The organism is Wandonia haliotis (assembly GCF_039523435.1).
Classification (GTDB): Bacteria; Bacteroidota; Bacteroidia; order Flavobacteriales_D; family Crocinitomicaceae; genus Wandonia; species Wandonia haliotis.
On the sequence record NZ_BAAAFH010000011.1, the window covers coordinates 109,508 to 340,193 of the forward strand.

Genomic DNA, 230,686 nt, shown 5'->3' on the forward strand with positions numbered 1-230,686 from the left:
CTGTGCCCCGGTGGCTCCTGCAGGTCCTTGTGGTCCCTGTGCTCCTGCCGGACCTGTTAGATCGGAAGTTATTACAGTAGCGCCACTTCCATAAGTAATGGTAAGTGTTCCGTCACCATTATCAGTAATATTAGTAATTCCATCTCCAGCGGTTCCCTGAGGTCCTTGTGGTCCTGCTGGACCCTGCGCTCCTGCCGGTCCTTGTGCTCCAGGATCTCCCTGTGGTCCTTGTGCCCCGGTTGGTCCTGTCGGTCCTTGTGGTCCCTGTGCTCCTGCCGGACCTGTTAGATCGGAAGTTATTACAGTAGCGCCACTACCATAGGTAATAGTCAGCGTTCCGTCACCATTGTCAGTTATATTTGTAATTCCATCTCCAGCGGTTCCTTGAGGTCCCTGCGCTCCGGTTGCCCCGGCTGGTCCTTGAGGTCCCTGAGGTCCCGTAAGATCTGAGGTTATTACGGTAGAACCACCTGCATACGTAATGGTCAGTGTTCCATCTCCATTATCAGTAATGTTTGTAATTCCTTCTCCTTGAGTTCCCTGTGGTCCTGCAGGCCCCTGTGGACCTTGTGGCCCGGGATCTCCTTGCGGTCCCTGTGGTCCGGCATTATTATTCGTTGTATAAGTAATACCGTTTTCAAAGATAAATGTGCTGGTGCCGTCTCCGTTATCAGTAATACTTTCTATACCGTTTTTGGCTTCTTCTGCGTATAGGGCATAAGGAACACTCCATAATTGTTGAGTTCCCATGTCTTTATAATCCGTTCCTCCGGCAATGTCCAATTCTACCTGTAGGAAGTGATATCCTGTTCCCCAGTCAATAGAAGAAAACAGACCGGAGTTATTATCAGGGGTTCCCTGACCGATGATCAAATTAAACAAACCATTCTCGTCGGTACTTGTCACATGTGTCTCACGATAGGTAAGATCTCCGTCAAAAGTGTTTTTTATAATGCTGAAACGTACGCGAATCTCTTTTCCTGCTACGGGCATTCCGTTTATATCAACACCTACTATCTCTTTTCCGTTAAGGTCGACAGCAACGGCTTGATAATTGATTCCTTGTGGTGGTGCTTCTCCGACTTGAGCAAATGTCCAACCGAAAGCCAGTATCGCTGCAATTGTTAGAATTTTCTTCTTCATAGTATACTAAGTTTTTTGGGTTTTAATTAATTAAATCGGGAGGATTTCTTTTGATTTAGCAATATACCGAAACCTAACAGTGCTGAGTGATATAAGTTTCGGGACATTTGTGCATTGACATCATTTTCAATTTGCGTAATTCCCATTCCGAAGCGATATTCAAGACTGATTGTAAAAGCATCATTCAGATACGCTTTAAAGTTAGCCAGTCCATGAAATCCGAAATCGAAGCGCTTTAAAGCCTGAGTTTCGGAAACAGAATAACGAACCTCACCAATATGTTGTTCCCCATTCAACATGTACCCTGCGCCTATACCAACCCCCGGAGAAATAGCAAATTTGCGGGTGTTTAGTACACTATATAGATAGGCAACATTTAAATCGAGATAATTCATTTTCCATGAAAGTGATGTCCCTTCAAAATCAGATTTGGCTCCGGCCTGTCTGAATAATAGTTCGGGACGAATGGTATGATTTCTTTTCGTGAAGCTAAGATTGGCACCGAAGGAATTATACATTACATAATCCAGTGTTTTGTCTTTTGATCCACCAGAATCTTTAAAAATGAAGGAGGAAAAATTCTTTCCACCAACTAGGGTAATTTCTTTCAGCTGCATATTGTCCTGAGCATGATTCACTCCGTGAAAAAGCAGACATGAAGCAACCGTAAAAAGGATTTTTTTCATGAGTTATGTAAATTAGTGTGTGACAATAATTTTAGTACTTCCGGCTAGTTTTTCAGTAGTTAAGATATGAATATGGTAAGTTCCCGACTCGGCACCATTTGGTAGTTCTACTAATTTTCGGGTACCTGATACGGCAGAACCTTCTGTTACCTGTTTTCCATTCATGTCGAATAGAACAAAAGAATAGTCTGTGTCTTCAGGTAAACTGGTGTTTAGATAAAAAGAACCCGTATTAGGGTTGGGGTATATTTCCAGATCAATGAGTTTTGAAACGCTTCCGTTTGTTAATTGAAGGGGCTGTTGAAATCCCTGATGAATTTTCGAATCGGATGAAGTTTGCGTTCCTGTGATCGAACTTTGTCCCGTACTTGAAGATAAATAAACATTTCCTGTTGTTATTGTGCTTCCTGTAGACGATAGTGTACTTCTTTTTATGCTTTGTGCAGATAATTGACAACTAAAAAAGAGGAAGAACGCAGAAACCGTAGTGTATGTTACCAGTGAGTGTTTCATAGTTTATTAAATTAACTTAATGAGTAGTAAGAAAAAATTAACGCTATGTTGATAATTGTGACGAATCTAAATAAAATTATTTACAAAGTTGAATGGAAAAAGTTAAAAAACAGGGGTTTTTAGACTAACTAATTATTAGTCAGTAGGATTTGTATGCTGATTCTACTCGAAAACATAAATATAGGCTTGTTTTAGGCATAGTTTGGCCTATAAATCAGAAGAAATTTGCTTAATTTTATAGTATGTCAAACATTGATTTAATTATTGAGGAAAGAGCCTCGGATATAGGAAACTTTTTGGTAGGTAGGCTATTGCCATTCAGAAAGAAAAGGATGGTAGGACCATTTATATTTATTGATCATATGGGGCCAGCTCATCTGCCTCCCGGAGAAAAATTAAACGTGGGTCCGCATCCGCATATCGGATTGTCTACACTTACTTATCTTTTGGAGGGAGTGATCCGGCACAGAGATAGCCTTGGTACGGATATTGAAATACGTCCGGGAGCGGTGAATCTTATGAAAGCCGGAAAAGGAATTGTGCATTCTGAAAGAACTCCACCTTCACATATTGCCGAAGATAAAATAGTACACGGACTTCAAATATGGCTGGCACTTCCGAAGGAAATTGAAAACTCTACTCCGGAATTTACACATGTAGAAGCAAAAGATATCCCCGTTTTGAAAGAAGAGCATTTGTCAATACGTTGTGTGTTAGGAGAATTTGGAGGAATGAAATCTCCGGTTCCTATGCATAGTCCATCCTATATGCTTGAGTTGAAAGCTGACGAGGATGTGGAAGTAAATATCGGAGATGAACTTTTTGGTGAAAGTGGTCTATACGTAATTGAAGGCTCTGTTGAAACAGACGGACATGTCTTTGGTGAAAAACAGCTTTTGATAGCAAAAGAGAGTACTTTGTGTTCTTTTACATTAAAGAAGAATAGCATGGCATTTATTTTTGGCGGAGATAAATTTCCGGAAGAACGTTTTATTTATTGGAATTTTGTCAGCTCGGATAAAGAAACGTTGGAATCTGCAAAAACGAAATGGAAAAATCATCAATTTCCTGATATCGAAGGTGAGACTGACCGGGTGCCTTTGCCTGCAGAAAAAAGATAGTTATTAAGGATAAGTATCTTATGATGTGTGTGTTATGGTGGTTTTTGGTAATGAAATTACTACTAATCACTTCATTTTTTAACTATTTTTTGCAAAAATTATATATTTATGCAAAATAAATATAGTCATGCAAATCAGGTTGTGTCCGAAATGTGGAAATGAACGTATCATAAAGAGTGGGGTAGTGGCTGGAAAGCAGCGTTATCACTGTAAGGAATGTAATTATTTCTTTACAGTAGCCAAGATGGGGAAACGTATCGATAATTATTATGTAGTTAAAGCATTGCAACTCTATCTGGAGGGGATGAGTCTGAGAGAAATAGAGCGAATACTGGGCGTTTCACATGTGACAATAAGCAATTGGGTGAAAGAGTATAATCTGAAAAGAGTCCCGAATCAACAATATCATCCTGCCTATAAAATCGTAAATCATTCGGAACTCATTCACTATCTTTCAGATAAGGAACGCCTGGAGGGAGCAGGTATGATTATTACTGAATTGGGAGACAAATTTATGGTGATCCGCTGGGAGCGATTCAAGAAATAGCTATACTATTTACAAAACTATAGTTTAAATTTTTTTCATTGGCGATTAAAGTAGAATTTGAAACACGAAAACCAAAAGAAAGGTTTGTTGTGAAAAATTCAGCCTATGAAAAAGTGGTTATTGTGTTTTTTTCTGATTCTACTACTACCTGATGTGTTTCTGGCACAGGGATCTCCGGATTACGGTTCTGGTATTCGCTTGAATATTAGCAATGATGGATCAAAGTATATCCGTATTCTGGCCTGGGGACAGGTCTGGCTTCAATATGCAGATAATAAGGCTAGTGATGAACGACCTGTCGAATTGTCACTGAGAAGAGCAAGAGTACTGACCTATGCCCAAATAACACCTAAGTTTTTAATTCTGACTCATTTTGGTTTGAATAGTATGAATTCATCGAATATGTCTTCTGTTGGAAAGGGAGCCAGTTCACAACTATTCTTTCACGATGTTTGGGTTCAGTATCAGTTACATAAAAATCATGAAATAGGTGCTGGTTTACACTACTGGAACGGTGTTTCCCGAATCAATAGTGCAGGGACTATCAATTCAATGACTTTAGATAATAACAGACAGTCCTGGTCGACATTAGGATTGTCCGATCAGTTTGCAAGACATTTGGGAGTCTATTTTAAGGGGAACATCGGGAGTTTTTTCTACAGGATGTCGGTAAATGAGGCTATAGCTAATAGCCTGGATGAACGAAATCCTGCGGATTATCCCGATGTAGCAATTTATGGAGGAAGACGCTATCGTGGTTCACGGAGTGCAGGCTTGGTTTTTTCTGGTTATTACGAGTTTGCCTTGTTGGATCACGAAAGTAACTTCCTCCCTTTTCGCGCTGGAAGCTATCTGGGAACAAAGAAAATTCTGAATGTTGGGTTAGGGGGATTGTATCATCCTAATGGAGTTGTTCGACAGGTAACAGGTGAATTGGAATCCGAGGATGTAACAATGTTAGCTACGGATGTCTTCTGTGATCTGCCCGTGGGGAAGAGAAATGCAGCTGTGACCGTGTATGGAGTTTATCAATACAATCACTATGGACGAGATTATTTGTTTGGTCCTTATGGAACAGGAGGTTTTGTTTATACAACTGCTGGATTTGTTCTCCCATCGGATAAAGCAGTAAGGATTCAGCCATATCTTCATAGCGGGTACTTTCACTATACGTCAACCATTGAAGACCGATGGGCAGTTGGTGTAGGTACTAACTTGTATCTGAACGGACATAATTCTAAACTTACGCTGGAATACAAATACGAATCATTTGGTTTGCAACCTGTGAATTCGGTCACTCTCCAGGCAATGATTTACTTATAATCCCAAAATTTCTAATTATGAATACAAAAAGCCGTGCTAAAGCATATTGGAAAGAAAACCTGAGGTACCTGCGTGTACTATTGATTATTTGGTTTCTGGTTTCCTTTGGTGCAGGAATTATTTTCAAAGATTTCCTGAATCAATTTTATCTGGGAGGTTTCCCGCTTGGATTCTGGTTTTCACAACAAGGATCAATATATGTATTTGTCATCCTGATTTTTATTTATGTCAGGTTGATGAATAAGTTGGATAAGAAGTATGGATTTGATGATTAAAAAACAGAAACTATGACTACTCAAATGTGGATATACCTCGTAGTGGGGATAACTTTTGCTCTGTATATTGCTATTGCTATCTGGTCCAGAGCAGGATCAACCAAAGAGTTCTATGTGGCAGGAGGAGGGGTCTCTCCACTCGCCAACGGAATGGCTACTGCTGCTGACTGGATGAGTGCTGCCTCTTTTATTTCAATGGCCGGGATAATTTCTTTTATCGGGTATGATGGAGGAGTCTATCTTATGGGGTGGACCGGAGGTTATGTACTATTAGCCTTGTTATTAGCGCCTTATCTCAGGAAGTTCGGGAAGTTTACAGTACCGGACTTTATTGGAGACAGATATTACTCAAATACAGCCCGAACGGTAGCCGTAATTTGTGCTCTTATTGTTTCGTTTACTTACGTGGCAGGACAAATGCGTGGAGTTGGTGTTGTATTTTCTCGATTTTTGGAAGTGGATATAAATACGGGAGTGTACATAGGAATGGTTATTGTACTATTTTATGCAGTACTCGGAGGTATGAAAGGGATTACGTATACACAGGTAGCCCAGTATTGTGTGTTGATCTTTGCTTTTATGGTTCCGGCGATTTTTATTTCAATTCAAATGACAGGAAACCCGATTCCTCAAATTGGTATGGGAAGCACAGTTGCAGATGGCTCGGGGACTTATCTTCTCGATAAATTAAATGGTCTTTCAACGGAATTAGGATTTGCCGAGTATACCAGTGGAACAAAGTCTCTGATCGATGTATTTGCCATAACTGCTGCTTTGATGGTAGGTACTGCAGGTTTACCCCACGTTATCGTACGCTTTTTTACTGTAAATAATGTGCGTGATGCGCGAAAATCAGCCGGATTAGCTTTATTGTTTATTGCAATTCTGTACACTACGGCACCAGCGATAGCTGTTTTTGCCCGTACTAATCTGATTGAGACCGTATCGGAAAAACCATACGAGGAAATGCCTGAATGGTTTCATAACTGGGAAGAGACAGGAATGATTCAATACTCGGATAAAAATGAAGACGGAATCATTCAGTATGTGGCAGATAAAGAGACAAATGAACTGGTAGTAGATAATGATATAATGGTACTGGCAAATCCTGAGATAGCTCAGTTGCCGGATTGGGTAATAGCTTTGGTTGCCGCAGGGGGACTTGCCGCTGCGTTGTCTACAGCTGCGGGATTACTGCTTGTTATCTCTTCTTCTGTTTCACATGACTTATTAAAGAAAATGGTCTGGCCGAATATTACAGAAAAAGGTGAGTTGTGGGCTGCCCGAATATCCGCGACTTTTGCAGTAGTTGTAGCAGGGTACTTCGGAATTAATCCTCCGGGATTTGTAGCGGCAGTAGTTGCTCTGGCATTTGGTTTTGCTGCAGCGTCATTTTTTCCTGCCATTATCCTGGGAATTTTCTACAAACGGATGAATAAAGAAGGAGCGGTAGCGGGGATGATAGCAGGAATGTTGTTGATGCTTTTCTACGTACTTAAATTCAAGTTTGGAGTCTTTGATGGAGGAAAAGAAGCCGTTGAAGCTTTAAAGCAGGATTGGTGGTTTGGTATTTCCCCGGAGGGATTCGGAACTGTAGCCATGGTGTTTAACTTCATTGTCTCATTGACGATTAATCAGTTTTTCCCTGCGCCACCCGAAGAGGTTCAGGAAGTCGTGGAACAAATAAGAATTCCGTCCGGTGCGGGCAAGTCTGTTAGTCACTAAAAACTGAATAAAATTGTTTACCTTTCGGGAACTTAAGACCGGAGTATGAAAACACGTAAGGAGCAATTACTGTTTGTGTTAGGGGGAGTTCTTTGGCTTTGTTTTAATGCTCCCCTGGTATTTCTTTATAATTCTCATACGTCCGTTTTTGGGTTCCCGAAATTTTATGTCGTATTATTTATACTTTGGCTGTCGACGAGCCTGATTATTTATCTTTTGTTAAAGAATCGTCGTGGGTAGTATTGCAATCATAGTATTACTGGTCCTTTACCTGGGCTTGTTATTTATCGTAGCCAGGTGGGCTGAAAAATTCCGCAATGGAAAATTGCTTACAGGACCGTATGTGTATGCGTTATCGATCGCTGTTTATTGTTCCGCCTGGACCTATTATGGAAGTATTGGTGTCGCAGCTACATCAGGGTTAGATTACCTGACAGTCTATGTTGGGCCTTTGATTGCTTTTCCTTTCTGGTATCTTATTATCCGAAAGATAATCCGGATATCAAGAATTAATAAAATATCCAGTATTGCTGATTTATTAGCATTGCGCTACGGAAATAGCAGGTCAGTGGGTGCCTGGGTGAGTTTGTTGATTATTCTGGCTGTAATTCCATACCTGGCTCTTCAATTAAAAGCCATTTCCGAAACATTTCATGTTGTTACAAATACAAATGAAACGAGCTCGTTTCTGGTAGATTCGGCTAGTTATGTTATTCTGATTATAGCTGTTTTTTCTGCATTTTATGGGAGTCGGTTTTTTGATGCTTCTGAAAAACGCCCGGGAATGATTGCTGCTGTTGCATTGGAATCAATTCTGAAACTACTGTTCTTGCTTCTGGCGGGAATATTCGTAGTATACTTTGTATTTGACGGAAGTACGGATTTATATAACAAAGCTTCGGAGTTGGAAGGATTTGCAGAAAAAAACAGGATTGATGGAGCGGAAGGTGCTGTGAATTGGTTTTCCCTGTCGCTTCTTTCTTTTCTTTCTTTTTTTCTACTTCCCCGGCAGTTTCATGTAAGTGTAGTAGAGAACCGCAAAGAAAAACATCTGAAGACTGCTGCCTGGCTTGTTCCGCTTTATTTGTTCTTAATCAATCTGTTTGTTTTTCCGATTGCCTGGGGAGGAAATGTGCTATTTGAAGGAGAACAGGTAAACGCTGATGTGTACGCGCTTCTGATTCCTCAATATATGGATAACCAGGTAATCACTCTACTCGTATTTCTGGGTGGGCTTTCAGCAACCGTTTCTATGACAATAGTAGCCTCGGTTAGTTTGAGCGTTATGCTGACGAACAACCTTATCTTACCTTTTGGTTTGTCAAAACGGATTCATCGTCCGGACTTCCATCCTACAGCATTAATTGTGCGATTTCGTCAGATAGGAATCTTTCTTCTATTGATGCTGGCCTTTGTGTTTTACCGCAGTTTTGCTATGGATTATTCCATGGTTTCGGTAGGGATGATTGCATTTGTTCTGATTGCTCAGTTAGCTCCTGCTTTTTTCGGTGGGTTGTACTGGAAAACGGCAAACAGAAAGGGAGTGCTATGGGGAATGCTGACGGGGGTATTGATTGTATTGGTTTTATTGGTGCTTCCTGCTGTTTTGAAAGCGTTTAAAGGGTATGGACTATTAGAAATAGATATGGATGAATTTGGAGCGGCAGGAATATTGGATACCATTGGTATGGGCATCCTTGATCCGATTCCGGCTGCTTTGTGGTGGAGTTTACTGTTCAATACATTCGTTTTTGTTGTAGTTTCAATTCTGGCAAAAACAGATTACAGACAGCGCAATTATGCAGAAATGTTTGTAGATATTGATCACTATGTCGACTCCCACATCAATGCTTTTGTATGGAGAGGAACAGCCTATATCTCAGATGTTGAAAAAATTCTCGTACGCTTTTTGGGAGAAGAGCGAACACAAAGAGCGTTACGGATTTTCAGACAGAGAAATCAGATCGCACCTGAAGAAGATCTTGCTGATGCAAGGTTCATTAAGTTTGCCGAAAATTTACTGGCAGGAAGAATCGGTACTTCTTCAGCTCGAATTCTTATTCAGGGTGTAACAAAAGAAGAAAAGATCAGTCTGAATGAAGTGCTTCGGATTCTGGAAGAATCAAAAAGACAAATCGAACAGAATAAAGAATTGGTAAAGGCGGGAGAAGAACTTCGCAAGTTGTCGGAGCATTTACAATCAGCTAACGAGGCTTTGTTGACAAAAGACAAGGAAAAGGATGAGTTTCTGAACATTGTGACGCATGAACTCCGTACGCCGATAACTGCTATCCGGTCGGCAAGTGAAATTTTGCGGGATGACGATGAACTTCCAGAAGAGTTTAAAAATCGTTTTTTGGAAAATATCATTGTTGAATCAGATCGGTTGAACGGATTGATTTCAGAAATACTCGATCTTGAGCGATTTGATTCGGGAAAGAATGCTTTGAGTTTCGAACAACAAAATCTGAATGAAATACTCAACTCTGTTTTGGCTACATTGAACCACTTGTTTGTGTCAAAAAATATTCGCTTGATCAGGAATGGGTTGGAAGTGAATACTCTGGTCTGGCTTGATCCGACGAGAATTCATCAGGTATTTACAAACCTCGTAGGAAATGCACTTAAATATGCGGAAGGAGAACCTGCAATTATTGAAATATCTGTAACTTTAAAGGATGGGGTGCAAGAGGTAGAAGTTAGTAACAACGGACCGAATATACCTGAGGAAGAGTTGGATTTAATTTTTGATAAATTTTACCAAAGTGCTGATTCTCGGTTGAAAAAAACGCAGGGAAGTGGATTAGGTCTTGCGATATGCAGGAGAATCATTTTAGCACATCATGGTAAGATATGGGCAGAAAACAAAAAAGAAGGAGTAGCGGTTTGTTTTTCCATTCCGCTGGATAGTAGAGAAAAACCGGAGGATAGTTTGTAGGATATGAAAAAAATTGTGATCGTAGATGATGAGCCTTCTATTTTGATGTCACTGGAATACACATTCAGGAAGAATAAGTTTGATGTATTTATTGCAAGAGACGGACAAGAGGCTTTGGAGTTGTTGGAGTATGTTGAACCGGATCTGATTCTTTTGGATATAATGATGCCAAAAGTAGATGGGTATCAGATTCTGAAATTTATCAGAAATCATCCTGTTTTAAAAGACGTGAGAGTTGTATTTGTTTCAGCTAAAAATAAGGAACAGGATGTTTCAAAAGGTCTGGAAGCAGGAGCTGATGCGTATGTGGCAAAGCCCTTTTCACTTAAAAAGCTGGTTGAACAGGTGAATGAATTACTTATTAGCTAATCGAAAAATAAATGAAAAATCAACTTAACGAAACACTAAAAAGAAGTATAGAAGAACCGGACGAATTCTGGAAAGAACAGGCCAGTAAGCTGGAATGGAATGCTGTTCCCAAAGACATTCTGACTGAAGAGAATGGACATAGTGTATGGTTCAGGGACGGAAAAATAAATCTGTCGGAACAGGCTTTAGATATTCATGTCCGGAATGGTTCAGGAGACAGAGTGGCTATGATTTATGATTCACCTGTTACCGGTACCGTTACAAAATACACCTATCGTGAATTATTGGATAAGGTAGCTCGTTTTGCCGGTGTCCTGAAAGCACAGGGAGTGGAAAAGGGAGATCGGGTTATTATTTATATGCCTATGATTCCGGAAGCAGCAATTGCTATGCTGGGATGTGTGCGGATCGGAGCTGTTCATTCGGTTGTTTTCGGTGGATTCGCAGCGCACGAATTGGCCGTGCGTATAGACGACTGTCAGCCCAAAGTACTGATTACAGCAAGTGGCGGAATTGAAGTAGATAAAAAGATACATTACATTCCGATAGTGGAAGAAGCAATAAAACAAAGTGTTTATCCACCACACTCTGTTATTGTAAAGCAACGATTACAATTTGACACGGTTCTTCCCGGGGGATGGTTGGATTTTGAGTCTGCTGTTACGGATGCTGATCCTGTGGATGCGATTCCGGTGGAATCTGTTCATCCGTCCTATATTTTATATACATCCGGAACTACAGGAAAACCAAAAGGAATCGTAAGGGATACCGGAGGATATGCCACAGCGCTTCGGTTTTCTATGGAATATATTTACGGAGTTAGTCCCGGAGAAGTATTTTGGGCAGCCTCTGACGTTGGATGGGTGGTTGGGCACAGTTACATCGTTTATGCTCCTTTAATTACGGGATGTACAACAATCATTTACGAAGGAAAACCGGTACGGACTCCTGATGCAGGTGCTTTCTGGCGGGTTGTAGAAGAACATGGTGTTCATGTAATGTTCACAGCTCCTACGGCGATTCGCGCAATGAGAAGGGAAGATCCGGAGGGGAGTCTGATTCGGGAGCGTCAGTTGAAGTCATTGAGGACACAGTTTCTTGCCGGAGAACGTTGTGATACACCTACATTGTTATGGTTACGGGATCAGTTGGGAGTTCCGGTTATTGATCATTGGTGGCAGACAGAAACAGGTTGGCCTATTGTTGCTACCTGTATGGGAGAAGATCATCCCAAAGAAAGAGCAGGAGCTGCAGGGAAAGCGGTTCCGGGATATGCAATAGAAATTGTTGATGAATCAGGAAAGGAAGTACAGGTCGGTACGGAGGGATATGTTGTGATTCGCCAACCATTACCTCCTGGAAATTTACTGACGATCTGGAATAATCCTGAACGTTTTAAAGCCGGATATCTGGAGCGTTTTCCCGGATATTACTTTTCAGGTGATGGAGGAGTAATTGATGATGACGGGTATATCACGATAACGGGTAGGGTAGATGATGTAATAAATGTTGCAGGGCACAGGTTGTCTACCGCTGAAATGGAAGAGGTTGTCGCAACTCATTCAGGAATCGTTGAATGTGCTGTGGTAGGAATAACTGATCAGTTAAAGGGGCAGGTTCCGATAGCGTTGATTGTAACCACCTCCGGAGTAGGAGAGGAAATTGAAAAAGAAGTCAATCAATTGGTGCGGAATACAATAGGCGCCATTGCTACGTTAAAAAAAGTGTATCGGGTAAAAAGATTACCAAAAACAAGATCCGGAAAGATTCTTAGGAATGTATTGAGAGATGTCCTGAACGGAAGAGAACCACGTATCCCATCCACGATTGAGGATATTACAGTAGTAGATGAATTGAAAGAAGAGCTATAGTATTTTAGCAAAATATATCTTTTCTTTTTGTTTTGCATTCTCTATCTTTAGCCGGAAGATATAACGAAAAACTATGCTATTATGAAGTCGTATCGTATACAAAATCTGGAATCCTATTTTAAACAATATAAGAAGTCAGTTAAGAATCCGCAGAAATTCTGGAGCAAAATTGCAAAAGAAGAATTCAGTTGGTATCGCAAATGGAATAAAGTTCTTGATTTCTCTATGCACGAGGCTAAGTTTTCGTGGTTTGAAGGAGGGAAACTCAATATTACAGAAAACTGTATAGACCGCCACCTAAAAGAACACGGAGATGAAATCGCTTTTATTTTTGAAGCCAATGATCCTAATGAGCCTGCAAAGCACATCTCCTACCATGAGTTAAGTCGTGAGGTGAATAAGATGGCAAATGTTTTGCGAAGCCAGGGAATTGGTAAAGGAGACCGGGTATGTATTTATTTACCCATGATTCCGGAACTGGCTTATGCGTTGTTAGCCTGCGCACGAATAGGAGCGATTCACTCTGTTGTTTTTGCAGGGTTTTCTGCATCTGCTCTGGCTTCCCGAATTAACGATTCTTCCTGTAAGCTTTTAATTACGAGTGATGGCGGTTACAGAGGGAATAAAACAATTCATTTGAAATCTATTGTGGATGAGGCTCTTCAAAATTGTACATCCGTAGAAAATGTATTAGTCGTAAAAAGAACCGGTGAAGACCTGAATATGGAGGAGGGGAGAGATCTTTGGCTGGAGGAACTGGTGGAGAATGCTTCTGATCAGGCGGAACCTGAGGTTATGGATGCGGAAGATCCTCTGTTTATTTTATATACTTCCGGTTCTACGGGAAAACCAAAAGGAATGGTACATACGACCGGAGGCTATATGGTGTATTCCGGTTATACATTTAAAAATGTATTTCAGTATGAGCCGGGAGATATTTATTGGTGTACAGCCGACATAGGATGGATTACAGGACACTCTTACATCGTTTACGGTCCGCTTTTAAACAGAGCAACATCTATTCTTTTCGAAGGAATTCCTTCTTACCCGGATCATGGAAGATTTTGGGAAGTAGTGGATAAACATAAAGTGAATCAGTTTTATACAGCTCCGACAGCAATTCGTGCTTTGGCAAAAGAAAATCTGGAATGGGTCGAAAAATACAACCTTTCCTCTCTGAAAGTACTGGGGACAGTTGGTGAGCCAATTAATGAAGAAGCCTGGCACTGGTACAATGATCACGTTGGAAAAAAACGTTGCCCGATAACGGATACCTGGTGGCAGACAGAAACAGGGGGAATTATGATTGCTCCGATTCCTTTTACTACTCCTACAAAACCTACTTATGCGACACTTCCTCTTCCCGGTATTCAACCGGCTTTGATGGACGAAAATAAGCAGGAAACAGTAGGTAATCAGGTATCCGGAAGTTTGTGTGTCAAGTATCCGTGGCCTTCTATGGCAAGAACGATCTGGGGGAATCATCAACGTTATATTGAGACGTATTTCAGTGCTTATCCGGGAATGTATTTTACGGGAGATGGCGCATTGCGTGATGAGGTAGGTTATTATCGTATTACTGGGCGTGTGGATGATGTTGTGATCGTTTCGGGACATAATCTGGGAACAGCTCCTATTGAAGATGCGATTAACGAACACCCGGCTGTTGCTGAGTCAGCTATTGTAGGTTTCCCTCATGAAGTGAAAGGAAATGCTTTGTATGGGTATATAATTTTGAAAGAATCGGGAGAAGGAAGAGATCGTGATAATCTGAAAAGGGAAATCAACCAGTTTATAGCAGATCACATTGGACCAATTGCCAAACTGGATAAAATTCAGTTTGTTGAAGGTCTGCCGAAAACCCGATCCGGAAAGATCATGCGAAGAATTTTGCGAAAAATAGCAGAAGGTCAGCTTGATCAGTTTGGCGATACGTCAACACTACTCAATCCGGAGATTGTTGAAGGAATTGTTGAGAACCGACAGTAAAACTTTAAAGTCTTACTATATATTAGTTTCGAGTAATGATTCAATTTCCTGCATAAGAAGCTGTCCTTTGTCCGAATTGTACCACTGTTGTAATTCGTTCATTACTGTTGGAAGATCAGCGTTTTCAGCTTTCAAACGAGCCAGAAGTTCCTGAGCCTGCACGGGACGAGGTCCCCATGTGAATAAATCATGGTCATTGGTGTCACGAACAATTAGTTTGGGAATAGAGCGACCGCCGTTTGTGAGATAGTTATCCATAAACTCGGTATTCTTATCCCGCAATACAAATTCAATGGAAATTAAAGGATTTAATTGTGCCAATTTGTAGATGAAAGGCACGTTGTGGGCAGCATCTCCGCACCAGGGTTCCGTAATCAGAATCCATTTTTGTGCAGAAGAAATCGCCTGTACTTTTTTTTCCAGACTGTCCGTGATAGTCAGTGATTTTATCCAGCGATTCATCCTGGATTTATTGAGTTTTACATAATTCAGGTACTCTTCATTTTTGTACATTTCATTGTCGCTTTTTCCTTCTAGGATAAAGTCAAATAAAGCGTTGTACTCTTCCCAGGTTAGTTTGGAATACGTTAAAACCATTTTTTTCGTCTAAAATAAATTAATAAAAGGATCGCCAGAACGATCATAATTATCCAAACTGCAAAGTAACCGAATTCCCAGTGTAATTCGGGCATTATTGTGAAATTCATTCCATAAATTCCGGCAATAAATGTCAGGGGAATAAAAATGGTTCCGACCATCGTCAAAACCTTCATGATTTCATTCATTTTATGGCTGAGTGTTGCGTAGTACATTTGCGCCATACTTTCGATAATTTGTTTGTTGGTATCTGTTTCGTCAAGTAAGCTTTGTGTAGAGTCTTTCAAATCTCTGAAGTAAGGTTGATTGTCCTCCGCAATAAATCGGGGAAAGCCATTGTCCAGGCGGGAAACGATCTCTTTAATCGGGAAAATCAGTTTTCGCAGGAAGATTAAAGTTCTTTTTATGCGTTCGATTTTATTCAGACTTTCCGGTTCGGGCGAATTGGTTACTTCGACATCCAGTAATTCACTTTCTTCGGTGATTTTTTCCAGAGAGGTAAAATAACTATCCAGAATAACATCCAGTAACCGGTATACCAGATAGTCCGCTTTTTTTGTTCTTAGTATTCCGGTGTTATTCTCAATCCGGTCTCTTACTGTCTGAAAATGATCAGCTTTTCTTTCCTGAATAGATAATACAAAGTTTTTTCCCAATATAAAACTGATCTGTTCTGTTCGCAAGGCGTCTGCTTTATGAGAGGGAATAAAGCATGTAAGTGAAAAAAAGAGATAATCTTCAAATTCTTCCACTTTCGGACGTTGTGAAAGATCTAGTATATCTTCTCTTGTTGTTCGGTGGAGTTTGAAAATCTTTCCCAATTCGAGGAGTTCGCTTTCTGTGGGAACCCGATGCATATTTAACCACATAACACCCTCTGTATTCAGACTTTCTTCGATATCCTTCAGGTGAATGTTTTGGGTGATTTTTGAAAAGTTTTCAGGTGTATACGAATAGATCTGACAGTTGTTAATCTTCATACAATATATTAGTTGATGTGTCTATGTGAAGATATAAAAAAAGGAGGTTGTTTACAACCTCCTTTTCAGATCATTCTATAATCATGAATTAGAATCTCCATCCAAGGCGTAAACCTCCGATGAAGTTGTGTCCTAATGAAAGCATAGACGCTGCAGATCCGGTAACCGGAGTTACAGTTTCTGTTGTTGTTCCTGCTACTGTTACAGAAGTAGTAACATCTTTGTAGGAAACAGAAGAAACTCCCCATCCAAATTCAGCTCCAAGGTAAACGTTCTGTGCAAAATACCAATCTACACCAGCAACGATATTACCTCCGAACATGATTCCCGGAGTTTTTGTTTCGTACTGAAATTCATCAATCCATGTATTGTTATCAGAGTTTTCTCCGAATTGACGATCAATTGCACCACCGATAACGAAATCAATCCCTACATAAGGAGAAAGTTTCTCCAGTTGAGAGAAGTGATACGCAGCTCCGATAGAGAAGTTGTACGCCATTGATTTTGTCGTAACTGTTCCTACAGAATCTTCATAGTTCATTGGTGCCGCAACAGATCCGTAAAAGTTCTGTTTTGAAGACATACTGTTGAAAGTAGCTCCCAGACGAAGAGAAAGATTGTCCATTACAAAGTAACGGAAACGAATTGTTGGCGCAGCAAATGTATTACCAGACGCTGAATTCAAACTAACCTGCCCTTCCAAAGAGAAAGGATTTGCTCCATCAACAGGGCGCTGAGCAAATAAAGATCCAGTGGTTGCAATTACTGCAAGGGATAAAATTAATTTTTTCATAATAAAGTTTTTTATCTAATACGGATCAGAGGCACAAAAGTTACAGCAGGAAAATTTTACAGAATAGGGATTATCGCTGACCAAATATAGAACTACCAACGCGTACCATGGTACTTCCTTCTTCTATAGCTAGTTGGTAGTCTCCGCTCATTCCCATTGATATTACGGAAAATTGATCTGTGTCTGAAAAATATTTTTCCCGGAAGTACTCAAATTCATTTTTAAGGTGGTGGAACTCTTCGCGTACCCGGGATTCATTGTCTGTAAGTGTTGCCATTCCCATAACTCCGCATAACTTAACATTTTCCATTTCCTGATAAGCGTCCGAATTTATCAGTTCTTCTACTTCAGCTCTCGTCATCCCGAATTTTGTATCTTCTGTTGCAATATGAAATTGCAACAAACACGAAATGATCCGGTTATTCTTTTTGGCCTGCTTGTTTATTTCTTTAAGCAATTTCAGAGAGTCTACAGCGTGAATCAGATGAACAAACGGAGCAATATACTTTACCTTATTAGTTTGCAAATGACCAATTAAATGCCAGTAAATGTCTTTCGGAAGTTGTTCCTGCTTTTCGGTGAGTTCCTGAACTTTATTTTCTCCAAAATGACGTTGTCCGGCAGCATAAGCATCCAGAATCATTTCTGCCGGTTTTGTTTTTGATACGGCGACCAATGTAACACCGGAAGGAATGGTTTCCTGTATTTTTTTTAAGTTGTCTTGTATCATATTGGAATATATAAAAAATTAATGAATGGGATAAATGGTCAATCCGCTTCTTAATTTAGGTTCTACCCAGGTTGATTTAGGAGGCATAATCATGTGTGCATCCGCAACCATTTTCACTTTTTCCATTGTTACAGGGTATAAGACAAAACCTACACCCTGAGGATATTTACGCACCTGTCGGATCATACTCTCTACACCTTCTTCACCGCTTACGAATTCAATGCGTTCATCCGTTTTGAGATCTTTGATACCTAATAACGGATCAAGGATATAATCGGTTAATATTTGGGCATCCAGTTCCTTTACAGGATTTTCAGAATTAATGATCTCTGATTTACAGGTAAGTTTATACCACTTTTCTTCGAGAAACATCATTATTTCGTGTTCAGCCGAAGGTATTTGTGAAAGTGAAGGTTCTATATGAAAATTTATTTCTAATGCTTCTCTGAAGGTGTCACAATCCAACCCGTTCAAGTCTCTGGCCACGCGATGGAAGGGAAGAATGTCTAACCGATTTTCATCAATGAAAAAGGCTAGAAAATACTGTGAATTAACATTTTTGACTTGCCCGTTCTCCCGGTATCTTTGCGCCAGAATTGCAGACGAAGCTGAACGATGGTGTCCATCTGCGATATACGTCTCATTAATTCCTTCAAAACAGTGCTTGATTTTTGCTTCATTTTCTCCGGTAACAATCCACAACTCATGCTTGACACAGTCCGTTGTCGAAAATTCGTATTCGGGACGCTCGGAGCAAATTTCTTCAAGAAGTGCATTCAACGCCTCGTTAGGCTTGTGTGAAAGAAGAACAGGCTCCGCATTAAATCCTGTGATATCAAGGTAATTCACAAATACCTCTTCCCGGGATGTAAGGGTTGCTTCATGTTTTTTTATTTGATCTTTCTCATATTCTTCGACAGAAGCTCCGGCTATAACACCTGTATAAACCCGTCCTTTTTTAGTTTGCCGGTAGATATAGATAGCTTCTTCTTCGTCTTTTTCGAGAAGCCCCTGTTCAAGAAATTCCTGATATTTTTCGCGAACCCGGGAAAATCGTTCTTCTGAATTGGGAAGTGTTTTATCACTCAAACCATATTCAGGGTTGATGATATGCATAAACGTATATGGATTCTCTTCCAGTTTGGCATCCATAATATGTTTTTTGTACGTGTAATAAGGACGCGTAGCAACCAGGTGCGCCTTATCACGCGGAGGACGCACAGCATGAAACGATTTTATCTTAACCATAGTTTTATAATTCGGCCGAAAATACTAAAAACTTTTTGCCTTCTGAAGACAACTCTACACTTTGTCATGAAAAAAGCAGTCCGTTGAGACTGCTTTTTCCTGAAACAAAAATACGATATATTTTATTCTTTTTCTTCTTCCTTTTCTTTTTCAACAGGGAAAAGTTTCGGAGCATCCGGTACATCCTGCAAACGATCCAGTAATTCCTCCAATTGACCTATTGAAAGACTTTTTGCTATTATTTTTTTGTCTTTGTCAAGCAGGAATACTTTGGGAGTAGCATAAATGTCGTAGTGTTCCGAATAATTTAAGGACTGAACATTCGTGTATTTGGGAATAAACTGACGCCAGTCTTTGGAAGCTGCGTCATACAGTGACTGCGTAAGACCGACATTTATAAATGAAAGGTTATTGTCGTGAATGAACTTTTTCCATTTTTCAAAATCTTCTCCCGTTGCTTTACCAACGGCAAAAATCTCGACGTTTCTTTCTTTGAATTTCTCATTATACAACTTTGCCAGTTTAGGCGTGTCTTTTTTACAATGCCCACATTCCGGATCCCAGAAATAGAGAATAGTATAATCTGCATCAAGATCATAGAAATTGAGCCAGTTCACATCTGTTGTGTCACGTAGAGAAATGTTTGGAGGGCGAACACCAATAACAAGATGTTGCAGAATTTCAGCGCGCTCGCACATCGTTTCCAATTTATCTTGTTTCATCCAGGTGGCGATTGAATTTCCTTCTTTATATCCGGGGCAATAGTATTTCAATGCCATTTCGACAAATACTTTATCGTGTCCCATTATTTTTGAAGTTTCATATTTATACGTGATGAAGTGTACAACGTATTTAAACATTTCACTTCCCGGTTGCAGACGATCAACAAGATCGAAAGCATACTTTACAACCGTATCCGGGATTTGGATCAACATTTTGTCACTGAAATAATATTCCAGTTTATTGTGAAATACTGGAGTATTCACAAGTCGATCATCTTTGAGATCAATATTATCAAAGTAGTGAGCTCTGAAATAATGATAGGAGAAACTTGAATCTTTCAGACTCCCATCTTCGTTTTTAGGAGGTTCAGGTATATCAACATCTCGTGACATGTTGATGATTTTAGAAACAAAGGTTTCCGGATTTTCCTGCACAAGTTTATCCTGATATGCCTTTACTTCTTCTCCCATCTTTTTCACTTCCTCTTTTCCATTTTCTTTTTTGGAAGCTGCTTCTGATTTTTGACGCATTTCTCCCATGTACCGGATATAATCAATGAAGAGCTTATTTTCCTTTGATTTCTGAACTTTCATGGAAGGAATGAAGTTCGGATACGTAAAACTGATATCAATCTCTTCTTTGTTATAAATAAATTCAGCATATTTTTGATCGGGGAAGTAGACGGCCATAATTCCCGGGTCATGTTTACTCCCGTCAAATACAACTACTCCGTTTTTCATTTCAGCTGTATCGGCCATATATAATTTATTACCGACATAGCGAATCAAATTTATCGTTGTGTCCTGATGTCCGGAAATACGAAACTTGATCGTCTGGGCAGAAGCCCCGAATGTTATGACTAACAGGGTAAGCAGAAGTAATCTTTTCATGTTGATTCTCATTTTATATCTATCTGTTTTTCTGTAATTAAAGAATACCAATTTACTTAATAGCTGAAATTATGCCAATTTAATACACAAATTAACATTTTTTTAACCGTGTTTAGTCAGACTGATTTTTCGGATGAATTGACGCTTCACAGTTATATAATTTAACAGAACAATACCACTTACGATTACGAATAATAGTAAAATCGCTTGCCAGGCAATGAATTGCTCAACGGGAAGACCTGCTTCGGAAAGATACCCGTCAATAATGTATTTAATCCCTAAAAAGCTGGTGATAGAAATGAAAAACAACCATCCGAACAATCTCAAATAATACCTCAGAAAGGTGTTGGTTAGCTCGTTGGGGTGATACCCGAGACGAAGAAGCGTTGTGATTTCGTAGTCAGATTTTGAAATAATAATCTGTGAATACTGAATAACTAATAATGCACTGAGAATAATGGTGACAGCACTAATGATAAACAATACAACGAGTACCGCACTCAGTATGCTTTTAACTTTGGTCAGAATCAGGTCATTTTTCTTAATATCCAGGTTCATGGATTCAATGACAGCTTCCAGTTTACCATAGGCTCCATTTTCCACTTCTACCATAATTTGTGAGATCGTTTGTTTTTCTACATCTCCACATTTTTCATTGGCATACTTGATAAACTCCAAAGGTACGAGCACAGCACTGACTTGATTGGAAAATCCTGTAACACGGGCTTTATAGTTCTCTTTTATTCCGTTTCCGGAGATATCAATTCTAAAATTAAAAGTCATGGCAAGATCTTCCGAAACTTGTGGGATTCCGTAAGAAGCAGCGAATTGATTCAGCATTACCATAAAATCCCTGGGCATGACAAGAGGAATAAAATCATCTCCCTGTTTCCAGTTCCAGTTATCGGTTTGTATATCCATCAGCTCAGGGTGAACCGCCTGCACAAAAATGTCAGTTCTGAAATAGGGCAGCCCTTCTTCTTTCATCCCTAAGGAAATTCCGAAGCTGTTATTGATTACCGGTTCAGCTTTTTTTATGAAACTTTTTTCCCGGATGGTAAGAATTTCCTGATCGCTGAATGTATTAGATCCTAAACTCAAGGCATCGAACTTGGATACCTTTTTTTGGAGAATAAGAACATTAGCACCTAATGCTTCTTTTCCCCCTCCAAGTTGACGGGATGAAATATAATAATGTGCACTGCTCAGCAGGAACAGAAAACCAAGTAAAGCTCCTGCCGCTGCAATTATAAATTGTCTGTTGTTGCTATGTCTGAATAATACGTCTCTGAGCATACCTTATAGTTTTAGTTCACGATCAAATTGAAAACCGAATTTTTCACCCAAAGAGGTGAGTACATATCCACCCTTGTTGATGTCCGTTATTCGGTTGATAAGCTGCAAAGCTATTTGTGTGTTTTCTTCGTCAAGATGGGAGAAAGGTTCGTCCATGATCAGCCATTCGAAAGGTTGGAGAAGTGCACGGACAATTGCAACACGTTGTTGTTGTCCCAACGAGAGGGTTCCGCATTTCTGATCCCATTTTTCGCCAATCCCTAATTCAGTAAGAAAACCTTTTATCTCATTTACTCCGAAAGGAGAGCCCAGTTTACTTTTGAGTAATAGATTTTCTTTTACCGAATAGTCAGGAAATAATTGTAAATCCTGAAAAATGACAGAAATACCTGACTGGCGTATTTTAACCCATTCATCAAGTGAAAGCGTACGGATGTCTTTTCCATCAAAAAGAATAGTGCCGTCATAATCATCTCGTAATCCAAGTGTGATATTGGTGAAAGTCGATTTTCCTTTACCGCTGGATGCGTTTAATAGTATTTTTTCTCCGGGAACCAGGGTAAAAGAAGCCCCCCAGATTGATTCCGGTAGGTGTTGTATATCCCGTAAGGGATGTGGAAGAATTGTTTTGAATTCTATGTTCATGGCACTGGTTTTAGACGAATATACCAACTATTGTACCAAATATAGTGAGATACTGTGAACGGATACTGATGTACGGTATCCTCCAAAAGTGATTCGTTTTGCTGCAGAGTTGGTTTTAAATGGGATCAAAGATATCCTAACACCTCCATTTTCAGGAATGATCTTCCCAAAACGCTATTTATCATGATTTCTAATTGTGTAAACGTCGTATTCTTTCCGGATTATAAAAACAAAAATTATATTTGTTTACCATGAAATCACAAACGGGAATCTACTGGTTAGCTCAGTTCATAGGTTGGTTTTCTTACTCTATGATCATTTTTCTTGTACTGTATATTGATAATAAACTGACAAGAAACGGAATTATTCTTCTATTTTTATTTTCGGTTCTGGGGATTCTTTTCTCCCATGGAATGCGCTGGGTTTTCAGAAGGTTTGATTTTTTTAGGTTTAAGCTAAACCCTTTGATCCCCAGATTACTATTAGTTGCTTTGGTTAGTAGTATTTTGTTTCAGGGGACTTATGCATTACTTTCCTTGGTTATCAGCCGATCCAAAGCTCCCGATTCTATTCTGGAGATTATCGTAGAGATTTTACTGATTATGTTTCTTTTCCTGATCTGGATCCTTTTTTACTTCTCTTATCACTATGTACGCAAATCAAGGCTGGAGGAAATTAAGAATTTGCAATTGGCCGATTCACAGAAGGAAATAGAACTACAAAATCTTCGAACACAGTTAAATCCTCATTTTTTATTCAATGCACTTAATAGTATTCGGGCATTGATAGATTTGGAGCCTAAACTGGCAAAAGATTCGGTAACCAAATTGTCTAATATCCTTCGTACTTCGTTGTTGTTTGGAAGAAAGGAGTTAATAACACTGGAGGAAGAGTGTAATTTTGTTCGGGATTATCTTGATCTGGAAAAAGTGCGTTTTGAAGAACGATTACAGGTCGAGTGGATGATAAATACTCAATTATTGGGAGAAACCATTCCTCCTTTAATCTTACAAACGCTTGTAGAAAATGCGATTAAACACGGCATTTCTAATCTGAAAGCGGGTGGGGTCATAAAAATCAGTGCTGAAAATACAGGACGAGAATTGGTTTTAACCGTAAGGAATTCAGGTACAATCCAAAATAAAGTGGATGTTGGAGTAGGGATACAAAATACAAAACGAAGATTAGCGTTAACCTATGGTGATAAGGCTGACTTTACACTACGGGAAGCAGACAATATGGTGGTAGCGGAGATCCGCTTAAAAAAGGAAACATGAAAGTAGTTATTGTAGATGATGAACGTTTAGCTCGTGCGGAATTAACGCAGTTACTGGGAGAGTATGACGATGTACAGATAATTGGAGAGGCTAAAAATGTGGACGAGGCAACAGATTTGTTGAAAGAAAAGGATGCAGATGTTGTTTTTCTGGATATTCAGATGCCTGAAAAGAATGGCTTTGAATTGTTGGAACAGTTACCTGCCTGTCCGGATGTAGTTTTTGTGACAGCGTATGATGAATATGCTATTAAGGCATTTGAGGTAAACGCATTGGATTATTTACTAAAACCGGTTGATCCGAAGCGTCTTTCTGAAACACTGGATAAATTGCGACCACGTATTTCGTCTGAAAAAGAAGAAAATTCAGACGAAAAACCGGGTAAACTGAGTATTTCGGATCGTATTTTTATAAAAGATGGTGAAAAGTGTTGGTTTGTGGAATTGGACAAAGTGCGTATGTTTGAGTCCGAGGGGAATTATGTAAAGGTACATTTTGACAATTTCCGTCCGTTAATTCTACGTTCGTTAAATAATCTGGAAGACCGACTGGACAGTAAGCACTTCTTCAGAGCAAATCGAAAGTATATTATCAACCTTAAGTGGGTTTCCCGTATTGAAAGTTGGTTTAACGGAGGACTTCAGGTGGAATTACGGGAAGGGGAAAAAGTCGAAATATCCCGTAGACAAGCGATTAAATTCAAGGACTTAATGAGTTTGTAGCGATACAAAATATTCAAACTTTGTGAATATAGTTCTGATGGTCAAAAGTAATATGTTTTTCAACTGTAAATTACTCCCAGAACAATTCGGAAGCTTGTAATCCGTTTATAAAATCTTTGGCGGGAACTCTCTTTTTACCTTCCATCTGAAGTTCAAGAATTTCAAGAGCTCCTGTAGCACAGGCGATAAAAAGCCGTCCTTCTATAACCTGAACTTTTCCTGGTGTTTCTGATGTACCTGTTTCGGCAAGAACCGTTTTGAAGATTTTCAGTGTTTTATTTCCGTTTTCCGGCCAGGAAGTCCAGGCAGTAGGGTAGGGAGATAGCCCACGAATGAAATTGTGTACTGCTTCAGCCGTCTGATTCCAGTTGATTTTACAATCTTGTTTGAAAATTTTAGGAGCATCTTTTAGCTCATCCTCTACATAGGCAGATTGTGGTGTACCTTTTGCTGTATTTTCGAAAATTGCCTGTACGGTCTCAAGTGTTACTTCAGCACCTAAATGCATCATGCGATCATGTACTTCTCCGGCAGTTTCATTTGGACCGATAGGCATACTTTTGCGTTGAATGATCTCTCCCGTATCAATTTCCTTTTCAATAAAGAAAGTTGTAACCCCTGTTTCCTGTTCGCCGTTTATTACGGCACGATTAATAGGTGCTGCTCCTCTGTATTGCGGAAGAAGAGATCCGTGCAGATTGATCGTTCCCAAAGGAGGCATACCATACACAGCTTCTGGGAGCATTCTGAATGCAATAACGACGAATAGATCCGCATTGTATTGAGCTAACTGCTCCAGAAATTCAGGGTCTTTCAGTTTTACAGGTTGTAATACAGGGAGATTGTATTGCAGTGCACATTTTTTTACGGCAGATTCAGCTAGTTTCTGACCTCTTCCTGCCGGTTTGTCGGGTACAGTTACCACTGCGGCAATCGAGATTTGATTTTTGACTAAATGTTCCAGAATTGTAGCTGCAAATTCTGGGGTTCCCATAAAAATTATGCGTTTTTCTTTCATGCTATGCGTCCGGTTTTTGTCCAGTTAAAAAAGCGAAGATACACCAAAGATACAATACCCAGGGTGGCAAAGTAGATATATTCAACATACCAGATGCCGACAATATCCCATTGCAGAATGTAAATAAACAGGTATGCGGAGGAGAGGTAAACTCCTGTTGAAATAGCTTCAATAGCGAGTGAAGCCATAGTATTTCCGGAACCTGCTACCGTATTAAAATAGACAGAAGTCAATCCAAAAACGAAAATTGCAGGTGCAACCTGTTGTATGATGTACACACTATCTCCCAAAACAACTTCGTTAGGATTGATCATGGAAATCAGAAAATCAGGATATAGAATCGCTCCGTGGAAGAAAATGAGTAGGGTCACTGTAACTAACAATTGTATCCTTCTTTGTACAAGTGGAATTTCGCCTATCCTGTCAGCTCCTATAAACTGACTGATATACGTCTTGGTAGTGGCAGCAAAACCAAAAATAGGGACAAAAGCGAGGAAATAAATGGATCGTATATTCTGACTGATTTCAAGGTTATGACCTCCCATTTGTTCGATCCAGGAAAAGAAAACGGTCCATGTACCCAACGTAATACAGCCCTGTAACATAAGTGGCCACCCGATCGAGAAGAGTGTCTTAAGGGCGTGCAGGTCAAAATGAAAGTTTTTAAATAAATTATATTCCCGAATCCATTTTCTGAGTAGAAAATAAAACAACAGGAAAATAAAAACAGTAACTTCTGCCAGTACAGAAGCCAATGCAGCTCCTTCCAATCCCATTTTCGGAAGTCCTAATTCCCCAAAAATAAGCCCGTAATCCAGAATAATATTAACAGTACTCATCAAAATGGAACTGACAAATACAATTTGTGTTTTTCCCGTAGCCATAAGGAAAGACATCAAAGCAAGGGAGCTGAGACTGAAGAATAAAGCAAAACTCCGGATTCCAAGAAATTCTCCCTGAGCTTCTGCAATAGCAGAACTGTAGGAATAATCCAGTAATAGTCCCGGCATTACCTGACTTAGAATGAGGTAAAAAACGAGTGCAAGAAGTAACAGAGATAGTACCCCTGTTTGGAAAAAGCGAGGGATTACTGAAACCTCATTTCTTCCGATGAAACGTGCTTTTGTAATCTGCATAGAGTCTCCGAAACCTGCTGCAATCATATAGAATGTTACATACAAAAGTCCTGCATTTCCAGCGGCATCAAAAGACACCGAATCCAGACGAGCCAGAAAAGCCATGTCCGTAATTAATACAATAGACTGGACAAAATTACCTACCATAAGCGGGAAGGCAACTTTTAATATCGATAGATACCCTGTTTTAAGCATACAGCTGTTTCTTATAAAACTTCAACTACAAGACCTTTCAGGTATTCTCCTTCCGGGTGAAATGCGCTGATAGGATGGTCTGCCGGTTGGTGCAATTGTTCCAGTATTCTGACATTTCTTCCGGATTCAATAGCTGCGGCAATAATTGTATTGGTAAATAATTGTTTATCTACAACCTGAGAGCAGGAGAAGGTAAACAAAATCCCCCCTGATTTGATTTGGCGCATGGCGTGCGCATTCAATCGTTTATATCCCTGAACTGCTTTGTGTCTTGCATCGCGATGTTTTGCGAATGCAGGAGGATCCAGTACCATGATATCATAATCCTCTTCCAGTTCTTTCATATAATTCATAGCGTCTGCTACAATGGATTTGTGCCGCTCTTCCAGTTTATTAAGACTGACGTTGTCTTCAGTAAGAGCAATGGCTTTCTTCGAGCTGTCAAGTGAATGAACCAATTCTGCTCCGGTAGCCAACGCGGTAATAGAGAAACCACCTGAGTAACAAAAGGTATTCAATACTTTTTTTCCACGGGCATATTTGGCTAATAAGGCTCTGTTTTCGCGCTGATCTACAAAAAAACCGGTTTTCTGACCGTTGATCCAGTCTATGTGAAACGCATGCCCATATTCATAAGCTGTATGTGGTGTTTGAGCTGTTCCGAACAAGTACTCATTTGTTGCATTCACTCTGGCAGGCAGAGTATCAGCACTCTTGGTATATACCGCTTGTAGCCGGTCTCCGAAAACAGTCTGAAGAGCAGAAGAAATCTGGTCTTGTACTTTGTACATGCCGATACTGTGACATTGAATAACAGCAACGCCATTAAACCAGTCAATGATCAGACCGGGAAGATTATCTCCTTCTCCGTGTACCAAACGACAAATGGAGTTCTTGTTGTCAAATAGTCCGGCTTTTTCCCTCAATTTTACAGCAAGTTCAACACGTCTTTTCCAGAAATCAGAATCAATCTCTTCTTCTTCAAGGAAACTAAGTACACGAACTGTAATTGTACCGTTTTGATAATGACCTTTTGCCAGAAAACGACCTTTCTCGTTCAAAACTTCCACGATATCACCATCTTCGTAAGCCGATGTGATCGTTTTTACTGCTCCTGAGAAAATCCAGGGGTGACGACGAAGGATACTGGCTTCCTTTTGTTTTCGAATAATTAGACTCATACGAGTGCAAAATTACGAATAAGGAATGATTTGGAGACCGAAAAAACAACGGACTATTCAACAGCTCTGTAGTCGAGCAGTGTAACGTGTCCTCTTCGTGTGACTTCGTTGCCGTTTCCATCTTTAAGGCGAAGAACATACATATAAACACCTTCCTTGGCTATGCTTCGGTCACGCGTAAGACCTTCCCACCCCTGTGCAGGGTCATTGGTTCGGAAAATGGTTTGTCCCCAACGGTCAAAAACAGTGAACTCATAATTGGTGAAATCAAATAAATTGACTACCGGACGGAAGATCGGATTTTTACCCCCAACGGTAAAGGCATTGGGAATATAAATCAATGGTTCCAAGACTTCACAGGAAGAATTAGAAGTACTTGTTTCACTTATGTTTAGTGCATTGGTTCCTTCTACCGCTACTACGAAATAACAAAAACGACCATTCGAAGTAGAAAGATAATCTTCTACATTGTCCTCATAACTGCGGGAGTTGGGAGGTAGAGTCGCGATCGGAATTGGGTCTATAACATTGGTTAGTCCCATTACCCCACGATGTATCTGGTAACCGAGAATAGGTCCTTTCCAGTCCTTATACAAACTCCATTGCAGATATACTTTCATATTGTTATCATCCGCGAACGTTTCCAGAAAAATCGTTTTACCGATGTTGGAAGCAAGGCTGGGACGACCACAGCTGTCAATTGCGACCACCCGATAGGTATAACTCTGTTTGGAAGGATTAACTTCTTCGTCAATGAACAGTTCTTCGTTTGCAGTAACAGTTCGCGTTTCAATATCCTCAAATACTTCGTCTTTTTCATTCCAACGTTGTAGAATAAGAGCTCCATCATTAATCGGAAGACTGGTTCTGTGTTTAATCAAAACACCATTTTCCTGAACCGTAGCGGTTGATAGATAGTGAACATCGGGATCATCCGGGCTGACGATATCAAGACAGATACTATTGGAAAAAGCTGTTTTTCCTTCATTCGATAAGGCTTCGATAACAAAACAATAGCGTGTGTCTGTTTCTACATCTATGGAAATGCTACTTTCTGGTGTTGTTTCCAATTGTGCCCACGGATTTCCGGAAGAATAACCAAATATCCGATAGATTTCAACTCCTTCATCCCAACTAGCATATTCAGTCCAGCTAAGGTCAACCTGTTGATCACAAATATCTAACTCACCGCTGAGAAAATTAGTGCGGTGTACATTTGCTTTTGCTGAAGTCTGAAAAGTAGGGGGGATTTGTGGAGTATAACAACTGTCAAAAGCAGCTACAGAGAAAGAAAGGGGACCTTCTCCCGTAGGAAAGTCTCCGGTAGAATACGTCGTCGATCCGATTCCCCATAATGTGTCCAGCTCAGTGTAAAAACCATTTTCATCCTGTGCATACACAATGTATCCGTAAGTATCAGGTGCTTCGTTTTCATTCCAGGTAATTTGAACTTGACCGGAAAGTGTATCAATAGAAACCGAATAAATTTCAGGGATGTTTGGTCCGATCTGATCCTCAAAATTGTCTCCGTCTGTATTGGAAACAAAAGAACAGGTTTCAGTTGGTAAACTAACTCTGTAATTCAGGAATGCCGAACAGATATCTATTGTGTCTGTATGACTGGTTAAACCAAACCTGACAGAGTCTACGACTGTCCACGTTCCGGTGGGATATTCCCGTTCAATGTAATAATAATCGTTCCAGTTGGGTGACTGAGGTGTAGAAGGCGTATTCCATTGGATAACAGCTGTTCCGTTTCCGGGGTTGTTCAATACCATAAAAAGAGAGGAAATTGTATCGGATGAAACTGCTGTGGCTCCGTTACATCCACTTTTTGTAATGATATAATAGTCTTTTGAGGCGGTATTTCCCCCGGCTCCTACATGAACAAATGTATTGGAAGTGATTGTGTTCTGCGTAGCCAGTAAACCATCCTGAATACTATAAATTTCGTAGCTGTCAAATGCTCCCCCCGGATCTGTTGCTTCTTCCCACGTAATACGTGTATCTCCATTGGGTTGTACCTGAATACATTCAATTTCGGAAGGGGGCAGTACACTACTGTTTTTTACATTTATCGTTACAGTAGCATAACGAACAGCTGGAATTTGACAAAGGTCATCTTTGACTTTAAAAACAAATGAATAGGGGACACTACTTTGTGCATTTCCTGTTGCTCCGATCAGATGATTACAGTCTGTCTGCCATGAAAAGTCAACTTGCGCGGAAGGAGTTCCACTTACCGGAATGGGAGTATTAAGTGTGGCACAAGGAGGATTAGGACAACCAATAGTTGCATTCGTATACCCAGCTCCAAATTGAGCACCTGAGGCAGTTATTTCAACCGATTGAGGGGTTCCGTCCTGAAGCAGATCGAAATCTTCTGCATAGATGGAAAAGTTAACAGGGTCTCCTGCAAAAACATCAATTTCATAAGAATTTCCTGGAAACGGAGCTGTTACCTGAGGAGGAGCATTTGGTGTGGCACAACTTTCTACAATAACCTGAATTTCACGCTGTATTTCGGAAATAAGAGTTCCGTTTCTGTAGGATTGTACAAGTACTTTTAAAGCGTAATTTCCAATTGTAAATGAAGTGAAACTCAATTCTCCGGTCTGGGAATCAAGCGCTGCAGGAATGTTTCCCGGGTTGATGGTAGCATCCGGAGTTGGGTTATTATATGCAAATCCGGGTTCAAAAGCAACCGGAGCAGGATCAGAAGGTGGAGTATAAGCTGTGGTGATCAAATCCAAAGGAACGCCCCATGAAAAGACCATCGAATCCAAATCCGGGTCATACGAGTTTTGATTGTAAACAAAAGGAGTACCTGCGCAGGCAACTACAAACGGGTTTTCAAAGAACCGGGGAGATGAATCATTACAGGTTCCGTTCGCTCCGGTAGAAAACATTTTGGCAACAACTGTAATCCCAACATTTGTAGGGTTCTGAATATTTGTGAGATTCTGGCTTCGTGAAAAACTCTCATACGTAAAAATCCAACCCGCCGCTCCGGGATTGCCTGGGAGCATAATATTGGAACTTCTGTAGGTTATTTTCTCAAGCGCACCGCTTCCATTTCCGGCATTAGGTCCCGAGCCACATGAAAAGGGTAGAGGACCACCTCCAACTTGTGTACAGGAGGGAGAAAGATCCTCCCGCTGGACAAAACTCACACCAATACTATTAACAGAAGGATGGTTCCAGACATCAATCGTTTCTACACCTGTTGATACGTCAAAGCCATTACAATCCCTGTAAACGACAAGTTCAAAAATATAGGAGCCATTTCCCTGACAGGTCCATGTGATCTCTCCTCCCATAATGTGAGTTGACCGGGAAAGAAAAGGAATAAGCCCGGTGATCAAAATCAATACTATGTAGCTGTATAGTTTTGTCATCTGATGTAAAAACGTGAAATTGATAGTTTTCGTATGGATAACGTGTATTTTCAGTGTAAGTTGCTTACCCGACAGTTATGATTGAAAATGTTTCCCATTTCAGATACTTCTGAGCCAATTCCCGGATTTGTTCAGGAGAAATGGTCTGTATTGTTTTCATATACGTATCAAAATAGGTCGTATCCAACTCATACCAGTTCAGAAAAAGAAACTGATTCATCATGGCAAACGGTCCGTCTGTACTTTTTAACATTTGCCCGATCATATAGTTTCTGACCAGTTCCAACTCTTCTTCGGGAACCAGCTCTGTTTGCAAGCGTTCAATTTCATGCCTGATCTGGAAAAGAGCATCTTCTTTTACTTCAACGCCTACTTCTGTAGCAATGTAAAAATATCCCAGGGATTTCATCGAAACAACTCCGGAACCGATTCCATACGTATATCCTTTGTCCTCGCGGATATTTGACATTAATCTACTACCGAAATAACCTCCCAATAATGTGTTTACTACATCAAAGGCAATATAGTCGGGATGTTCGGGAGTGAAAAGCGGTTTTCCGATACGAATGGCAGTTTGCAGTGCGTTTTCTTTTTTCTCTTCGAAAAATCCTGTTTCAGGGTGGAGTTCAAATGCGGGTGGTGTCGGAATATTGATTTTCAAAGGTGACAGGTCGTTTATCAGCTTTTCTTTGAATGTGTCGTCAAGATTTCCAACAACATTGACATCCATCAGGCATTGTTTGAAGTAGCTTTCGTAAAAATCAATACAATCCTGACGACTGATCTCATCAAAGTCCGGTATGTCTGCATTGCTGTCAAACGGAGTGCCCTGAAAAAGATGATTTATGAAGAGTTTTCGGGCTTTTACCGCATTTTTCTCCATATTGACGATAAACTTCTGTTTTTCTATTGTCCGGTGCCTTTCAAATTCATCTTCAGGGAATGTAGCGTTGAAAAACGCATCTTTAACAATTTCGAATATAGAAGCAATGTTCTTTTTTAATCCGTAGATAGTTAGTGAACTGCGTTCCATTGCCATTTCACTTTGTACATAACCGCCAAAAAAGTCAATAGACACCTGTATTTCCTGTTGTGTTTTTGTTGCAGTTCCGGACAGTAATAAATCGGCCGTAAATCCAGCTTGTAGAGATCTGTTCTGGTACATCTTTCCGGCAGCAAATTCAAGTGTGATTTTTACGGCATCTTCGGGAATATTCTCGATGAAATAAAAAGGTATTCCCGAATCACTAGTTCTGGTTGACGGAGTAGCTAACTGAATGTGTTCAGTAGAGTATATTTCAGGGGCTTTTGTTCTATCAGTCATATTTCAGGATTTCTTGGCAATAACTTTTAAACAGGAACAGTTTGTTTTGGTAAACAGAGCAGGCAGTAAAGACTGAATCTGTGTGGTGGTTACTTTCTCGTATTCCTGATGCTCTGTATTTACCAAATTTGCATCTCCGAGTAATTCCATAAAAGAAAGATTCATAGCACGGGGTAAGAGTCCCATATCAGAGAAAGTTTTTCCGGTTTCCCATTTATTTCTGACTTTAGCCAGTGTGTTTTCAGATACACCATTTATTTTTAGTTGTTCAAGGGTTTCCCACAAAACTGTATCTACTTCCTCAAACGTGCTTGTATCTTTTAATTTACCGGAAATGATCAGTAAACCGTTATCAATTGAACCCGTAATATAGCACGAGATTTCTGTCGTTAGTTGTTTTTCCGACACAAGTGATTTGTACAGAACCGAAGACTTACCTCTTCCCAGTATGTCAGAAAGAAGATCAGTTGCATAATAAGCACTTTCACTTCTTGCGCCCATTTTAAAAGCATAGTAAAATGCATGAGCCGGAACACTTCGTTCAATGGATAATTCGCGATATTCCGTTTGCACAGGTTCCATCGGTAAGTTCCTGAAAGGTTTGGTAACAGAACTGATATCTCCGTACCATTTATTTACCTTATCCTGTACATAGGCTGATTCAAAGTTCCCTGCAATTGTCAGAATAGCATTGGAAGGGGAGTAGAATCGCGAAAAGAAAGACCGTACATCTTCCATTGTGGCGTTTTCAATATGACTGATCTCTTTACCAATAGTAGCCCACCTGTACGGGTGAACTTTATAGGCCAGCGGACGAAGTTGTAACCAGACATCTCCATAAGGTTGATTCAGGTAGCGTTGTTTGAACTCCTCAATAACTACGTTACGTTGTACTTCCAGACTTTTGTCCGTAAAAGCAAGACTCACCATTCTGTCAGATTCCAACCAAAGAGCCGTTTCGAGATTTTCTTTGGGTAGAACATCATAATAATTGGTGATGTCGTTAGAGGTAAAAGCATTGCTTTGTCCGCCTGCGCGTTGTAAGGGAGCATCAAAATCCGGAATATTCACTGATCCTCCGAACATGAGATGTTCAAAAAGATGTGCAAATCCGGTTTGCTCAGGATTCTCGTCCCGTGCTCCTACATCATATAGTGTATTAACAACAGCCATAGGGGAAGTTGCATCCTTGTGGAAAAGAACCGTCAGACCGTTGTCCAGTTTGAATTTTTCGAATTGAATCATAAATGTTACCAGTCGAGTTTATCGGAAAGTATTTCTGTACGTGCTTGTTTGTATTCGCTGAGAATTTCTTGCATAATCTTTTCAGCAGGTAAAATGGTATCGATTAAACCGGAAATTTGCCCGATTTCAAGTTCTCCTTCTTCCAGATCCCCTTCAAACATTCCTTTTTTAGCTCTTCCACGTCCTAAAAGAGTTTTCATTTCGTCCGTAGAAGCACAGTTTTTATAAGCCTCTTCTACTTTTGAGAAGAAAGGGTTTTTTATCAGGCGTACCGGAGTAATTTCTTTTAACGTCAACATCGTATCTCCTTCTTTTGCCTGAACAACACTTTCTTTGAATGCCTGGTGAGCACTGGATTCTTCCGAAGCTACAAAGCGGCTTCCGATCTGTACAGCATCTGCACCAAGAGTCATGGCGGCAAGCATTCCCCGTCCGGTTCCGATCCCTCCGGCAGCAATTAAAGGAATATCCAGCGCCTTTTTAACCATGGGGATGAGGCAAAGTGTTGTTGTTTCGTCACGCCCGTTATGTCCTCCTGCTTCAAAGCCTTCCGCTACCACAGCATCAACGCCTGCCTCTTGCGCTTTCAGGGCAAATTTTACGGATGATACAACGTGAACCACTTTAATTCCATGTTCTTTCAGTTTTCCGGTCCATGTTTTCGGGTTCCCTGCGGAAGTGAAAACAATAGGAACTTCATACTTAATAATCGTTTCAATATGTTTATCAATATCCGGGTATAACATGGGAAGGTTAACGGCAAAAGGTTTGTTTGTAGCCGCTTTACACTTTTTTACATGATCTTCCAGTATTTCGGGGTACATCGAACCGGATCCGATGATTCCCAGACCACCTGCATTAGAAACTGCTGAAGCAAGTTCCCAACCTGAACACCAGATCATCCCTGCCTGAATAATGGGATAATCGATCGAAAAAAGTTCTGTTATTCGGTTTGCCATTCTGAAGAATTTTCTGTTTGCGCAAAAGTAACAATTAAACCGGATTAGTAGAAAGAAGAGCTAAATGCTAAATTTCCTGTGTTTTAGGAATTTTGCCACACAAATGGTTATATTTGTAGGAGATAGAAATATGCTCAGTTTGAAGTCGCTGAAAAACATTTATGAATTGTACAAAACCATGGAACGCGAAAACATTATGTTGTCGTTCAAGGGGATAGTGACTTCGGAATTACTGACTTCTGTTTTGCAGATTATGGAGTCGAAAATGGAGCATATTGAACAATCTCCCAAGGTTCGTAAAAAAGTGTTTAATGTGTTGGTAGAGTGCTTACAAAACCTGTACCATCATATTGATCCTGATGATTTAAAAACAGGTGATTTTCACGAGTCGGATGCTGCACTTTTTATGATAGCTCGCAATGCGGACAGTTATGAAATAAAAACGGGGAATTATATTCCGGTCCATCAGGTGTCAGGATTACGGACTAAATTGGAACTGATTAATTCGATGTCCCGGGATCAACTGAAAGAGTATTATAAGGAGGTACTTACCGGGGGAGAGGTTTCTGAAAAAGGAACGGCAGGACTGGGGATGATTGATATTGCCCGGAAATCAGGAAACAAACTGGATTACGAATTTTTACCGATAGATTCAGATGACAGTTTCTTTTGTTTAAATGTAAAAATTGCTTAACGAAATAAATGATGAATAACATGGAAAACCTGGTAATTGATGGAACAGCAAAGACACCGACTGTAAATTTTGATAAAGGTAGTGGGGTGCTGGTTCTGCAAGGTAGATCAATTCCTGAAAATTCAATAGATTTCTTTAAACCATTAAATGAGTGGGTAGACACCTATAGTGTGGCTCCGCAACCGGTTACAACAGTCGATGTTCGGCTTGAGTATTTTAATACTTCTTCCTCAAAATGTATTCTCGATTTCTTTAAAAAACTGGAAGCATTGAACGGAAAAGGTACGGATGTAAAAGTAAACTGGTACTTTGAAGAAGATGATGAGGATATGGAAGAGGCGGGGGAAGATTACCAGGCCATTATATCTCTACCATTCCAGATGATTGAAGTAGAGGAGATTTAGTATGAACTCTCCTTTAAAAGTTGGTATAACCGGAGGGATAGGTGCCGGAAAAACATTTGTATGCAGGGTGCTCGAGAAAATGGGGTATCCTGTTTTTTATTCGGATAAGGAGGCTAAAGAATTAATGAATGCACACCCCGGTATTGTTGAGGAAATAATAGCACTTGTTGGAGAACAGGCGTACGAAGATGGCGAATTAAATCGTCCTTTTTTGGCGGAAAAAGCATTTGAGAATAAAGATTTACTTTCCCGTATTAATGCAATTGTACATCCTCGTGTACGAGAAGCTTTTGCCGATTTTGCGGAACAGAACGCCGGGTTCAAAGGAATTGTTTTTAATGAAGCAGCTATTCTTTTTGAAACAGGAGCTTATAAAACGTTTGATGCGACTGTCTTGATAACAGCTCCCGAGTCTGTTCGTCTTAATCGTGTTGTTGAACGTGACACAATTCCGGAAAGTCAGGTTCGTTCACGTATGAATAATCAATGGAAGGATGAGGAAAAAGCCAAATTAGCCGATTTTGTGATTCATAATGACGGTACAACTATGTTGTTACCGCAGATAGAAAATATGCTTATAAAACTTGCAGAAATAGGCAAACGAACTTAAAAGTCAATATCCAGATTGAACATGCGCTGTAACATGTTCAGATTAGGATTTTTTTCTGCTAATGCTTTAAATTTATCAATTCCGCTATAGAGACTATTGGCTGTTTTTTGTTCTTCAACGACTTTGAAGTCCAGTTTTATTGACCAGTTATTTAATTCCTTCCGAACAAACTGAATCAACTCACCCTTTTCATTTTCCAGAGTGCTGAGCTGTATGGTATTGTCCAGTTCAAATAAAATATGATTATCAGCGATGATTCTGGGGTCACGTTTTACAAGTGTAGAATGGAGACTTGGACGTCCTTCGTTTTGAATTTTATAGGCAAAGCGTTTCCAGGCCATTTTCAGTTCATCTATCCCGAAAGGTTCACTGGGACGATTGGAAAAATCCTGAATTTCCTCGTCTTGTTGGCTGTTTTCCTGTTGATTAAAGGACTGTTTGAGTGAAAAGTTGGTGGTATTTAGCTTTCCTGTTGGTGCTGCAAGTACTTTTTTCTCCTTCTTTTTGAACATCGTTTCAATGCTCACCGTATTTTCAACCGGCTTAACAGGAGTTTTTCGTACTTTTTCTCTGATTTTCTGACCCGTAAAGGGGATAATGTCTACCCGGTCAGTCAGGCCTTTTTTTTTTCCAGTTCCTCCTTTAGGGAGCAAAGCTGCATAAGAGCCAATTCTACCAGCAATCGTTGATTCTTTGAGGATTTATAATCAACATCCGTTTTATTCAAAACATGTAATGAACGGAGAATTGTGTGTGTATCCGTCTCTTTCGATTGCTCAATGTATTTTTGCTGAATCGTCTCTCCGACTTCCAGTAATTCTTTTGTCTGGGGATCTTTACAAACCAACAGGTTTCTATAGTGTTCAGCTAATCCTACGATAAACTGATGACCATCAAACCCTTTATCCATGATTTCATTGAAGAGAAGAAGTGCTCCCGGTATATTAGCTTCATTAGCAAATCCGGTTGCTTTGAAGTAATAATCATAGTCCAGAATATTCAGGTTGTCTAAAACAGCCTGATAGGTAAGATTATTACCGGAAAAAGAAACAATCTGATCAAAAATAGACAAAGAATCCCGTAATGCTCCGTCAGCTTTTTGAGCGATAAGGTGCAATGCATCGGGGTCTGCTGTTATATTTTCATTGACAGCTATTTTCGACAAATGATTGGCTATATCTTTAACTTTGATCCGGTTAAAATCAAAAATTTGACACCGCGAGAGAATCGTGGGAATAATCTTGTGCTTCTCCGTTGTTGCCAGAATAAAAATGGCGTGCTTCGGAGGCTCTTCAAGCGTTTTCAGAAATGCATTGAACGCAGCTGTAGAGAGCATGTGAACCTCGTCAATGATATAGACCTTATGCGAACCTAACTGGGGAGCGATACGCACCTGATCAATAAGGCTCCGAATATCGTCTACCGAGTTATTGGAAGCTGCATCCAGTTCGTAAACATTCAACGAACTTCCCTCGTTAAAGGATTTACACGACTCACACTGGTCACACGCCTCAATATTCTCTGTTCGGTTGAAACAGTTCAATGTTTTTGCAAGAATACGGGCAGTACTCGTTTTTCCGACCCCTCTTGAACCACAAAATAAAAAAGCCTGTGCAAGATGATTGTTTCGGATAGCGTTTTTCAGTGTAGAGGTAATAGCATGCTGACCAACGACAGTATCGAAGGTTTGCGGTCTATATTTCCTTGCTGAAACAACAAAATTATCCATGCTTCAAAGTTAGTTATTTTTATGGCTTGCTCATTCGAAATGAAACAAAGTTTTTAACAACCGAATTTTCTCTTTTTTCAGGGTTTATCTTCTTGCTCACAATCAAATATTTTGTCCAGCTGGATTCGTTCAATACGGTTTCCGTCACTAAACAAAGAAGAGATCATGGCTTTGGCTATATCATCACCGGTAGCTGGTTTATAGTTCTTAAATAACCTGATAGCGTTAAAGAAACGAAGTGTTTTGACAGAAATTTTCTCCATGATACGTTTATCTTTTCTGTCTCCTGTGATAGGACCGGGTTGTAGAATTCTGATCTTTGAAAAAGAAAGCTGTTCAACTGCATCTTCCAGTTCTCCTTTAATTCGCGAGTAGAAAATAGAAGAGGAGGAAGATGCACCGAAAGAAGAGATAAGGATGTAATTTTTTACTCCGTTTTCGGCAGCTGTACGAGCCGTTTCATATTGGAAGGTATAGTCAACTTTGTATTGGTTTTCGTTGCTTCCTGCTTGTTTTCTTGTTGTTCCCATGGCCGAAAAGAGAACATCTCCCTGAACCAATCTTTTCCACGTGTCAGGAGTCGTAAAATCGACCAGGTGTGCTGTTAGTTTCGGATGCGAAAAATCCGGTTTTCTTCTTGAGAAAGTGATTACTTCAGCAAAACGATCGTCGTCAAGTAATTGTTTTACTAAAGCTTGTCCGCTTACCCCTGTAGCACCAATTACCAATGCTGTTAACTTACTCATTTTGTTTTAGGAAGATTTCGTACGTAGATGAGCTTATTTCGTCCTTTTTGGCTATCCCGGGTTTCTATTTCAAAACGCCCGATTGAATCAATAAGTGGGGTTAATTTTTCGAATCCATAGTTTCTGGAGTCAAAATTAGGCTGCTTTTTCAATAAAAGTGTACCTACGTCCCCAAGAAAAGCCCATCCTTCTTCATCTGCTGCATCAGAGATGGTAGCTGTGATTAACTTGATTACTTTAGGGGTTATTTTATCGACAGGTTTCTGAACTGACTTCTGTGAAGTTCTTCTGTTTCCATTCTCCGGAGTGTCTGTTTCCTGAAGGATTTCAAGGTAAATGAATTTATCACAGGCAGCAATGAACGGGTTGGGTGTTTTCTTTTCTCCCATTCCATACACTTTCATTCCTGCTTCACGCAGCCGCGTAGCCAACCGGGTAAAATCAGAGTCGCTGGAAACCAGACAAAAACCTTGTGTTCTATTAGAGTAAAGGATGTCCATTGCGTCAATAATCATCGCAGAGTCGGTCGCATTTTTTCCGGTAGTGTAAGAATACTGCTGAATAGGGGTGATGGCTGCTTCAAGGAGTACATTTTTCCATTTACTCAGTTGGGGTTTTGTCCAGTCACCATATATACGTTTGATGGTTGGATTACCATATTTGGCAATTTCAAGCATCATGTTTTCAATATATTTAGAAGGTATATTGTCACCGTCAATCAGGACGGCTAAGTTGAGATCTTTTTCCATGTTTGCTAATTTACACTTTTTTAAGCAAAGAGTCTCTGCAAAATTTTACTCATAGAACAAAGAGCGATTGCCCCAAAATATAGTTGTTGTCGCAGAGTTTTTTGAAAAGGTATTCGGTAGTTGAATCGGGAAGAAAAGCAAGCAAAAGAATAGTATTAGAATGATTGAAAGGTAGATTTAACAACTCCTTTTCCGTTTCAATCCTTTTAACAGGAAGGTTGTCTGTAGTAAGAATCGATTGTGTAAGTTTTGCTTTCGAACCACGCCCTGCAATAAGGACATTACTAGTGGTGAAATGGGCTGCAAAATGCTGTAGTTTTAATTGAAAAAAGGATTTTTGTTCATAGATCAAAGAGTTGCGGGAAGTTCTTTCACTGTGTTCCCGCCACAGATGGGTTATTTTGTTTGTAGAGATTATGGGGATCCCTGCCCGAAACCATTTTAATACCAGATCATAATCTTCGGGATAGACTAATCCTTCAAATCCACCAATTTGGTCGATGCAGTCTCTGTGACAGAGCCAGTTTGGAGAAGCGATAACACATTCGCGAAAAACCCAATCCCAGTGTGTATGAGTACTACACAACTCATTCAACCAATCTTCATATTTCTGATAGCCTTCTGATAAAATTCCTTCTGAAAAATAACGTACTTTTCCTGTTGCAATATATCCCGATTTTTTATCTAACAATTGATAGAGCGTTTCGAGTTTATCTTCAGGCATAAGATCGTCTGCATCCATTCGCGTAATGAATTGTCCGGTAGTTTTTGAATAGGCGAGAGTAAGCGCGGGAATAATACCTTCACCAGTATTAGAGAGAACAGTTATCCGATTATCTTGTTGAGATAGTTGTAGTAAGATGTTCAGCGTTTCATCTGTGGAGTGGTCGTCTACGGCAATCAGTTCCCAGTTTTGAAATGTTTGCTTTTGTATCGAAGAGATACATGCCGAAATATATTCTTCTTCGTTTCGGGCAGTGAGTACTATGGATATTTTTTCAGGCATAAAAAAACCGTCCCTTTCGAGACGGTTTCAAAGTTACAAACTCTTTTATCTTATTTGATGATTTTCATCTCTTCAATTAAGTTGGTTGCACCGGCATATTTATCAACGATGAACAATACAAAACGAATATCACAAACAATAGTTCGCTGAATATTTGGCTCAAAGTAGATGTCTCCACTCATAGCTTCCCAGTTTCCGTCAAAAGCGGTACCAATAAGGTTTCCTTCTGCATCAATTACAGGGCTTCCTGAGTTACCACCTGTGATGTCATTATTCGTTAGGAAGTTTACGATCAATTTTCCGTCTTTGTCCGCATATTGTCCGTAATCTTTGTTTTTCCATAAAGTACGAAGACGTTCAGGAACGGTAAATTCATAATTTCCAGGAATTTCTTTTTCAAATATTCCGTCAATAGTTGTTACATAATCATACGAAACAGCGTCTTTAGGTTCGTAAGGAAGTACCTGTCCGTAGGTCAAACGCATCGTAGAATTAGCATTCGGATAGAATTTTTTGTCCGGTTGCATTTCACGAAGTCCTTTTACAAAAAGACGGTAGGCTTTGTCTTGTTTCTCGCGTGCTACCATTAGCTCTTCACGACTGTTTACTTCACGAATGGATGTAAGAACAGAGGAAACCAACTGATAAAGAGGTTCTTTATCTAATGCCTTTTTAGTAGGGTTTTCAAGAAACGCGTCAAATTTATCTTTGTTGAAGAACATAGAAGTTTTTCTGACCTTAGCGACAAATTTAGAGAAGTCTCCCTTTCCTTTTTTACCTACTGATAGAATATATGCTGCTTGCTGGTCTTCAGGTAGCTCTTTGTAATAACGGCTGTACATTTCAGCAATGATTTCAGCTTCAATATCAGCATTGAATTTTTCAAAGAAAGCTTCACCGCGCTCTTTCATGTTAGCCACATTGGCTTTGATCATATCAGCATCTCCTTCTTCAAGAGCGTTTCCAAGTCCAAGCATACGGTACGCAAACAGGTTGACATCAACAGAGAAAATTGCTTCATTGATAAATACAGAGAAAGCATTATAGTTGTCTAAAACTTTGTAAGATTCTTCCATATCAGAAAGAACAGTTGCATACTCAGCTTTTCCTTTTGCAAATGCCGCAAATTTTGCTTCTAATGCTTCTTTTTTCCCCTGAACATTATTGTTTTTCAACTGCTCAGTTTGTCCGATGAAATATTTCCAGTAATTTGCTACCTGAGCATATTTTGAAGCATATTTCAGGTGAACAGCCTCGCTTTGATCCATGTATTTTTTCATGATCTCAAGCTTCTTGGCGCGAAGTTCAACACGTTTTGGCTGATCCAGTGTAATGGCTTGCTTTACACCAAAAGAAGATAGGAAACGATCAGTAGACCCAGGGAACCCCATAACCATAGCGAAATCTCCTTCATTAACTCCTTTCAAAGAAACAGGAAGGAAGTGTTTCGGTGTCAGAGGATTGTTTTCTCCTGAAAACTCAGCAGGCTTGTTTGATCCATCTGCATAAACACGGAACATAGAGAAGTCACCTGTATGACGTGGCCATACCCAGTTGTCTGTATCATAACCGTATTTCCCGATGTCCGAAGGAGGAGCTCCTACCAAACGAACGTCCTTGTAGGTTTCTTTTACAAAAAGGTAGAATTCGTTTCCTTCGTAAAAATCACGCACGAAAGCTTCGTAATTGGTTCCCTCAATAGCCTCGTCAGTAAGAATTTTAGAGACTTCGCGGATTTTCATAGCGCGCTCCTGAACCGACATGTTTTCGTTCAGTTCTTTTGAGATAGCTTCAGTAACATCCTCCATACGGATGATAAATGTTGCTGTCAATCCTGGAATCGGAATCTCCTGATCCAATGATTTTGCCCAAAAACCATTTTTCAGGTAGTTATTTTCTTCCGAAGACGCTCCGGCGATAGCATCATATCCGCAGTGGTGATTGGTTAATAATAACCCTTTGTCAGAGATTACTTCTGCTGTACAGAATCCTCCAAAGGATACAATAGCATCTTTCAACGAAGCATTATTTATATCATAAATTTGCTCCGGGGTCAATTTAAGACCGTGTTTTTTCATGTCCTCATAATTCCTGTTTAACAGGAAAGGAAGCCACATACCTTCATCAGCTTTCAGGAAGGTTGTGAAAGTGATGGTAAGCAATAACAAGAAAGCTTTTAAATTCTTCATTTGGTTTTTATTAATTTACTACTACTAATCGGTTTAACAAATTCTTTTCAAATTGTTAAAACACGATTGGCAAAAATAAAGGGTTTTCCCGTATTTCGGGAGAAAAGACAAGGTAATTTATTCACGAATGACCGGAGTTGTCAACAGAGAACCGTTTGAGAGTTTGTGTAAAATTGTGTATTGTTGACTCATTTCTTCTTTGTTAAAAGCTTCCTGTTCAAATAAGATGATCGGTTGGTAACCTTCTGTAATCAGGTTGTATATTACCGGTTCGTCCGGAATAAAATCAAAGGAGGGAACTCCGGTGAAAAAGGTATAGGAAGGGTGGAGGTGTTTGGGGGTATTGAAGAAAATGGACGATTTTTCAGAAAATGCTAATTGTTCGATTTCCATAATCTGATCATACTGTTGTTTATTTTGGTTGAAATAGTACTGATGTTCTACGGATGTTTTCGGAAAATGTATATTTCTGAATTCCTGAAGTCTAAGGTTGTGAAAGGAGACGAAAAGAAGAACAAGCCCCAGAATTATCCGGGTAATGATAGGAGAGAAGCGTTGTTGGATCGATTTTCTGAGTTCTGATATGAAAAACGCCAGTAGGTAGTATAGTAGAAAGAAGACCATAAAAGTAAACAGTGGCATTTTCGTTTGGGCGATTGAAAAGAAAAGAAATACAGCCAGTATCGGTATAGAAACAAATATTCGTCGGGAATTATCTTTTTCTTTAATTAGAAAGAAAAGGAGTAAACCAAGCCATACTATAAATACAGCGGGAAATTGAATTTTCAGATATTGGTGCCGTAAGTTTTTAAGATAATACCAGGAGTCACCACCATGTCCTTCCACAACAGAGGAGAAGTGAAGTTGATTCAGTTGTATTTCGTGTACATACTCGGACGGAAACTGATAATAACAGTACAATTGCCAGGGTAATACGATAAGTAAGGTAATGATGAATGCTGTAATAATGTGCTTAACGCGTTGTGCGGTAATTCCTTTTTGTACAATAAGAAGAAACCAGGGGAGGAATACGATTAGTCCGGTTAACCACTTGGTCAGTACGGCCATTCCGGCAATTATTCCGATGCAATACATCGTCTTTTTTTTGTCGTTAAACCAGTATTCGGAAAGCAACCAAAAAGAAATAAGTACCAAACTGACAAATATGGCGTCATTATGATCTGTTGTTTCCTGTCCGGTAGACAGATTATTGGCGATAAACGAAGTAGATAGAAGTACAGCAAGTGTAAGACCTGTGAAATTACCTGATAAGTTCTTACCAAGTCTATACCCACCGAATATAGCAAACGAATTCAATAGAATAGAGGGAATTCGAACAGCAAAGGCAGTAGAACCGAATAGTTTGATGGAAAGTGCCATCAACCAAAGGAAAAAAGGCTGTTTATGTAGCCAAATATGGGAGTAATTCCAGTTAGTAGTATTTGTTATACCGTCAATGGAAGGGAATAACATCGGTGTGAAGGGCTGCTCAGACATGTTTTTTGCTACCAGAGCATGAAACTGTTCGTCCCATATGTGAAGAAAGCTCTCGTTGGATGCTATGAAAAACTTTAGCAGTAAACTAAGCAAACAAAGTAAGAAGACTAAATAACTACTTTTCATGTTTCTTTAATCACGTACTTACAATGTTGCAGGGATTGTAAATTAACGTATTATACGTATCAAATATATCATTTATATTCCTGTAAGACTTTTTTGCTTCCCAATTTTACGGTAATTTATTATCGCTAATGTGGCAGATGTTTTCTTCTTCTGTTCATTTTGCTATCTATTTTATTGAGCATAATGGTTTGTGTATGGTGCGTATCCCTTAGGATATGCACTATACAAAACCTAAGTTTACAATCATTAACTTGTATAGTATTAATTCAAAGAACGAAAGAGAGGAATAAGGCTCCCTTATATACGAGGATCAACTCCGTCAACATTGAAAGTCCCCTCTCTTTTCTACTTTAAATTCGAACGGTTCATTGGACACAAAGTCTGTTTTAAGGTTGTTGAATTCAAGTAGTCTCGTTCTTCAAATCTTATGTTATGAATAAATAGTAATTATTATGATGAAAATTACCGAAGTGTAAATCCTGTGCTTTTAAAAAATAATTGATTATTTTCTTGGATTTTACCACGGTTCATTGTCGTCTTTAGTTTTTATTTTCTAGTTCTCTATGAAATATTCTCGAAACATATATTTTCTATTTTGTTTATAACCAGTTAGTTCAGATAAGATGTTAAGTTCAATTAAATCTTTAATGAGCCTGTTGGCTGTTGAAGGAGAAATCTGTAAGAGCTCTGAGACTTGTTTGGAATCTGTAATGGGAACTTGAAATAGTTGTTTTAATAACAATTGTGCTTTTTCTACTTTGCTTCCTAGTGTTGGTAATCGTTTAGTCTCAATATCTGTTTTTAAAGCAATAATATCTTTAAATACTTGGATGGATTCTTTTGATGTTTCTATTACACCAACTAAGAAGAATTTGATCCATTGAGTCAGATTACTTGTTAAACGAACCGTCATTAAGTTGTCATAGTAGTAGCCTTTGTTTTTTTCAAAAAAGTCAGACAAGTAAAGAGATGGTTTCTTTAATACATTATTACTTACCAAATAGAGAGTAATAAGTAATCTTCCTAATCTACCATTTCCGTCAAGGAACGGGTGGATTGTTTCAAATTGATAATGTACAATAGCTATTTTGATTAGATGAGGGACGTGATATTCCTCCTCATTAATAAACTTTTCTAAATCACTCATTAATTCTATCACTTCAGAATGATGAGGGGGTATGAAAATTGCGTCTTTTAGTGTAGCTCCAATCCAGTTTTGACTTGTTCGAAATTCGCCAGGGATTTTATGCTTTCCTCTAACACCAGATAAAAGTGTTCTATGTGTGTTTTTAATTAACCTGTTTGAAATAGGAAGCTTTTCTAATTCTTCAATAGAGGTATTAATTGCTTTTATGTAATTCTGAACTTCAGCCCAGTCATCTCTCTTTTCAGGAGTAATGTCTTCTTCTTTCACAAGAGCTTCTTCCATGTTAGTTTTGGTTCCTTCAATTCTACTTGATGTTGTAGCCTCTTTAAGAATATGCATTGTAATGAAAAAGTCAACATCAGGAATTATTTGAGAGAATGCGTTTAACTCTCCTATCAACCGATTTGCTTCTGCGAGTAATTTATTTACTTCGGGGGTTGAAACGATCCATTCGTGATTAATTTTTTCAGGAGAGAATGATTTGTATTCTATCTGTTTGATTTACTTTCCTGAAATGAAATCTTGTAAATCCATAGTTTCGAAATTTGTTAATAATGCAAATATGTGGATTTATATTTTTATTAATCTAATGAAATGAAAATAAGATGGAGGCTTATTTTCATTTTATAGAAGTAGGGGAGAACAAGCAATTACTTATAGTAATTGTGCCTGTTGCACAACCCAGCGTGTTGATAAAGATATAAATAAACTGGATAAATGATAGCTTTGAATAATTACCTTAGTATATGCAAGGAAAAAAGCATTAGCAGGAGAAATTGTTTACTTCATTTTCGTTGAGTTCAAGGATTCCGAAGGGTAATTTCTATCGCCACCTTTCAGAGGTGTTGGATTTACGGTTTTTGTATCATCAAAAACATAAAATACAACCTTTATAGACTTCATCTAAGCAACCCTGATTTTTGGTAAACTTTTACCAAATGAAAAATGGAAGGCTCTTAAAAAGGCTTAAAATCAATCATTTTTTTGATTTTGGGAGGGTTGTGCAACGGTTACCATTGTTGTGTGCAGTATTTTTTTTAATTCCAAGGTCCATTTGTCGTTACATTTATTGTTTTTCCGTCTTTGTCAATTTTATATAATCCACCTGCACAGCCTAACCAAATATTTCCTTTTTTGTCTTTCAAAAAACTCATTGTAGAAGTTGGAACTTCATAATTTATGAACTCATTGTTTTTATAATTGTAAACTCCGTTGCTTGTTGAACTAATCCATAAATTGGTTGAGTTGTCTTTGTAAATTGTGAAAACATCACTTTTGTCCAATCCATTGATATTAGGGAATTGAACGATTATATTTCCATCATACTTGTTTAAACCGCCATTCCCTATACGCTTGGCGGTGTCTGCATTGTCTTTTTCTGCTACTCTTGTTCCAATCCAAATGTTTCCTTTTTTATCTTCTACTATGGTTTGAACATTATTCGAGTTCAACCCTTCTTTTGTAGTGAAATAAACAAACGAATTTCCGTCAAATTTACTTGCTCCGTAACCGTCTCTTCCGAACCAAATATTCCCTTTAGTATCTTCAGTGATTGAGGTTATCCAATCTTTGGTGTCCGGATTGATTTTGGTTTCAATTTTCGGATAAGGAATTGGGAAATTTTGAAATTGATTTCCGTCGAATGTACAAACTCCGCCCCAAGTTCCAATCCAAAAATTTCCTTTACTGTCAATATACAGATTGCTTATCGTATTACTACAAAGTCCGTCTTTTTCTGAATAATTAGTAAACGTTTTTCCGTCAAATTTTGATATTCCTGCCCCTGTTCCAAACCATAAATTACCAGATTCATCTTCAATGACGTTTGTAACTCGATTGCTTGGCAATCCGTCTTTTGTAGTTATGTAAGTCAAATTACTCCCATTATATTTAGCAACTCCTTTTTCTAAAGTTCCAAACCAAAGATTTCCTTTTGAGTCTTGAAATGTTTCTATTACATATTGTCCAATTTGTTCGTTTTTTTTCTCAATTTCGACAGTCCCGTTTTTCCTCTCTTGGGAATTACAAGAAACTGTTAAAATTGTCAATAATGATAAAAGTAAAATCTTCATTTTTGGTTTGGTTTTAATATGACGCACAACGGTAAATTGTATGAGTAGTGGCAGATTGCGTGGCACTTTCTAGTCAAACCGCTATGCAGTTTGAGCGGGCTACAAAACTCCGAATTGAGCATTTACCCGCTATTGCCTATGAGCCATTGTTATGGGCTGTGATTTATAATTTTAATCTTTTGTTTTTCTTGTTATATAATCTACAATGTATTCAACTAATTCGTTTACAATTTTTTCTCGATTTTCTTTGTATTTCCCATATTCATTAAATCTCTCAATTTTTTGGTTTTCATCCCAAATTGTTTCAATTGATTTTTTCAACCAAAATGTGTGAACAAGATTTTGTTTGTCATTTTTTTTGTTAAAATCTAATTCTCCAATGAATAATGAATTTTTTCTGTGGGTTTTCTTCTCAATATTAAAGGCTTCAATTCCAATCGTTCTATTTTTGACAGTAATAAAAATACTAAAAAAAGGGTCTTTTTGAATCCTAATATTTTGTAAATCTGGTATAGAACTTAATTTTGCTATAATGTTTTCTTGTAAATCGTTTATTATTGAAATTAGTGCGTTTTCGTAATTCTTAACTATCTCGGAAGCACCTTTTATTCCATTATCTAAAATTAATTCTTGGATTTCGTTTTTCATTTTGTAATTAACAGTTTGGAATGTTTCTCTTTTTATCAGGTTTATATATTGAGCCAAAGATTGTTCAATAATTGGAATGCTTAAACAAACTTCTTTACATTTTTCCAACCAAGTTAAAATGTCATTTTTATATGTTAAGCAAAAATAGTCAGAACCATTAGTTAGTTCTTTACTTTTATAATTGTCTCCGATTTTTGTGAGATAAATAAGTAAGGTTTTTCTATTTTTATCTTCTTTTAAATAATCTAAATAACGTTCCAATTGCTCTTTTCCCTGTTTTGCATTGAACTTATTTTCAATTATTATTTGCCATTCACGATTTAATAGTAAGATGTCTAATCTACATTCTTGCTTTCTATATTTTCCAATGTTTCGCTCTGTATATACTTGAAGTTTATTTAACTGATTAGGAATAATTGCATCTTTCCAAAATGCAGATTCTTTCTTTTTTTGAGCTAAAAGACTAATAAAAAGATTTATAAATTTATCGCCTTGACCGTGCGAACCTTGAGGATTTAATAATTCAGCAATTAATGCAGAGTGAGTTTTCTCTTCATGAGTTTCTCTATCAAGAATTGAAAAAAGATTAAAATTGTTTCCTTCTTTTTTTTCTTCACTTTCGTATGAATCAACAATTTCATTAGCTTTTCTTAGAAAATCTTGCATATTTTATAATGGTTTGTCTATTATTCTGGTGCGTTTATTTTCATTGCCCATAACGTTTTAGCTATGCGCAGTGTCCCGCAGGGCATTGCGTATAGGTTTTGTTGGCAGTAGTATTTTTATTTTTCTTCTTCTACTTCTTCAGGTTCTTCCTCATCAAAAATTTCGGAAACTTCATTGAGCATTTTCTTTAAACTTTCTTCTTCTTCCTCTGTCATATTTTTGAACTCTGTATCTTCAACAGAATTATTTTGAAGCAACTGCTTAATCATTTCTGAATAAGTGAAGTCTATAGCAACAGTACCTTATTGAATCTTTACAGTAATTTCATTGTTTTCTTCTTTGTTGAATATTAATTTCATGCTTCACTAAATTTTTTAAGGTTATATTTTTTCACCCTCTTTTTTATCGAAGATTTACCTCCATCAGTTATTGCAGCAATATGATCTACTACTGGAATTCCTTCTATGTGACCTTCTAAAGGACTAGACTTGATAATTAGTTTATTGCTTTGATTTCTGCAAAGTATAACGTTTTGAGCATCTGCGAGCATAGGAATCGTTGCATTATGTGAGACAAGGATAATCTGCTTCTTCATCTTTATTTTTTTTACTGCTTCAACTAATCCTTTGTTAATATAATTGGTAGCTAGATTATCCTCAGGTTGATCAATAATTATTGGAGCACTGTCTTTGTCATACCCTAGAATAATGTCTAGTATAACTGAAGTTTTCCATCCTGGGCTTAACTTATCAAACTCTCTTCCATCTTTGGTGATTATTTTATATTTCTTTTTATTCAATTCCTCAAAACTTGAGTATATTTTATTTTCAAAATCATCATAATCATAAACCTTTGGTTTTCTTTTCATGAAATTTGATTCAAAAAGTAGTTCAGGTGTGAGAGATTTGAAATCTGAAACTTTTGTTTTCAAATAACGATTAAGAGACTCTACAAACTTCTCTTTATTGAGAACAAAATCATTTTCGATATATAGCTTATGTCCCATTGATTCAATTTCCTCTGAATCAAAATTTAAAGAGTAAGTAGCAATAATATTTAAAGTTTTGTGAAATTTACGATAAGCTCTAACGTACTTTTTTAGGGACTCTTTAAGTTTGACAAAGTTTTGGCTTTTCGATTGTTCTTCTTGATTACTATGCTTTAATAGTCGATTGTAATCCTCTTGGTTTTGCTCCAATATAGATCTAACCAATTTTTCCTTTTTAGATATTTTTAGAGCACTTGTTAATTCAGATTTTAAAACTTGAATGCTATCTGAGTCATGTTGAATGAATGGAAATCCACTTAGAAATTTATCAATGTCATCAAGACTTTGAATAAATTCGTCATATTCACCTTTTGAAAACTGTATTTTTTCTAATTCTAATTCAGTAGGTTGAAGATTGTTATAAATATTCGTTTCTAAATTGTCACGAGTTATAAGTCTAGATATTATTGGAATAGTAAGCAATGTTTTGCTTTCCTCTTCAATAATTTTGACATTTTTAATTAATTCCTGAATGTTTGATTTGAAACCTCTTAAGCCATTATTGATGCTCTTTTTAATTTCATCATCACCAGGAAATACCCGTTTGATAATATCAATATTTTCGATTTTATCCTCACTGATATTATTAACAACACTCATTATGTAATTTTGAGATAGATAGTGGGGAGTCATTCCAGAAGGATTGACAATATTTATTTTATCAATTTCATATTGGTCATAAACTGATTCTTCTGTGTTGTTATTCAAAGATTTAACTATCGATTCTACTAATAATGTTTTACCACTAGATGAACCTCCAATTATGACATTAAGTCCTGATGAAAACTCGACATCAATCTCAATATTTTCTCTGCTATGGTTAACTGATTGTATATTCTCTGAAAAGTATTTAGGTTTGGTAGGCGAGTAAATTAATCTTGATCTCTCCGATAAAGAAAGTCGAAGACCATTAAAAGTCGGTTTTGCAAGCATCCAAGTTGGATTGAATGGTTGTTTGTCTTTTCCGTTTGGATAAATAGATGGATTATAGTTGTCACTGCATGTTACAAGATTTACAAAATCATTAATTCCAAGTTTTTTGAAATACTCTTGAGTTTTCTCTAATCCATTATCACCTCTTGCTGTAAAACCTTCAAAATGATTATAATAAACACTTTTCTCTAATGTACTATCTAATTTTGTTTCTTTCGATATGGATGTATTGAAGGTAGCATGAGATTGTCCACCATGTGGTAATAGCATGAATTCATATGAATCGAACTTGTTAATTACGTCTTGAATTGAAGGGATATTTGGGTCAAGTTTTTCTACAACTTTATTTGGATATAATTGATCCAATCTTTTGTTAATATCATCAATGATATCCCCATTGATTTCTTCTAGGTCAAAATAAATGTGACAATGATAGGCTGGTCTTTCAGGGTAATTTTTAATATGTAATTCAACTCCAAGAATCAAATTGATGCCCTTATCAACAGCGTTAAGGTAAACAGGTTTGTTTACTACATTGTGATCAGTAATTGAAATCAAAAACTCTGATTTTCCATTAAACTCATGGATTTTTTCAACTAATAAGTCCAAGTCATAACCTTCATTAAGGTTATTAGGGTCATCAGAAGTATGTATATGTGTATCTAAGTAAACGGGATTCATTAATTTCTAAATTCTTTGGGATTTCAGATTTTTGTCAACTGGAAACCATAGTCGGTTGTTTGCAAATACAGTGTCGGATTTCAGGTGTGCAATTAGATTTGAAATCAAAAATGAAAATGACAGGTCGTCAATATCATATAAGTACCCTCCATCTGAAGGATCATTTTGATTCCAAAATTTGTAGAATTTATCTTTATTGAAACTGATATGATTGACCTTAAAACTATCTTTATTTACATCATTATTTATGGAGTCTTCAGCATTTCTAATAGCATTTTGTACAGCATCACTATTATTGATTTTTAGTCTTTCATAGCCTTTGTATGAAAAGACTCCATTAAATAGCGGTTTTTCATTGTTAGTTCTCGCATTATATACAAATTGACCTATTTCATTAGCTTTTCTAACTACTTTTTCTGTACCCTGATTTTTAATATTTGCTTTTACTTCTATAATCGCTTGAACTGAATCAGCTGTAACAATTGCAAAATCACCTTCCTTGAAAAGTACAGGAAAGTTTGTATCGTATATAATAATGTCTATTTGTTTACTTGCTTTATGTTGGCCTCTCACATTCGTCTGTTGAATAACAAAGCCTGATGCAATTGCGTACCGCTCTGGAAGAAACCTTTTAATAACACCTTTAAGAACAGCCTCTTGATACCTTCCATCTTCGCCCCAGTGCGAAATAAGAAGTCTAACCCTATCTTTAATAGCAAGAAGTTCTTTTGTAGTTGTTTTATGAAAATCGATTGTATTCATGTTATTTTTATTACTGCCAACTAGCGTATATATACCGTGTGGTTGTTATATCTTATATAGCCACTGTCCAGCTAAGATAATGAATCAAATGTATATTGAATGTTTTGAATATCTGAAAATATGATCGTTATGTCTAGTTCTATTGCTGTATTACTGCTGTGTCCCAAAAGGGTTTGAATATACCGCAAGTCTGTTTCACTTTCCAAGAATGGTAGTACGGAGCAGTGGCGTAGTCGTGTGTGCAGTCAAGAAATCAGAGAAATCAGCGACTAAAAAGCAGCTACTTTTATTTAGGTGGTTGAGTTCTGCAAAACCATATTACGTGAAAGCGGGAGATCCTTCACAGACCTCCCGCTTTTCTAAAAAGTTTTATCGGACCTAGAGATTATTTATATTCTTGTAAGACTTTTTTGCTTCCCAATTTTACGGTTATAAAATCTACATCCAGTTTGGGAGACCGGGCAGGAGAGTATTCCCTTCCATAGTAGATGATCTGTAGATGTAATTTATTCCATAATTCTTTTGGAAACCATTTTTTAGCATCTTTTTCTGTTTGCTCCACATTTTTTCCGTTGGTCATTCCCCAACGTGTTAGCAGACGATGAATATGTGTATCAACAGGAAAAGCAGGAACACCAAATGCCTGTGACATGACAACTGAAGCCGTTTTGTGTCCCACTCCGGGGAGCTCTTCCAATAAATCCATGTTTTCAGGAACTTCACCATCGTATTTGTCTATCAAAATTTGTGATAGGGTATAGATTGCCTGCGATTTTCGGGGAGAAAGCCCGCAGGGACGGATAATCTCCTTTATTTCATCCACGGATAATTTGACCATATCAAACGGATTGTCGGCACGTTTAAACAGAATGGGAGTGATCTGGTTGACCCGGGCATCTGTACATTGCGCAGACAAAAGAACAGCGATTAACAACGTGTAAGGATCTTTGTGATCAAGAGGAATAGGAGTTTCCGGGTACAACTTCTCCAATTCTTCAATAATATATTCAGCTTTTTCCGCTTTCGTCATTTTCGTTAATTTTAAATCCGTTTCGTAGAAAGTTCATGAATTCGGAAAACCCTTTTTTACTGGTAAAAACGCCCAACATGGTTTTGAAAAGAGAAGGTGTATTCCGGTTGTGTTCATTGGTTTCCTGTTTTCTGGGTTGCAATTCAACTCCTTCCGGATGATTTACAGGTTCTCCGTCTTCCAGTTCACTGAGTCTCTGTTTGAAGGAAGGTTCGTTTCTTACAAGTGAATCCGCTTGTGCAAAATTTCGTTTGGCTGCTTCCATATACCCCAGTTTCTCCATGAGAAGTCCCAGGTTATTCAACGCAACAGCATCTTCGGGATCTAATTTAACAGCGATTTCATAATCTGTAATCGCTCCTTCCGTATCACCAAAAAAATCGCGAACATACGCCCGGCTGGAGTATCTGTAGGAATATTCCGGGTCGAGTTCGACAGCCTTATTCATATCAGCGAGAGACTCCTTTTTTTTATTCAGGTGAAGAAAAACAGTTCCTCTCTCACATAATAGAACCGGATTGTGAGGATCTTCCTCCAAACAGTAATTTAAAAGAATCAATGCTTCTTCCGGTTTTCCGTTTTTCAGTAAAACGATTGCTTCTTCGTGCTTTTTGTTGCTATACATTTGTTACCTTCGGTTTCTGAATTCTTACAAAAATATGGACTTTCCCCAATATCGACGTTATTCAAACGGTTCTTCTTATTTTAAAATCCTGGATGATCGCACTTTTATTGAGTATCAGGTAGTAGGAAACCGGGTGTTTGAACACCGTATTACAGCCCGACAATATCCGGAAATTCTGCGCATCAAAGAAATGCTGGGATTAGAGTTGCCCGGAATCGAGGTAGCAGACGGTGAACATGTCGAGAGTTTACAGGCTAGATAAGTGTTTTGGGGATACAAGATATTTGTAAGACTCTGTCCAATAGTTTTTTCGAAAAAAAACCTGTCAAATCAAGGGAAAACAAGAAAAGAACCGTACTTTTGTAGCCCAATTTTTGCAAACACATGATCGATACAGAATTATTCGTAGCCAAAAAGTTATACCCGTTTCAGGAGAAAGCCGTTAATACGATTGTTGATGACTTAAAGGAGAATGGTGCGAATTATAATCTGTTGTATCAGTTGCCTACAGGAGGGGGGAAAACGGTTATCTTTTCCGAAATTACCCGCCGTTATATTGAACACTGGGGCAAAAAAGTATTGATTCTTACCCACCGGATAGAGTTATCTGTTCAGACAAGTAAGCAGCTGTCCGCTATACGGGTGAATAATAAAATCATAAACAGTGAAGTAAAAGAACTACCGGATCAGGATGAGTACATGTGCTTTATTGCGATGGTTGAGACACTGAATAATCGTCTGAATGAAAACGATAACTTTATAGAAGATATCGGGTTGGTAATTGTGGATGAGGCGCATAATAACAGCTTTCGTAAAATTTTCCAGTTTTATGAAGGAGCCAATATTCTTGGTGTAACCGCAACTCCGTTAAGTTCGAATAAGGCGTTACCTCTGAATGATAACTATGATAAGTTATTGGTGGGAGAGAGCATACTTTCACTTATCCAGGGAGGATATCTTGCTGATGCTGATACCTATACGTACGATGTCAATCTACATGGTTTGAAAATAGGATCAAATGGTGATTTTACGGTAAGTAGTTCCGAACTGGTGTACGGAAACTATTTTATGCAGGAAAAGCTGTTGTTTGCTTACGAAGAAGTGGCAGTAGGGACTAAAACACTTATTTTCAACAGTGGTATTGAAACTTCTGTGCGTGTATACGAAACATTTAAGAAGCGTGGTTACCCGATCCGTCACCTGGATAGTACTTTTAGTGATAAAGACAGGAAAGATATTCTGGAGTGGTTCAAGTATACAAAAGACGCAATTTTATCTTCTGTTGGAATTCTTACGACTGGTTTTGATGAACCGACGGTTGAAACGATTATACTGAATCGTGCTACCCGTTCGTTGACATTGTATCACCAGATGATTGGTAGAGGTTCACGAAAGTTACCTAATAAAGATCGTTTCAAGCTAATTGATTTGGGGAACAATGTTCGTCGTTTTGGTTTGTGGCAAGACTACATCAATTGGCAGGACGCATTCAAATTCCCGGATCGCTTTCTGGAATCAAGATTGTCTGAAGAGGATGATATTCAGTTCGAAGTAGAGTACGAATTTCCTCCACACTTACGTAACAAGATTGATGAAGAGTTTTTGAATGCTTTTTCTATGAAGGATACGTATTATGAGTGCATCGACAACGGTCAAAAAGGAAAAGATGCAGTTGAGTTAAGCGTTCGAAACCATGCCGATGCGATTATTAAAGCCGTAACCAACTTTTATGACGGATTGGAATTACAGGAATTTCTACAGGAGCACGTTGAACACCGACTGAAACAATATACGAAGTGTATTTCCAAGAGTACAGCGAATTATTTTAAGTACCTGATGGAAACGTATAATCGTCAACTTCGTCAGATTCTACGGAACGAACTTGATGACGAAGAGGAAGACGATGAATAGGAAATTAACCCTTTAAAATTCCACCACATATTCCGCTACTCCAAAAGAGGGACATAATACAGAATCGAGATGTATTTCAGTGGCCAGGTTTACGATATAAAATCGCACATATTTATTCCCGGCAACTGCGCAGCTTAGTGTATCATTATAAACAGAACCCGTGTATTCGTATGAGGTAATCGGACAGCAATCTTCACAATCTGTTCTGCCGTTTAATTTCTGAATAGTAACCTGATCGGCTGTGTTCTGCGGATTAACGTTCCGGATAATCCATTTAATCTCGGAGCGAGCCTCTACCGAAAAATTGTGCACGTATGCTTCATTAGTAGATAGCTGCGAAAAATAGATGGTAAACTCTTCCGAAAAATAGTCACTTTTTTCAAATACAATGCGGTACTCTTCCGATTTATCCCGTTGAAAGGTAATGCTATACTTTCCGGTAGCATCACTTGTTACAGAAGTTACCAAATCTGGGAGCCCTCCACCTGCGGGGATTTTAAACAACTTAATGGTTCCGCTTTGAAGTCCTCCTCCCAATGAACTGTCCGATATAGTTCCTTCAATAGTGAATTCAATCACATCCTTTTTGCAGGAAGAAAAAAGAGAAAAGAGGATGAGAAAAGCAACAAATCTCATGATACAATTTTCAGTAAATATACGAATATCATCATTGCATTCTGAACATTTAAGGCAGAAACCCTATCTTCGCAATCGTGATGAAATTTTTGCAAAGCATAGTGATTAGTATGGTCGCTGCCTTTATGGTATCGGAGAATCATTCATTTTCTCAAACTTTTCTGTTCAAAGGACAGCAGAGTTTTCAGAACGAAGTAATCTGGTCTGTGTATTCAAATGAAATTTATCATGGAAACAGGTATTCAGGAGGAGCTTTATCTTACACGATTATAGATAATCAATTGTATGTTGGTTCCGGAAGATATACTGATGATTGCGCTTATACGATTCGGGACAACGAAATTTTTATTGGAAGAAGTAGTTTTTCCAATGATTTGGTTTATACGATCAGAGAAAATAAAATTTATGCCGGAAACAGCACTTATTCCGGGGATATATTGTTCACCTATAACAAAGGAAAAATATACCGGGGAGACTCAACATTTTTGAGCGACATACTATTTACTGTTGAGGAAGGTGAAGACTTTGACCTTCGTATTATAGCTTGTATAATCGGACCCTTTTAATTCAGATTAATTATGAAGATAAAAATTACTTTTTTCTTATCTGTATTTCTTGTGTTAGCAGGTTTTTCATCTGCTCAGACGGATCGTTTATTAACAGATGGAAAAGATTCTGTTATTGTTTTTTCAGAGAGAATTCCATCAGAAGTTTCAGATACACTGGCTTTTGTGAATTTTAATGGAGGAAATGTAAAATTGGTCGAAAGCAGAAAGGCAATTCTTCTCAATTTTAATGACCAGCACAGAAGGATTCTCTCTTCATCGGAAGTAATAGAGCTCCAACTCAATGATACTGTTTTTTCTCTGACAAATGTAGAAGATATCCTGATTAAAAACCCGGGTGTAGGAGAAGTCCTGAAGTTAAATCTGACCCCGATCATTAATGGTGAATCAGCTAAATTTGAAGATGTTAGTTCAGGAGGACTTAAGTTGACAATGCTTGAGAAAAAACCGGAGGAACCTGTTTTTAAAGATGACAGAGTGGTATTTGGTATTTTATTTTTGGTACTTGCTGCTATTTTTTATACTTCGTCAAAGTCGAACAGCCGTTTCTGGACGCGTTTTTACACAATCATTCCGGCATTATTCCTTTGTTATTTTATTCCTGCGATACTGACAACATTCGGATTGATTTCGTCTGAACATTCTCGTCTGTATCCGATGGCAAGAGATTATTTATTGCCGGCCAGTTTGATTTTAATGACCTTGAGTATCGATTTGAAGGGCTTAATTAATCTTGGACCGAAAAGTCTTATAATGTTTGTCGCAGGAACAGTTGGAATCATTTTGGGTGGAGTAGGAGCTGTCTGGTTGTTCTCTATTTTTAGTCCGGAGACTGTTGGTGGAGAAGGTAATGAAGCTACCTGGAGAGGGTTGGCGACGTTGGCAGGAAGTTGGATCGGTGGTGGTGCCAATCAAACAGCTATGTTCGAAATCTACAAATACAAAGAGTCTTTATATGGGGCTATGATTACTGTGGATATTGTTGTGGCAAATATTTGGATGGCTTTGGTTCTTTTCGGAATTGAGAAGCGTAAAAAACTGGATAAATGGTTGAAAGCAGATAATACAGCGATTGATGAGTTGGTACATAAGATGGATGCTTTCCAGAAATCCGTTTCCCGACAAGCGGGAGTAAAAGATTATATGATTATGGCCGGACTGGTATTCGGAATAGTCGCTATCGCACACTTTTCAGCAGGCTATTTATCAGATTTTTTTGCCAGTAGGACGGAAACACCGGAACAGGATACATTGGCCAATTATTTTTTCTGGTTGGTTGTTTTGGCAACTGTTTTCGGGTTTATTCTTTCGTTTACAAAAGCAAGAAATCTGGAAGGAGTAGGAGCGTCAAAAATAGGATCGATTTTTATTTACATTCTTGTGGTAACGATCGGAATGAAAATGGATATTACACGTATTTTTGAAAATAAACTGCTTATCCTGGTTGGATTAGTCTGGATGGCAATTCATGTCGGGATACTGGTATTGGTTGCCAAGTTAATCCGTGCTCCGTATTTCTTCCTGGCAGTAGGTAGTCAGGCAAATGTTGGAGGAGCTGCTTCAGCTCCGGTTGTAGCAGGAGCATTCCACTCGTCATTAACTACTGTAGGAGTTATCATGGCAGTGTTTGGATACTTTGTTGGAACAGTTGGTGCAATAGCCTGTGCTGAATGGATGAGGATTGTAGCTCCGTAAAGGGATAGAAAAGAGAGATTATCTATAACAAAAAACACTGTTTCCGAGGAAACAGCGTTTTTTTATACATCAACCGGAAAGGAAGAAGGTTTTACTCTTCCTCTTCTTTCTTTGTTTTTTTCGGTTTTTTATTCTTTTCAATATCGATTTTCAATTCCTCACCATTTTCACCAAGGTCAATTTTAATCGAATCACCTTCCTGTAGATTGGCTTTGATAATCTCTTCTGCCAAAGGATCTTCAATATATTTCTGAATGGCCCGCTTCAATGGTCTGGCTCCGAATTTTTCATCATACCCTTTATCTACAATGAAATCTTTAGCTTTCTCGGTCATGGTCATGTCATAACCAAGATTGTTAATACGACCGTATAGTTTGTTGATTTCAATATCAATAATTTTATGAATGTCTTCACGTGTAAGCGACTTGAACAGAATCATGTCATCAATACGGTTTAGGAATTCAGGAGAAAATGCTTTTCTGAGAGCATTCTGAATCACACCTTTTTGTGCTTCTTCTTCCTGATCCTGTTTTGCTTTTGTTCCGAATCCAACTCCTGTTCCAAAATCCTGAAGTTGACGGGCACCGATATTGGAAGTCATAATAAGAATCGTATTCTTAAAGTCAACTTTTCTTCCCAATCCATCTGTCATGTGTCCGTCATCCAAAACCTGTAACAACAAATTGAAGACATCCGGATGTGCTTTCTCTATTTCATCAAGAAGAATGATAGAGTAGGGCTTACGACGCACTTTTTCCGTTAATTGTCCTCCTTCTTCGTATCCGACGTATCCGGGAGGCGCTCCAACCAGTCTGGAAATCGAGAACTTCTCCATATACTCAGACATATCTATTCGAATAAGAGCTTCCTCGGTATCAAAAAGATACTTGGCAAGTTCTTTGGCTAACTGCGTTTTTCCCACTCCTGTTGGTCCAAGGAAGAAGAACGATCCGATGGGTTTATTCGGGTCCTTAAGTCCGGCACGGTTTCGCTGAATCGCACGAACCACCTTTTGCACGGCTTCGGACTGACCGATAACGCGTTTGTGTAATTCCTCTGCCATCGTAACCAGTTTTCCGCTTTCGGATTGAGCAACACGTTGTAGAGGAATTCCTGTCATCATGGATACGACTTCAGCAACATGCTCTTCAGTTACCTGAATACGGTGAGATTTGGATTCCTCTTCCCACTTGGTTTTGGCTTCTTCCAGTTTCTCCTGTAGTTTTCTTTCCGTATCACGTAATTCAGCCGCTTTTTCATACTGCTGACTTTTGATAACATTATTCTTTTCTTCCTTGATCTTCTCAATATCTGCTTCGATATCAATGATTTCTTTAGGAACATTAATGTTGGTGATATGGACGCGTGATCCCACTTCATCCAGTGCATCAATCGCCTTGTCAGGCAAGTGACGATCCGAAATGTAACGATCCGTCAATTTGACACACATCTCGATCGCTTCCGGAGAGTAAGTAACATTATGGTGCTCTTCGTAACGTTCCTTAATATTATTAAGAATCAGGATGGTTTCTTCAATCGTCGTGGGTTCAACCATTACTTTTTGGAAACGTCGTTCCAAAGCACCGTCTTTCTCAATATACTGGCGATACTCGTCCAATGTTGTGGCTCCGATTGCTTGCAGTTCACCCCTTGCCAAAGCAGGTTTAAACATATTGGAAGCATCCAGAGAACCACTTGCTCCACCAGCTCCGATGATCGTATGGATTTCATCAATGAAAAGAATAATATCCGGAGATTTTTCAATCTCACTCATTACGGCTTTCATTCTCTCCTCGAATTGTCCTCTGTATTTAGTTCCTGCCACAAGAGAGGCAAGATCTAACGAAACAACGCGTTTGTTAAAAAGTACACGGGATACTTTTCGCTGAACAATACGTAGTGCAAGACCTTCGGCAATAGCACTTTTACCAACACCTGGTTCTCCGATCAGGATAGGATTATTCTTTTTCCGTCGTGATAAAATCTGGCTAACACGTTCAATTTCTTTTTCACGTCCGACAATCGGATCAAGTTTCCCCATTTCGGCCATTTTAGTAAGGTCGCGACCGAAATTATCCAATACAGGAGTTTTGGATTTTGAGTCTGTTCCTTTACGTTGCCCGGGGGTACCGTATCCGCCGCCTTCCTGTGGGTCTTCATCCGAAGCTCCGGGAAATTCGGACTTAGGTAATTTTCCTTCTTCTAACATAAGTTCAAGTTCGTCTTTAACATTTTCATATAAAACGCCATACCTGTTCAATAAACGGCAGGCGAGGTTGTTCTCATCTTTCAATATTGACAATAGCAAGTGCTCTGTTCCGATAAGCGGGCTTTTAAACAATTTAGCCTCCAGATAAGTAATCTTCAGAACCCGTTCAGCTTGTTTAACCAATGGAATATTTGTCATTGAAGTATTGGTTGGCTTTGCTGTTTTTAACAACGTACTTTCCAATTCTTTGCGTAATGCCCCAAGGTCCACATTAAATTCCTTAATAAGACGTATTCCAAGACCTTCGCCCTCGCGAATCATCCCTAATAATATATGCTCAACCCCTATAAAATCGTTTCCGATGCGTAAAGCTTCCTCTCTACTGAAAGAAATCACATCTTTGACGCGGGGAGAAAATTTTGCTTCCATAATTTACCTGTCATTTTTGAGTTCCCGATAAAACACAGTACACTCAGTTTACCAAAAATATAATTTAGTTTCTCAAAAACCGAAAAAAACAGATGCAATTTTCAACAGAATTTTGTTTATAAAATGCCGTTGCGTTTGGTTTTTGTAGCTATCTTTTGTGTATTTTCGAAACTTTATGGAATAGCAAACAATTTCCATGCAAATCTAAAATGATGTCAAAATGGCAGATGGAGAAAGAATAATACAGATTAACATTGAGGATGAAATGAAATCGGCTTACATCGATTATTCGATGTCGGTAATTGTTTCACGGGCGCTTCCTGATGTTCGGGATGGTTTTAAGCCGGTTCACAGAAGGGTTTTGTATGGAATGCAGGACCTTGGAGTTTATTCGAACAGAGCGCATAAGAAATCAGCAAGAATTGTAGGGGAAGTGTTGGGTAAATACCACCCTCATGGTGACTCTTCAGTATATGATACAATGGTTCGTATGGCACAGCAATGGTCTTTGCGCTATCCATTGGTGGACGGACAGGGTAACTTTGGTTCTGTGGATGGTGACAGCCCGGCAGCAATGCGTTATACAGAAGCCCGGTTGCGAAAAGTCGCTGAAGAAATGTTATCGGATCTGGATAAAGATACGGTAGATTTTCGTCCAAATTTTGACGAATCCCTTCAGGAGCCTTCTGTTCTTCCTACTAAAGTTCCCAACCTTCTTGTAAACGGAGCTTCGGGTATTGCTGTAGGTATGGCGACAAATATGGCGCCTCACAACTTGTCTGAGGTAGTTGATGCTACTATTGCATATATTGATAATCGTGATATTGAAATCGCTGAATTGATGCAGTATGTGAAAGCTCCTGATTTCCCTACCGGAGGTATTATTTATGGATATGAAGGAGTAAAAGATGCATTTGAAACAGGTCGTGGACGTGTTGTGATGCGTGCGAAAGCTACTATTGAAGAAGAAGAAAACGGTAGATCATATATCATTGTCAATGAGATTCCTTATTTGGTGAATAAGGCTGAGATGATTAAGAAAACAGCCGATCTGATTAATGATAAGAAGATTGACGGTATTTCTGATATTCGTGATGAATCTGACCGTAACGGAATGCGTGTGGTTTATGAATTGAAACGCGATGCAATTCCAAACGTTGTACTTAACAAGTTATTTAAGTATACGCAACTACAGACTTCTTTCTCTATCAATAATATTTGTTTGGTAGACGGACGCCCTAGATTGTTGAATTTGAAAGAATTGATTCATTATTTTGTTGAGTTCCGTCATGAGGTGGTGATTCGCCGTACTCGTTTTGAACTGAAAAAAGCTGAAGACCGCGCACATATTCTGGAAGGACTTATTATTGCTTCGGATAATATCGACGAAGTTATTGCTATTATCCGGGCTTCCAAGTCTCCTGATGAGGCGAGAGAAAACCTGATGACAAGGTTTGAATTATCGGATCTTCAGGCGAGAGCAATTGTTGATATGCGTCTTCGTCAGTTGACAGGACTTGAACAGGATAAATTACGTGCTGAGTACAATGAATTGTTGGAAATCATCAAAGATCTCAAGGATATTCTTGATCGTGAAGAACGAAGAATGGAGATTATTAAAGATGAGTTAGCCTACATAAAAGAAAAGTATGGTGACGAAAGACGTTCGGTAATAGAGTACTCAGCGAGTGAAATGAGAATAGAGGACCTTATCCCTGATGAGGAAGTGGTCGTTACTATTTCACACGCCGGATATATTAAACGTACCAATCTTGCTGAATACAAAGTTCAGAACAGAGGTGGAGTGGGATCAAAAGGTTCTACGACAAGAGATAAAGACTTCCTGGAGCATCTTTTTGTAGCTACTAATCATAACTACTTGTTGGTCTTTACAGAAAAAGGACGTTGTTTCTGGATGCGGGTATTTGAAATTCCTGAAGGAAATAAGACTTCCAAAGGACGTGCAATTCAGAACCTCATAAATATTGAGCAGGATGATAAAGTAAAAGCGTACATCAATGTAAATGATCTGAAAGATCAGGAGTACGTGGAAAATAACTTTATTGTTATGTGTACAAAGAGAGGGGTTATTAAGAAAACTTCTTTGGAGGCATACTCTCGTCCTCGAACAAATGGTATTAATGCAATCAACATTCGCGAAGACGATGAGTTGTTAGAAGCAAAATTGACCAACGGTTCAAACGAAATTATTCTTGCTGTAAAATCAGGTCGAGCAATTCGCTTCAATGAATCAACTGTACGACCAATGGGTAGAACGGCTTCCGGAGTGAGAGGAGTTAACATTTCAGAAACTGATGAAGTAATCGGAATGATTTGTATCCAGGAAAACTCAGAAACGATTCTGGTAGTCTCCGAAAATGGCTACGGTAAACGATCATACCTGAACGATCCTGAAGATGGAGAGCCTGTATATCGTATTACGAACCGGGGTGGTAAAGGTGTGAAAACATTAAATGTTACAGATAAGACTGGTCCGTTAACAGCAATCAAAACCGTAACGGATGAGGATGATTTGATGATTATCACACAGTCCGGAATGGCGATTCGAATGCATGTGGCTGATATTCGTGTTATGGGACGTACAGCACAGGGAGTAAAACTGATCAACCTGAAAGGAAAAGAAAGTATAGCTGCTGTTGCAAAAGTTCCACGTTCGGATGAGGAAGAAGACATGTATGACGAAGAGAACGGCGGAGAAATGAATGATAATGGCACTATTGTTGATGATAACAACAGTGTAGAAGAATAAGGTTAAATTGTAAATTATGAAAATAGTTAAATATTCAGCCGTAATTTTGACGGCCATGATGATTACAACAGGTGCATTTGCTCAGAAAAAAAATGAGACCAATGCTGCTATGGATTATCAATCGTATGAAAAGGCTTTGATGTCGCAGGATTTGGATGGAGCAAAAAAATCGCTTCTTTCAGCTAAAAACTGGATTGATGAAGCTGTCGAACATCCGGATACGAAAGAAAGTGTAAAAACTCTTTTCTACCAGGGTAAAATTTATCTTGGGCTTTCTATGTTGGGATTGATGAGTGATGATGCAGAGCTAAAAGAGCTGGCAACAGAAGAAAATGCACAAAAAGGTATTGATGCATTGAAAAAATCCTACGAATTGGATTCAAAAGGGCGCTACCGTGACGATATCAAAACGATGGCTTTTATGGTGCGTGAGCAGTCGATTCGTGAAGGAGTGAAACAATTCCAGGAACAAAAATTTGAACAGGCAATGGAATTGTTCGAAACATCTGTTGTAATGATGGATGTAATCGGACAAACGGACTCGTTGGCTATTTATAATATGGCTTTGGCTGCAGATCGAAGTAAGAACTTCGAGAAAGCTTTCGAATATTATGATAAAGCGGCTCAGGTAGGATACAATGTACCAGGATCATATACATTAGCATCTAACGCTTTGCGCGAGCAGGGTAAAAACGACGAAGCTTTGGCTTATGTAAAAACAGCCCGTGAAAAATTCCCGAACGATCAGGATTTGATCATCCAGATGGTGAATATAGCACTTAGCTCAGGAGATAATGAAGTAGCTGAGAAAAGTTTGAACGATGCGATTGCAAAAGATCCGGAAAACAAGCAATTGTATTTTGCAATTGGTACCGTGTACGATCAGTTAGGGAAAAATGAAGAAGCAGTAAAATCATTCGAGAAAGCGATTCAGATTGATCCTAAGTATGAAGATGCAGTATACTCATTGGGAGCACACTACGTTAACCTGGCTGCAGCTCAATTTGAAGAAGCTTCTAAAATGAAGTTAGGTGATCCTGATTATGAAGCATTGAAAAAAGAATCGGAAGAGAATTATAAGAAAGCAATTCCTCATCTTGAAAGATCATTAGAGTTGAATCCTCAGAATGTGGATGTAATGAATACGCTTTTCCAATTATACAGAAAACTTGGAGATAGTGCAAAAGCACTTGAGTACAAGAAAAGAATGGATGCGTTGAAAAACTAATTAGTAGTATCGTTAAAAAAGCGGGTTCGGAAAAGAATCCGCTTTTTTTTGGATTGAAATTTGTTGTATATTGTTCAAAAAGAAAAGAATGAGACAAATATTATCATTGATTGTAGCTGTTCTGTTAATAGGGACAGGTTACGCACAGCAATTAAAAATTGATGCGACTCAGGCCAAAGTTGCTTTCTATTTTCATGGGGATAAAGTAGATGGAACGCTCAGTGGTTTTGAAGGAACCATAAAATTCGATCCGTCAACTCCTTCTTCTGCTGAAATATCAGGAAGTGTAAAAGCAGGTACAATTAATACCGGAAATAAAATGCGGGATAAGCATCTGGCTTCTTCTGATTTTTTTCATGCAGAAAAATTTCCTGAGATTCGGTTTCGAGCAGTTGAGGTGAAAAAGGAAGGGGAAAGCTATACGGTTAGAGGTAAATTAACGATTAAAGATACCCCACGGGAGGAATTATTTAAAATGTCCGTGAAAGAAGGGAAGTTGATTTTTACTTCGACCATTAATTCGGCAGATTACGGAATTATGGAGAAAAAGAAACGAGAAGATTCTCAAGTTGATATTACAATAGAGATTCCGTTATTGTAAGTGATACTTTTTGTAGTTTTGAGTCCGTCTTATTAGGCGGACTTTTTTTATGTGTAAAATTGGAATTATAGGTGGAGGTGCAGCAGGTTTTTTTGCTGCAATACAGTGTAAGTTACTGAATCCGGAAACAGATGTTACCATTTTGGAGAAAACCTCAAAAGTTTTAGCAAAAGTTAAAATTTCGGGAGGAGGAAGGTGTAATGTAACCAATGTGGAATCAGATCCGGTAAAACTGGCGACAAAATACCCTCGTGGAGAACGTCAACTGAAGAAAGCATTTCGGAATTTTTCTACGACAGATACTATTCGTTTTTTTGAAGAGAGAGGTGTTCCTTTGGTTGCTCAGGAAGATGGTTGTATTTTCCCGGTATCACAGGACTCTCAGTCGATCATAGATTGCTTTCTTAATGAGTGTAACCGGTTGAATATTGAAGTAAAGAAGAACTTCAGGCTGGATAAAATAGAACAGGTTTCCAACGGTGGTTTTACGCTTATAGCAGAAAATGCAAACTTGTTTTTCGATAAAGTGATCATCTGTACCGGAGGAGCTCCCAAAAAGAGCCATTTATTGTGGTTGGAAGAACTCAATCAACCGGTGATTGATCCGGTTCCTTCTCTCTTTACCTTTAATATGCCCGGAAATCCGATAACAGAGTTGCAGGGAAGTGTTGTGAAACATGCAATAACTAAAATTCCGGGAACTAAATTAACAGCAGAAGGCCCCTTATTAATTACTCACTGGGGTATGAGTGGTCCGGCTATTCTTGCACTATCAGCCTGGGGAGCAAGAGTGTTGGAGGAAGTTGGTTACGAATTCAAAGTAACCGTGAATTGGACCGGAATTAAAAATGAAGAAGAGATCCGAACCGAATTGAAATACTGCGCAGAGCAAAATGCGAATAAAAAACTGGATAAATTCGGTGTTTTTGGTTTGACACAGCGACTTTGGAGTTTTCTTCTGGATAAATTCCAAGTCAATAAAGAAAAAGCCTGGAAAGAACTGAATAAAAAAGAATTCAACCGATTGGTAAACGGATTGATGAATGATGAGTATCCTGTTTCCGGGAAAACTACCTTCAAAGAAGAGTTTGTGACTGCTGGTGGAGTTGACTTATCGCATGTGAACGTTAGTAATATGGAGAGTAAGATCATTCCAGGATTACATTTTGCAGGTGAAATTCTGGATATCGATGGTATAACTGGTGGGTTTAATTTTCAGGCAGCCTGGACAACGGCCTATCTGGCGGCAAAAGGAGCTGTTTCCTGATCTTCATTTACTCCATCCTTTTGTCTGCTGGTAAAAAAAGCAGGGATTCCCCTCTGTTGCTACAAGTGTTTTCTTTTGATTTTTGTTGAATAATGGTTGTTCTAATACCATTGACGATGAAATCAATTAAAAACAAATAGCTATGAAAAGCGTAAAAAAAAGCAGACTTTTACTAGTAGTATTATCAGGAGCGTTATTAATTTCTTGTAACAGAGAAGGGTGTATGGATTCTTCGGCTTTAAATTATGATGCCGAAGCAACAGTAGATGATGGAAGTTGTGTTTATACTGAAGATGTATCTCAACCGAGAGAAAATCATTACTATTCGCTTGTTTCTCATAATGGAGATACTTTAGAGCAAGGTTCTGTACCATACCTATATGGATTAGCACAATCACATATGGATTTTGATAACTATGTCTTGTCATTTTATATAAATGACTCACTAACAAATGGAGTATTAATAGGAGGTTCCTGTCTGATTAATGAAGATTTTACGCTTGTTGATAGTGAGGTAACAGGGGGAGTTGACTTATATTCAAATCGTGTTGGTATCCAATCATACTTAACTGGTGGTATGACATACACGAGTCACACCGGACATGTTAGTATTCAAGATGTAGAAATACACGATTTTCATCCAGGTGACCAAGATGATATAAACAAACGAATCACACTTACTCTACGTTTTGATGGTACATTTCATACAGATAGTTTAGAGACTGTACCTGCTACTTTAACTATGGTTTTTAGTAATTAGGAAATTCTCTGAAAAACTAGTTTAAGTTTAGTCAGCATTGAATTTTATTAAGTGCGTTTTGTGATTCTTTACAAAACAAAATTTCACCTCAGAAAGTTGTAATTGCATGGCTTTCTGAGGTAAATGCGTTAAAAATACATCGAAGTAACCTCTTTGGATTGAATAATAAGCACAGGAATTTTATACTTATTAGTGAGAAGTCCCTGATGGAAGCTATCCAAAGCGGGAATAAGACTTTCCGTGTGATAAGCAACAGCTATAAGATCTGCATTGATCTCATCGGCGTATTTCAGAATTTTAGAGGAGTAACTCCCTGAAGTATCGAACATGTGAATAGAAGCATTCACTCCAAGGTTTTCAAACTTATCCTCAACCAGTTTAATTCTGTTTTTCATTTGACGGGACAAAATTTCATCCCTTTGGTTTTCAGCTATAACATGTACTTTTGCATTAAATAGATAAGCAATGTCTGCGGCAAAAGAAATAATCTGAATACTTTCTTTCGTTGTATCAATAGGAACAATAATGTTTTCGATCTTTTCAGGAGGTGTAGAGTCCTGAACGATATAAAAGGGAAGATTGGTACTTCGAATAACCTTAATAGCATTGGAACCAAATACTTTTTGAAGCCCTTTGGCTCCATGTGTACCCATAATTACCTTACTGCAATTGTATTTTTCCGCAATCCGGTTAATATCTTCAAAAATAGAACCCGTAGTAACAAGGGGAGTGATTTTCGTATCGTATCCTGTTAAATCCAGAGAATCGACGTAATCCATCATTTTGTTTTGCGCGGCTTTTACTTTGGGTTTGTCATCCACTAAGTGCAGAATTAATAATTCTGCTTTGGCAACCTTGGCAAGTAGAAGGGCGTGCCTGACAGCTGCGTGGGCGACCGCTGAAAAGTCGTGAGGAACGAGATAAATTTTCGAGTTCATAGCTACAGTTTAATAACGGTTATTTATTGAATAACGATCTTTTCAATATAATTATTCAATGATGTTTTAATATGCACAAGATACAATCCTTTTGGGATATGATCCAAATTGATTTTAACAGCTTTGTTCACAGGGTCTTGTGAATAGATGGTTTTACCCTGAGTATCAATTATAGAAATAGTAAAACGAGCATCGGAAGCTTCTGAAGAGACCTCTACAGTAAATTCTCCTTTATTGGGATTGGGGTAGATGTAGAGTTTTTCAAGTACGTTTTCAGTAAGTAGGAGTGGAGTATGTCCTTTTTCGTAAACTGAGACATTGTCTATGTAGGTATTGTTTCCTGATCGGTTAATATTTTGGAAAACAACAGATAGGTTCTGTCCGTTTACTCCAGTGAGGGAATATTTTCCCGTTCTCCATTGATTTGCATCGGGGACGTTATCCCAGAAAATAGTAGCATCATAAGCAAGGTCAAGTCCGGTTAAGAAAGAGAGCGTATCGAAATGTGCGGAAGAACAACCTTCGGCAAGAAGAATATATAATGTGTCCTGTACGTGAGAGGTAGAAGATCGTCTCAGGTAACTGTAATCAAACTCCAGAAACAGAGAGTCACTTTGAGAAGGAAAGGAAATGAGGGGAGAAATGAGTTCGTCACGTTGGTTGGCATTTGGACCATATTGATAACCATTTATCCAGGCAGATTGTGTTCCCCATGTTTTGTTAGGAACATCAACTGTCGACCAGGTTCTACTTCCATCAGGATTTGCAACTATCCAGTCTCCCGCACCGAATCCGTGCTCAAAACCATCCAGAAAAGGAATGTCTTTTGTCGGGCGAATATTAAACCGGTAAAAACGGGTATTGTTGATGAAATCATATTCCTCCGTTCCATTACCCAATTCTGCGCGAATAACTAATTCATTTGCTCCTGTTTGGTTACTCGTGAGTATGGGGATATCTATTTGAACGGTTTCTCCGGGATTAAGTGTACCTGTCCAGTTTATAAATTGTTCTGTTGCTCCGTTTAAAGAATAAAAGACACTGAACTCTGAAAGAACTGTCATTCCGGAGTTTTCAACGACTGCATAGGGTTGTAGTGTTGATTGACAGAGTACATCCATATTTTCATAAGTGGAGACAGTTTTAAGGTTCAAATCAAGAAATGCTGCCAATGGATCTGTTGGGGTATAATTTTGTGCAAGATGGAGAAAAGCGGCATGTGCATCAATCAAACCCATTCCATATGTATTGTCTTCACCTGGTATGCCCAAATCAATAGCAGTTAGGTATAATGCCCACAAGATTTCCTCTCCGCTAACATCTGGAAAGGCTTCCTTTAAAAGTAAGATTACTCCGGAAACATGTGGGGTAGCCATGGAAGTTCCGGATAAATACGCATATTCATTTTGGTTGTACGCACTTCTAACATTTTGTCCTGGGGCAACTACTTCAGGATGAATGATCAGAGAGCCTGTTCCCGGACACTGTTTAGGCCCGCGACTTGAAAAATCAGAAATAGGAAATGGATAACTTAAATTCGCATTTACAGAACCTACCGAAAAAGTATTTACCTCCGATGTATTAATTCGTTGAGGGGCAGAAACGGTCGTGTTGGACGGCCCGAAATTTCCTCCGGCGAAAACATTGGCAATCCCCGCTGCTTCAATGGCATTCATAAGGTCAACAACAACTCCTTCACATTGCTCCTGATCTGCTCCGTCGTACCATCTCCAACTGTTATTGATTACATCCGGAACATCATGTGAGGTTGAGATGTCTCCGTCGGGGTTTAGTGCCCATTCAAAAGAGGACATCATATCTGCAAGCGTAGGAAGACTTTCGACGGTAGTTCCGATATGGTCATTTGCCATCCAATAGGCGTTGAAAGCAATTCCAATAGTGTCGTTTGTTGCTCGTTCCAATCCGGCAACAGTTCCCAGTACATGCGTTCCGTGACTGCTTCTTTGGCCATTAGGTACATCAGCGAATTGTCCGTGCCAGGTTGCCGATTCAGATCTGAAGTTTCCAAGATAGCGATCTGCGAAAGAAGGATGTCCCGGCCATACTCCTGTATCGTAAATGAATACCTGCCTTCCTCGTCCGGTATAGCCCATATCCCATAGAGGACGTACGTTGCAAGCTAGTACACCGGGTTCAACTCCGTTTTCCATCTTTTCGGTAGCCGGCTGAATAAGTGGTTTTTCATGCCATGTAAAATGATTGTTCTCCAGATGTATAGAGGCGATCTCATCAAATTGTTCCAACTCGGGAAGTAGCTCGGAACGTATCTCACAAATAATTGCATTGATAATCCAGAAAGTTTGAATATTACTCACTCCCTGTGGATGTTGCACGAAAAAATCCCGTACGTTTCGTTGTTCCTTTCGCGCAATACCCTGAAGTTCTGTGATTAGTTCCGGAACGCGATCGGTTATTCCCTTTTTTTCCTGTTTTTTCTGAGTATGAAAACTACGGGAATCAAATTTTTGGGTGAATTCAATCCGAACTCGAACAAATTGATTTTGGGAGTGTAGAAGATGGTTGGAAAGTGTCTCGTCTATTTTAGATTGAGTGAATGCTTGAGTTGAAAAAAACAAAACAAGAACCAAATGATAATATCTCATATTTGTGGATTTAAACCAAAAATAGAGTAAATTTGAACCTCTGCAAAATTCAGTATATCAATTTTATGAGGAGTTTAGGTTTTATTGTGTTTGTGATACTGTTTCTATTTGTTTTGGATGCCTATTTATGGTGGTCATTGAAGAAAACACTATACATGGGATGGTACCGTTGGCTGATTCCACTTTCCAGTCTGATATTACTGACATCTTTCTATTTTGTTTTCAAAAGAGCCGGTGAAGGAGGGCATAATGCCATTTATTCATTGAATTTTATTGTCGGTCTGACATTTGGTATTGTCATCGCTAAGATTTTAATGGTTACCGTGTTTTTTGTAGAAGATGTCGTACGTGTGGCATTGTACGTTGGGGAACAATTCTCCTCGAGAGGACATACAGAGTTGGTCGGGAGGCGTGCGTTTGTAAGGAATCTGTCTCTGGCTGTTGCTTCTGTTCCTCTGGCAGGAACATTATGGGGAATCACACGGGGGAAATACCATTACATGACAAATCGGATGGACCTTTATTTTGAAGATCTCCCGGAAGCTTTTGATGGTTTTAAAGTAATTCAATTTACAGATTTTCACGCCGGAACATTTGATCATCCTTCTGAAGTAGCCAGAGGGCTGGAATTATTGCAAAAGGAAGAAGGGGACGTGATCGTGTTTACAGGAGATGCTGTGAACAATCGTTCTGAAGAATTAGAGCCTTTTGTGTACATGTGGAAACGCTTACATGCGAAGTATGGTAAATTCAGTATTCTTGGCAACCATGATTACGGACATTATATCTCATGGGATAGTGAAACGGATCGTATAGAGAATTTACAAAAGCTATTTGATTACCAAAAGGAGGCTGGTTTTGATTTGTTACGAAATCAACATCGGGTTATCGAGAAAGAGGGAAGCAAACTGGCGTTGATAGGTGTTGAAAACTGGGGGAATCCTCCTTTTCCGCAATATGGAGATTTAGATAAAGCAATGGACGGTGTGCCTGCAGATTGTTTCAAAATTCTTTTATCGCATGATCCGGATCACTGGGAAAAAGTCCGACAACATCCGGAGAAAATTGGATTAACGTTAAGTGGTCATACCCACGGAGCGCAGTTTGGAGTAGATATACCAGGGTGGAAGTGGAGTCCTATAAAGTATCGTTACAAGAGATGGTTGGGACTGTATGACGAAGATGAAAGGTATCTTTACGTGAACAGAGGATTTGGTTTTCTTGGTTTTCCGGGAAGAGTAGGGATGCGACCTGAGATATCTGTATTTACCCTGCGTAAAGGAGCGCGTAAATCTATATAAAGTACTTATGTTATCATACAAAAAACGCTACTCAATCTGAGTAGCGTTTTTTATTTTTAGCTATATCTCTAATGCTCTTTGGAAGCCAGATAACGTTCTGCATCTAGTGCAGCCATACATCCGGTTCCTGCTGCTGTAATAGCCTGACGATAGTTTTTATCGGCAGCATCTCCTGCAACAAATACTCCGGCTACATTTGTTTTGCTTGTTCCGGGTTCTTCATATTTAATATATCCGGTTTCATCCAGATTAATGTAATCTTTGAAGATATCCGTATTTGGTTTGTGACCAATCGCAACAAAGAATCCGGTAGCCGGGATATCCTGCTCTTCTCCTGTAACGTTATTTTTTACACGAACACCAGTTACAACATCGTCTCCTAAAACTTCTACAGTCTCGGTATTGAAAAGAATTTCAATGTTTGGTGTATTCTTCACGCGGTCTGCCATAATTTTTGAAGCACGGAACTCGTCACGTCTGACTAGCATGGTAACTTTTGTACAAAGCTTTGACAAATAATGAGCTTCTTCACAGGCAGAGTCTCCAGCTCCTACAATAACAGTTTCCTGACCTCTGTAGAAGAATCCATCACATACAGCACAGGCTGATACACCACCTCCGCTTTGCAGAAATTTCTGCTCGGATGGAAGTCCCAGATATTTAGCAGACGCTCCGGTTGCAATTATGATCGTATCGGCGTGAATTTCTTTGTTATCGTCCGTCCATGCTTTGTGAACTGATCCTGAAAAGTCAACTTTGGTAATAAAACCTGGTCGAACAACTGTATCAAAACGTTCTGCCTGCTGTTTTAGCTGGATCATCATATCCGGACCCGTTACTCCCTCAGGATATCCCGGGAAGTTCTCAACCTCATTGGTCGTCGTTAATTGCCCTCCGGGTTGAAGCCCCTCGTACAATATTGGTTGCATACTGGCTCTTGCTGCGTAGATGGCTGCTGTATATCCCGCAGGACCCGAACCTATAATTAAACAAGATGTTTTTTCGATTTCGCTCATATTTGTAAGTATATTCTCGTTGAAACCTACAAATTTAGTAATATTCTCTCGTAAGATGTGTGATTTTTGCTACAAAAGGAGGAAGGCTAAAAATTTTTTATACCCATAAAATAATACCACTTGAATCCCGTTATAATAGTACCGATTAACAAAATGTAAAATTGTGAGCCTATGCAAAAAGTATTTACAAATTCAATTGCTCCAAAGGATCAGGAGTTGAAAGAAGGTCCGAAACGTGCTTCATTAGATTTGATTTTAGCTTTTTCTAAGTCGGTTGAAGTAAAAAAGTCATCCCATAACCAATCAGTCTGTGTTCACTTGAACTGATTAGGGGAAAGAGAGACAGGCCGGCGAAATTTTCGCCGGCTTTTTTGTGTTCGATATTTTCAGGACAGCCTTTGATTATTTTTCTATTTTTGCGTAATTCACAAGCTATTATCAATAGTTATAAAACAAAGTCCATGAGGTCATTTCTTGACTATTTTTTTCTTACACTGAAAGGAGCTGCTATGGGAGCAGCAGATGTTGTTCCAGGGGTTTCCGGAGGTACGATAGCGTTTATATCAGGGATTTATGAAGAGTTACTGACAGCGATTAGTAATGTTAATTTAGAGGCGTTACGTAAACTAAGAAAAGAAGGAATAAGTGCCGCGTGGAGGTATATTCATGGAGACTTTTTGCTGGCTTTGTTGACAGGGATATTTATTTCGGTTTTAACATTGGCAAAACTCATTAAATTTCTCTTGGAAAATCATGAAGTACTGATCTGGAGTTTCTTTTTTGGTTTGGTATTGGCCAGTACCTGGCTGGTGGGGAAGCAGATTCAATCCAGAAAACCTGAGGTTATTGTTGGTTTTCTTCTTGGAGCCGGAGCAGCGTATTGGATTACAACCATCGAGACAACAGCTGATGTACAGGCAAACTGGTACTTCTTTTTAAGTGGAGCAATAGCTATCTGTGCAATGATTTTACCGGGAATTTCAGGGTCGTTCATTTTGTTATTGATGGGATCCTATCACGCAGTTATAGAAGCTATTCATGATCGCGATATGAAATTGATTGCAATTTTCGGAGCCGGGTGTGTAGTAGGAATCCTTAGTTTTTCCCGTGTTCTTAAATTCCTTTTTAGTAGGTTTAAAACGGTTACACTTGCTGTTTTGACAGGTTTTTTATTGGGATCATTGAATAGGATTTGGCCATGGAAAGAAAATGTAGGGAGTGCTCCTCTTACGATTCACTCGGATGGTAGAGAAGAGTGGTTACAGCGCAATGTTAGTCCGGATAATTTTTCCGGAGATTCGCAATTGGTAGGAGCTGTTCTTTTAGGTTTGGCGGGAATGGCAATTATTATCCTTCTTGAGCGATTTGCTTCCCGAAAGCAGAAATTAAACTAAACTTTTCGTTGAAAGATGAACAAATACGGTTTGATCGGAAGAAAACTGGGACATTCTTTTTCTGTTAATTTTTTCTCTGAAAAATTTAAAAATGAGAATATTGAATCAGTTTACTTAAATTATGAGTTGAGTAATATTGATGAGATTAAGTCTGTATTATTGGAGGAGAATCTGAAAGGATTGAATGTAACTATTCCGTATAAAGAAGCTATTATTCCTTTTTTGGATGAATTGACTGAAGAAGCAACAGCAATAGGTGCTGTTAACACAGTTCTGTTTCGAGATGGAAAAACGATTGGAGCCAATACAGATGCGTTTGGTTTTCATCAGATGATAAAGCCTTTTTTGCTGAATACACATCACAAAGCGCTTTTGTTTGGTAATGGTGGAGCAGCAAAAGCTGTAAAATATGTACTTGAACAGATTGGTCTCGAAGTTCTGGTTGCTGCAAGGTCACCACGTGAAGGAGAGTTTCGTCTGGAAGATGTCAATGAATTAATGATCCGTCACTGCGGGGTTTTGGTGAATTGTACTCCGGTTGGAATGTTTCCGAAAGAAGATTTGGTTTTGAATATTCCATTTGAAGCAATACATTCAGATCATCTTGTTATTGATTTGATATACAATCCTAAAGAAACTATATTCTTAAGAAGATCAAAGGCGAATGGAGCAGTTGTGTTGAATGGAGAAACAATGCTTAGAGAACAGGCGTTACAGGCCTGGAAACTTTGGAATGAATAATGACACTACAAGAACTTATAGCAGAAGGAGAACATCAGCAACAGGATTTTAAATTCAGAGTAGATGATGCGCGAAAAATTGCGAGAACAATGAGTGCTTTTGCTAACTCAGAGGGAGGTAGGTTACTTATTGGTGTGAAAGATAACGGCAAAATTGCGGGGGTTGATCCTTCGGAAGAGATTCATATTATTGATGCGGCTGCTGATATGTATTGTACTCCTAAAGTTCCTTTTACAACTGAGGTGTGGCAGGAAGGTCACAAGTTAGTTTTACTGGTGTTTGTTAAGCCTTCGGAGGAAAAACCTCATAAATCTCCTGATGAAGAAGGGAAGTGGGTGACGTATGTCCGGGTTGGAGACAATACCTTGCTGGCAAATAAGATTCTTGTCAGAGTGTGGAAAAAGCAAAAAACAAACATTGCGCAACCGGAAGAAATGTCACAACCACAGCTTGATTTTTTAAGATTGATAGCTTCGCAGGAAAAGTCTACATTATCTTCTCTGTATCGAAATAGTTCATTAAAAAAAAGAGATATTGATGATCTTTTGGTCCTTTTTATTTGTTGGGGGCTGGTAGAACAGCAAATCACACCGGAAGGGACGTTCTATCTTTCAGTGTAATAGCTTTGTAAATCAGGCGATAAGTAAAGTTGCTTATTTGAGGTTTATTGATGCTTACTCTGATGACCTTCTCAATTTTTTATCTTCATTTTTTGGTCATCTCTTTAATCAGTCTAAATAGCAATGTTTTTTTAGCATTTATTTTTAAATGGGGTGACAAATTATTATTTTCGCAATCCACATGTTTAATAAGTTAAATTTAAAAGAAAACCCGCTGTAATTATGGTATTTGATTTGGATATGATCAAAAAGGTTTACGAGCGTTATCCGGAGCGTATTGAGGCTGCGCGTAAGATGCTTGGTAAACCGATGACTTTGTCGGAAAAAATTCTTTACGCTCACCTTTGGGATGGAACCGCTTCAGAAGAGTACTCTCGTGGAGGTTCTTATGTTGATTTTGCCCCGGATCGTGTCGCGATGCAGGATGCTACTGCGCAAATGGCCTTGCTTCAGTTTATGCAGGCTGGTAAAAAAAAGGCTGCGGTTCCGTCAACAGTTCACGCGGATCACTTGATCTTGGCAAAATTAGGTGCTGATAAAGATTTACAGGATTCCTTGAATAAAAACAATGAAGTATTCAACTTCCTGTCATCTGTATCCAATAAATACGGAATTGGTTTCTGGAAACCGGGAGCAGGTATTATTCACCAGGTTGTTCTTGAAAACTATGCTTTTCCGGGAGGAATGATGATCGGTACCGATTCACACACGGTAAATGCGGGTGGACTTGGAATGGTGGCTATCGGTGTCGGTGGTGCTGATGCGGTAGACGTTATGGCAGGTATGCCATGGGAACTGAAGTTTCCAAAACTTATTGGTGTTAAATTAACAGGTAAACTGAACGGTTGGACGGCTCCTAAAGATGTAATTCTTAAGGTAGCAGGTATTCTTACTGTAAAAGGTGGTACAGGATGTATCGTAGAATACTTTGGGGAAGGTGCTAAGTCACTTTCAGCAACTGGTAAAGGAACGATCTGTAACATGGGTGCGGAAATAGGTGCTACAACTTCTACTTTTGGTTATGACGATTCAATGCGTCGTTATCTTGAAGCAACAGGACGTAAAGAAGTAGTTGAATTAGCTGATAAAATTGCAGATCATCTTACAGGTGATGACGAGGTTTACGCAAATCCAGAAAAATATTTTGATCAGTTGATCGAAATCGACCTTTCTACTTTGGAGCCACATGTGAACGGACCATTTACTCCGGATCGGGCAACACCTGTTTCTCAGATGAGAAAAGAGGCGGAAGCTAACGGATGGCCTATGAAAGTAGAGTGGGGATTGATTGGTTCATGTACCAACTCTTCTTACGAAGATATTTCGCGTGCTGCATCTATTGCTCAGCAGGCGTTGGATAAAGGTTTGAAACCAAAGGCTGAATTCGGTATTAACCCGGGATCGGAGCAGGTTCGTTTTACAATCGAACGTGATGGATTTATTGGGTTGTTCGAACAATTGGGTACAAAAATATTTACAAATGCCTGTGGACCATGTATTGGTCAATGGGACAGAGAAGGAGCGGACAAAGGAGAAGTGAATACAATCGTTCATTCTTTCAACCGTAACTTTGCAAAACGTGCAGACGGGAATCCGAATACGCATGCTTTTGTTACCTCTCCTGAAATGGTAGCTGCTTTAGCTATCTCCGGAGATTTAGGGTTCAACCCGATCACGGATACATTGACAAATGACAAAGGAGAGCAGGTTAAATTGGATCCTCCGACTGGATGGGAACTTCCTCCTAAGGGATTTGATGTAGATGATCCGGGATACCAGGCACCTGCAGAAGATGGATCTGGTGTGGAAGTAGTAGTGAAACCTGATTCTGAACGTCTTCAACTTCTTGAAAGTTTCCCGGCATGGGACGGTAAAAACATTACAGGAGCCAAGTTGTTGATTAAAGCGCAAGGTAAATGTACAACGGATCACATTTCTATGGCTGGTCCATGGTTACGTTACCGCGGACACCTTGACAATATCTCTAACAATATGTTGATTGGTGCAGTGAATGCATTCAACGGAGAAACCAATAAGGTGAAAAACCAGTTAACTGGTTCTTACGGAGAAGTTCCGGCTACACAGCGCGCCTACAAAGCCGCAGGTATTCCTTCGGTTGTAGTTGGAGATCACAACTACGGAGAAGGTTCTTCCCGTGAGCACGCAGCAATGGAGCCACGTCATTTGGGAGTACGAGCAGTAATTGTTAAGTCGTTTGCACGTATTCACGAAACCAACCTTAAAAAGCAAGGTATGTTAGGGCTTACTTTTGTAAATGAAGCAGATTACGATAAAGTACAGGAAGATGATGTAATTAACTTCCTTGATCTTGATCAGTTTGCTCCAGGGAAAGCACTTTCGGTGGAGTTTGTTCATGCGGACGGTTCTAAAGATGTAGTTTCTTTGAATCATACCTACAACGAACAGCAGATTGAATGGTTTGTGGCAGGTTCTGCACTGAACTTGATTAAAGCTGAAGCTGCTAAAGGAAAAGCATAAGCAATAAGTAATTGTAAAGATAGAGTCCCCGTGTTTTGACACGGGGACTTTTTTATAAATATCAGGTGTATTTTGTACATTTGAGACTTAAATCATTTAGACTATGTCAGACGACAAGAAGATAATTTTTTCAATGCACCGCGTGTCAAAGACGACACCAATGGGCAAGCAGATTATTAAAGATATTTCTCTTTCCTTTTTTTATGGAGCGAAAATCGGTATTATCGGTTTGAACGGATCGGGTAAATCTACCGTATTAAAGATTATTGCAGGTCTTGATACCGCGTATCAGGGAGATGTGTCAATTGTGGAAGGCTATACTGTAGGGTATCTGCCTCAGGAGCCGGAACTGGATCCTGCCAAAACGGTTAAGGAAGTTGTGATGGAAGGGGCACAGGAAACAGTTGATGTTTTGAAAGAATACGAAGAGATTAACAATGCCTTTATGGATGAAGAGGTATTGAATGATCCTGATAAAATGGATAAGCTAATTGCCCGCCAGGGACAGGTACAGGATAAAATTGATGCGCTTGATGCGTGGGAATTGGACACAAAACTGGAGCGAGCTATGGATGCTCTGCGTTGTCCTCCGGACGACCAGATTGTTGAACATTTGTCAGGAGGAGAGAAACGCCGTATTGCTTTATGTCGTTTGTTGATTCAAAATCCGGATATTCTTTTGTTGGATGAGCCTACCAACCACCTAGATGCAGAATCAATTCACTGGTTGGAACAACACTTACAACAATATAAGGGAACGGTAATTGCAATTACGCACGACCGTTACTTCCTGGATAATGTTGCCGGTTGGATTCTTGAATTGGACAGAGGAGAGGGTATTCCATGGAAAGGGAACTATTCTTCGTGGTTGGATCAGAAATCAAAACGACTTCAACAGGAAGAAAAACAGGCTTCGAAGCGTCAGAAGATGTTAGAGCGTGAGTTAGAGTGGGTACGAATGAATCCTAAAGGACGTCATGCGAAGAACAAAGCGCGTCTGGCAAATTACGACAAGATGATGTCTGAAGAGATGAAGGATAAAGAGTTAACGCTTGAAATTCCGATTCCAAATGGTCCGCGTTTGGGAACCAATGTAATTGATGCCATTCATGTAGCCAAGTCTTTTGGAGATAAGTTGTTGTATGATGATTTGAATTTTAAACTGCCACCGGCAGGAATTGTGGGGATTGTAGGGCCTAATGGTGCCGGAAAAACTACAATTTTTAAAATGATAATGGGAGAGCTACAACCTGATTCAGGAAACTTTGAAGTAGGGGATACCGTTAAAATCGGATACGTAGACCAGAATCATAAAGATCTTGATCCTGAAAAGTCTGTAATTGATGTGGTTTCAAACGGATTAGAATTTGTTGAAATAGGTAACCAAAAAATCAATGCGAGAGCTTACATTTCGAAATTTGGTTTTGTAGGAGGTGACCAAAGCAAAAAGGTTGGTGTGCTGTCCGGAGGAGAGCGAAATCGTCTTCATCTTGCAATGACAATGATGACAGAAGCAAACGTATTATTGCTGGATGAGCCTACCAACGATATTGATGTGAATACATTACGTGCTTTGGAAGAAGGAATTATGAATTTTGCAGGTTGTGCTGTGGTTATTTCTCACGACCGTTGGTTCCTGGATCGTATTTGTACACATATCCTGGCTTTTGAAGGCGATTCACAGGTGTACTGGTTTGAAGGATCTTACTCGGAGTACGAAGAGAATAAGAAAAAACGATTGGGAGACACCGGACCGACACGTATGCGTTATAAAAAACTAATGAAAGATTAGTATGCAGAAAGAGCATCTGATAAAATTAGCTAATACAAAAATGCCCTTTGGAAAATACCAGGGGCATTTTTTGGTGGATTTACCTGAACCCTACCTTGTTTGGTTCCGGCAAAATGGCTTCCCAAAAGGAACCATAGGAAGTATGTTGGAAGAAATGCTGGAAATAAAAATTAATGGATTAGAACACTTGATCCGACCACTCATTCGGAAGTAGAAAGTGAAAGAACAACCTGGAAAAATAGAATTGAATCCACAGGTAGATGATTACCTTGTCAATGGTTGTATGCGTTGCAAATATGGAGCGACACCAAAATGTAAGGTAAATGACTGGAGAGAAGAATTAGAAACACTCCGGCAAATTGTTCTGGAAACAGGTCTGAAAGAGGAAGTAAAGTGGGGAGTACCTGTGTATACCAATAAAGGGAAAAACATTGTTTCAGTCAGTGCATTAAAAGAGTCTGCAACTATTGGCTTTTTTAAAGGTGCTTTATTGGAGGATAACCAAAATATCCTAGTGCAACAAGGAGCAATACAGGCAGCCCGAATAATTAGGTTTACCTCGTTGAATAGTATTAAAACTCTGGAAAAAACGCTGAAAGCATATATACAGGAAGCGATAACCATCGAAGAAAGTGGAAAGAAAATAGTATTTGGTAAGCAAAAGGAAGTACTTCCTGAAGAGTTAATACAGGCTTTCGAGAGTGATCCGGGGTTAAAAAAAGCTTTTTATGCATTAACTCCGGGGAGGCAAAGAGGTTATATAATTTATTTTTCGCAACCTAAACATTCTGTAACAAGAAGCAGCCGGGTTGAAAAGTGCAAACAACAAATCTTTGAAGGAATAGGGTTGAATGATAAATATAAGAAGTAGAACCCGATAGTTGGATACTTTGAATTATTTGTACCAAATCGTATTGTAGAGCGTTAGATTTATTAAAAATCATCTGGTATGATAGAAATTACAAGACGAAAAAGGCGATCAGTTTTCAGTAAACTTAAATGGTCTGTTGTTCCCGTTTTTATCTTTGGTTTTTTATTCGGAGCCTGTAAGAAAGACAGTGCTATAAAACCAACGGGAAATAATCTGGCAAAACCGGTATACAATCAGGCCTATAGTGAAAATCATGATCCGGATACTATAGATGATATCGTCAGTGAAGCGAAAAATGCATACGTCCTTGTGGATCCGTTTATGCCGGGTGTTGCTGAAAAAATTCCTTCTATTCAGGCGAATAATAATGAAGTAGGAGGCTACATTAGTATAGGAACGGGAGAAAGTTGGAGAAATGATTTTCCGGATCTGGTACCATTTCTGGTAACCACGCAATGGAAAGAGTGGGAGGGAGAGTTTTTTGTAAAGAAAACTACTACAGGAATTCTTCAGGTTATGAAGAGGAGAATTGATCAATTAGCTGATTGGGGCTGCGATTGGGTCGAGTTTGATAACATGGACTGGTTTTTTGATGAAGATCTTAAAAGCAAATACGGAATTGAAGTGACAAGGTCGCAGGGGATTGCGTATTACCAGGAACTTTGTGAGTATGCACATACCAAAGGACTGAAATGTATGGCAAAAAATCATGTTGTTGAAGCAAATAATTTTGACGGTGTGCTCTACGAATCCTATCGAAAAGAAAAAAACTGGTGGGATCAGGAAGGTGCACAACACTTTCTTGACGCAGGTAAGTTGGTAATTATCAATCATTATGACGAACCGCGCCCTAATACTGTATACGCCGAGTATATAGACCTTTACAATGAAGGAGTTTCATATATATGCGAGAGTTCGAAAGAAAAAAAGTATATTCATTATAATCAATAATAAAGAATAAAAAAATGTCAATAACAAATGATACGGAATGGATAGGAATGCAAAAGGCGGGGCAGGCAGTTGCGCATACATTGCGGGAAATGATGAATTACGCGCAACCAGGAATGAGTACAAAGCAATTGGATGAATACGGAGCTGGAATCTTAGAAAGTTTTGGAGCTAGATCAGCTCCCTATCTTACGTATGATTTTCCGGGATACACCTGCATTAGCGTGAATAATGAGTTCTGTCATGGAATTCCCTCCGATAGCAGAATAGTTCAGGAAGGAGACCTTATAAATATTGATGTTTCGGCTGAACTAGACGGATTCTGGGCGGACAATGGAGCTTCATTTGTGTTGGGAAATGACATTCATAATCATCAAAAGTTAGTTGACGCTTCCAGGGAAATTCTGCATAAAACTCTTGAAAACATTAGAGGTGGTGTGAAAATTTCAGATATAGGTCATTTGATGGAAACAGAGGCTAAAAAGAGAGGGTATAAGGTCATTAAAAATCTCGCCGGACATGGAATCGGAAGAAGTTTGCATGAACAACCTGATGAATTACTGAATTACAAAAACCGTTTTGATAAGAGGCGTTTTCGTAAAAATTCAGTCGTAGCAATTGAGACTTTTATTTCTACAGATTCATTGTATGCAGAAACTTTACGCGATGGTTGGACCATGGTTGGAAATAAGGGAGGATTTATGGCACAACATGAACATACAATTGTGATTACCGATGGAAAACCGGTAATTCTTACAGAGGCGAATGAAATACTGAAGTAACTGGTTATGAATATACAGGCAGAACACTTTTTTGAAGAAGCAAAGAAATGGAAAAGCGAATTTCTCATGTTGCGGGAGATTATCGGGGAACATCCATTACTTGAAGAGGAGTACAAGTGGAAACATCCTTGCTATACTTTTGAAGGGAAAAATATTGTGCTTATTCACGGGTTTAAGGAGTATTGTGCCTTGTTATTCCATAAAGGAGCTTTATTGAAAGACCGGAAAGGAATTTTAATTCAGCAAACCAGTAATGTACAGTCTGCGCGGCAAATTCGCTTTACCAGCGTTAAACAAGTCTCAGAATTGAGATCAATCATCAAAGAATATCTGGAAGAGGCGATTGAAATAGAACGATCGGGGAAGAAGGTGCAATTAAAAGAAGTTGCTGATTATCCGGTCCCGGAGGAGTTCCATAAAGCATTACAAGAAGATAAAGCCTTGAAGGCGGCATTTAATGCATTATCTCCCGGTCGACAAAAGGCCTATTTATTTTATTTCAATCAGGCAAAACAATCCAAAACCAGAGAAGCGAGGATTGAAAAATACTATCAACACATTTTAGATGGAAAAGGAATCAAAGAGTAAAGGACGGTTATAAGAAGAGGGTTGAAAATAATTCAAAAGAGCCGAACTTGTTTTTTTATCGTTTACCTACCTTTGCGGGCATAAATGAAATAATGACCGGAGTAAATAATACAAATCCGGGACTAAAACGAAAACTTCCGCAATGATAAAATATGATCCTAAATCCTGGGTGTTACACATTCTATCCATCCATAAGAGTGATACCGTCAGAATGTTATGGAAAGAATTACTGTACATGGCAATTCTTACTTCCATTCTTACGTATATTGAAATTACCTACTTACCCAATGCAAAGTGGACAAAGGACTTAATGGCTGTGTATTCCCTGGTTGGTTTCGTATTGTCCCTTCTTCTTGTTTTTCGTACCAACACAGGTTATGAACGATGGTGGGAAGGTCGAAAGAAATGGGGAGAATTGGTCAATAATACACGTAATTTAGCCATTAAAATAAATGCAAGTTCAGTTTCAGATGAGACCAAGTCCTTTTTTCGCCGTATGATTCCCAACATTACCTACGCTGTAAAAGAACACTTACGCAACGGCGTTGTTTTGGAAGAATTAGATCTTACAACCGATGAGCGAAAACTATTGGATGAATCATCACATATTCCCAATACACTGGTGAACGGTATGTACAATCGGCTTGAAAGAGAAAAAAAGGTAGGGAATATTTCTGATGTTGAAATGATGATAGTGGATACTAATCTGAAAACATTTGCCGATATCTACGGAGCTTGTGAGCGCATCAAGAACACACCGATTCCATACTCGTACAGTTTGTTTCTAAAGAAATTCATTGTACTCTATGTAACTACGATGCCATTGGCTTTCATCACTTCGTTTGGTTACTGGTCAATTCTTGTTGTTGTATTCGTATTCTATGTGTTGGTTTCTATGGAAGTGTTGGCAGAGGAAATCGAAGATCCTTTCGGAAGAGATGATAATGATTTACCAACAGATGAACTCTGTGAGAAGATCAAAGCCAATTGTGAGGAGGTTTTTTCAACAAATTTCCCAGAGAAATAAATAAAATCCAAAAACCTTTCGTTTTCGTAGTTGTTATAATATGAAAAAGAAAGATATGAGAGGAGTACAGTATATTTTACTCTTACTGATGTTGTGTTTGAGTTCTGGTCTGTTATCACAGGAAACAGTCAGAAAAACAGAAGAAGAGTGGAAAGAAGAATTAAGCCCTGAAAAGTATCGGATTCTGCGTGAGAAGGGAACAGAACGTCCTTATACCGGTAAATACTGGAATAATAAAGAAACAGGGATGTATCATTGTGCAGCCTGCGACAACCCATTGTTTTCTTCTGAAACGAAGTATGACGCAGGTTGCGGATGGCCCAGTTTTTATGAAGCTATTGATAACGGGAATATAAAGACAGCAAAAGACCTGTCCCACGGAATGCAACGGATTGAAATCATGTGTGCTAAATGCGGTGGGCATCTGGGACACGTTTTTGATGATGGTCCCAAGCCGACAGGATTGCGTTATTGTGTGAATTCTGAATCACTGGAATTTAAAAAGGAGGAAAAATGAAACAGGTAAGTGTGCTTTTTGGATTATTTTTGTCCATGGCAGGACTGAATGCCTGTATGTCCCAAAAGTCAGAAGTAAAAAAAATGGAAAAAGAACAATCAGTAAAGGAGAAAGAGATAGATACTAAAACCGAATCAGCTACTTTTGGAGCCGGTTGTTTTTGGTGTGTTGAAGCGTGTTTCGCAGATCTGAAGGGTGTTATTTCCGTTACTTCCGGTTATTCAGGAGGTCATAAAAAAAATCCTACCTACAAAGAAGTGTGTGAGGGGACTACCGGTCATGCAGAAGTAGCGCGTATCGTTTTTGATCCTGCTATCATTTCTTTTGAGGAGTTACTGGAAGTGTTTTGGTTTGTTCATGACCCGACTACGTTGAACAGACAGGGGAATGATATCGGAACACAATACAGATCTGTTGTCTTTTATCATTCGGATGAACAGAAAAGGCTGGCAGAACTATATAAGAATAAACTGAATGAGTCCGGAGCGTTCGATAGTCCGGTTGTTACAGAAATTTCTCCGTTGACGAATTACTATGCAGCTGAAGATTATCACCAGAATTATTTTGAGAATAATCCGGAAAACCCTTATTGTAATGCCGTTGTACGTCCTAAAGTAGAGAAGTTCAGAAAGGTTTTTAAGGACCGTTTAAAGAAATAATTCCTGTTTCCCATATTCTCCGGTATAATTCGACTCGTTTTTTCCTTTAGTCAGGGGATTTCCTTATTTTAGTCGCTGTAAATAGTAGGAAAGAACAGAGTTATAACATGAATGTGACAAAAATAAAGTTTGGTACGGATGGATGGAGATCCATTATCGGAGAAGATTATACAACACAAAACGTAGCAAGAGTTTCTGAAGCAGTAGCAGTTTGGTTACTGGAGAATTACGATTTACCTTCTGTAGTTCTTGGTCATGACTGTCGTTTTGGAGGAGAATTGTTTTTGCAAACAGCAGCTAAAGTGTTTGTAAAGAATGGAATTGCTGTAAAATATGCAAAAGGGTTTGTTTCGACACCGATGGTTTCCCTTGGAGCTGTCCGATACGAAGCTTCTTTAGGGATTGTTTTCACCGCTTCACATAACCCTCCCGGTTATAACGGATATAAACTGAAAGCACATTACGGAGGACCTCTTTCTCCGGCTAAAGTACAGGAGATAGAAGACGGAATTCCGGATCATGCAAATGAATATCGCGATTTTACCTGGGAAGAAGTACTTGAAACAGGACTTGCATCTTCCGTTGATCTGGAACGCGAATATATAGATACTGTTCGTAACGCATTTGATTTGGAAGCAATCCAAAAATCGGGTGTTCGTCTGGCTTTTGATGCAATGTACGGAGCAGGACAAAATGTTGTTCGCCAGATTCTGCCAGATACCAAAGAATTACACTGTGAGCATAATCCATCCTTTAAAGGACAGGCTCCGGAACCAATAGCAAAGAACTTACAAGAACTTTCAGCTTTTATCAAAGCCTCTAAGTCCATTGATTGTGCTTTAGCAACAGATGGTGATGCGGACCGGATTGGTCTGTACGATGCAAAAGGAGAATTTGTAGACTCGCATCATATCATTTTGCTACTGATTCATTACCTGGTTAAATATAAGGGAATGACAGGGAAGGTTGTAACGGCTTTCAGTTGTACCCCTCGTATTGAGCGTATGTGTAAACATTACGGACTGGATCACGAGACAGTTAAGATCGGATTTAAGTACATCGCCGGAATTATGGTGGATGAAGATGTTCTGTTGGGAGGAGAAGAATCCGGAGGAATTGCTGTGAAAGGTCATATTCCTGAGCGCGACGGAATCTGGATGGGATTAATCATCTGGGAATTCATGGCAAAATCCGGAAAAACACTCGATGATCTGATTGAAGAAGTATACGAAATCGTCGGAGCATTTAAGTTTGAAAGAAGTGATTTATATATTACGGAAGAATTAAAACAAACCATTATTGCAAATTGCAAGGCAAACAAGTACACTTCTTTTGGTAAATACCAGGTGCAAAGAGTTGAAACTACTGATGGTTTCAAGTTCTTCTTTGACGACGATCGTTGGTTGATGATCCGACCTTCCGGTACGGAGCCCGTTCTCAGAACGTATGCAGAAGCTCCTACATTGGAAGAGGTTCGCGAGATTCTTCGAATTTGTGAAGAAACGATTACTCATTAAGTTATGGCCGGAAATACTTTCGGTACTTTGTTTCGCTTAACCACGTTTGGTGAATCACATGGCGTGGCGATAGGTGGTGTAATTGACGGATTTCCTGCCGGCTTTTCAATTGATATGGAAGCTGTTCAGGAAGAACTGGACAGACGAAAGCCGGGGCAGTCAGCGATTGTTACGCAGAGAAAGGAGTCGGATACGGTTCAATTTTTATCCGGAATTTTTGAAGGCGTGACAACAGGAGCGCCAATTGGTTTTCAGATTATTAACGAAAATCAAAAATCTTCCGATTATGAACATCTGAAAGAAGTATATCGTCCTTCTCATGCTGATTTCACTTATGATAAAAAATACGGACACAGAGATTACAGGGGGGGAGGACGATCCAGCGCACGGGAAACAGCTTGTCGTGTAGTAGCCGGAGCATTGGCGAAGCAATTTCTTACTGAAAAAGGAATTGATATATTTGCTTTTGTAGATCAGGTGGGGAATATTCGTCTTTCTGAAGATGACCGGATTGATCTTTCAGAAACAGAAAGTAACCCTGTGCGATGTCCTAATGCGGATGTAGCGGACAAAATGCAGGTCCTGATCAGGGAAGTCAGGAAAGAAGGAGATACTGTGGGTGGCTGCATTCGCTGTATTGTTCAGGGAGTTCCTGTCGGATTAGGGGAACCTGTTTTTGACAAATTGCATGCTGATATAGGGAAAGCCATGTTATCGATCAATGCTGTCAAAGGATTTGAATACGGTTCAGGTTTTGAAGCTGCCGAAATGTTAGGTTCTCAACACAATGACCTGTTGAATCCGGATGGTTCTACACAGACCAATTTCAGCGGAGGAATTCAGGGAGGAATATCGAACGGCGAAACCATCTTTTTCAGAGTTGCATTTAAACCGGTAGCCACACTTATGAAAGATCAGCCTTCTGTGAACAACAGGGGAGAAGAAGTTATTGTAAAAGGAAAAGGACGACACGATGCCTGTGTGGTTCCGAGAGCAGTTCCAATTGTAGAAGCAATGGCGGCTCTTACCATAATGGATCACTGGCTTCGGTATAAAGCTATAAATTAAAATAACCTATGACGAAAGGAAAAAAGAAACTGGCATTACATTGGAAAATATTAATCGGGATGTTCTCCGGTGTGTTGTTCAGTCTGATTTTGGTAAACACAAGTTGGGGGAGTGAAACCGTTGAAATTATCGTTTCGGACAAATCAACCGAAACATCCCGGGCTGCTTTATTCGTACAGCATTGGATTAAACCATTCGGGAATATGTTTATCAACGCACTGAAACTGATTGCTGTTCCTTTAATCCTGGCGTCATTAATAAAAGGAGTATCAGATCTCAAAGATATTTCGAGTTTATCAAAGATGGGATTTCGCACCATCGGTACATATATTACTACAACTGTTATTGCTGTTTCTATTGGTTTGATCGTGGTGAATATTATCGAACCCGGAAAATCCATTACCGAGGAAACCCGGAACGAATTGGTGGCGAGTTATAGTTCTGACGCGGATGAGAAAATTAAGTCGGCAAATAAAGAAAAAGAAGCAGGACCTCTGCGGGCATTGGAAGATTTAATTCCGGGTAATATTTTTGCCTCCGCTTCGGACAATGGAAATATGCTACAGGTTATTGTATTCGCTATTTTCTTTGGTATAGGGCTCATTCTTATTCCTGCGGATAAGTCGGCTCCTGTGAAAGCTTTTTTTGATGGGTTTAATGAGGTAATTCTTAAATTGATTGACCTGATTATGTTGGCAGCTCCTTACGGGGTCTTTGCTCTTTTGGCAGCATTAGTTGTTGAATCTCCCAGTGCAGATTTGTTTAGTGCCTTGCTGTTATATGCAGTAAGTGTTATCATAGGATTATTGTTAATGATTATTATCTATAGTGCTTTGGTCTACTTTTTTACAAGAAAGACTCCCCGTTATTTTATCAATGGAATCTCTCCCGCACAGCTCCTTGCTTTCAGTACAAGTTCTTCGGCAGCAACTCTTCCAGTTACAATGGAAAGGGTAGAAGAACACCTCGGAGTTGATGAAGAAGTAGCAAGTTTTGTATTGCCGATCGGTGCAACAATTAATATGGATGGAACGAGTCTGTATCAGGCTGTGGCGGCCATTTTTATAGCCCAGGCATTTGGTATGGATCTGAGTTTGACAACACAGCTCGGAATTATTGTTACTGCTACTTTAGCCAGTATTGGTTCGGCAGCTGTTCCGGGAGCAGGAATGGTTATGTTGGTAATTGTTTTGGCGCAGGCAGGAATTCCCGAAGCAGGATTGGCACTTATTTTCGCGATTGATCGTCCTTTGGATATGTTGCGAACCACAGTGAATGTGACAGGAGATGCGGCTGTTTCTATGATTGTTGGAAATTCAGTTGGAAAATTACGCGATCCGAAAGCAAAAGAGTGGAATGATAATTATGGAGTAGAGAAATAAAGAGAACAAAATTTACTCTTCTTCCTCCGAATAACTAGGAATCGTTTCTTCTTCCTGCGTAGCTTCCGAATTGGATTGTGTTTCTTTCTGTGTTTCTTCCGGAAGCGGTACGGGTAAAGTTGTATTTGTTGTAAATAACTCAGGCCGTGTCGGACGGATTTCGGAATGCCAGATAAAATGTTCTGTTTTTAACTCATTTCCCGGTATCTTTTCCATCCCATAGAAAACGCCTTCCGGATTATCAAAATTTGTAAGTCCTACAACCTCACCGCTATCCAGGTACAATTTCATCTCACTACTTACCAGCTTATTCATTCCTGATCGGGTTACCACAACAGCAGTGTCATTTTCTTTCTCTTCTTCCGGAAAGTAAAGGGTTTTAGCATTTCCCTGTACATGGAGTAGGTGCAAGTCTCCGTCTTTGAAATAACCATCCATTTCACGACCGGAAACCTGATTATAATAAAGTCCAGAATCAAGTTCAGAGACAGACAGAGCTTTTCCTTCTATTCGTGCATGTTTGATGTGTTTGGCATCCCGTTTAACAGTGATAAAATCACCATTTAACTGATTGTTGTCATTCCAGAGAACAGGCATACGATAGAGACGCAGCAGGGAATCTGCACCCGAATAGGTGAGGGAATCACACACTCCCTGATATTTCGTAGAGAATATAGCTACTTTATAATAGGCTTTCATCGTTTCTATCTCATCCAGACTGTCAGAAACTGCAAAAAGAGTATCTGCATTAATATAGGTTGTGTCCTCTTCCTGGAAGAAAATAGCATACGCTTTATCAGTAAGTAGTTTTGTTCTTTCCAATCCGTTGGAATACATGTAATGACTTCTGAACTCTACATTTTCAACCGAATCTCGTATCCGGACATTCCCGATTCCTATTGAAATTTCATCTTCTGACTGGTAACGCAATGTATCTCCGGCAATTAATTGCCCCGGACGATGAATCTCAGCCGAATCAATAAATTCGCCCTCATTATTGGCCATATTGAAATAGCCTTTATGACAGAATATGTCAGTAGTGTCCTCTTTTTGGTGAATGTGGGTCTTTCCAAAGAAAAACAATTGTTCCTGAATACTATTGAATTTCATCGTATCAGTGACAACATGGTATTTCTCATCGTCAAAAACAACATCTTTCCTGAAGAAGAAATTTTTTGAGTCCGGATAGTAGTAACCTACTTGAGAAGTGAGCTGGTCACTCCGTTGGATATGAGTAATTGTACCTCCGTGTCGGTAGATGGCAGCACCTTGTGCTGCATCATATTCCATCGTATCTGTTTCCAATTTGTATTCTCTGTCCCGGACACGTACATTTCCCCAGAGTTTCGCTTTTTTAGTAGTACTATTGTAATATAGGGAATCACAAAAAAGGTTCAGAGTATCTTTTTTATTAATATGAACACGGCTGTAGGCATGTACTTCTCCTGTTTTGTCATAAAACAAGGCTGAGTCGCAATACATAAGATGTCCCTGATACTTGAACCGTACATTTCCTATCAATTTTTGATATTCTTCCGAAGTATTGATGATCAGTTTATCCGATCCGGGTAACAACTCAATAAGCCTTTGCCCTGTCAGGTTATTGACAAGAAAAAAAATTGCGCTTAGGAAAAGCGCAATTTTAAGATATGTGAGATTGAATCGTATCAATTTCTGTTTCTGTAATCCAACGTTTGCGCGCGGTCAGGTCCGACACTTACAACTGTGATAGGTACTTCAAGGTGTTCCTCCAGATAGGCGATATAATCCTTCAACTCCTGGGGTGCTTCCTTCATACTTCTCAATTGAGTAAGATCTGTGTTCCATCCCTTTACTTCTTCATAAACAGGTTTTACATCAACACTGTCTATATCATAAGGAAGATAATCAATTTTCTTGCCATCCATGATATAATGCGTACAAACCTTGATTTTTTCGAAGATACTCAAGACATCTGCCTTCATCATAGAAAGCTCTGTTACGCCATTGATCATGATCGCGTAACGCAAAGCAGGAAGGTCAATCCACCCGCATCTTCTGGGGCGCCCGGTTGTTGCACCGAACTCTCCTCCTTCAACCCGGATCTTCTCTCCGTCTTCATCGTGAAGCTCGGTAGGGAAAGGTCCGGAACCAACGCGTGTACAATACGCCTTAAAAATTCCGATGATATTTCCGATTGTATTAGGAGCTACACCTAAACCTGTACAGGTTCCGGCAGATACTGTGTTGGAAGATGTTACATAAGGATACGTACCGAAATCAATGTCAAGTAGTGTTCCCTGCGCTCCTTCAGCAAGTACTGAACGACCCTCTCTCAGACAGTTGTTGATAAATGTTTCACTGTCAACACATGTCAGATTCTTCAGGATGTCAATTGCTTCCATCCATTCTTTTTCAAGCTCTTCCAGGTTATATTCGAAATCCTCGTGATGTTTCAGAATTCCCTCATGTTTTTCAACAAGCGCATCATACTTTTCTTTGAAAGTAGGCAGGAATATATCTCCTACACGAAGTCCGTTACGTCCGGTCTTATCCATATAGGTCGGTCCGATACCTTTTAGAGTGGAACCGATTTTCTTTTTTCCTTTAGCAGCTTCGGATGCGGCATCGAGAAGCCGGTGCGTAGGAAGAATCAGGTGTGCTTTTTTAGATATAAGGAGGCGATTCTTGATGTCAATATTGAAAGGAGCCAGTTTTTCCAACTCTTTTCTGAAAATAACAGGGTCTATTACAACACCGTTTCCTACCAGATTCAGTACATTTTCGCGGAAAATACCTGAAGGAATCGTATGAAGGACGTGTTTTATTCCTTCGAACTCCAGTGTATGTCCTGCATTGGGTCCTCCCTGAAATCGGGCAATTACATTGTACTTTGGTGTAAGAACATCAACAATTTTACCTTTACCTTCGTCTCCCCATTGAAGACCTAACAAAACGTCTACTTTCATGCGTCTTGTGATTTTAATTTAGCTAGTGCTGATGAAAGATCTGCACTAATTGTGAATATTGAATTTAACTTAGTAACAATCAGAAGTTGGTCTATAACAGGAGGGATAGAGCAAAAAATCAGTTCACCTCCTGTATTTCTAATTTTTGTAAAAAGCTTCAGGAACAGGTTAATTCCCGAACTGTTCATTGCTTCTAGAGCAGACAAGTCAAAAACAAATTGTTTATGAACAGGAAGATTTTCTTCTACGACATCAATCAAAGGGTGGTCGTCATTATTGTTCAGGATTTTTCCTGAAATAGATACCACCAACACGTTATCGTGCTTTTCTATGAGCGGAGTCTGATTCATGCTTCTTTGTCTTTCGACTTGTTTTTCTTAACTCCGTAAAAATAGAGGGAGTGGTGTTGAATCTCTACACCGAAAAGTTCTTCCACAGTTTGTTTGATTGCCTGAATACGAGGGTCACAGAATTCGATGACCTCTCCGGTATCTGTGCAAATCATGTGGTCGTGTTGTTTGGAACCATGTGACTTCTCAAATTGAGCCAGATTTTTTCCAAACTGATGTTTACGAACAAGGTTACAGGCGAGCAACAAATCGATTGTATTATAAAGTGTAGCACGGCTTACCCTGTAGTTTTGATTTTTCATTTCGATATACAAAGTTTCAATATCAAAATGACCGTCATAATTATAGATTTCAGCAAGTATGGCAAACCTTTCAGGAGTTTTCCTGTGCCCGTTTTTTTCCAGATAAGCGGAAAAAATATTACGAACTGTCTCTTGTAATTCTTCCTTCTGCATAGCGCAAAATTAAGCCGTAAAGCTAAACATTTTACTTGGATTTAGTGTAATTTTTCAGAAATTATTCTTTCTCTACCGAATAGCGTTCTACTGTTTTCACTCCTTCAACTAATTCAAATTTAGAGATCAGTTGCTCCAGATGCTCCTTATCGTATACGAGTACCTGAATAATTCCTTCAAACATACCGTCATGGGCTTTAAAGGAAATTGATTTCATATTGACACGTTGTTGTTTAGATATGATGTCGGTGATATTATTGACGATTCCCAGGTCATCATGCCCGATAAGACGAAGTGTTGCTTCTCGTTCCTGAGTATATTGGTTTTTCCATCTTGCCTTTATGATACGATACGCATATTTGGACATCATCTGTGTTGCATTGGGGCAGTTATCACGGTGAATTTTAATTCCGTCATTGATAGTAATAAAGCCAAATATATCATCGCCGGGTAGCGGATTACAGCATTTTGCCATTTTGTAATCCATATTTTTGAAATCTTCACCGATGATAAGAGTATCCTCTTTGAGATTGATTTCTTTGATGGCAGATTTCTTTTCCCGTGAGTCTTTGATCTTCTCCATTGGCAGTTGAAGAAGTCCGTTTTTCAGCTCCAGTTCTTTGAGCCTTTTCAGATTGATTTTTCCTTTGGCAATAAGGAAGTACAAATCAGTTGCAGAAGGAACATTGAAATATTTTTCCATGAACGTAATGTTCTCGGAAGAGAAAGGGATATTATACTGGTTCAGTTTTCGTTCCAGAATTTCTTTTCCGTCTCCGCCTATTACTCTTCGCTCTTCCTTCAGTGCCATTTTGATCTTCTGCTTGGCACGTGCGGTTGTTACCATTTTTAGCCATTCTTCCTTGGGCTTTTGTTTGGAAGAAGTTATAATTTCTACCTGGTCACCACTTTTTAATAAATGGGAAAGAGGGACCAGTTTGTTATTTACCTTGGCTCCGAGACATTTTTCACCGATTTGCGTATGGATGTCAAAAGCAAAATCAAGCGTTGTAGCTCCATTCGGAAGAACGCGTAAATCTCCTTTGGGGGTAAACACATAAATCTCGTCTGTAAACAGATTCAGTTTGAATTCATCTATAAATTCCAGTGCATTTCCTCCTTCCGTGTTTTCAAGAAGATCACGTATTTCTGCAATCCATCGGTCGAATTTGGTATCCCCACCTTTCGACTCTTTGTACCGGTAATGAGCTGCGAATCCTTTTTCAGCTATTTCATCCATTCTTTTGGAACGGATTTGTACTTCTACCCATTTTCCGGTAGGACTCATTACTGTTGTATGAAGTGACTCATATCCGTTTGCACGGGGTGTGGAAATCCAGTCTCTCAAACGATCCGGATTGGGTTGATAGAAATCTGTAACCAATGAATATATACGCCAGGCAGCAGCTTTTTCATCTGCCTCCGGAACATCTACAATAATACGAACGGCAAAAAGGTCGTAGATTTCCTCAAAAGGAATTCCCTTCTTTTGCATTTTTCTCCAGATTGAAGAAATAGATTTGGTACGAGCTTTAATTTCAAAGGTATAACCTTCTTTTTCAAGAGCAACTTTAATAGGATAGATAAACCGACGTATAAACCGATTCCTTACGTCTTTTGTCTTTTCCAGTTTCTCTTCTAACTCTGAATAAATTTGGGGTTCCTTATACCGAAGAGCAAGGTCTTCCAACTCACTTTTGACTGAATAAAGTCCGAGACGATGTGCTAAAGGTGCATACAGAAACAAGGTTTCGCTGGCAATTTTAAGACGCTTGTCATAGCGCATACTTCCCAGTGTACGCATATTGTGAAGGCGGTCGGCCAGTTTAATCATTACTACCCGGAGATCATCCGAAATAGTAAGAATCATTTTTCGGAAATTTTCAGCCTGTATGGAGAGATTCTCGTCAAAAACCTCCGGAATCTTTGTCAGACCGTCAATGATCATTCTAACCTTGGGACCGAACAAATCTTCTACATCTTCCAGTGTTATATGAGTATCTTCTACGGTGTCGTGTAATAAGGCACAGATGATAGCCGTAGGACCCAGCCCCATTTCTTCCGCACAAATTCTCGCAACAGCAATAGGATGATAGATATACGGTTCTCCGCTTTTCCTCCGCATGTCTTTGTGTGCTTCTACTGCTACATCAAATGCCTTTCGGATGAGACGAGTATCTTCTTTATCCCGCTTATCTTTACTGGCTCTCAATAAGCCTTTAAATGCGTTCAGAATTTCCTTACGTTCTTTTTCCAAATCAATTTCAGGTGCAGTATTGCTCATAAAAACTCACAATTTTTCAGGATTCATACAAAGATGCTAAAAAATAAGGTGTAAAAATTAGTTCTGTTTCCGGAAATAACGAACAGTAGAATGCTGAAAAGTACAGAAGGCATTTTTTGAAAGAAAGGATTGGAATGTAAAGTAAGAGGAAGTCTGTCGAATCTTCTGTATTTTTGTCGAAAATATCTGAGATGGGAAAAGAGTTGTTTGGAAATTTTCAGCAGGTAAAGGAGAGGGTTACGTTCCCTTATGAGTTTAACAGCGAGTTGTTGCGTATAAATGGATTTGAAAAAGAGTTTGTCCAGAAGGATAAGCGACTGTTTATCTCAGGTAATAATACATTTTGGAAAACCTTTGACTTTGCATCTTTTCTTACGATGATTGATTCGGATGTTGCTAAAGCGTTACATACATGTAAAGGTGGTTTTTCAGGTATTGTATACGATGAAAGTGAACAACAAATTCTTGTTTTCTCTGATTCATTCGGACTCTTTCCAATCTATTTTGTTCATGATCCCTATAAAGCGTTTTTTAGTTCTTCTTTAAGACGGATACTCGATGAAGGGATTATCGAAAAAGAAATAGATGCAACGGTGCTGTTGGATTATTTTCGTTTTGGAAGTTTTCTGCCGGGTACCACATTGTTCAGAGGAGTTCACCAACTGAAACCGGGAAACTATCTGCGGATTTCTGAAGATCATTTCTCAGAAAACACTTATTTTTCGTGGAATAAACGCTTTATTTCAAATTTTAGTTCCGTTGAACAAGTGTTCACAGAGATAGATAATCTAAAAAATGGACTTGAAGAAATCGAATATACTCCAATTGTTCCCAGATTTAAAGAGTTCAGGGAGTTTACCGACACCATTGATGTGCCGTTCACACCTTCTGTAGTAACCCGAATTTCTCAGCCCGGTTGGAGTGAAGTATTTGCTGCAAAAGAGATCTTTGAAGGTTTGCCGGAATTAAACCGGAAGAAATGGCCCATGAGTTTTTCTCCTGCTCTTCGAACAATGATTTATCGTTTGGGGTTATGGAGGTGGAAAGGACTGGAAGGGCAGTGGAAGAAAGAAAAACTGCAACAAGAATATTGGGATATTGAATTTTTGTATCAGTTCGAATATCAAATAATTAAAGATGTTTATTTAAAGAAATTATTTAATTGGGAGGAATGGCCGAAAAATGGTGTGTTTACTTTTCTTCATGATCAGTTGGGGTATGGAAAAGATGGATATGCATACCCGGTTTTTGGTCGTCTTTCGTTAGCAGAAATCTGGATCTCTCTGTTAAGTATTCAAGTTCCTTTTTTGCGTTACCTATTTCAAAAGGAAGATGGTACAATTGATTATCCCAACCTTGATAAAGAATTATATATGTATGTAATGAGTGTTCCTGATGGTTTGAAAGAGCCGGAATATCAAGGTAATCTGGCCAGCGTATACGGAAAAGATACATTACCGGAAAAAACGACTGTTTTAATGGATTTTATTTCCGAAGAGGACTGGACTGCTTTTACCTCCGGAATACAGCATCTACCTTATTGTAATCATAAAGAATTGTTTGCTCTGGTGCAATCAAATAGTGAGAAATATCAGCATATTTTAATTTTGGGAATTTGGCTAGATCAGGTGATGAATCAGGGCAATTAATTGTTTTACAGTAGTCTATGTGAGTTTAGGGGCTTTTATTTAAAAAATTATATATTTGCTTAAATAAAAGGAGGGGAATCAATGGGGAGAGTTTTGATTTTTAAGCTTTTTATAGGACTGCCGTTACTACTTCATTTAATTAGTTTTTCACAATCAAGTGTAACGCGTATTTATACGGACCATAATGGCTTTTTTACAAGTGCTGTAGGTAGTCCTGTATCTGTTGATGTGGCAACACATCATTTATTAGCTTTTCAAACGGGTGGGACTGTATGGTCTACAGGAGTGGATGATGTAACGTTGACAACGAATTCAGTGACTTTTTCAGCACAAAGTTTTCAGGCCATGCCGGCATCGGTTAATGGGAATAACAGTAGTGCTGTAATTGGAATTGGTCGACAGTATGGCGGATATATAGGGTCGGGAGGATGCAACCCTTCTGTGGCACCACCCTTCGGAAGTAATGTATCAGCCTATTTAACGGATGGAACAAATGGATTGGATATTTCTACTGCTATTTTTAATATCGGAGGAGACATTGAATACGGTGTTTCGGCAATTGCTGATGTATCCATAGGAGATGGTATTCCGGATATACTGATTACACAAACGGGAGATCTGAACAGTTTGGTCGGAGATCGATTCCGCTTTTTGGACGCATCAGATAATATTGTAGGTAACGAGGTACAGGTTAACTTCTCCGGAGTGGATATTGTTGCAAGACCGTATTGGAAGTTCTATGATCTGAGTGATTTAAGTTGCGGAGCCTCTACGGCAAGTACGCGGGATCTCCGGCTTCTTGTGTTTGACTTTGCTGACCTGGGAATAACCACATCCAACTATTCGGATATTGTCAAATTTCAGCATCAGATGACTCCTAACAGTGATATTGCATTTGTTGCATACAATACAACTTCAATAGATATTATGCCTATAACGTTGCTGTATTTTACAGCAGAAATGAAGGGTAGAGAAGTTTATTTGAGCTGGAAAACGGCTTCTGAGCTTGATAATGATTACTTTACGGTAGAGCGCAGTCAGGACGGTATTGAATGGGAAAAAGTAATTAGACACCCTGGGGCAGGTAATTCTCAGGAAGAAATTAGTTACGAAGAAGTTGACCTTCAGCCTTTACCTGGTCTTTCTTATTATCGATTGAAACAAACTGACTTTGATGGAACAACTTCTGTTTCTGATATTGTAGCAGTAAATTTTGAAGACAAAGCGACCGTCGTTTATCCTAATCCGGTGGAAGATGTTTTATTCATCCGCGGAAAAAATCTAAAATCATCTGAATTATTTATTTCTAATCCTGTTGGGCAAGATGTAACAACGATGATTCCGATTATTTCTGCCGGAAATAATTTACTCCAATTTGATAGCAGCAAATTAAAATCCGGATATTATTTTATCCATTGCAACGGAGAGGTTTATCCGTTTCATAAACAATGATTTGAAGATAATTTCTTCTGCTCGTTTTTTATACACGACACTATTTCCTCCTATCCCTACCATCTAAGAAGCCTGGAGCAAAAAGGCAACAGTTAGATAAAAAAGTCGTCAATTGTATAATGTTAACCTGTTTCTATGTTTAAACGAAATCTATTATTACTGGTACTAAGCCTGAATATTTTTGTAGTATTCGGACAAAATGAAGCCAATAACTGGTATTTTGGATATAATGCCGGATTAAGTTTCAGTACAGATCCTCCGACACCTCTTACCAATGGTGCACTGGTTACAGGAGAGGGAAGTGCTGTCATTTCAGATGTAAATGGTAATCTGTTGTTTTATACAGATGGAAGTACAGTCTGGAATGCTAATCACGTAGTTATGCCTAACGGAACTGGGCTTTTGGGAAATAGTTCCTCTGCACAATCAGCAATAATAATTCCGAAACCGGGAAGTTTAACTAACTACTACATCATTACTGTTCCAGTGAATGGAACAGTTGGTATGCGATATTCTGAAGTGGATATGACCTTAGATGGTGGTTTAGGAGGAGTATTACCTGCTAACAAAAATACCTTTATGTTTCAACCCTCGTCAGAGAAAGTAACAGCTATTAAGCACGCGAATGGTGTATATTATTGGGTTGTGGGACGAGGAAATAGTTCGGACAGAAATTATTATTCTTTTTTGATAGATTGCGAAGGAGTTAATTTAACACCTGTAATATCATCGAATGTAAGTTTGACTAATGGAGAGAATTGGGGATATCTTGTAGGTTCTCCGGATGGTACTAAAATTGCATCTGCGAGTAGTTCATCAGGAATTGAAATTGCTGATTTTGATAATTCAACAGGGCTTATTTCTAACAATTTGTTTTTAGGTTCTTTGAACTATTCTGGGGTGACGGGAGGAAACTATGGTATCGCTTTTTCATCCAATAGTACCGTTTTGTATGCTTCAAGTATACATTCCTGGGCACTGGTCCAATGGGATCTTACAGCTGCAAATATACCTCTTTCAAATACATTAATTGGTTATACCAGTGGTAGTGGAGGAGCACGGCCTAATTATAGAGGTGGTGCATTACAATTAGCGAAAGATGGTAAAATATATGTAGCGGAAACAGGATTAAGTTCCCTGGGAGTGATTAATTCTCCTAATACAATTGGTACTGGTTGTAATTTCGTCAATTCTCAGGTGTCCCTTGGTGGACGTGTGTGCAGATTAGGACTACCTCCTTTTATGACCTCCCTTTTTATGGAAGAATCAGAAATTATAACTTCAAACGAATGTGTGGACGATTCCACCCATTTTTCTGTTAGTGGAGCAGGAATCCTGGATTCGTTGCGATGGAATTTTGGAGATCCTTCCTCTCCTGATAATGAAAGTAATTTAGTAAACAGTGCACATGTATATTCAAGCCCCGGACAATATACAATTACTTTGATTCGGTATTTAGATTGTATTTCAGATACAACAATAGCAGATATAACAATTCATGATTACCGAAGATCGACAAGAGACATTAGTTTGTGCAGACAAGGAACGTATACTTTACCTGGTGGAGGAATAGTAAGTCAGTCGGGTACGTATTATGATACGATTTCTTCCCAAACAATTCCTTATTGTGATAGTGTTATCACAACTATAATTTCTATCCCGGATGTTAATTTTACAGTGTCCGATGATGATACGATTTGTCGGGGTCAAAACACTCAACTACTTGCGCAGGGAGCCATGGAATATAGTTGGCAGACGGACCCCTCATTAAGTGCGGATGATATTCCCGACCCTATAGCCACACCTTCGGCTACAACAACATACTATGTGACGGGAAAAGTTCGGATAGGGAATAACTTAGTTGAAAACGGGGATTTCGAAAATGGAAACACAGACTTTAGTTCTGGTTATATGTACGGTGATCCTGATGCAATATCCGGCCCCGGTTATTATACAGTGAACACGGGTGTTACTAATACCTGGTGGCCTAACTGTGGAGACCATACCTCTGGAGCTGGAAACGCTTTAATTGCAGACGGAGCGGATGGTACATCGGGTGTTCCTTCCGGAACTAATATTTGGTGTCAGAATGTATTAGTAGAACCTAATACAGAATATGCATTTTCTTTGTGGTTAACAAATGCCAATAGTGCCGGAGCGACTTCATTACTTGATTTTTCTATTAATGGAGCACAGATAGGAGCGACACAACAAACATTGTTGGCATCTTGTCAGTGGAATGAGTTTTATGTGATATGGAATTCAGGTAGTAATACGGTTGCTAATATTTGTGTTAGCGAATCATCAGGAACGCAGCCAGGAAATGACTTTGCTATTGATGACATTTCACTGTACAAACTTTGCGATGTTGTGGATAGTGTAACTATTGTAGTAAGTGATCCGCAAATACAGGTTGATGATCAGAGAAATGTTACCTGTTTTGGTTTGAGTGATGGAAGTGTAACCGTTTCCTGTACAGGAGGGTTTGAAAATTATAGCTACAGTTGGGATTCAACGCCAGTACAGAATACGGCTACTGCAAGTGGTCTGCCTGTGGGAGGATATACTGTGACAGTTGTGGATCGGTTTAACTGTTCAGTTAGCGAAAGTATAACGATAACTGAACCGGACGAACTAGTAGCGATTGTTTCCGGAGTTTCAAATGCGTCCTGTTTCGGTTCAGATGATGGTACTATTGAAGTGGGAGTCACCGGAGGAACTGGGCAGTACATCTACAGTTGGAATACAACTCCTATTCAAACGACATATATAGCGAATAATCTGGAAGCAGGGAGTTATACGGCTACAGTAACAGATGAAAACAATTGTTCTGCGACCGTCACTCAGGTGATTACTGAACCAACAGAAGTTGAGGTGACAAGTACTCAGATAAATCATGTTTCGTGTTTTGGTTTAAGTGATGGGAGTACAACTGTTGAGGCTAGTGGGGGAACAGGTAATCACACATACGTTTGGAATACGAATCCTGTACAGAATGGAGCAACAGCTAACGGGTTGAGTGCAGGAACCTATCAGGTGACTGTAACGGATGAGAATAATTGTACCAGCAGCCTTGAAATAGAAATTACGGAACCAGATGATTTACTGGTAACATTGACCTCTGACGAGATGCTGGTATGTCCCGGAGAAAACGTCACTCTCTTGGCAGTAGCGCAGGGAGGTACTCCAGGTTATACAATTAACTGGAATAATGGTTTACCTGTCGATCAATGGAGTCCGACAGTAACGATGACAACCCCGGAAACTTATTCGGCTACTGTCACTGATCAAAACCAATGCTCTGCTACTGCTAGTATTACAATTGATGTTGTTGTTCTTCCTATCGCGAATTTTAATGGAAGTAATCTGGTAGGTTGTGCTCCGCTTGATGTTCAGTTAAATAATTTATCTACAGGTGTGTACGCCACCTGTGAATGGGAGATTGAAAATGAGGGGGTAATTACTGATTGCGGTACCGTAGAAAGACAGGTAAATTCATTGGGGTGTCACGATGTTACCCTTACATTATATACAGTTGAAGGGTGTTCAGTAGATATTACGATGGATAATTACATTTGTGTTGAACCACAGCCGGTAGCCAATTTTTCAGCCAGTCATTATGATTTAACAACATTAGACACAGAAATAGAATTTACCAATCAATCCCTTCATGCGACAAACTATGAATGGGATTTTGGAGATGAGTTTGGGTATTCTAATGAGGAACATCCGACGTATGTGTACAGTTATGAAGAATCTGATGTATACCTGATAACTTTAATTGCTTCGAACAATATTGGTTGTGCTGACACAACTTATCAGGAAATCAGGATAACAGAAGAAGAGCTGTTTTATGTTCCGAATACCTTTACACCAGATGGGGACAAGTTTAACCCGGTGTTCAAACCGGTTATCACTTCAGGTGTTGATATTTATGACTACAGGTTACTTGTTTTTAATCGCTGGGGTGAAATTCTCTTTGAATCATATCATCCGGAAGTAGGATGGGACGGTACTTATGGTGGTATACCATGTCAGGACGGAGCGTATATCTGGCAAATAGAAATGAAATCAACGGAAAGTGATAAGAAAAAAATTGTTACCGGACACGTTAATTTATTGAGGTAACCTGGTCCTTTCGCAGGAATGAAAAAGGAGCTTTGTACAAGGCTCCTTTTTACGTAAATTGTAATGCTATTTATTTTAGAAGACCAATTTCACGAAGTCTTTCTTCGAGATACTGACCAGCTGTAATGTCCTCATATTGTTGAGGGTTTTCTTCTGTAACACAACTATCCAGACAATTCAACTTCATTTCGGGACGAGGATGTAAAAAGAAGGGGATCGAATAACGACTGGTTCCCTGCAAGGCTACAGGTGGATTTACTACCCGGTGTGTAGTAGAACGCAGACGATTGTTTGTTAATCGTTGAAGCATGTCTCCGACATTAACAACAATATGATCTTCAATCTGTGTAACAGCTACCCATTCATTTTTCTTATTCAAAACCTCCAGTCCGTCTGCAGATGCCCCGATAAGTAATGTAATCAGGTTGATATCTTCATGTTCACCTGCACGCAAAGCATCCGGGTCGGGATTAACAATAGGAGGGTAGTGAATCGGTCGTAGAATACTATTTCCGTTATGAATTTTATTATCAAAATAGTTCTCATCAAGTCCTAAAAATAAAGCCAGAGCAGATAATATAGAACGTCCGGTATTTTCAAACGTCTTATACGCATCTTTTCCTGTAGGTAGAAATGAAGGTAGCTCATCAACAGAAACATTCTCCGGATATTCTGAACGAATCGGGTCGTTATCTTCCACAAATTGCCCAAAATGCCAGAATTCTTTTAAGTCTCCTGTCTTTCGGTGTTTTGCATGCTCTTTCCCAAATGATGTATATCCTCTTTGTCCTCCTAATCCCTGAATTTCATACTTTAGTTTGGTCTCTTCAGGTAAAGCAAAAAAGGATTTTACCGAACTGTATAAACGATCAATGAGGTCATCACTTATTCCGTGATTTCTGACAGCTACAAATCCAATTTCTTCGTAAGCGTTACCGATTTCACGAATAAACTTATTTTTTCTTTCCTGATCTCCGGATAGGAAATCGGATAAATCGACAGAAGGAATTCCTTGTGGTACTTGCATAATCTCTAATTTTACGTTCTCAAAAGTAGAGAAACTTTGCTAGTTTACCAATAGTAATTAAAGTGAGAGTTTTTGTATCAGATGATTCCCTTAAGTTGTACTACTTTGATAGGAAATCAGGCAATTTTATTCGAGTCCTCAAGAAGATCGTTTAACCGTTGAAACTCTATTGGTGTTAACTCTCTATATTTGCCTACAGGAACGTCCAAATGAATATTCATAATACGAACCCGTTTCAGTTTTTGTACTTCATATCCCAGATATTCGCACATTCTACGAATCTGACGGTTGAGTCCCTGAGTAAGTATAATACGGAATTCGAAGCGTCCTAATTGTTCAACCACACATTTTTTGGTTACTGTGTCAAGAATAGGAACACCATTTCCCATTTTTTGGATAAAATCTTTTGTAATCGGTCGATCTACTTTAACAATATACTCTTTTTCGTGGTTATTGCGAGCACGAAGAATTTTATTGACAATATCCCCGTCATTGGTAAGAAGAATCAATCCTTCACTGGGTTTGTCAAGACGTCCGATCGGAAAGATTCTCTTGTGATAACCAATGTAGTCAATGATGTTGTCTTTTTCAACTCTTCGATCTGTTGTACATACAATGCCTACCGGTTTATTGAATACGAGATAAACAAATTCATTTTTTTTGGTACCGACTTCTTTTCCATCTACGCGAACTTCATCGCCCGGAAGGACTTTGGTACCTACTTCAGGGACTTTACCATTGATAGTAACCCGATTTTCTTCAATGAGTTTGTCTGCAGCACGACGGGAACAATATCCCACTTCACTGAGGTATTTATTAATCCGGATTGCTTTGTCGTCACTCATGTCCGCAAAATTAATTATTTGAAAGGAGTCAAAGTGGAGAAATCAAAATATTTTCGTAAATTCTCAAAAGGAGAAACATTTGGTGTACTTTTGAACGAATAAGTTAACCACCATTAATTATGAATGCGGAAGATGAAAACCAGGAGGAACTGGTAGCAAGAATCCGGGAACTTGAAGAGCAGCTGGCTGGTCTAAAGGATCAGTTACGAAAATCTCATTCTGTTGTTAAGGTTCCCGGGCAACTACAGGATATTTTTACCGAGGCAGAGAAGCGGGTGGATTCCTATTTCAGTGATTTGGAAATAAATCCTGAGAAGGGAATGATAGATATAGACGGGGATCGTTATATACTGGTAAGAGCTTCCGCGCTTTCATATGATTTCATTCATACAGTAACCCGGATGTATGCGGATAGTTCTCCGGAAAAGGCTTTTGAAGAAGGAAAAAATTTCCTTTTCGATATAGGACACGTCATCGGAAGGGAAGACGCGAAACTATTTCATCAAAAGATAAAAGTAGATTCCGAATTAGAGAAACTGGCAACCGGACCTGTTCATTTTGCATACACCGGGTGGGCTTCGGTCATTATACATCCTGAAAGTAAACCGGTTCCGGGGGATGACTTTTTTCTCAAATACAGTCATCCGTACTCTTTTGAAGCAGATAGCTGGATTAGTAAAGGAGAAAAATCTTCTCAACCGGTTTGTGTCATGAATGCAGCTTATTCGGCTGCCTGGTGTCAGGAGAGTTTCGGAATGCAATTGTCGGCTGTCGAAATTACCTGTAAAGCAAAAGGGGATGAGCAATGTACATTTGTTATGGCACCACCTGACAGGATCGCAGATTACCTAAAGGGATACCAGAAGGCGGAAGACGAAGAAATAAAAGTACCCTTTTTCTTTGAACGTAAACAGATCACTGAACGACTCCGGGAGAATGAACAGCTTTTGCAAGATGCTCAGAAAATGGCCCGACTGGGAAGTTGGTATTTTAATTTGCAGACAAAAAACCTGATCTGGACGGATGAGTTATACAGGATCTTTGAATTTAAAAATGAATACAACCCGGATTTATATCAGAATTACCTGAGTCGTTATACACCGGATGAGTTGCCAATTCTTAAAGATCATGTAACAGCCGCTATAGAACACAAGAAAAAATACAATTTTCGTCATTCGATTGTCATGGATGATGGACGGATAAAATGGGTGTATTGTCTTGGTGTACCGGTTGAAAATAAAGAAGGGGAAGTGGTTGCACTGAAAGGGATTGTTCAGGATATAACCAATGAGGTTCAAAAGGAAATAGAGTTAGAATCCTTTTTTGATTTATCTGTGGATTTAATGGCCGTTGCTAATGATAATTATTTTGTAAAGCTCAGTCATTCCTGGAGTGATTTACTGGGCTACTCGCTGGAAGAAATGTACTCCCGACCAATAACTGATTTTGTACACCCTGATGATGTAGCTGTAACAAATGAAGAAATTAATCATTTGAACAATGGAGAAATATCCCTTCACTTTGAGAATCGTTATATCTGTAAGGATGGAAGAGTGGTTGTACTATCATGGAGTTCAGCACCTCATTCGGCAACCAACCATGTGTATGCAACGGCAAGAGATATTACAGAACAAAAAGCGGAGGAGGAGCAGTTAAAACTAACCATCTCTGAAAAAGAGACTTTGCTACAGGAGATTCACCACCGGGTTAAAAATAATTTGCAGGTTATCTCCAGTTTGTTATCACTACAATCAAAAATGAATGAGGAGAATCTAGAGTTGAAACGATTGTACGATGACAGTATTAACCGGATTAAATCAATGGCTTCTTTACATGAGTTGTTTTATAAATCGATAGATAGAGATCGTATTAATTTTGAGGAGTACACTAACAAACTTGTACTGGATCTATTGTATTCATTCAGGGGAGAAGCACATAATATTCGACCTGAGATCATTGTTCGGGATGTTTTTGTAAATCTGGATACAGCAGTACCTTTAGGGTTGTTGATAAATGAAATCATAACGAACTCTCTGAAACATGGATTTCATGGAAGAGAAAATGGAAAGATTTATATTCGCCTGCAAAAAACAGGTAATGGAGAATTGTGTCTTGAAATCGGAGATAACGGAAGCGGTTTTACATCGGGGATAGATATTTCAGAAGCCGAATCAATGGGATTAATCTTAATTTCCAGTCTTGCCGAACAATTGGAAGGTGAAATTAAAAGAGACATGAACAGGAAAGGGACGCATTATACATTACGATTCAAAGAAATCATTCTTTAGTAACTTCCATTCCATCTACGGATAAACCATTCGGTTCCAAACAGGGCGATGAGTAAGAAGAATAACCATTTCAGATCAATACTGTTTGAGAATGCTGTTTCCTCAAATTTACGGGAAGCAATGTCTTCACGTTCACGAAGAAGAGATTCAACAGTTTCCAATTGATCAGCGGGTACGAAAGTCCCTTTTGTTTGTTCTGAAATATCCTTTAGAAGGGTGAAATTTGCCGTAAGGTTCAGTGATTCTGAACTTGACTCTGAAATAATCAGGTCACCCAGTTTTGTGTAACTTTTTCCTTCAAATTGGGTGCTGGCTTTCCATTTATAGGCTCCTGCTTTTAGTTTTCCAAGTAATAATGTATAGTCTTCCAGGCGTGTTCCGAATGTGTAATTTGCAATTTTAGTATCATCAATATCCATTAGCGTAAGTTGAATCTCAGGTTCAGTGATACGTTGGAAAGCATCGTTATAAAACTCGGCTCTGAAAACAAGATCTTCCCGATCCGAAGAATTAGAAGGAGGGAAGATTCGGAGTTTGTCCCGGTTTGATTTTACAGTAAGGTATTGTAATGTCTTATCCCAAAGTTCTTCAAACGCAGTATTGTCTGTAAATCGATTGTATTCAAACAATTTCCATCTCCAGATTCCTTCACCGTATAACACGGCACTTTTCTTATTTCCATTTTCAAAAAAGGTGAGAAGAGGCTTATTGGTTGTTACTGTACCTATCCGTTGGTAGAAAAGTGTATTACCTTTGTCGTTGATGGACTGTGCATAAGGAACTGTTAACGGAGGGAAGTTTTCAATACGGTTGGAAAGTTTTTCGGAAAATAGAATCGTAGTAAAGTCGGGATTCTTATGCGTTGTTACAAAGTCTGTTTTTCCGGGTGCTACACCACCTACACTAAGGGATAACGGACGTAGATCTGAGCTCGCCGTGAGCATTGCCAGATAAGGTGTGGATGAGGTTCTTACTTTATTCCACAATGACAGGTTTGCAGTAGGATTATGAAAGATAATCAGATCACATTTAGGGACTTCATTAACTTTTCGGGCATCTAATAAGTTCAAGTCCGTATTCTGATCTTTTCTCAGAACAGATTGTAAAGCACCCAAATCAGGATGTATGCCTCCATATAAAATGGTTACTTTTCGTTTACTCTCTAATATTTCGATATAGTGAATCTTTTCGTTATTCTTGAGTGTAAACTCTTTTTCATCTACAGATACGAGTGCTCGCAGAGATTGTATTCCGGGTTGGTTCGCTTCAATCATAAACTCTTCCGAAAAAGAGAAAATCTGATCAGAGACAAGGATCTTTTTTTCTGCAATATTCTTTTCTCCGATAAACAAGGAGATATTTAGTTCTTTCCCCTTGAGCCGTGTAGCATTTCCTTCAATTTTAACAGGGAATAAGTTCCCTCTGAAAGCAATCTGATTCGCTATGATACTATGAACGGCAGCATCTTTTTTGGTAATCGTATCACCTGTTCCAATAGTGAATACGGGAGTGAATTTAAGCCGCTGCGCTTCAAATACGGGATTAATTCCCCGGTTGAAGTTTCCATCGGTTACCAGTAGAATGGCCCCGGGATTTTTGTTGATATATAATTCACGAATATGTCTGAAAGGGAGTGACAAGTCAGTAGCAGATCCAGAGAAAGAGTTTTGAAGACTATCGGTAACTCCATCCGAAAAGGATAAACGTTTGATATCAAATTTATCAGACAGACGATCGGATAATTCGGTAAGTTTTTGGTTCAGTTCTTTTTGTATAAAAACGGAGTCTGCATAATTCAACATGGAAGCTGAATTGTCGGTAGCAATAAACAGGATTGGTTTTTCAGTTCTGTAGCGTTTTCTTTGAAATATAAGCCCGATTAAAAGCAAGAAAATGATAAAGATACCTAGCGAACGAAGCGCAAAAAGAATCTTTTTAATGAGAGGTGAAAAGCTGGAATCTTTTCCTTTGAAATAGTAATACCAACTAACGGCAACAGAAAATAGAAGAGCCGGAAGTAACCACCATAAACTAATCTCGGAAAGAAGCTTCATGTCGTAAAAATAATGAAAAGAAATGGTCTTTGGACGGACTATTCATTAGGGTTTTTTCCTTCGGCCTTTAATCGATCAAGATGAGCAGTAAGTTTATCTCCTTTCAGCTCTCTTCCGTTCCAGAAATAACGTCGTCCGATTTCTTTTCCATTTTCGTCGTATCCCATCCACCAACCATGTTTCAGGTTGTTTTTGTAGCGTTCAATAATCATTATTTTTCCATTCGGATGGTATTTTTTTACGACACCGTCATAATTTTCATTTACATAGGTTCCTTCTGATTTAAGTGTGCCATTCGGAAAGTACTCTTTCACTTCGCCACTTAACTTACCGTTTTTATAGTGGTATTCCTGGGCAACTTGTTGTGTTTTTTGTTCTGCGTGTTCGGGTATGTAATAAATTGTTTTTTTTCCGTGAAGTGTACCGTTCTTAAAGGTTTCTTTATAACTTGTATGACCTGAAGGAGCAAAATGTGTCCAAACCGAATCTTTTTGTTGATTCACGTATTTTCCGTAAGCCATAAGTTTTCCGTCTTCTTCGTACATAACGGCCCGACTGACCGTACCATTATTCTCGAATTGCATGATGGCCTTTACTTTTTTGGAAGGGTAGTAGTACGTAAATTTTCCAAATGGTTTTCCATCTTTAAATTGTCCTTCGTATTGAGGCACACGGCTATTTTCAAAAAGAACGATCCATTTACCCTGTTTTCTTCCCTGTGCGTCAGTTTGGTTCGGACCTTGTGATAGAAGCGTGAAGTGCGTGCTGACGGTTAGAATGAATACCAGTACTTTTATGCTGTTCATAGTTTGAATAATTTTATACAATCTGCTAATTTATCACAATAATAATCGGATTTTTCAATCGCATCTTTTTCTTTTCCTATTCTTACAGTTATCATGCCAAGATTCTTTCCGAAAGCAATGTCCGAATCTGAATCACCAACCATAATAGATTTGGCAAAATCAATTTCGGGAAATAATTCTTTTGCCTGTAGTCCCATTCCGGGTTCCGGTTTCCTGAATGAACTGTTTTCCACTGCCAGTTGAGGCGCATGTAGTATCGCATCGAATTTTCCACCTGCACTTTCAATCTGTTTCCTCATATAATCATGCACTTCAGATAAGTTACATTCTGTCATGTAACCTTTTCCGATACCTTGCTGATTGGTAACGACAATTATCCGACCAAATATTTGGGAAAATCCGGCAATAGTATCAGGTACTCCGGGCAAAAAAATAAATTCTTCCGTATGTTTTACATAACTGCCAACAATACGTTCATTTATCACGCCATCCCGATCAAGAAATAGCGTCCAGGTTTTGTCTATTGTTTGATTATCTAATTTCACGTTGTGCTTTTTCGTAATCTTCGGGGATTCCTATGTCAATGAAATACCCTTCCATTTCTAGTCCACAAATTTCCGAACTCCCGGCTAATTTTTCAAGGAAGTCTTTTTCAAAAGAGAAACGCGAGGGGAAATCCAGTTTTCTGAATTTTTTCAGATCAATGAAGTAAACTCCTGCATTGATTAGCGCATTTTCAACAAGCCTTTTTTCATTAAACCCGATGATTTTTTCCTCATGCAGAATAACTTCTCCGTAACGATCTCCGGAAACAATCCGTTTTAATGCCAGAGTACAGGTAGCATTTTGGGAATAGGAACGTTTGATGAATTCATGAAGGTCAATATCAAAGAGTGTGTCGCCATTTAAAATTAGTGCGTATTCACTATCCGGTATTGATTCGACAGCTAGCTGAATAGCTCCACCTGTTCCCAAAGGCTGTAATTCTTCAACATAGCGTAGGGCAGAGGGAGTGTTTGGTTGATCAAAATAATTTATAATACTCTCTTTTTTATAGCCGACGCTTACAATCAGGTTGTTCATCCCCTGTTTTCTCAGGCGATCTATCAGAATTTCAAGAAAAGGTTTTCCGTTCACCGGAGCCATGGGTTTGGGTACGTCCGGAACAGCAGATTGAAGACGGGTGCCTTTTCCTCCTGCCAGAATAATGCAGGGGATAGTATTTATGTATGTACGGTCCATTTTTCTGCTCCTGTTTCAGTAAATTGGTAAGGAATCACTTTCCCTCCAAAATCATTCAATGCACGTATTACATCATATCTTCGGGTTCCGGCAGCGTAGAATATCATAAAACCACCACCACCGGCTCCGGATATTTTACCTCCCAGTGCTCCTGCTTTTCTGGCAGCTTCATAACATTGTTCAATCCGTGGGTTACTGATACCCTGTGCCATGTTTTTCTTGTTTAGCCAACTTTCATGTAGCAAGTGACCAATTTCATCTAACTCTCCCTTCAGCAGGGTTTCTTTCATGGAAAAAGCTTTTTCACGAACTACATGCGTTGCCTGAAGCGAGGAAGATTCTCCCTTACGGATATTTTGTTGTTGTACTTCAATAATATTTGCTGATTCCCGGGACGTTTCCGTGTAATACAAAATCAGGCAGAAAGCCAGCTCATTTCGCAATTTTGTTCTGACCCGTAAAGGGTTGACAATCACATATTCATTCGCTCCAAATTCCATGAAGTTAAAACCACCAAAAGTAGCAGCGTACTGATCTTGTCTTCCTCCCGCCATTTTCAGATCGTTGCGTTCAATTTCAAAAGCGAGACGGGCAATATCATATTCTCCAAGAGGTAGTTTTAACCATTCGGTGAAAGCAGTAACCATGGCCACAACAAGGGTAGAGCTGGTGCCTAATCCCGATCCGGAAGGTACATCCATCGAAGTGACCAATTCAAAAGAAAGGGGCTGTTTAGTGAATTCTTTTACAATTCGGTTATAAACTCCTTTTTGAAGATCCAGTTCTCCAGTGATATCAAGTACTTCTGTACTTTCCAGTACAATACGTTGGTTGTTGTCTTCCGAATGAAAAATGATCTTTCCATCCGTTCGGGGAATGATCGTTGCGTGGGCATATCGGTTTATGGTTGCATTCAATACAGCTCCGCCATATTGATCTGCATAGGGGCTGACATCAGTTCCCCCACCTGCCAACCCTATTCGAAAAGGTGCGCGTGCTCGAATGATCATTTGTTTGTAATTAAGTTAAGTAACTGATCTGTAAAAGAGGACCAGGAGAATTTCTCCTTTTCCGTAGTAACGTGTGAGCGGAACTCTTCTTCTTTGTTTTCACCAAAATAGCGATCTATTGCTTTTCTGATTTCATGCTCATCCGGTTGAACCACATAACCTACATAATCGTGTTTAACCATTTCAGGAAGTCCGCCTGTCTGGGTTACAATCATAGGGCAGTTAAACTGATAAGCAATTTGTGTTACACCACTTTGCGTTGCTGATTTGTAAGGCTGCACAACAACATTTGCAATACTAAAAAAGTACTTTACCTGGGAGTCAGGGATAAAAGAGTCGAACAGGTGAATATCGTTTTCCAGCTGCTTCGACTGAATAATTTCAAGGTATTTCTCTTTGTCGTTATAAAATTCTCCGGCAATAATTAGTTTTACTTCTGAACGGGAGTCCGAGCCTGCATAAGCGTTCAGCAAAAGGTCAAGCCCTTTGTAATCCCGGATTACGCCAAAAAATAAAATGTATTTCTGGTTTTCAGGAATATTCAAGAATTTTCCTGCTTCTTTTCGGGCAACAGGAGTACCGAAATTATCATATAAGGGATGTGGACAGAATTTTCTTGGTTTTTGTGTGTCAAATGTGCTGAGATCTTTTGCTACTGCATCAGACATATAAATAAAACCGTCTACAGCTTTGAGGAAATAACTCGTGAAAATACGGTCTCCCGGACGTTTTTCATGGGGAATAACATTATCCAGAACAGAAATGACTTTTGTTTTTTTTCGAATAGATCCAAAACGTAAAACGGATCCTAAAGCCGGTCCCAGTAGTGGAATCCAGAATTTGGAAATAATCATGTCCGGTTTCTTTTTCCGGATCTTTCTGCCTGCCACTAACCAGGAAAAAGGATTTACGGAATTAATCCATCTGTGTATTGTAAGATTAGTGGGTGCAGGTTCGTCAGAATACTGCGTTTTTCCCGGGAAAAATAATTTGGGATACTGAACCGTAAATGAAACAATTTCAACATTGTGTCCTTTTTCGATTAATTCACGTGCAAGCCGCTCATTAAAAGAGGCTATTCCTCCGCGAAACGGATGTGCAGGACCTATGATGATAATACGCATTAAATCTCTTTTTCAATTAGATAATGGTTACGCGTGGTTGAGTTTCTTCCGATTAATTCAGCAGTAAATCCGGCAAGGAAAAACTGAACACCCATGATCATGGATGTTAGCGAAATGTAAAATTCAGCACGACTGGCAATCAATCTATTCGTCTTATCAATAAAGAGCTTTGAAATCCCTAACCAAAATGCAAATGCGAATCCGACGATGAAAAGAAGTGTTCCTATAGCCCCGAAAAAGTGCATGGGTTTCTTGGAGAAGCGACCCATAAAAACAACAGATAACAAATCGAGGAAACCATTCATGAAACGGTTGAGTCCAAATTTGGTAGTACCATACTTTCTTGCCTGGTGGACAACGACTTTTTCTCCGATTTTTGTAAATCCGGCGAATTTTGCCAATACTGGTACATATCTGTGCATTTCACCATAAACTTCCACACTTTTGACAACGACTTTTTTGTAGGCTTTTAAACCACAGTTAAAATCGTGTAAACTAATTCCTGTGAGCTTACGGGTTGCCCAGTTAAATAACTTCGTAGGAATTGTTTTAGAGATAGGGTCATGACGTTTTTTCTTCCAACCCGAAACCAGGTCGTAATCCTCCTTCATGATCATGTTATACAATTCAGGGATTTCATCCGGACTGTCTTGCAAGTCCGCATCCATAGTAATAATAACCTCTCCTTTGGCAGCTTCGAATCCAGCAAACAGAGCAGCTGATTTTCCGTAATTTCGCTGGAACTTAATTCCTCTTACTTGTGTGTTTCTGGAATGAAGCTGTTGAATAACTTCCCAGGACCGATCTTTTGATCCGTCGTTAATAAATAGAATCTCATAACTGAATTGATTGGCAGTCATTACTCTTACGATCCAGTCATGTAATTCGGGAAGCGACTCCTCTTCATTGTAAAGAGGTACCACAACAGATATATTCAGTTCATTGTTTTCCACAGTACGAAAATTGCTCTACTCGCAAATATAGTTCTTTAATTTTTAGAGAGAATTGAATATCGGATGAATTTAATCCCGGGGAGATCAGGAAGTGAAATTTTTAGGTGAAAAATAGCAGGATAATTAAAAATGATTGTATTTTTATCAAAAAAATGATAACTTTACCGTCATGAACTTAGGGGCAAATTTAAAATTACTACGAAAGCGTTTCAAGAAATCCCAGGAAGAGATTTCCGGAGAGTTAGGACTTACAAGAAGTAGTTATAGCGGATACGAGAATGGAGTGGCTGAACCGAATATGGAAACGATTTTGAAAGTTTCTGATTATTATCGTATTCCGGTAGATGAATTATTGCGTCGTGATTTTAATGAACTGAAGGAGCCCGAATGGGAAATTATTGAATCAGGAATTTATACGGATGTAAAAGGAAGTCGGTTGAGAGTGTTGACTTCTATGGTTGATGCGGAAAATAATGATTTGATTGAATTAATCCCTGAGAAAGCCCGAGCAGGTTATGCTGTCGGGTATTCGGACCCCGATTACCTGAAGGTATTGCCAACTTTCAGTTTACCTTTCTTGTCGAAGGACAGAAAATACCGTTCTTTTCCGATAAAGGGGGATAGTATGCCGCCTGTAGTAGAAGGTTCTTATGTGGTTGGTGAGTTTATCCAGAATTGGAATTCTGTAAAAAACGGAACTCCTTATATTGTTGTTACCAAGGATGAAGGAATTGTTTTTAAAATCGTGAATAATTTGCTGGCGACAGAAAAGTCGTTTCAATTGTGTTCTACCAATCCTTTGTATCCTCCGTATATGGTGCATGCCAACGATATTCTGGAAATGTGGAAATTTGTTAACTATATTTCTCCCGAATTACCAGAAGTAGCAATTCCGGAAAATGATATTGCAAAAACAGTAAAAGGGATACAGAAAGAAGTAAGTGAACTGAAAAGTATGCTTCGCAAAGTTTAATCAGTAGTAGTGCTTTTACTTCTTTTTTTCCATTCACCAATATTGGTGGATAAAGTGAACATATTATTAAAGCCGGCGGCTGAAATTACATTAATGCCATACTGGATCTGAAACTTTTTCATCATCAGACCGAATCCGAATGAAAATCCGGCTACACCTGTTCTGTCCACGACCTTCATCTCTTGTCGTTGATGGTAGTCGAATGCTGCACGGATATGGATATACTTTCCAAGAATCGTTTCTAATTGAAACGTAAAATGTCTCCCTAATTTTTCGAAGAATCCGGCTTTTTCAACTTCGGTTAACTCACCCGAAAGAGGATCGACAGTTGGTTGTGCATTAGGATCATTATAGGTTAAATCCCATTTGTGTAAATGATGCATCAATACAGATATTCTGAACGGGGCATGCTTCAAACGGTGGGATACACCCAACATAGGATTGGCGGCAATTGGTTCTCTGTTTTTTGAAGTATATCCGGCCAGTTGAACACCTGCATTACGCACTACTGCAGTAACAACAGTACGTTTATCCGCAAAATTGAATGTTCCGGATAAATCAGCTGATATGCCGAAAGCCTGATAGGTTTCAAGTGTTGAAAATATAAAATTCAAGTTTGCTCCGACAGAGATAATTTCATTTAATTTATGACCATATCCTGCGCCAACGATCACATCTCCTGCCGTAAAATTTCCCGCAACTTCTCCATTTGGGAGCGTTAAATCCATTTTTCCATAGGACATATAGCGGATATGACCACTGATCATGCCTGAATTCTTTAGTTGATGAGCATAGCCGAACTGACCATAATTCAGCCCACCTGAAAGGATACTATGACTGAAAGAAGCATTCTTATGGTGAGCAGGATTTAGTAGGGAAGGAGTAGCTAATCCAAGTGTTACATCATCGTCAACCGCTGTAATAAAGTCTTTACCGAGTCCTATTGTACGGGCAGAATAACCAAGATTGAGAAAACCGAAAGTAGATTGCCCTCCAATCTGTCCGTGTACCCAACTTGCTGAAAATAAAACTAAAGCAGCAACAATTCGTAATGACATGAAATAAATTTTTCACCTAAGTAACGAGCGAAATTAACAATTATTGACTGTAAACAAAAAAATAACCGGCTTACAAGAGAAATGTAAACCGGTTACCTACTGTTTTGATGCTGGTTTTATCAGAATTTCATTCGAAGCGATAAGATAAAGTTTCGCCCTGGAGCTGCCAGTCCGGAACTATAGGATCTGTATCGTTGATTGGTGATATTCTCGATTCCACCTGTTACTGTAAAAGTTTTATTGATGTCATACGACATACGAAGATTCAAGGTATACCAGGATGGAGAATAAGGGTTTCCATTTTCATCTTTTGCGTAGATGAATGTTTTCCCCTGTTCTTCAACTGGCAACTCATCAAATGACAAACCACCGTTGTAGACAGCATAAGCTTCTACGCGTACTTTAGAATTACTGTAGTACAGGCGGGTTTGTCCGAATAAGGGAGCAGCATGTCTGGATCTGCTTCGGGTTCCGTTATCCATTTCTTCTTCTCCGTATTGATAGTTAATATGAGATGAGATTCCGAAACCGGCAGGAAGTTTGACGTCTACACCTGCCTGAATTCCCCAAACATAAGCCGAAGCTGCATTTTGTATTGCCTGAACCTGACTAAGCTGACCGTCATACACAATACTGTCTTGTCCGTTTAGCGTGTAGTCTCTTCTTACCAGCGCATTTGTCAAATAGGTGAAATATCCGGTTGCGTCAATTTTCATCCAATCTCCAAACACTTTAGCTATACCAAGGTCAGCATTGTAGGCATATTCGGCCTTTAAGTTCGGATTTGGAACAATTACACTTCCAGGTTCTGAATCAAATATTTTCCCCAGATCATCAATGTTAGGTGCACGATAACCTGTGGATGCATTGAATTGAATCGTCCACTTTTTCGAAGGGTGAATAACGAACCCAAGATTTCCATTTACAGCACCGTTATTTAACGAAGCCTCAGTAAAAGGTAATGTGAAATTGGTAGTATCAAAATCAGCCTGGATCATAAAGTGGCTATACCTGGCACCTGCGTTCAGAATAAATTTTTCATTTACTTTGTACTGATACGAAAGGTAAGCCGCATAAGTAGACCACATAGAGTTCGGGTATCGGGCAGATGTAGATGAGCGTACACCTGTATTTATGTCTTCCTGAACTCCGACTGAACTGATGTCATTGAATACCCCTTCCAGTCCGTAGAAAAGTTTATGTTTACTACCACCCAGATTTTTAAAGAAATCAGCATTTAGTGAATAAGCGTGAACTTCTTCCGTCCGGGTTCTTCTTCTAACATTATTGAACTTTCTGTCAATACGACTTTCCTGAAAGTATTGATGAGCTAAACGAATCATCAGTTGATCATACATCTTTCCGCGCGCATAGTTCGAAATAGTCAGGTTATTCATCATCCAGATTTGAGGTCCATATCGCCATTCTGCTGACTTCGGTGTGTTTCCTGATGTTTCAATTAATCGATCATACCGATCATAATCTGATGTGGTATTCATGTGAAAATTATAATAAAACTCCCATTTTTCTGAAGACTTGAAACGAATTTTCTGCATAATACCTGTTTGAGTAAATCCTGAATTCAATTGTGTTTCAGGATCTGAGTTCGCTTTTGCCACATCCATACTATCTACTCGTTCTACCGTAAAAGTACGTAGATAATCATCGGTTCCGTGAGAACCCATTTTAAGGTCTCCATACCGGTTGAAGGAAACAGAGGTAAGTGAGGCCCATTTTTTACCTCCGACATTGATGTCAAAATGCCCCGCAAATTCATTGTTTGCTGAGGCATAACGTGCAGCGGCACTTCCTTTGGTTAATGTTTTTCCATCAACTGAAAATTGTGGTTTCAGGGTCTGAAAACTCATAACACCTCCGATGGCGTCACTTCCATACATGACCGATCCGGGACCGAACATTACTTCTGCTGATTCAATAGAGAAAGGATCAATTGAGATAATGTTCTGTAAGTTTCCACTTCTGAAAATGGCGTTATTCATACGTACACCATCAACGGCAATAACCAGACGGTTTGTTGCAAAACCACGGATCATCGGGCTACCGCCTCCTTGTTGACTTTTCTGGATAAAAACTTCGCCAGATTGTCCCAGTAAGTCGGCGGTTGTCTGAGGGTTCTGAAGTGCTATTTCTTTTGCACTGATTGTTTTGATTTTTACCGGAACGTCACGAGATAATTGCTCAGAACGGGAGGCGGACACAACAATGTGATCCAACATAACCGAAGTTTGTTCTAACTCAATAGTGAGACCGGCACTTTCGATGGTGGTAAAATCGGTTTCTATTTCTTTGTACCCAAAAGAACGGACGAATATCTTCTCTGCATCAATAAATGAATGCAGATTTATCTGTCCTTTGGCATTTGTCGTTTTTACTAATTCGGGATTTTCCCTGTAAAATGATGCGAACTCTACCGGATTTCCGGTTTCTTTGTCCACAACTGTGGCTATTTGTGAAAAAACCTGTTGTGCGCACAAAAGCAACACAAAGGTAAGAATACTATTCTTCATGTTTTTACTTTGATTTTTTACTTCGTTAATTTTCGCTTGATTGCTAATCAAAGATTTGAAATAGGAGGGGGAGTAGGAGGTTTATTGGTAATACGTTGAATGAATTTAGTGAAAGAAAAGGAAAATTGTTTTTCGAGCGGAAAAAGGACTCGATTGAATTGTAAGACGTCTGTAGTCAGGTAGTTCAAATCTTTTGAATAAGAAAACAGATGCTTTTTTTCAGGATCTTTTTCTGTTTTCTTTCCGAATGACACACTACAAAGCGTATTTAACTTGTGGTTTAATTCGGTTTCGGCTTTATCCCACCAGCAAACAAACGTAACAGAGTCTTTGGTTTCGTTTCTCCAGATTATATCATACATCTGTCCATTGTACTCAAATTCATGGTCATGTTTCCAGTTCAATTTTTTAGATTGTTCCTGCGAAAAAGCAAAATGTACCAGATCCTCTTCAGGCGTTTCGTGGGCGATCATCCACTTCACCTCTTTGCGTATAGTCTTGATTTCCTGTTGAAAATAATATTTCAGTCCCCAAAAGGGAAGGTACAGGATCACAATGAGAAATATGGATAAAAGTCCTCTCAACTATTCATAAATTTATCGTACAAATATAGAGAATCATAAAACAATCAGTACTATATATAAAGTATAGTTCTTCTTCATACGATGTAAACATGCATCAGGAAGAAATTAAATTCTATATTTGTAAAGTTTTAAATCCGATGGAAACACAAGTTATTCTCAATAGCCGGCATTTTGATCTGACGTTAAAGCGTTTATGTCACCAGCTTATCGAAAACCACGGCGATTTTTCAGGCACAGTATTGATAGGGCTACAGCCCAGGGGGGTAAACGTAGTTACCCGTTTGAAGCTTCTTTTGGAAGAAATTTTGGACAAGCCGGTTCAATGCGGATCATTGGATATAACTTTTTATCGGGATGACTTCAGAAGACGAGAACGCCCGTTAATTCCCAGTGCAACCAATATTGATTTTGTTATCGAAAAGAAGAAAGTGGTATTGGTAGATGATGTTCTTTTTACCGGAAGAACAATTCGTGCCGGGTTGGACGCTATGTTGGCTTTCGGACGCCCTTCAGGTGTTGAATTACTTGCTTTTATTGACAGACGATTCAAACGCGAATTGCCTATTCAGGCTGATTACGTTGGTAAGGCAGTTGATACGCTTAGCGAAGAACGAGTTTCTGTTGAATGGCAAGAAATAGAAGGAGAAGATAAAGTAGTATTGTTTACACCAAATAAGCTGAATGGATAATTTAAGTGTAAATCATTTGATCGGCATAAAAGATGTCACACGTGAGGATATCGAGTTGATCTTTAAAACGGCAGATAGTTTTAAGGATGTTATCAACCGGCCGATTAAAAAAGTTCCCTCATTACGGGATATAACAATTGCCAACTTGTTTTTTGAAAACTCTACGCGTACCCGTTTATCCTTTGAATTAGCCGAAAAGCGTTTATCTGCAGATGTTGTCAACTTTAGTGCAGCCTCTTCTTCTGTTAAGAAAGGAGAAACGTTGGTTGATACGGTTAACAATATACTTTCAATGAAAGTGGATATGGTGGTAATGCGCCATCCTAATCCCGGAGCAGCAAAGTTTCTATCGGAACGCGTGAATGCGCGGGTTGTTAATGCAGGTGACGGAACACACGAGCACCCTACACAAGCTCTTTTGGATGCTTATTCCATTCGGGAAAGACTGGGAAGTGTTGAAGGTAAAAAGATTGTAATTGTAGGTGATATTCTGCATTCACGAGTAGCTCTTTCTAATATCTTCTGCCTACAGAAACTGGGAGCCGAAGTGATGGTATGCGGTCCGACAACATTAATACCTAAGTATATTCATGAATTGGGTGTTAAAGTGGAGCATAATCTTCGCAAGGCACTGGAATGGTGTGATGTGGCAAATATGTTACGCATCCAGTTGGAACGTCAGGATATCAAATATTTCCCTTCACTGCGTGAGTATACGATGCTTTTTGGACTGAATAAAGAGATCCTGGATTCACTGGATAAAGAAATTATTGTGATGCATCCCGGTCCGATTAACCGGGGAGTGGAGATTACATCTGATGTAGCTGATAGTAAACAATCCATTATTTTAAATCAGGTAGAAAACGGGGTTGCCGTTCGTATGGCTGTGATTTATCTTCTGGCCGGAAAAATTGAGCGGTAATTCGGAAAAAATATTACTTTTGGGAAAAGTCGATCCGTTATGAACTATATTATCGAAAACCCTGAGAATTGCTCTATAATTACTTCAAAGGTTGATAAACTTGATGCCACAAATGCTACCGAACTTAAAAGTGAATTGGTGCAATTGAATAAAAATGGCGTTAATAATATCATTCTTGATCTAGCTAACACAAAATATTGTGATTCATCCGGGTTAAGTAGTATCCTGATCGGGAATCGTCTTTGTAAAGATTCAAGTGGGTACTTTGTTCTTTGCGGATTACAGCCTACAGTGGCTAAATTAATTTCAATTGCTCAATTAGACCGGGTATTAATGATTGAAGAAAGCAGAGATGCAGCTGTGGATAAATTAGCTGCTCTGAATGTGAAAATCGGTTCATGAAATTTGAAATAACTGTTCTGGGATCCGGTTCTGCTTTACCAACTCTTACCCGGAGACCTTCATCTCACTTTGTTAACTGTAATGAGCGCTATATACTCATTGATTGCGGAGAGGGAACTCAACTTCAGCTTCGTAAATATAAGTTGAAATTTCAGCGTATTGATGTAATATGTATAACCCACCTGCATGGAGATCACTTTTTTGGTCTTGTGGGGTTATTATCCACTATGCATTTGCTGGGAAGAGAAAAAAAACTAACTATTATTTGTCCGGAAGGACTGGAGTCCATTATCCGCATGCAACTGGAGATAGGAGGTGGAGCATATCTTAGTTTTGAAATTGAGTTTAACGAACTCAATTATCCAGCTTCAAAGCTGGTTTTTGAGGACAATGTTCTTGAAATACATTGTTTTCCGTTAAAGCATCGTGTTCCGACACATGGTTTTCTGATTCAGGAAAAAGAACGCTTGTATTCACTTGATAAACCTGCTTTTGACCATTATGGACTTAGTATAGCTCAGATTCCTGCCATTCGTAGGGGAGAAGATATTGAACGCGAAGACGGAACCATTATCCGTAACAAAGAGTTGGTTTTACCTAAAGAAAAACCGAAAAGCTATGCCTATTGTTCGGATACGATATTCAGAGAGAATTTAACAGAGCATGTTTCAGGTGTAGACCTGATGTATCATGAGGCAACTTTTCTTGATAAAGATAAGGATAAAGCGAAGAAAACTTATCATACTACTGCTGCCCAGGCCGGACAACTTGCTAAAAAAGCCCGGGTAAAGAAACTGTTGATCGGTCATTTTAGTACGCGATATTTGGATGTGCAGGGGCATATTGATGAAGCAGGTCAGCATTTTGAAAATGTAGAAGCAGCAGAAGAAGGAAAAGTAATTCGAATATGAAAAATCAGGAGTTTTTGAACCGGTTGAGAGAGGAAATTTCACCCGTTAGAGAAGATATTATTAATCATCCGCTATATGCTCAAATACAGACTATTCGGGATGTAAGATGTTTTATGAAACATCACGTCTTTGCAGTGTGGGATTTTATGTCTTTATTGAAAGTCTTACAAAATCAACTCACATGTACCCGGGTTCCATGGCTTCCGTCGGAAGATGGAGATACAGCATGGTTGATTAACGAAATTGTTGTAGGAGAGGAAACAGACGAAGATGAAAAAGGGGTGAAAATGAGTCATTATGAATTGTACTACAATTCAATGAAACAGGCAGGAGCTTCTACTACAACAATTGATACTTTTATTACTAAATTAAAACAAGGTATTAGCGTAACTGAAGCTTTGGAAGATTCTCTTATTCCTGGTACGGTAAAAGATTTTGTGAAATTTACTTTTGCTTGTATTGAAGAAGGTAAAACACATGTGTTAGCAGCTGTCTTTACGTTTGGAAGGGAAGACTTGATTCCTGGAATGTTTATTTCTATGATGAAAGAAATGCAACAATCAGGTTCAGGTGAGATGAATAAGTTTGTGTACTACCTTGAACGCCATATTGAGGTAGACGGTGGACATCATGGAGAATTAGCATTACGTATGACAAGTATGTTGTGTGGTGATGATGCTGAAAAATGGGAGGAAGCAACACGAGCTTGTGTGTTGAGTCTTCAAATGAGAAAACAATTGTGGGATGGTGTCTTGCATCAAATTCAAACCGAAAGAGTTACTTCTGATTAATCTTTTTGAATCCATGAGATCGTTTGATACATGAAAAAAGAAGTTGATAATTTGTTGATAAAGCAGAAATTACCTATCTTTGCGCCCTATTTTAAAATTCTCGTCCGGCAGAGAAAATTGAATTATTGTTAAATCCTTTCAGGATGCCGGTTGCCTGAAATACAAAGAAATAAGCCGAATGGCAAAAGAACAAATTACAGAAGGACTTTCTGATTTCGATTGGGAAGCAGTATCGCAAGGCGGATACTCTACAGCGAAGCGTGAAGAGTATTCTCAAATGTACGACGAAACTTTAAATGCTATTGCAGAGAAGGAAGTTGTCAAAGGGAAAGTTGTTGCGATCACTAAAAAAGAGGTAGTGATAAACCTTGGTTACAAATCTGAGGGGATCATTCCTATTAACGAGTTCCGCTACAATCCTGATCTTAAAGTTGGGGATGAAGTAGAGGTGTACGTAGAATCACAAGAGGATAAATTTGGTCAGCTTGTTATCTCGCACAAAACAGCTCGTACTCACAATGCATGGGAGCGTGTTAACGAAGCGCTTCAGTCAGGAGAGATTATCACTGGTTATGTGAAATGCAGAACTAAAGGTGGTCTTATCGTTGATGTATTTGGAATCGAAGCATTCCTTCCAGGTTCTCAAATTGATGTTAAACCAATCCGTGATTACGACGTTTACGTTGGTAAGAACATGGAGTTCAAAGTGGTTAAAATCAATGCTGAGTTCCGTAACGTTGTTGTTTCTCACAAAGCACTTATCGAAGCTGAGCTTGAAGAGCAGAAGAAACAAATTATCAGTGGTCTTGAAAAAGGTCAGGTATTGGAAGGAACAGTTAAGAATATTACTTCATACGGAGTATTCATTGACTTGGGTGGTGTTGATGGTCTTATCCACATTACTGACTTGTCATGGGGACGTGTAAATCATCCTGAAGAAATCGTTGAATTAGATCAGAAATTAAATGTTGTAATTCTTGATTTTGATGATGATAAGAAACGTATTGCTCTAGGATTGAAACAACTTCAGCCTCATCCATGGGATGCTTTGGATGCGAATCTGAATGTTGGAGATAAAGTAAAAGGAAAAGTTGTTGTTCTTGCTGACTACGGAGCATTCGTTGAAATCGCTCCTGGTGTAGAAGGTTTGATCCACGTTTCAGAAATGAGCTGGTCACAACACCTTAGAACTGCTCAGGATTTCCTTTCGGTAGGAGATGAAGTTGAAGCAGTTATCCTTACATTGGATAGAGAAGAGCGCAAAATGTCTCTAGGTATCAAACAATTGATGCCAGATCCATGGGAAGGAATTGAGTCTCGTTATCCGGTTGATTCTCGTCACAAATCTAAAGTTCGTAACTTTACTAACTTCGGAGTATTTGTTGAGTTGGAAGAAGGTGTAGATGGATTGATCCATATCTCTGACCTTTCATGGCAAAAGAAAATCAAGCACCCATCAGAATTCTGTAAAGTTGGAGATGAGCTTGAGGTAGTTGTTCTTGAAATCGATAAAGAAGGAAGACGTATTTCTCTTGGACACAAACAACTTGAGGAGAATCCATGGGAAGTATTCGAAACTATCTTCGGAGAAGGTTCGGTACATCAGGGAACAATTGTTGACATGAAAGATAAGTCAGCTATCGTTTCTCTTCCTTACGGAGTAGAAGGTGTTTGTCCGGCTAAGCACTTGAGAAAAGCAGATGGAGCAAACGCAAAAGTTGACGAGACACTTGACTTTAAAGTGATTGAGTTTAACAAGGATGCTAAGAAAATCGTTGTTTCTCATACAGCAACATTTGAAGAAATCGAAACAGAAAAACCTTCTTCTAAGAAAAAAGGTGGTGACTCTTCAACTTCAAAAGCTGTGAAATCAATTAACCAAAATCAGGAAAAATCAACACTTGGAGATTTGGACGCTTTGGCACAATTGAAAGATAAAATGGAAAACGAAGGAAATTAATTCCGGTTGATATTTTATAGTAAGAAAACGGTTGGCTTTTAAGCCAACCGTTTTTCTTTTATCACTACATGCAAAATTATTTCCTAATTTTGCACTATGAAAATTTTGTATTTCTACGACCCTTTATGTGGGTGGTGTTTTGCATTTGCGGGTGCAGTGAAACAACTAAAGGAAAAATATCCTGATTGGGATTTCGAAATTATATCAGGAGGAATGGTAAGAGGAGTAAATGAAGGACCTATTGGTAATATGTCCTCATATATTCTTAGTGCTCTGCCTAGGGTAGAAGAAATGTCCGGTGTAAAATTTGGGGCTGCATACAGGGAGGTGCTCAAAGACGGAACACAGAACACCTCTTCGGTACCGCCATCAAAAGCATTAGCTATTGTTAAAAAACACTTTCCCGAACAACAATATTCTTATGCCGAAGCAATGCAACAGGCATATTATATAGAGGGACAGGATTTGACGTCCATCGAAACACATAAGAAATTGTTTGCTGATCTGGGACTTCCAGTTGAACTACTCGAAAATGAATTCGATAGTGAGGAAGCGATGAAATTAGCATTAGAAGATTTTCAATTTTCAGCGAATTGTGGGATAACAGGTTATCCGGCATTGGTAATTCAGAAAGGTGAAGAATATTTTCTTGCAGCGAAAGGTTATACTTCGTTTGAGCAATTAGCGAATGTCGTTGATCGTATTATAGAATAAACTAATTATCAGTCAGTACATTTCTGAGTACTTCTTCGTACACATCTTCTCCCCGGTAAAGGATGTTTCGACACCATTCGGTTTTGAGATCAATTAATTCTTCATCGGTTAATTGCCATGCGATATCAGAATCCATGAGTCGGTCTCGCAGTGTATTTAAAGATAAGGCTGCAGAAACGCTGATATTAAAACTTTCGGTAAAACCATACATAGGAATGCGTATAGTTTCATCAGCAAGATCAATAGCTTGTTGACTTAAACCGTCCTTTTCGGTTCCGAAAACGAGAGCAACAGGTTGTGAGAGATCCAGTGTTTTTAGTGTTTTATCAGCGTAAGGAGAAGTGGCTATAATTCGGTAGCCTTCTTTTTTTAGTTGATTCAGGCAGGATTCCGTGTTTTGATTTTTATAATGATGTGTGGTCACCCATTTTCCTGCTCCCATCGCAACTTCACGATTTACTTCATATTTTTTTTTATCAGCAATGACGTGAACATCCTGTACCCCGAAACAATCACAGGATCTTACCACGGCACTGGCATTGTGAGATTGATAGATATTCTCCAAAACAACAGCAATATGTTTGGTTCGCAAGCCGGCCAGTTTTTCAATTAACTCCCGTTTGTTATCTGAAACCATATGAAGCATCCGGGTCATAATTTCATGCTTCTGCTTGTACGTGATATTCTTCATCCTTCGTAAAATGAAAAAGGAGACTCAAAATGAATCTCCTTTTTAGAGTTTTTTAAGCTACTGAGATTAGCCAACTGTCTTGTTCAATTCAGCACCAGCTTTAAACTTAACTACTTTTTTAGCAGCGATTTTGATCTCTTTTCCTGTTTGTGGGTTACGACCTGTACGCGCAGCACGCTCAGAAATTGAGAAAGATCCGAAACCGATCAAAGAAATACGGTCACCTTTTTTCAAAGCCTGAGAAGTAGCGTTAATAAATCCGTCCAATGCTTTTTTAGCATCTGCTTTAGACAATCCTGCGTCAGCAGCGATAGCGTCAATTAATTCCGCTTTGTTCATAGTCCTTTTGGTTTTTTAGATTGTTAATAAAAAATTACTTGAAGCAAATATATACGAATAATCAAGCTATACAAGTATTTCAGGGAAAAAAAATATTTAAATGTTGATAATTTTGGCAAAATGTGGATAAATGACCGGATTTTCCAGTGTTTATAAGCTTTTTGGGTATTTTTAATTGCAAAAAACAGAAGTCTTTTAGTTAGGTATAATTCGATAAATAGGGACTAATCTTCTATAAACAGTGCTTTTCTTTCTCACAATTCAAATCAGATGAATTGACTAAAATTTAATCAAAAACGGATAACAAACAATTTATCAGATGGTTTACGATGTATAATACTGATTCGAAAAGGAAAATAAGGGGGGTGAAAGGGAAAAGCTTCTATTTTTGTAGTATGAAAGTTACTGTACTTGGTTCCGGGACTTCGCAGGGAGTACCGGTTATCGCCTGTCAATGTGAAGTATGTTTATCTTCCGACCCGAAGGATAAAAGACTCAGAGCATCCGTTATGATTGAACATGATGGAATGAATTACTGCATCGACAGTGGACCGGATTTTCGCCAACAGATGTTGACAAATGATGTGAGATCTCTGGAGGGAATTTTATATACGCATGAGCACAAAGATCATATTGCCGGAATGGATGATGTGCGTGCATTTAACTTTCTGCAACAACGTCCAATGGATTTGTATTGCAATACTCAGGTAGAAGAAGCGCTGCGTCGTGAATTTCACTATGTTTTTTTACAGGACGGCTATCCCGGTATTCCAAAAGTAACAATAAACAGAATCTCTGCAGATGCTCCTTTTTTATTAAAGAATGGGTTGGAAGTACAGCCGATAGAAGTGTTGCATTATAAAATGCCTGTTTTAGGGTTTCGTATCAATAATTTCACCTATATCACTGACGCGAAGACGATTTCAGAAAAAGAGAAAGAGAAAGTAAAAGGGACAGAAGTATTGATTATAAATGCTCTACGGTTGGAGCCTCATTTGTCACATTTTAACTTAGAAGAGGCTTTGCAGTTTATAGCTGAGATAAACCCTTCAAAAGCTTACATTACACACATTAGCCATTTATTCGGAACTCATCAACAAATTACAGATCAATTACCGGATAATGTTTATGCTGCTTATGACGGATTGACAATCGAATTATAATTGTTATTTTCCTTTTGCTTTTACAACGATTAGTATCGTGTAAAGCATGATTTTAAAATCCAGCGCCAGTGACATGTTCTTCAAATAAAGAAGATCATATTTCATGCGTTGCAGCATTTGATCTACATTCTCGGCATATCCATATTTAACTTGCCCCCAGGATGTAATTCCCGGACGGACTTTTGTCAACTGCATAAACTGAGGTTCTTTTTGTACAATTTGATCAATGTAAAATTGTCGTTCCGGTCGTGGACCAACCAGTGACATATCTCCTTTTATTACATTGATAAACTGGGGAAATTCATCCAGTCGTAGTTTGCGCATTATTCTTCCTACCGGTGTAATACGGGGGTCATTGGAGCTGGATAACTGCGGACCTTTGGATTCTGCATCCGTATACATTGTTCTGAATTTGATAATCTTAAAAGGAATTCCGTCTTTACCAACTCTCTCCTGAAGAAAGAAAATAGGACCCTTAGAAGAAGTAAGAACAGCAATAGAAAGAACAATGTATAAAGGAATGAGTAAAATAAAGGCAATTAGTGAGAGAACAATATCAAATATCCGTTTTAAGGCTTGTTGCCAGAAAGGCATAAATTCCGAATTGACTTCCAGAAGTAAAGCGCCAAAAATGTTGTTCATTCGAACCGACCCTGAAATGATATCATACATGTCAGGAATTAATTTAATTCGAACAGGATACCCTGAAAGAATTGATATAATACCTTTGAGTTTTTCATGTTCGCTTCGATCCAGGGCGATGATAACCTCTTCAATTTCCTGCTCTCTGATCACTTGCTCTATTTGCTTTACATGACCGAAGTAGGGGAGTTTTTCTTCTAAAACGGTATCAATCCCATTCAGATTGACAAATCCGACAAAACTATTTCCCATACTTTTGGGGAGGGCTTCCAGTTCTTCATAAATCTGTACCGCTTTTTCACTTCCCCCAATCAGTAGGGTTTTAAAGCCTACTTTCCTTGTCTGAATACGTCGGACAAAATAGCTGGTAAGTATATAACGGGGGATAATGGTACAAATAAAATGAATAGCAAATAACCCAAGAATAGATTTGTAGTAAAACTGGTAACTGTATATGTCGTCATCCAATAATAGGGCAAAGAAGAGACCTATGCTTCCTGTAAGTGTTGCCGTAAATGTCTGACTGAGGATTTTAAATCTGTGCTGGCGTATTACATTCTGATAGGTTCCGATGATATAGTATAACAATATCCAGAATAAAGGGATTACAATACTACCTAACCAAAAAGTAGGGTTAGTAGAAAACTCAGCCTGTTCGATTTGAATTTTTCTGAAATAATAAAACGCTGCCCAGGCAAGTGCTGCAGAGCAATAGTCAGTAAGAACCATGAACAGAGCAGGGTAACGTGTAATCATGCGAGCGTCAGAAGTGTATCAGTTTTATATTGTCGATGATTGCATAACTATCAGACATGCCAGTCTGAAGAATACTGGTAAAGAGTAATTGAAACTGATTATAATTTACACTATAACTAACGATTTCCCGGATATCAATGTACATCTTTTTCCAAACGACATTCCCTTCATACTGAGTATTCAATAGTACGTGAGCATTTACATTAAATCCATCCTGATTAATTGCTTTTACAGACGTTAATATCGAGTTAGTATTGTAGTAATCGATTTCAATATACACATCCTGACCTTTTGGGATGTTCCACATATCAGTTGTAGCTGCTTCCCAAAGTGAATCTGTGGTATTTAGATCCACACGACCATAAAAATTACCGTACTTTAATATTTCAGGATCATTGTCTTTATAAAGATCTGTTTTACTGTAAATAGTTGATTGTATTTTTACAGACGCATCCTCAAAATCTTCAATCCAGAAATTAAGCCCTGAAAAATAACGTGTCACAGGTGTTACTGTTGTAGTATCCAATCGTGTAAAATTAATCTGCTCAGAATACACCTCTACGAACGGGTAGCGTACTTTACTTGCCGAAATTCCATTCTTCCGCACACCGGCTACAATTTGCAGCTTATGAGATCCTTCGTAGTCAAGCGGTAATTTACAGGGAAGTTCAAAAACACCCAGTAGTTCACCGTCAATATAGACCCAGGCATCGGAGAAGTTATGAGTAAGTTCCCCCTGAAGACTAGAGGCAGAAGGGTTCTCCTCCAGGATGAAGTCATTAATTTTAAGAAACGTTGGTGGATTTACGTCTTTTCCGCAGGAATAAAGCAGAAAAACACCAATTATGCTTACCAGTAGTTTATTCATTTCGTACAATTCTCAACTGTTAAACGTAAAAAAGAATTAATTATTTTCGGTAATCAGGTTTCCCGAAAATTTTAATTTCTCCAGGATTTGGTGAGCAATCGAAAGTGCAGCATAGCCGTCTTCTATTGTCACAGCAGGAGTTGAGTTTTCATTAATTGCCAGAGCAAAGGAGCGAAGTTCTTCTTTTATCGCATTTGTTTCCTGAATGTCTGGTTTATCAAATTGAATTTTTTTCGAAGGTTTCCCCGGTCCGAGATCCATAACAATATCAAAGGGGTCTGGTTCTCCCTGTACGTCAGTCATAGTAACAACTTCCATCTCCTTCGTCAAAAAATCAACACTCACGTATGCGTCTCTCTGGAAAAAACGACTCTTACGCATATTTTTTAAAGAGATACGCGAAGCCGTTAAGTTAGCGACAGCCCCGTTATCAAACTCTATCCGTGCATTGGCGATGTCCGGAGTGTCGCTTACCACAGCTACTCCAGATGCAGAAACACGTCTTACGGATGATTTTACAACACTCAGTATAATATCCAGATCGTGAATCATCAGATCAAGCACCACAGGAACATCACATCCTCTGGGGTTAAACTGAGCTAATCGGTGTGTTTCAATAAACATGGGTTTTTCCAGATACGGCAATGCAGCCTGAAAAGCAGGATTAAATCGTTCTACATGACCGACCTGCACTTTTACATTAGCCTCATGAGCGAGATTCATTAGAGTTTTTGCTTCTTCCGGAGTTTCAGTTATTGGTTTTTCAATAAAAACATGTCGTGAAGCTTTTAAGGCCATCGAAGCACAATCGAAATGAGCCAATGTTGGAGTGACAATATCTACCACATCAACATGTTCAATAATCTCTTCAATACTGGAGAAAGCTTTTGTGTTAAACTCCTTAGCTACCTGCGCAGCCTGTTCAGGATTAGGGTCATAAAAACCAACAAAATCATAAACATCCTCCAGTTCTTTAAGAAGACGAATGTGAATCTTTCCCAAATGACCTGCTCCCAATACTCCGACTTTCAGCATACCTTTTAATCTGTTTTTTACAAAAATAAAGTTTGAACCTACTACTTAACTAAGAAAAAACCGAATGTTATGAACAAAAAGGCTTGAAAAAGTACCGTTTCAGTGGAAATTCCCTGTCTTATTACCTTTTTATATACTTTTGCGGGTATGAGACTGCGATTGGATTTACAGTATGACGGAACCGGTTTTTTTGGTTGGCAAATTCAGCCTGATGTGATTTCTGTTCAGGGTACGATTGAAGATGTTCTCACCCGGTTAAATAGTGGGAGTCCGGTTGAAGTTATGGGATGTGGAAGAACTGATACAGGGGTACATGCTTTTCATTATGTAGCGCATTGTGATTTTTCGTTTAAGGGAAATCTTACAGATCTTAAATGGAAAATGAATACGATGCTTCCTTCTTCGATTGCTATTCTTTCTGTTGAATCCGCTGAAGAGCATTTTCATGCACGTTTTGATGCACGTTTTCGAACGTATAGGTATTTTATTCATCAGGTAAAGAGTCCGTTTGAAAAATCGTTTAGTTATTACTATCCGCATACGTTGGATGTAGAGGCCATGAATAAAGCCTGCTCTTTTATCATAGGCCAAAAGGATTTTACTTCCTTTTCAAAACTACATACAGATGTAAAAACCAATGACTGTGAAGTAACCGGAGCAATGTGGGTAAAGGAGGGGGATAAAATCTATTTTGAGATCACAGCTAATCGTTTTTTGAGAAATATGGTGCGTGCAGTGGTTGGTACTTTACTTTTGGTCGGAGAAGGTAAAATCAGTCCGGAAGAAGTAGCTGCTATAATTGAGAGAAAGGATCGGGGAGAGGCTGGAAGAAGTGTCCCGGGTTGCGGACTGTTCCTTTGGAGAATAGAGTATTAGTGACCAGATTGAAATAATAACAGTGTAATGTGGAATAATCCGGGGAAATAATTTATGGAAAGCGTTCTCTTTTCCTGAAATGCTGTGTATTTTTGTGGCTGTGAGTAAAGAAAAAAATAGCGAATTTTCTGTTTTTAAACGATTATTCCAGGCTACCCGTTCATACAGGTGGCTTTTCATAGGAGCGTTTCTGGTAACTATAACTCTGGCTGTTTTGGGGCCGTTCAGACCTATGCTGATGGGAGAAATTGTAAATGAATTTCTGAATAACCCGGGGCAAAAAGATCAGTTATTGTTTTGGATCGCTATTCTTCTAGTGATTTTATTTGCCGAGGCACTGTTCCAGTTTCTTTCATCCTATATGTCTAATTTATTGGGGCAATCCATCATTTTGGATATGCGGAAGAAGTTGTTTAAGCATATCGTGTCCTTCCGTATGAAGTTTTTTGATAAAACCCCGATAGGTTCGTTGGTTACCCGTCTTGTTGCGGATATAGAGGCAATCGCAGATGTTTTTTCACAGGGATTGATTAATATTTTAGGAGATATTCTGGCTTTAGTAGCTGTCGTTTTATTCATGCTTTATGATAACTGGCAACTTACTTTAGTCGCTTTGATACCCATTCCGCTTTTGATTTTGGCAACCCGTATTTTTGCCCGTGCAATGAAAAAGGCTTTCCAACAGGAACGGTTACAGGTGAATCGGTTGAATAATTTTGTTCAGGAACGGATAACAGGAATGGCCATTCTCCAGATTTTCAATCGACAGAAAATTGAAATGAATCATTTTCAGGAAATTAATAAAGAGCACAGACAGGCGCATATCAATGCCGTGTGGGCAAACTCTATATTTTTCCCGATTGTCGAATTACTGAGTTCTATATCCATAGGAATGCTTGTTGTTTGGAGTGTGATTCAATTAGAGTGGGTGGATAGCGATGAGCATGTTTTCGGAGAAATAATTGCCTTTACTTTGTGGATTCACATGTTGTACCGTCCTATTCGCCAATTGGCGGATAAGTTTAATGTATTGCAACGCGGAGTTGTTCGTGCAGAACGTGTATATGAATTACTGGACAGGAGTGAGCATATTCAGGATGACGGGAAAGTAGACCAATGTGATTTTTCGAAGGAAATTACTTTCAAAAATGTTTGGTTCGCTTACAAGGATGAAGATTGGGTTCTTGAAGATATAAACCTGACAATCAAAAGTGGCGAAACGGTTGCTTTTGTCGGTGCAACAGGAGCAGGTAAGTCTACTATAGTTAATCTTCTGGGACGTTTTTATGAGTTTAAAAAGGGAAGTATTGAGATTGGAGGGGAATCCATCGTTGATATCAACCTGAACTATCTCCGAAAAAACATAGCTATTGTATTGCAGGACGTGTTTCTGTTTTCAGATACCATTCACAATAATATAACACTTGGAGATCCATCTATTTCCCGTGAACAGGTAATCGAAGCGGCAAAAGCTGTAGGAGCCCATGATTTTATTATGCGCCTGAAAGATAATTATGATTACAATGTAGGAGAAAGAGGAGGCGTGTTATCTGTCGGGCAACGACAGTTACTTTCATTTATACGCGCTTTTGTATACAATCCGAAGATTTTGGTTTTGGATGAAGCTACTTCAAACGTTGATAATGAATCGGAAGAACTGATTCAGCGAGCGACCGAGAAGTTGACAAAAGGAAGAACTTCTATTGTTATTGCTCACCGACTTTCCACTATCCAGAAGGCGGATAAAATTGTTGTTATGGAGCATGGACGAATAATAGAAAGCGGAACACACCAGGAGCTTCTGGAAGAGAACGGACATTATAAAAAACTGGTCGATTTACAGTTCAAGTAATTACTGTTTCATAGAATAAACCGAAGAATAGCCTTTAAAATAACAAGTCAAGTAAAGAATATTAAATTTGCAGGACAAACGAATTCATACGTAATGGCACAGAAACCAAGTATTCCAAAAGGTACACGAGATTTTTTACCCGCAGATGTGGCAAAACGCACCTATATTTTTGAAACGATTAAAAATGCGTTCAGAAAATATGGTTTCCAGCCCATTGAAACTCCTTCTTTTGAGAAAAGAGAGACATTGTTGGGGAAATATGGAGAGGAAGGAGATCGATTGATTTTCCGGATTCTCAACTCCGGAGATAAAATGAAAAAAGCTGATTTGAACGCTTTGGAAAATGATAATCTGGCTGTATTTGCAAATTCATTATCTGAAAAAGCATTGCGATATGATTTAACAGTTCCTTTTGCACGATTCGTCGTTCAGCATCAGAATGAAATCTCTTTTCCTTTTAAAAGATACCAGATTCAACCCGTTTGGCGGGCAGACAGACCGCAGCATGGCAGGTATCAGGAATTTTATCAATGTGATGCGGATGTTGTAGGAAGTGATTCGTTACTCTACGAATTAGAGTATATTCAGCTTTTTGACGAGGTTCTTACTTCGTTACACATTCCTGATTTCACGATTAAAATCAATAACCGAAAGATTCTTTCCGGAATTGCTGAAATCAGTGGGGAATCGGAACGGTTAATTGATATGACAGTTGCGATTGATAAGCTGGATAAAATTGGTCAGGATGGTGTGGTGAAAGAGTTGGAAGAAAAAGGTATTTCCGCTGCTGCTATTGCAAAAATCACACCCTTATTCGATTTGTCAGGGTCAAACTCAGAAAATTTGGAAAAAATACGCGGGTTTTTGGCTGAAAGTGAGATTGGTCTGAAAGGAATTGAGGAACTAAGCTTTTTATTGGAGCAGATTGAAGCATTGGGATTAAACCGCGCTAAACTCGAATTTGACGTAACACTTGCCCGCGGATTGAATTACTATACAGGCGCCATTTTTGAAGTAAAAGCAAATGGTGTTAAAATGGGAAGTATCTGCGGTGGTGGAAGGTATGATGACCTTACCGGGCTTTTTGGAATGTCGGGAATGTCCGGAGTTGGGATCTCTTTTGGGGCAGATCGTATTTATGATGTATTGACCGAATTACAGCTTTTCCCTGCCTCATTGGAGAAAGGGTTAACCCTATTGTTTGTAAACTTTGGTGAAAAAGAGCAACAACATTGTTTAAAATTACTCAAAGAGGTCAGAGCTAACGCTATTGATGCGGAACTGTACCCTTCATTTGATGCTAAAATGAAGAAACAGATGAAGTATGCGGATGATAAAAAAGTAGAGTTTGTTGCTATTGTCGGAGAGGAAGAAATGAATGATGGACTTATTCAACTGAAGAATATGGCGACCGGAGAACAGGAGGAATTCAGCCTGGAAGAGATGATAGATTTTTTAGTGAAAAGACATAATGCATATTAGTAAGATGAACACATTTACCATAACGAAGGAATACATTACACTTGATCAATTACAAGATGTTTTATCAACTAATACTATAGTTGAATTAAGTCAGGAGTGTAAAGAGGCAGTAGAGAAGTGCAGAAATTATCTTGATCAGGCTGTTTCAGGACGAGAGGAGTTGATTTACGGAGTTAACACAGGTTTTGGTTCTTTATGTAATACGGCGATTAGTGAAGATCAGCTGAGTTTGTTACAGGTAAACCTTGTTCGTTCTCATGCATGTGGTGCGGGAAAAGAAATAGATCCGGAAATTGTACGGATTATGTTGCTGTTAAAAGCCATTGGGCTTTCAAAAGGACATTCAGGTGTGCAATTGGCGACTGTAGAACGACTTTTGTATTTTTTCAATAATGATATACTTCCTGTTGTATATGAACAGGGGTCTCTGGGAGCTTCTGGAGATTTGGCCCCATTGGCTCATTTGTCATTGCCTTTATTGGGTGAGGGAGAAGTGTTGGAAAAAGGACAGCGGAAATCTGCCGGTGAAGTACTTCAATCACATAATCTTGAACCGATTGTTCTTCAAAGTAAAGAAGGTTTGGCTCTATTGAACGGAACACAGTTCATGAGTTCTTTCGGGTTATGGAGTGTATTACGTGGACGTGAAATTTTGCAGGGAGCGAATAAAATTGGTGCAATTTCTCTGGAGGCGTATGACGGAAGAAAAAATCCGTTTAATGAAAATGTAAATGCAATTCGTTGCCAGGAAGGACAGATGGTTGTTGCTGCAGAGTTCCGTAGATTATTAGCGGGTAGTGAATTGATTGATCGGGTGAAAGTGAATGTTCAGGATCCGTATTCATTCCGTTGTGTTCCGCAAGTACACGGAGCTTCTTTTGATGCTTTAAGTTATGTGTTTCAAATTATTGAAAAAGAAGTGAATGCGGTCACTGATAATCCAACTATTTTTCCGGATGAAGACGAAGTGGTTTCGGCAGGGAATTTCCACGGTCAGCCTCTTGCGTTATCAATGGATTTTTTAGCGATTGCAATAGCAGAACTGGGAAGTATTTCTGAGAGAAGAACCTATAAGTTGATTAGTGGGACCAGAGATTTACCGGCTTTTTTGGTTACCAACCCCGGACTTAATTCCGGATATATGATTCCTCAATATGCGCAGGCATCTATTGTGAGTCAGAACAAACAACTGTGTACACCTGCCAGTGTCGATACCATTGATTCCAGTAACGGACAGGAAGACCATGTGAGTATGGGGGCTAATGCGGCAACAAAATTGTACCGTGTAATAGATAATGTTTTTTCAATTCTTGGGATTGAGCTAATGAACGCATCTCAGGCTATTGAGTTTAGAAGACCGGGAAAAAGTTCACCTGTTTTGGAGGAAATACTCCATTTGTTCCGGAAAGAAGTACCTTTAACGGAGAATGATACCTATATGCATCCAAGAATGGAGGCAAGTAAGAATTTTGTAAAGAACGAGTTATGGAAAATCAATTTGTAGAAATAGAGAAAGAACAGAATCAGAATAAACGGCCGTTATTTTTGACGGTTCTTGTAATTCTTACCTGGATATGGACGGCGATTTCAATCATGAATAGTTTTACCGCACTGGTAAATGGTCCAATGGATGATGAAATGATGAAAGAGCAGGAATTAGCGGCTGCTAAGACGATTAGTGAGCTAAAAGAGAGCGGACAGGATGGAGAAGAAGGCGAGTTTGTGCAAATGATTGAGCTGGGACTTGAAAGAATGAAATACGTCAACGAAGAAGCATTTATACGTAACTACCTGACGATTCTTGTTGTTTCTATTCTGGGTGCGATAGCTGCCTATCTGATGTGGACACGGAAAAAGACAGGATTTCACCTGTACATTATTTATACTCTGGCGTATATCGGTATGGCATACCTGATTTATCCGGCAAGTATGGTTATTAATATGGAAGTATACATCAATTTGTTGATAGGAGGTTTGTTTGTGATCCTGTATTCGAGGAATCTTCACGCGATGTCCTGATTTTGTAAGTGATATCGCTATTAATTCACTACCTTTGCACCAAATTTTAGAAAAATATGTTAACAGTAAGCAATTTATCTCTTCAATTCGGAAAACGTACCTTGTTTGATGATGTAAACCTTAAGTTCCAGAATGGAAACTGTTATGGGGTGATCGGAGCAAACGGAGCCGGAAAATCTACTTTCCTGAAAATCCTTTCCGGAGAGCAGGATCCTACGAGAGGTTCTATTGATCTTGAGCCGGGGAAACGAATGGCTGTTTTGAAGCAGGAGCACAACGTGTTTGACGAATACGAAGTGTTGAAGACTGTTATCATGGGGCACAAGCGTCTTTATGAAATCATGGAGGAGAAAGATGCTTTGTATGCCAAACCGGACTTTTCGGATGAGGATGGAATGAGAGCATCCGAACTGGAAGCTGAATTTGCTGATATGGAAGGTTGGAATGCAGAGACCGATGCAGCAAGTTTATTGTCTAATCTGGGAATTAATGAATCGTATCACTACATGAAAATGGCAGATGTTCCTGCTGAGTTGAAGGTACGTATTCTATTAGCACAGGCACTTTTTGGTAATCCGGATGTCTTAATCCTGGATGAGCCGACGAATGATCTGGATGCAAGAACAATTGCCTGGTTGGAGGATTTTATTCTTGATTTTAAAAATATGGTGATTGTTGTTTCTCACGACCGTCACTTTTTGGATGTTGTGTGTACACACATCTGTGATATTGACTATAGTAAAATTCAATTATTCACAGGAAACTATTCTTTCTGGTACCAGTCTTCACAGTTGGCCGCACGCCAAAGAGCGGACAAAAACAAGAAGAATGAGGAAAAGAAGAAAGAACTTCAGGACTTTATTTCCCGGTTCTCAGCGAATGCTTCTAAATCGAAGCAGGCTACCAGTAGACGTAAGTTATTGGATAAGTTAGACCTGGATGAAATTCAGCCTTCATCCCGACGCTATCCCGGAATTCAGTTTTCGCAGGAAAGAGAAGCCGGAAATCAGGTGTTGAATGTTTCAAACCTGAGTGCAAAGGGAGAAGAAGGGGAAGTGCTATTCAAGGATTTGAATTTTGTGATGAATCAGGGGGATAAAATTGCTTTCGTTTCTAACAATTCGAATGCAATTACTGCCTTATTTGAAATCCTGAACGGTAATAAAGAACAGGAATCAGGTGAATTTACATTCGGAACAACTATCTCAACAGCGTATTTACCAAGTAATAACAGCAGCTTTTTTGAGGACGAGATTAATCTGATTGATTGGTTGCGTCAGTATGCTCAGACAGACGAAGAGCGCGAAGATGTTAATCTTCGTGGATTCCTGGGACGTATGCTGTTTACCGGAGAAGAAGCTTTGAAGAGTTCAAAAGTTCTTTCCGGAGGAGAGAAAATGCGTTGTATGTTGTCACGTATGATGTTGGCTAAAGCGAATTTACTTATGCTTGACGAGCCGACAAATCACCTTGATTTGGAGTCTATTACAGCATTAAACAACGGAATGCGTGATTTTGAAGGACAGATTTTGTTTAGTTCTTATGATTATGAGTTGGTGAATACAGTAGCGAACAGAATTATAGAATTGACTCCCAATGGAGTGATTGATAAAATGATGCCTTACGAAGAATATCTCAAGGATGAGAAAGTTGTGGCACAGAAAGAAGAGATGTATGCGTAATGCATTCTGAATAATTATAGAGAAAGAGAGGTGATAATAAGCCTCTCTTTTTTGTTTATATTTTTACAAAAACAAATAATGATGCATACCCTGGAAGAAAAAAAAGCAGCATTTGAGAGATTGTTGAATATTATGGACGATCTAAGAGAGAAATGCCCCTGGGATAAGAAGCAAACGCTTGAATCTCTTCGCCACCTGACAATAGAAGAAACATACGAATTAGGAGAAGCTATTTTGTCAGGAGATATGAATGAACTGAAAGGGGAAATTGGAGATCTGTTGTTACACATGGTATTCTATTCGAAAATAGCATCTGAAACGGGTGATTTTGATATTGCTGATGTATTACATGCTATTTGTGATAAGCTGGTATATCGCCATCCACATATTTATGGTGATGTTGAAGCCTCGACAGAGGAAGAAGTAAAGGCCAACTGGGAAAAATTAAAATTGAAGGAAGGTAAAAAATCTGTTCTTCAGGGGGTTCCTGCAGGTTTGCCGGCAATGGTAAAAGCAGCTAGAATTCAGGAAAAAGTAAAGGGTGTAGGTTTTGATTGGGACAACCGGGAACAGGTTTTTGATAAGGTGAAAGAAGAATTGGACGAATTAAAAGAAGAGATTGATAAGGGATCGGATCAGATAGAAGATGAATTTGGAGATCTGTTATTCTCTATGATTAATTATGCGCGATTTATAGGTGTTAATCCGGAAAATGCGCTGGAAAAAACCAATAAAAAGTTCATTTCACGTTTTACCGCAATGGAAGAATATATAGCAAACGATGGTAAGCAGTTCGCGGAGATGAACCTGGAAGAGATGGATACATACTGGGAAAAAGCTAAAAACGAACAACTTAAAAATCAATAATCGCGACACAAAGTTTGTTGATAGAGTAAACAACGTGTTTCGTGCGTTAAATTTTCCGGTTAGTATAAAATAAGCAGTATAATTTTTTGGCGAAATTTGATAAAACTTCTATCTTGGCACAACAAAAAAATATAACTATGAAAAAGAACTTATTTGTTTTGGGAGCTGCTGCTTTAGTTTTGGCTTCTTGTGGAGGTCCAAGTGACGAAGAAATGAACAAAGCTGCTCAGTCAATGTGTGACTGTGTAGAAAAGAAGCGTGCGGAAGCTGATCCGGATGATTTATTTGCTACTGACGATATGCACTTTGCTTTTTGTGCATTGGATGTTGCTGTTGATCACGGAGTAAACTGTGCTGATGAGTCGTTTGCAAAAGCTTTGGATGGAAAATGTCCTGAATTGAACGAGCTACAGAAAGAGTACGCTAAAACAGCTGAGTAAAAAATGGTACGTTGGTTATTTTTTTCTTTACCCGTTTTCTTTTTGTTGAGCTGTGGTTCGACAGAAGAAGAGAAAAATGCAGCTGAAATAGCCTGTTCCTGTTCCCAAGACAAATCTGTTTTTGGTATAGCGAACTGTTTTGCTTCTGTTGCAGATAGCCTTGGTGTTGATCCGGCTTCAATCGGATATGATAGGGCTTTCAGAAAGCAATGTCCGGAAACTTATGATAGATTGATGGACTTTTCGAAAGGGAAAAAATGAACTACGTAAGCCGTAAGAAATAGAAAAGACCGGAATTTTATTCCGGTCTTTCTTTTTATCTGTTTGTTGGTAATTATTTTGTTTCCGGCAGTTTTTCCGCGAGCATTAAATAAGGCTCAAACATGTGGTGTTGGAAAATATTCTCCTGAGCGTCTTTTGGAAACGAAGCATAATATTCAACATCAGGCATAAGGACAACAGGAATTCCTGCCCGGGTATAATAGATCCCTCTGGAAAATTCAGGTTGTACATATTGAGGTTTACTTTTTTGTATTAGTTTTCCAGTTCTGTATCCCAGTTGCTTTTTCACATTTTTCCGGGCTTTTTTGGTAGACTTATCCATACTGTTATAGGCACCTTTTAGAGCCATTCGTACAAGTAATTTTTGTTTTTTCAGCATAGGTTTTACATATCTGAAAGGATTGGTTGTCGCAAAATCTTCTGAAGTCTGGACAGTAATCGGAGTTTCCGGAACCCAATCTTCCGGATTTACGACCGTGTAAGACCAGCCTCCAAATGTTAAATGCTCATAATCATAAGCAAAATAAAGGTTTCCTGGTTTGGGTGCAGCACTGGCATACGTTTTAAATACGATATCGGCCGGTAGTTTTCCGTCCTTTTGAAGATAACGCAGATAGGCAGTAGTAAGGTGAGATAGAGCACCTCCCTGACTATGACCAAAAATCAGAACATTTTTTACACCCGTTCGGTAGCAGGAATCAATTTTTTGTACAATATCAGAAGCCATTGATCCCAAACCAAACGTCCATCCGGCATGAACCGTTGCATCCGAACGTTCCGCCAGTTTATAGTTGAACGTTAGTGAATCATTAATCTTAATTTCTCCACGGGCTGGAATCATTGCGGCATAAAAGTTGGCCAACCAACTCAATGCTTCAGGTGCTGTACCACGAAGACTTATACCGATTTCATTTTTATCCTTTCGCATCCAGAGATCCCAGCGATTTAAAAGACCTACAACAGGGGATCGGTATATGCGATCATATTTATCAGATCTGAAAACAGCGTCAGGAGTAATAGTATCCTTTTGAGCGGCATTCATTTTTAATGTTTCAATATACTCTGTTTTTGAAAACCCGGAAGACAAGTCATTGGCAAGTAGAGTCAAAGCAGAGATGAAAGAGAGTAGAGTTAATATGTATCGTTTCATTTAACGTTAAATTAAGGAATAAACAAAACTAATAAGTTTCAACTCAAAATACGATAAATTCGGAGGAATTAAAAAGATTGTTCGACCTTAATTTTTTTTCTTTGAGAAGTATACATATTGAGATTGTTTCCCTCTTTGTACACACAGGAAGGAGCCAGACGTTGTGTATAGTTTAATCGCATGGATTCTGCATAAGCACCGCAGGAATGAATAACAATATGATCTCCTTCTTTCAATTCGGGGAGGGAATAATTTTTTCCAAAACAATCTGTTGATTCGCAACTTGGACCACTAAGTGTGTACGTTTGAAATTGAGTTGTTTCAGAATGCGGTTGCATAGGTGAGATGTGATGTCTTGCACCGTACAAAGCCGGTCGCATTAGGTCGTTCATTCCCGTATCCAGGATTACAATTTTTTCGTCCTGTCTGTTTTTAATATACTGTACCTCCGTAATCAATTTACCACATTGACCGACAAGACTTCTTCCGGGTTCAAGGTACACATGAGGAAAACGATCCTGTGGAAAATAAGGGCGGATGGCCCGCATCCATCCGGTAAAGTTTGGTATCATTTCGTTATCCGGATCATCATAATTTATTCCCAATCCTCCACCTAGATTGACATAATCAAATGAAAAGGAAGAAGGCAGGGTTTGAAAAAAGTAAAGTACAGACCTGCTTAATTCTTCAAAATAGTCCATTCTTGTGATCTGTGATCCGACATGAAAGTGGAAACCACAGGGCAGGAGAGTAGAGTTCCTTTCAATAAGTTTCTGAATTAATCGGGAAGCTTCTTCGGTGCTGATTCCAAACTTATGATTATTCCCACCGGTTTGTATATGTTGATGGGTATTGGTGTAGACATTTGGAATAACCCGCAAAGCTATTTTAGTTGTACATTCTGTTGGATAAACCGAAGAAATATACTCCCATTCGGAGAGTGACTCACAATGAATAGTAGCAATATTTAATTGTAAAGCTTCATCAATTTCACGTTTCGTTTTTCCGGAACCCGCGAAGGCTATCTGATAAGGTTGGAAACCATTTGTTAATGCCAGTTTAATCTCGCCAATTGAAACAGCGTCTATCCCAAAACCATATTTTCGGATGCGTTCCAGTATATACGGATTTGTATTAGCCTTGATTGCATATAGTAATTTTATGTTATAAAGTTCTGCTGCAACCTGAGCCTGTTCAAGTGTAGTATCCAGCAAATTCATATCATAGAGGTAATAAGGCGTTTCCATCTGATCTTTTTTAGACAAAAATAAATCAGAAAATTCAATATTAAACCATTTGTTAAAATACAAACAAATTAACTACAAAAACAAACTATTCTCCATAATTCAATACGTTCAGTTGTAAATCATAAATAATAGAGAAATGTTTTTCATTTTTCACACCATTATAGATGTAGCGAATAGAAGCTTTCTGGAAGTACCCGGTCAGGGGAGGTTCAGAGTTCTCCATTTCAGACTGGAGTTTGGAGATACGCTTTTTCTCCTTTCCAGTCGTTTGCTTTCCAGAACGGATAGTCTTTAGAATAATCTTTCTAAGCTTTGTATATTGTTTTAAAACCTGTTTATTAAGATCTTCTGGGAAAGTAGTATCGTTATACTTTTCTCGATATAAAAATGCAGCATAGTATTCGTCTCTGTCCGAATAGAGAGAAGGGTAGGCAAGTGAAGTGATTTCTAGTGGGTACTCTCGTATAAAGGAAAGTTCAGAAAAGTTGAATAACTCATAGTTTTTCTTGTCTATCTCTTTTTGGAGAATACTATCGATAAACAAACTAAACTGAACCTGAGCTTTGTGTTTCAGCGAATCCTCCTGTCCGTATAAGAATGAAAGTGAGCAGAAGGTAAGAACCAGTGAAAGGATGTTATTTTTCAATTTTTGTCAATTGTTGGATTACATACGCAGCAGCGTGTAATCCGAAAAGAGCCGGAATATAGCTGATGGTTCCGTAAAATGATTTCTTAAAGTTCGTTCCATCTGTCATTTTCAAAGAATCTTCTTTTTGGTGTTCCGAAGAGAAAACAGCCTTAATCCCTTTGTTAATATTTTCTTTTTTCAGACGTTTTCGAAGATGCTTGGCCATTTTACAATTGACCACTTTTGAAATGTCCCGTGTCTGAACTTTTGAGGGGTCCATCTTTCCACCTGCTCCCATAGAGCTGATAACTTTGAATTTATTCCTCTTACAGGCAATGAGCCAGGTAAGTTTGGGAGTGATAGAATCAATACAATCCATCACATAGTCGGGCTGGTATTCGGTTAAAATTTCGCCAACTCTTTCCGGTTGAACGAATTCATTCAGAACATGTAACGTTATATCCGGATTAATATCCCTGATGCGTGCTGCAAGAACTTCTGCTTTGGATTTTCCGATAGTAGATTCCAGTGCCGGAAGCTGACGATTTTTATTGGTCGGGTCAAAAACATCTCCGTCAATAATAGTCATTGTTCCGATTCCGGATCGCGCAATAAATTCAGCGGCGTATGAACCAACTCCCCCGAGTCCACAGATGAGCACATGACTTTTTTTTAGATTCTCAATCGCATCTTTACCAATCAAAAGCTCAGTTCTTTCCAACCAGTCCGTCATAGTTTTACATCAAAAAAGGTGTGTGTATTTTGTACTATTTTTTTTTCGAAAGCTTCCAAAGATACGTTTTTCAATTTAGCCGCAAACTGAATTAATTTATTAATTTCTGCAGGTTCTTGCTCATCTGTTTCTAAAAAAGTTTCCGTATCAGGAAGAATAGAATAGATTTCTTGTATGGATGGAGAACTGAGAAGATACGTTCCAAAACTCAGTTTAATCCCTTGTTTGATTATCATTTGAGCTACTTGCATCTTGCTTCGAAAGCCATGGACTACCATAGCAACGTTTATCCATTCCTTTTTTAAGCTAATTAATTCATTGAAAGCTTTGACGCAATGAATGATAACCGGTTTTCCTGTTTTTTCAGCGAGGGCTAACTGTAAACTGAGAATTTCTATTTGTTCTTTTAGTGAAGCTCCTCTTAGTTTATCTAATCCACATTCACCAACTGCAAAGCAGTTTTTCCTGTATAGTAGTTGTTCCAGTTGTAAGCAGGCCTCCGCAACGGAACAGTTCATAGTATTCGTTTCCCAGGGATGAATACCTACTGAAAAAGGAGCATCATAGTGAATTGCTTCATGGATTTCTCCGAAAGAAAAACTTCGAATAGCATCTTTCGCTGGTATATGAGTATGAATATTCCTGATCATCTTGGGGTAAAATAAACAAAAAAACCGCACATTAATTAATGTGCGGTTCTTCTATTGTTTTAATCAGGGATTTTTATTCAATAATGATCTTTACAACATGATTTCCTTTTTCGGAAGTAAATGTCATAAAGTAAATTCCTGAAGCGAAATTAGAAATATCAAGCGATTCGTTGAAAGAACTCATTGGTTTGATGTTCGAAAGAATAGATTCTTTACCATCTGTCGTAACCAATGAAATACTGATTTCAGCATCCTGAATATTATCCAGAGAGACAGTTACTAATCCTGAAGCAGGGTTCGGGTAGACAACAAGATTGTTGATAAAATTCTCCGCAACTGATACGTTTGGACAATCTTCAACAGTGATAGTTTCTGTTGCTACTCCTGTACATCCTTCAGGTGTTTCATAAGTATATGTGATCGTATGTGTACCTTCTCCTGCAACTGATGGATCAAATGAACCAGCATTTACTCCTGTTCCTGAATAGGTTCCTCCAGCTGGAGTACCACCCGTAAGTACAATTGGATTTTCTTCGTTATCACAAACATCTTCAAAGGCAGTAAGCGTTACTGTAGGGTTTTCATTTACTGTTACAGTTACCTGATCAGTTCCCTCACAACCATTTGCATCTGTTCCGGTTACGGCGTAAGTAGTTGTTGCTGTTGGAGTAAAGGAAACACCATCCTGTACACCATTATCCCATACATATGTATCAGCACCTGAAGCAGAAAGTGTAACTTCTTCTCCTTCACATACGGAAACATCAGCTCCTGCATCTACTGAAGGAGTTTCAGCTGTTACAGTAATCTGATCAGTTCCTTCACAACCGTTTGCATCTGTTCCGGTTACTGTATAAGTAGTGGTAGTCGTAATCATAAATGCTACACCATCCTGTACACCATTATCCCATACATACGAATCTGTTCCCGAAGCTGATAGTGTAATTTCGGTTCCCGGACATACGATAAAGTCTGATCCTGCATCTACTGTAGGAGCTGGATTAACAGTCACTACTATAATATCACTATCTGTACAACCGTTAACATCTGTTCCTGTTACACTATATGAAGTAGTGTTGTTAATGATGAACGGAACACCGTCCTGTACACCATTTGTCCAAACATATGAATCTGCACCTGAAGCAGAAAGTGTTATTTCATCACCTTCACAAACTGTAAGGTCAGCTCCTGCATTAACTATTGGGTCTGGGAATACATTTATTGTTGCACTTCCTGTCCCTGTGTTTGTACATCCGGTCGCATCTGTTACAGAAACGATCGTATATGTTCCAGGTGTAGAAATGTTTTGAGTAACACTTGCAATAGGCGCACTTTGTGGGAAGTTGTTAGTTCCGTTAGAAGCTATTAAATCCCATGGTCCGGTTCCTGTTAATGTAATCGTAACAGGAGCGTCTCCGTTAGAACAAATATCACCTCCTCCGGAAATTGTTGCTGTCGGAGCTTCAGTAATCGTTACCGTAAAACTAGCCTGATCCATTGGGCAGGAAGCTGTAGCAGCAATTGTATTCGTTACTTCATAAGTTCCAGACTGACTGTTTGCTAAATCAATAACTCCTGTTGAAGTATTGATTGCTAACCCTGTTATATCAACACTGAATACACCCGCACTTGCTCCTGTTAAGAAAACCGGAGAAGGGTTAGACTCTGATTGACAATATTCAGTTTCTGCATAGGTAAATACAGCATCAGGAGAGCTGGTAATTGTTAACGTATTAGTTTGTGAACTTGGGCATGTACCATCAGTTGTAAATGTAATTTGATAAACCCCATTCAAGCTGCTTGTCATATCGATTTCACCAGTCGCAGTATTTGCAAATACAAGATCCGGAGAATCTACCGTAAAGGTTCCTGTAGCATTTACAGTTGGAGTTTCGTTGGCTCCTCCTGAACAAAGTGTTCCTGAAGCATATGAGAAGCTAGGGTCATCTAATGGATTCACTGTAACAGTAATCTGATCGGTTCCTTCACAACCATCTGCATCTGTACCAATCACATTAAATGTAGTAGTGGCAGAGATGTTGAAAGGAGTCCCGTCTACTACACTGTTATCCCAGACATAGGAGTCGGCTCCGGATCCTGATAATGTAATTTCATCCCCTTCACATACTGTAAAGTCTGTTCCGGCAACAACTGTTGGGAGTGCGTTCACAGTAACGGTAATATCTGCCTGATCTTCACATCCGTTTGCATCTGTAAGAACAGCTGTATAAGTAGTTGTAGCTGTTGGTGATACAACAACAGAAGTTCCTGTTCCAATGCTGGCTGCTCCTTCAAACCATTCTATTGTTCCGTTTCCGGAAGCAGTCAGTGTTGCATTATCACCGTTACAAACTGTTTGATCAGTTCCAACAGTAATTGTTTCCTGAGGAGTATTAGATAGCGTTACAGAATACGTTTCTGAACACCCGTTACCGTCTGATTCTACATAAACAGTGTAATTTCCTGCACTTAATCCGGTAAACGTATTACTTGCTGAAAAATTAGTTCCATCCAATGAGTAACTATAAGGAGCGGAGCCACCACTGGTTCCTGTTATTTCAATTTCTCCGTTATCATTTCCACAAGTCAGATCAGTTGTGTTTACAGTTGCCGATATCGCGGGGTTTACAGTTACCGTGTAGTAAACTCCTCTTGTCTGACAAGAACCTGTTGCGAAAATATAGACTCTATTGGTTCCAGTTTGTGTAGTTGTTAATGTAGCAGTTTCACCCTCTTGTTGGTCATAGTATGGTTGGCTCGGAGGATCACTTGTAAGATACCACTCATACAATGTTGCATTTGTTGAGCTACTTGCATCAACATTAAATACACCTCCCACACACGCTGTAGCATCTTCAAAAGTAGCAGAAGGTGCTGGAGTAGGATCAGAAGAAAGTAAAACATCCATTAAAAATGCATTTTGCGATGGATTTCCTCCGATGGTATATTCAGCTCCAGTATACATCCATGTTCCGTTAGCATAGAACATTGTAAAATCATTACTTGCGGGGTTTATACAGTATAATGCAAATGTATCCAGTGGATTTGTATACGACAATTCATAACCTACATAAAATGAACTGGTCACAGCAGTAGGTGTTGTAAATTCTATAATATTATACTGCCCGGGTGTTAAATCAGCTAATGGAACTACTTCTGATCCAATGATAGAACCGGGACTTCCCGAGGCATCAGCATATACGTTAAAGGTAACAGATCCCCCGCCATCAGATACTCTGGAAGGGCCTATTACGATTCCTCTTACTTCCGTTGCAGAAGGTGCAACATATCTTTCAGCCCATGCTTCTACGTTGAAGTTTGAAACACCATCACTATAGATTAGGTTTCCTGCAAAATAACCTGCTGTTGGTGAAGAAATGACAGTGAGTGGATCACTTGTTCCATAATTTCGTAGTGTATCACAACTCTGTGCATAACTGAAGTTGCTCAGAATGGTCACTACCATAAAAAATAATGAGTTAAAAACTATCTTTTTCATATTAGTCTTGTTTAATTAGATTGATTGTTTTCAAATTCTTCTTTTCGAACTTGTTGCTCAGGAATAGCTTCCAGATTAGCTCTTTTAATGGACTTATATTCCTTATTTATTTTAGAAGCAGGTGTTTGTTTAGCTTCTATTTTTTCTTTTGGAGCCTTAACTCCGGTAGAAGAAGTTGATTGTGATGGATTCACTTCGTTGTTTTGTTGAGCGAACGAAATAGAAGCCATAGAAAATACAAAAAAAGTAAGTGCAATTGACTTTTTCATAATAATAGATTAACAGTTTCGTCGACGAAAATACAGGTTTAATTTTGATTCGAATTTGATTGTTAATAACATGACTCTTGATTGTGAATAACCAGGAATCAATTTCACAAACAGAGCAGAAAACATGACCTTTTCCTGATTTTTGTCTGTTTTTTAACAAAGACAGCCGAAAATCAACAGTATAAAACTAAAGAGAATCAATACTCTTTTGCGAATCTAATTTTTCAAGATACGAATTACGTGTATTTTGGTTGGTTTGAATTCTTTGTAAATCTGATTTCTGGACTTAGAAAGGAACTAATACATTCTACTTTCTTTTTCAACAGATTCAATCGTAGATTAATCAGTATTTTACCGTGTACTGGTTTTTGCTTAATTTTTTTCACCTTACAGAACATTTTAACTTACCAGGTGTTTGACTTAAAAATATTCTGATGCAACATTTCATAACCTTATTTTTTGTTAGCTTCTCATTCTTTTTATGTTCTCAATCCGGAATAATAACCGGGCGAGTTTTTAATGAAACCAATAATGAGCCAATTCCTTTTGCCAATGTCGTGGTTTCAGAGTTAGGGATAGGAGCAGTTTCTGATATAGACGGTAACTATAAAATAGAAGGTATTGACCCGGGGGTGTATACTATTAGGTCGAGTTGTGTGGGATTTGAAGAACTTATTTTTGCTGAAGTAACGGTAACTATTTCACGTACGCTCCGATTAGATTTTCCACTGTCAGAAAAATCAACCGTGTCTAATGAGGTTGTCGTCCAGGCTACCCCCTTTCGACGCAACGATGAATCACCAGTAAGTTTACGGACATTGAATGCTACTGAAATAGAGCGTTATCCTGGGGCGAATCGTGATGTGAGTAGGGTAGTGCAGGCTTTACCTGGAGTTGCTCAAGTACCTGCTTTTCGCAATGACATCATCATTAGAGGTGGTTCGCCAGGTGAAAACAAGTTTTACTTAGATGATATTGAAGTCCCCAATATTAATCACTTTGCCACGCAAGGAAGTAGTGGAGGCCCAGTCGGTTTGCTGAATGTTAATTTCATTCGTGAAGTTGATTTTTACGCCGGTGCTTTTCCAGCGAATCGTGCAAATGGGTTGAGCTCGGTACTCTCTTTTAAGCAGAAAAGAGGAAATGATGAAGCACTAATTACATCCTTTACAGTTGGATCAAGTGATTTTGGTTTGACTTTTGACGGACCGATTGGGAAAAAAGCAAACTTTATTTTCTCTGTTCGTACATCTTATCTTCAATTATTGTTTAAAGCACTTCGATTACCTTTCTTGCCACAATACACTGATTCACAATATAAAATCGATATCGATTTGAATCAAAAAAATCGTTTGACTTTTATTGGATTGGGAGCTATTGATAATTTTCGGTTGAATGAATCGGTTAACGATGGTGTTACAGATGAAGAAACGTTGAAGCGTAACACCTATCTGTTAAATAATTTGGCTATTAATGAACAATGGAATTACACAGTGGGAGCTAAATGGACACATTTTTCAAAAAATTCATATCAGACTGTTGTTGTTTCAAGAAATATGCTTAAAAATACAGCCGTTCGTTACTTAAATAATATTCAGACCCCTGAAAATCAATTACTGGATTATGCTTCATTTGAAGCTGAGAACAAATTTCGTTTTGAGCACGATTGGAAGAAAAATGGATGGAAAATAAATGCTGGATTTGGTTATGAGTATGCACGCTATAACAACAATACGTTTAATATAGTATCAATTGGGAATCAGTTGCTTCAGATTGATTATCAATCTGATTTACGATTGAGTAAGGGCTCAATGTTTGGACAAGTTTCTAAAAGCTTTTTTAACGATCGATTTAATACAAGCTTTGGTTTAAGAACGGACGTATCTGATTATAGTAGTGAAATGACGAATCCACTTAATCAATTGGCTCCAATACTATCCTTATCATATCGTTTAACTGAGAAATGGGCGATTTCAGGAAATTTAGGACGATATCATCAGCTCCCTGCATATACTATCTTAGGCTTTAGAGATAATGATGGGAATTTAGTAAATAGGAACAATAATTTGCGCTATATCAGTGTAAATCATGCTGTTTTAGGTATTGAATATATATCAAAATGGAATGGGCGTTTTTCAGTAGAAGGTTTTTATAAAGTATATGATCGTTATCCATTCTCTTTACGAGATTCAATCTCTCTTGCGAATATTGGTGGTGACTTTGGAGTTGTTGGTAACGAAGCCGTATCCTCTACATCAAAGGGGCGTTCAGTAGGAGGTGAATTTCTCTATCAGCAAAAATTGATCAAGGGTTTTTATGGTCTTCTTGCGTATACATTTGTGCGCAGTGAGTTTCAAAATAAAGTTGGAGAATATGTTCCATCTGCATGGGATAGCCGTCATATTCTTTCGATGTCTGTGGGTAAAAGCTTCAAAAAAGGCTGGGATATTGGAGTTCGTTGGCGTTATTCTGGTGGTGCTCCTTACACACCCTATGATATTCAAACCAGTTCGTTGCAACAGGTATGGGATGTCAACGGACGGGGAGTTTTTGATTATAATCAGCTTAATGGTAGGCGTCTGGGTAGTTTTCATCAGTTGGACATCCGTGTAGATAAGAAGTTTTTCTTTCCGAGATGGAGTTTAAATTTTTATTTGGATATTCAAAATGTGTATAATTATCAGGCTGAGTTAACACCTATTTTAACAGTAGTTCGAGATGAAAATGGTCAGCCAGTAGTTGATCCGAACAATCCTAATGCTTATTTAACGGAACAATTGACCAATTATACAGGAACGGTGCTTCCAACAATCGGAATAATTATTGAGTTTACGGCTAAGAAAAAATCCAAAGAAGGTTAAGTATCTAAACTCTTTCTAAGATCAATTTTTTCAATGTATAAATTTAGAATAGATGAATTGGTTTGAATTTCAATCCATCGAATCTGATCAATGCCGATAAGAATCCACATCTCAAGAAAATGACCTCTGCAGGAAAACAAATGTACCCGATGTCCCAGACTTAAACGAGATCCAATAAATTCTCCTTCCTTTTTCAACAGGTGTAATCGTTGATTAATAGAGAGTTTATTGAATTCTTTTGTTGTCATATTGTAAATTTACAAAAAAGATATTTTTGAACCTTTTCTTAATAGAGGTGTACAGAAGGTTGTCAGTCATATATTGAACTATGATACAAACTGTTTTTTATAGCATTTTCGTTGTTGTATTTACACTGTTCCCAATTGTTGGCAGAACTCAACAGGAGGAGAAGAGCAGACTTCAAAATACTTCGGTTGAAGAGGTTGAAAAAAAAGAGAGGGATAAAGGACAAGATCGCTATAAGGCGAAAATGGAAGATGCCTATCTGAATCAACCTGTTCGTAATGCGGAGAATTATTGGGTTGAATATACCTCTTCTGCCAGATCGGATCAAAAAGTTAATGCTTTGCAACAGGCATACAAGCTAGCGCCTGATGACAGAAGAATTGCAGGAGAAATGGCGGGGTATTACATACGTACTCAACAAAAAAATGCTGCAGCTCCTATACTTTCTTCTCTGGTGGAACAGAACTTCCTTACGGGTGATCAGTTACTTTATGGTCAGGACATTCTCAAAGCGGTTCCGCTGGATGGGATATTGATTTGTAACGGATTTGATGATACTTATGCAGTAATGCAGCAACAAGTGAATCATCAGTTTAGAACCGATGTAAAAGTAATGAGTCTGGATTGGCTCCTGATCCCGGATTATAGAAAGTCCTTAGAAGGGGCTGGATATTTCGTTCCGGAATCGAAAAGTGTAGACGCCTTATTTCTGAGTGAATTTGTGAATCGTAATCCCGAATATAATATAGGGATCTCACTTTCAGTTCCTGTTCAATATACCCGACAGTTTAAAGAAAAAGTGATTTCCGGTCCTGTTGTTCTTGTAACAGGAGGAGTAAGCCATTCTTTTGTTATGGAGTTGTTTGATAATCTGGAGCTAATTCGCGAAAAGGAAGTAGATGAGAAAACGAAACGATGGTCTGCCAATTATTTACCCTACTTATTTGCCTACAGAAAAAGGGCTCAGCAAGAAGGAAAAACGGATAAAGTGAAAGAAGTTGAACAATTGATCCGGAAAATAAGTACCTGGATTGATGAAGCACAACGAATTGAAGAACTATTGAAATAAATGGGATTATTTTCCCCTTCATATAAACAATTGACTGATGAAGAACTGATGAAATTATCATCAGAAGGGAATGCTCGTGCTTTTTCTGAACTTTATGACAGGTATGCAAAAAAATTACTGAACTATTTCTTTTTCAGATTATGGAAGGATCGGGAGCGATCAGAAGATCTGGTTCATGATCTGTTTACGAAAATCATTAATAATCCGGATCTATTTGACCCGAAACGGAAGTTTAAAACATGGGTATATAGTGTTGCGAATAATATGTGTAAGAATGAGTATAGGAAAGAATCCGTTCGATCAGGAATGCAGTCTACAGAAGAACTGGAAACAGATATTCGATCTCGTGATACCGATGTGTTGGAGGATATACACGAGAATGAGTTTAAAGAAGCCCTGAACGAAGCATTGGATAAAATTGACGATAAACATAGTGAAGTTTTTGTTTTACGGCATTTTCAGGAGATGTCTATAAAAGAGATTGCAGCTATTCTTGAGTGTAATGAAGGGACGGTTAAATCTCGCTTGTTTAATGTGACAAAGCGATTGGCCGGAGAGTTACAGGTGTTTAATCCTCTGTTAAATAGAATATAAAGGAGCACATGAAAGAAGATATTTTAGAAATACTGACCAGACAATATAATGAGTTAACTCCGGAGCAGTTGAACTCTTGTAGGGAATTATTCAAAAATGAACAGGAATTTGAAATACTGAAGAATATGCTCATACAAACAAAGGAAGAAGTGATCCGTGAAGAAATAACTCCCTCTGAAAAAATGAAAGAGAGTTTAATGGGGACATTTGACCAAAAGTGGAAAAAAGAATCCGCTCCCTGGTGGAAGTGGAACATTAGTACTTCAAACGGTCAAAAACCTTTTTATGCAAGACCCTTACCTGTTGCAATTGCTATTGGTTGTTTATTGGTTATGGTTTTACCTTTTATCCCGGTAACAGAGAAAGATAATTCGCAGATAGCAAAAGTAGAGGAGAGTGCGGTACAACGGACAGAACAATTGGTTGATTCTGTTATGAGAGAAAGAAATGGGGGGGGGGGTCCGGAGATAAATGTGCCGGCAAGAGAAGTATTGGCTGCTACTAAAGAGCAAGACCTTGAGTCTGGTACTATTCAGGTTGCAGCAGATACAGTTTCGTTAGAGTTGTATGAAGAGAAAAAAAATGCTTTCGTTGCAAGTAGAGAGAGGAAGACTAAAGATGCTGATGAGTATGCTCAATCACTGGCGCTGGCAAAGGAACAAGAGGTTCCGGCGGATTTAAGCGCGAAGCAATTTATGAACTATTCCGGAGCCGTTTCGGGTATTGAAAGAGAAGTGGAAGAAACACATGCCTTTACTCTTTCTCAAAATGAGGCAGATGTCTTGTGGGGGATGTTAGAACCGGCATATTAAGTGTCTATTTGGGTTTAACTATCTGATAAATGTGAAATTAGAAGAATAGAAGAGCGGTCGATACGTATCAAAAACAAAAGCAGGTTTATCATAAACCTGCTTTTGTTTTTAGTATAAATACATCTGATTAATAATAAATCAGACGACGTACTTTTGCAACATACTTAGCCAATCGGATTACTTGTTTTGTATATCCGAATTCGTTATCGTACCAGGTATACAGAACAACATTCTTACCGTCATTAGAAACAATTGTAGCCGGTGCATCATAAACCGAACAGCAGGTGTTTCCGATAATGTCGTTACTTACCAACTCTTCGTCAACCGAATAATAAATCTGGTTGACAAGATCTCCGTTTAAAGCAGCATCACGAACAACAGCGTTAACTTCTTCTGTTGTAACATTTTTACCTAACGAAAGACTCAAAATAGCCAAAGATCCGTTTGGTGTTGGTACACGAACAGCGTTTGCTGTTAATTTATCCTGAAGATCAGGTATTACTTTAGTAACCGCTTTTCCGGCTCCTGTTGAAGTAATAACCATGTTAATAGCAGCCGAACGACCTCTTCTTGGTTTTTTGTGCATATTATCCAACAAGTTTTGATCGTTGGTATAGGCATGAACTGTTTCAATGTGACCTTTTTCAATTCCGAAATGATCATTTACCACTTTAAGAATAGGGGAGATGGCATTTGTCGTACATGAAGCAGCTGAGAAAATAGTCTCATTATCAATATCAAGATCTTTATGATTGATCCCATAAACGATATTTGGAATCTCTTTTCCGGGTGCGGTAAGGATTACTTTTCCGACCCCTTTGGCTTGCATATGTCTTGAAAGAGCTTCACGATTTGTAAATACTCCTGTATTATCAATTACAAGAGCATTTTTAATACCGTATTTTGTGTAATCAATATCTTCTGGATTATTGGCAGAGATCATGTGTACTATCTGACCATTAATAATCAATGCCTGATTTTCCGTATCAACAGTTACAGTTCCTTTAAAAGCACCGTGAACTGAGTCCGAACGCAATAAAGAAGCTCGCTTGATGATATCTGCATCTGAAGAACTTCGTGTTACGATAGCGCGTAGGCGAAGCTGCTGTCCTTTTCCTGCTTGTTTAATTAATTCACGTGCAGCCAAACGACCAATTCTACCGAAACCATAGAGAACAACATCACGTGGTTCGAAATTTCCTTTTTCCTCTCCGATAAAATCAGCAAGAATATCATTCAGGAAATCAGCTTTAGAAGCATAGTTGGATTGAGCAGATAACCAGTCACTGGCTAACTTTCCGATATCAAGTTTTGATGGTGCTAAATCCATTTTCAACAATTCTTCCGCCAATTCCGAAGTAGTGTAAACATCAATAGGTTTGTTTACTACTTTTTCTGCATACTCATGCAGGTTCAGAATCTCTGAAGTTGTTGTGTCAATGAGGTGGTTTCTGAACAGTACAAGCTCAATCCCTTTGTCGTAAAGCAATTGACCTGTTTTACTGGACAGCTTGACAGCCGCACGCTCTCTTCTTACATGCTCTTTCAGCTCATTTTCATAACCGATTGCTGCTTCCATAATTTTTAGTTAAAGTATTTGATTTTGAATTATTTACAAGTAAAAAGGGCCGCCGAGTAGGCAGCCCTGAAATTTTCTTTATCCCAAATAAGCTTTCAACAGCTTATTACGCGACGTATGCCGCAGACGTCTGATCGCTTTTTCTTTAATCTGACGAACACGTTCCCGCGTCAGGTTAAACTTCGAACCGATTTCCTCCAGGGTAAGACCGTGGTTCATTCCAATTCCGAAGAACAAACGGATAATTTCACGTTCTTTATCAGTAAGAGTGGATAATGAACGTTCGATTTCACGTTGTAACGATTCGGCCATTAACTGTGAATCAGCTTTCGGAGAATCGGTGTTTGCCATTACATCCATCAATGTACCTCCGTCTTCAGCAGAAGATAGGGGAGCATCCATAGATACATGACGACCTGATACATTAAGACTTTCCTTGATTTTATCTTCAGGAACTTCTAATGCTTCTGCTAACTCTTCCGCAGAAGGTGGTCGCTCAAATTCTTGCTCAAGACGTGAGAACGCCTTGTTAATTTTATTCAAAGAACCAACCTGATTCAATGGTAAACGCACGATACGTGCCTGCTCTGCCAAAGCCTGAAGGATGGATTGACGAATCCACCAAACAGCGTAGGAGATAAATTTAAATCCACGCGTTTCATCAAACTTTTGAGCAGCTTTTATCAATCCGAGGTTCCCCTCATTGATAAGATCCGGTAGGGTCAATCCCTGATTTTGGTACTGTTTCGCTACCGAAACTACGAAACGTAGGTTCGCACGAGTCAGTTTTTCCAACGCTAGTTGGTCACCTTCTTTAATACGACGGGCAAGGTTTACTTCTTCTTCAGCTGTGATAAGCTCCTCTTTACCAATGTCCTGCAAGTATTTATCAAGTGACTGACTCTCGCGGTTAGTGATTGATTTTGTGATTTTTAGCTGTCTCATTCTTTTCCTTTCTCTTCTTTACAACTATAAAAGTTTTGCAAATTTACGGCAAAATAACACGTTAGTCAAATAAATCTTACGTGATTTTTATTATTAACTTAATACGTTCTTAAAACGTCCTTTACACCTCACGTTTCTCATTCATTTTACAAACCAAAACCTATATACTCTTTTCTGCCGCTTTGGGTTACTATTTCCAGTAAGATTCCTCCATTTTTTTTGTTCAACCTACTGGTTAGTGTTTCAATATCAGAAACTTTCTCATTATTAATTCTTGTTATGACCATCCCCTCAGTTAATCCCAGAGACTTTAGTTTGCCGGGACTGAGAGATTTTATCTTGACTCCCGAATCCAGATTTAGCTCTTTCATCTCTTTTGCGGATAACTTCTCAAATGTAGCTCCCAATACAGCTTTTGGAGTTTCTGTTCTTGCTACAAGTTCCGTTTCTCCTTCCTGATTCTGTAAAACAACTTCTTTTATACTCTCGCTTCCCCCTTTGTGGCGAACTGTGATTGAGAGTTTTTCTCCCGGACGGGCCTTTCCAACCTCTTCCAGTAACTCAGATGAAGAATTAACATTTTTAGCCCCTATTTTAAGGATGACATCACCATCTTTAAGTCCTGCTTTTTCGGCAGCGCTTTTAGAAATTACTTCTGAAATATACACCCCATGTGTGTTTGGTAAGTTCTTACTTTCTTTCAATTCCTGATTGATGTCCATAATCCGAACTCCCAAAAACCCTCGTTGTACAACGCCATAGTCAATAATGTCTGACATTACTTTAGCAACCAGATTTACAGGAACAGCAAAAGAATATCCGGTATAACTTCCTGTTCGGGAAGCTATAGCTGTATTGATTCCGATTAGTTCTCCATTTGTGTTTACCAGAGCACCACCGCTGTTTCCGGGGTTTACTGCCGCGTCTGTCTGAATAAATGATTCAATAGGGAAGAGGTTTTGATCCCCGTTCTGACGAAGAATGTTAATGTTTCTGGATTTAGCACTGACAATTCCCGCTGTTACAGTGGATGTCAGGTTGAATGGATTTCCAACTGCAAGTACCCATTCCCCGATTTTGACATTGTCACTATTCCCTATTTGAATTGCGGGCAGATGATTGGCTTTAATTTTCAATACAGCCAAATCGGTAGAGGGGTCTGTTCCGATAACCTCTGCGCTGTATTTCTGGTTGTCATTTAATGTGACCTCAATTTCACTGGCATCGGCAATTACGTGATTATTCGTGACAATATATCCATCTTCGGATACTATAACACCGGAACCTGCTCCCTGACCGTACAGGTTTTCCTTTTTCCCGGCACCCGGACCGTAAAAGAATTCAAGAATAGGGTCACGAACAATTTGCTGACGAACGACCTTAGTGGTAACGTGTACGACCGAATGGATCGTTCTTTCACTTGCGACAGTGAAATCCGTATTCATTTCAGCCCCTACAGGCATTACACTGGTAGTATGAACCGGATATTGCGGAGAAGTGGTTGATTTCTCCGTTAGTGGACTAGTAGTGTTGAGTTGAAAAATAAAAACCAGTCCGGCAGGGATAACTCCCCCTAACAACCCCAAACCAAGATATTTCATATTTTTCATGTGTATAATATTTTAACGTTCTACATAAAGATAACCATAAACAGAGGGGAATGTTACTGACTCCGTGTTAAATAATGTTAAGCACCTGACTGGTGTAATGTCTTGCTTTTTTGTATGTTTGCACCGAATTATTAAGCTGTAATTTTGAACCGATTTATTATCTTTCTTCTGGGCTTTTTATTAGGGGGTATAGTTATCTATGTTCTGGGTGATTTCTTTCCCCGGATCGTGATTAATCATACTACGATTAAGAAAGAAAGTCACGACAGGGAGAAAGCAGATACCATATTAGTTGTTAATGCCTCAAAGAAGAAAGTAGAAAAACAACCCGAACGGCAAAAAGAAGTTGTTTCAGATACGCTATTGATTGTAGAGGAGAAACCGGAAGATTCTATTCCTGTTGATACGATCTCTGCAGTTGCGGAAGACGTGGATGCCGAGGATATTGTAACGGATCGTTTATTAGGTAAAAAAACGGTATTGCTTCAGAATTTTCCTGTTTCCGGAGATACAACGGCTTCAGGAAAGCTGGCAGAGAAAGTAGGCGAAACCACTTACTTTAATAAAAAGATGATGGTTGAGTTTTGGGAATCACCCATTGATTTTATGGGGTACCGTCTTAATAAAACGACATTGGTTTTATATGGGATCTCACCACAGGAGTCGTTTGAGCTGATTTATCAGAATAAAAACACATTGCTTTTTCAAACGGAAGAAACGACGATTCCGATGATGAAAACAGAAAAATATACTTCTATTTCGTTTTAAATAATGACTATTCATTTTTCTAAATACCAGGGGACGGGGAATGATTTCATCATGATTGATGCGATTCATTCTGATTATCCGGAACTCACGGAAGAGCAAATTCGTTTTTTGTGTTCGGGAAAGTTTGGTGTGGGGGCAGATGGACTGATTCGTTTGGAAAAGAAACCGGGAGTTGATTTTTATGTGAATTATTATAATTCGGATGGTTCTCAGAGTTTTTGCGGGAATGGAGCAAGGTGTGCTATTGCTTTTGCTTTTTCCTGTGGAATTGTTTCCGACGATTGTCGGTTTGGAGCAATAGACGGGGTACATGAGGGGGAAATGCTCCCTGACGGAACTGTTCGTCTGAAAATGGGAGAAATTTCCGGATTCAGGAAAATAGAAGAAGATTATTTTCTGGATACAGGATCACCACATTATGTGCGTTTTCTTGAACAAGAAACTTTTCCGGATATCGTAACATTTGGTAAACAGATTCGCTATAATGATGAGTTTTGTGCAATCGGTACGAATGTGAATCATGTTCTAGAGAAAAAGGACGGTACACTTTGGGTGGAAACGTATGAGCGTGGAGTTGAAGATGAAACGTACAGTTGCGGCACAGGTGTGACCGCCGTTGCACTTTTGCACGGTAAGATCAGAAATGAGCAGGAGGGAAGTCGTACTATTGTTACGAAAGGCGGAACACTAAATGTCCGGTGGAAGATAAATGAACAGGGGGCGTATGAAGAGGTATGGTTGGAAGGTCCTGCCGTACTCGTTTTTAAGGGAGAGATAGATGTTTAAGTGGACAGCATCCAAAATACAGAAAGAAGCTGATTTTGTTTTTTTAGAGGAGGGTATTTTTCTTTGGGTGATTAACTGGAAGCTTATACCGCCTCACATAGCATTGTCTAAGAATGGACGGTATTTTTCGGTTACCATAAAAGAAGCACAGGTTGATAAAGAGATTCAGGCATTAACCCGGTTATTTGAGAAAAAGCAAAAGCCCGTTTTTTTTGTTCGGTTTAACGCACGGATTCAATTGGAAGAAAGAGAATTGAAAGAGGGGTTTCAAATTGAACTTTCAGACGGTAGAACGTGTCTGGAACCTGTAAATAAAGTGCTTTTTGGAGATGCTGAACAATTTGATACCGTTGCCGATTTATTGGCTGCACTGGATGCGTCCGGATTGATAGAGTCGGTTCATGTACCAGCTTACACAAATGAGGATCAGATTGGGGTTTTTGAATATAGCAAGAAAACGGTTGCAGGTTTTATAAATTCAAAACGATTGGAGAATGCGATTACAAAGTGAAAAAATATATCTTCGGGCTGTTGAGTCTTCGGATGCAACCCGAATTATGTTGTGGGAGAATAATCCCTCGTTTTGGCATGTGAGTGAAACTGAAATTCCCTTTTCTTTACACGATATTCATCATTTTATAGAAAATTCGCAACATTTTCGTCAGACCGGACAGCTACGTCTTATAATCTGTCTGAATGAAAATGATTTGCCTGTGGGGTGTGTAGATTTTTATGACGCAGACTTCAAACACAGGAGAGCCGGGATAGGGATTCTTATTGCTGAACCGGAAAACAAGGAGAAAGGATACGCATCTGAAGCGATACGACTGTTGGCAAAATATGGAAGAGATGTATTTGATTTTCAGCAAATTTATGCGATGATTTCCGTGTCTAATGAACCTAGTCTTCGCCTTTTTGAAGCGTGTGGGTTTGAAAAGAGTGGTGTTTTGAAATCATGGAGGAAAACAGGTAAGAACAGAGAGGATATTGCATTTTATCAGTTAATTTTGGAAGAATTATGAATCGTTCGAAGGTAATCGTGTTGGTTGTGTTGGTCATTGTGGCTGTTGGGGGGTATATTGCTTATCCGTATATTAAATTATTCCTGGCTGCTCAGGAAAAAACGATCAACAGTTCTGAGAAAACGATTTATGTATATCCGGGAACTGATCTTCAGGGATTAAAATCCCAATTGAAGGAGGAGGGGATTATTTCTGAAGAGACTTCTTTTGATGAACTTTCTGAGTATAAGGGATTAACGGATTCATTGGTGGCTGCCGGAAAATATGTTATCGAAGCAGCATATCCTGTGAAGCATTTGGTGTATGGATTTCGTCTGAACGCTCTCGGGAACGGAAATGCGGAAGTGGAAGTTGATGTTACATTCAATAATTGCCGTGATTTGTACGATGTTTCCGGTAAGGTGGCGCAGGCTCTTGTTTTTGATAGTTCTGAGTTGGTATTTTATTTAACAAAACCGGAAACAGTAGCGTTTTACGGATTTAGACCCTCTACATTCGGTTCTATGTTTATCCCCAATACGTATAAAATGTTTTGGGACACACCTGTTGAGAGTTTTGTAGCACGTATGGCAGAAGAGTTTAAGTCTTTCTGGAATGAAGAACGTGCGCGAAAGGCAAAGTTACTGGGATTGTCAGAAAGTCAGGTTGTAACACTTGCCAGTATCGTATATCGTGAGCAGGGGATTGTTTCTGAAGAATGGGCGACTATTGCCGGATTGTACCTGAACCGTTTGAAGGATAACTGGAAACTGGAGTCCGATCCTACTTTTCGTTATTGTTGGGGGCGTGAACTGGATGGTGTTCAACGTTTGACCTATAAACACAGAGATATTGATTGTCCGTATAATACCTATAAATATACAGGATTGCCTCCCGGACCAATTTGTATCCCGCCTTCCGGTGTCGTAGATGCTGTTTTAAATGCCGAAAAGCACAATTACTATTTTATGTGTGCAAAACCAGGAGGAGAGTATAAGCATAGTTTTGCGCATTCGTATAGCGACCATTTGAAAAATGCCCGTGTCTATCAACAATGGCTTTCAGCTAATAAGATTAGATAGGTAGATAGCTTTTAACTATGCAGTGTTAACTATTTTTTGTGTTTTTTCTTTGTAGTTAATACCGTGGTAAGTATTTTTGTAGTATGAAAATTGAAGAAGCTATACAGACAACCTTCAAAGATGAACGATTCAAGGCGATGATAAATCTGAAATACACCGCCAATTGGATGAATACGCATCAGAACAAAGGTTTAGAAGAGTTTGGTCTGACAATTCCGCAGTATAATATTCTTCGAATCCTTAGAGGATCCAAAGGTATGTCACTTTCAGTTAATACAATCAGAGATCGAATGGTGGAAAAATCACCCAATACGACTCGATTGATGGATAAACTTATTGACAAGGAATTGATTGAAAGAACGCGCTGTGAGAAGGACAGGAGAGTAGTGTATGTTATGATCACTGAAAAAGGGCTGGATCTTTTGAATGAAATTACTATAAAGTTGGGGGATTCATCCGATTTTATGCGGAATATTACACTAGAGGAAGCGAGTTTGATGAATGAACTTCTGGATAAAATAAGGAGTTGAAAATGAAGATTGTTGTTGTATCAGGAACTTATCGGGAAGGAAGAAAATCTCATGGCGTGGCAGTTTGTCTTAACCGGGAGTTATTATCGCTTGGTTATACGACCGAGTTGGTTGATTTAAAAGCATATAATTTACCGGTTCTTGAATATATCTATGCAAAACATCCTGCTCCAACCGAAGCGATGCACAAGCTTCATTCAATTTTTGATTCGGCAGATGCTTTTATTTTAGTGACGCCTGAGTATAATGGTGCGCCGGCTGCTTCTCTTAAAAACTCGCTTGATTATTTCAGAAAGGAGTACTACCGAAAAGTAATGGGAATATGCACGGTTAGTTCCGGAGCCCTGGGGGGAATGCGAGCCGCGACCTCTTTACAGCAAATGGTATTATGGTATGGTGGAGTTCCGGTTTCACAAATGCTGACGGTTCCTAAAGTACAAAATCATTTTGATGAAGAAGGAAACCTTTCAGACTCAGAATTTAAGCCAAACATTGATAAATTTCTCGAATCATTCCTCTGGCTATCCGATGCCGTAACGGTCAAACGGAATAGCTGATTTAACTTTATTTTACAGGGTAAATACCTTATATTTGGGCATGAAATTTTACAACGGATACGTAATAATCCTTTTTCTCAGTCATTTTTTATTTTCAATTCACGGGCTTAAAGCTCAAAATGAAACAACTGGAAATAATAAATTGTCAGGCAGGGTCTTAGATGGGGTTACAAAACAACCTTTGGACTTTGTGAATATCACATTATTTACTGCAAAAGACTCTGTTCCTGTAACAGGTGGGATTTCGAACATAGAGGGGCTTTTTTCCATTTCGAATATTCCAAGAGGGGGTTTTTATGCGCGACTTAAATTTATTGGATTTGAAGAGAAAATTATAAGTGATATTCAATTCAAAGGGAATTCAGAACACCAAAAACTAGGAGACATATTGCTTGAGAATGCGGACAATGAATTGTCGGAAGTAGTTGTGGAAGCAGAACAAAAAATGTTGGAAACAAGCATTGACAAGAAAGTTTTTAATGTGGAAGAAGATTTGTCTACTCGTGGAGGAACGGCAAATGATGTTCTGAGCAATGTTCCATCTATTGATATTGACCAGGATGGTCAGATTTCGCTGCGGGGAAATAGCAATGTAACTGTATTAATTGACGGAAGACCAAGTTCTCTTTCGGGAAGTTCAAGGGGAGCGATTCTGGATGCTATTCCCGCTGCTTCAATCGAGCGGGTGGAAGTTGTTACAAACCCTTCTGCGAAATATGATCCTGACGGTATGTCCGGGATCATCAATATTGTTTTGAAAAAGAATAAGTTGAGAGGGTTTAATGGAAACATTGATGGAACCTATGGAACGGGAAATAACTATACAACGGCTGTTGGTGTTAATTTGAGAAACGATAAGTTCAATGTGTTTGCCAATTACAGTTACCGGTATTATGACGGGTATCGGAACTTTTTCTCAGATCGTGAAAGAGAACTGGCATTTGGAACTGAATTTCTTAGTCAGGAAAGATATGGACGTGATAATAACAACGGTCATACGGGAAAAGCGGGATTTGATTACAGGATAAAGGACAACCACATCATCGGGATGTCTGCAACAGGTTCATATAACAAACGGACGCGCGATGGATTATTGAGTAATACGTTGTATCTGAATGGGGTAAAAGATTCTGTCTGGCAGCGTAATTCCAGTGAACCCCGTACGAGTCAGAGTTTTGATCTGAACTTGAATTATCAGTGGACATTTAAGGAGAAAAAAGGGGAGATGATCGCTGATTTTAACCAGTCCTGGGGAAAGAACACAGTGAAAGGGTACTATGATGAATACGATTTGATGGAGTGGACCACAAATCCGGCTCGTATGGAGCAGTTGGATAACCCTACTATGAATACAGTCTTTTCAGGACTGGTAGATATCGTGCGGAATTTTAAAAATGCTATGCGTTTGGAAACAGGAGCTAAAGCTATTGTCAATACAGACGACAGAACACAGTTCAGAGAGATTTATGATTTTGAAACAGCGGATTTTTATCCGGATACGAATATCAACAATAGGTTTAAGTTGACAGAACAGATTTATGCAGTGTATGGAATCTTTGGTCATCAGGTTAAAAAGTTTAAGTATCAATTAGGAATACGTCTTGAACAGGCATTAGTGCGACCGGAATTGATTACAACCGGAGAGAAATTTAAGAATGATTATTTCTCGTTCTTTCCTTCAGCACACCTGGCTTATGAATTAAAGAAAAAGGGAGAGTTGTTTTTGAGTTATTCAAGAAGAATAAACCGACCGTCTTCATGGAACTTGAATCCTTTTACCGAGTACTCGGATCCGTTCAACTTACGTATGGGGAACCCGGCTTTGAAACCGGAATACATCAATAGTTTTGAAGTAGGATACAATAAGTCGTGGAAAAAACTGACGGTTAATGCAACGGGGTATTACCGACACTCAACGGACGTGATTCAGCGGGTTCGTACCTATTATCCGGATGGAACCGCTGCCACTGTCTTTGATAACCTGGATAAAACCATGAATTACGGAGTGGAAGGAATAATGATCTATCGTCCATGGGACTGGTGGCGTACAAACTTTTCGACAAATGTTTATCAGAGTTTTCTGATTACATCTAATCCTGAGCTACAGAATAATTCAGGATTAAACTGGGGCTTCAAGTTGAGTTCTGCTATTGATTTCTGGAAGAAAACAACAACCTTTCAATTGAATTACCGCTATAATGCTCCGCGGGTAGTGCCACAGGGACTTGTTCAGTATAAACCGGCAATTGATTTGTCTTTGCAACGTCAGTTTCTGGACAAGAAATTATCCGTGACATTGCGTATCTCGGATGTATTTGACTGGCAGGGGTTCTATATGTTAGTTGAGAATCAGAATGTGTGGCAGGAGTCGGAATACAAATGGCAGTCGCGCAGATTGTTCCTGACGGTTAGCTATCGGTTTGGGAAGCTGGAAGTAGGAAACGATAGCAGACGAAGAAGAGGAAGTTCCGGAAACGGAAGTGGTGGAGATATGGACTTTTAAAAAATATAAAGTATGTTGACAGGAAAACGAATTTTAGTAACAGGAGGAAGCTCCGGGTTGGGAAAAGCTATGGCGGCTTTATTTATCGAACGTGGTGCACAGGTGTTGATTACCGGACGTGACGAAAGTAAACTTGCGAAAGTCGCAGAAGAATTGAAGTGTTCTTATGTGACAGCAGATGTGTCGAGTGATGATGATATTTCCCGTACGTTTGACTGGATTGATTCCAACTGGAAGGGATTGGATGTTCTGATTAACAATGCAGGGATTGGTTCCTTTTCCGAATTAGACGGTTTAAACAGAGCAGACTTTCGCGAAGTTTTTGAGGTAAATGTGTATGGAGCTGCAATGATGGCTAAAGAAGCTGTGAAACGATTTAAGTCAGAAAAAATACAGGGTGATATCGTAAATATTGCGTCGACAGCTTCTCTGAAAGGTTTTGCCAAAGGATCGGTTTATTCGGCAAGTAAATTTGCATTGCGTGCGATGACTCAGGCTTGGCAGGCAGAATTACGTCCTTTTGATATTCGTGTTATTCAGGTGAATCCATCTGAAGTTCCGACAGCTTTTAACTCTCCGGAACGCACAGAAAGAGCGTTACAGGATAAAAAACTGACCCCGGTAGAAATTGCACATACGGTTCTTTCAACTCTTGAAATGGATAGAAGAGGTTTTATTCCCGAAGTCAGCGTTTTTGCTACGAATCCTTTTTAAGCGACTTGTTTTTCAGAGCGCTTAGTCGGTTTGCAGGAAATTCCCAGAACAGATAGTGCCTGGTCAAATCCGTTTGCTGTATTACTGCGAATGCGTCTTGCATTTGTCATATTGGGCATTTTTCTGGTGTTCTTTGTCGTTTTCATGGTGTATGTATTTGTTATTCTACAATAAGATAATCAAATTCCCTGCCAAACCAGTCATTCTTATGTAAAAGGTGTCTCTTGGTTAGTGTGTGGTGTTATTTTCTATGTAAACTGAATCTTTGTCATAAAAAACGTCCGTTTTTTCTTGAAATTTCTATCTTCATGACGTAGTTTTAAGAAGATGACAAATCAACTCGTACTCGCTTCCCAGTTTCTTCTCCTCAGTTTGGCTGTTTTCCATCCTGTTGCGGGATTATTGTACGAGTATTTCAGTGATGTGAATGATCCTTTTTTGATTCGCTTACTCTTTTCGGTTTATTGTTTATTGGCTCTTTTATTGATTATTGTTTCCCGAAAAGTACGAAGACATCATTGGCGGATTTCGAGGATTACTTTTGCTTTATTGAGTTTACAAACGTTTTACCTTACATGGATAAATGAAATTAACCCTGCTTATTTTGCTACTATTCCGATAATCGTCGTTTCGGCTCCTATATTTTTTACCCGGTACAGATTGTTGGTGCCTTTTTTATCCTTTATTGTTTTACTTACCATCGTTTCGGGAAGTTATTATGGGATTAATGAAGACACGATTTTTTTCTTTTTATTGGTAGGATTAAGTCTTCCGGTTTCCTTTTTTAATCTGTTCCTGTTCAGACGCATTATTAAAAAACTGCAGTTTAGTGATTATGTACTAAATAATATTGATGCGCTTGTATTGGCATCAGATGCCAGTGGAGAAGTGACTTTCGTCTCTAAAAATGTAAACCGTATTCTGGGGTACAGTCGTCAGGAAATATTGAACAGAGGATGGTGGGATGTGCGTATGCAACGAAAAGTGACAGATGAAGAATTAACGCATTTCCGGGATCATATTAATGAACGGGCTGATCGGGAAGATGGTTATGACTCTATGGTGGTTACCAAAGAAGGGTCGGAAAAGTGGTTTCACTGGAAAGTAGTCAGCCTTGGGAAAAAATCAAAAGTAGGGGTAGGACAGGAAATTACGCGAAAAAAGAATGCCGAAAACGAACTAAAGAAACTGTCGTTGATTGCTCGTGAAACGGATAATATTGTATTGTTATTAGGAGAGGGAAATACCATTGAATGGGTGAATCCTGGTTTTCTGAAAGTGACATTATATGATGAAACTGATGTGTTAGGGGCAGACACTTCTTCGTTCTTTTTTGAGCAATCGGATAGCCCCGAGATATTCCATTCGACTATTCATGCTGTGTATGAAGATCGTTGTATGCACTATGCTGAGTTACGTCTGAAAAAGAAATCGGGAGAGGAATTTTGGGCCAATATCAGTTTCACACCGATTCTTGAAGAAGGCAGAGTAGCGCGAATTATCTGTATCGGAAGAGATAGTACCAAAACAAAAGAAGCCGAAGCCCAGATTCGGCTGTATAGTGAGCGATTGCGTACACTTCATAAACTGGATCAAAAACTGCTAAAAGCTGATAGTCTGAATGATATCTTTAATGAAATTATTATCAACGTTAAAGGGTTTGGGCTTCCTTGTAATCGGGTTTCCATTGCGATCTATGAGTTTGACGAAGAATTTGTTAATGTTATTTCCGGTGATCCGCAGGGATCAGTAGCGGAGATTATAATGGACAAATTACCTATAGGAGATTTTAAACGTTCCATACACATCCTGAAGAGTGCTGAATTTATTGTAAATGACTTGGATAATGCTAACGAAAGTGAGCTTACTCCCAGTCAGAAATATCTGTATAAAGATCATGGAGTGGGGGGATACATTAGTTTACCGATTCGCTATAATAAAGAGTTGGTCGGTTCGTTGAACTTCGGAAGTACAAGTGCTGTTGATTTTGATGCGGAGACCATCGACTTTCTGAAAGAAATTACTTCTGATGTTGCTTTAGCGGTTTATCAGTTCCGCTTGAAAGAAGCTATCCGGGTTAAAAATGCAAAACTGGAGCAGCGCAATAAAGACATAACAGATAGTATTAATTATGCCCGAAGAATCCAGAATACATTTTTACCATCTCCTCAGGATCTGGAAGAATATTTTGATGATAGTCTCGTGTTGTTTAAACCTAAGGACAAGCTGTCGGGAGATTTTTACTGGGTGGAGGAAACACCCGATGCTGTTTGGGTGGTTGTAGCGGATTGTACCGGTCATGGAATTCCAGGGGCATTGGTGAGTTTGGTAGGGACGAATATTTTGAACCAGGCTATTTACGAAAAGAAAATGCAAACTCCGGATGAAGTTCTGGCTTACCTAAACTTAAAGGTTATTCGTACGTTTAGTAGCCAGAACAAAGAAAACGGTGTAAATGACGCCATGGATATAGGAATTTGCTGTATTCGCAAAAATGAAGGTATATTACTTTACGCAGGTGTTTTGAATGATTTGTATTTAGTCCGGAATGGTGAATTACAAAGTTTTAAATCTTCCCGTTACCCAATAGGCCTGAAACCTGAACGCGTATTCATGGATTTCGAAATGCATCATATTTCGGTACAGCCGGATGATCAGTTTTATATGTTATCTGATGGATTTACCGATCAGTTTGGTGGAGAGCAGAATAAAAAATTTGGTAAACGGAGCCTGAAAAGGTTGATTCTTGAAATTCAGGATTACCCTATGCCTGAACAGTTACGTATTTTGCAAAATACGTTTGACCTATGGAAAAAAGATCACGAACAAACTGATGATGTTGTTCTCTTAGGGTTCAAAATCAAACAGATAAAAAAATAATTGGTTGGTTTTCTCTGGGTAAAGTTGTATTTTCGTCGTGAAAAAATAACCCTTAAAATTACAAATTATGAAATTAGGTAAAGCAGTAATGCTATCTATGGGAATTCTATTCCTTGTATCGTGTGAAACAGAAACTCCTGAAAAAGGCGTAAAGTATAATGATGATCTGTTGAATATGATTGATCGTTTGGATGATAAAGTAGAGAGCATGAACGATACATTTGATGATTATGTTGCAGAAGAAATGAATGCAGGGCTTTCGGATTTGAAGAAACAGGTTGAGACAACAAAAAAAGAAGTAGAAGATCACGGAGATTTCTTTGGAGATGCTGCACTTCAGAACGCTGCTATGGGATATGTTGACGCTGTAGCGAAGTCTGTTCCGCAATACGAAGAACGTGTAAAAATCGAATCAGTAGATGATGCAGACTATACTGATGATATGGCAGATAAATCGTACGACTTAATGGATGAAATTCAGGATCGTATTGATAATGCAAATAAGAATCTTATCGAAGTACAACAGAAGTTTTCAACTGATCATAACTTCCTGTTGGTAGATAAGGAAAAGTAAAACGAGATTAATAGTATAAGTTGTAACAGGCCGAGTCGTATAGATTTGGTCTGTTTTGTTTACGAACAGAGTGAATAAAACAAATCGAAGAAATCTGCCCAATATTCATCCAGACCTTTTATTTTTTCTGCTAAAAAATCCATGATTCTTTCGTGATCTGATTCATTAAACAAATTCACTCCTTCTAAAGTCCATTGCATTCGGTGGGAGATAGTATCAGTAGTGAGAGAGTAGGAAGGAAGACAAACCATTTCATTCCCGATGGTGGATTCAAGGAGGAGTCGTGTTTCCATGAATTGCTCCCAGACAATATCACGGACTCCCTCGTCCTTCATTTGGATATCTATGGCAAAAAAAGCTTCTTTCCCCGTAGCTTCAAGCCGAAAGAAAATACCTTTAATGTTTGAACGGTAATGTAACCAGTTTTTACGCTTTCCGGTAGCGGAGCGCTGTTTTTCCATTTTCTGACGAAACTTTTCCCAAAAGGCCGTCTTATATTCTTTAACTTGTTCCCGGGTAAACATGCGCAAATTTACAATTCTATTCCTTGTGTGATAAATATCACATGGCTTTTACTTAAACTTCTGTAAATTTGTTTTATAAAAAAATAGGTATGCGATTTGTTAGTACGTTGATAGTAGTATTGTTTTTTGCAGGTTGTCAGGCACAACAAACTTCGGTTCAGGAGCAAGCAAACGGGGGAACAGTTCTAAAACTTGATAAAGCAGCTTTTGCAGAGAAGATTGCTGAGGAAAATATACAGTTTGTAGATGTACGTACTCCGGGAGAATTTAATGCGGGACATATTAAAGGTGCTGTTAATATTGATTATACCAGTCCCGATTTTCCGGATAAAATTCAGCAATTGGATAAAGATAAACCGGTTGCAATATACTGTCAAAGTGGGAATCGTTCGGGACGAGCTTCAAAGGTTATGTTAAGCCTTGGATTTAAAGAGGTTTATGATCTGACAGGTGGGTATTCACATTGGAAATAAGTATATTTCATAATACGTTGTTTAGGTTGAAAAAGCACACTCGTTTGAGTGTGCTTTTTGCTTGCCGGGTCTAGAAGTAAGTGTTGTCTTCCTCCTTAAAAAACTTACTATCTCGCGTATTCTTCTGAACAGCAATGGCAGCGAATAAAGAGAGAGTAAAAGCCATTCCATAAAATCCTTTTTCACTTAAGGATAGATCAGCATTGCGTAGCCCGACCACAAGCAATACAATAGAGGTCAGCGTCGTAAACCAACTGATTCCATAGTAAATATCTGTTACCTCAATTCCTTCGGAGCGGTCTCTTACACATTTTTGTACCGAAATAGCTGAAAACAAGCCGAATAAGATCACGGTAAAATAATAGCCTTTTTCATTGAGCAACATATCCGAATTCCATAAACCGATACAATACGAAACTAAACCTGCTCCAAGAGCTACCCAGGATGCTCCAATAAATGCAGGGGTTGGTTTCATTCCTCTGGTTTGCACTGCTCTTTTCGAAGCTTTATTTTCATGAGTTACTGTTACATTCATTTCATCGTTTGTCATACTATTCTGTTTTTAAGTTCTGAGACAAAAGTGAGGCATCTGTGTTATTTGAACAAACCCATTTTTGTAATTTAATTACTATATAATTTGTGTTTTTAATTCTAAATAATCTATTAAATAAGTAAATTAGAATATTTTTATTACGATATATGAATGATATTATAGCTATAATAAATCTCTTAACTACCACCGAAAAGCAGAAGTTTATTCGTTTTTTGGATAAAAAAAACAAGCGACATGACACGCGAAATATAACTTTGTTTTCAGCAATTGATAGAGGCGAAGCGGATTTAATTCGACAAGAAATAGGTACAAATGCTTTCAATGTACTCAAAAAACGCCTGATGGATAATCTGATTGATTTTTTAGCGAACCTCAGTCTCGAACAAGAAGCTTCATTGGAAGTACAACTCATGAAAAGAATTCTGGTTGTTCGTAAATTGCTAGACAATCAACTAGAGAAAAAAGGCTTTAAACTGCTGAAAAGGGCAGAGGATATGGCTATCGAAGTCGGGCAATTAACCTTATTGAATGAAATTTACCACACGTATGTTGAATATTCACATTTACCTGAAGCTCCGGATCAGGAAGAGATTTTTGAGAAATTGAAAAGAAATACGGAGCAATTCATGGAACAGGAGCGGTTAAATATGGTTTACGCCATGGTGAAGAAAGCATTTAGTGAAAACACAACCAAAGATATTGATTTGGATATGCTTGTTAATGAGGCATTTGTGAAGTTTGGAGGAGATTCATCAATGACGTATACCTATAAATTACTCAGCCAGATAGCGCAAATAACTGACATTGTAGCAGAAATGAAGAAGGATTATTCTGCTATAGACTTATTCTTTGTTGAAAAACTCGAACTGCTTGAAAGGAGAGGGGAGAGACGACATCCGAATTATCGTGTTGAGTTGATATATCATATCGCTAACATTTACTTTCGACGTAGAGATTTTAGAAAATGTAAAATCTATCTGGATCGTTTAGAGCAAATCATCGACTCTAAATCAAATCCGAAACATTATGTTAAATACAAGAATTTGGAAGCATTGTATTACAATTATACTGGTAGTTATGGTAAAGCCTTGGATATTCTTGACCCTATACTAAACAATAATTCCCACGATGATACAATGAACCCGCGTTTAGTTGTTGTAATGATTGAACTCCAGCAAGGAAATTACAATGCGGCCAGAAAACATTTATTTCGTTTAACTCACAGTGATCGTTGGTACGAGTCAACTATTGGTATCGATTGGACTTTACACAAAAAGTTTCTGGAAATTATTCTTCTGATCGAATTACAGGAATCAACGCTCTTAGAATCGCGTATTCAAAGTTTGGATAGGACATACGGTCAAATATTAAAATCCGGAACAACCAGAAATGCCTATAATTTTTTAAGACTGATCAAAAAAATGGTAAATAAACCGCATATCGTAGAATCTGATGAATTCAGACTGCTTGTGGATAAAACAATTATTTGGCGACCCAAGGAAAGAGAGGATTTGTTTATGATGAGTTTTTACGCCTGGCTAAAAGCTAAAATGGAGAAGAGGAATGTGTATGAGGTTACATTGGAGTTGGTGAGTGATAACTGAAGCGGAACGGTTTAGATAATTCTATTTAACATAATATTAATTATAGGACAAAACAATAGAAAGTCGCAAAAACAGCCGTGAATCGTTTGTCAGCTATAATTATATTATGTAAAATAGTAGCTCCGTCCTTGGAATATAGCTTTGCAGTTCATTCTCTTGGGAATTTATGACATCGTTTCTATGGAACCGGAATTTTGTCCTATAATTTGACATTATGTGTAAATAGCCGCACGCCCGCGCTGTGGGTTTTGTCAGAACGTTTATGGGTGCCGTAAAAATTACAAACTGCCACGAGATACAATTTGTACCGTACAAGGCCAACGCTCGCCACCGCGCATTTGCTTTTTTGCCACCGCGCAGTAAAGCCTTTTTTATTTAAAGATGGTGTTCGCTTGGCATACAAATCGGCGCTCACGGAGTTTATGATATGTTCGTTTTTGCCTTGATGCAAAAAGAACCAAAAAAATCAAGACAAAAATAAGCTTGCATATTCCGCTGAAAACGGACAGGTGTTCCGTTTCAAAACGGACACTTTTCTCAAAAACTTTCGGTTAAATTAATTAATTTTTTTTTACTGTTCTTTTCTAAATTTTCTCATGGATTCCCCTTGCAATTCTATTCTGTAAGAACCATTAGTTAATCTATCTAATATTGCATCGGCAATAGTGGGTTCCTTAAAGCAGTCAAACCAAGCCTTTACAGGTAGTTGTGAGGTGATTATTGTGGATGAACTTCCATGGCGCTCATCCACTAGGTCCAAAAGCATATTACATTGTTTATGATCAATTTGTTTGAGCCCAAAGTCATCGATAATTAAGAGTTTTGTCTTGGCTAATTTGTCCATAAACTCAAAATAGCTGCCATCAGCCTTGGCCAGTGTCATACGATCCAGTAGCTTATTAGCGGTATAATAGATGGTTTTGAGTTCCTGGCTACAAGCTTGGAAGCCTAAAGCACAAGCAATAAACGATTTGCCGACTCCGGTGGGTCCTGTAATGATCAGGTCTTTTGATTTTTTGATCCAGTCCCCCTGCTGCAAACGCAAAAGCATGTTTTTATCCATTCCTCTGGGTTGATGAAAATTGATTTGTTCAAAAGATGCTTGTTGTTTAAATCGGGCCTGAGTGATCAGGCGTTTTAGTTTTTTATTGTACCGATTCTCGTACTCTGCTTCGATAAGATGAGCGATAAGCTCATCTAAGGAGAAGTTCTTCTCCAGGCATTTTCGGTAAGTTCCCGGTAGGCTTGTGCAAATCCGTTTAAGCGCATGGTGTGCAGCTTTTCAAAAGTGGCATTAATATTCATATCTATTGGTTTTAATTAAAATGTTCTTTTCCTCTGATGTTGGTGTGTACTTGTAACTGGAATAAGTCTAAAGGTTCTTCTTCCAGATCAAAGGTCTTGTTGTTCAGGGTGTTTTTGATAAACTTATACTGCAAGCAGTTCAGTTCAAGTGCCTTTTTGCAGGTTTTTATATAGTCGGACTTGGGGTGTTTTTTGGCCAGATTCAACAGTCCCATACAACTTCGGTAAGCCTGTTCGGGATGATCGCGACTGTCCAGGACCTTAGTGATGAGCTGTTCTACTTCAGGGCCTATGGATCGGCCCCAGCGGATAAAACGATCCGGGGTCCATGCAGCCTGGAAGTGATGATGGGCCGGGCGATGTTCACTCTTTGTGGTATATTTATAGGGGGTGTGGTCGCGCCGGTGCAGCGCAACCCTTTGGTGATCAAAATAAGCCTCCAGGTAACGGTCGGTATAGATGACCCTGAGCTGTTTTCCCGTATACTGAAAAGGGACACTATAATAATGTTTGTCTTCTTTTAAATAAATATGATGATTGTATTGCACCTTGAGTTTGCAAAAGTGTTTTAATTCATACCATGTAGTGGGCAGCGGCTTTAACTCTTTTTTCTCCACCTGGTCAAAGAGCATTTGCCGGCTAAAGGGTTTGTTTTGAAAAGACTTTTGATTGTGTTTATCCAACTGATCCCAAAGGGCTTCATTGAGTTCTTCTATAGAATAAAAGACCCGATGGCGCAAAGGGGCATAGATACGCTGATAGGCAATGCGCACAAAGTTCTCCGCTAAGGCCTTGTCTTTTGGGTGTAAAGCTCTGGCCGGTAAAATAACGGTTCCGTAATGCGCGGCAAAATCCTGATAGGTCTGATTGATTTCAGGTTCGTATTTATGGGATTTACGCACCGCAGCACGTAAACAATCCGGGACAATGGCTGCCGGAGCACCTTTATAAAAACGAAGGGCATTTTGATTTACGGCCACCCAATCCGCTTTCTTTTGCGAAGGGACTGCTTCAATATAACACAGCTGGCTACAGCCAAGAACACTGACAAAAATTTCACAAGCTTTTCGTTTACCAGTGGTCCGATCCGTGATATAAAGTTTCTGTCCTGCAAAATCCACAAAGAGCTTATCGCCAGCCTTATGTTCCATATGCATACTGACTTTGCTCTCTTTACGCCAATGATAATAATGATGGCAAAATTGGCTGTATTCATAGCCTTCTTTATGGCCCTGTCGGTATTCTTCCCAAAGCAGTTGCAGGGTGACCCCTACCTTTTTAAGCTCCTTTTCAAAATAGGGGAAAAGCTTTTCTAAAGCAATGTATCGGGGGTTTTGGGTTTGCTTCCTGATATTGAGTAAGTGGATTAGCTCACTGTCACTCATCCCGGAGATTCCCCTAATGGGAAGACCACTGCTTTTAAAACCCGCAATATACTGGCTGGCTGCGGTTTTACCGATGCCTACAATTTTAGCCGCCTTTCGGCCACTAAGCCCTTGCTCAAAATATAAACGTAATAGTTCGCGTACTTCTCTCATACCTATCGGAATGTTGGCCATTATCCTTCGTTTTATAAGTTAATGGCTCCAAGATGAGAAAAGTGTCCGTTTTACTCCGGAATGGCTGTCCGCTTTAAAACGGAATCATTGTCCGTTTTGAAACGGAACGGGTGTCCGTTTTAAGCGGAATATGCAATAAGCTTCAGCGCGCCCTGTCCAAATGCTTGAAATTCTGCCAAACGAACCCCGATTATCATCGGGAAACGACAAGCGCCTTTGGCGAATTTCTACGCATTTGGCCATTACTCACAGGATTTAGTATTGATTTTCAAAGGAGTTCATGAACCCTCCGGGTTTCCCCCCAACGCCGGCCCGCATTTTTGTCAGGCCAACGCGCTTTTCTATTTTACATAATATCCGGTTAATCCACATTTATTTAACGACCGGTTTCTTTCTCTTTTTAGAGGCTTTTTCCGGGATGGTTACTTCGTTTTCTTTCTGTTGCGGTTCAATGGTAATGACCAGTTTACGGCTTGCCGTAGCGATATTGATCTCCTGCCCGGGTTCAAATCCACACTCCTGCAACCACTTCCCCATCAACCGTATTTCGGGGAATGTTACCATGTAATTCCACGCTAGTTTTTCTCTTCGTTTCAATATTTTGCTGTACACCTTCATGCGCCGTGTTTTTGCAGAATTTTTCATGCTCCTGTATTTTTGTTTCCCTAAAGTTGGTCAGCTTTGCAGAGGTATCCTACACAACAAATTTGTATTTTACAGCCGTGAACCGATGAATTTTATGTTTTTTACATATCTTTAGATGGGCGATTGTTTTACGGAATAATTACCTTTACCTGCAACATCCTTTAAACGTATGTAATTCTTTTGTTTTAAGGGGTTTGGAAGTAAAAACCAGACAGAGAATGAACTAAAAATACTATTTTGAGCTATGACACATGCCACTAAAAATCCCAGAATACACCAGGGCCGCAACGTGAAGCGTTTTCGTGAAATGCTCGGCATCAAACAGGATGCTTTGGCCTTCGAACTGGGTGAAGACTGGAACCAGCAAAAGATCTCCCTTTTGGAGCAAAAAGAAACCATCGATACTCCCCTACTCTCACAGATTTCCGAAGCTCTGAAAATCCCCGTCGAAGCCATACAGAATTTTGATGAGGAACAGGCGGTGAATGTGATTGCGAATACTTTTGGCGATAATAGTATAGGATACCAGAAGAATGAAAATCCCATTTTTAATCCTGTAGATCAAATTTTAAAACTGCACGAAGAGAAAATTGCGTTATACGAACGGATGCTGAAGGAGAAAGATGAAATGATGGCGCGGTTGGAGAAGTTGGTTGGGGGGTGATTCTTCTAGAAACGTAAAGTAATAAGTTTAGATAGAATTGTCATCCAATTTACCAGCGATCTGTCTTTCATATATTTCTTGTATCTCTCTATTAGGAGCACCGCTTTTTTCTGGAGAAATATCGTGTTCAATCATAATCTTTATGGCTTGGGTTATTGTATGCCATGCAAGGTTTTGATTTTTAAAGCCACTAATAGGTTTCCCTTTGAAAGGCATAGCGGAGAATCGCTGTAGGTTTATCTTACCCTTTCTTCCCCATTCATAATATTCTAAAATGATTGGAACGATTTTTACAGAAGAATTATCACTGTCGTATCTTTCGATGGCATCTTTAATTTCGTTTTCAATGACATATTGTGTACTGAAGAGATTAGGACTTACCATAAAAAAGACAATATCTGCCTGATTGAATCGTTCTCGAATACGTTCATCCCATAGATCACCTGTAATTAGATTTTCACAGCACCAAGGTTCTTCGATTAGTCCCCAATCTACTAATGGTCGCAAATACCGTTCAAAAATATGTACTTGAGCTAAGTCATATTTTGAATATGAGATGACTACACTCTTTTTCTTGATTGGATTGTCAATAAATTCCATATACTCCTTTAAATTAAAATATTTCTTCTCTTTTTTATTAGGGTTTTTAAAATCTTTGAATTTCTTCTCTGAAAAGATATGTTTACCTACAGTTGCATTTTCTTTAAGTACCCGAGTAGAAATAAAATCTTCACCATTTAAAGTTACCATTTCCTCCAACTCAAATCCTTTATTGACTTCTAAAATATACTGACGTACCTGATTTATAAATAAGGGTTTATTCTTAGTAGTTTTTGTTAAATCGTAGATATCGATACAAGCATTCCCTTCTTTATTACCAAGCCTGAATTTTATCATAGCTATCTCATCTGTGTTTGGGTTTTTAATCACAAGAGCGTCTTTCCAATAATAGAAAAGATCATGGTTTGTATTTAACGGAAAAAGTGTGCCGAAGTGCTGGAAAATATCGAGGATAACGTTTTTGTGGATAAATCCCTCGTACTCAAACCTTCGATAAGGGGTTTGTTTGTTGTTCAGGAATAAATTTACTTTATCATCGGGACTTTTAGGAAGATAAAGAGGAGCTATGAACTTATCAGACCCTGGATGCTTGAAGATCATTTTAAATTCCTGCATCATCGCTAATAGATCATCCACACTGCTATTATCTTTACCTAGAACCGTTACAACGTAATCTCGGTCAAATTCTCCTTTTTTTTCGACGAGATTTTCCAACACCTTGTATATATTTCCTGTTACCCAGCTTTTATCAATGTATATTTTTTCATTCTTCAGTTCGTCAGTGTACAATAGCATACCCACCCTTTTCAGATAGCCCACCAACCGTCTACATTCAGCTTCGTCAAAGGGGTTATCCTCATCATTGAGAATATCATTGCAATAAATAAGAAATTCCTGCAAGGATAAGATCGGTTTTCCATCGTATGCTGAAATTTTTTCTTTTATTGGCTCATAAGTTTTGGGTAGTCTTGTACCAATGATCTTCATCTTATCAAGCATTTCCCCGAACAGATTATCGAAATGATCTAAATTTCTTTTTGGTTTAATCGACACGTTTATTATATCAAATATGAATGGATATTGTTCTTTGATTTTAGCATTTTCTAAGAATTCGATATCTGAAGAATCCGCTACTTTATTTTGAATCACCAGTAGTTGGACGTTATCGTCTTCATCTTCTTTGATTTCAACATCAAAAGCAAAATTATCGGCTTTAATTCCCTTCGTATGAAATTTTATAGAATCCAACCAGTATCTCAATGGATAATCTTGCGTTTCAATTTCCACCTCGCTACCATCTTTTGTCCTCTGGTGTGTCGTTCTCGAATCTAATTTATTGGTTTTCGTATCCCATAATAGAAGATAAAGTGTATTGTTATCATAAAACAATTGATGTGTATCATGATAATAGTCATGACCTCCAAAGTCAAAAACACGGAGTACACATTTTTCATCTATGCCCTGGATCGTATGTTTACTTTTAATTGTCCTCTCATCCATCCATAGCGTAGGTAGGTGCTCCTCATCAAGTCCAATTTCCTGATTCAGATATTTTAATAGTGTAGATTTTCCAACCTCGCTATTACCGACAAGAATAACCTTGATATCTTTATTTTTGTATTGACCTCTTTTTTCGATATCCTCAAATGATCCAATGACCGCTTCTGTCCCGATATCAACAAAATTCATTGAGGGGTATTCCAAAGGATTATTAGCAATGTTTAACGTATTGATTTCCCACTTATCATTGCTTATTCCAATTCTCTCTATAATATTCCTTATAGGTCTAAGGTCCTTGATAGAATTATGATGTAAATCCAGGGTTTGAATACTGTGAAGGGCACTCAAGAACTCAACTTTGTCTATTCTATTATTACTAAGATTCAGCTCTTTCAAATTCAACAGATCGGTTAGGAACTCAACTCTCGAAATCTCATTGTTGTTTAAATGAGCAAATCGTAAAGAGGTCAACTTATTAAGTCCTATCAAACTCGTTAATCGGTTGTTGCTGATGTTTAGATGTTCCAGTTTTTTTAATTTCGTAATTGGAGACAGGGTTGAAATGCCCCATCTATTCCATTTTTTATCTTTAAACACATTCCAATCCCCACCACAAATCAAAGTCCTTAATTCCGACAACTGACTGATAGATTCGGGAATGACACTAATATTATTGGGTTTTCCCTTGTTACTGCTTGTTTCACGTTGCCAAGTTCCATCCTCATAAATTGCCCATTCATTGCTTAGTATCAATTCCTCAAGATGTGTGCACTCAAACAATTCCGGAATAATGGTCAAATCACTCAATCCGCAATTTCCTAGATCAAGTTTTTTCGATCTTGTTTTTAAACACTCTTCGATTAACAAGCCAATTCTTGATAGATCCGCTCGTTCGACCTGTCCACTAAATCTTATGGTCTTCCGACGAGTTTCATTCCAGACAGGTTTTATAAACGGTAAATACAGAATGCGACTACAAAGTGCACTGAAATTATCGGGATTCTCTGACTTTACACCTAACTTCCTAAAAAAGTGCAGTACTATATCTTCAAATCTTTCTCCATATTCATTATCATATGGAAAAAGGTTTTCTCGTACTTTCTTCCTGTGATTTTCAGAAAGCATCGTAAGGTGATCTTTTGGGGATTCTAAATACAGCAGTGCCGCTCTGATACTATGACTCAGAGCATTAAGATCTCCAGTAATTTTAAATTTGATTAGGTTTAAGAACCAATCTGTTTGCCGCACGGCTGACTGTGCTAATACACGTTTATCCCTATACTTGTTCCAGATGTTTTTATGATAAGCACGGTAGTCAATATAAGCAATCAATTCTCCACAAAGCGTTGTGAATTCAAGTTGCTTTTCTGATAACTCAGACTTAAAAAATTCTTGGAAAGTCTGTTTCGAAAACTTAAATTTATCGAATAAATCTTCATAAAAATTTCTCGATTCGGAATCAAAATTAATGAACTCGTGAAACTTTTTTACAGCCAAATCAAAATAAAAGTTCTTTTCGTATTGTATATTTTGAACAATTTCATTTTCAACAATCGCTGAAAGTTCAGCTTCGATTACCATCTGGGAACTTGGTGTATCAATATCAAAAAAATGACTCTTTAGTGAAGAATATACTTGCTTATCCATACTACAAAAAGTTAACCGAATACCTTCAACATTTTTATTTTCATAAAATGCAGAACGCATAATATTTAGACTTAGATGCGGTTGGAGTTTACCTGCTCCCGTACCTAATATTGGAGTAGCTATTTCCCTAATATTTTTTAATTCCGATACCTTTTCTGCAAGCCGTTTCCCTATTAATCTGATCGCATAATAAGCTCCATCATATCCGTCTACCGTACAAACAAAAGCTATGAATTTATTCTTTGATTTTTTTGGTAATATTTTAATATCACCGAGTTGATAATCTTTATCTTCCCAAAGATCTGTTGCAATATCTAATTCCTCTAAACCACTTCTAAAAGAATTAGATATGGTACCAGCTGTAGAAATCGGGATTAATAATAAATCACAATCGACATCAAAAATATTCTCGTTTAAAAAATCATTCATGCAAAACGTTTTGTAGTTCTAATTCAACGAATCCTTAATCGTTCTAAAATTGGCTAAAGCACTTTCGATGTTCTCAATGATATCGTCAATCAGCACTTCCGGATCAGGCAGATTGTCCAAATCAATTAGATTATCATCTTTAAGCCAGAATATATCCAGGTTAGTTTTGTCCCTTTCGATAATCTCTTCATAAATATATTTACGCCAGCGACCGGTTTCATTTTCTTCATCCCAGGTTTCTATTCTTTCCGAAATATTATCAGCTTTATAGCATTGTATAAAATCCTCTAGATGCTCAAATTTTAATGGATTCTTTTTAGGAGTGTGCCTAATATTTGTTCGGTAATCGTAAATCCAAACTTCTTTCGTTGCGGGAGTATTTGATTCAGATTCTTTTTGGAAAAATAATACATTTGATTTCACACCCTGGGCATAAAAAATTCCAGTAGGAAGTCTAAGAATTGTATGCAAATTAGTGTTTTCAAGAAGTTTTTTCCGGATTGTCTCACCAGCACCGCCTTCAAACAATACATTATCAGGTAATACTACTGCGGCTCTTCCAAGCTTTTTCAACATTGTCACAATGTGCTGCAAGAAAGAAAGCTGTTTATTGCTTGTAGTTACCCAAAAATCTTTTCTTAAGAAGTAACCATCCTTTTCAGCTTGCTTTTTATCTGTAGTTGGTATATCGCTACTGCTGATCCCAAATGGAGGGTTAGCGAGTACTATGTCAACTTTTTCCGATTCTAAAACTTCTCCGTCTATTCTCTTTAAACTATCCGTAACTTCTATTTCAGGAGTTTCTTTTAAATCACCGACGCCATGCAAAAAGAGGTTCATCAAACAAAGACGAGCAGTAGCTTTCTCGATTTCCCAACCTTTAAATGTATGAAACTTCAAAAATTCCTGCTGAGGTTTGGTTAGTTTAGTTTTTCCTAAATGATTCAGAACTCCTAAGAAGAAACCACCTGTGCCACATGAAGGATCTGCAACCGTTTCTTTAGGTTTAGGCTGGATACATTCAACCATTGCATTAATTACCGATCTTGGTGTAAAATATTGACCGGCTCCACTGTTTTCAGCATTCTTTTGTAATAGGGATTCATAAATTTCCCCTTTTACATCTATTTCCTGTGAGGTCCAGTCTTCTTCATCAATTAGATTGATTAACCTCTTAAGCTTAACTGAGTCGTGTATTTTGTTTAATGCCCCGGCAAATATTTTGCTTAGCATACCACCTGAATTAGAAAGCTTTTTTAATATTGATTCGTATGTTTCAATTATTTGACCAGATGATTTTAATTCCTGCCAGTCACAACCATCAGGAATTTGATATTGGTTTTTATTTTCATCCGCCATTTTAAGAAACAGCAAGTAAGTAAGCTGTTCCAAATAATCTCCATATCCCAATCCGTCATCACGAAGGGTATCACAAAATGACCAAATTTTTGCTACTAATATGTTTGTTGATGCCATTATTTCTCAATTTATTATATTAATACTCGTTCTACATCTTTAAGCCAGCTATATTCATCGTCTTTAATTTTTTCTTTCACAAAATTTCTTACGATCATTGAATAAGGCTCAGTGTATTTCGAGTAGTTATGTAGAAGTAGAAAACATTCATCTATTTTCTCATCTCTTCTTACAGGATCATTGATATTGTTTTTTATATAATTATGTGCTTTTTTCACTGCCATTTCACAATTTGACCAAATCTTACTTCTGCCTCTACGCAGCGGAGTATGATCCAAACCGTAAAATTTTATAGAAAGTGTAGCTTTTTTATTATACAAGGGATTGTCTTCTTCATTATAAGTGGGGTAAGGATCTCCATTTTGATCAAAGGATATTAATGTTACATCTCTTGGCTTTAGAGGATCAATAAGAAGTGGTCTTTCGCAATCACATTCCTCATCTCCTGTTTGAGCCAAGCCATCACCATCCAATGGAAAGAAATTTCCTTTACCGTAAACCTCATTTCCTGTATCAAACCTATCCTTTCTCAGTTTATTCACCAATGAACCCGCTAAACGAAAGTTATTCCAACTATATGAAAGCCACCAATAACCATCTTCAAGAATTACTGCTCCTTCTTCGGACTTGGATTCAGCCTTAGGTCGAAAGTGTTCTATTTCCCATTCACTAGAATTCTCTGGGGCTTCAGAATACCAACATTTATGGCCGGATAATTCGGATAATGCCGGATATAATTCTCTCCAAATATTATTTCTAGACCAATACTCACTTCTTTGCTTTTTGGTCATTGGACGAATATCATTTAAACATTGCTCTGCTCGCTGAACCCATTCATCAAAGCTACCAACATGGTTTCCTTCAAGAGTGTCGAACTTCGCTCTTAAATCAGATAAATTTATTACTCTCATGACAGTCCATCTTTTTGAATTAATTTTAGAACACGTTCTGCTGCTTTAGTACTTTCTTCGGCTAATAACTGTTTTTCTGATTCGGTTAATTCAGTCTTACCAAAAGCTTCCAATTTTGACATCTCGGCTAAGTATGCTTTAAACCACTTGTCTTCGACCTCTTCATAGAAACCATAATCTTCTAAGTCTGCTTTTAATTTCTGATACTCATCATATTCAACCTCATCTAATTTCTCTCTCATTAAACGACCTTGTAAGTATCTTTTACGATTTAATTTTTCCTGAGTTTTTTTATCCAATATTGTAGGAAGGCCAAACAAAGGGCTAGTTAATATCCCTGCCACACCAAGACCTTTGGGGCTTACATCTGGTTCTGTTACTTCAGTATTATAATCAGCATCTCTTTTAAACACTCTCACTTGTTCTTTCTCCATACCACCTATAACTAATGGGTCATGCGTACAAAAAACAATTTGAGTTTTAGCAGATTTACTCACTACATTTTCCAAAAATTCAAGGTATTTCCATTTCCATAATGGATTCAAATGTGTATCAGGTTCATCGAGTAGAATAAGTGCTTCATCATCTTTTGTAAATTTAAGCAAACCAAGAACTGTGATCAATTGCTTTTCACCCTCACTAAGCTCACCCATAGCTAATTCACCTTCTACATGTTCTTTTAGAACTTTTATCCTCACATCCTGATCTTCTACCAATTCGGAATAATGAAGGCTACATAAAGCATTAAACAAAGTAATTTTGTTGTCATATTTCATTTCGACAAATGCCCTGATAGCTTCTTTGTCTTTAAGAAATAGAAAAAGCCTGTTTAGCGTTTCTCTTTTGTTTAATGCTCCTCTTACAGTTTCTTTGTAAAACATTGGTACAATAGAAAAATTCCATAAATCTTCAATGAATCGGCGTACCAAGCCTGCTGTATTCCAAAAATGATCCGCGTCTTTCCGAGATTTAGACCAATTGGGTTGTTTCAACATGAAAAGGGCTGAGCCAAAATCTACTATGTTGAGTTCTTTTTTTAAGAAATCTATAGTTTCTTTCTCTCTTTCATCAAATAAATAAAAAGCAATTAAAGCAAAACTTGCATGGATTGGCTCCACTAAGAAAATACGAGGCATTTCTTTAAAATCCTCATATTTGGATGTTGGATCCATCATTTTTTTAAATTGCTGAAGTTTGTGATCTGCGTACAAAGATCTTAAGCGTTCGCTCAATCCCGAATAATAGACAAAAACATGGCTAGGCAAATACTCATTTTTATTTTTGAAAAACTGTGCTTTTGATTTCAACTTTTCGCCATCAATAGAAAAAGCATATCCTTTTTCTACAGAATAATCAACCTCTATACTCTTATCCCGACACGTATAATTAATAGTATATTCAAAAGATTGACTTTGCTTATGCAATATTGGAGCTCTTTCTAAGTCTAAGTCCCTAAAGATTATAACTAACGCTTCCATAAAGTTAGATTTACCAGTAGCATTCAATCCAAGCAATACTGTCTCCATAGAGCTTTTACCGAAATCAAAATGAAAATCTTCCAGATTCTTGAACCTACTTTTTATATGTACGTTATTTATTTTCATCTTTTAAAGTTAAAAGTGATTCTGTCTTAGTTTTCAACTCATCAATTTGATGGTAGATTTCTTTTATTTCACTGTAAAATCGTTCAATATCGCCATCACTCGTAGATTTTTCCCAAAGTTCTTGAGCTGATATTGGTGAATTAGATTCCTTCAAAATTTCAAGGATAGTTTTCTTTTCTTCCATTTCTTTCTTTTGTTTGGGTTTACTACGGTTCAATTCTTTTTGATTTTCAAGATATAATCTTTTTTCCTCTTGTATGTCGTCTAACAGTTTTTCTATAGATTCATTTGAAGTATAGGTAACTAACCTGCCCTCAAATGCCTTTTTTAATATAGAATGTTTTAGAGCAATAATTTCATTTAAAACATTATCAACCGTTTTTTCTAAATTATTTGTTAGTGTGAATTGATTTTCAATTATTTGAATTATTTGAAATTGTTCTTCTTTAGATGGGATTGCTACAGGAGTCTGACGAATATTACCCATAGATAAAGATGGTTGGGCAACAGCTTTTGCCGTTGCCAGCAATAGTTTTTTACCTCTATGGGATTGATAAAAATACTCCAGAAACTTAGTATTTATTTCCTTATACGGTCTAGCTATTGCTATGTTTGGCCCGAGAAAGAATTTGTGTCCTTGTGGAGTTGTAGCTACATTTCCGACTCCTGCTCCAACGAATACAATTATTAATTCATCACCATTAAGTTTGGATCTTTTTAAATGTTCTACTGACTCAGCTACTACTTTGGAATATATTGTTTTTTTAAATCCACCTTGTCCTACGTTTTCCGCTTTGATGACAGGTAAATCTCCTTTTTCCGTGTACTTAACATATTCTGTATACTCAAATCCAGCAAGTTTTGTTACAAATGATATTAATCCAAGTTGTGTCCATTGCCATTCTTTTGGTAATTGCCATTTTCTATGTATCTGCTCATCCGTTGGTTTATCTGGAACAATGGGCTTACTCGGTCTTGAAGGTCTTTGACCTTCTTTTGTCTCTTTCCATTTTTTTAGAGAATTTTGCCACTCTAATAACTCTAAATCATATTTAGTTTGACGTTCTTTTTCTATGTTATGAATCAGCTGTTTCGCTGAAAGTTTAATACTATTTTCTCTACGCCATTTTTCAGTTAATTTACCGGAAAATGCTTGGTTTAATAGTACTTGTCTATAAATTCTCAAACCTTTATTAGCTTTTTCTAATACTTTTTCTGCTTCATCAAGTTTACTAAATAGTGATTCTATTTGAGTAGCGATCAGATTTTGTTCATCTAATGGTGCTATTAAGAATGGAAGATTACCGAATTTACTTTTATTCAAAATAGCTACAGTTGTTGCAGAAGCGTTAGACCTAATCGAATTTTGAAATTGTTGACTGATTATTTGATAATAAAAAAAGAGAGTATTGCTTAAAATAGGAAGAACACCATTAATTTGTTGATTAAATGCTCCTTCTTTTGAAATAATACCCGATTTTCCTAAAGATCCAATGCACGTAATAAGAATACTATTCTTCGGAAGTATCCTTGAATACTCTTTACCTAGCTCAGACAATCTATCTTTAGAGTCTTTGACATAGTCTTCATTTAAATCAGATGGTTTATAAAAAGGCACATCTCCATTAAAATATGCTTTATTATTAGTTGGTGGCGTGTTACCTGTTACTATAATAGCAACGTCATCCAGTCGAACTAGTTTCCAACCATTTGGCAAATCATATTTTTCTTGTTGTTCTTTCATGTTAAATCTTTTCCAAAAGATTTGTTTTTACAAATTCGTATGCTTCATTTATATCGTATGCAATTCCACTTCTTAGCAATCCGTTCATATCACCTATAAAATCTGCATCTTCAATTTTCTTTTCCATATTTTCCAAAAATTCTTTTTGTGTAACGGCATTGCCTTCCTCATTCATATAGTGTTTGAACGCTTCAACTACCTTATCTACGTTGACCGCTGCATTATTCAAAGCATACCACAAATCAAATAAATCACGTCCTTTCTTCCTTTGGTATAAAGCTCTTAGCTTGGTTGCCAATAGTTCATCCAAACCATAGGTTGGAACTAGAACTTCTCCGTTGTCCCATTCAGAATCCAATTTTACAGGAATATCTTGTAAGCCATATACCGAAAAATGCTCTCTGGTATTGACTTCTATTTTTAGTTTTATGGGCACATCATCTTCCGAAAGAATACTGTACACAATGGTATTGTTATGTTCTTTCTGTTTTATTTTAGGTTTCCCTAAGAAGGAAAGCTGTTCCCGAATCTTATCAATGATTACACCGAATGGTTCTGCTTTGACTTGCACCAAATCAATGTCTTCTGAATATCTTGCTGCCGGAAACAAAAACAATTTATGTAGGGCTGTTCCTCCACGAAATGCCAAACGTTCCCGGATAAAATCATCCTGGAATAACGCAATCAGCGATCGATGTATGATCAAATCCTGCTCCACCTGGTAGTTTTCCTGCCAGGGAGCCTGCTTTCGCCACGCGGTTATGTACGACTGTGGTATCATATATCGGCTTCTATTTCGATGTTTGGCACCACCTTCCAACGGTTGCCGGTGATCCTGTTTCCAGGCTTCTTTTTTTGAGGGCGCAATAAAGTTGGATAATGTCCAACAGATTCAAGGTAATTGTACAAAGCATTACTTAATTCGTTTTCATCCAATACACATTCCAACACGTATCCCAAACGCTGAATTACCGATATTTCGTTGTATTCCCTGGCGGTTGCTACTAATTTTTCGGGGTGTATTTCTTCTTTCAGCTCTTCAAGGACAGTAGCGACCCGGTTAAAGCCTCCGACCTCATTATAATAACTGACCAAATCCAAGGCGGTCAGTTCCGGAGATGAGATATGGATATACCCCGTATCTACTTTTTTCTTTGCGATATCGTTTTTATTCCAGAATTTTTTAATGTAAAAATGAATACTCACTTTGTCGTTTTTAATAGGTCGCAAAGCTATCCCCTCTGTAATTATGGAATAGTTTTGAGGCTGCTGATGGGCGGCACCGTAATAGGCCGCGGCGTTTAATAAACCGACATAATAATCGCGGTTCAAAAACTTCATCAGATCATTTACGTACAAACTGGTCGGGATAATGCCTTTGGCCCTGTATTCGGGAGGAACGATAACATAAAACCCCCTGCGCACCATGACCACGGATTCCTGATTTTTGAGTCGTTGTAAGGTCTTCTTCAGCGCGTTTTCAGACACCCCTAATTGGCTGTGCAATCCTTCGGTAGTAAAGCTATACGTACCTTTTGCCCTTTGTTGATCGATAAAGGCGTCTAAATATTTGTATTGCTCTGCCATTTTTTAGTAACTGATTGCGATACGGGTTTTATTTCAGCTCTTTTTGCAGTTACAAACTTATATTTTTGTATCCTCAACACCAAGCTTTTCAATCGTTATTTTGATGCTCTGAATATGTTGTATATTGCGTTACAGGTCTAAATCCTTCCTTTTATGCAATTAAAAACACAATAAAGGATATTGAAAAATGATAATATGCTAAGGCTTCCGGGACAATAAAAACGGCATGTTCTGCCTTATTTTTCGTATCTTTAACGAAAGAAATTCGCATTCGTTCACCCTATTAAATCTACGACCATGACCCAAAAAGAACTTATCGAACAACTGGCAAAGCGTACACAGACTACTAAAGCCCAAGCCAAAAGAAACCTCGAAGCCCTTTCGGAAATTCTCACGGAAGCCCTGCAAAACGGCGAGCGTATTAAACTACCCGGTTTGGGAACGTTTGACATTCAGAAATCAGCTGCCCGAAAAGGCCGCAATCCACGTACCGGAGAGCCGTTACAAATAGCTGCTAAGAATAAAGTGCGTTTCAAAGCCGGCTCCGAATTATCCGGAAAAGTCTACTAAGACAGGCACATGAAGTAGTATTAGGGCGTGCCCCCTGCCCTGTTTTAGATGGGAACAAAGGAGGGGTCAGGGGTCGGGCTATCCGCTGTATCTTTTGTTCCTGCCTCACAAAAGGATGCCGCTGCTATCCCTCACGCACTCAAAATACGTAAAGCCCTGCCCTACCCAAAGCCCCGCCTGGCTTCACCTATTTTTCCTTATAAAAGCGGTATGTAAAGGTTAAAATGGGAGAATCTGGATGTACCCATTTGCAATCTCAACCGGGCGGTATAAAAAACAAACCCCTGTAAGTCACTCCCCATTTCAACCCTTACATGAAGCGGTTGTTTAAATAAAAAAACTTTACCCTCTCCCTGAAAAATCAAAGCCCCAAAGCTACTTAACATAACGCTAGTACATTATAGGACAAAACGATATGAATTTATTATTGAGGTTTATCGTTTGTCAGCTATAATGCATATTATGTCAGTCCGCCAGCTGGCGGAACGCCTTCGGTAAATAGCACGATTCTCGTTGAGGTGTTTTGATCCTATAATTAGACGTTATATTAAATAGCCGCGCGGCCAGCGCAGTTATTGCAGTAGAATTTTAAAAACCACCTGACGGAAATTTGGTTTTAAAAATATCTGCTTTGCAATCTTTTCCGACGCACAGCCTCCCGCAGGTTTTTCCCATAAGGCTCCAACTTTTATTCTTTTCCAGGGAATTGATTTATGGCGTTCTTTTCAGGGAGATTTCCACCTTTTTTCATTGCCAAAAAAGGTGGAGCCAAAAAGTCTAGGCCTGTACACGTAAAGCTTGAAAACTAGCACTGCATTCCACTGTTCGCACCCCAACTCACCACGCTGTTACCGTATTTTTCGGATGAAAAATCCGACAGCTGAGCTCAAACAGGGGTTAAACGACGTTCCATTCCGCTTGTTTTCTACACTTTTCGCGTAAGGGCCAGTTTAGATCTGGGTTCTAATTCCAATAAGCAAGTAATCTAGAAGGTACAGAAAATGTCATGTCTTTTAATTCTTCTCCGTTTTCGATAGGGCGAAATATAACATATCTCTCACCGTCTCCTATTAGAAATTCATCTTCTACTAGAACTCCAACCGGATAATTGTCTGCTGTAGTAAATGGAAATTCAATTTTGACCTTATCCCCTTTTCTCCAATGAGGATCGATAACGGATTTCCGATGAAGTTCACTTTTAACGGCAAATTCTTGTTCCATGTGTTTAATTTGTATCCCTTTCACAAGATTTCCTCTCTTGTCAAATAAAGGATCAATAATTGGAAACATTCCATCAGCAAAACAGCTTCTCATAAAACCATCAAAATCAACATCAGTTTGTAGAATTTGTAATTCAACTTCATTTGAATCCATATCAATACCAAGATTTTTCCATGTCTCGAAAATTGAACCAAAAGCAAGAGGATCTGAAATTATTGGTACGATATTATTAAGATTTAATATTGATTCGTCTTCGTAACTTCTTACAAGACACATTGGTGCATAGAAATTTATATGTTCGTCTCTTTTTTCAAGAAGTTTACTGTACTTGTCAGTTTCGACTGTTTCAATTTCAATAATCGTTTCATCTGCGTCCTTTAATTCTAACAATTGGCTGTAATTACCGAAAGAATTTTTCTGTGAGGTGAATGCCATTGGGTTACCATCATCCTTAGCCTTTTTAACAGATTCGGTCATTTGTAAGGCTGCTAATTCAGCATCAGTTTTATTGAAGCGATGAATCCTCCCTCGATCAGTCATATGTATTGTGGATCCGTCAGACATGTTGAATTTTATACAATAACCATAATCTCTAAATTCTTTATTATCACTACTCCAAAGAATCATTTTATCCTGATTTTGCATGAAGGGATTGTTCTTAAGTTGATTGATCATTCCTTGCCCTTTCATCAAACATCTAGCCCACTCTTTAAAATCAAACTCTTGAAGATATTTATCTTTAGTGGCTTCACTCTTTAGAGTTCCAGTTAAACCCAAAACTCGATCAACAACCCTTAAGCATTTAGAATGAACAGCACCCATTGCTGGTTTTGTTTCTATATCAGATATTTCTACAAGAACACTACCGCTTGGATTCAGAGGTTTATCACAATGCAAACATTTTAAAATATCGGTGTTTTTTGATTGTAAATCAAGCAGATATTTTCTGTGTAGTTCTGCACCATTCGTATTCTCTGCTTCATCAATTCCATTAGCAGGAAGAATTGCAATCTTTTTTTCCGAAAGCCGAAGTTTGTCCTGGTTTTCTGAAATGAATCTTTCTAGTCCTGAAAATGTTGCTGCGCGATGAATTATTTTCCACTCCTCGCCATTTTCAAGAATAACTTTGTCGCCACGAAACTTATGTTTAATCTTTCCGTCGTCAGAAAACCGGAATAGTTCAACAATTAATAAGTCAGCTTCTTCAACAAAAGATTCTATTAGGAGAACTTCTTTCGCTACAGGAAAGTAGCCTTGTTGAATAATTTCGGTTTTGAGAAGTTCTTCTAACTCGCTTGTATTTTTAGATTCCTCCCTTTTAGGATCTATCTTGTAGCGATGTAGAATCTCTTCAAGAGCTTTCTTATTTATCGATTGTCTTTTTCTTGCATATTCAAGACTGTTTGATATGAGCATTTTCCAGACAAGAACTGAATCAAGCATCTGTTCACTATTTAAAAGTATTAGTGCTACTTGTTCATTTGGCTTTCCCTGTTCAATATCAATACTACTTATGTAGACTTTTTTTGCAAATTCAATAAAATCATTTTCCGATGCTTTTTTCTTCGATTGAATTTCAAAAATGGTATTAAAAATGCTCTTGAACTTGTCCAGTGCTTCCTTTTCTGATTGGTTCAAAGGATTTGAAGAAAATGAAGAATCATTTAGTCTGATCGATTCCGTGATCTTTGCAAAATCTTGAGTGACTGAACGAGAACTCTGAGGTGATGTAGCTAAGATGAAATGATCATTTAGGTTACGTTTTAAAAACTGGGTAATAAATTGATTAATTGTCTTGTACAGATCAGTTCCCTCTTCAGTTTGAAGTGAAAGAGACCTTTTGATCTGCAAATAGAAAGAACCGTTGTTGCTAATGAGTTTTAAATCATCTATTGGATCATCGGTTTCAAAGTGTATACTTTCAATCAGCAAAGGGCGATCTAACCCAAAAGTCGGAGATAAATCAAACTTTGTGTATAGTGCAGCTAAGGCAAGCGCTGCAATTCTTTGCTGATAATTGATTCCGGAATTAGTGGCTGCTCCTCCCATTCTTAATTTTCTCTAATGAGTTTCAAATCCTTACAAACATCTTTCAACAACTCGCAAGGATCAACATCAATTGCCAACGCGATCAAATACAATTCATCTACCCGCAATTTCGTACTGGCATTATTCGTCAGTTCGCTCAATCGTGTTTTACTAATTCCTGTTTTCCGGGAAACGTCTGAACGGTTTACTGATTTACGGGAAAGAAATAATCCTAATTCGGTCATTATTGTCTGTTTTTCTGAACATAAATCTACCAAAACAGAACAATTTTTCCGAAAACCTGAAAAACAATTTGGAATTTTATCCGAAATTCGATACGTTTGTTTAGAAAATCGGATAAATAGTTTTAAAAATAAGAATATGTCAACACGAACTTATACCAAAGCAGATCTTGAAGAATTGGTTTACTGTCAATTGGAAAACCTAAATGCAATGCACGATTTAATCGGTATTATGAAATATCAGAATGAATTGTTAGAGAACGCCAATAAAAAGTTGAAGGAAGAAATCACGGATTTCAAAGAACGCCATGTAAAATATCCTACTCGACGAAATCGGAGTAGTAAATAAGGTTTGGAAAAGAAGAATAAAAGTTGGAGCCTTTTTGAAATGAGGTAAAACCTTACAGTCCTCCTCTCCTATTGGAATTTGTCGGTCTGATACCAAAGCTATATTAACATAACGCAATAACATTATAGGACAAAACAATAGAAAGTCGCAAAAACAGCGGTAAATCGTTTGTCAGCTATAATTATATTATGTTAAATAGTAGCTCCGTCCTTGGAATATAGCTTTGTAGTTCATTCTCTTGGGAATTTATGACATCGTTTCTATGGAGCCGGAATTTTGTCCTATAATTTGACATTATGTGTAAATAGCCGCACGCCCGCGCTGTGGGTTTTCCGGAACGTTTACTTTTATCATAAAAGTTACAGATTATGAGATATACAATGTGTATCGTACAAGGCCAACGCTCGCCAACGCGCATTTGATTTTTTGCCACCGCGCAGTAAAGCCTTTTTTATTTAAAGATTGAGAAACTAACTCGAGGGTACGTTTGACGATAGATAACTAAAGAAAAATAGGTGGTCTTTTCTATTAACCTCTAGCCTATTCATTTTAATTGTAATCCCTCGTTCTCCAAATTCACAAACATGATTCATATCAGACTTTGGTTATAATAAAATTAATCATTTACTTTTTGTTATCATCATCATCTTCTTATTCAGGCTTTTACGTCTCCTTATCCTTATTTACTGTAGCAATTCTCTTCTTTAGACTTAGCTGATCAATCAGGTAAGTTTTAATATCAGGACTTTCAATGTTCTCGATGTTATTTACCACAGTCGTCTTTGCATCCTCAATATATTTTTTGGACTTCAAAGCAGTTTCTATGAAAAAGACATAGTTTTTCTCAAAAATTAGATTTATTGAAGGTTTTGACTCAAAAATGTAGTCTAAAAGTTTATATGTAACTAAATCCGGGTTTTCTCCCAAATCCCCTACTTTGATCAAAGGGTTAATGAAAAGATCAATTTTTTTATACCCAATATTTGAAGGATTCTCTAAGACCTTGTCTCTAACTCGTGCAAATATACCTTTAACTTTAGTCTCTTCTAACAGTTTAATAAGTGTTTGAATAAACCATGTATTCAACTCATCTTCATGTTCCTCTTCAATTACATACATCATGTAGTCATCAAAAGCACTGTAAAAACTATCGCTAAATTGAGTTAACTTGTTTTTATCTAATAAGTTTTCAATAATTAAATAATCTCTGTTCGAACTTTTGAATGCCTCCAAAAGTTCCTCCTTACTCAACCCATCGACATAGTCTTTAGCGTCTGCGGTTACTTTCTTAATTATTGATAAGTCATCCATTCCTATGAGAGTTAAAAACTCACTGTCTAAAGAATCAAACATTGAAGATTCATAATGACTTTGCCAAGAATTCAATCTTTTGACAAAACTGGTTACGTTATCAATGTTCTTTGGAAATACCGATCCAGAGATATCTCCAAAATTTGATAAAACCCAATTTAAATTCAATTGTGAAAAGGAATTTGGATTATCAGTTAAATTAACGACAATAGCTTTTAACAAGTCGTATTGTTTTGCATCACCTGATTCTGTAATCAACTTGATTAGGTCTCCATAGCTAATATAGCATTCGATCAATTTGGAGAATTCTTCAACTCTGCTAATGTCGATTGAAGAAAGTGTGTTACCAAAAGTAGCCTGCTGAAAGGCATTGTTAAAATCGCTTATTGCAATACAAATAAGATCAGGGAACAATTTTGCATCAAAATTGGTCTCAGTGAGCTGACTATAGACATTTTGAGAGAGTTTTAGATTCAAGGGACTTGCATTCAGAACCTGTAACACTTCAATTATTTGAGCGATATGGCTTCCTTCCTTATAATTTTTTTCAAACAATTTCTTTCTTAAATCATCTGATAATCGATTTAAATCATAATCGTCCTTTATTATTTCAAACAACCAATTCCATGAAGAAATGCCATCTACTTCAATTCCTGATTCAGAATAGAAAAAATCAATCACTTTTTCTTCAGGACAGGTAATATTAAGCTCCTTATAATCTTCCCGTTCATTCTCAATCATATCTACAAACGGAGAATTATCGAATTCAACCTTCGGTAAGTGTTGCTTCCAGTTATAATCAGGAACGTGTTCATTCATAAACTTTCTGAATCTAACTACTTCATTGTAATAATCCTTTTGCGTAGAATCTTCTTCAACATTTATTCTTTTAGATAAACCTTCGAATAATGCTTTCAAAAATGGTTTTCTTTTGTTCTCTTTAATATTCTTAGCTACCCATCCGTATTCATCTTTGAATGACGAAAATTCTTTTTCAGAGCTTAATAAATGATCAGCAAAATGTTCCCAATACCCTAATACTACATTTGAAGGAAGATCCCCTTCTATACAACCTAGTACCTTGACAAGATGCTTTCTTTTAGTCGGGTAGTCAACATCTTTATACGCTTGATCAAAGTATTTAAAAAATACGCTATGACGTTTAGATGATTCTATAAATTCAGTTTCCCCGTTTCGGATAGATTGCGTCAATTCTCTTTTTAACAATATTTCATCGGCTTTAGACCTATCAACATTATAGACTAAAGTCGCCATCACATTATCTAGATCGTCATCATTTGTAAACAACGCAGCACTATTGTCCAAGTAGTCTCTTGATAAGACATTCTTAGCGGGGTCTAGCAAAATTTCATCTTTAGTCCTTATGAATAGTCCCAAGTACCTAAATTTTATTTCACCTGCATCCACTTCGTTTCTCCACTGTTTGTATAAGGAAACTAATTGGTTTACGTAGTTAATTATTTGCCTCGGCTTTATTGTTCCTTCATTTGTATTCCGGTCAAAAACTTCCTTCAAATAAGTGATTTCATCATGTGGAATCGTATTTGCGCCGAATGCTTGTTCTAACTTTTCTTCAAGTAATTTGTCCCACGCACTAACGATCGGAGGTGATACTCTAAAACTTATAGAGAATGTCTTTTCAATGAATCCATTTCCCGTTTCAACGTTTCCTGTATTTGCATGGTCATGTGCTTCAGCTAATTTCTGTTTATCATAAGGCACGATGACCCAAATTTTGTCATAATTATGTTCTGCAAAAAAAGTATGTATTGATGACCAAAGTGCTTTTATTTTATCTCGGTCTAATCTATCTAAGTTGTCAAAAACGACAATTACTTTCTTATCCTTTAAATCCTTTTCAATTTCGTCAAAATATGCTCTAAATTGTCTCACTGAAGGTTCGTGATCCACAATGTTTTCAAACTCGTGAGATTCAATATTTTTACCACTTAACCAGAAAAAAACTTTCCCCACAATTTGATTATGAGTGAGTTTATTTTCTCGAGTTTTATTAGCATTCAACTCTTTTTTATACTCTCTCAAGGCTAGGTAGAGTCCCCAAATTATAAGAATTGAAGGAAGAAGGTAAATGGCAATTAACGGCTTGAATACCCCCAAATCGAATGAAGTAAATAAATCTTCATCTTTTAAAACATTTTCATAGAACCCACTCAACCCGGTTAGGAGGAGAATTCCGATAGACAGTAGAACCCAGTAAATCTTGAACTTCGGAAAAGTTTGTTTCGTGCTTCGAGATTTTTTCGCTAATAATTCATCGGTTTTTGTTAACCACTTTTCTTCATCAGTCAAAAATTTATTTTCGGTCAATTCGGAAATTATTTGCTCCAAGAAAATTCGTCGTGTTAAGTCTTCCTGATAGCCCCAAGCATCAAATACAAAGGTGTAATATTCCTGTTCACCAAGTTCCTTTTTAAGAATTTCAATGACATTGGATTTACCAGATCCCCACTCCCCTTCTAGCCCTATTATTTTCTTATCAAGTTTGTTGTCCTTTATTAGATCTCGAATAATTTGAGCTACTTTGGTTTGGGACTGCCCTTCAATTTTATCCTGTCCGTCAGGTTTACTTGAAAGGAATTTGGGTTCTATCTTTTTCGTTTTACTCATGAGTAGTAGATTTATTTTTGGGAAAAATATTATATAAGTGCATAAAATATTTACGTTTAATTGGATGTAAATATGGAAGAACTAAAATTATTGACTAGGTATACTAACATATACGTGAATATAAATACTCATTTTTATTTGTATACTAATCTTATTCCTGCAAGTGGGTAGTTGTCAGCTGTAAAAGTATAATTAATTTCAAAAATCACAAATTATTCTATTTGAGTTTTTAACTTTTTTCGGTTTTTTATTTTTCTATGAATCTCTTGTACAAATAAATGATCAACAGCATACAAACCAACTTCCCTCCTATTCGTTTAACTCACAAATCTTGATTGTTTTGAGATCGTCATCTTCGTAGAAATTACTTTCCTGATTACAAAGATCAATGATGGTAGAGTAGCTGGTATGAACATTCTTTTTGTATTCAATGGAATAGTTAGAAAAAGTGGTGTCATGGGGTGTTACGGACTTGTCAATATCTGTTCTATTGCACGTACAGGTATAATCCTTGCTGCAGGAAATAGATAGGCTACTAAGAATAACGACCAGTAGAAGAAGTTGTGGTTTCATTTTTCTGCTTTAGAAATGGAGATCAAATATAAAGTATTACTTCATTTCTCCATTCATGTAAATCATAAAATAGAAGTAATTCTTTATGGATCTGTTACTAACAATAGTTATCCCTTTTTCAGGATGATTTCTTTCGCTTCTTTCCAGAGTGCCATTTCACAATCTTTTTTCTGCATGTATCGTTCAATAACTTTTTGATTATCACGGAGAGAGCGATATTCCAGTGTACGACCGTCAAAATAACGGGGGTCGACTCCATTATAGTAAGGAAGTGCATCGGTTCCGGAGTAATCCAGTATTTTCCCTTTGCGGACATGAAACATAAATTCGACAAGTGTTGTAGACCTGCTCTCCCCTGCCTCTTCAATCATTTTTTTGAGTTTTCTCTTTTTTCGATTGATAACAATTCGTGCATCTCTAGGATCAAAATCATCCCACAGATGATTCACTTCGTAATGTCGGTTATCCATATAATCTGTAGAGAGAAAAGTAAGTTGTTCCTGAGGGAAATAACCATTCTTTCGCAGTTGATAGGCTTTACTGATCCGATCCTTATCGGCCTGGGAAATCTTGCGTAGAAGATTTTGGAATACGTAATAAAACCAACTGTTGGATTCCGGAATTGACTTCGTGTTTCGGATGGGCAAATTTAATTCATTGGCAAGTCGTACATAAGCTCGTGTATATTGCGGATAGAACCATAATGCATCATGGTGATTGGACATATGTGTTACTTTTGACCCCAGTTCGCGGTCATCGAGCAGAATTTGTGCCTGTGCTTTTAATTCATTGTAAATAGCCTCTTCGGTAGCTCCTCCACCAAGATCCCGGTACGAAACAAATTGTCCTTTTTCGTCAAGAATAGATAGAAGTCCGTCCTGTTGTGTCAAGGGCTTCCCGGATGTTATGGTAAGGTGTATTCCCAGTTCAATAGGGTTTCCGGAAGCTTTGGTTTGCTCAACCATCTGGTGAGTATTATAAAGACTATTTGCTCCTTCTTTACCATAATTGGTAAGAACTTCAGCCGAGTTAAGAATCCCTCTGTTTACAAGGTCAGCTATAGCATTATCAATCTGAGGAACAATTCCGGCATCATCAGCGGAAAAGATGATTTTAGTATTCATTGTTTTAAGGTATTGGTTTTCAATATACCCAAAACTAATTGAATTCGATTAATAATGCGGTAGATCTGAATAAAAAAAACATCACCTCCCCATCCATCTGAACACCGCTTTAATTAGCAAAGGAGCGACGCTTTGAAGTGTTAAGCGAAAAAATGAGAAACGGGTTCCTGAAGAATTGCTAATAGCTCCATCAATAAGATTGGGAAGGGTCAGGTCGTTTTTTAACTTAGTGACTCCCTGCCGGGCTTTATAATAGTGAATTTTACGTTCGATATCCAGAATTTGAAGATCCCGGTTTATCTCTTCGTAAGAAGTATATACTCTTTTGTTACTCATAAAAATGTGATCAATCGTTAAAGAAAATTTCCGAAAAACGTCGTAGAATTCGTCCTTCTACAATTTGTGGACGAATAAGCGCAACAAGTAAGGTTAAAACCAAATAGCCTCCTGCTACGATCAGAAAACCATACCAGTAACTGTCTAAAGCTTTTCCGATAACAAGTGCCAAAGCAACGGATGCAAAGAGTAGGAAAAACAAAAGAAAAACAGCCACCAGTAAAAATTTGAAGATCATTGTTGTGGACTGCATCAGTACTTTAAATCCCCAGAGTTTGTAATAAGCAATATTACTATCGATAAGTGATTTTGTATTTTCCTGAATTTGATCCAGATCTTCTTTTATTTCTTCAAATGCCATACAGGTAAATTACTTTTTTGCTACTTCTTTTTTTAACGCTGCCAATTTAGCTTCTAGGATCTCTATTACGTCCTCTGTTTTATCTTTCCCTTCTGAAACTAATTTGTCCAGTGATTCGTCAAAACGACTTTCTGTCTGATTTACCTTTTCTTTCAGCATGGCAATGAGATCTTCATACTTGTCCGAAAGGTCTTCTTTACCTTTATCAAATTTGTCTTTGATTTTTTTTCGGGTTTCAGAGCCCTTGTCCGGTGCAAACAAAACCCCTACTCCCACTCCTATTGCTACTCCTGATAATAATGCAATAAGTGTATCTGTTGTGTGATTTGACATAATTTTGTTGTTTTAGAATGAATATTCCCTTTGAAAATAAGAGGATTCTCTGTAAAAAGCAAGAAATACGCCCGGGAAACAAACCTTTTTTACAAATTTTAACGAAGCTATTCTTTGCGTAGGATCAGATTTGTTATTGTGTAAGAGGTTTCCCAAATAGCCTTATTTTGTCTACTTCTATCTCTCTGTTTTCAGGCGAAAAACATAAGGTAATCGACTATTTTTCAGTAGGTAATCATTGTGGTCGATGTTGTATTAAGATTAATCTAGTATTATATTTTATTAATCTATTGAATGCTTGTTTTTGTCTAAAAAAACAGATTTTTTATTAAACAATGTTGCGAGATCGATGAAAGGAACTTATCTTTGTGTCAGGTTTAGTTGTAAAAGGTAGGTTAGGTTACATTGGAGAGTTGACGCCCGTTGACTCTCCTTTGTTTTTTTAGTGAAAACTGACAGATATCAACTTTTACTTGCAAATACAATGATAATTTTCGGGAATGGCATTTAATAAATTAGACCACTCACTGGAAGGTGAATTCCTCCCCCGTTTCCGACTGCGCATAGCAGAAGAGAAAACAGCAATCTTTGATAAGATTAAGGAGGAGGCTACTATAGAAACGACTGTTTCTGGCACATTTGCAGAAAATTATGTCATCCTTCGGATTCCGAAATATGAAAGACATTATTGGTCTCCAGAATTACAAATTCAATCCATAAGAAGTGAGGAAAATAATGCTTCCATATTGCGTTGTGTCATCGGACCGGCTCAATCAGTATGGCTTATGTTTACCTTTTTCTATTCAATAACTATTCTGTTGACTGTTTTTGGTGGTATGTTTGGTATGATTCAATATTCAGTTGCCAGGACTTCAGCTTTTTTGTGGTTCTGGCCTGTGGGAATTGTTCTTTTGATTGTCTTGTTTGCTGTATCGAAAGCCGGACAACGAAAAGCCCGCAATCAAACCCTGCATTTAGTTAGTTTTCTCTTGCATGCCCTTGAAAAAGAGTATGAAGTAACTCGCATTGAATAATTTTTTTATTATTTAAATTATTGTTTATCAGTTGTTTGGTATTTGTACTATAAAATTTTATAGTACCTTGTATTGCATAGTATTATCTTTTGTTTATATCTTTGTGATAAATAATAGTAGGTATGAATGTAGAGAACACGAAAGCACAAATGAGGAAAGGGATACTGGAACTCTGTATTTTGGCAATTCTCAAAAACAATGAATCGTACCCCTCTGAAATAATCGAAGAACTGAAAAAGAATAAACTGATTATCGTAGAAGGAACATTGTATCCATTGTTGACCAGATTGAAGAATGCAGATCTCCTCTCCTACCGTTGGGAGGAATCTACCAGCGGTCCACCACGTAAATACTATGCTTTAACCAGCAAAGGCGATCAGTTCCTTGAAGAGTTAAAGATGACCTGGGAAGAGCTTTCAGGGGCAGTAAATCACAGTTTAAAATCAACAAAATCATGAATAAGACAGTTTCTTGCAATATAAGTGGCATCATTTTTAACCTGGAAGAAAATGCGTATGCTACATTGAATACTTATTTGACAAACCTCAGGACACACCTTCGAAATGTAGAGGGAAGCGATGAGATTTATGCAGATATAGAGTCCAGAATTGCTGAATTATTCAGTGGTAAACTGGGTGTTTCAAAAGAAGTCATCACAGAAGCAGATGTTGATGAAGTGATCCGAATCCTGGGAAATCCGGAAGAGTATATTGATGAAGATGCAGAAGAGTCCGAAGGGCAAAATAAAGAAAAGGAGACTAAAAGATCTGAGTCTGCTAAAGTATTTATGCGTGACCCCGATAATGGAGTTATTGCTGGGGTTTGTACAGGAATTTCTGCTTATTTCGGGGTTGACCTTACACTTGTGAGAGGTTTATTTGTCTTACTTTTCTTTCTTACCGGATTTGGTCTCGGGTTGTACATTGTTTTGTGGATTATAGCTCCCCGGGCAAATTCCTCTGCGGATAAATTGAGAATGAGAGGTAAGCCGATCAATATAGACAGTATTAAACGAGAAGTGCATGAAGCAGCAGAAAGAGTAGAACGCTATTCTAAAAGCAAAGCAACTCGTCAGAAGTTTGAAACGGTTAAAGATCGAACCAATCGTTTTGGAAGAGCATTGGGGAGTATTATAGGATTGTTTTTGATTATAGGAGCTGCTTTCGGAATTATCACGTTTTTGACGGTTACGCTCACGGAAGTAGGAATCTTTTCTTCTGATGATGGAGAACGCTTGATTTCTCTTTATGAGTTCAGTGATGTGATTTTTCGTTCCGATTTCCAGAGTTTTCTTGGTTGGACAGGATTGCTGGGCACGGTTCTTATTCCCATGATTGCTTTTATTATTATGGGAATGATTATGCTACTTCACATTCGTAGTCAATGGAGTAAATATGTGTTCATTCTATTGACGATTTTCTGGTTTGTTTCTATCGGAATACTTACTGTAACCGGATTGCAGGTCGGGAGTGAATTCAGTAGCTACAAGGAAATTGATGAATCAATTGGACAGGTAGCTTCATCTAAATTGGTCATCAATGTACCTGAGGTATATGGTTCTGATATAGGTAAAGTACTTGAGATCGATGATGAAGAATTCAGTAACCGGATTCAAATGGAAGATGAGAATATTAAAAGTGGGTTTGTGGCATTAAAATTTGTGCCTTCGGAAGATTCTTTATTCCATATAAAGACCGTAAAAAGTTCGTATGGAATTACTAGTAAGAAAGCATTGTCACTAAGTAATAATATTATACACGATGTTCACCTGGATAGCAATCAATTGACTGTTTATCCGTACTACCTCTTCCCTGCTGATGATAAATTAAGAGGACAACATGTTCAGGTATATGTGGCGGTGCCTGTTGGAGGCGAGATAGACTGGAAAGGAAATAAAAAGCAGTTGAATATTTCCAACCGATCCAGTAAAATCGAATTTGAAACCAGAACGGTTGAAGTCGATATTGATTAGTAACTTTTTTCATGTAACATAGCAAAGCAAGCGAATGGGGACACAAGAGATTGAGTCCCCGTTTGTTTTTTAAGATTTTAAGTCTGTACTCCGAATCCCTGTTTTTCGATAAACTTTTCTGTCTATATTTGTCCGTATGAGCTTTTTGTACCCACAGTTTCTTTTTGCATTTGGAGTTCTGGCTATTCCTTTAATTCTTCATTTGTTTCATCTGCGAAAGTTCAAGGTATTTTATTTTTCTTCTATAAGCTTTCTTCAGGAACTGGATACAACTTCAAAGTCAACACGTAATTTACGCCGTTTACTGGTTTTAATAATGCGATTATTAGCTTTCTCTGCATTAATACTGGCTTTTGCTCAGCCTTATTTCCCGGAAGAAATTACCCCTGTTAAAACAGATCGTGTTCGGGTTGTTTTCATTGATAATTCGCAAAGCATGGCGGCCAAAGGGGTTGAAGGAGAACTGTTAAGTCAGGCTAAAACTACAGCTTTGGAGTTGGTGAAGAAGGATAAACCCGGAACCCGGTATTTTGTTTTTACCAATGATTTTTCTGCAGAAGAACTTCACCCGATGTCTCAGCCGGATGCGATTGACTATTTAGAGAATATTGAGTATTCTGCTCATAGCCGTTCTTCAGAGTTTATATTCAGGTCCATTGCTTCTTCTCTGTCGGATGCAGGAATGGAGGGAAATGTTTTTGTTTTTAGTGATGCGCAAAAATCCCAATGGAGTGATCCGGTTCAGGATTCACTTGCTTTGGATGTACGTTTTATCAGGTTAGCAGCTCAACTGGTTAGTAATAAAAGTATTGATTCGGTATGGTTGAGTACACCTGTGCATCGCTTAAATGCTCCGTATGAGATTAATGTTAGGATTGTAAATCATTCTGATTCAGATATTAACTCGCTTCCTGTTAAAGTGAAAGTGAATGAGTCTGAACAACAATTTACGGCGGAATTTAATGGAAAGAAAGAAACGGTTTTATCGCTGAATTATTCTGCTACTTCGCCGGGATATAATGAAATACGGGTCGAGATTGACGATGAACAATTGTTCTTTGATGATGTAATGTATGCCACGTTTAACGTCAGAAACGAACAATCGGTAGGAATTATAAACGGAGAGCAGGAAACCAGCAATGTTTCGCTCGTGTATGAACTGGATGCGTATTATCGCTTGTCAACCTGGGATTCCAACCAAATTTTGTATCAGGAAGTCGATAAAGTGGACGTATTGGTTGTCAATGAAGTAAAACAGGTTGACAGAGCACTCTCCGAAGGTATTAAGAGGTTACTTGACAGAGGCGGTGCCGTTGTGTTGATTCCGTCAGGAAAACCTGATTTTTCTTCCTGGAATGAGCTTTTAGCAGGATTGGAAATGCCGGTAATGCAGAAAAAAGATTCTCTTACGGCTTCGTTGGATAAGATTCACACACATCCGTTTTTCGATGGTGTTTTTGATACAAAGAATCCATCCATACAAATTCCGGTTAAGAGAAGTAGTAGTCTGATTACTTCCGGAAGTCGTTCTATGCCACTACTCTCCTATTCAGACGGTTCGTCTTTTATGAACGTTTCTACAAAATACGGAAATCGCCTCTTTACATTTAGTCCCGAATTAAACCGATCGAACCGATCGCTGCTGAACAGTGATTTGTTTAGTGCTTTATTCCTTCGAATCGCGGAGTTTTCGGGAGGAAATGCCCCTCTTTACCTAACAGCCGGAATCCCTTCTTCGTACACCGTGCAAACTATCAAAACAACTGAAAGTCCGGTTCGGGTTTCAGGGAATGAAACCGGTTTCATTCCCCGACAGGACAGGAACAACGAACAGACTGTTTTATATTTTTCAGGTGGTGATGATGAAAAGGCATTGCGTGCCGGAATATACGATTTGAAGCAGGACGAAACAGTGATTGGAAGACTGGCGGTGAATACGAACCGGGAAGAATCCGACCCTACAGTTTTGTCGGCAGAAGATTTAACGGTATTAGCAACAAATTCCGGATTACATTCTTTCAAAGTAAGTGAAATAAGTGAATCGGAAGAAATTCATCGTTTGGAAGGACAAAAAGACACGGAATTATGGAGAATTCTATTAATTTTGGCACTATTGTTCTTTATGGCGGAAATGGCTGTCTTGAAATTTGTAAAATAAAGGACATAATGAATGATCTGATACAGAATTAGCGTAAATGAGAATCCTGATAAAACAAGCAAAGGTTCTGGACAAGACCTCCTCGCTTCACGGCAAAACAACTGATATACTGGTTGTAGACGGAGTAATCTCCGAAATAGCAGAAAACATACAATCTGAAGCTGATTTTAGTTTAAATTTTCCAAATCTTCATATTTCAAAGGGTTGGTTTGATCTGAAAGCACATTTCTGTGATCCGGGAGAGGAACACAAAGAAACTATTCAGACGGGGTTACGTGCTGCCGAATCAGGTGGATACACACACGTTGCCTTACTACCTTCAACTGTACCGGCGGTTTCTAATAAAGCCCAGGTTGAATATGTTATCGGAAAATCAGATTTCTCAGCTGTTTCAGTTCTTCCTATGGGAACGCTGACTGAGGGAATGAAAGGAGAAAATCTGGCTGAGCTATACGATATGTTCCAAAGCGGAGCAGGATTCTTTACAGATGATACGAAACATGTGAGTTCGGGAATTTTGTACAGAGGTTTACTTTATGTTCAGAACTTTGGCGGTAGAATCATCAGCTTTGCGAATGATTCAGGACTTTCCAAAGGAGGTATGGTAAATGAAGGACGTGCGAGTACGCTTACCGGACTAAAAGCTATTCCGTCTATTTCGGAAGCCATTCAGATTGAACGGGATCTCCGGTTAGTGGAATATACGGGAGGTGAACTTCATTTTACGGGTATTTCAACCGAAGAAGGAGTTCGTTTGATTGCAGAAGCCAAATCCAAAGGACTGCGCGTAACAGCAGATGTTCACGCCAATCATTTGGTATTCAATGAAGAATCGGTTATCGGATTTGATAGTAATTTTAAAGTAATGCCACCTTACAGACGCGAAACAGATCGTGTAGCGTTATGGAAAGGATTACAAGACGGAACGCTGGATGCAATTGTATCAGATCACCGTCCATACGATAAAGAAGAAAAAGACCTTGAATTTGATCATGCAGGCTTTGGAAATATTGCCTTACAAACTGTATTTGCATCTCTTTCTTCTGCTCCGGAATTTGATCTGGAGTTGGTAATTGAGAAGCTTACAAACGGACCACGTTCCGTACACGGATCAGATTCAGGAGAATTGAAAACAGGTAGTTCGGCTGATCTCACGGCTTTTATTCCGGATGAAAAATGGATATTCGATCGGGATACCAATTGCAGTAAATGCGATAATACACCGTTTTTAGGAGAAGAACTTACAGGGAGACCTGTAGCAATTTTTAATAAAGGACAATTTGTCCGCATCAAAGACCAGGCAGATGAGTAAAAAAGATTTTTTCAAAGCTTTTTTTACGTCGAGAAAAGTAACAGGATCAGTGGTTCCCAGCAGTCGTTTTTTAACAGGGAAAATGTTGGAAACAGTTGATTTTGGAAGTGCACGTTGTATAGTAGAATTAGGTCCGGGAACAGGAGTTTTTACAAAAGAAATCCTGAAACGAATGCAACCGGATGCCAAACTGCTTGTAGTTGAATTAAATGATACGTTTGTAGATAATTTAAAGCAATTGATAGATGACCCGAGAGTGGTTATTATTCACGGATCCGCTGAAAATATTGGAGAATATATCCGCGAACAGGGGTTTGAAAGAGCCGATTTTATTATTTCAAGTCTACCGTTGACAACGATTCCACAGGAAATCAGACAAAGTATTTTGAAAAAAGCCTACGAATTTTTAAAAGAAGGGGGGCAATTTATCCAGTTTCAGTATTCAATGCACCAGCGAAAAAACCTGAAACAATTGTATCGCAAACTGGAATTAGCCTATACTCCGTTGAACTTCCCTCCTGCTTTTGTATATCGTTGCACAAAGTAGACGGATACTACTAGTCATCTATCTGGTTTTCGTTCACCAGAGAAAGCTGTAACATTCGCTCTCTTCCGTTTTCGTCAACTACGGTTAGTCGATAATCACCGCTTTCCCCAATAATGGGCATTTCATGAATGTGTTTTGTCTCTCCTAAATAGGTGTCATTCAAGTACCAGAACAAGGTTTTATCAGAGTTCCTATGCGCAACTTTCGCGAGCATTGGTTGAACATTTCCGTAAAAATCTTTCGTCAGATAAATAATAGACTTATCTCTGGGATATATAAAAGCGATGCCTGATTCATCCTGTGAACACCCTTCTCTAAAAGGAGGTAAGATCTTATAGAAAGCATTTCGTTTTTTAAAATAAAATTCCATCACAGGTGGTAATGTAAACCAGGGGATTGTTTTTATCTCTTCCGGAGACGCACAACTGGTATTAATTCTGTATTCCTCATTCCGATCAACAGTTATGGTATGATGGTAAGGGCAAACCTCGGTCTCTTCTCCCCGTTTGGGAATCCACTTCAATTCAGACGCACAATTCGGTCCGGCCAGAAATCCACTTTTTGTACAGATTTCACTAAGTAACATGCCTGTTTCGGGGCGTCTAAATGGTTGAGAGACCGGTAGCAGATTAAACACATCAAATAATATCGGAGAAGCATAACCAACTCCTGTCAGTTGAGGCCTCCCTTCACCATTAGCATTGCCTACCCAAACACCCACAACATAATCGGGAGACACACCTATCGCCCAGGCATCCCGGTTTCCGAAACTTGTACCTGTCTTCCAGGAGATTTTCCTGGAGGAACTATAAAATTTCCAGGCTTCATCTTCTGCCGTACGGTTGACTTCCTGCATCGCTTTGAATGTTTCGTATACAGAACCGGCATCAACTTTTGTTGGTTGAAGTGAGATTGTACCGAAATCTTTTTGATCTTCTGCAGATAGAGAAAGTTCCTGAAATTCACCTCGGCGGTAACGCTGCTCATTTTGGGAATAATAATTCAGTGTAGATGCATAGTTGGCGTATACCTTACATAAATCCCAAAGCGAACTTTCTGCACCTCCGAGAATCAGGGATAATCCATAATGTCCCGGATGTTTGTTAATAAATCCTTGTCCATAAAAACGGAGATCTTCATAGAATGAGTTCACACCATATTTTTGAAGAGACAGTACTGCCGGAATATTTAAAGACCGGGACAAGGCATCCCTTGCAGGCACAGCTCCGTCGTATGTGGAATTGAAGTTTTGGGGAGTAAAGCCTGATATTTGTGTAGGAATATCGGGGAGTAACATATCAGGCAATAGCATACCTTCATTCAACATTTCTGCAAACAATAAAGGTTTAAGTACACTTCCCGTACTTCTTGGTGCCGGGATAATATCCACGTCTTTTCCGTGTTCATTATCTGTAGGAGTGTTTCCAATGTACCCGATCACATTTCGGGTGTCAACTTCCACTACAAGAATAGCCATATTGTGTACTTCGTTTTGGCTATAAATACTGTGGAAGTTGGCGGTAATCTGAGAAAGTCGTTGTTGAAGCGCGTAATCAATAGTAGAAGTGAAACGAGGTGAATCCGATTGACTCGCAACTCTCTCTACCAGATGTTTGGAGAAATCGGGTAACGGAAACGGTTTTGACGGAAGTGGTTCACTGATTGCTAATTGATACGTCATTTCATCAATCAGATCATTTGTTTTTAATCGTGAGAGGAGTTTATTTCGTTTTACACGCAGTTTATCCTGATTTTTACCCGGATAAATCAACGAAGGAGCATTGGGAAGTACAGCCAGTGTTGCAGCTTCTGCCCATGATAATTGGTGTGGAGCAACGCCAAAGTAGCGCCAGGATGCCATTTCTATTCCGACTACATTGCCTCCGAAAGGAGCATGAGAAGCATACATACGTAGAATTTCATCTTTTGTATAGCGAAATTCCATACGCGTTGCCCAGATCATTTCTATGAATTTTTCTCCATAGCTTCTCTCCTGCCCTTTTCGTGCCAACCTGACAACCTGCTGAGTAATTGTACTTCCTCCGCGAACCACTCTACCTGATTTCATATTGTCAAAAAGAGCATTGACGATAGAAACCGGGTTAATGCCAGGGTGTTGATAAAAATACTGATCCTCGAAGGTCAATACACAGTGTTTGTATTTTTCAGGAACAGAATCCACCTCAGGAAAACGCCATTGTCCGTCTTCTGCAATTTTTGCACCCAGAAGATAACCATCCCTGCTTTCAACGACTACCGAGTAAGGATCGTGAAAAAGAGAATCGGGAAGAAACCAATAATACCAACCAGCAAGATAAACGATTACTATCGTCTTTATCGGATTTCTTTTAACCTTTTTCCACCAATACAGCAAGAAGTTACCACAAGCCCCCCGGATCATATTCATTACAGACTATTTCGATATGTCCACCCATTCACCGGTTGTTCTTACGCGATAATCATTATTATACATAGCCTCAGCTTGCGCACCTGGCAGGTAGTATCTTCCGGTGTATGAAGCATTTAAGCGTACCGTAAATACTTTTCGCTCACCACCTTTCAGACTAAAGTAAAAGTTGGAGCGATCATCACGAATATCAATATGATCTGCTTTCGAGTTACCTGAAGAACCATAATCAGTATAGCGCATATTGATAATTTCAAACCCGGAAGGAATGATATGCGTCAAAGCTACATTCTCTATTCTTTCGGATGAAGTGTTTTGAATCTGTATTTCTGCTTCAATCTCACTCCCCTGACTAATTTGACCTAAGGTAACCGGAGAACCACTCTTTGTGCGGTAAACAACCTGTAAACTAAGATTATTACTAAAACTCTTCTCTTCTCCTACTGGAAGACGACCAGAGGATAATACTCTTGTATAGAGCGTATTTCCTCCACTGTTTTTCACCTTCACAGTATTACTTCCTGTTTTGATGTCAATTTTCTCTCGCACTAATGATTTAGAAGATTGGAAAGAAGTTGTTTTACCGTTTACTGAGACACTCCCTTTAACCCCAGACTCACCACTTATGGAGGCAAAACGGGCAATAGCATATAATGCGTAAGCAGTGGTTTGTGTACTCATCCATTTGTCGGAAGAAAGCTGTTGTGCCAGTTTTTCTGCTTGCTTTTTAGCCTGATATTGATCGCCTGTTAATACTAGAGTTTCGAGAAGCATTGCTCGATTCCTGTCGATAGAACCGTAGTAACTATATCCTCTGGTTTTCAGATCTTCCAGCTGACTTGATTTAACCAGTTGTTGAGCTGCGTTTTTCTGTCCGGCTAAAGCATACGTAGCAGCGAGTCGCAATCGGGAAACAGAAGACAAACCGGTAGTGGATTTCAATCGGTTCATAGAAGCCAGATCCGGTTTTCCTGCCAATGCTAATGTGAATAAACGATAAGCCTGCTCAAAGTCATTTCCATAAATAGTCGAGAAACGCCACTCTCGGGCAGCTTTCTGCTGATAAGCTATCCATGAGGATTTTAAATTGACAGGCAGTACATATCCTTTTTTCTCTGCTTCGAGAAGGAAGTGTCCGACATAAGATGTTGCCCATTCATCAGCTTGCTGTTGCCCCTGCCAATATGCAAAACCACCGTTTGAAAGTTGGAACGAAGAAAGTTTTCGAATTCCATTTAAGATATTATTCTTGATTTTGAACTTCTCCGAAGATGTCAATTCAGTAATTTCCTCCAGATACAACTGTGGGAAAACAGTCGATGTAGTCTGTTCCAGACATCCATGTGGATAACGGATCAGATAATCAAGACGTCGACTAAGATCAATAGCCGGGAAAGAAGAGACTTCCAGCCATGCTTCATTGGTTCCTGCTACTCCAAAAGTAGAAAAGTCAATGTTCTCACTACCGGATGCATTGATTACAGCATCATACGTTTCAAAGGTCACCGGATTAGGATTGAAAATATCTAATTCCACCTCGTAATAAGCTTTTTCACTCCCCGAAGTAGCTAAAACCTGGACTTTTCCGATTCCCTCAACCGGATTGACTTCCAGATCAAAATAAGCCATTTTTTCATCTGGAGAAGAGAAGGTTAAGGTTTGTTTATCTGATCCGATCACACGAATTGCATTGTTGGTTTTAATCTGGATAGAAACATTTTTCACTTTGCTTTCCATAGCAAATACAGTAATCGGAAGTTTAATCTTTTCTGTAGGAGATAATTTCCGGGGTAGCGAAGCCAGTACCATCAACGGTTTCCGGACAGGTGTTGCTTTTTCGGCTGATCCGTAGGATTCATTCTCGAGATTACCGGCTACAACCATTGTTCGCACACTACCTATGTAATATGGCATCTTAATGGTATGTTTTTTACTCTTACCGGGTTGTAAAGTGAAAGGACCATAATACATCACAACGGGTTTAAAGCGATTTGCCTTTTTCGCTTTTGCACCGCTCAGGTCTTCGTCACCACCGATAGAGAAGATTTGCTCTATTTTTCCTCCGAAAGCTCCGATTACTTCATTGTACATATCCCAGGTTCTTACACCTAAAGCTTCTCTTGCGTAAAACTCTTTCCAGGCATCCGGTGTTTTAAAACGGGTCAAATCCAATAAGCCTTCATCGACAACCGCCAGTGTATACGTCATTGGTTTACCGTTTTTCTCGTTTACTTCAACTGTAAAATTCTCTTCCGGTTGCAATACGTCCGGCATTTTTATTTGTGGTTCGAGCACTGTTGAGCGATCGACTACCTCAATAGGTATGACCCCATACATACGGATCGGAGCGTCATTTTTGGTTGTGCTATGTGGTTGAAGTGAAGTAATATGAACAAAAACATTCGGAGCCATTTCCTGTGTTATAGGTAATTCGAACTTCGTTTCTCCTTTTTGCGTAGAAACCCAGAAAGTCTGTACAACTTTTGATCCGTTTTCAAGAGAAACCAAAGCTCGTCCTCCCTGGCTGGAAGGGAAAGAAATCGCTGCTTTTTCGCCGACATCGTACTTTTCCTTATCTGTATTGAACACGAGCATCGTTGCATTATCAGATCCATCATTTTTTGACTTACCGGACCAGTAAGGCCAATCAATAAGAACGGTTGTTCCGGCAGCATGTCCCCCCGAAGGATCATACACTCGTACCAGATAACGTCCCCAGTCGTCATCTTCTGCTTTAAAACTAAAAGATGCCTTTCCTGAAGAGTTTGTTGAAATATGATAGTTTTCTACCGGTGTTCTTCCATACGAAGAAGTATAATGTGACAAGTTTTCATAGCTGGCATCCCACCACCATCTCCAACTGATTTTCCAGATCTTTACCTGAAGCTCATTAACCGCTTTTGGACGACCTTTTTCATCAACCGTAACAACAGTAAACTGATTTTTCTTTCCGGTTTCCAAAAGTCCGTATTTATTCGGTTCCGGAGTTTGAAGTCCGACATACGTTGAATACGGAGAGTAATCAACCGTCATTACATCTGTACTGAAATCTCCCCCATTTTCATAGGCTTTTGTCATTACAACAGCTTTTAACATTCCGGGAGCTTCATTTTCAACCTGAGGACGAATGGAATAAGATGCTACTCCTAAGTCATTCAAGGATCCGGAATAAAGTGAAACTTCTTCCGTTTCAAAACTTCGAACCGGATCATCAAAAATGAAATTATCATAGTTTTTGAACTTTGTGGTTTGTGCAGAAAATTTGGCTGACATGTCCAGCTTCAGATTTTTCGCAATTGCACCATGTAACCAGTTAACCTGTACAGTTCCTTTGTTGGTGGTCCGCGCAGAAATTACATCACTGTCTAACCTGTTGTTAATTTTTAGTCGGTTGGGTTTTATCGTCTCTATTTTTATTCGTTTATAGAAATGTGCCCCTCCAACACTAACAACAGATTCCCAGTTCCCGGTGGTCGCATTTTCATCTGTAGGAATCACAAATGTATAGTGATGTTCCTTTGTTGAATTTTGAACTTCCTGGTATACAATTTTTCCGTTAGGATCTCGCAACTTAAACTTGATCGGATGGTTTTTTCCAATAGGATTCTCCGTATCATTCAACATAAATCCGATGAAAAGTGTATCACCTGGACGCCATACACCTCGTTCACCATAGACATATCCTTTTAATCCTTTCTGGAGTTTTTTACCGGAAACATTAAAATTACTGACAGAGTTCGCATACCCTTCGTCTAATTTCAGATAGGTTGTACTTTTATCTTTTTTGACAACAGCAAAATAGGCATACTTATTTGCTTTTCCTGATGCAAAACCTTCTGAATCTGTCGTTAATGTCGTGATTAATTGTTGCTGATACGTAAACAACTCAATTTTAGCACCTGACACCGGTTCGGAAGAAATGATATTGTTAACGGCAAAAAAGTAACTTCCGTTTTCACCTCTTTTAGCGATGACACCAAGATCAGAAGCCAGGATATTCATGCCAATCGGGCTGCGCCTGTAATAAGAAGCTTCACACGGATCTTTTTTATTAAGGTATTCATAATTGTCATACCAGTAATAGTCGTAGTAATCATACTCATCAACGGAACGAACATCATACGGATTATGCTCACTGGTTTCTTCATCTTCTCCGTTATACGCAATGTCGCAACTGTAAAGCGAATAAGAACGTTTAAAACCTATTTCGACACGGTAGATTGCTCCCGGATCGGGTTGAATGAAGGTGGAGAGATCAATGGCGTAGTTGGTCCAACGTTTTGCTGCCCGGCTATTTTTTTCAGCCAGTTCTATTGTTTTTTCAGCTACCGGAGCGGCAACTCTTCTCAGGTTTCGTGTCCCGTTTAATTCATTCTCTTGTAAGAATTGTAAAATGTTGTTGGTGAAAATTTTATAGACTTTAACATCTACTTTTTTCAGGTTTACAGCTTCAAAATTAACTTTCAGAGCAGCGGATCCCGGTAAAATTGAACCATTCCTGGTGAATCTGATATTGGGCTTCAATTGACTGAAAGATACTTTTTCACTATGGTTTTTCTTCATTTTATAGCCTTCTTCACTTTGAATCCCCTGAAAAACTTCAACGAGTAATTCACCATCAAGAATATCATTAAAAAGTACTTTCAAAATGTTTCCTTCTGTCTTAAAACGGAGATTTGACGCTGTTTCAACCTGAATAAGCCCCTTTAAATTTTGTCCTTTTCGAATAGGATCTGAAAAATTGATATGAAGCATTTGCTCTCCTTCGTCAATTACTTCCATCTGGATGATTTTAAAATTCTCTTTACCCGGAATTTCAAAACGTTGCTCCCCTTTTTGGTCAAGACCTAATTCTGTTCCATCCCATTTAATAGTCAGGTAGCTGTCTTTCACTTCCCGTTTAATGCTGTCGATAACAAAAGGGAATTCACGTGTTGAAGACATTTGCTTATCCAGTTTTACCTGTACGTTTCGATCACCTTGAGAAGCAGAAATAAGTTGTTGAGCTTCTTCAAAGTCCATATCATCACTTGTAGTAAGAATCCCGTTAAGGTACTGCCAATCTTTACTATACGATTGCAAATCGAGTGTTTCGACTACAAAATCTTGTTTAAAGGTCTTAAATGAAAAGTTGAATTCGCTTAATTCCGAAGGTACTTCTGTTACCTCTGATAGATGAAAAGTGATCCGGTATTCAGTATCCTGCTCGAGATCCTTTTCAGGAATAAAAGCAATCGAATTAGTCGATAGAGCCACTACCTTTCCATCTGTTGACGGAGTGATGTCAAAAAGGGAGCTACTAAGTTCTTCCTGAGGTTTCCAGTCGGTATTCTCAAATGCCAGGACAACATAGATATCTGACTTTTTGGAAATGAGTCCGGAAGTATAATCCGAAATATATTCTCCAAAAAGGGAAGGATCCGAATTAAACTCTTCAAGTGAAACTTCTTTACCACATGTAATCAGTAATAGTGGTAAAAGTAGAAAGATCAATACTTTTTTCATCGAAATAGAATAAAGGTAAAACAAGTAAAACCAAGGTCCATCCACCGCGGAAGGTAGCCCGAATAAAAGTAGGAAAAATACTCGTCTCTGCCGGATGGTTCAGGCAAATTGTTGAAAACTCACCCCTGTTTTTCGAAACTTCTTGGGTAGAAACTAAAAAAGCTCCCGGTCAGGGAGCTTTTCAAAAAAAAGTTGATATAATATTTATGCCAGAATTGCTTCGTCTGAGTTCTGGTCTTCGTATTGGTAATTTCCAAATGCCAGAATAGCCATAAAAATAAGGTTGAAAAATATTAAGCCAACAGCGAAACCGGCACCTTGACCAAAAGCTTTTGCAATTCCAACTTGTAGAAGAATAGCAAAAACGATTAGTCCGACTACTGCTACCAAATTAAGAATTAAGAATAAAAACGGAGGAAGTACACCCGCAAGTAAACCTAATAAAAGAGGAGCGAAGAACCAGATAGCCCACCATGTAGGTTTTTTTGCTATTTGAATAAATACAATTAAATTATAGATTGGAATGATAGCTGCCCAACCAGGTTGCCCTGCTTTTGTAAATAATTTCCACATAACAATAATTTGGAATACTGCCAGTCCAAGGACAAATAATCCATACGCTGCCAAGACAGCAATAAGTTCGTTTACATTCATAATAAATTGTTTTTAGTTTAGACCAAAGTAGAAAAAACTTATTCGAAACAATGTTATTTGTGGATTAATTTATTAACAACTCAGACGAGAAACTTGTTAATAAAAGAGTTGAACTACTTACTTTAACCACCCTGTAATACTTAATCTTCTGCGTTTGGCGGGCAACACTTCATGTTCGATTAAGTCGGATTTAAAAAGAATTGTTTTTCCGAATTCAGGGCGCAATAATAGTGTTCTGTCTTCCAGATAGAGAACCAACTCTCCCCCGTCTTCGGGTTGCCAATCCTTATTCAGATAAGTTATGATGGAATACTTGCGGGAATTGTCATTCATAAACCGGTCAATGTGACGTTTATAAAAGGCTCCTTCTTCATAACATGCATAGTGAAATTCACCTCCCTGTATTCCGGCAAAACAAGTTCGGTTCATATACTCACTAAAAGCAGCTACACCATCCATAAATTCTTTCTCTACAGGGTGTTCCGGATGGTCTTTTAACCAGAGAATTTTATCTGATCGGATCTGTTTATCGATACTTACCAGTTCTTTGTTTCCAATTCCTGCTGTACGCAGCCGTTCTTCTTCCAGATGATATTCTAATCTGGAAGTCAGTGCTTCCAGCATATTTTCATCAAAAAAACCGTCAAATACAGCGAAATTCTCATTTATTAATCCCGATATGATTTCCTCATACAACGGATTAAGATCAGTTCCATACATGTCTCACGTATTAGTAATAACACACTCAAACAACATGCCTCAAACCGTCTTTATTTCAGCCGATTGGGACGAATTTTTTGGCGAGCGAAAATAGAAAAAAAATGATTTGAATGAACATCCAGTGAAAAAAAATGATGGTATAGAATCAATATTGAAAATCAGTAGTTTGGGAGAGGTGTAAATAAAAAACGGGCTGATAATTTCAGCCCGCAACTATTTTCTTCAGAGAAAAGAATTTTACTTATACATTGAATCGGAAGTGCATGATATCTCCGTCATGAACAATATACTCTTTCCCTTCTACTTTCATTTTTCCTACTTCTTTGACTTTGGCTTCAGACCCCAGCTCAATGAAGTCATCATATTTCATTACTTCAGCACGAATAAACCCTTTTTCAAAATCCGTATGGATTACGCCGGCAGCCTGTGGAGCTGTCCAGCCTTTTTTAATCGTCCAGGCTCTAACTTCTTTTACTCCAGCGGTAAAATACGTTTGTAGATCCAATAGTTTATATGCTGAGCGAATCAGACGATTTACCCCTGGCTCTTCAAGTCTCAGTTCATCCAGGAACATTTTGCGCTCTTCGTATGTATCAAGTTCAGTTATATCCGCTTCAATTTTGGCTCCGATCACCAGTACTTCAGCGTGTTCGTCTTTAACTGCTTCTTTTACTTTTTCAACAAATTCATTACCTGTTTTCACAGAAGATTCGTCGACATTACACAAATAAAGAACAGGTTTGGAAGTGATCAATTGAAACTCCCTTACAAAAGGTTCTTCAGTCTCCTCAAACTCCATTCCCCGAATATTCTTTCCTTGCTCCAGGTGAGCTTTGATTCGTTCAGCCAGTGCCATTGATTTTACGGCATCCTTGTCTCCTGACTTAACAACTCTCGACAACGCCTGAATACGTTTTTCTATGGTTTCAAGGTCTTTCAGTTGTAATTCAGTGTCAATAACCTCCTTATCACGAATAGGATCGACAGAACCGTCTACGTGCACAATATTGTCATCCTGAAAACAACGAAGAACATGGATAATGGCATCTGTTTCACGGATATTGGCTAAAAACTGATTCCCAAGTCCCTCTCCTTTAGAAGCTCCTTTAACCAGTCCGGCAATATCCACTATTTCCATAGTTGTTGGGATAACGCGTTCCGGGTTGACTAGCTTTTCGAGCTCAACCAGGCGGTTGTCAGGAACAGAAATAGTCCCGACATTCGGCTCTATTGTACAAAACGGAAAGTTTGCCGATTGCGCTTTTGAATTGGATAAACAGTTAAAAAGAGTGGATTTACCGACATTAGGCAATCCTACGATACCACATTTTAATGCCATTTTCTGAAAAATTTGGTGGCAAAGATAGTTAAATTACATGATTTCTTTTTGTTGTACTGCTTTCATAAATAAATTTGTAAAAAAATCAATTATGAGTGACTTTTTGAAAGCGACCGAAGTTATCAGGTCCGGGGGAGTAATTCTTTATCCGACAGACACCATTTGGGGATTGGGGTGTGATCCGTCGAATAGCGAAGCTGTGAAAAAAGTGATGGTTATTAAACAAAGAGATGAATCAAAGAGTTTTATTTTGCTGGTAGACAGTGTTCCTATGTTAGAGAGGTTTGTGCCGGAATTCCCTGAAATCTGTTATGATTTGATTGACACAGCCATTGATCCTTTAACAATTATTTACCCTACTTCGCAAGGGCTTTCTTCGCTTGTTACGGGACAGGATGGTTCCATAGGAATCAGAGTAACGCAAGATCCGTTTTGCAAAAAATTGATTCAGACTTTACGAAGACCGATTTTATCTACTTCTGCCAATATTTCAGGAAAACCTTTCCCAACCGATATTGAAAGTGTAGATGAAAATATTGTTCGACAGATAGATTTTACACTGAATAATCCGAACTTTAAATCATCCGAAACACCTTCAAAAATTATTAAAATCGGTAAAAACGGGGAAATCGAATTGATAAGACGTTAATGTCTTTGTATATTTGCACCCCCATTTATGGAAAACAATTTTTCACCATACCTAAAACACCCTGTATTTAAGGTGGTTTCGCAAATAGCGGGAGAAAATAATTTGTCCTGTTATGTAATCGGCGGATATGTACGCGATCTTCTTTTGGACCGTCCGTCAAAAGATATTGATATTGTCGTTGTCGGAAACGGACTTGAACTGGCCAGAATGGCTGGTGAAAAACTCCGGGTCAAAAAAGTCAACTACTTTAAAAACTTTGGCACGGCCCAATTCATATACAAAGATCTGGATGTCGAATTTGTAGGAGCCCGTAAAGAATCGTACCAGCGGGATTCCAGGAAACCGATTGTAGAAGACGGTACACTTGAAGACGATCAGAACCGGAGAGATTTTACCATTAATGCAATGGCGATTAATCTTCATCCTGACCATTTCGGAGAATTAGTTGATCCCTTCGGAGGGATTGAAGATCTTGACAAAGGAATTATTCGTACTCCTTTGGATCCGGGAATTACGTATTCGGATGACCCTCTTCGGATGATGCGTGCAATTCGGTTTGCAACGCAGCTGGATTTTAAAATAGAGACAGCGAGCCTAAAAGCCATTAAAGAGAACGCCGAAAGATTGGATATCATTTCGAAAGAGCGTATTATGGATGAGTTGAATAAGATCATCCTCTGCCCTGTTCCATCCCGTGGATTTCAATTATTATTCTCAACGGGATTATTGCATCGGTTCTTTCCGGAAATGACGGCTTTACAGGGAGTTGAAACCATTAACGGACATTCGCATAAAGATAATTTCTATCATACACTAGAGGTGTTGGATAATATCTCTGAAAATACAGATAACCTTTGGTTGCGATGGGCAGCGATTATGCACGATATTGCCAAACCTCCCACCAAACGTTTCGATGAACAGGCAGGATGGACCTTTCACGGACATGAAGATCTTGGTGCAAGATGGGTTCCTCGGATCTTTTCCCGGTTGAAACTACCATTGGATCACAAAATGAAGTACGTCCAGAAATTGGTTCGCTTGCATTTACGCCCTATTTCTCTTGTTAAAGGCAATGTTACAGATTCAGCTGTTCGCCGATTGTTATTTGAGGCCGGAGATGATATAGATGATCTGATGACGCTTTGCAATGCGGATATTACTTCCAAGAATGAGTTTAAAGTAAAACGCTACAAAAAGAACTTTACGATTGTTAAGGAGAAATTACATGCCGTAGAAGAGAAAGATCGTATCCGAAACTTTCAACCACCTGTCACGGGTGATATAATTATGAAAACTTTTGGTATTGGTCCCTGCTCTGAAATAGGAACAATAAAAGCAGCTATTAAAGAGGCTATCCTGGAAGGTGAAATTCCGAATGAATATGATCAGGCCTATGCATATATGTTAGCGAAAGGGACTGAATTAGGACTGAAAGTTCAGGGAAGTATATCAAAACAGGCGAATTAAATTATTCTTGCTACTTTCGTAGCACTTTTTATCAAAAAATGAGCGCATATAAATTCAGAGTTCTATTAGACAGTGATAAAGAAGAAGAAATCTTCCGAGACATTGTTATTGCTAAATCCGATAACTTCGAGCATTTGTATCGAACTATTTTGGATGCTTTTGGATTTAAAAATGAAGAAATGGCCTCATTCTACATGAGTAATGAGGATTGGGATAAGGGGGAAGAAATTACCCTGATGGATATGTCTTTTGGCGAAGAGGAGAATGATACGGTTCTTATGAATCAGACCGCTTTAGAGACTATGGTCGAAGAGGCTGATCAGAAAATTATACTTGTTCATGATTTCCTTAAAATGTGGATTTTCCTTATTGAGTTGCAGCAGGAAACAAATGAGGAGGTTACGACTCCCTATGTAGCTTTATCCATTGGTGATGCTCCTGATGAAAATTCCAAAAGTGAAGACTTTATGATGGAGTCTGAATTTAGTGAAGACGACGAAGATATGTTTGACGATATAGATTCGTATGATGACGAAGATTTTTCAGAAGGCTTTGAGAGTTACGACGAATACGACTACTAGAATTTAATCATGTTTGAAAAAGATCCTTTCGGACACGCGATTCACGACTATGTGAAAGGTAGTCCGACACCCGATATTATTGTTCGTTCAGAACTTTGTGAGGACGACAGTATGGAAGTAGAATTGCTCTTCCGGGATTTTGAAGAAATGCCGGAGCTGGAACAAATCGCATTAAAGCGTTGTTCGGGAAAGATCCTGGACGTAGGAGCTGGTGCGGGATGTCATGCGAAATGGTTAAAACAACAAGGTCTGGAAGTTTCTTTAATTGAACTATCCAAAGGAGCGGTTGAATACCACATTACGCAGGAGTTAAATAGTCGTTGTATTGACTTTTTTGACCTGAAGGGAGAGCAATACGACACACTTCTTTTCCTTATGAACGGAATCGGTATCGGAGGAGAACTGAAAAATCTTGAACCTACATTGCGACAAGCTTATGAGTTGACCACTCCGAAAGGAAAGGTCCTTTGTGATTCCAGTGATTTGCGATACCTCTATGAAGATGATGAAGGAGGATATTGGGTAAATCTGAACGCCGAATATTATGGCGAATATGATTTCCAGATGCAGTATAAAGAAACGCAGGGAGATTGGTTTAAATGGTTATATGTTGATTTCCATACGTTGAGCGATTGTGCTGAAAAAGTAGGCTTTTCGGTAGAGCTACTTTATGATAAAGATTATCATTATCTTGTCGAACTGACCAAAAAATAAACAATGAATAGATTACCTGTTGTATTAGCAATGCTACTCCCCTTTCTGTTTTCTTGTGGAGTAGAAAAACAAGCGGAAGGCACTCCTGAAAGCTCCCTTCTGTGGAAAATTGAAAAAGAAGGAATGACCACGGATGCTTATCTGTATGGTACAATGCACCTTATAAATAAAGAATACTTTTATTTTCCGGAGAAACTCCAGAATTTGGTCAAAAAGTCAGATGTTCTTGTTATGGAATTAGGGGCTCTTCCTGATTATGCTTCAGCGATGAGTCTGATGTTATTACCCGAAGGAGAATCGATCAACGATTATTTCACTGAAGAACAAATGGAACTTGTTTACGATTTCATGGAGAGTGAAATGAACATGAATAAAGAAGCCTTTGACCTTGCTTTTGGAAGAATGAAACCTTTTATCATATTGCAATTAGTGACATCAAAACAATTCTCCGGAGAAACAGAATCTTTTGAGCTTTCGTTCACGAACCTTGCGAAGGAAAACGAAATGGAGATCATCGGACTGGAGACTGTAGAGCAACAATTGGGATTTTTCGACCAAATTCCTCAGAGCGGTATGGGTTCAATGATAACTCAGTATTTTGAGGAAAAAGATAAAATGGAGGAAGAAACGGAGAAGCTGCAAAAAATATACCGGGCAGGTAATCTGGATAGTCTGGCTGTTTTTATGAAAGAAACTTCTCAGGAGTTATTGGATTTTGAGGATATCCTGTTAACGAATAGAAACAAAGCATGGATTCCTGAAATTGAAAAAATCATCTCTGAAAAGAATGCGTTTATTGCAGTGGGAGCTGCCCATTTGGCCGGAGAAAACGGAGTTATTGAATTACTGAAAAAGAAAGGATACACTGTACAACCAATTTTGTTTTAGATGAAGGGACTCTTTAGACTTTTACCATTGATAATACTATCTGTGCTTACTGCCTGCTCAGGTTATTCGGACGAAGAACTAGCGTTGTTTGATCAGGAAATCCAAAAATACCTGAAGGAAAAGAAAATTGAAGATGTGGTGCGAACAGAATCCGGTTTGTACTATCGTATTATTAAAGAAGGAGATGGACCGGAGATTCCTTATGATGCGATAATATCTGTAAACTATAAAGGGTATCTGACAAATGGTAGGCCTTTTGACAGTCAGCTGGGAGAGCCTGTAGATTTGGACTTGAAACGACTGGTTAATGGGTGGCGTGAAGCCATGTTGTATATGCATGTTGGTACAAAAGCACAATTATTTATCCCTCCTGATTTAGGATATGGTCAGCAGGAAAAAAGTGAAATACCTGCCCATTCAATATTGATTTTTGATCTGGAAATACACGATGTTAAATAACTATGACACTTCAGGAAGCACAGAAAATTGTTGATGATTGGATAAAAGAGTATGGTGTTCGCTATTTTGACGAATTGACCAATACAGCAGTTCTTATGGAGGAAGTAGGAGAAGTTGCGCGCATTATGTCGCGCCGCTACGGAGAACAAAGTGAAAAGGAAAGTGACAAAAATAAAGATTTGGGTGACGAACTGGCCGACGTTCTTTTTGTGTTGATTTGTCTTGCTAATCAAACAGGAATCGATCTAGAAAGTGCAATGCGCAAAAACCTGGAAAAGAAAACAGGCAGAGATCATACAAGACACAAAAACAACCCCAAACTTTCCTGATCACAGGTTACTTTTCCTCATAAATATATTCTTCTTCCGTATGCTTGGGGACCAAGTTGTTGATGGATTTGTAATGTTCTAATTTATCTTTAATAAACAGGATCAGATCATAATCAGATGCTGTTTTCAGGAATTCTTCAGAAATATTAAGGAATTGGATAAATTCTACAAACTCTTCTTCATCCAAATCAATAATGTCATACGAAATATAATTACGAAGTAATTCACGCAATACTAAATTAATATTGTCCTGATGTTCCATTTCAGCAACAAGTCTCTTGGATCGTTCTTTTTTACTGAAGCGCTCATAAAGAGCTGTAATTGGACTTTGAATTACATTTATTCCTGTAATGGAACGGGTTTCTTTAAAAGCTAGTCGTTCGCGTTCCTCTTTGAGTTGATCCAGTGTTTTTATAGGTTTTACAACTACATCCGAAGACTGATAGGATAACTGAGCAATTGTTTTGGTAATACGCATAGTACAATACTGGTTGTCGTTCACTATAAATCCCACGCTTTTATAACCCGTTATAGATAATACAATGGAATCACCATTATTAGCAGCAAAAGTGAATGACCCGTCAGGACGTCCAAAATATCCTTTTCCTGATGATTTATTAATAATCATTAAATTATAAAATGCCGGAAGTTGTAAAGAATCAACCACCCGTCCCGATACGGTTACTTCAGTACAATTTTGCGCCTGGCTAAGAAAAGAGCTGAATAATGTTGTTACGAGTAGTATTGTCCATTTTCTCATGAGCCAAAGATACAAAATGCACCGATCTGATTTGTTAATTATAGTTAATCGAAGATAAAAGAATTGGTTACAAATGTAATTAAACGGTTTTTCATTAAGTAGAAATAAGTTGTTACATTTGTAGCTAGTTAATTAAAAAGATTGTGTATAAAGAGTTTGCATAATATCACATTTGTAATCAAATGTTATTTCTACTGAATGAGTTCTTCTTTTAGTATGCATCCGTAATTCAGACAAATTAACCACAAGACTTCATTTTTGATTAATTTTGCAACTGATTATGAAAAAAAGAGTTGTTGTAGGATTGTCAGGAGGTGTGGATTCCAGTGTTGCAGCTTATCTTCTGTTAGAGCAGGGATATGAAGTAATTGGAATGTTTATGAGAAACTGGCATGACGAATCGGTCACCCTTTCAGATGACTGTCCGTGGATTGACGATTCAAACGATGCGCTTCTGGTAGCTCAGCATTTAGGTATTCCCTTTCAGGTAATTGACTTGAGTAAAGAATACAAGGAACGGATAGTAGATTATATGTTTGCGGAGTACGAGTCGGGGCGGACGCCAAACCCTGATGTATTGTGCAATAGAGAGATAAAGTTTGATGTGTTTCTTAAAGCAGCAATGGATCTGGGAGCTGATTATGTGGCCACAGGCCATTATTGTCGTAGAATTGAACACAAAGATGGAACGTTTGGTTTGTTGTCCGGACTGGATTCGGGAAAGGATCAGAGTTACTTTTTATGTCAGTTAAGTCAGGATCAGCTTTCAAAAGCTCTTTTTCCGGTTGGAGATTTACAAAAATCAGAGGTTCGAAAAATAGCAAAGGATGCAGGGTTAATTACGGCAGAGAAAAAAGATTCGCAGGGGCTTTGTTTTGTTGGGAAAATATCGCTTCCTGAGTTTTTACAACAACAATTGAAGGTAAAAACGGGAGAAGTTATTGAGATCCCTGCCGACTTGCCTCAATTGATTAGCTATCAGTCTATTTCGCCTGTTCTTGAGCAGGTAGAGGAACTGAGTAAACCGTTTGTTTTCTCAAAAGAACAAGGTGTTAAAGTCGCTGAACATCAAGGGGCTCATTTTTATACCATAGGACAACGAAAAGGTTTACATATCGGAGGGCGACCTCTTCCCTCTTTTGTTCTGGCTACAGATACACAAAATAATATTGTTTTCTCAGGGCAGGGAGATGATCATCCGGGGTTAAACAGGTGGGCATTATTTATCAAAAATGAAGATTTTCATACTATTAAACCTTCTCTTCATTTTGATGTAGGTAATACCGCTGATTTTAAAGTTCGTATACGATACAGACAGGCTTTGCAAGAAGGTGTTTTGCTTCGGAAAGAGGAAGGGTATTATGTGTTGTTTAAAAGTTTGCAAAGAGGGATTACTCCCGGTCAGTTTGCTGCTTTTTATGACAAGGATGAATTGGTAGCCAGCGGAGTTATTTTTTCATAGTGTTTTCTTTGGTGGAATGGTAAATAAGACTAATGTCGTATTGTATTATTTATCAATTCCTTTCAATTTTGTCAAAAACATCTAAATTTAGACGTTTTGATATAGTAAACTATGAAGAATATTCTTGTAACCTGCTTATTAGCTTCTACTTTTCATTTCAGTGGATTAAATGCCCAGGAATCTTTATTTTTGGATAAAGCAGAGCTTTTTTATGGGGATTATGAATATGATTCAGCTCTGTTTTACTACAATAAAGCGTATGTTGAAATCAGTTCCGATAGTATTGAGAAAAAAGCTCGTGTAAATTACCGGATGGGACAAGCCTTTCTTAGAAAAGGGGAAAGAGAAAGTAGTATTGCGAGATTTGAATTGGCAGCAGAAGCATTTAAAAAAGTAGGAAATCTCGATAATTACTGGATTGCCAATGGGCAGATGGCTCGTATCTATGATGATATGGGAGATATGAACAAGGCAATTGAATTGGGAGAGAAAATTGTTCATTATTTTGTAAGCATAGAGGATACAGCTTCAGTAATAACAAATAAGTATAATCTGGCTTTATTTTACTATCATAAAGATGATTTAGATAAATCAATTAAACTATTACTTGAATCAATAGAAGATTGTGGGGAGGGGTATCCAAAATCGAAATCAAAGGCTCTGAATCAGGTTGGGAACATATGGGCAGACGCATATGGAAATGAAAAAAAAGCGCTCGAATATTACCGTAAAGCACAAAAGATTAAGCTAGAGCTGAATGATTACGCATCTATTGCTTTTGGTTACAATAATATAGGTTTATCTCATAAGAATCTAGGTCAGCCGGACAGTGCTATGCACTATTATTTACTGGCCTATGAGTATGCTATAAAGAGTAACGACCCCTCTGCCCAGGTAAATCCTGAAGTAAACATAGGAAACCTGTTAAAGAAACAGGGGCTTTACACCGAAGCTATCCCTTATTTTTTAAAGGCTTATGAAAAAATAAACCTTTTGCCTGTAAAACAAAAAATTGTCGTTACAACGGCATTGGGTAATTTGTACAATGATCTAAAAAAGTATCAGAAAGCCATTCAATTCCTGACAGAAGCAAAGGAATATTCGGAAGAAACGGATGAAAAAAGAGATCTGCTTGAAGTGTATTCCTACATTGCTTTCGCATTTGCTTCTGTAAATCAATTTGAAGAAGCGTATGAAAACCAATTAAAATTCAGCAATCTTCAGGGAGAACTAAATAAGATTGAGAGCGAAGTAGAGTTGACAGATGCCCTGGTGAAGTACGAAACTGCCGAAAAAGAAAAAGAGGTACTTAAACAACAAAAAGAACTGGAAGTAAATCGATTAGAAAAGCAACGTTTACAATATGCAGTATGGAGTGTGATCCTGGTGACGATACTGGTTATTATAGCAGCAGTCCTACTCTACTATCGTAAAAAAGAAGAGGTAAGAAGAAAGAATCTGGAACTTTCTCTGGCAAGACAAGAGGCGCTGAACAGAATACAGGAGGACAGACTCCGTATTTCGCGGGAGCTACATGATAATATAGGTTCTTACCTCACTTTTATTAATGCCAGTGTAGAAAACCTTAATAATGATAACGCACTTACAGGAGATCAGCGGATCGGTAATGTGCGAAGTATGTTGAAACGTACGATGAAGGAGTTGCGTAATACGGTTTGGATTTTGAATAATGAGAATGCTTCGTTGGATGAAATAGCTTTGCGTATGAGGGAGTTTCTCTCTCCTGATAACAGCGATATTCAAGTCTCTATAGATGTGTTAGGTAATGAAAGTGCAGAATTGAATGAAGCAGAAACAACACATCTTATTCGCCTTATTCAGGAGGCTGTTAATAATGCACTAAAGTATGCACAAACTCCATCCATTGATATTGTTTTTCAGTGTGATTTAGAAACAGTTCAGTTTGAGGTGAGGGATTACGGAAAAGGGTTTGATAAAGAGACGGGGCGCACCGGAAATGGATTGAGGAATATGGAGTACCGCATCAGGGAACTGGGAGGCGAACTGAGTATAGACAGTATTATAGGAAAAGGAACTACAATTGCCGGAAAATTTACACTAAAAAGCAAACAACATGAATAAAATACGAGTAGCAATCGCAGAGGATAACCAATTGGCTCTGCAGGCTCTTTTGGAGCGTTTAAAGCCGTATGAAGAGATTAAGATAAAACATATTTCATCCAATGGTAGTGATTTGTTGGATAAATTAGAGGAAGATAATAATCTTGAAATTATTCTGATGGATATTCAAATGCCGGTAATGAATGGCATTGAAGCTACTTGCGAAGTTATAAAACGATGGCCGCATATAAAAATACTCATGATCACTATGTTTGATGATGATGAAAGTTTATTCAATGCGATTATGGCCGGAGCTACAGGGTATTTGTTAAAAGAAGACAATGGAGAGATGCTTTACAAAGCGATTACTGACACAACATTAGGTGGAGCAGCTATGAGTCCAGGAATTGCATTACGAGCCTTAAAAATGGTGAAAACACCGTTTCAGGGAATAAAAACCACGGAAGATTTTGGATTGACTCCAAGAGAACTAGAATTGTTAAACCAACTTAAGAGCGGGTTAACTTATGAACGAATTGCTTCTAATTTGAATATCAGTTATTTTACTGTGCGTAAGCATATTGAGAATATTTATAAAAAATTGCAGGTAAGAAATAAACTGGAGGCAGTCCAGAAAGCATCTGATAATAAGTTGTTGTAAATAAATTAGTTATTCTCAAATATGCGGTAACTTCCATCGGAATAAAACCACACTATTTTTTCTACTTGAGGTGCATTTCCTTTGATTTGCACCTCTTCTTTTTCAGTTTGTTCAAGAGGTGGGGTTTTCTTGTATTCAGCAAGAGGTTCTTCTTTTAGTTGATTACTATCTGTTACATTTGTAACAATTTGCTCTTGCTTGACTTTACCTGTTATTAACCAATCTGCATTTACACGTGGAAACTTATCCAGTGTTTTTTGTAAAAAGTCAAGACTAGGTTTGTTTCTACCGCTTATTATATGAGAAATACTACTCCTTTGCACACCAATCTTATCAGCAAACTGTGATGCGTTAAGATTATTCATACGCATGATCATTTGTATCCTGTCTTGTATACTCATGTTACAAATGTAATACAAAAAAAGAACTTTCAGAAACAAAATTATTGATTACAAATGTAATTATGTAATGAGGAACATATAAAAACGCGTAAGATAGACTCCCCTACTCTGCATCAGGATATTTTTTATGTATTGGAAGGATTCTTAATTGTAGAAGGAAGATTTATGGAATGGAGCTATATATACATAAGAAAAGCAGTGATGTTATAAATTACTTCACTGCTGTATAAGAGTATAAATGATGTAAAAATCAATTCAGGCTGTACCCGAAAAATATTGGAGTTTTAGGAATACTCTCATCATTTTCAGCTGCTCTGAGAATGTCCATCAGATTAGCAACTTCAAATATTGACAATTCACTATTTGCTCCTTTTTCCTGGTGCAATTTTAGTTTATACCGGGCTGTATTCAATGTATTATTAATCATAATAGGTTCAATAAAATTCATATCTCAAAATTTATTTCGGTTTCTTTTACTGCATTGAATGTTGAAAAGTTTCATTATTACTATAAAAAATTACATTAATAAACTAGTAGTCTTAATTAAAAAGCGAAATAAATATATCTAACTATTTTGTTATCAATTCTTTATTATTCAAAATATTGATTTACTTTTTTATTCATTTTCTTCTGTTTTTTTTCCTTTTTAAATAGTTTAATCAGCTGATCACATAAAGTTATCAACAAGAAGAAAGGAAATAAAATGATCTTTTTGCTATTTCTCTTAACGTTCTTTTTTATGATTTTTCGGAGCTTAGGTTCTTTCTGAGAGGAATGAATACCAAAGAAAGATTCGGATCTGCGACAAAGAATTGTAAGAAAACCTTCTTTTCGAATGTTAGAAAAGGAGAAATCGGTGATAAACTTTCTCCACCACTCTTTCAAAAAGTCTAAAAGTGTACGAAGCGCAAGTAGTAATTCAACAGTTAATTCCTTGAGTAGGCTTTTTAGTTCCTGCTTAATTTCTATTAACTCACTATTGTTTTTTGCAGCTATGTTCATTGTGTACTTGTTTTTGTTTTTCCTTGATTCTACAAAGATCAGGAGATGAGTTTAACGAGTAAATAAGATTAAGTTTTTACTAGTTTCTTAATTTTTATTTGCTTAATAATTGAATAGTAATTAAGTTTTGCTTAATTTTGATTTAGTTATTCTCTATACATGCGGTTATCCCTGACATATCATCCATCAGACTTTCTCCTGAATCGGTTTCAGGATTGGGTTCCTGGATTGACACGTCTGGAGGCATTGATAACCAGAGATAATAAGCTGTACTTTTTTGACGGGGAATCGTTTACTGCTCTATCTGTGAATTCTCCGAATGGAATTCATTTGATAAAACTGAGAAACCGAAAATCGAGATATGCATGGGTTCGGGCTGACTTCTTCTCTTCCGGCACTAGTCAGGTGAACACCCAACTTGGGTTGGAAAGTGAATTAGATCATTTTTGCCTGGCTCTGTTTATTCCGAATAATCAGGATCAGCAATCAGATATTTATCTGTTGGAGTTTCCAAAGCATGTGAATCCCTTCCGGATGCGAAATTCCACGATAAATTTAACGACAGAGGATAAAGAACAGATCGGGGCATTACTTTACTCGGTTTGTTCATCTGAATACCAACGCCAGATTCAGGATAGAAAACTGATGGAATTATTCTCTTCGGGTCAGGAGAACCTGAAAAAAGAACTGGAGCAGA

The 230,686-nt window shown here is 38.5% G+C and carries 200 protein-coding genes and 1 pseudogene (1 of these 201 only partly in view); 100 read left to right on the top strand and 101 right to left on the bottom strand.

Features of this window, described 5'->3' with window-relative positions; genetic code table 11:
* From ABDZ97_RS08665 to ABDZ97_RS08675, 3 genes and pseudogenes are all read right to left on the bottom strand, one after another.
* A pseudogene (locus ABDZ97_RS08665) lies at nucleotides 1-1,143 on the bottom strand (hypothetical protein); the annotation flags it as partial.
* 26 nt (nucleotides 1,144-1,169) lie between these two features.
* Nucleotides 1,170-1,829 (bottom strand): outer membrane beta-barrel protein, encoded by a 660-nt coding sequence (locus ABDZ97_RS08670; RefSeq protein ID WP_343786600.1) that lies wholly within the window; start codon nucleotides 1,827-1,829, stop codon nucleotides 1,170-1,172.
* A gap of 12 nt (nucleotides 1,830-1,841) precedes the next feature.
* Entirely contained in the window at nucleotides 1,842-2,342 is a 501-nt protein-coding gene (locus ABDZ97_RS08675) for a T9SS type A sorting domain-containing protein (protein WP_343786602.1), read from the bottom strand.
* A 242-nt stretch (nucleotides 2,343-2,584) separates the two neighbouring features.
* On the opposite strand from ABDZ97_RS08675, the gene ABDZ97_RS08680 reads away from it, so the two are divergent.
* The 9 genes from ABDZ97_RS08680 (at nucleotide 2,585) to acs (ending at nucleotide 14,500) form a co-directional block, all read left to right on the top strand.
* Nucleotides 2,585-3,463, top strand: a complete 879-nt coding sequence (locus tag ABDZ97_RS08680) for a pirin family protein (protein WP_343786604.1) — start codon at nucleotides 2,585-2,587, stop codon at nucleotides 3,461-3,463.
* A gap of 127 nt (nucleotides 3,464-3,590) precedes the next feature.
* Nucleotides 3,591-4,010, top strand: coding sequence for an IS1/IS1595 family N-terminal zinc-binding domain-containing protein (locus ABDZ97_RS08685; protein WP_343786606.1), 420 nt, complete (start codon nucleotides 3,591-3,593; stop codon nucleotides 4,008-4,010).
* Between the two features lie 105 nt (nucleotides 4,011-4,115).
* Nucleotides 4,116-5,333 carry a hypothetical protein gene (locus ABDZ97_RS08690; protein WP_343786608.1) on the top strand — a complete coding sequence of 406 codons (1,218 nt, stop codon included), beginning with the start codon at nucleotides 4,116-4,118 and terminating at the stop codon, nucleotides 5,331-5,333.
* Nucleotides 5,334-5,350: 17 nt separating this feature from the next.
* Nucleotides 5,351-5,608, top strand: a complete 258-nt coding sequence (locus ABDZ97_RS08695; protein WP_343786610.1) for a DUF4212 domain-containing protein — start codon at nucleotides 5,351-5,353, stop codon at nucleotides 5,606-5,608.
* 12 nt (nucleotides 5,609-5,620) lie between these two features.
* The gene (locus tag ABDZ97_RS08700) at nucleotides 5,621-7,333 is read left to right on the top strand and encodes a sodium:solute symporter family protein (RefSeq protein WP_343786612.1); all 1,713 of its coding nucleotides are present in this window, start codon (nucleotides 5,621-5,623) and stop codon (nucleotides 7,331-7,333) included.
* 232 nt (nucleotides 7,334-7,565) lie between these two features.
* Nucleotides 7,566-10,271 (top strand): ATP-binding protein, encoded by a 2,706-nt coding sequence (locus ABDZ97_RS08705; RefSeq protein ID WP_343786614.1) that lies wholly within the window; start codon nucleotides 7,566-7,568, stop codon nucleotides 10,269-10,271.
* Between the two features lie 3 nt (nucleotides 10,272-10,274).
* On the top strand, nucleotides 10,275-10,640 hold the full coding sequence (locus ABDZ97_RS08710) for a response regulator transcription factor (protein WP_343786616.1): 366 nt from the start codon (nucleotides 10,275-10,277) through the stop codon (nucleotides 10,638-10,640).
* Nucleotides 10,641-10,651: 11 nt separating this feature from the next.
* Complete coding sequence (locus ABDZ97_RS08715; protein ID WP_343786618.1) at nucleotides 10,652-12,511, top strand: AMP-binding protein; 1,860 nt, start codon at nucleotides 10,652-10,654, stop codon at nucleotides 12,509-12,511.
* An 81-nt stretch (nucleotides 12,512-12,592) separates the two neighbouring features.
* On the top strand, nucleotides 12,593-14,500 hold the full coding sequence (gene acs / locus ABDZ97_RS08720; RefSeq protein ID WP_343786620.1) for an acetate--CoA ligase: 1,908 nt from the start codon (nucleotides 12,593-12,595) through the stop codon (nucleotides 14,498-14,500).
* 15 nt (nucleotides 14,501-14,515) lie between these two features.
* Here acs and ABDZ97_RS08725 read toward each other — a convergent pair whose 3' ends face one another.
* The 8 genes from ABDZ97_RS08725 to ABDZ97_RS08760 all read right to left on the bottom strand — a co-directional run bounded on the left by ABDZ97_RS08725 (nucleotide 14,516) and on the right by ABDZ97_RS08760 (nucleotide 22,402).
* Nucleotides 14,516-15,097 (bottom strand): thioredoxin family protein, encoded by a 582-nt coding sequence (locus ABDZ97_RS08725; protein ID WP_343786622.1) that lies wholly within the window; start codon nucleotides 15,095-15,097, stop codon nucleotides 14,516-14,518.
* A complete protein-coding gene (gene corA, locus ABDZ97_RS08730) occupies nucleotides 15,088-16,077 on the bottom strand; it encodes a magnesium/cobalt transporter CorA (RefSeq protein ID WP_343786624.1) in 990 nt (329 codons plus the stop codon). The genes ABDZ97_RS08725 and corA overlap by 10 nt, the downstream gene beginning before the upstream one ends.
* 88 nt (nucleotides 16,078-16,165) lie before the next feature.
* A complete protein-coding gene (locus ABDZ97_RS08735) occupies nucleotides 16,166-16,870 on the bottom strand; it encodes a BT1926 family outer membrane beta-barrel protein (RefSeq protein WP_343786627.1) in 705 nt (234 codons plus the stop codon).
* 70 nt (nucleotides 16,871-16,940) lie between these two features.
* Nucleotides 16,941-17,600, bottom strand: a complete 660-nt coding sequence (locus tag ABDZ97_RS08740) for a YggS family pyridoxal phosphate-dependent enzyme (protein WP_343786631.1) — start codon at nucleotides 17,598-17,600, stop codon at nucleotides 16,941-16,943.
* A gap of 18 nt (nucleotides 17,601-17,618) precedes the next feature.
* The gene (locus ABDZ97_RS08745; protein WP_343786633.1) at nucleotides 17,619-18,848 is read right to left on the bottom strand and encodes a DUF1015 domain-containing protein; all 1,230 of its coding nucleotides are present in this window, start codon (nucleotides 18,846-18,848) and stop codon (nucleotides 17,619-17,621) included.
* Between the two features lie 122 nt (nucleotides 18,849-18,970).
* Nucleotides 18,971-20,461, bottom strand: coding sequence for a redoxin domain-containing protein (locus ABDZ97_RS08750; RefSeq protein ID WP_343786635.1), 1,491 nt, complete (start codon nucleotides 20,459-20,461; stop codon nucleotides 18,971-18,973).
* Between the two features lie 102 nt (nucleotides 20,462-20,563).
* Complete coding sequence (locus tag ABDZ97_RS08755; protein WP_343786637.1) at nucleotides 20,564-21,757, bottom strand: ABC transporter permease; 1,194 nt, start codon at nucleotides 21,755-21,757, stop codon at nucleotides 20,564-20,566.
* Nucleotides 21,758-21,760: 3 nt separating this feature from the next.
* The gene (locus tag ABDZ97_RS08760; RefSeq protein ID WP_343786639.1) at nucleotides 21,761-22,402 is read right to left on the bottom strand and encodes an ATP-binding cassette domain-containing protein; all 642 of its coding nucleotides are present in this window, start codon (nucleotides 22,400-22,402) and stop codon (nucleotides 21,761-21,763) included.
* Between the two features lie 251 nt (nucleotides 22,403-22,653).
* Between ABDZ97_RS08760 and ABDZ97_RS08765 the strand changes: the two genes are divergently transcribed.
* The gene (locus ABDZ97_RS08765; protein ID WP_343786641.1) at nucleotides 22,654-23,679 is read left to right on the top strand and encodes a sensor histidine kinase; all 1,026 of its coding nucleotides are present in this window, start codon (nucleotides 22,654-22,656) and stop codon (nucleotides 23,677-23,679) included.
* Nucleotides 23,676-24,401 (top strand): LytR/AlgR family response regulator transcription factor, encoded by a 726-nt coding sequence (locus ABDZ97_RS08770; protein WP_343786643.1) that lies wholly within the window; start codon nucleotides 23,676-23,678, stop codon nucleotides 24,399-24,401. The genes ABDZ97_RS08765 and ABDZ97_RS08770 overlap by 4 nt, the downstream gene beginning before the upstream one ends.
* A gap of 70 nt (nucleotides 24,402-24,471) precedes the next feature.
* Here ABDZ97_RS08770 and fmt read toward each other — a convergent pair whose 3' ends face one another.
* The 7 genes from fmt to ABDZ97_RS08805 all read right to left on the bottom strand — a co-directional run bounded on the left by fmt (nucleotide 24,472) and on the right by ABDZ97_RS08805 (nucleotide 34,857).
* The gene (gene fmt / locus ABDZ97_RS08775) at nucleotides 24,472-25,419 is read right to left on the bottom strand and encodes a methionyl-tRNA formyltransferase (RefSeq protein WP_343786645.1); all 948 of its coding nucleotides are present in this window, start codon (nucleotides 25,417-25,419) and stop codon (nucleotides 24,472-24,474) included.
* Nucleotides 25,416-26,750, bottom strand: a complete 1,335-nt coding sequence (locus ABDZ97_RS08780; RefSeq protein WP_343786647.1) for an MATE family efflux transporter — start codon at nucleotides 26,748-26,750, stop codon at nucleotides 25,416-25,418. Before ABDZ97_RS08780 ends, fmt begins: the two co-directional genes overlap by 4 nt.
* Before the next feature lie 11 nt (nucleotides 26,751-26,761).
* Nucleotides 26,762-27,931 (bottom strand): class I SAM-dependent rRNA methyltransferase, encoded by a 1,170-nt coding sequence (locus ABDZ97_RS08785; protein ID WP_343786649.1) that lies wholly within the window; start codon nucleotides 27,929-27,931, stop codon nucleotides 26,762-26,764.
* 53 nt (nucleotides 27,932-27,984) lie between these two features.
* Nucleotides 27,985-31,329 carry a T9SS type B sorting domain-containing protein gene (locus ABDZ97_RS08790; RefSeq protein ID WP_343786651.1) on the bottom strand — a complete coding sequence of 1,115 codons (3,345 nt, stop codon included), beginning with the start codon at nucleotides 31,327-31,329 and terminating at the stop codon, nucleotides 27,985-27,987.
* Between the two features lie 64 nt (nucleotides 31,330-31,393).
* A complete protein-coding gene (locus ABDZ97_RS08795; RefSeq protein ID WP_343786653.1) occupies nucleotides 31,394-32,653 on the bottom strand; it encodes a M16 family metallopeptidase in 1,260 nt (419 codons plus the stop codon).
* A gap of 3 nt (nucleotides 32,654-32,656) precedes the next feature.
* The gene (locus tag ABDZ97_RS08800; RefSeq protein WP_343786655.1) at nucleotides 32,657-33,898 is read right to left on the bottom strand and encodes a M16 family metallopeptidase; all 1,242 of its coding nucleotides are present in this window, start codon (nucleotides 33,896-33,898) and stop codon (nucleotides 32,657-32,659) included.
* Nucleotides 33,899-33,903: 5 nt separating this feature from the next.
* Nucleotides 33,904-34,857 (bottom strand): NAD(P)H-dependent flavin oxidoreductase, encoded by a 954-nt coding sequence (locus ABDZ97_RS08805; RefSeq protein ID WP_343786657.1) that lies wholly within the window; start codon nucleotides 34,855-34,857, stop codon nucleotides 33,904-33,906.
* 103 nt (nucleotides 34,858-34,960) lie between these two features.
* Here ABDZ97_RS08805 and ABDZ97_RS08810 point away from each other — a divergent pair, with 103 nt between their 5' ends.
* The 3 genes from ABDZ97_RS08810 to coaE are packed head-to-tail and all read left to right on the top strand — an operon-like array spanning nucleotide 34,961 to nucleotide 36,565.
* Entirely contained in the window at nucleotides 34,961-35,551 is a 591-nt protein-coding gene (locus ABDZ97_RS08810) for a SiaB family protein kinase (protein WP_343786659.1), read from the top strand.
* An 8-nt stretch (nucleotides 35,552-35,559) separates the two neighbouring features.
* Nucleotides 35,560-35,955 (top strand): DUF1987 domain-containing protein, encoded by a 396-nt coding sequence (locus ABDZ97_RS08815; RefSeq protein WP_343786661.1) that lies wholly within the window; start codon nucleotides 35,560-35,562, stop codon nucleotides 35,953-35,955.
* 1 nt (nucleotide 35,956) lies between these two features.
* Nucleotides 35,957-36,565, top strand: a complete 609-nt coding sequence (gene coaE, locus ABDZ97_RS08820) for a dephospho-CoA kinase (RefSeq protein ID WP_343786663.1) — start codon at nucleotides 35,957-35,959, stop codon at nucleotides 36,563-36,565.
* On the opposite strand, the gene ABDZ97_RS08825 is transcribed toward coaE, so the two are convergent.
* The 15 genes from ABDZ97_RS08825 to ABDZ97_RS08895 all read right to left on the bottom strand — a co-directional run bounded on the left by ABDZ97_RS08825 (nucleotide 36,562) and on the right by ABDZ97_RS08895 (nucleotide 54,219).
* Nucleotides 36,562-37,077, bottom strand: a complete 516-nt coding sequence (locus tag ABDZ97_RS08825) for a hypothetical protein (protein WP_343786665.1) — start codon at nucleotides 37,075-37,077, stop codon at nucleotides 36,562-36,564. The two genes, coaE and ABDZ97_RS08825, sit on opposite strands and share 4 nt — an antisense overlap.
* A 101-nt stretch (nucleotides 37,078-37,178) precedes the next feature.
* A complete protein-coding gene (locus tag ABDZ97_RS08830; protein ID WP_343786667.1) occupies nucleotides 37,179-38,294 on the bottom strand; it encodes a DNA polymerase III subunit gamma/tau in 1,116 nt (371 codons plus the stop codon).
* A 77-nt stretch (nucleotides 38,295-38,371) separates the two neighbouring features.
* On the bottom strand, nucleotides 38,372-39,040 hold the full coding sequence (locus ABDZ97_RS08835; RefSeq protein WP_343786669.1) for an NAD(P)H-binding protein: 669 nt from the start codon (nucleotides 39,038-39,040) through the stop codon (nucleotides 38,372-38,374).
* A complete protein-coding gene (locus tag ABDZ97_RS08840) occupies nucleotides 39,037-39,789 on the bottom strand; it encodes an NYN domain-containing protein (RefSeq protein ID WP_343786671.1) in 753 nt (250 codons plus the stop codon). The genes ABDZ97_RS08835 and ABDZ97_RS08840 overlap by 4 nt, the downstream gene beginning before the upstream one ends.
* Nucleotides 39,790-39,838: 49 nt before the next feature.
* Entirely contained in the window at nucleotides 39,839-40,795 is a 957-nt protein-coding gene (locus tag ABDZ97_RS08845; protein ID WP_343786673.1) for a glycosyltransferase family 2 protein, read from the bottom strand.
* Between the two features lie 50 nt (nucleotides 40,796-40,845).
* Complete coding sequence (locus ABDZ97_RS08850; protein WP_343786675.1) at nucleotides 40,846-42,984, bottom strand: S46 family peptidase; 2,139 nt, start codon at nucleotides 42,982-42,984, stop codon at nucleotides 40,846-40,848.
* 117 nt (nucleotides 42,985-43,101) lie between these two features.
* The gene (locus tag ABDZ97_RS08855; protein WP_343786677.1) at nucleotides 43,102-44,481 is read right to left on the bottom strand and encodes an ArnT family glycosyltransferase; all 1,380 of its coding nucleotides are present in this window, start codon (nucleotides 44,479-44,481) and stop codon (nucleotides 43,102-43,104) included.
* Nucleotides 44,482-45,160: 679 nt separating this feature from the next.
* The gene (locus ABDZ97_RS08860) at nucleotides 45,161-46,255 is read right to left on the bottom strand and encodes a Fic family protein (RefSeq protein WP_343788015.1); all 1,095 of its coding nucleotides are present in this window, start codon (nucleotides 46,253-46,255) and stop codon (nucleotides 45,161-45,163) included.
* Between the two features lie 536 nt (nucleotides 46,256-46,791).
* Entirely contained in the window at nucleotides 46,792-47,826 is a 1,035-nt protein-coding gene (locus tag ABDZ97_RS08865; protein ID WP_343786679.1) for a ligand-binding sensor domain-containing protein, read from the bottom strand.
* Between the two features lie 171 nt (nucleotides 47,827-47,997).
* Nucleotides 47,998-49,140: a PDDEXK-like family protein gene (locus tag ABDZ97_RS08870; RefSeq protein WP_343786681.1), complete on the bottom strand. Its 1,143-nt coding sequence runs from the start codon at nucleotides 49,138-49,140 to the stop codon at nucleotides 47,998-48,000.
* A 116-nt stretch (nucleotides 49,141-49,256) separates the two neighbouring features.
* A complete protein-coding gene (locus ABDZ97_RS08875) occupies nucleotides 49,257-49,409 on the bottom strand; it encodes a hypothetical protein (RefSeq protein WP_343786683.1) in 153 nt (50 codons plus the stop codon).
* An 86-nt stretch (nucleotides 49,410-49,495) separates the two neighbouring features.
* Nucleotides 49,496-51,802, bottom strand: coding sequence for a PHP domain-containing protein (locus tag ABDZ97_RS08880; RefSeq protein ID WP_343786685.1), 2,307 nt, complete (start codon nucleotides 51,800-51,802; stop codon nucleotides 49,496-49,498).
* A gap of 6 nt (nucleotides 51,803-51,808) precedes the next feature.
* A complete protein-coding gene (locus ABDZ97_RS08885) occupies nucleotides 51,809-52,564 on the bottom strand; it encodes a DUF6602 domain-containing protein (RefSeq protein WP_343786687.1) in 756 nt (251 codons plus the stop codon).
* A 385-nt stretch (nucleotides 52,565-52,949) separates the two neighbouring features.
* On the bottom strand, nucleotides 52,950-53,594 hold the full coding sequence (gene nth / locus ABDZ97_RS08890; protein WP_343786689.1) for an endonuclease III: 645 nt from the start codon (nucleotides 53,592-53,594) through the stop codon (nucleotides 52,950-52,952).
* Nucleotides 53,572-54,219: a tetratricopeptide repeat protein gene (locus ABDZ97_RS08895; protein WP_343786691.1), complete on the bottom strand. Its 648-nt coding sequence runs from the start codon at nucleotides 54,217-54,219 to the stop codon at nucleotides 53,572-53,574. The genes nth and ABDZ97_RS08895 overlap by 23 nt, the downstream gene beginning before the upstream one ends.
* A 34-nt stretch (nucleotides 54,220-54,253) precedes the next feature.
* Here ABDZ97_RS08895 and ABDZ97_RS08900 point away from each other — a divergent pair, with 34 nt between their 5' ends.
* Complete coding sequence (locus ABDZ97_RS08900) at nucleotides 54,254-54,481, top strand: hypothetical protein (protein WP_343786693.1); 228 nt, start codon at nucleotides 54,254-54,256, stop codon at nucleotides 54,479-54,481.
* Between the two features lie 122 nt (nucleotides 54,482-54,603).
* Entirely contained in the window at nucleotides 54,604-56,130 is a 1,527-nt protein-coding gene (locus tag ABDZ97_RS08905; RefSeq protein ID WP_343786695.1) for a DEAD/DEAH box helicase, read from the top strand.
* Nucleotides 56,131-56,142: 12 nt separating this feature from the next.
* On the opposite strand, the gene ABDZ97_RS08910 is transcribed toward ABDZ97_RS08905, so the two are convergent.
* Nucleotides 56,143-56,766, bottom strand: coding sequence for a peptidase associated/transthyretin-like domain-containing protein (locus tag ABDZ97_RS08910; RefSeq protein ID WP_343786697.1), 624 nt, complete (start codon nucleotides 56,764-56,766; stop codon nucleotides 56,143-56,145).
* Nucleotides 56,767-56,846: 80 nt separating this feature from the next.
* On the opposite strand from ABDZ97_RS08910, the gene ABDZ97_RS08915 reads away from it, so the two are divergent.
* Both ABDZ97_RS08915 and ABDZ97_RS08920 read left to right on the top strand, forming a co-directional pair.
* Nucleotides 56,847-57,332, top strand: a complete 486-nt coding sequence (locus ABDZ97_RS08915) for a hypothetical protein (protein WP_343788017.1) — start codon at nucleotides 56,847-56,849, stop codon at nucleotides 57,330-57,332.
* Between the two features lie 12 nt (nucleotides 57,333-57,344).
* A complete protein-coding gene (locus ABDZ97_RS08920) occupies nucleotides 57,345-59,027 on the top strand; it encodes a DUF819 family protein (protein WP_343786699.1) in 1,683 nt (560 codons plus the stop codon).
* Nucleotides 59,028-59,118: 91 nt separating this feature from the next.
* Here the strand turns inward: ABDZ97_RS08920 and ABDZ97_RS08925 are convergent, their stop codons facing one another.
* Complete coding sequence (locus tag ABDZ97_RS08925; RefSeq protein WP_343786701.1) at nucleotides 59,119-61,665, bottom strand: ATP-dependent Clp protease ATP-binding subunit; 2,547 nt, start codon at nucleotides 61,663-61,665, stop codon at nucleotides 59,119-59,121.
* Nucleotides 61,666-61,885: 220 nt separating this feature from the next.
* Between ABDZ97_RS08925 and gyrA the strand changes: the two genes are divergently transcribed.
* From gyrA to ABDZ97_RS08950, 5 genes are all read left to right on the top strand, one after another.
* Complete coding sequence (gyrA, locus tag ABDZ97_RS08930; protein WP_343786703.1) at nucleotides 61,886-64,435, top strand: DNA gyrase subunit A; 2,550 nt, start codon at nucleotides 61,886-61,888, stop codon at nucleotides 64,433-64,435.
* 16 nt (nucleotides 64,436-64,451) lie between these two features.
* Nucleotides 64,452-65,663, top strand: coding sequence for a tetratricopeptide repeat protein (locus ABDZ97_RS08935; RefSeq protein ID WP_343786705.1), 1,212 nt, complete (start codon nucleotides 64,452-64,454; stop codon nucleotides 65,661-65,663).
* Nucleotides 65,664-65,751: 88 nt separating this feature from the next.
* Nucleotides 65,752-66,264, top strand: a complete 513-nt coding sequence (locus ABDZ97_RS08940; protein WP_343786708.1) for a YceI family protein — start codon at nucleotides 65,752-65,754, stop codon at nucleotides 66,262-66,264.
* 49 nt (nucleotides 66,265-66,313) lie between these two features.
* Nucleotides 66,314-67,531 carry a BaiN/RdsA family NAD(P)/FAD-dependent oxidoreductase gene (locus ABDZ97_RS08945; protein ID WP_343786710.1) on the top strand — a complete coding sequence of 406 codons (1,218 nt, stop codon included), beginning with the start codon at nucleotides 66,314-66,316 and terminating at the stop codon, nucleotides 67,529-67,531.
* A 142-nt stretch (nucleotides 67,532-67,673) separates the two neighbouring features.
* On the top strand, nucleotides 67,674-68,291 hold the full coding sequence (locus ABDZ97_RS08950) for a hypothetical protein (RefSeq protein ID WP_343786712.1): 618 nt from the start codon (nucleotides 67,674-67,676) through the stop codon (nucleotides 68,289-68,291).
* Nucleotides 68,292-68,419: 128 nt separating this feature from the next.
* On the opposite strand, the gene ABDZ97_RS08955 is transcribed toward ABDZ97_RS08950, so the two are convergent.
* Nucleotides 68,420-69,229, bottom strand: a complete 810-nt coding sequence (locus ABDZ97_RS08955) for a universal stress protein (RefSeq protein ID WP_343786714.1) — start codon at nucleotides 69,227-69,229, stop codon at nucleotides 68,420-68,422.
* A gap of 23 nt (nucleotides 69,230-69,252) precedes the next feature.
* A complete protein-coding gene (locus tag ABDZ97_RS08960) occupies nucleotides 69,253-71,853 on the bottom strand; it encodes a S8 family serine peptidase (RefSeq protein WP_343786716.1) in 2,601 nt (866 codons plus the stop codon).
* Nucleotides 71,854-71,918: 65 nt separating this feature from the next.
* On the opposite strand from ABDZ97_RS08960, the gene ABDZ97_RS08965 reads away from it, so the two are divergent.
* Nucleotides 71,919-73,154, top strand: coding sequence for a metallophosphoesterase (locus tag ABDZ97_RS08965; protein ID WP_343786719.1), 1,236 nt, complete (start codon nucleotides 71,919-71,921; stop codon nucleotides 73,152-73,154).
* Between the two features lie 68 nt (nucleotides 73,155-73,222).
* Here the strand turns inward: ABDZ97_RS08965 and trxB are convergent, their stop codons facing one another.
* On the bottom strand, nucleotides 73,223-74,170 hold the full coding sequence (gene trxB, locus ABDZ97_RS08970) for a thioredoxin-disulfide reductase (protein WP_343786722.1): 948 nt from the start codon (nucleotides 74,168-74,170) through the stop codon (nucleotides 73,223-73,225).
* A 461-nt stretch (nucleotides 74,171-74,631) separates the two neighbouring features.
* On the opposite strand from trxB, the gene ABDZ97_RS08975 reads away from it, so the two are divergent.
* From ABDZ97_RS08975 to ABDZ97_RS09050, 16 genes are all read left to right on the top strand, one after another.
* Nucleotides 74,632-75,564 (top strand): DUF368 domain-containing protein, encoded by a 933-nt coding sequence (locus tag ABDZ97_RS08975; protein ID WP_343786724.1) that lies wholly within the window; start codon nucleotides 74,632-74,634, stop codon nucleotides 75,562-75,564.
* A gap of 15 nt (nucleotides 75,565-75,579) precedes the next feature.
* The gene (locus ABDZ97_RS08980) at nucleotides 75,580-76,305 is read left to right on the top strand and encodes a shikimate dehydrogenase family protein (protein WP_343786726.1); all 726 of its coding nucleotides are present in this window, start codon (nucleotides 75,580-75,582) and stop codon (nucleotides 76,303-76,305) included.
* Complete coding sequence (locus ABDZ97_RS08985; RefSeq protein WP_343786728.1) at nucleotides 76,305-76,925, top strand: AlbA family DNA-binding domain-containing protein; 621 nt, start codon at nucleotides 76,305-76,307, stop codon at nucleotides 76,923-76,925. The genes ABDZ97_RS08980 and ABDZ97_RS08985 overlap by 1 nt, the downstream gene beginning before the upstream one ends.
* Nucleotides 76,926-77,147: 222 nt before the next feature.
* Nucleotides 77,148-79,424 carry an aconitate hydratase gene (locus ABDZ97_RS08990; protein ID WP_343786730.1) on the top strand — a complete coding sequence of 759 codons (2,277 nt, stop codon included), beginning with the start codon at nucleotides 77,148-77,150 and terminating at the stop codon, nucleotides 79,422-79,424.
* Between the two features lie 103 nt (nucleotides 79,425-79,527).
* Nucleotides 79,528-81,216, top strand: coding sequence for an energy-dependent translational throttle protein EttA (gene ettA / locus ABDZ97_RS08995; RefSeq protein WP_343786732.1), 1,689 nt, complete (start codon nucleotides 79,528-79,530; stop codon nucleotides 81,214-81,216).
* 1 nt (nucleotide 81,217) lies between these two features.
* Nucleotides 81,218-81,430 carry a DUF3820 family protein gene (locus ABDZ97_RS09000; RefSeq protein ID WP_343786735.1) on the top strand — a complete coding sequence of 71 codons (213 nt, stop codon included), beginning with the start codon at nucleotides 81,218-81,220 and terminating at the stop codon, nucleotides 81,428-81,430.
* A gap of 3 nt (nucleotides 81,431-81,433) precedes the next feature.
* Complete coding sequence (locus ABDZ97_RS09005; protein WP_343786737.1) at nucleotides 81,434-82,087, top strand: YdeI/OmpD-associated family protein; 654 nt, start codon at nucleotides 81,434-81,436, stop codon at nucleotides 82,085-82,087.
* Between the two features lie 78 nt (nucleotides 82,088-82,165).
* Entirely contained in the window at nucleotides 82,166-83,038 is an 873-nt protein-coding gene (locus tag ABDZ97_RS09010) for an endo alpha-1,4 polygalactosaminidase (protein WP_343786739.1), read from the top strand.
* 14 nt (nucleotides 83,039-83,052) lie between these two features.
* A complete protein-coding gene (gene map / locus ABDZ97_RS09015) occupies nucleotides 83,053-83,817 on the top strand; it encodes a type I methionyl aminopeptidase (RefSeq protein WP_343786741.1) in 765 nt (254 codons plus the stop codon).
* Between the two features lie 6 nt (nucleotides 83,818-83,823).
* Nucleotides 83,824-84,405 carry a YdeI/OmpD-associated family protein gene (locus tag ABDZ97_RS09020; protein WP_343786743.1) on the top strand — a complete coding sequence of 194 codons (582 nt, stop codon included), beginning with the start codon at nucleotides 83,824-83,826 and terminating at the stop codon, nucleotides 84,403-84,405.
* Nucleotides 84,406-84,547: 142 nt separating this feature from the next.
* The gene (locus ABDZ97_RS09025; protein WP_343786745.1) at nucleotides 84,548-85,432 is read left to right on the top strand and encodes a bestrophin family protein; all 885 of its coding nucleotides are present in this window, start codon (nucleotides 84,548-84,550) and stop codon (nucleotides 85,430-85,432) included.
* Between the two features lie 40 nt (nucleotides 85,433-85,472).
* Nucleotides 85,473-85,949, top strand: coding sequence for a peptide-methionine (R)-S-oxide reductase MsrB (gene msrB, locus ABDZ97_RS09030; protein WP_425542652.1), 477 nt, complete (start codon nucleotides 85,473-85,475; stop codon nucleotides 85,947-85,949).
* Nucleotides 85,946-86,608 (top strand): peptide-methionine (S)-S-oxide reductase MsrA, encoded by a 663-nt coding sequence (msrA, locus tag ABDZ97_RS09035; protein ID WP_343786746.1) that lies wholly within the window; start codon nucleotides 85,946-85,948, stop codon nucleotides 86,606-86,608. The genes msrB and msrA overlap by 4 nt, the downstream gene beginning before the upstream one ends.
* A gap of 107 nt (nucleotides 86,609-86,715) precedes the next feature.
* Nucleotides 86,716-88,125 carry a phosphohexomutase domain-containing protein gene (locus ABDZ97_RS09040; RefSeq protein WP_343786747.1) on the top strand — a complete coding sequence of 470 codons (1,410 nt, stop codon included), beginning with the start codon at nucleotides 86,716-86,718 and terminating at the stop codon, nucleotides 88,123-88,125.
* 3 nt (nucleotides 88,126-88,128) lie between these two features.
* On the top strand, nucleotides 88,129-89,193 hold the full coding sequence (gene aroC / locus ABDZ97_RS09045) for a chorismate synthase (RefSeq protein ID WP_343786748.1): 1,065 nt from the start codon (nucleotides 88,129-88,131) through the stop codon (nucleotides 89,191-89,193).
* 8 nt (nucleotides 89,194-89,201) lie between these two features.
* Complete coding sequence (locus ABDZ97_RS09050) at nucleotides 89,202-90,575, top strand: dicarboxylate/amino acid:cation symporter (RefSeq protein ID WP_343786750.1); 1,374 nt, start codon at nucleotides 89,202-89,204, stop codon at nucleotides 90,573-90,575.
* Nucleotides 90,576-90,587: 12 nt separating this feature from the next.
* Here ABDZ97_RS09050 and ABDZ97_RS09055 read toward each other — a convergent pair whose 3' ends face one another.
* From ABDZ97_RS09055 to ABDZ97_RS09075, 5 genes are all read right to left on the bottom strand, one after another.
* Complete coding sequence (locus ABDZ97_RS09055; RefSeq protein WP_343786752.1) at nucleotides 90,588-92,246, bottom strand: OstA-like protein; 1,659 nt, start codon at nucleotides 92,244-92,246, stop codon at nucleotides 90,588-90,590.
* Complete coding sequence (locus ABDZ97_RS09060) at nucleotides 92,243-93,523, bottom strand: adenylosuccinate synthase (RefSeq protein WP_343786754.1); 1,281 nt, start codon at nucleotides 93,521-93,523, stop codon at nucleotides 92,243-92,245. Before ABDZ97_RS09060 ends, ABDZ97_RS09055 begins: the two co-directional genes overlap by 4 nt.
* A complete protein-coding gene (locus ABDZ97_RS09065; RefSeq protein WP_343786756.1) occupies nucleotides 93,520-93,873 on the bottom strand; it encodes an STAS domain-containing protein in 354 nt (117 codons plus the stop codon). Before ABDZ97_RS09065 ends, ABDZ97_RS09060 begins: the two co-directional genes overlap by 4 nt.
* Entirely contained in the window at nucleotides 93,870-94,328 is a 459-nt protein-coding gene (locus ABDZ97_RS09070) for a Fur family transcriptional regulator (protein ID WP_343786758.1), read from the bottom strand. Before ABDZ97_RS09070 ends, ABDZ97_RS09065 begins: the two co-directional genes overlap by 4 nt.
* A 61-nt stretch (nucleotides 94,329-94,389) precedes the next feature.
* Nucleotides 94,390-96,612, bottom strand: a complete 2,223-nt coding sequence (locus ABDZ97_RS09075; RefSeq protein WP_343786760.1) for a RelA/SpoT family protein — start codon at nucleotides 96,610-96,612, stop codon at nucleotides 94,390-94,392.
* Nucleotides 96,613-96,803: 191 nt separating this feature from the next.
* On the opposite strand from ABDZ97_RS09075, the gene ABDZ97_RS09080 reads away from it, so the two are divergent.
* From ABDZ97_RS09080 to ABDZ97_RS09090, 3 genes are all read left to right on the top strand, one after another.
* Entirely contained in the window at nucleotides 96,804-98,261 is a 1,458-nt protein-coding gene (locus ABDZ97_RS09080; protein ID WP_343786762.1) for an asparagine synthetase B family protein, read from the top strand.
* An 81-nt stretch (nucleotides 98,262-98,342) separates the two neighbouring features.
* Entirely contained in the window at nucleotides 98,343-99,713 is a 1,371-nt protein-coding gene (locus ABDZ97_RS09085) for a T9SS type A sorting domain-containing protein (protein ID WP_343786764.1), read from the top strand.
* 135 nt (nucleotides 99,714-99,848) lie between these two features.
* Nucleotides 99,849-103,841, top strand: a complete 3,993-nt coding sequence (locus tag ABDZ97_RS09090) for a PKD domain-containing protein (protein WP_343786766.1) — start codon at nucleotides 99,849-99,851, stop codon at nucleotides 103,839-103,841.
* 70 nt (nucleotides 103,842-103,911) lie between these two features.
* Here the strand turns inward: ABDZ97_RS09090 and ABDZ97_RS09095 are convergent, their stop codons facing one another.
* Together ABDZ97_RS09095 and rluF are read right to left on the bottom strand one after the other, a co-directional pair.
* Nucleotides 103,912-104,868, bottom strand: a complete 957-nt coding sequence (locus tag ABDZ97_RS09095) for an isopenicillin N synthase family dioxygenase (protein ID WP_343786768.1) — start codon at nucleotides 104,866-104,868, stop codon at nucleotides 103,912-103,914.
* Nucleotides 104,869-104,984: 116 nt separating this feature from the next.
* Nucleotides 104,985-105,713 carry a 23S rRNA pseudouridine(2604) synthase RluF gene (gene rluF / locus ABDZ97_RS09100; protein WP_343786770.1) on the bottom strand — a complete coding sequence of 243 codons (729 nt, stop codon included), beginning with the start codon at nucleotides 105,711-105,713 and terminating at the stop codon, nucleotides 104,985-104,987.
* A gap of 119 nt (nucleotides 105,714-105,832) precedes the next feature.
* Here rluF and ABDZ97_RS09105 point away from each other — a divergent pair, with 119 nt between their 5' ends.
* Nucleotides 105,833-108,001 (top strand): PAS domain-containing protein, encoded by a 2,169-nt coding sequence (locus tag ABDZ97_RS09105; protein WP_343786773.1) that lies wholly within the window; start codon nucleotides 105,833-105,835, stop codon nucleotides 107,999-108,001.
* Here the strand turns inward: ABDZ97_RS09105 and ABDZ97_RS09110 are convergent.
* From ABDZ97_RS09110 to ABDZ97_RS09140, 7 genes are read right to left on the bottom strand one after another with little or no spacing between them, the layout of a single operon-like run.
* Nucleotides 107,998-110,055 carry a hypothetical protein gene (locus ABDZ97_RS09110; RefSeq protein ID WP_343786775.1) on the bottom strand — a complete coding sequence of 686 codons (2,058 nt, stop codon included), beginning with the start codon at nucleotides 110,053-110,055 and terminating at the stop codon, nucleotides 107,998-108,000. The two genes, ABDZ97_RS09105 and ABDZ97_RS09110, sit on opposite strands and share 4 nt — an antisense overlap.
* A gap of 38 nt (nucleotides 110,056-110,093) precedes the next feature.
* Nucleotides 110,094-110,861, bottom strand: coding sequence for a toxin-antitoxin system YwqK family antitoxin (locus ABDZ97_RS09115; RefSeq protein ID WP_343786777.1), 768 nt, complete (start codon nucleotides 110,859-110,861; stop codon nucleotides 110,094-110,096).
* Nucleotides 110,858-111,406, bottom strand: a complete 549-nt coding sequence (locus ABDZ97_RS09120; protein ID WP_343786779.1) for a D-glycero-alpha-D-manno-heptose-1,7-bisphosphate 7-phosphatase — start codon at nucleotides 111,404-111,406, stop codon at nucleotides 110,858-110,860. The genes ABDZ97_RS09115 and ABDZ97_RS09120 overlap by 4 nt, the downstream gene beginning before the upstream one ends.
* Entirely contained in the window at nucleotides 111,393-112,103 is a 711-nt protein-coding gene (locus ABDZ97_RS09125) for a nucleotidyltransferase family protein (RefSeq protein ID WP_343786781.1), read from the bottom strand. Before ABDZ97_RS09125 ends, ABDZ97_RS09120 begins: the two co-directional genes overlap by 14 nt.
* Nucleotides 112,085-113,113, bottom strand: a complete 1,029-nt coding sequence (locus ABDZ97_RS09130; protein WP_343786783.1) for a GHMP family kinase ATP-binding protein — start codon at nucleotides 113,111-113,113, stop codon at nucleotides 112,085-112,087. The genes ABDZ97_RS09125 and ABDZ97_RS09130 overlap by 19 nt, the downstream gene beginning before the upstream one ends.
* Nucleotides 113,110-114,237 carry a glycosyltransferase gene (locus tag ABDZ97_RS09135; RefSeq protein ID WP_343786786.1) on the bottom strand — a complete coding sequence of 376 codons (1,128 nt, stop codon included), beginning with the start codon at nucleotides 114,235-114,237 and terminating at the stop codon, nucleotides 113,110-113,112. Before ABDZ97_RS09135 ends, ABDZ97_RS09130 begins: the two co-directional genes overlap by 4 nt.
* Nucleotides 114,237-115,175, bottom strand: coding sequence for a glycosyltransferase family 2 protein (locus ABDZ97_RS09140; RefSeq protein ID WP_343788021.1), 939 nt, complete (start codon nucleotides 115,173-115,175; stop codon nucleotides 114,237-114,239). The genes ABDZ97_RS09135 and ABDZ97_RS09140 overlap by 1 nt, the downstream gene beginning before the upstream one ends.
* 184 nt (nucleotides 115,176-115,359) lie before the next feature.
* Between ABDZ97_RS09140 and ABDZ97_RS09145 the strand changes: the two genes are divergently transcribed.
* Nucleotides 115,360-116,163, top strand: coding sequence for an XRE family transcriptional regulator (locus ABDZ97_RS09145; protein WP_343786788.1), 804 nt, complete (start codon nucleotides 115,360-115,362; stop codon nucleotides 116,161-116,163).
* On the opposite strand, the gene porQ is transcribed toward ABDZ97_RS09145, so the two are convergent.
* From porQ to ABDZ97_RS09160, 3 genes are all read right to left on the bottom strand, one after another.
* Nucleotides 116,160-117,221, bottom strand: a complete 1,062-nt coding sequence (gene porQ / locus ABDZ97_RS09150; RefSeq protein WP_343786791.1) for a type IX secretion system protein PorQ — start codon at nucleotides 117,219-117,221, stop codon at nucleotides 116,160-116,162. The genes ABDZ97_RS09145 and porQ overlap by 4 nt on opposite strands.
* Nucleotides 117,222-117,340: 119 nt before the next feature.
* On the bottom strand, nucleotides 117,341-119,749 hold the full coding sequence (locus tag ABDZ97_RS09155) for a TonB-dependent receptor (protein ID WP_343786793.1): 2,409 nt from the start codon (nucleotides 119,747-119,749) through the stop codon (nucleotides 117,341-117,343).
* A 47-nt stretch (nucleotides 119,750-119,796) separates the two neighbouring features.
* Nucleotides 119,797-120,333, bottom strand: a complete 537-nt coding sequence (locus ABDZ97_RS09160) for a hypothetical protein (protein ID WP_343786795.1) — start codon at nucleotides 120,331-120,333, stop codon at nucleotides 119,797-119,799.
* A 137-nt stretch (nucleotides 120,334-120,470) separates the two neighbouring features.
* On the opposite strand from ABDZ97_RS09160, the gene pyrR reads away from it, so the two are divergent.
* The 7 genes from pyrR (at nucleotide 120,471) to ABDZ97_RS09195 (ending at nucleotide 126,722) form a co-directional block, all read left to right on the top strand.
* A complete protein-coding gene (gene pyrR, locus ABDZ97_RS09165) occupies nucleotides 120,471-121,022 on the top strand; it encodes a bifunctional pyr operon transcriptional regulator/uracil phosphoribosyltransferase PyrR (RefSeq protein WP_343786798.1) in 552 nt (183 codons plus the stop codon).
* Entirely contained in the window at nucleotides 121,015-121,944 is a 930-nt protein-coding gene (locus ABDZ97_RS09170; RefSeq protein ID WP_343786800.1) for an aspartate carbamoyltransferase catalytic subunit, read from the top strand. The genes pyrR and ABDZ97_RS09170 overlap by 8 nt, the downstream gene beginning before the upstream one ends.
* A 39-nt stretch (nucleotides 121,945-121,983) precedes the next feature.
* Nucleotides 121,984-122,346 (top strand): STAS domain-containing protein, encoded by a 363-nt coding sequence (locus ABDZ97_RS09175; protein ID WP_343786803.1) that lies wholly within the window; start codon nucleotides 121,984-121,986, stop codon nucleotides 122,344-122,346.
* A complete protein-coding gene (locus ABDZ97_RS09180; protein ID WP_343786805.1) occupies nucleotides 122,343-123,257 on the top strand; it encodes a ribonuclease Z in 915 nt (304 codons plus the stop codon). The genes ABDZ97_RS09175 and ABDZ97_RS09180 overlap by 4 nt, the downstream gene beginning before the upstream one ends.
* Nucleotides 123,254-124,048, top strand: a complete 795-nt coding sequence (locus ABDZ97_RS09185) for a DUF3050 domain-containing protein (RefSeq protein WP_343786807.1) — start codon at nucleotides 123,254-123,256, stop codon at nucleotides 124,046-124,048. The genes ABDZ97_RS09180 and ABDZ97_RS09185 overlap by 4 nt, the downstream gene beginning before the upstream one ends.
* Before the next feature lie 178 nt (nucleotides 124,049-124,226).
* Nucleotides 124,227-126,008 (top strand): 30S ribosomal protein S1, encoded by a 1,782-nt coding sequence (gene rpsA, locus ABDZ97_RS09190; RefSeq protein ID WP_343786809.1) that lies wholly within the window; start codon nucleotides 124,227-124,229, stop codon nucleotides 126,006-126,008.
* 96 nt (nucleotides 126,009-126,104) lie between these two features.
* Entirely contained in the window at nucleotides 126,105-126,722 is a 618-nt protein-coding gene (locus ABDZ97_RS09195) for a DsbA family protein (protein WP_343786811.1), read from the top strand.
* A gap of 1 nt (nucleotide 126,723) precedes the next feature.
* Here the strand turns inward: ABDZ97_RS09195 and ABDZ97_RS09200 are convergent, their stop codons facing one another.
* On the bottom strand, nucleotides 126,724-127,413 hold the full coding sequence (locus ABDZ97_RS09200; protein WP_343786813.1) for a TrmH family RNA methyltransferase: 690 nt from the start codon (nucleotides 127,411-127,413) through the stop codon (nucleotides 126,724-126,726).
* A 66-nt stretch (nucleotides 127,414-127,479) separates the two neighbouring features.
* Entirely contained in the window at nucleotides 127,480-127,752 is a 273-nt protein-coding gene (locus tag ABDZ97_RS09205) for an HU family DNA-binding protein (protein WP_343786815.1), read from the bottom strand.
* Nucleotides 127,753-128,147: 395 nt separating this feature from the next.
* On the opposite strand from ABDZ97_RS09205, the gene ABDZ97_RS09210 reads away from it, so the two are divergent.
* Nucleotides 128,148-128,915: an MBL fold metallo-hydrolase gene (locus ABDZ97_RS09210; RefSeq protein WP_343786818.1), complete on the top strand. Its 768-nt coding sequence runs from the start codon at nucleotides 128,148-128,150 to the stop codon at nucleotides 128,913-128,915.
* A 3-nt stretch (nucleotides 128,916-128,918) separates the two neighbouring features.
* On the opposite strand, the gene ABDZ97_RS09215 is transcribed toward ABDZ97_RS09210, so the two are convergent.
* Genes ABDZ97_RS09215 through ABDZ97_RS09225 form a run of 3 tightly spaced genes read right to left on the bottom strand, consistent with a single transcriptional unit; the run spans nucleotide 128,919 to nucleotide 132,216 of the window.
* Entirely contained in the window at nucleotides 128,919-130,313 is a 1,395-nt protein-coding gene (locus tag ABDZ97_RS09215) for a sugar transferase (RefSeq protein ID WP_343786820.1), read from the bottom strand.
* A gap of 7 nt (nucleotides 130,314-130,320) precedes the next feature.
* Entirely contained in the window at nucleotides 130,321-131,181 is an 861-nt protein-coding gene (locus tag ABDZ97_RS09220) for a hypothetical protein (protein ID WP_343786822.1), read from the bottom strand.
* 36 nt (nucleotides 131,182-131,217) lie between these two features.
* A complete protein-coding gene (locus ABDZ97_RS09225; RefSeq protein ID WP_343786824.1) occupies nucleotides 131,218-132,216 on the bottom strand; it encodes a Gfo/Idh/MocA family protein in 999 nt (332 codons plus the stop codon).
* A 147-nt stretch (nucleotides 132,217-132,363) separates the two neighbouring features.
* On the opposite strand from ABDZ97_RS09225, the gene truA reads away from it, so the two are divergent.
* The 9 genes from truA to ABDZ97_RS09270 all read left to right on the top strand — a co-directional run bounded on the left by truA (nucleotide 132,364) and on the right by ABDZ97_RS09270 (nucleotide 141,695).
* Complete coding sequence (gene truA, locus ABDZ97_RS09230; RefSeq protein ID WP_343786827.1) at nucleotides 132,364-133,092, top strand: tRNA pseudouridine(38-40) synthase TruA; 729 nt, start codon at nucleotides 132,364-132,366, stop codon at nucleotides 133,090-133,092.
* A 100-nt stretch (nucleotides 133,093-133,192) separates the two neighbouring features.
* Nucleotides 133,193-134,944: an ABC transporter ATP-binding protein gene (locus ABDZ97_RS09235; RefSeq protein ID WP_343786829.1), complete on the top strand. Its 1,752-nt coding sequence runs from the start codon at nucleotides 133,193-133,195 to the stop codon at nucleotides 134,942-134,944.
* Between the two features lie 93 nt (nucleotides 134,945-135,037).
* On the top strand, nucleotides 135,038-136,426 hold the full coding sequence (gene hisS / locus ABDZ97_RS09240; RefSeq protein ID WP_343786831.1) for a histidine--tRNA ligase: 1,389 nt from the start codon (nucleotides 135,038-135,040) through the stop codon (nucleotides 136,424-136,426).
* Between the two features lie 4 nt (nucleotides 136,427-136,430).
* Nucleotides 136,431-137,930 carry a histidine ammonia-lyase gene (gene hutH, locus ABDZ97_RS09245; protein ID WP_343786833.1) on the top strand — a complete coding sequence of 500 codons (1,500 nt, stop codon included), beginning with the start codon at nucleotides 136,431-136,433 and terminating at the stop codon, nucleotides 137,928-137,930.
* On the top strand, nucleotides 137,912-138,445 hold the full coding sequence (locus tag ABDZ97_RS09250) for a hypothetical protein (protein WP_343786835.1): 534 nt from the start codon (nucleotides 137,912-137,914) through the stop codon (nucleotides 138,443-138,445). Before hutH ends, ABDZ97_RS09250 begins: the two co-directional genes overlap by 19 nt.
* 56 nt (nucleotides 138,446-138,501) lie before the next feature.
* Entirely contained in the window at nucleotides 138,502-140,127 is a 1,626-nt protein-coding gene (locus ABDZ97_RS09255) for an ABC-F family ATP-binding cassette domain-containing protein (protein WP_343786838.1), read from the top strand.
* A gap of 81 nt (nucleotides 140,128-140,208) precedes the next feature.
* Nucleotides 140,209-140,994, top strand: coding sequence for a nucleoside triphosphate pyrophosphohydrolase (gene mazG / locus ABDZ97_RS09260; RefSeq protein WP_343788023.1), 786 nt, complete (start codon nucleotides 140,209-140,211; stop codon nucleotides 140,992-140,994).
* Nucleotides 140,995-141,131: 137 nt separating this feature from the next.
* The gene (locus tag ABDZ97_RS09265) at nucleotides 141,132-141,434 is read left to right on the top strand and encodes a hypothetical protein (RefSeq protein WP_343786840.1); all 303 of its coding nucleotides are present in this window, start codon (nucleotides 141,132-141,134) and stop codon (nucleotides 141,432-141,434) included.
* A 3-nt stretch (nucleotides 141,435-141,437) separates the two neighbouring features.
* On the top strand, nucleotides 141,438-141,695 hold the full coding sequence (locus ABDZ97_RS09270) for a hypothetical protein (RefSeq protein WP_343786842.1): 258 nt from the start codon (nucleotides 141,438-141,440) through the stop codon (nucleotides 141,693-141,695).
* 73 nt (nucleotides 141,696-141,768) lie between these two features.
* On the opposite strand, the gene ABDZ97_RS09275 is transcribed toward ABDZ97_RS09270, so the two are convergent.
* The 7 genes from ABDZ97_RS09275 to ABDZ97_RS09305 all read right to left on the bottom strand — a co-directional run bounded on the left by ABDZ97_RS09275 (nucleotide 141,769) and on the right by ABDZ97_RS09305 (nucleotide 149,892).
* A complete protein-coding gene (locus ABDZ97_RS09275) occupies nucleotides 141,769-142,866 on the bottom strand; it encodes a lipase family protein (protein ID WP_343786845.1) in 1,098 nt (365 codons plus the stop codon).
* A gap of 68 nt (nucleotides 142,867-142,934) precedes the next feature.
* Nucleotides 142,935-144,113, bottom strand: coding sequence for a diaminopimelate decarboxylase (gene lysA / locus ABDZ97_RS09280; protein ID WP_343786847.1), 1,179 nt, complete (start codon nucleotides 144,111-144,113; stop codon nucleotides 142,935-142,937).
* An 85-nt stretch (nucleotides 144,114-144,198) separates the two neighbouring features.
* Nucleotides 144,199-144,759, bottom strand: a complete 561-nt coding sequence (locus ABDZ97_RS09285; protein ID WP_343786849.1) for a hypothetical protein — start codon at nucleotides 144,757-144,759, stop codon at nucleotides 144,199-144,201.
* On the bottom strand, nucleotides 144,749-145,474 hold the full coding sequence (locus ABDZ97_RS09290) for a tRNA threonylcarbamoyladenosine dehydratase (protein WP_343786851.1): 726 nt from the start codon (nucleotides 145,472-145,474) through the stop codon (nucleotides 144,749-144,751). Before ABDZ97_RS09290 ends, ABDZ97_RS09285 begins: the two co-directional genes overlap by 11 nt.
* Nucleotides 145,471-146,124 carry a TatD family hydrolase gene (locus tag ABDZ97_RS09295; RefSeq protein WP_343786853.1) on the bottom strand — a complete coding sequence of 218 codons (654 nt, stop codon included), beginning with the start codon at nucleotides 146,122-146,124 and terminating at the stop codon, nucleotides 145,471-145,473. Before ABDZ97_RS09295 ends, ABDZ97_RS09290 begins: the two co-directional genes overlap by 4 nt.
* 73 nt (nucleotides 146,125-146,197) lie before the next feature.
* On the bottom strand, nucleotides 146,198-149,623 hold the full coding sequence (locus ABDZ97_RS09300) for an Ig-like domain-containing protein (protein WP_343786855.1): 3,426 nt from the start codon (nucleotides 149,621-149,623) through the stop codon (nucleotides 146,198-146,200).
* An 11-nt stretch (nucleotides 149,624-149,634) separates the two neighbouring features.
* Entirely contained in the window at nucleotides 149,635-149,892 is a 258-nt protein-coding gene (locus ABDZ97_RS09305) for a hypothetical protein (protein WP_343786858.1), read from the bottom strand.
* A gap of 434 nt (nucleotides 149,893-150,326) precedes the next feature.
* Between ABDZ97_RS09305 and ABDZ97_RS09310 the strand changes: the two genes are divergently transcribed.
* Nucleotides 150,327-152,753, top strand: coding sequence for a TonB-dependent receptor (locus ABDZ97_RS09310; RefSeq protein WP_343786860.1), 2,427 nt, complete (start codon nucleotides 150,327-150,329; stop codon nucleotides 152,751-152,753).
* Here the strand turns inward: ABDZ97_RS09310 and ABDZ97_RS09315 are convergent.
* A complete protein-coding gene (locus ABDZ97_RS09315; RefSeq protein WP_343786863.1) occupies nucleotides 152,750-153,001 on the bottom strand; it encodes a hypothetical protein in 252 nt (83 codons plus the stop codon). The genes ABDZ97_RS09310 and ABDZ97_RS09315 overlap by 4 nt on opposite strands.
* Nucleotides 153,002-153,081: 80 nt before the next feature.
* Between ABDZ97_RS09315 and ABDZ97_RS09320 the strand changes: the two genes are divergently transcribed.
* From ABDZ97_RS09320 to ABDZ97_RS09330, 3 genes are read left to right on the top strand one after another with little or no spacing between them, the layout of a single operon-like run.
* Nucleotides 153,082-154,068: a hypothetical protein gene (locus ABDZ97_RS09320; RefSeq protein WP_343786865.1), complete on the top strand. Its 987-nt coding sequence runs from the start codon at nucleotides 153,082-153,084 to the stop codon at nucleotides 154,066-154,068.
* On the top strand, nucleotides 154,069-154,662 hold the full coding sequence (locus tag ABDZ97_RS09325; RefSeq protein ID WP_343786868.1) for an RNA polymerase sigma factor: 594 nt from the start codon (nucleotides 154,069-154,071) through the stop codon (nucleotides 154,660-154,662).
* A gap of 8 nt (nucleotides 154,663-154,670) precedes the next feature.
* Complete coding sequence (locus ABDZ97_RS09330) at nucleotides 154,671-155,474, top strand: hypothetical protein (RefSeq protein ID WP_343786870.1); 804 nt, start codon at nucleotides 154,671-154,673, stop codon at nucleotides 155,472-155,474.
* A 127-nt stretch (nucleotides 155,475-155,601) separates the two neighbouring features.
* On the opposite strand, the gene ABDZ97_RS09335 is transcribed toward ABDZ97_RS09330, so the two are convergent.
* The 3 genes from ABDZ97_RS09335 to ABDZ97_RS09345 all read right to left on the bottom strand — a co-directional run bounded on the left by ABDZ97_RS09335 (nucleotide 155,602) and on the right by ABDZ97_RS09345 (nucleotide 159,608).
* Nucleotides 155,602-157,053 (bottom strand): glyceraldehyde-3-phosphate dehydrogenase, encoded by a 1,452-nt coding sequence (locus tag ABDZ97_RS09335; RefSeq protein ID WP_343786873.1) that lies wholly within the window; start codon nucleotides 157,051-157,053, stop codon nucleotides 155,602-155,604.
* Between the two features lie 78 nt (nucleotides 157,054-157,131).
* Nucleotides 157,132-157,998: a sigma-70 family RNA polymerase sigma factor gene (locus ABDZ97_RS09340; RefSeq protein WP_343786875.1), complete on the bottom strand. Its 867-nt coding sequence runs from the start codon at nucleotides 157,996-157,998 to the stop codon at nucleotides 157,132-157,134.
* Nucleotides 157,999-158,144: 146 nt separating this feature from the next.
* A complete protein-coding gene (locus tag ABDZ97_RS09345; protein WP_343786878.1) occupies nucleotides 158,145-159,608 on the bottom strand; it encodes a Do family serine endopeptidase in 1,464 nt (487 codons plus the stop codon).
* 144 nt (nucleotides 159,609-159,752) lie between these two features.
* Here ABDZ97_RS09345 and ABDZ97_RS09350 point away from each other — a divergent pair, with 144 nt between their 5' ends.
* From ABDZ97_RS09350 to ABDZ97_RS09390, 9 genes are all read left to right on the top strand, one after another.
* Entirely contained in the window at nucleotides 159,753-160,376 is a 624-nt protein-coding gene (locus ABDZ97_RS09350; RefSeq protein ID WP_343786880.1) for a hypothetical protein, read from the top strand.
* Nucleotides 160,377-160,379: 3 nt separating this feature from the next.
* Nucleotides 160,380-161,162, top strand: a complete 783-nt coding sequence (gene dapF, locus ABDZ97_RS09355; protein WP_343786883.1) for a diaminopimelate epimerase — start codon at nucleotides 160,380-160,382, stop codon at nucleotides 161,160-161,162.
* Nucleotides 161,155-161,673: a hypothetical protein gene (locus tag ABDZ97_RS09360; RefSeq protein WP_343786886.1), complete on the top strand. Its 519-nt coding sequence runs from the start codon at nucleotides 161,155-161,157 to the stop codon at nucleotides 161,671-161,673. The genes dapF and ABDZ97_RS09360 overlap by 8 nt, the downstream gene beginning before the upstream one ends.
* Nucleotides 161,657-162,184 carry a GNAT family N-acetyltransferase gene (locus tag ABDZ97_RS09365; protein ID WP_343786888.1) on the top strand — a complete coding sequence of 176 codons (528 nt, stop codon included), beginning with the start codon at nucleotides 161,657-161,659 and terminating at the stop codon, nucleotides 162,182-162,184. Before ABDZ97_RS09360 ends, ABDZ97_RS09365 begins: the two co-directional genes overlap by 17 nt.
* Nucleotides 162,181-163,245: an endolytic transglycosylase MltG gene (gene mltG, locus ABDZ97_RS09370; protein WP_343786890.1), complete on the top strand. Its 1,065-nt coding sequence runs from the start codon at nucleotides 162,181-162,183 to the stop codon at nucleotides 163,243-163,245. The genes ABDZ97_RS09365 and mltG overlap by 4 nt, the downstream gene beginning before the upstream one ends.
* 83 nt (nucleotides 163,246-163,328) lie before the next feature.
* Entirely contained in the window at nucleotides 163,329-163,775 is a 447-nt protein-coding gene (locus ABDZ97_RS09375) for a MarR family winged helix-turn-helix transcriptional regulator (protein WP_343786892.1), read from the top strand.
* 2 nt (nucleotides 163,776-163,777) lie between these two features.
* Nucleotides 163,778-164,332 (top strand): NADPH-dependent FMN reductase, encoded by a 555-nt coding sequence (locus ABDZ97_RS09380; RefSeq protein ID WP_343786894.1) that lies wholly within the window; start codon nucleotides 163,778-163,780, stop codon nucleotides 164,330-164,332.
* A 40-nt stretch (nucleotides 164,333-164,372) separates the two neighbouring features.
* A complete protein-coding gene (locus tag ABDZ97_RS09385; RefSeq protein ID WP_343786896.1) occupies nucleotides 164,373-166,835 on the top strand; it encodes a TonB-dependent receptor in 2,463 nt (820 codons plus the stop codon).
* A gap of 12 nt (nucleotides 166,836-166,847) precedes the next feature.
* On the top strand, nucleotides 166,848-167,549 hold the full coding sequence (locus ABDZ97_RS09390; protein ID WP_343786898.1) for an SDR family oxidoreductase: 702 nt from the start codon (nucleotides 166,848-166,850) through the stop codon (nucleotides 167,547-167,549).
* On the opposite strand, the gene ABDZ97_RS09395 is transcribed toward ABDZ97_RS09390, so the two are convergent.
* A complete protein-coding gene (locus ABDZ97_RS09395; protein WP_343786900.1) occupies nucleotides 167,546-167,695 on the bottom strand; it encodes a hypothetical protein in 150 nt (49 codons plus the stop codon). The genes ABDZ97_RS09390 and ABDZ97_RS09395 overlap by 4 nt on opposite strands.
* Nucleotides 167,696-167,876: 181 nt before the next feature.
* Between ABDZ97_RS09395 and ABDZ97_RS09400 the strand changes: the two genes are divergently transcribed.
* A complete protein-coding gene (locus ABDZ97_RS09400; RefSeq protein WP_343786902.1) occupies nucleotides 167,877-170,429 on the top strand; it encodes a SpoIIE family protein phosphatase in 2,553 nt (850 codons plus the stop codon).
* A 67-nt stretch (nucleotides 170,430-170,496) separates the two neighbouring features.
* Nucleotides 170,497-171,003, top strand: coding sequence for an LIC11966 family surface protein (locus tag ABDZ97_RS09405; RefSeq protein WP_343786904.1), 507 nt, complete (start codon nucleotides 170,497-170,499; stop codon nucleotides 171,001-171,003).
* 59 nt (nucleotides 171,004-171,062) lie between these two features.
* Here the strand turns inward: ABDZ97_RS09405 and ABDZ97_RS09410 are convergent, their stop codons facing one another.
* Nucleotides 171,063-171,527 carry a DUF4268 domain-containing protein gene (locus ABDZ97_RS09410; protein WP_343786906.1) on the bottom strand — a complete coding sequence of 155 codons (465 nt, stop codon included), beginning with the start codon at nucleotides 171,525-171,527 and terminating at the stop codon, nucleotides 171,063-171,065.
* Nucleotides 171,528-171,616: 89 nt separating this feature from the next.
* Here ABDZ97_RS09410 and ABDZ97_RS09415 point away from each other — a divergent pair, with 89 nt between their 5' ends.
* Nucleotides 171,617-172,000, top strand: coding sequence for a rhodanese-like domain-containing protein (locus tag ABDZ97_RS09415; protein WP_343786908.1), 384 nt, complete (start codon nucleotides 171,617-171,619; stop codon nucleotides 171,998-172,000).
* 70 nt (nucleotides 172,001-172,070) lie between these two features.
* Here ABDZ97_RS09415 and yiaA read toward each other — a convergent pair whose 3' ends face one another.
* A complete protein-coding gene (gene yiaA / locus ABDZ97_RS09420) occupies nucleotides 172,071-172,535 on the bottom strand; it encodes an inner membrane protein YiaA (RefSeq protein WP_425542657.1) in 465 nt (154 codons plus the stop codon).
* Nucleotides 172,536-172,699: 164 nt separating this feature from the next.
* On the opposite strand from yiaA, the gene ABDZ97_RS09425 reads away from it, so the two are divergent.
* Complete coding sequence (locus tag ABDZ97_RS09425) at nucleotides 172,700-174,157, top strand: tetratricopeptide repeat protein (protein WP_343786912.1); 1,458 nt, start codon at nucleotides 172,700-172,702, stop codon at nucleotides 174,155-174,157.
* Between the two features lie 571 nt (nucleotides 174,158-174,728).
* Here the strand turns inward: ABDZ97_RS09425 and istB are convergent.
* The 3 genes from istB to ABDZ97_RS09440 form a co-directional block, all read right to left on the bottom strand.
* Nucleotides 174,729-175,376 carry an IS21-like element helper ATPase IstB gene (gene istB, locus ABDZ97_RS09430; RefSeq protein ID WP_343788025.1) on the bottom strand — a complete coding sequence of 216 codons (648 nt, stop codon included), beginning with the start codon at nucleotides 175,374-175,376 and terminating at the stop codon, nucleotides 174,729-174,731.
* 97 nt (nucleotides 175,377-175,473) lie between these two features.
* On the bottom strand, nucleotides 175,474-177,000 hold the full coding sequence (gene istA / locus ABDZ97_RS09435) for an IS21 family transposase (RefSeq protein ID WP_343786914.1): 1,527 nt from the start codon (nucleotides 176,998-177,000) through the stop codon (nucleotides 175,474-175,476).
* Between the two features lie 393 nt (nucleotides 177,001-177,393).
* Nucleotides 177,394-177,666, bottom strand: a complete 273-nt coding sequence (locus ABDZ97_RS09440; protein ID WP_343786916.1) for a SymE family type I addiction module toxin — start codon at nucleotides 177,664-177,666, stop codon at nucleotides 177,394-177,396.
* 244 nt (nucleotides 177,667-177,910) lie between these two features.
* On the opposite strand from ABDZ97_RS09440, the gene ABDZ97_RS09445 reads away from it, so the two are divergent.
* Nucleotides 177,911-178,330: a helix-turn-helix domain-containing protein gene (locus ABDZ97_RS09445; RefSeq protein WP_343786919.1), complete on the top strand. Its 420-nt coding sequence runs from the start codon at nucleotides 177,911-177,913 to the stop codon at nucleotides 178,328-178,330.
* A gap of 27 nt (nucleotides 178,331-178,357) precedes the next feature.
* On the opposite strand, the gene ABDZ97_RS09450 is transcribed toward ABDZ97_RS09445, so the two are convergent.
* Genes ABDZ97_RS09450 through ABDZ97_RS09480 form a run of 7 tightly spaced genes read right to left on the bottom strand, consistent with a single transcriptional unit; the run spans nucleotide 178,358 to nucleotide 189,789 of the window.
* A complete protein-coding gene (locus ABDZ97_RS09450) occupies nucleotides 178,358-182,467 on the bottom strand; it encodes a leucine-rich repeat domain-containing protein (protein WP_343786921.1) in 4,110 nt (1,369 codons plus the stop codon).
* An 18-nt stretch (nucleotides 182,468-182,485) separates the two neighbouring features.
* Entirely contained in the window at nucleotides 182,486-183,943 is a 1,458-nt protein-coding gene (locus tag ABDZ97_RS09455; RefSeq protein ID WP_343786923.1) for a type I restriction-modification system subunit M, read from the bottom strand.
* 14 nt (nucleotides 183,944-183,957) lie between these two features.
* Nucleotides 183,958-184,854 (bottom strand): hypothetical protein, encoded by an 897-nt coding sequence (locus tag ABDZ97_RS09460; protein WP_343786925.1) that lies wholly within the window; start codon nucleotides 184,852-184,854, stop codon nucleotides 183,958-183,960.
* Entirely contained in the window at nucleotides 184,851-186,458 is a 1,608-nt protein-coding gene (locus tag ABDZ97_RS09465) for an AAA family ATPase (protein WP_343786927.1), read from the bottom strand. The genes ABDZ97_RS09460 and ABDZ97_RS09465 overlap by 4 nt, the downstream gene beginning before the upstream one ends.
* Entirely contained in the window at nucleotides 186,445-188,202 is a 1,758-nt protein-coding gene (locus ABDZ97_RS09470; RefSeq protein WP_343786929.1) for a restriction endonuclease subunit S, read from the bottom strand. The genes ABDZ97_RS09465 and ABDZ97_RS09470 overlap by 14 nt, the downstream gene beginning before the upstream one ends.
* 1 nt (nucleotide 188,203) lies before the next feature.
* Nucleotides 188,204-188,983, bottom strand: coding sequence for a nucleotidyl transferase AbiEii/AbiGii toxin family protein (locus ABDZ97_RS09475; RefSeq protein WP_343786931.1), 780 nt, complete (start codon nucleotides 188,981-188,983; stop codon nucleotides 188,204-188,206).
* Complete coding sequence (locus tag ABDZ97_RS09480) at nucleotides 188,980-189,789, bottom strand: type IV toxin-antitoxin system AbiEi family antitoxin domain-containing protein (protein WP_343786933.1); 810 nt, start codon at nucleotides 189,787-189,789, stop codon at nucleotides 188,980-188,982. The genes ABDZ97_RS09475 and ABDZ97_RS09480 overlap by 4 nt, the downstream gene beginning before the upstream one ends.
* A gap of 282 nt (nucleotides 189,790-190,071) precedes the next feature.
* Here ABDZ97_RS09480 and ABDZ97_RS09485 point away from each other — a divergent pair, with 282 nt between their 5' ends.
* Nucleotides 190,072-190,359 carry an HU family DNA-binding protein gene (locus ABDZ97_RS09485; protein WP_486389566.1) on the top strand — a complete coding sequence of 96 codons (288 nt, stop codon included), beginning with the start codon at nucleotides 190,072-190,074 and terminating at the stop codon, nucleotides 190,357-190,359.
* 48 nt (nucleotides 190,360-190,407) lie between these two features.
* Nucleotides 190,408-190,575, top strand: a complete 168-nt coding sequence (locus ABDZ97_RS09490; RefSeq protein ID WP_343786935.1) for a hypothetical protein — start codon at nucleotides 190,408-190,410, stop codon at nucleotides 190,573-190,575.
* A 747-nt stretch (nucleotides 190,576-191,322) separates the two neighbouring features.
* On the opposite strand, the gene ABDZ97_RS09495 is transcribed toward ABDZ97_RS09490, so the two are convergent.
* Together ABDZ97_RS09495 and ABDZ97_RS09500 are read right to left on the bottom strand one after the other, a co-directional pair.
* Entirely contained in the window at nucleotides 191,323-193,629 is a 2,307-nt protein-coding gene (locus ABDZ97_RS09495; RefSeq protein WP_343786937.1) for a hypothetical protein, read from the bottom strand.
* Nucleotides 193,630-193,631: 2 nt separating this feature from the next.
* Nucleotides 193,632-193,853: a helix-turn-helix domain-containing protein gene (locus tag ABDZ97_RS09500; RefSeq protein ID WP_343786939.1), complete on the bottom strand. Its 222-nt coding sequence runs from the start codon at nucleotides 193,851-193,853 to the stop codon at nucleotides 193,632-193,634.
* Nucleotides 193,854-193,989: 136 nt separating this feature from the next.
* Between ABDZ97_RS09500 and ABDZ97_RS09505 the strand changes: the two genes are divergently transcribed.
* On the top strand, nucleotides 193,990-194,199 hold the full coding sequence (locus ABDZ97_RS09505) for a hypothetical protein (RefSeq protein ID WP_343786941.1): 210 nt from the start codon (nucleotides 193,990-193,992) through the stop codon (nucleotides 194,197-194,199).
* 663 nt (nucleotides 194,200-194,862) lie between these two features.
* Here ABDZ97_RS09505 and ABDZ97_RS09510 read toward each other — a convergent pair.
* The 6 genes from ABDZ97_RS09510 to ABDZ97_RS09535 all read right to left on the bottom strand — a co-directional run bounded on the left by ABDZ97_RS09510 (nucleotide 194,863) and on the right by ABDZ97_RS09535 (nucleotide 200,886).
* Nucleotides 194,863-198,159, bottom strand: coding sequence for a P-loop NTPase fold protein (locus tag ABDZ97_RS09510; RefSeq protein WP_343786943.1), 3,297 nt, complete (start codon nucleotides 198,157-198,159; stop codon nucleotides 194,863-194,865).
* Nucleotides 198,160-198,468: 309 nt separating this feature from the next.
* Nucleotides 198,469-198,732 (bottom strand): hypothetical protein, encoded by a 264-nt coding sequence (locus ABDZ97_RS09515; protein WP_343786945.1) that lies wholly within the window; start codon nucleotides 198,730-198,732, stop codon nucleotides 198,469-198,471.
* A gap of 107 nt (nucleotides 198,733-198,839) precedes the next feature.
* Entirely contained in the window at nucleotides 198,840-199,856 is a 1,017-nt protein-coding gene (locus ABDZ97_RS09520) for a ChbG/HpnK family deacetylase (protein ID WP_343786947.1), read from the bottom strand.
* An 81-nt stretch (nucleotides 199,857-199,937) separates the two neighbouring features.
* A complete protein-coding gene (locus tag ABDZ97_RS09525) occupies nucleotides 199,938-200,192 on the bottom strand; it encodes a DUF6327 family protein (protein WP_343786949.1) in 255 nt (84 codons plus the stop codon).
* A 10-nt stretch (nucleotides 200,193-200,202) separates the two neighbouring features.
* Nucleotides 200,203-200,553: a competence protein gene (locus tag ABDZ97_RS09530; RefSeq protein WP_343786952.1), complete on the bottom strand. Its 351-nt coding sequence runs from the start codon at nucleotides 200,551-200,553 to the stop codon at nucleotides 200,203-200,205.
* A 9-nt stretch (nucleotides 200,554-200,562) separates the two neighbouring features.
* The gene (locus ABDZ97_RS09535; protein WP_343786954.1) at nucleotides 200,563-200,886 is read right to left on the bottom strand and encodes a YtxH domain-containing protein; all 324 of its coding nucleotides are present in this window, start codon (nucleotides 200,884-200,886) and stop codon (nucleotides 200,563-200,565) included.
* A 500-nt stretch (nucleotides 200,887-201,386) separates the two neighbouring features.
* Between ABDZ97_RS09535 and ABDZ97_RS09540 the strand changes: the two genes are divergently transcribed.
* The 6 genes from ABDZ97_RS09540 (at nucleotide 201,387) to ABDZ97_RS09565 (ending at nucleotide 207,909) form a co-directional block, all read left to right on the top strand.
* Nucleotides 201,387-201,920, top strand: coding sequence for a hypothetical protein (locus tag ABDZ97_RS09540; RefSeq protein ID WP_343786956.1), 534 nt, complete (start codon nucleotides 201,387-201,389; stop codon nucleotides 201,918-201,920).
* A 122-nt stretch (nucleotides 201,921-202,042) separates the two neighbouring features.
* Entirely contained in the window at nucleotides 202,043-202,378 is a 336-nt protein-coding gene (locus tag ABDZ97_RS09545) for a PadR family transcriptional regulator (protein ID WP_343786959.1), read from the top strand.
* A complete protein-coding gene (locus ABDZ97_RS09550; RefSeq protein WP_343786961.1) occupies nucleotides 202,375-203,892 on the top strand; it encodes a PspC domain-containing protein in 1,518 nt (505 codons plus the stop codon). The genes ABDZ97_RS09545 and ABDZ97_RS09550 overlap by 4 nt, the downstream gene beginning before the upstream one ends.
* A 136-nt stretch (nucleotides 203,893-204,028) precedes the next feature.
* Nucleotides 204,029-206,050 (top strand): BatA domain-containing protein, encoded by a 2,022-nt coding sequence (locus tag ABDZ97_RS09555; protein ID WP_343786963.1) that lies wholly within the window; start codon nucleotides 204,029-204,031, stop codon nucleotides 206,048-206,050.
* Nucleotides 206,051-206,087: 37 nt separating this feature from the next.
* Nucleotides 206,088-207,362, top strand: a complete 1,275-nt coding sequence (locus ABDZ97_RS09560) for a dihydroorotase (RefSeq protein ID WP_343786965.1) — start codon at nucleotides 206,088-206,090, stop codon at nucleotides 207,360-207,362.
* Nucleotides 207,355-207,909 (top strand): class I SAM-dependent methyltransferase, encoded by a 555-nt coding sequence (locus ABDZ97_RS09565; RefSeq protein ID WP_343786967.1) that lies wholly within the window; start codon nucleotides 207,355-207,357, stop codon nucleotides 207,907-207,909. The genes ABDZ97_RS09560 and ABDZ97_RS09565 overlap by 8 nt, the downstream gene beginning before the upstream one ends.
* A gap of 10 nt (nucleotides 207,910-207,919) precedes the next feature.
* Here ABDZ97_RS09565 and pbpC read toward each other — a convergent pair whose 3' ends face one another.
* The 5 genes from pbpC to ychF all read right to left on the bottom strand — a co-directional run bounded on the left by pbpC (nucleotide 207,920) and on the right by ychF (nucleotide 218,534).
* Nucleotides 207,920-210,316, bottom strand: a complete 2,397-nt coding sequence (gene pbpC / locus ABDZ97_RS09570; protein ID WP_343786970.1) for a penicillin-binding protein 1C — start codon at nucleotides 210,314-210,316, stop codon at nucleotides 207,920-207,922.
* Nucleotides 210,317-210,322: 6 nt separating this feature from the next.
* The gene (locus ABDZ97_RS09575; RefSeq protein WP_343786972.1) at nucleotides 210,323-215,821 is read right to left on the bottom strand and encodes an alpha-2-macroglobulin family protein; all 5,499 of its coding nucleotides are present in this window, start codon (nucleotides 215,819-215,821) and stop codon (nucleotides 210,323-210,325) included.
* 204 nt (nucleotides 215,822-216,025) lie between these two features.
* The gene (locus tag ABDZ97_RS09580; protein WP_343786974.1) at nucleotides 216,026-216,475 is read right to left on the bottom strand and encodes a DUF5684 domain-containing protein; all 450 of its coding nucleotides are present in this window, start codon (nucleotides 216,473-216,475) and stop codon (nucleotides 216,026-216,028) included.
* 117 nt (nucleotides 216,476-216,592) lie between these two features.
* Nucleotides 216,593-217,195, bottom strand: a complete 603-nt coding sequence (locus ABDZ97_RS09585; RefSeq protein WP_343786976.1) for a 2OG-Fe(II) oxygenase — start codon at nucleotides 217,193-217,195, stop codon at nucleotides 216,593-216,595.
* A gap of 241 nt (nucleotides 217,196-217,436) precedes the next feature.
* Nucleotides 217,437-218,534 carry a redox-regulated ATPase YchF gene (gene ychF, locus ABDZ97_RS09590; RefSeq protein WP_343786978.1) on the bottom strand — a complete coding sequence of 366 codons (1,098 nt, stop codon included), beginning with the start codon at nucleotides 218,532-218,534 and terminating at the stop codon, nucleotides 217,437-217,439.
* A gap of 91 nt (nucleotides 218,535-218,625) precedes the next feature.
* Between ychF and ABDZ97_RS09595 the strand changes: the two genes are divergently transcribed.
* Genes ABDZ97_RS09595 through ABDZ97_RS09625 form a run of 7 tightly spaced genes read left to right on the top strand, consistent with a single transcriptional unit; the run spans nucleotide 218,626 to nucleotide 223,621 of the window.
* Nucleotides 218,626-219,183 carry an L-threonylcarbamoyladenylate synthase gene (locus ABDZ97_RS09595; RefSeq protein ID WP_343786980.1) on the top strand — a complete coding sequence of 186 codons (558 nt, stop codon included), beginning with the start codon at nucleotides 218,626-218,628 and terminating at the stop codon, nucleotides 219,181-219,183.
* A gap of 27 nt (nucleotides 219,184-219,210) precedes the next feature.
* A complete protein-coding gene (locus tag ABDZ97_RS09600; RefSeq protein WP_343786982.1) occupies nucleotides 219,211-220,650 on the top strand; it encodes a CCA tRNA nucleotidyltransferase in 1,440 nt (479 codons plus the stop codon).
* 38 nt (nucleotides 220,651-220,688) lie between these two features.
* Complete coding sequence (locus ABDZ97_RS09605; protein ID WP_343786984.1) at nucleotides 220,689-221,231, top strand: IS1096 element passenger TnpR family protein; 543 nt, start codon at nucleotides 220,689-220,691, stop codon at nucleotides 221,229-221,231.
* Nucleotides 221,232-221,240: 9 nt separating this feature from the next.
* Nucleotides 221,241-221,945 (top strand): class I SAM-dependent methyltransferase, encoded by a 705-nt coding sequence (locus ABDZ97_RS09610; protein WP_343786986.1) that lies wholly within the window; start codon nucleotides 221,241-221,243, stop codon nucleotides 221,943-221,945.
* 3 nt (nucleotides 221,946-221,948) lie between these two features.
* A complete protein-coding gene (locus ABDZ97_RS09615; protein ID WP_343786988.1) occupies nucleotides 221,949-222,833 on the top strand; it encodes a TraB/GumN family protein in 885 nt (294 codons plus the stop codon).
* Nucleotides 222,834-223,292, top strand: a complete 459-nt coding sequence (locus tag ABDZ97_RS09620) for an FKBP-type peptidyl-prolyl cis-trans isomerase (RefSeq protein WP_343786990.1) — start codon at nucleotides 222,834-222,836, stop codon at nucleotides 223,290-223,292. It begins immediately after the preceding gene.
* Between the two features lie 2 nt (nucleotides 223,293-223,294).
* Complete coding sequence (locus ABDZ97_RS09625) at nucleotides 223,295-223,621, top strand: nucleotide pyrophosphohydrolase (protein WP_343786992.1); 327 nt, start codon at nucleotides 223,295-223,297, stop codon at nucleotides 223,619-223,621.
* Nucleotides 223,622-223,628: 7 nt separating this feature from the next.
* Here the strand turns inward: ABDZ97_RS09625 and ABDZ97_RS09630 are convergent, their stop codons facing one another.
* The gene (locus ABDZ97_RS09630) at nucleotides 223,629-224,381 is read right to left on the bottom strand and encodes a hypothetical protein (RefSeq protein ID WP_343786994.1); all 753 of its coding nucleotides are present in this window, start codon (nucleotides 224,379-224,381) and stop codon (nucleotides 223,629-223,631) included.
* 280 nt (nucleotides 224,382-224,661) lie between these two features.
* On the opposite strand from ABDZ97_RS09630, the gene mnmA reads away from it, so the two are divergent.
* The 3 genes from mnmA (at nucleotide 224,662) to ABDZ97_RS09645 (ending at nucleotide 228,586) form a co-directional block, all read left to right on the top strand.
* A complete protein-coding gene (gene mnmA, locus ABDZ97_RS09635; RefSeq protein ID WP_343786996.1) occupies nucleotides 224,662-225,843 on the top strand; it encodes a tRNA 2-thiouridine(34) synthase MnmA in 1,182 nt (393 codons plus the stop codon).
* A gap of 111 nt (nucleotides 225,844-225,954) precedes the next feature.
* Entirely contained in the window at nucleotides 225,955-227,946 is a 1,992-nt protein-coding gene (locus tag ABDZ97_RS09640) for a tetratricopeptide repeat-containing sensor histidine kinase (protein ID WP_343786998.1), read from the top strand.
* A complete protein-coding gene (locus ABDZ97_RS09645) occupies nucleotides 227,939-228,586 on the top strand; it encodes a response regulator transcription factor (protein ID WP_343787000.1) in 648 nt (215 codons plus the stop codon). The genes ABDZ97_RS09640 and ABDZ97_RS09645 overlap by 8 nt, the downstream gene beginning before the upstream one ends.
* A gap of 5 nt (nucleotides 228,587-228,591) precedes the next feature.
* On the opposite strand, the gene ABDZ97_RS09650 is transcribed toward ABDZ97_RS09645, so the two are convergent.
* From ABDZ97_RS09650 to ABDZ97_RS09660, 3 genes are all read right to left on the bottom strand, one after another.
* Entirely contained in the window at nucleotides 228,592-228,987 is a 396-nt protein-coding gene (locus ABDZ97_RS09650; RefSeq protein WP_343787002.1) for a helix-turn-helix domain-containing protein, read from the bottom strand.
* A 250-nt stretch (nucleotides 228,988-229,237) separates the two neighbouring features.
* Nucleotides 229,238-229,435 carry a hypothetical protein gene (locus ABDZ97_RS09655; RefSeq protein ID WP_343787004.1) on the bottom strand — a complete coding sequence of 66 codons (198 nt, stop codon included), beginning with the start codon at nucleotides 229,433-229,435 and terminating at the stop codon, nucleotides 229,238-229,240.
* Between the two features lie 143 nt (nucleotides 229,436-229,578).
* Nucleotides 229,579-229,989 (bottom strand): hypothetical protein, encoded by a 411-nt coding sequence (locus ABDZ97_RS09660; RefSeq protein WP_343787006.1) that lies wholly within the window; start codon nucleotides 229,987-229,989, stop codon nucleotides 229,579-229,581.
* Nucleotides 229,990-230,148: 159 nt separating this feature from the next.
* Here ABDZ97_RS09660 and ABDZ97_RS09665 point away from each other — a divergent pair, with 159 nt between their 5' ends.
* Nucleotides 230,149-230,686, top strand: the 5' end (the start) of a protein-coding gene (locus ABDZ97_RS09665; protein WP_343787008.1) for a helix-turn-helix domain-containing protein. 551 nt of this gene lie beyond the right edge of the window; 538 of the gene's 1,089 nt are visible here — the first part of the coding sequence; it begins with the start codon at nucleotides 230,149-230,151; its stop codon lies off the right edge, out of view.

Excerpts from the sequence above, each read along its gene's own strand:
- ABDZ97_RS08670 (WP_343786600.1), bottom strand. The coding sequence starts at position 1,829 with ATGAAAAAAATCCTTTTTACGGTTGCTTCATGTCTGCTTTTTCACGGA.
- ABDZ97_RS08675 (WP_343786602.1), bottom strand. The coding sequence starts at position 2,342 with ATGAAACACTCACTGGTAACATACACTACGGTTTCTGCGTTCTTCCTC.
- ABDZ97_RS08680 (WP_343786604.1), top strand. The coding sequence starts at position 2,585 with ATGTCAAACATTGATTTAATTATTGAGGAAAGAGCCTCGGATATAGGA.
- ABDZ97_RS08685 (WP_343786606.1), top strand. The coding sequence starts at position 3,591 with ATGCAAATCAGGTTGTGTCCGAAATGTGGAAATGAACGTATCATAAAG.
- ABDZ97_RS08690 (WP_343786608.1), top strand. The coding sequence starts at position 4,116 with ATGAAAAAGTGGTTATTGTGTTTTTTTCTGATTCTACTACTACCTGAT.
- ABDZ97_RS08695 (WP_343786610.1), top strand. The coding sequence starts at position 5,351 with ATGAATACAAAAAGCCGTGCTAAAGCATATTGGAAAGAAAACCTGAGG.
- ABDZ97_RS08700 (WP_343786612.1), top strand. The coding sequence starts at position 5,621 with ATGACTACTCAAATGTGGATATACCTCGTAGTGGGGATAACTTTTGCT.
- ABDZ97_RS08710 (WP_343786616.1), top strand. The coding sequence starts at position 10,275 with ATGAAAAAAATTGTGATCGTAGATGATGAGCCTTCTATTTTGATGTCA.
- ABDZ97_RS08715 (WP_343786618.1), top strand. The coding sequence starts at position 10,652 with ATGAAAAATCAACTTAACGAAACACTAAAAAGAAGTATAGAAGAACCG.
- acs (WP_343786620.1), top strand. The coding sequence starts at position 12,593 with ATGAAGTCGTATCGTATACAAAATCTGGAATCCTATTTTAAACAATAT.
- ABDZ97_RS08725 (WP_343786622.1), bottom strand. The coding sequence starts at position 15,097 with ATGGTTTTAACGTATTCCAAACTAACCTGGGAAGAGTACAACGCTTTA.
- corA (WP_343786624.1), bottom strand. The coding sequence starts at position 16,077 with ATGAAGATTAACAACTGTCAGATCTATTCGTATACACCTGAAAACTTT.
- ABDZ97_RS08735 (WP_343786627.1), bottom strand. The coding sequence starts at position 16,870 with ATGAAAAAATTAATTTTATCCCTTGCAGTAATTGCAACCACTGGATCT.
- ABDZ97_RS08740 (WP_343786631.1), bottom strand. The coding sequence starts at position 17,600 with ATGATACAAGACAACTTAAAAAAAATACAGGAAACCATTCCTTCCGGT.
- ABDZ97_RS08745 (WP_343786633.1), bottom strand. The coding sequence starts at position 18,848 with ATGGTTAAGATAAAATCGTTTCATGCTGTGCGTCCTCCGCGTGATAAG.
- ABDZ97_RS08750 (WP_343786635.1), bottom strand. The coding sequence starts at position 20,461 with ATGAAAAGATTACTTCTGCTTACCCTGTTAGTCATAACATTCGGGGCT.
- ABDZ97_RS08755 (WP_343786637.1), bottom strand. The coding sequence starts at position 21,757 with ATGCTCAGAGACGTATTATTCAGACATAGCAACAACAGACAATTTATA.
- ABDZ97_RS08760 (WP_343786639.1), bottom strand. The coding sequence starts at position 22,402 with ATGAACATAGAATTCAAAACAATTCTTCCACATCCCTTACGGGATATA.
- ABDZ97_RS08765 (WP_343786641.1), top strand. The coding sequence starts at position 22,654 with ATGAAATCACAAACGGGAATCTACTGGTTAGCTCAGTTCATAGGTTGG.
- ABDZ97_RS08770 (WP_343786643.1), top strand. The coding sequence starts at position 23,676 with ATGAAAGTAGTTATTGTAGATGATGAACGTTTAGCTCGTGCGGAATTA.
- fmt (WP_343786645.1), bottom strand. The coding sequence starts at position 25,419 with ATGAAAGAAAAACGCATAATTTTTATGGGAACCCCAGAATTTGCAGCT.
- ABDZ97_RS08780 (WP_343786647.1), bottom strand. The coding sequence starts at position 26,750 with ATGCTTAAAACAGGGTATCTATCGATATTAAAAGTTGCCTTCCCGCTT.
- ABDZ97_RS08785 (WP_343786649.1), bottom strand. The coding sequence starts at position 27,931 with ATGAGTCTAATTATTCGAAAACAAAAGGAAGCCAGTATCCTTCGTCGT.
- ABDZ97_RS08790 (WP_343786651.1), bottom strand. The coding sequence starts at position 31,329 with ATGACAAAACTATACAGCTACATAGTATTGATTTTGATCACCGGGCTT.
- ABDZ97_RS08795 (WP_343786653.1), bottom strand. The coding sequence starts at position 32,653 with ATGACTGATAGAACAAAAGCCCCTGAAATATACTCTACTGAACACATT.
- ABDZ97_RS08800 (WP_343786655.1), bottom strand. The coding sequence starts at position 33,898 with ATGATTCAATTCGAAAAATTCAAACTGGACAACGGTCTGACGGTTCTT.
- ABDZ97_RS08805 (WP_343786657.1), bottom strand. The coding sequence starts at position 34,857 with ATGGCAAACCGAATAACAGAACTTTTTTCGATCGATTATCCCATTATT.
- ABDZ97_RS08810 (WP_343786659.1), top strand. The coding sequence starts at position 34,961 with ATGGTTATATTTGTAGGAGATAGAAATATGCTCAGTTTGAAGTCGCTG.
- ABDZ97_RS08815 (WP_343786661.1), top strand. The coding sequence starts at position 35,560 with ATGATGAATAACATGGAAAACCTGGTAATTGATGGAACAGCAAAGACA.
- coaE (WP_343786663.1), top strand. The coding sequence starts at position 35,957 with ATGAACTCTCCTTTAAAAGTTGGTATAACCGGAGGGATAGGTGCCGGA.
- ABDZ97_RS08825 (WP_343786665.1), bottom strand. The coding sequence starts at position 37,077 with ATGTTCAAAAAGAAGGAGAAAAAAGTACTTGCAGCACCAACAGGAAAG.
- ABDZ97_RS08830 (WP_343786667.1), bottom strand. The coding sequence starts at position 38,294 with ATGGATAATTTTGTTGTTTCAGCAAGGAAATATAGACCGCAAACCTTC.
- ABDZ97_RS08835 (WP_343786669.1), bottom strand. The coding sequence starts at position 39,040 with ATGAGTAAGTTAACAGCATTGGTAATTGGTGCTACAGGGGTAAGCGGA.
- ABDZ97_RS08840 (WP_343786671.1), bottom strand. The coding sequence starts at position 39,789 with ATGGAAAAAGATCTCAACTTAGCCGTCCTGATTGACGGTGACAATATA.
- ABDZ97_RS08845 (WP_343786673.1), bottom strand. The coding sequence starts at position 40,795 with ATGCCTGAAAAAATATCCATAGTACTCACTGCCCGAAACGAAGAAGAA.
- ABDZ97_RS08850 (WP_343786675.1), bottom strand. The coding sequence starts at position 42,984 with ATGAAGAATTTAAAAGCTTTCTTGTTATTGCTTACCATCACTTTCACA.
- ABDZ97_RS08855 (WP_343786677.1), bottom strand. The coding sequence starts at position 44,481 with ATGTCTGAGCAGCCCTTCACACCGATGTTATTCCCTTCCATTGACGGT.
- ABDZ97_RS08865 (WP_343786679.1), bottom strand. The coding sequence starts at position 47,826 with ATGAAGATTTTACTTTTATCATTATTGACAATTTTAACAGTTTCTTGT.
- ABDZ97_RS08870 (WP_343786681.1), bottom strand. The coding sequence starts at position 49,140 with ATGCAAGATTTTCTAAGAAAAGCTAATGAAATTGTTGATTCATACGAA.
- ABDZ97_RS08875 (WP_343786683.1), bottom strand. The coding sequence starts at position 49,409 with ATGATTAAGCAGTTGCTTCAAAATAATTCTGTTGAAGATACAGAGTTC.
- ABDZ97_RS08880 (WP_343786685.1), bottom strand. The coding sequence starts at position 51,802 with ATGAATCCCGTTTACTTAGATACACATATACATACTTCTGATGACCCT.
- ABDZ97_RS08885 (WP_343786687.1), bottom strand. The coding sequence starts at position 52,564 with ATGAATACAATCGATTTTCATAAAACAACTACAAAAGAACTTCTTGCT.
- nth (WP_343786689.1), bottom strand. The coding sequence starts at position 53,594 with ATGACGAAAGCGGAAAAAGCTGAATATATTATTGAAGAATTGGAGAAG.
- ABDZ97_RS08895 (WP_343786691.1), bottom strand. The coding sequence starts at position 54,219 with ATGTATAGCAACAAAAAGCACGAAGAAGCAATCGTTTTACTGAAAAAC.
- ABDZ97_RS08900 (WP_343786693.1), top strand. The coding sequence starts at position 54,254 with ATGGACTTTCCCCAATATCGACGTTATTCAAACGGTTCTTCTTATTTT.
- ABDZ97_RS08905 (WP_343786695.1), top strand. The coding sequence starts at position 54,604 with ATGATCGATACAGAATTATTCGTAGCCAAAAAGTTATACCCGTTTCAG.
- ABDZ97_RS08910 (WP_343786697.1), bottom strand. The coding sequence starts at position 56,766 with ATGAGATTTGTTGCTTTTCTCATCCTCTTTTCTCTTTTTTCTTCCTGC.
- ABDZ97_RS08915 (WP_343788017.1), top strand. The coding sequence starts at position 56,847 with ATGAAATTTTTGCAAAGCATAGTGATTAGTATGGTCGCTGCCTTTATG.
- ABDZ97_RS08920 (WP_343786699.1), top strand. The coding sequence starts at position 57,345 with ATGAAGATAAAAATTACTTTTTTCTTATCTGTATTTCTTGTGTTAGCA.
- ABDZ97_RS08925 (WP_343786701.1), bottom strand. The coding sequence starts at position 61,665 with ATGGAAGCAAAATTTTCTCCCCGCGTCAAAGATGTGATTTCTTTCAGT.
- gyrA (WP_343786703.1), top strand. The coding sequence starts at position 61,886 with ATGGCAGATGGAGAAAGAATAATACAGATTAACATTGAGGATGAAATG.
- ABDZ97_RS08935 (WP_343786705.1), top strand. The coding sequence starts at position 64,452 with ATGAAAATAGTTAAATATTCAGCCGTAATTTTGACGGCCATGATGATT.
- ABDZ97_RS08940 (WP_343786708.1), top strand. The coding sequence starts at position 65,752 with ATGAGACAAATATTATCATTGATTGTAGCTGTTCTGTTAATAGGGACA.
- ABDZ97_RS08945 (WP_343786710.1), top strand. The coding sequence starts at position 66,314 with ATGTGTAAAATTGGAATTATAGGTGGAGGTGCAGCAGGTTTTTTTGCT.
- ABDZ97_RS08950 (WP_343786712.1), top strand. The coding sequence starts at position 67,674 with ATGAAAAGCGTAAAAAAAAGCAGACTTTTACTAGTAGTATTATCAGGA.
- ABDZ97_RS08955 (WP_343786714.1), bottom strand. The coding sequence starts at position 69,229 with ATGAACTCGAAAATTTATCTCGTTCCTCACGACTTTTCAGCGGTCGCC.
- ABDZ97_RS08960 (WP_343786716.1), bottom strand. The coding sequence starts at position 71,853 with ATGAGATATTATCATTTGGTTCTTGTTTTGTTTTTTTCAACTCAAGCA.
- ABDZ97_RS08965 (WP_343786719.1), top strand. The coding sequence starts at position 71,919 with ATGAGGAGTTTAGGTTTTATTGTGTTTGTGATACTGTTTCTATTTGTT.
- trxB (WP_343786722.1), bottom strand. The coding sequence starts at position 74,170 with ATGAGCGAAATCGAAAAAACATCTTGTTTAATTATAGGTTCGGGTCCT.
- ABDZ97_RS08975 (WP_343786724.1), top strand. The coding sequence starts at position 74,632 with ATGAGGTCATTTCTTGACTATTTTTTTCTTACACTGAAAGGAGCTGCT.
- ABDZ97_RS08980 (WP_343786726.1), top strand. The coding sequence starts at position 75,580 with ATGAACAAATACGGTTTGATCGGAAGAAAACTGGGACATTCTTTTTCT.
- ABDZ97_RS08985 (WP_343786728.1), top strand. The coding sequence starts at position 76,305 with ATGACACTACAAGAACTTATAGCAGAAGGAGAACATCAGCAACAGGAT.
- ABDZ97_RS08990 (WP_343786730.1), top strand. The coding sequence starts at position 77,148 with ATGGTATTTGATTTGGATATGATCAAAAAGGTTTACGAGCGTTATCCG.
- ettA (WP_343786732.1), top strand. The coding sequence starts at position 79,528 with ATGTCAGACGACAAGAAGATAATTTTTTCAATGCACCGCGTGTCAAAG.
- ABDZ97_RS09000 (WP_343786735.1), top strand. The coding sequence starts at position 81,218 with ATGCAGAAAGAGCATCTGATAAAATTAGCTAATACAAAAATGCCCTTT.
- ABDZ97_RS09010 (WP_343786739.1), top strand. The coding sequence starts at position 82,166 with ATGATAGAAATTACAAGACGAAAAAGGCGATCAGTTTTCAGTAAACTT.
- map (WP_343786741.1), top strand. The coding sequence starts at position 83,053 with ATGTCAATAACAAATGATACGGAATGGATAGGAATGCAAAAGGCGGGG.
- ABDZ97_RS09020 (WP_343786743.1), top strand. The coding sequence starts at position 83,824 with ATGAATATACAGGCAGAACACTTTTTTGAAGAAGCAAAGAAATGGAAA.
- ABDZ97_RS09025 (WP_343786745.1), top strand. The coding sequence starts at position 84,548 with ATGATAAAATATGATCCTAAATCCTGGGTGTTACACATTCTATCCATC.
- msrB (WP_425542652.1), top strand. The coding sequence starts at position 85,473 with ATGAAAAAGAAAGATATGAGAGGAGTACAGTATATTTTACTCTTACTG.
- msrA (WP_343786746.1), top strand. The coding sequence starts at position 85,946 with ATGAAACAGGTAAGTGTGCTTTTTGGATTATTTTTGTCCATGGCAGGA.
- ABDZ97_RS09040 (WP_343786747.1), top strand. The coding sequence starts at position 86,716 with ATGAATGTGACAAAAATAAAGTTTGGTACGGATGGATGGAGATCCATT.
- aroC (WP_343786748.1), top strand. The coding sequence starts at position 88,129 with ATGGCCGGAAATACTTTCGGTACTTTGTTTCGCTTAACCACGTTTGGT.
- ABDZ97_RS09050 (WP_343786750.1), top strand. The coding sequence starts at position 89,202 with ATGACGAAAGGAAAAAAGAAACTGGCATTACATTGGAAAATATTAATC.
- ABDZ97_RS09060 (WP_343786754.1), bottom strand. The coding sequence starts at position 93,523 with ATGAAAGTAGACGTTTTGTTAGGTCTTCAATGGGGAGACGAAGGTAAA.
- ABDZ97_RS09065 (WP_343786756.1), bottom strand. The coding sequence starts at position 93,873 with ATGAATCAGACTCCGCTCATAGAAAAGCACGATAACGTGTTGGTGGTA.
- ABDZ97_RS09070 (WP_343786758.1), bottom strand. The coding sequence starts at position 94,328 with ATGCAGAAGGAAGAATTACAAGAGACAGTTCGTAATATTTTTTCCGCT.
- ABDZ97_RS09075 (WP_343786760.1), bottom strand. The coding sequence starts at position 96,612 with ATGAGCAATACTGCACCTGAAATTGATTTGGAAAAAGAACGTAAGGAA.
- ABDZ97_RS09080 (WP_343786762.1), top strand. The coding sequence starts at position 96,804 with ATGGGAAAAGAGTTGTTTGGAAATTTTCAGCAGGTAAAGGAGAGGGTT.
- ABDZ97_RS09085 (WP_343786764.1), top strand. The coding sequence starts at position 98,343 with ATGGGGAGAGTTTTGATTTTTAAGCTTTTTATAGGACTGCCGTTACTA.
- ABDZ97_RS09090 (WP_343786766.1), top strand. The coding sequence starts at position 99,849 with ATGTTTAAACGAAATCTATTATTACTGGTACTAAGCCTGAATATTTTT.
- ABDZ97_RS09095 (WP_343786768.1), bottom strand. The coding sequence starts at position 104,868 with ATGCAAGTACCACAAGGAATTCCTTCTGTCGATTTATCCGATTTCCTA.
- rluF (WP_343786770.1), bottom strand. The coding sequence starts at position 105,713 with ATGAGTGACGACAAAGCAATCCGGATTAATAAATACCTCAGTGAAGTG.
- ABDZ97_RS09105 (WP_343786773.1), top strand. The coding sequence starts at position 105,833 with ATGAATGCGGAAGATGAAAACCAGGAGGAACTGGTAGCAAGAATCCGG.
- ABDZ97_RS09110 (WP_343786775.1), bottom strand. The coding sequence starts at position 110,055 with ATGAAGCTTCTTTCCGAGATTAGTTTATGGTGGTTACTTCCGGCTCTT.
- ABDZ97_RS09115 (WP_343786777.1), bottom strand. The coding sequence starts at position 110,861 with ATGAACAGCATAAAAGTACTGGTATTCATTCTAACCGTCAGCACGCAC.
- ABDZ97_RS09125 (WP_343786781.1), bottom strand. The coding sequence starts at position 112,103 with ATGGACCGTACATACATAAATACTATCCCCTGCATTATTCTGGCAGGA.
- ABDZ97_RS09130 (WP_343786783.1), bottom strand. The coding sequence starts at position 113,113 with ATGATCATTCGAGCACGCGCACCTTTTCGAATAGGGTTGGCAGGTGGG.
- ABDZ97_RS09135 (WP_343786786.1), bottom strand. The coding sequence starts at position 114,237 with ATGCGTATTATCATCATAGGTCCTGCACATCCGTTTCGCGGAGGAATA.
- ABDZ97_RS09145 (WP_343786788.1), top strand. The coding sequence starts at position 115,360 with ATGAACTTAGGGGCAAATTTAAAATTACTACGAAAGCGTTTCAAGAAA.
- porQ (WP_343786791.1), bottom strand. The coding sequence starts at position 117,221 with ATGTCATTACGAATTGTTGCTGCTTTAGTTTTATTTTCAGCAAGTTGG.
- ABDZ97_RS09155 (WP_343786793.1), bottom strand. The coding sequence starts at position 119,749 with ATGAAGAATAGTATTCTTACCTTTGTGTTGCTTTTGTGCGCACAACAG.
- pyrR (WP_343786798.1), top strand. The coding sequence starts at position 120,471 with ATGGAAACACAAGTTATTCTCAATAGCCGGCATTTTGATCTGACGTTA.
- ABDZ97_RS09170 (WP_343786800.1), top strand. The coding sequence starts at position 121,015 with ATGGATAATTTAAGTGTAAATCATTTGATCGGCATAAAAGATGTCACA.
- ABDZ97_RS09175 (WP_343786803.1), top strand. The coding sequence starts at position 121,984 with ATGAACTATATTATCGAAAACCCTGAGAATTGCTCTATAATTACTTCA.
- ABDZ97_RS09180 (WP_343786805.1), top strand. The coding sequence starts at position 122,343 with ATGAAATTTGAAATAACTGTTCTGGGATCCGGTTCTGCTTTACCAACT.
- ABDZ97_RS09185 (WP_343786807.1), top strand. The coding sequence starts at position 123,254 with ATGAAAAATCAGGAGTTTTTGAACCGGTTGAGAGAGGAAATTTCACCC.
- rpsA (WP_343786809.1), top strand. The coding sequence starts at position 124,227 with ATGGCAAAAGAACAAATTACAGAAGGACTTTCTGATTTCGATTGGGAA.
- ABDZ97_RS09195 (WP_343786811.1), top strand. The coding sequence starts at position 126,105 with ATGAAAATTTTGTATTTCTACGACCCTTTATGTGGGTGGTGTTTTGCA.
- ABDZ97_RS09200 (WP_343786813.1), bottom strand. The coding sequence starts at position 127,413 with ATGAAGAATATCACGTACAAGCAGAAGCATGAAATTATGACCCGGATG.
- ABDZ97_RS09205 (WP_343786815.1), bottom strand. The coding sequence starts at position 127,752 with ATGAACAAAGCGGAATTAATTGACGCTATCGCTGCTGACGCAGGATTG.
- ABDZ97_RS09210 (WP_343786818.1), top strand. The coding sequence starts at position 128,148 with ATGAAAGTTACTGTACTTGGTTCCGGGACTTCGCAGGGAGTACCGGTT.
- ABDZ97_RS09215 (WP_343786820.1), bottom strand. The coding sequence starts at position 130,313 with ATGATTACACGTTACCCTGCTCTGTTCATGGTTCTTACTGACTATTGC.
- ABDZ97_RS09220 (WP_343786822.1), bottom strand. The coding sequence starts at position 131,181 with ATGAATAAACTACTGGTAAGCATAATTGGTGTTTTTCTGCTTTATTCC.
- ABDZ97_RS09225 (WP_343786824.1), bottom strand. The coding sequence starts at position 132,216 with ATGCTGAAAGTCGGAGTATTGGGAGCAGGTCATTTGGGAAAGATTCAC.
- truA (WP_343786827.1), top strand. The coding sequence starts at position 132,364 with ATGAGACTGCGATTGGATTTACAGTATGACGGAACCGGTTTTTTTGGT.
- hisS (WP_343786831.1), top strand. The coding sequence starts at position 135,038 with ATGGCACAGAAACCAAGTATTCCAAAAGGTACACGAGATTTTTTACCC.
- hutH (WP_343786833.1), top strand. The coding sequence starts at position 136,431 with ATGAACACATTTACCATAACGAAGGAATACATTACACTTGATCAATTA.
- ABDZ97_RS09250 (WP_343786835.1), top strand. The coding sequence starts at position 137,912 with ATGGAAAATCAATTTGTAGAAATAGAGAAAGAACAGAATCAGAATAAA.
- ABDZ97_RS09255 (WP_343786838.1), top strand. The coding sequence starts at position 138,502 with ATGTTAACAGTAAGCAATTTATCTCTTCAATTCGGAAAACGTACCTTG.
- mazG (WP_343788023.1), top strand. The coding sequence starts at position 140,209 with ATGCATACCCTGGAAGAAAAAAAAGCAGCATTTGAGAGATTGTTGAAT.
- ABDZ97_RS09265 (WP_343786840.1), top strand. The coding sequence starts at position 141,132 with ATGAAAAAGAACTTATTTGTTTTGGGAGCTGCTGCTTTAGTTTTGGCT.
- ABDZ97_RS09270 (WP_343786842.1), top strand. The coding sequence starts at position 141,438 with ATGGTACGTTGGTTATTTTTTTCTTTACCCGTTTTCTTTTTGTTGAGC.
- ABDZ97_RS09275 (WP_343786845.1), bottom strand. The coding sequence starts at position 142,866 with ATGAAACGATACATATTAACTCTACTCTCTTTCATCTCTGCTTTGACT.
- lysA (WP_343786847.1), bottom strand. The coding sequence starts at position 144,113 with ATGGAAACGCCTTATTACCTCTATGATATGAATTTGCTGGATACTACA.
- ABDZ97_RS09290 (WP_343786851.1), bottom strand. The coding sequence starts at position 145,474 with ATGACGGACTGGTTGGAAAGAACTGAGCTTTTGATTGGTAAAGATGCG.
- ABDZ97_RS09295 (WP_343786853.1), bottom strand. The coding sequence starts at position 146,124 with ATGATCAGGAATATTCATACTCATATACCAGCGAAAGATGCTATTCGA.
- ABDZ97_RS09300 (WP_343786855.1), bottom strand. The coding sequence starts at position 149,623 with ATGAAAAAGATAGTTTTTAACTCATTATTTTTTATGGTAGTGACCATT.
- ABDZ97_RS09305 (WP_343786858.1), bottom strand. The coding sequence starts at position 149,892 with ATGAAAAAGTCAATTGCACTTACTTTTTTTGTATTTTCTATGGCTTCT.
- ABDZ97_RS09310 (WP_343786860.1), top strand. The coding sequence starts at position 150,327 with ATGCAACATTTCATAACCTTATTTTTTGTTAGCTTCTCATTCTTTTTA.
- ABDZ97_RS09315 (WP_343786863.1), bottom strand. The coding sequence starts at position 153,001 with ATGACAACAAAAGAATTCAATAAACTCTCTATTAATCAACGATTACAC.
- ABDZ97_RS09320 (WP_343786865.1), top strand. The coding sequence starts at position 153,082 with ATGATACAAACTGTTTTTTATAGCATTTTCGTTGTTGTATTTACACTG.
- ABDZ97_RS09325 (WP_343786868.1), top strand. The coding sequence starts at position 154,069 with ATGGGATTATTTTCCCCTTCATATAAACAATTGACTGATGAAGAACTG.
- ABDZ97_RS09330 (WP_343786870.1), top strand. The coding sequence starts at position 154,671 with ATGAAAGAAGATATTTTAGAAATACTGACCAGACAATATAATGAGTTA.
- ABDZ97_RS09335 (WP_343786873.1), bottom strand. The coding sequence starts at position 157,053 with ATGGAAGCAGCAATCGGTTATGAAAATGAGCTGAAAGAGCATGTAAGA.
- ABDZ97_RS09340 (WP_343786875.1), bottom strand. The coding sequence starts at position 157,998 with ATGAGACAGCTAAAAATCACAAAATCAATCACTAACCGCGAGAGTCAG.
- ABDZ97_RS09345 (WP_343786878.1), bottom strand. The coding sequence starts at position 159,608 with ATGAAAAATATGAAATATCTTGGTTTGGGGTTGTTAGGGGGAGTTATC.
- dapF (WP_343786883.1), top strand. The coding sequence starts at position 160,380 with ATGACTATTCATTTTTCTAAATACCAGGGGACGGGGAATGATTTCATC.
- ABDZ97_RS09360 (WP_343786886.1), top strand. The coding sequence starts at position 161,155 with ATGTTTAAGTGGACAGCATCCAAAATACAGAAAGAAGCTGATTTTGTT.
- ABDZ97_RS09365 (WP_343786888.1), top strand. The coding sequence starts at position 161,657 with ATGCGATTACAAAGTGAAAAAATATATCTTCGGGCTGTTGAGTCTTCG.
- mltG (WP_343786890.1), top strand. The coding sequence starts at position 162,181 with ATGAATCGTTCGAAGGTAATCGTGTTGGTTGTGTTGGTCATTGTGGCT.
- ABDZ97_RS09375 (WP_343786892.1), top strand. The coding sequence starts at position 163,329 with ATGAAAATTGAAGAAGCTATACAGACAACCTTCAAAGATGAACGATTC.
- ABDZ97_RS09380 (WP_343786894.1), top strand. The coding sequence starts at position 163,778 with ATGAAGATTGTTGTTGTATCAGGAACTTATCGGGAAGGAAGAAAATCT.
- ABDZ97_RS09385 (WP_343786896.1), top strand. The coding sequence starts at position 164,373 with ATGAAATTTTACAACGGATACGTAATAATCCTTTTTCTCAGTCATTTT.
- ABDZ97_RS09390 (WP_343786898.1), top strand. The coding sequence starts at position 166,848 with ATGTTGACAGGAAAACGAATTTTAGTAACAGGAGGAAGCTCCGGGTTG.
- ABDZ97_RS09395 (WP_343786900.1), bottom strand. The coding sequence starts at position 167,695 with ATGAAAACGACAAAGAACACCAGAAAAATGCCCAATATGACAAATGCA.
- ABDZ97_RS09400 (WP_343786902.1), top strand. The coding sequence starts at position 167,877 with ATGACAAATCAACTCGTACTCGCTTCCCAGTTTCTTCTCCTCAGTTTG.
- ABDZ97_RS09405 (WP_343786904.1), top strand. The coding sequence starts at position 170,497 with ATGAAATTAGGTAAAGCAGTAATGCTATCTATGGGAATTCTATTCCTT.
- ABDZ97_RS09410 (WP_343786906.1), bottom strand. The coding sequence starts at position 171,527 with ATGTTTACCCGGGAACAAGTTAAAGAATATAAGACGGCCTTTTGGGAA.
- ABDZ97_RS09415 (WP_343786908.1), top strand. The coding sequence starts at position 171,617 with ATGCGATTTGTTAGTACGTTGATAGTAGTATTGTTTTTTGCAGGTTGT.
- yiaA (WP_425542657.1), bottom strand. The coding sequence starts at position 172,535 with ATGAATGTAACAGTAACTCATGAAAATAAAGCTTCGAAAAGAGCAGTG.
- ABDZ97_RS09425 (WP_343786912.1), top strand. The coding sequence starts at position 172,700 with ATGAATGATATTATAGCTATAATAAATCTCTTAACTACCACCGAAAAG.
- istA (WP_343786914.1), bottom strand. The coding sequence starts at position 177,000 with ATGAGAGAAGTACGCGAACTATTACGTTTATATTTTGAGCAAGGGCTT.
- ABDZ97_RS09440 (WP_343786916.1), bottom strand. The coding sequence starts at position 177,666 with ATGAAAAATTCTGCAAAAACACGGCGCATGAAGGTGTACAGCAAAATA.
- ABDZ97_RS09445 (WP_343786919.1), top strand. The coding sequence starts at position 177,911 with ATGACACATGCCACTAAAAATCCCAGAATACACCAGGGCCGCAACGTG.
- ABDZ97_RS09450 (WP_343786921.1), bottom strand. The coding sequence starts at position 182,467 with ATGAATGATTTTTTAAACGAGAATATTTTTGATGTCGATTGTGATTTA.
- ABDZ97_RS09455 (WP_343786923.1), bottom strand. The coding sequence starts at position 183,943 with ATGGCATCAACAAACATATTAGTAGCAAAAATTTGGTCATTTTGTGAT.
- ABDZ97_RS09460 (WP_343786925.1), bottom strand. The coding sequence starts at position 184,854 with ATGAGAGTAATAAATTTATCTGATTTAAGAGCGAAGTTCGACACTCTT.
- ABDZ97_RS09465 (WP_343786927.1), bottom strand. The coding sequence starts at position 186,458 with ATGAAAATAAATAACGTACATATAAAAAGTAGGTTCAAGAATCTGGAA.
- ABDZ97_RS09470 (WP_343786929.1), bottom strand. The coding sequence starts at position 188,202 with ATGAAAGAACAACAAGAAAAATATGATTTGCCAAATGGTTGGAAACTA.
- ABDZ97_RS09475 (WP_343786931.1), bottom strand. The coding sequence starts at position 188,983 with ATGATACCACAGTCGTACATAACCGCGTGGCGAAAGCAGGCTCCCTGG.
- ABDZ97_RS09480 (WP_343786933.1), bottom strand. The coding sequence starts at position 189,789 with ATGGCAGAGCAATACAAATATTTAGACGCCTTTATCGATCAACAAAGG.
- ABDZ97_RS09490 (WP_343786935.1), top strand. The coding sequence starts at position 190,408 with ATGGGAACAAAGGAGGGGTCAGGGGTCGGGCTATCCGCTGTATCTTTT.
- ABDZ97_RS09495 (WP_343786937.1), bottom strand. The coding sequence starts at position 193,629 with ATGGGAGGAGCAGCCACTAATTCCGGAATCAATTATCAGCAAAGAATT.
- ABDZ97_RS09500 (WP_343786939.1), bottom strand. The coding sequence starts at position 193,853 with ATGACCGAATTAGGATTATTTCTTTCCCGTAAATCAGTAAACCGTTCA.
- ABDZ97_RS09505 (WP_343786941.1), top strand. The coding sequence starts at position 193,990 with ATGTCAACACGAACTTATACCAAAGCAGATCTTGAAGAATTGGTTTAC.
- ABDZ97_RS09510 (WP_343786943.1), bottom strand. The coding sequence starts at position 198,159 with ATGAGTAAAACGAAAAAGATAGAACCCAAATTCCTTTCAAGTAAACCT.
- ABDZ97_RS09515 (WP_343786945.1), bottom strand. The coding sequence starts at position 198,732 with ATGAAACCACAACTTCTTCTACTGGTCGTTATTCTTAGTAGCCTATCT.
- ABDZ97_RS09520 (WP_343786947.1), bottom strand. The coding sequence starts at position 199,856 with ATGAATACTAAAATCATCTTTTCCGCTGATGATGCCGGAATTGTTCCT.
- ABDZ97_RS09525 (WP_343786949.1), bottom strand. The coding sequence starts at position 200,192 with ATGAGTAACAAAAGAGTATATACTTCTTACGAAGAGATAAACCGGGAT.
- ABDZ97_RS09530 (WP_343786952.1), bottom strand. The coding sequence starts at position 200,553 with ATGGCATTTGAAGAAATAAAAGAAGATCTGGATCAAATTCAGGAAAAT.
- ABDZ97_RS09535 (WP_343786954.1), bottom strand. The coding sequence starts at position 200,886 with ATGTCAAATCACACAACAGATACACTTATTGCATTATTATCAGGAGTA.
- ABDZ97_RS09540 (WP_343786956.1), top strand. The coding sequence starts at position 201,387 with ATGGCATTTAATAAATTAGACCACTCACTGGAAGGTGAATTCCTCCCC.
- ABDZ97_RS09545 (WP_343786959.1), top strand. The coding sequence starts at position 202,043 with ATGAATGTAGAGAACACGAAAGCACAAATGAGGAAAGGGATACTGGAA.
- ABDZ97_RS09550 (WP_343786961.1), top strand. The coding sequence starts at position 202,375 with ATGAATAAGACAGTTTCTTGCAATATAAGTGGCATCATTTTTAACCTG.
- ABDZ97_RS09555 (WP_343786963.1), top strand. The coding sequence starts at position 204,029 with ATGAGCTTTTTGTACCCACAGTTTCTTTTTGCATTTGGAGTTCTGGCT.
- ABDZ97_RS09560 (WP_343786965.1), top strand. The coding sequence starts at position 206,088 with ATGAGAATCCTGATAAAACAAGCAAAGGTTCTGGACAAGACCTCCTCG.
- ABDZ97_RS09565 (WP_343786967.1), top strand. The coding sequence starts at position 207,355 with ATGAGTAAAAAAGATTTTTTCAAAGCTTTTTTTACGTCGAGAAAAGTA.
- pbpC (WP_343786970.1), bottom strand. The coding sequence starts at position 210,316 with ATGAATATGATCCGGGGGGCTTGTGGTAACTTCTTGCTGTATTGGTGG.
- ABDZ97_RS09575 (WP_343786972.1), bottom strand. The coding sequence starts at position 215,821 with ATGAAAAAAGTATTGATCTTTCTACTTTTACCACTATTACTGATTACA.
- ABDZ97_RS09580 (WP_343786974.1), bottom strand. The coding sequence starts at position 216,475 with ATGAATGTAAACGAACTTATTGCTGTCTTGGCAGCGTATGGATTATTT.
- ABDZ97_RS09585 (WP_343786976.1), bottom strand. The coding sequence starts at position 217,195 with ATGTATGGAACTGATCTTAATCCGTTGTATGAGGAAATCATATCGGGA.
- ychF (WP_343786978.1), bottom strand. The coding sequence starts at position 218,534 with ATGGCATTAAAATGTGGTATCGTAGGATTGCCTAATGTCGGTAAATCC.
- ABDZ97_RS09595 (WP_343786980.1), top strand. The coding sequence starts at position 218,626 with ATGAGTGACTTTTTGAAAGCGACCGAAGTTATCAGGTCCGGGGGAGTA.
- ABDZ97_RS09600 (WP_343786982.1), top strand. The coding sequence starts at position 219,211 with ATGGAAAACAATTTTTCACCATACCTAAAACACCCTGTATTTAAGGTG.
- ABDZ97_RS09605 (WP_343786984.1), top strand. The coding sequence starts at position 220,689 with ATGAGCGCATATAAATTCAGAGTTCTATTAGACAGTGATAAAGAAGAA.
- ABDZ97_RS09610 (WP_343786986.1), top strand. The coding sequence starts at position 221,241 with ATGTTTGAAAAAGATCCTTTCGGACACGCGATTCACGACTATGTGAAA.
- ABDZ97_RS09615 (WP_343786988.1), top strand. The coding sequence starts at position 221,949 with ATGAATAGATTACCTGTTGTATTAGCAATGCTACTCCCCTTTCTGTTT.
- ABDZ97_RS09620 (WP_343786990.1), top strand. The coding sequence starts at position 222,834 with ATGAAGGGACTCTTTAGACTTTTACCATTGATAATACTATCTGTGCTT.
- ABDZ97_RS09625 (WP_343786992.1), top strand. The coding sequence starts at position 223,295 with ATGACACTTCAGGAAGCACAGAAAATTGTTGATGATTGGATAAAAGAG.
- ABDZ97_RS09630 (WP_343786994.1), bottom strand. The coding sequence starts at position 224,381 with ATGAGAAAATGGACAATACTACTCGTAACAACATTATTCAGCTCTTTT.
- mnmA (WP_343786996.1), top strand. The coding sequence starts at position 224,662 with ATGAAAAAAAGAGTTGTTGTAGGATTGTCAGGAGGTGTGGATTCCAGT.
- ABDZ97_RS09640 (WP_343786998.1), top strand. The coding sequence starts at position 225,955 with ATGAAGAATATTCTTGTAACCTGCTTATTAGCTTCTACTTTTCATTTC.
- ABDZ97_RS09645 (WP_343787000.1), top strand. The coding sequence starts at position 227,939 with ATGAATAAAATACGAGTAGCAATCGCAGAGGATAACCAATTGGCTCTG.
- ABDZ97_RS09650 (WP_343787002.1), bottom strand. The coding sequence starts at position 228,987 with ATGAGTATACAAGACAGGATACAAATGATCATGCGTATGAATAATCTT.
- ABDZ97_RS09655 (WP_343787004.1), bottom strand. The coding sequence starts at position 229,435 with ATGAATTTTATTGAACCTATTATGATTAATAATACATTGAATACAGCC.
- ABDZ97_RS09660 (WP_343787006.1), bottom strand. The coding sequence starts at position 229,989 with ATGAACATAGCTGCAAAAAACAATAGTGAGTTAATAGAAATTAAGCAG.